Annotated in this window: 134 protein-coding genes (1 of these 134 running past the window's edge); 72 read left to right on the plus strand and 62 right to left on the minus strand. The window is 67.1% G+C overall.

What is annotated here, in order from left to right; all coding sequences use genetic code 11:
- Nucleotides 1–209, minus strand: partial view of a LysR family transcriptional regulator gene (locus PKE80_RS22025; protein ID WP_271184359.1) — the start only. Its footprint begins 676 nt before the window's first position; 209 of the gene's 885 nt are visible here — the first part of the coding sequence; the start codon lies at nt 207–209; its stop codon lies beyond the left edge, outside the window.
- Nucleotides 210–340: 131 nt separating this feature from the next.
- Between PKE80_RS22025 and PKE80_RS22030 the strand changes: the two genes are divergently transcribed.
- Together PKE80_RS22030 and PKE80_RS22035 are read left to right on the plus strand one after the other, a co-directional pair.
- Nucleotides 341–1,732 (plus strand): MFS transporter, encoded by a 1,392-nt coding sequence (locus PKE80_RS22030; protein WP_271184360.1) that lies wholly within the window; start codon nt 341–343, stop codon nt 1,730–1,732.
- 6 nt (nt 1,733–1,738) lie between these two features.
- Nucleotides 1,739–2,803, plus strand: coding sequence for an LLM class flavin-dependent oxidoreductase (locus PKE80_RS22035; RefSeq protein ID WP_271184361.1), 1,065 nt, complete (start codon nt 1,739–1,741; stop codon nt 2,801–2,803).
- 16 nt (nt 2,804–2,819) lie between these two features.
- On the opposite strand, the gene PKE80_RS22040 is transcribed toward PKE80_RS22035, so the two are convergent.
- The gene (locus PKE80_RS22040; protein ID WP_271184362.1) at nt 2,820–3,713 is read right to left on the minus strand and encodes a LysR family transcriptional regulator; all 894 of its coding nucleotides are present in this window, start codon (nt 3,711–3,713) and stop codon (nt 2,820–2,822) included.
- A 182-nt stretch (nt 3,714–3,895) separates the two neighbouring features.
- On the opposite strand from PKE80_RS22040, the gene PKE80_RS22045 reads away from it, so the two are divergent.
- From PKE80_RS22045 to PKE80_RS22075, 7 genes are all read left to right on the plus strand, one after another.
- Nucleotides 3,896–6,298, plus strand: coding sequence for a TonB-dependent receptor (locus PKE80_RS22045; protein WP_271184363.1), 2,403 nt, complete (start codon nt 3,896–3,898; stop codon nt 6,296–6,298).
- A gap of 309 nt (nt 6,299–6,607) precedes the next feature.
- Nucleotides 6,608–6,697 (plus strand): potassium-transporting ATPase subunit F, encoded by a 90-nt coding sequence (locus PKE80_RS22050; protein ID WP_008829858.1) that lies wholly within the window; start codon nt 6,608–6,610, stop codon nt 6,695–6,697.
- Between the two features lie 12 nt (nt 6,698–6,709).
- Nucleotides 6,710–8,413, plus strand: coding sequence for a potassium-transporting ATPase subunit KdpA (kdpA, locus tag PKE80_RS22055; protein ID WP_271184364.1), 1,704 nt, complete (start codon nt 6,710–6,712; stop codon nt 8,411–8,413).
- A 10-nt stretch (nt 8,414–8,423) separates the two neighbouring features.
- A complete protein-coding gene (gene kdpB, locus PKE80_RS22060) occupies nt 8,424–10,460 on the plus strand; it encodes a potassium-transporting ATPase subunit KdpB (protein WP_271184365.1) in 2,037 nt (678 codons plus the stop codon).
- Nucleotides 10,461–10,665: 205 nt separating this feature from the next.
- Nucleotides 10,666–11,268 (plus strand): potassium-transporting ATPase subunit KdpC, encoded by a 603-nt coding sequence (kdpC, locus tag PKE80_RS22065; RefSeq protein ID WP_271184366.1) that lies wholly within the window; start codon nt 10,666–10,668, stop codon nt 11,266–11,268.
- On the plus strand, nt 11,265–13,955 hold the full coding sequence (locus tag PKE80_RS22070; protein ID WP_271184367.1) for a DUF4118 domain-containing protein: 2,691 nt from the start codon (nt 11,265–11,267) through the stop codon (nt 13,953–13,955). The genes kdpC and PKE80_RS22070 overlap by 4 nt, the downstream gene beginning before the upstream one ends.
- Nucleotides 13,952–14,647: a response regulator gene (locus PKE80_RS22075; protein WP_036527905.1), complete on the plus strand. Its 696-nt coding sequence runs from the start codon at nt 13,952–13,954 to the stop codon at nt 14,645–14,647. The genes PKE80_RS22070 and PKE80_RS22075 overlap by 4 nt, the downstream gene beginning before the upstream one ends.
- Before the next feature lie 15 nt (nt 14,648–14,662).
- Here the strand turns inward: PKE80_RS22075 and PKE80_RS22080 are convergent, their stop codons facing one another.
- Nucleotides 14,663–16,585: a potassium transporter Kup gene (locus PKE80_RS22080; protein ID WP_370424651.1), complete on the minus strand. Its 1,923-nt coding sequence runs from the start codon at nt 16,583–16,585 to the stop codon at nt 14,663–14,665.
- 202 nt (nt 16,586–16,787) lie between these two features.
- Here PKE80_RS22080 and PKE80_RS22085 point away from each other — a divergent pair, with 202 nt between their 5' ends.
- A complete protein-coding gene (locus PKE80_RS22085; RefSeq protein ID WP_271184368.1) occupies nt 16,788–17,048 on the plus strand; it encodes a hypothetical protein in 261 nt (86 codons plus the stop codon).
- On the opposite strand, the gene PKE80_RS22090 is transcribed toward PKE80_RS22085, so the two are convergent.
- Together PKE80_RS22090 and PKE80_RS22095 are read right to left on the minus strand one after the other, a co-directional pair.
- A complete protein-coding gene (locus PKE80_RS22090) occupies nt 17,045–17,218 on the minus strand; it encodes a TonB family protein (RefSeq protein WP_271184369.1) in 174 nt (57 codons plus the stop codon). The genes PKE80_RS22085 and PKE80_RS22090 overlap by 4 nt on opposite strands.
- A gap of 445 nt (nt 17,219–17,663) precedes the next feature.
- A complete protein-coding gene (locus PKE80_RS22095) occupies nt 17,664–20,054 on the minus strand; it encodes a putative bifunctional diguanylate cyclase/phosphodiesterase (protein WP_271184370.1) in 2,391 nt (796 codons plus the stop codon).
- Nucleotides 20,055–20,425: 371 nt separating this feature from the next.
- On the opposite strand from PKE80_RS22095, the gene PKE80_RS22100 reads away from it, so the two are divergent.
- The 5 genes from PKE80_RS22100 to PKE80_RS22120 all read left to right on the plus strand — a co-directional run bounded on the left by PKE80_RS22100 (nt 20,426) and on the right by PKE80_RS22120 (nt 27,462).
- Nucleotides 20,426–22,132 carry a ShlB/FhaC/HecB family hemolysin secretion/activation protein gene (locus tag PKE80_RS22100; RefSeq protein ID WP_271184371.1) on the plus strand — a complete coding sequence of 569 codons (1,707 nt, stop codon included), beginning with the start codon at nt 20,426–20,428 and terminating at the stop codon, nt 22,130–22,132.
- A 54-nt stretch (nt 22,133–22,186) separates the two neighbouring features.
- Complete coding sequence (locus PKE80_RS22105) at nt 22,187–22,747, plus strand: 2OG-Fe(II) oxygenase (protein WP_271184372.1); 561 nt, start codon at nt 22,187–22,189, stop codon at nt 22,745–22,747.
- A gap of 298 nt (nt 22,748–23,045) precedes the next feature.
- Nucleotides 23,046–24,275 carry an autotransporter outer membrane beta-barrel domain-containing protein gene (locus tag PKE80_RS22110; RefSeq protein WP_271184373.1) on the plus strand — a complete coding sequence of 410 codons (1,230 nt, stop codon included), beginning with the start codon at nt 23,046–23,048 and terminating at the stop codon, nt 24,273–24,275.
- Between the two features lie 325 nt (nt 24,276–24,600).
- Nucleotides 24,601–25,422, plus strand: coding sequence for a ParB/RepB/Spo0J family partition protein (locus tag PKE80_RS22115; RefSeq protein ID WP_271184374.1), 822 nt, complete (start codon nt 24,601–24,603; stop codon nt 25,420–25,422).
- Nucleotides 25,423–26,259: 837 nt separating this feature from the next.
- The gene (locus tag PKE80_RS22120; protein ID WP_271184375.1) at nt 26,260–27,462 is read left to right on the plus strand and encodes a hypothetical protein; all 1,203 of its coding nucleotides are present in this window, start codon (nt 26,260–26,262) and stop codon (nt 27,460–27,462) included.
- Nucleotides 27,463–27,630: 168 nt separating this feature from the next.
- On the opposite strand, the gene PKE80_RS22125 is transcribed toward PKE80_RS22120, so the two are convergent.
- Nucleotides 27,631–27,783 carry a hypothetical protein gene (locus tag PKE80_RS22125; protein WP_271184376.1) on the minus strand — a complete coding sequence of 51 codons (153 nt, stop codon included), beginning with the start codon at nt 27,781–27,783 and terminating at the stop codon, nt 27,631–27,633.
- A gap of 192 nt (nt 27,784–27,975) precedes the next feature.
- Here PKE80_RS22125 and PKE80_RS22130 point away from each other — a divergent pair, with 192 nt between their 5' ends.
- Both PKE80_RS22130 and PKE80_RS22135 read left to right on the plus strand, forming a co-directional pair.
- Nucleotides 27,976–28,392 (plus strand): response regulator, encoded by a 417-nt coding sequence (locus PKE80_RS22130; protein WP_271184377.1) that lies wholly within the window; start codon nt 27,976–27,978, stop codon nt 28,390–28,392.
- A complete protein-coding gene (locus PKE80_RS22135) occupies nt 28,389–29,252 on the plus strand; it encodes a sensor histidine kinase (protein ID WP_271184378.1) in 864 nt (287 codons plus the stop codon). Before PKE80_RS22130 ends, PKE80_RS22135 begins: the two co-directional genes overlap by 4 nt.
- Nucleotides 29,253–29,259: 7 nt before the next feature.
- On the opposite strand, the gene PKE80_RS22140 is transcribed toward PKE80_RS22135, so the two are convergent.
- Nucleotides 29,260–30,237 carry a sensor histidine kinase gene (locus tag PKE80_RS22140; protein ID WP_271184379.1) on the minus strand — a complete coding sequence of 326 codons (978 nt, stop codon included), beginning with the start codon at nt 30,235–30,237 and terminating at the stop codon, nt 29,260–29,262.
- A 798-nt stretch (nt 30,238–31,035) separates the two neighbouring features.
- On the opposite strand from PKE80_RS22140, the gene cpaB reads away from it, so the two are divergent.
- From cpaB to PKE80_RS22200, 12 genes are all read left to right on the plus strand, one after another.
- Nucleotides 31,036–31,983 carry a Flp pilus assembly protein CpaB gene (gene cpaB / locus PKE80_RS22145; protein WP_271184380.1) on the plus strand — a complete coding sequence of 316 codons (948 nt, stop codon included), beginning with the start codon at nt 31,036–31,038 and terminating at the stop codon, nt 31,981–31,983.
- The gene (locus PKE80_RS22150) at nt 31,980–33,197 is read left to right on the plus strand and encodes a type II and III secretion system protein family protein (RefSeq protein ID WP_271184381.1); all 1,218 of its coding nucleotides are present in this window, start codon (nt 31,980–31,982) and stop codon (nt 33,195–33,197) included. The genes cpaB and PKE80_RS22150 overlap by 4 nt, the downstream gene beginning before the upstream one ends.
- 1 nt (nt 33,198) lies before the next feature.
- On the plus strand, nt 33,199–34,365 hold the full coding sequence (locus PKE80_RS22155; protein WP_271184382.1) for a CpaE/TadZ family protein: 1,167 nt from the start codon (nt 33,199–33,201) through the stop codon (nt 34,363–34,365).
- Nucleotides 34,362–35,714, plus strand: coding sequence for a TadA family conjugal transfer-associated ATPase (locus PKE80_RS22160; protein ID WP_271184383.1), 1,353 nt, complete (start codon nt 34,362–34,364; stop codon nt 35,712–35,714). Before PKE80_RS22155 ends, PKE80_RS22160 begins: the two co-directional genes overlap by 4 nt.
- Nucleotides 35,708–36,610, plus strand: a complete 903-nt coding sequence (locus tag PKE80_RS22165) for a type II secretion system F family protein (protein WP_271184384.1) — start codon at nt 35,708–35,710, stop codon at nt 36,608–36,610. Before PKE80_RS22160 ends, PKE80_RS22165 begins: the two co-directional genes overlap by 7 nt.
- Nucleotides 36,610–37,521 carry a type II secretion system F family protein gene (locus PKE80_RS22170; RefSeq protein WP_271184385.1) on the plus strand — a complete coding sequence of 304 codons (912 nt, stop codon included), beginning with the start codon at nt 36,610–36,612 and terminating at the stop codon, nt 37,519–37,521. Before PKE80_RS22165 ends, PKE80_RS22170 begins: the two co-directional genes overlap by 1 nt.
- On the plus strand, nt 37,518–38,201 hold the full coding sequence (locus tag PKE80_RS22175) for a tetratricopeptide repeat protein (RefSeq protein ID WP_271184386.1): 684 nt from the start codon (nt 37,518–37,520) through the stop codon (nt 38,199–38,201). The genes PKE80_RS22170 and PKE80_RS22175 overlap by 4 nt, the downstream gene beginning before the upstream one ends.
- Nucleotides 38,198–40,039, plus strand: coding sequence for a TadG family pilus assembly protein (locus PKE80_RS22180; RefSeq protein WP_271184387.1), 1,842 nt, complete (start codon nt 38,198–38,200; stop codon nt 40,037–40,039). The genes PKE80_RS22175 and PKE80_RS22180 overlap by 4 nt, the downstream gene beginning before the upstream one ends.
- 81 nt (nt 40,040–40,120) lie before the next feature.
- The gene (locus PKE80_RS22185) at nt 40,121–40,291 is read left to right on the plus strand and encodes a Flp family type IVb pilin (RefSeq protein WP_271184388.1); all 171 of its coding nucleotides are present in this window, start codon (nt 40,121–40,123) and stop codon (nt 40,289–40,291) included.
- A gap of 16 nt (nt 40,292–40,307) precedes the next feature.
- Nucleotides 40,308–40,748 (plus strand): TadE/TadG family type IV pilus assembly protein, encoded by a 441-nt coding sequence (locus PKE80_RS22190; RefSeq protein ID WP_370425189.1) that lies wholly within the window; start codon nt 40,308–40,310, stop codon nt 40,746–40,748.
- Between the two features lies 1 nt (nt 40,749).
- On the plus strand, nt 40,750–41,211 hold the full coding sequence (locus PKE80_RS22195) for an A24 family peptidase (protein ID WP_271184389.1): 462 nt from the start codon (nt 40,750–40,752) through the stop codon (nt 41,209–41,211).
- Between the two features lie 138 nt (nt 41,212–41,349).
- The gene (locus PKE80_RS22200) at nt 41,350–42,267 is read left to right on the plus strand and encodes a response regulator (protein WP_271184390.1); all 918 of its coding nucleotides are present in this window, start codon (nt 41,350–41,352) and stop codon (nt 42,265–42,267) included.
- A 140-nt stretch (nt 42,268–42,407) separates the two neighbouring features.
- On the opposite strand, the gene glgX is transcribed toward PKE80_RS22200, so the two are convergent.
- From glgX to PKE80_RS22235, 7 genes are all read right to left on the minus strand, one after another.
- On the minus strand, nt 42,408–44,204 hold the full coding sequence (glgX, locus tag PKE80_RS22205; RefSeq protein WP_271184391.1) for a glycogen debranching protein GlgX: 1,797 nt from the start codon (nt 44,202–44,204) through the stop codon (nt 42,408–42,410).
- Nucleotides 44,201–45,667 (minus strand): glycogen synthase GlgA, encoded by a 1,467-nt coding sequence (glgA, locus tag PKE80_RS22210; RefSeq protein WP_271184392.1) that lies wholly within the window; start codon nt 45,665–45,667, stop codon nt 44,201–44,203. Before glgA ends, glgX begins: the two co-directional genes overlap by 4 nt.
- Before the next feature lie 24 nt (nt 45,668–45,691).
- Nucleotides 45,692–46,954: a glucose-1-phosphate adenylyltransferase gene (glgC, locus tag PKE80_RS22215; protein WP_008831502.1), complete on the minus strand. Its 1,263-nt coding sequence runs from the start codon at nt 46,952–46,954 to the stop codon at nt 45,692–45,694.
- A 178-nt stretch (nt 46,955–47,132) separates the two neighbouring features.
- Nucleotides 47,133–49,307 (minus strand): 1,4-alpha-glucan branching protein GlgB, encoded by a 2,175-nt coding sequence (gene glgB / locus PKE80_RS22220; RefSeq protein ID WP_271184393.1) that lies wholly within the window; start codon nt 49,305–49,307, stop codon nt 47,133–47,135.
- A complete protein-coding gene (locus PKE80_RS22225) occupies nt 49,304–51,733 on the minus strand; it encodes a glycogen/starch/alpha-glucan phosphorylase (RefSeq protein WP_271184394.1) in 2,430 nt (809 codons plus the stop codon). Before PKE80_RS22225 ends, glgB begins: the two co-directional genes overlap by 4 nt.
- 219 nt (nt 51,734–51,952) lie before the next feature.
- Nucleotides 51,953–52,675 carry a 4-carboxy-4-hydroxy-2-oxoadipate aldolase/oxaloacetate decarboxylase gene (locus PKE80_RS22230; protein WP_271184395.1) on the minus strand — a complete coding sequence of 241 codons (723 nt, stop codon included), beginning with the start codon at nt 52,673–52,675 and terminating at the stop codon, nt 51,953–51,955.
- Nucleotides 52,672–53,634, minus strand: a complete 963-nt coding sequence (locus tag PKE80_RS22235; RefSeq protein ID WP_271184396.1) for a hydroxyacid dehydrogenase — start codon at nt 53,632–53,634, stop codon at nt 52,672–52,674. Before PKE80_RS22235 ends, PKE80_RS22230 begins: the two co-directional genes overlap by 4 nt.
- A 150-nt stretch (nt 53,635–53,784) precedes the next feature.
- Here PKE80_RS22235 and PKE80_RS22240 point away from each other — a divergent pair, with 150 nt between their 5' ends.
- Nucleotides 53,785–54,708 (plus strand): SMP-30/gluconolactonase/LRE family protein, encoded by a 924-nt coding sequence (locus tag PKE80_RS22240; protein ID WP_271184397.1) that lies wholly within the window; start codon nt 53,785–53,787, stop codon nt 54,706–54,708.
- 130 nt (nt 54,709–54,838) lie between these two features.
- On the opposite strand, the gene PKE80_RS22245 is transcribed toward PKE80_RS22240, so the two are convergent.
- The 6 genes from PKE80_RS22245 to PKE80_RS22270 all read right to left on the minus strand — a co-directional run bounded on the left by PKE80_RS22245 (nt 54,839) and on the right by PKE80_RS22270 (nt 62,128).
- Nucleotides 54,839–55,258 carry a GlcG/HbpS family heme-binding protein gene (locus tag PKE80_RS22245; RefSeq protein WP_271184398.1) on the minus strand — a complete coding sequence of 140 codons (420 nt, stop codon included), beginning with the start codon at nt 55,256–55,258 and terminating at the stop codon, nt 54,839–54,841.
- A gap of 87 nt (nt 55,259–55,345) precedes the next feature.
- Nucleotides 55,346–56,074 carry a GntR family transcriptional regulator gene (locus PKE80_RS22250; protein ID WP_271184399.1) on the minus strand — a complete coding sequence of 243 codons (729 nt, stop codon included), beginning with the start codon at nt 56,072–56,074 and terminating at the stop codon, nt 55,346–55,348.
- A 161-nt stretch (nt 56,075–56,235) separates the two neighbouring features.
- Nucleotides 56,236–58,287 carry a TonB-dependent receptor domain-containing protein gene (locus PKE80_RS22255; RefSeq protein ID WP_271184400.1) on the minus strand — a complete coding sequence of 684 codons (2,052 nt, stop codon included), beginning with the start codon at nt 58,285–58,287 and terminating at the stop codon, nt 56,236–56,238.
- 74 nt (nt 58,288–58,361) lie between these two features.
- The gene (locus PKE80_RS22260; RefSeq protein WP_271184401.1) at nt 58,362–59,036 is read right to left on the minus strand and encodes a DUF1826 domain-containing protein; all 675 of its coding nucleotides are present in this window, start codon (nt 59,034–59,036) and stop codon (nt 58,362–58,364) included.
- Nucleotides 59,037–59,157: 121 nt separating this feature from the next.
- Nucleotides 59,158–61,302 carry a TonB-dependent receptor gene (locus PKE80_RS22265; protein ID WP_271184402.1) on the minus strand — a complete coding sequence of 715 codons (2,145 nt, stop codon included), beginning with the start codon at nt 61,300–61,302 and terminating at the stop codon, nt 59,158–59,160.
- 169 nt (nt 61,303–61,471) lie between these two features.
- Nucleotides 61,472–62,128 carry a response regulator transcription factor gene (locus PKE80_RS22270; RefSeq protein ID WP_271184403.1) on the minus strand — a complete coding sequence of 219 codons (657 nt, stop codon included), beginning with the start codon at nt 62,126–62,128 and terminating at the stop codon, nt 61,472–61,474.
- A gap of 108 nt (nt 62,129–62,236) precedes the next feature.
- On the opposite strand from PKE80_RS22270, the gene PKE80_RS22275 reads away from it, so the two are divergent.
- Nucleotides 62,237–62,869, plus strand: coding sequence for a response regulator transcription factor (locus tag PKE80_RS22275; protein WP_271184404.1), 633 nt, complete (start codon nt 62,237–62,239; stop codon nt 62,867–62,869).
- A 108-nt stretch (nt 62,870–62,977) separates the two neighbouring features.
- Here PKE80_RS22275 and PKE80_RS22280 read toward each other — a convergent pair whose 3' ends face one another.
- The 9 genes from PKE80_RS22280 to PKE80_RS22320 all read right to left on the minus strand — a co-directional run bounded on the left by PKE80_RS22280 (nt 62,978) and on the right by PKE80_RS22320 (nt 73,656).
- Nucleotides 62,978–65,908 (minus strand): sensor histidine kinase, encoded by a 2,931-nt coding sequence (locus PKE80_RS22280; RefSeq protein WP_271184405.1) that lies wholly within the window; start codon nt 65,906–65,908, stop codon nt 62,978–62,980.
- Between the two features lie 148 nt (nt 65,909–66,056).
- A complete protein-coding gene (locus PKE80_RS22285) occupies nt 66,057–66,758 on the minus strand; it encodes a YoaK family protein (protein WP_271184484.1) in 702 nt (233 codons plus the stop codon).
- A 108-nt stretch (nt 66,759–66,866) separates the two neighbouring features.
- Nucleotides 66,867–68,198 carry an alginate export family protein gene (locus PKE80_RS22290; protein WP_271184485.1) on the minus strand — a complete coding sequence of 444 codons (1,332 nt, stop codon included), beginning with the start codon at nt 68,196–68,198 and terminating at the stop codon, nt 66,867–66,869.
- Nucleotides 68,199–68,232: 34 nt separating this feature from the next.
- Nucleotides 68,233–68,691, minus strand: coding sequence for a DoxX family protein (locus tag PKE80_RS22295; RefSeq protein ID WP_271184406.1), 459 nt, complete (start codon nt 68,689–68,691; stop codon nt 68,233–68,235).
- A gap of 3 nt (nt 68,692–68,694) precedes the next feature.
- Nucleotides 68,695–69,570 carry a VOC family protein gene (locus PKE80_RS22300; protein WP_271184407.1) on the minus strand — a complete coding sequence of 292 codons (876 nt, stop codon included), beginning with the start codon at nt 69,568–69,570 and terminating at the stop codon, nt 68,695–68,697.
- A gap of 156 nt (nt 69,571–69,726) precedes the next feature.
- Entirely contained in the window at nt 69,727–71,571 is a 1,845-nt protein-coding gene (locus PKE80_RS22305) for an amidohydrolase (RefSeq protein ID WP_271184408.1), read from the minus strand.
- Nucleotides 71,572–71,663: 92 nt separating this feature from the next.
- Nucleotides 71,664–71,915: a DUF1427 family protein gene (locus tag PKE80_RS22310; RefSeq protein WP_271184409.1), complete on the minus strand. Its 252-nt coding sequence runs from the start codon at nt 71,913–71,915 to the stop codon at nt 71,664–71,666.
- A 119-nt stretch (nt 71,916–72,034) separates the two neighbouring features.
- Complete coding sequence (locus tag PKE80_RS22315; protein ID WP_271184410.1) at nt 72,035–72,871, minus strand: alpha/beta fold hydrolase; 837 nt, start codon at nt 72,869–72,871, stop codon at nt 72,035–72,037.
- Nucleotides 72,872–72,996: 125 nt separating this feature from the next.
- Nucleotides 72,997–73,656 (minus strand): hydrolase, encoded by a 660-nt coding sequence (locus PKE80_RS22320; RefSeq protein WP_271184411.1) that lies wholly within the window; start codon nt 73,654–73,656, stop codon nt 72,997–72,999.
- 380 nt (nt 73,657–74,036) lie between these two features.
- Between PKE80_RS22320 and PKE80_RS22325 the strand changes: the two genes are divergently transcribed.
- Together PKE80_RS22325 and PKE80_RS22330 are read left to right on the plus strand one after the other, a co-directional pair.
- Complete coding sequence (locus PKE80_RS22325) at nt 74,037–76,763, plus strand: TonB-dependent receptor (RefSeq protein WP_271184412.1); 2,727 nt, start codon at nt 74,037–74,039, stop codon at nt 76,761–76,763.
- A gap of 113 nt (nt 76,764–76,876) precedes the next feature.
- Entirely contained in the window at nt 76,877–77,116 is a 240-nt protein-coding gene (locus PKE80_RS22330; protein WP_271184413.1) for a hypothetical protein, read from the plus strand.
- On the opposite strand, the gene PKE80_RS22335 is transcribed toward PKE80_RS22330, so the two are convergent.
- A complete protein-coding gene (locus PKE80_RS22335) occupies nt 77,098–77,763 on the minus strand; it encodes a TetR/AcrR family transcriptional regulator (RefSeq protein ID WP_271184414.1) in 666 nt (221 codons plus the stop codon). The genes PKE80_RS22330 and PKE80_RS22335 overlap by 19 nt on opposite strands.
- Nucleotides 77,764–77,834: 71 nt before the next feature.
- On the opposite strand from PKE80_RS22335, the gene PKE80_RS22340 reads away from it, so the two are divergent.
- Together PKE80_RS22340 and PKE80_RS22345 are read left to right on the plus strand one after the other, a co-directional pair.
- Complete coding sequence (locus tag PKE80_RS22340; RefSeq protein WP_271184415.1) at nt 77,835–78,590, plus strand: SDR family oxidoreductase; 756 nt, start codon at nt 77,835–77,837, stop codon at nt 78,588–78,590.
- Between the two features lie 195 nt (nt 78,591–78,785).
- Nucleotides 78,786–81,560, plus strand: coding sequence for a bifunctional aconitate hydratase 2/2-methylisocitrate dehydratase (locus PKE80_RS22345; protein WP_271184416.1), 2,775 nt, complete (start codon nt 78,786–78,788; stop codon nt 81,558–81,560).
- A gap of 90 nt (nt 81,561–81,650) precedes the next feature.
- Here the strand turns inward: PKE80_RS22345 and PKE80_RS22350 are convergent, their stop codons facing one another.
- Nucleotides 81,651–82,349 carry a pirin family protein gene (locus PKE80_RS22350; protein ID WP_271184417.1) on the minus strand — a complete coding sequence of 233 codons (699 nt, stop codon included), beginning with the start codon at nt 82,347–82,349 and terminating at the stop codon, nt 81,651–81,653.
- Between the two features lie 122 nt (nt 82,350–82,471).
- Between PKE80_RS22350 and PKE80_RS22355 the strand changes: the two genes are divergently transcribed.
- The gene (locus tag PKE80_RS22355; RefSeq protein ID WP_271184418.1) at nt 82,472–83,401 is read left to right on the plus strand and encodes a LysR family transcriptional regulator; all 930 of its coding nucleotides are present in this window, start codon (nt 82,472–82,474) and stop codon (nt 83,399–83,401) included.
- 50 nt (nt 83,402–83,451) lie between these two features.
- Here PKE80_RS22355 and PKE80_RS22360 read toward each other — a convergent pair whose 3' ends face one another.
- The 4 genes from PKE80_RS22360 to PKE80_RS22375 are packed head-to-tail and all read right to left on the minus strand — an operon-like array spanning nt 83,452 to nt 86,584.
- On the minus strand, nt 83,452–84,081 hold the full coding sequence (locus PKE80_RS22360; RefSeq protein WP_271184419.1) for an NrsF family protein: 630 nt from the start codon (nt 84,079–84,081) through the stop codon (nt 83,452–83,454).
- On the minus strand, nt 84,074–84,670 hold the full coding sequence (locus PKE80_RS22365; RefSeq protein WP_271184420.1) for an RNA polymerase sigma factor: 597 nt from the start codon (nt 84,668–84,670) through the stop codon (nt 84,074–84,076). The genes PKE80_RS22360 and PKE80_RS22365 overlap by 8 nt, the downstream gene beginning before the upstream one ends.
- A 54-nt stretch (nt 84,671–84,724) precedes the next feature.
- Nucleotides 84,725–85,981: a protein-disulfide reductase DsbD family protein gene (locus tag PKE80_RS22370; RefSeq protein WP_271184421.1), complete on the minus strand. Its 1,257-nt coding sequence runs from the start codon at nt 85,979–85,981 to the stop codon at nt 84,725–84,727.
- Nucleotides 85,982–86,026: 45 nt separating this feature from the next.
- On the minus strand, nt 86,027–86,584 hold the full coding sequence (locus PKE80_RS22375) for a peroxiredoxin (protein WP_271184422.1): 558 nt from the start codon (nt 86,582–86,584) through the stop codon (nt 86,027–86,029).
- 260 nt (nt 86,585–86,844) lie between these two features.
- Here PKE80_RS22375 and egtB point away from each other — a divergent pair, with 260 nt between their 5' ends.
- From egtB to PKE80_RS22415, 8 genes are all read left to right on the plus strand, one after another.
- A complete protein-coding gene (egtB, locus tag PKE80_RS22380; RefSeq protein ID WP_271184423.1) occupies nt 86,845–88,104 on the plus strand; it encodes an ergothioneine biosynthesis protein EgtB in 1,260 nt (419 codons plus the stop codon).
- 3 nt (nt 88,105–88,107) lie between these two features.
- The gene (gene egtD / locus PKE80_RS22385) at nt 88,108–89,094 is read left to right on the plus strand and encodes an L-histidine N(alpha)-methyltransferase (protein ID WP_271184424.1); all 987 of its coding nucleotides are present in this window, start codon (nt 88,108–88,110) and stop codon (nt 89,092–89,094) included.
- A gap of 189 nt (nt 89,095–89,283) precedes the next feature.
- Nucleotides 89,284–89,622: a DUF2322 family protein gene (locus tag PKE80_RS22390; protein WP_271184425.1), complete on the plus strand. Its 339-nt coding sequence runs from the start codon at nt 89,284–89,286 to the stop codon at nt 89,620–89,622.
- A 128-nt stretch (nt 89,623–89,750) separates the two neighbouring features.
- Complete coding sequence (locus PKE80_RS22395) at nt 89,751–90,716, plus strand: dihydrodipicolinate synthase family protein (protein ID WP_271184426.1); 966 nt, start codon at nt 89,751–89,753, stop codon at nt 90,714–90,716.
- A 257-nt stretch (nt 90,717–90,973) separates the two neighbouring features.
- Nucleotides 90,974–93,043 carry a TonB-dependent receptor gene (locus PKE80_RS22400; RefSeq protein WP_271184427.1) on the plus strand — a complete coding sequence of 690 codons (2,070 nt, stop codon included), beginning with the start codon at nt 90,974–90,976 and terminating at the stop codon, nt 93,041–93,043.
- Between the two features lie 70 nt (nt 93,044–93,113).
- Entirely contained in the window at nt 93,114–93,683 is a 570-nt protein-coding gene (locus tag PKE80_RS22405) for a gluconate 2-dehydrogenase subunit 3 family protein (RefSeq protein ID WP_271184428.1), read from the plus strand.
- Nucleotides 93,683–95,356: an FAD-dependent oxidoreductase gene (locus tag PKE80_RS22410; RefSeq protein ID WP_271184429.1), complete on the plus strand. Its 1,674-nt coding sequence runs from the start codon at nt 93,683–93,685 to the stop codon at nt 95,354–95,356. The genes PKE80_RS22405 and PKE80_RS22410 overlap by 1 nt, the downstream gene beginning before the upstream one ends.
- Nucleotides 95,356–96,297 carry a sugar phosphate isomerase/epimerase family protein gene (locus PKE80_RS22415; RefSeq protein ID WP_271184430.1) on the plus strand — a complete coding sequence of 314 codons (942 nt, stop codon included), beginning with the start codon at nt 95,356–95,358 and terminating at the stop codon, nt 96,295–96,297. Before PKE80_RS22410 ends, PKE80_RS22415 begins: the two co-directional genes overlap by 1 nt.
- A 70-nt stretch (nt 96,298–96,367) precedes the next feature.
- Here the strand turns inward: PKE80_RS22415 and PKE80_RS22420 are convergent, their stop codons facing one another.
- Both PKE80_RS22420 and PKE80_RS22425 read right to left on the minus strand, forming a co-directional pair.
- Nucleotides 96,368–96,745, minus strand: a complete 378-nt coding sequence (locus PKE80_RS22420; RefSeq protein WP_271184431.1) for a nuclear transport factor 2 family protein — start codon at nt 96,743–96,745, stop codon at nt 96,368–96,370.
- Nucleotides 96,746–96,756: 11 nt separating this feature from the next.
- Nucleotides 96,757–98,073, minus strand: a complete 1,317-nt coding sequence (locus PKE80_RS22425; protein ID WP_271184432.1) for a purine-cytosine permease family protein — start codon at nt 98,071–98,073, stop codon at nt 96,757–96,759.
- A 202-nt stretch (nt 98,074–98,275) separates the two neighbouring features.
- Between PKE80_RS22425 and PKE80_RS22430 the strand changes: the two genes are divergently transcribed.
- Nucleotides 98,276–100,315, plus strand: a complete 2,040-nt coding sequence (locus PKE80_RS22430) for a hydantoinase/oxoprolinase family protein (RefSeq protein WP_271184433.1) — start codon at nt 98,276–98,278, stop codon at nt 100,313–100,315.
- Nucleotides 100,312–102,033 (plus strand): hydantoinase B/oxoprolinase family protein, encoded by a 1,722-nt coding sequence (locus PKE80_RS22435; protein WP_271184434.1) that lies wholly within the window; start codon nt 100,312–100,314, stop codon nt 102,031–102,033. The genes PKE80_RS22430 and PKE80_RS22435 overlap by 4 nt, the downstream gene beginning before the upstream one ends.
- Nucleotides 102,034–102,104: 71 nt before the next feature.
- Here the strand turns inward: PKE80_RS22435 and PKE80_RS22440 are convergent, their stop codons facing one another.
- From PKE80_RS22440 to PKE80_RS22450, 3 genes are all read right to left on the minus strand, one after another.
- Entirely contained in the window at nt 102,105–102,488 is a 384-nt protein-coding gene (locus PKE80_RS22440; RefSeq protein WP_271184435.1) for a c-type cytochrome, read from the minus strand.
- A 47-nt stretch (nt 102,489–102,535) separates the two neighbouring features.
- Nucleotides 102,536–104,305 (minus strand): M14 family metallopeptidase, encoded by a 1,770-nt coding sequence (locus tag PKE80_RS22445; RefSeq protein ID WP_271184436.1) that lies wholly within the window; start codon nt 104,303–104,305, stop codon nt 102,536–102,538.
- Nucleotides 104,306–104,443: 138 nt separating this feature from the next.
- The gene (locus tag PKE80_RS22450) at nt 104,444–105,346 is read right to left on the minus strand and encodes a LysR family transcriptional regulator (RefSeq protein ID WP_271184437.1); all 903 of its coding nucleotides are present in this window, start codon (nt 105,344–105,346) and stop codon (nt 104,444–104,446) included.
- Between the two features lie 409 nt (nt 105,347–105,755).
- Between PKE80_RS22450 and PKE80_RS22455 the strand changes: the two genes are divergently transcribed.
- The 12 genes from PKE80_RS22455 (at nt 105,756) to PKE80_RS22510 (ending at nt 121,533) form a co-directional block, all read left to right on the plus strand.
- The gene (locus PKE80_RS22455) at nt 105,756–108,269 is read left to right on the plus strand and encodes a LuxR C-terminal-related transcriptional regulator (RefSeq protein ID WP_271184438.1); all 2,514 of its coding nucleotides are present in this window, start codon (nt 105,756–105,758) and stop codon (nt 108,267–108,269) included.
- A gap of 245 nt (nt 108,270–108,514) precedes the next feature.
- The gene (locus tag PKE80_RS22460) at nt 108,515–110,743 is read left to right on the plus strand and encodes a TonB-dependent receptor (protein WP_271184439.1); all 2,229 of its coding nucleotides are present in this window, start codon (nt 108,515–108,517) and stop codon (nt 110,741–110,743) included.
- 95 nt (nt 110,744–110,838) lie between these two features.
- The gene (locus tag PKE80_RS22465; protein WP_271184440.1) at nt 110,839–113,367 is read left to right on the plus strand and encodes a beta-glucosidase; all 2,529 of its coding nucleotides are present in this window, start codon (nt 110,839–110,841) and stop codon (nt 113,365–113,367) included.
- A gap of 131 nt (nt 113,368–113,498) precedes the next feature.
- Nucleotides 113,499–114,416 carry a LysR family transcriptional regulator gene (locus PKE80_RS22470; protein ID WP_155986432.1) on the plus strand — a complete coding sequence of 306 codons (918 nt, stop codon included), beginning with the start codon at nt 113,499–113,501 and terminating at the stop codon, nt 114,414–114,416.
- 217 nt (nt 114,417–114,633) lie between these two features.
- Entirely contained in the window at nt 114,634–114,867 is a 234-nt protein-coding gene (locus PKE80_RS22475; RefSeq protein ID WP_271184441.1) for a DUF3311 domain-containing protein, read from the plus strand.
- Nucleotides 114,864–116,318, plus strand: a complete 1,455-nt coding sequence (locus PKE80_RS22480) for a sodium:solute symporter family protein (protein ID WP_271184442.1) — start codon at nt 114,864–114,866, stop codon at nt 116,316–116,318. Before PKE80_RS22475 ends, PKE80_RS22480 begins: the two co-directional genes overlap by 4 nt.
- Before the next feature lie 227 nt (nt 116,319–116,545).
- A complete protein-coding gene (locus PKE80_RS22485; RefSeq protein WP_271184443.1) occupies nt 116,546–117,472 on the plus strand; it encodes a dihydrodipicolinate synthase family protein in 927 nt (308 codons plus the stop codon).
- A gap of 2 nt (nt 117,473–117,474) precedes the next feature.
- Entirely contained in the window at nt 117,475–118,689 is a 1,215-nt protein-coding gene (locus tag PKE80_RS22490; RefSeq protein ID WP_271184444.1) for an NAD(P)/FAD-dependent oxidoreductase, read from the plus strand.
- A gap of 11 nt (nt 118,690–118,700) precedes the next feature.
- Nucleotides 118,701–118,994, plus strand: a complete 294-nt coding sequence (locus tag PKE80_RS22495; protein ID WP_271184445.1) for a (2Fe-2S)-binding protein — start codon at nt 118,701–118,703, stop codon at nt 118,992–118,994.
- On the plus strand, nt 118,991–120,391 hold the full coding sequence (locus PKE80_RS22500; protein WP_271184446.1) for an FAD/NAD(P)-dependent oxidoreductase: 1,401 nt from the start codon (nt 118,991–118,993) through the stop codon (nt 120,389–120,391). Before PKE80_RS22495 ends, PKE80_RS22500 begins: the two co-directional genes overlap by 4 nt.
- A 223-nt stretch (nt 120,392–120,614) precedes the next feature.
- Nucleotides 120,615–121,106, plus strand: a complete 492-nt coding sequence (locus tag PKE80_RS22505; protein WP_271184447.1) for a VOC family protein — start codon at nt 120,615–120,617, stop codon at nt 121,104–121,106.
- Between the two features lie 22 nt (nt 121,107–121,128).
- A complete protein-coding gene (locus PKE80_RS22510) occupies nt 121,129–121,533 on the plus strand; it encodes a RidA family protein (RefSeq protein WP_008831705.1) in 405 nt (134 codons plus the stop codon).
- Between the two features lie 41 nt (nt 121,534–121,574).
- On the opposite strand, the gene PKE80_RS22515 is transcribed toward PKE80_RS22510, so the two are convergent.
- The 19 genes from PKE80_RS22515 to PKE80_RS22605 are packed head-to-tail and all read right to left on the minus strand — an operon-like array spanning nt 121,575 to nt 151,941.
- Nucleotides 121,575–125,054 (minus strand): DUF6519 domain-containing protein, encoded by a 3,480-nt coding sequence (locus PKE80_RS22515; RefSeq protein ID WP_271184448.1) that lies wholly within the window; start codon nt 125,052–125,054, stop codon nt 121,575–121,577.
- A gap of 19 nt (nt 125,055–125,073) precedes the next feature.
- A complete protein-coding gene (locus PKE80_RS22520; RefSeq protein ID WP_271184449.1) occupies nt 125,074–127,254 on the minus strand; it encodes a hypothetical protein in 2,181 nt (726 codons plus the stop codon).
- 5 nt (nt 127,255–127,259) lie between these two features.
- Nucleotides 127,260–129,935 (minus strand): baseplate J/gp47 family protein, encoded by a 2,676-nt coding sequence (locus tag PKE80_RS22525; protein WP_271184450.1) that lies wholly within the window; start codon nt 129,933–129,935, stop codon nt 127,260–127,262.
- Nucleotides 129,932–132,352 (minus strand): baseplate J/gp47 family protein, encoded by a 2,421-nt coding sequence (locus PKE80_RS22530; RefSeq protein ID WP_271184451.1) that lies wholly within the window; start codon nt 132,350–132,352, stop codon nt 129,932–129,934. The genes PKE80_RS22525 and PKE80_RS22530 overlap by 4 nt, the downstream gene beginning before the upstream one ends.
- A complete protein-coding gene (locus PKE80_RS22535) occupies nt 132,349–132,735 on the minus strand; it encodes a GPW/gp25 family protein (protein ID WP_271184452.1) in 387 nt (128 codons plus the stop codon). The genes PKE80_RS22530 and PKE80_RS22535 overlap by 4 nt, the downstream gene beginning before the upstream one ends.
- Nucleotides 132,732–133,076 (minus strand): PAAR domain-containing protein, encoded by a 345-nt coding sequence (locus PKE80_RS22540; protein WP_271184453.1) that lies wholly within the window; start codon nt 133,074–133,076, stop codon nt 132,732–132,734. Before PKE80_RS22540 ends, PKE80_RS22535 begins: the two co-directional genes overlap by 4 nt.
- Nucleotides 133,076–133,591, minus strand: coding sequence for a phage baseplate assembly protein V (locus tag PKE80_RS22545; RefSeq protein ID WP_008831698.1), 516 nt, complete (start codon nt 133,589–133,591; stop codon nt 133,076–133,078). Before PKE80_RS22545 ends, PKE80_RS22540 begins: the two co-directional genes overlap by 1 nt.
- The gene (locus tag PKE80_RS22550) at nt 133,588–134,769 is read right to left on the minus strand and encodes a hypothetical protein (RefSeq protein ID WP_271184454.1); all 1,182 of its coding nucleotides are present in this window, start codon (nt 134,767–134,769) and stop codon (nt 133,588–133,590) included. Before PKE80_RS22550 ends, PKE80_RS22545 begins: the two co-directional genes overlap by 4 nt.
- Nucleotides 134,762–135,130, minus strand: coding sequence for a hypothetical protein (locus PKE80_RS22555; RefSeq protein ID WP_271184455.1), 369 nt, complete (start codon nt 135,128–135,130; stop codon nt 134,762–134,764). The genes PKE80_RS22550 and PKE80_RS22555 overlap by 8 nt, the downstream gene beginning before the upstream one ends.
- Complete coding sequence (locus PKE80_RS22560) at nt 135,127–135,783, minus strand: hypothetical protein (RefSeq protein WP_008831695.1); 657 nt, start codon at nt 135,781–135,783, stop codon at nt 135,127–135,129. Before PKE80_RS22560 ends, PKE80_RS22555 begins: the two co-directional genes overlap by 4 nt.
- Nucleotides 135,784–135,799: 16 nt before the next feature.
- A complete protein-coding gene (locus tag PKE80_RS22565; RefSeq protein ID WP_051587118.1) occupies nt 135,800–137,161 on the minus strand; it encodes an eCIS core domain-containing protein in 1,362 nt (453 codons plus the stop codon).
- Nucleotides 137,158–144,411, minus strand: coding sequence for an eCIS core domain-containing protein (locus PKE80_RS22570; RefSeq protein WP_271184456.1), 7,254 nt, complete (start codon nt 144,409–144,411; stop codon nt 137,158–137,160). Before PKE80_RS22570 ends, PKE80_RS22565 begins: the two co-directional genes overlap by 4 nt.
- Complete coding sequence (locus PKE80_RS22575; protein WP_271184457.1) at nt 144,408–144,644, minus strand: hypothetical protein; 237 nt, start codon at nt 144,642–144,644, stop codon at nt 144,408–144,410. The genes PKE80_RS22570 and PKE80_RS22575 overlap by 4 nt, the downstream gene beginning before the upstream one ends.
- Entirely contained in the window at nt 144,641–146,563 is a 1,923-nt protein-coding gene (locus PKE80_RS22580) for an AAA family ATPase (protein WP_271184458.1), read from the minus strand. Before PKE80_RS22580 ends, PKE80_RS22575 begins: the two co-directional genes overlap by 4 nt.
- Nucleotides 146,560–147,864 (minus strand): Pvc16 family protein, encoded by a 1,305-nt coding sequence (locus tag PKE80_RS22585; protein WP_271184459.1) that lies wholly within the window; start codon nt 147,862–147,864, stop codon nt 146,560–146,562. Before PKE80_RS22585 ends, PKE80_RS22580 begins: the two co-directional genes overlap by 4 nt.
- A complete protein-coding gene (locus PKE80_RS22590; protein ID WP_271184460.1) occupies nt 147,861–148,697 on the minus strand; it encodes a hypothetical protein in 837 nt (278 codons plus the stop codon). The genes PKE80_RS22585 and PKE80_RS22590 overlap by 4 nt, the downstream gene beginning before the upstream one ends.
- On the minus strand, nt 148,694–149,401 hold the full coding sequence (locus PKE80_RS22595) for a hypothetical protein (protein ID WP_271184461.1): 708 nt from the start codon (nt 149,399–149,401) through the stop codon (nt 148,694–148,696). Before PKE80_RS22595 ends, PKE80_RS22590 begins: the two co-directional genes overlap by 4 nt.
- Nucleotides 149,402–149,405: 4 nt before the next feature.
- On the minus strand, nt 149,406–149,930 hold the full coding sequence (locus PKE80_RS22600) for a phage tail protein (protein WP_008831688.1): 525 nt from the start codon (nt 149,928–149,930) through the stop codon (nt 149,406–149,408).
- Between the two features lie 22 nt (nt 149,931–149,952).
- A complete protein-coding gene (locus PKE80_RS22605) occupies nt 149,953–151,941 on the minus strand; it encodes a phage tail sheath family protein (protein WP_271184462.1) in 1,989 nt (662 codons plus the stop codon).
- 498 nt (nt 151,942–152,439) lie between these two features.
- Here PKE80_RS22605 and PKE80_RS22610 point away from each other — a divergent pair, with 498 nt between their 5' ends.
- The 14 genes from PKE80_RS22610 (at nt 152,440) to PKE80_RS22675 (ending at nt 170,512) form a co-directional block, all read left to right on the plus strand.
- Nucleotides 152,440–153,786 carry an LLM class flavin-dependent oxidoreductase gene (locus tag PKE80_RS22610; protein WP_008831686.1) on the plus strand — a complete coding sequence of 449 codons (1,347 nt, stop codon included), beginning with the start codon at nt 152,440–152,442 and terminating at the stop codon, nt 153,784–153,786.
- Nucleotides 153,787–154,265: 479 nt separating this feature from the next.
- Nucleotides 154,266–155,252, plus strand: coding sequence for a sterol desaturase family protein (locus PKE80_RS22615; protein WP_271184463.1), 987 nt, complete (start codon nt 154,266–154,268; stop codon nt 155,250–155,252).
- 86 nt (nt 155,253–155,338) lie between these two features.
- On the plus strand, nt 155,339–155,953 hold the full coding sequence (locus PKE80_RS22620; RefSeq protein ID WP_271184464.1) for a hypothetical protein: 615 nt from the start codon (nt 155,339–155,341) through the stop codon (nt 155,951–155,953).
- Nucleotides 155,954–156,077: 124 nt separating this feature from the next.
- A complete protein-coding gene (locus tag PKE80_RS22625) occupies nt 156,078–156,965 on the plus strand; it encodes a LysR family transcriptional regulator (RefSeq protein ID WP_271184465.1) in 888 nt (295 codons plus the stop codon).
- A gap of 94 nt (nt 156,966–157,059) precedes the next feature.
- Nucleotides 157,060–158,313 carry an amidohydrolase family protein gene (locus tag PKE80_RS22630; protein WP_271184466.1) on the plus strand — a complete coding sequence of 418 codons (1,254 nt, stop codon included), beginning with the start codon at nt 157,060–157,062 and terminating at the stop codon, nt 158,311–158,313.
- Nucleotides 158,314–158,333: 20 nt separating this feature from the next.
- Nucleotides 158,334–159,857 (plus strand): bifunctional 3-(3-hydroxy-phenyl)propionate/3-hydroxycinnamic acid hydroxylase, encoded by a 1,524-nt coding sequence (locus PKE80_RS22635; protein WP_271184467.1) that lies wholly within the window; start codon nt 158,334–158,336, stop codon nt 159,855–159,857.
- On the plus strand, nt 159,854–160,285 hold the full coding sequence (locus PKE80_RS22640) for a GlcG/HbpS family heme-binding protein (RefSeq protein ID WP_271184468.1): 432 nt from the start codon (nt 159,854–159,856) through the stop codon (nt 160,283–160,285). The genes PKE80_RS22635 and PKE80_RS22640 overlap by 4 nt, the downstream gene beginning before the upstream one ends.
- Nucleotides 160,282–161,172: a VOC family protein gene (locus tag PKE80_RS22645; RefSeq protein WP_271184469.1), complete on the plus strand. Its 891-nt coding sequence runs from the start codon at nt 160,282–160,284 to the stop codon at nt 161,170–161,172. The genes PKE80_RS22640 and PKE80_RS22645 overlap by 4 nt, the downstream gene beginning before the upstream one ends.
- A 41-nt stretch (nt 161,173–161,213) precedes the next feature.
- Nucleotides 161,214–162,047, plus strand: coding sequence for a fumarylacetoacetate hydrolase family protein (locus PKE80_RS22650; RefSeq protein WP_271184470.1), 834 nt, complete (start codon nt 161,214–161,216; stop codon nt 162,045–162,047).
- Nucleotides 162,048–162,091: 44 nt separating this feature from the next.
- Nucleotides 162,092–164,353 (plus strand): TonB-dependent receptor, encoded by a 2,262-nt coding sequence (locus tag PKE80_RS22655; protein WP_271184471.1) that lies wholly within the window; start codon nt 162,092–162,094, stop codon nt 164,351–164,353.
- A 2-nt stretch (nt 164,354–164,355) separates the two neighbouring features.
- On the plus strand, nt 164,356–164,829 hold the full coding sequence (locus tag PKE80_RS22660; RefSeq protein ID WP_271184472.1) for a hypothetical protein: 474 nt from the start codon (nt 164,356–164,358) through the stop codon (nt 164,827–164,829).
- On the plus strand, nt 164,826–165,683 hold the full coding sequence (locus PKE80_RS22665; protein WP_271184473.1) for an alpha/beta hydrolase: 858 nt from the start codon (nt 164,826–164,828) through the stop codon (nt 165,681–165,683). Before PKE80_RS22660 ends, PKE80_RS22665 begins: the two co-directional genes overlap by 4 nt.
- A gap of 10 nt (nt 165,684–165,693) precedes the next feature.
- Nucleotides 165,694–167,010, plus strand: coding sequence for a glycoside hydrolase family 1 protein (locus PKE80_RS22670; protein WP_271184474.1), 1,317 nt, complete (start codon nt 165,694–165,696; stop codon nt 167,008–167,010).
- 88 nt (nt 167,011–167,098) lie between these two features.
- The gene (locus PKE80_RS22675; RefSeq protein WP_271184475.1) at nt 167,099–170,512 is read left to right on the plus strand and encodes a glycosyl hydrolase; all 3,414 of its coding nucleotides are present in this window, start codon (nt 167,099–167,101) and stop codon (nt 170,510–170,512) included.
- Nucleotides 170,513–170,537: 25 nt separating this feature from the next.
- On the opposite strand, the gene PKE80_RS22680 is transcribed toward PKE80_RS22675, so the two are convergent.
- The 3 genes from PKE80_RS22680 to PKE80_RS22690 form a co-directional block, all read right to left on the minus strand.
- Nucleotides 170,538–171,521: an endonuclease/exonuclease/phosphatase family protein gene (locus PKE80_RS22680; protein WP_271184476.1), complete on the minus strand. Its 984-nt coding sequence runs from the start codon at nt 171,519–171,521 to the stop codon at nt 170,538–170,540.
- A 213-nt stretch (nt 171,522–171,734) separates the two neighbouring features.
- Nucleotides 171,735–172,262, minus strand: coding sequence for a YceD family protein (locus tag PKE80_RS22685; protein ID WP_271184477.1), 528 nt, complete (start codon nt 172,260–172,262; stop codon nt 171,735–171,737).
- On the minus strand, nt 172,259–172,786 hold the full coding sequence (locus PKE80_RS22690) for a ubiquinol-cytochrome C chaperone family protein (protein WP_271184478.1): 528 nt from the start codon (nt 172,784–172,786) through the stop codon (nt 172,259–172,261). The genes PKE80_RS22685 and PKE80_RS22690 overlap by 4 nt, the downstream gene beginning before the upstream one ends.
- Nucleotides 172,787–172,931: the final 145 nt, after the last annotated feature.

A 172,931-nucleotide genomic window follows, 5' to 3' on the forward strand; every position in this document is an offset into this window, starting at 1 on the left:
GAGCGGGCATGGGCCGCCAGCAATTCCCCGTATCGGGTGGGCAGGACGCCGCGATGGCCGCGCTCGAACAGGTCGACGCCGAGCTGCTCCTCCAGCGTGCGGATACTGCGCGAAAGCGTGGGTTGCGTGATGTTCTGCGCGGTCGAGGCGAGGGTCATCGAGCCCGTCTCCACCGCCGCCAGGAAGTGTCGCAATTGCCGGATCTGCATGGTCTTCCGATTCCCCGAGCATACGTTTTGTGCATGGAAGAAGCCGTGCTTTCGATTTCCCGGGCCAGCGCCGTGTCCGTAGTCTCCGGCTGGTAGGCAGTCCGTGGCGGACCTGTGAGGCGGGGGCGCTCTTGACCGAAATAGCGGCACTCAACGGCACTCAAGGTGTACCTGGCGGCACCAGGCGCATACCGATCACGACCAAAGTGGGCTGGGCGTTCGGTTCGGCGGGCAGCACGACCGTGCTCTACGTCGTCAACGTCATCCTGATGTATTACCTGGTGACCGCGACCGGGATGGACCCCGCCCTCGCGGGCTCGTTCATGCTGGCCGGGCGGATCTACGACGGCATCGCCGACCTGCTGATCGGACAGGGCAGCGATCGTACCCGCAGCCGCTGGGGACGGCGGCGACCGTGGATGGCGGCGGGTGCCTTGCTGAGCGGCCTCGGCATGGCCTGGCTGTTCTCGGGCAGCGGGGCGGGCGGTTCGCAGGCGGTCATGGTGATGGGCGCGCTGCTGCTGACCTTCACCGGCTATTCTGCTTTCGCGATTCCCTCTTCCGCGATGCCCGCCGAGATCACCGACAGCCCGCAGGAGCGGACCTCGCTGATGGCCTGGCGGACGTTCTTCATCCAGCTTGCCGCGCTGGCGGGGGGAGCGTTGGCCCCGGCGATGATCGCGTGGGGCGGCAGTTCCGCCGATGCCTTCGCGCGGATGGGCTATTGCATGGCCGCCTTCATCTTCGTGAGCATGGCCGTCGCGGTCGTCGCGACGGGTGGCCTGCGCGAGCACCCTGTCGAGCATGAGCGCGGCTCCGCACTCGCCGGGTTCGCGCAGCTTTTCGCCAACCGCCCGTTCATCGTCCTGCTGGGCGTCAAGTTCTGCGGCTTCATCGCCTCGGCGGCGGTGGGCGCGACCGGGCTGTTCTTCATGCGCGACATCCTTGCGCGCGGAGAGACCGGCATGGCGCAGTTCGCGCTGGCGAGCGGCGTGGTCGGCACCATGAGCGTGCCCGTCTGGCGCCAGATCGCCCGCTTCGCGCCCAAGCCGGTGATCTGCGCGGCGGCGCTGGTGCTTTCGGCCGCGATCAGCCTGAGCTGGCTCGCGGCCTCCCCGGCCGAGGGCGATGCCCTGTTCCTGCTGCGCGGCGGCTTTGCCGGTTTCGCGACGACGGGAACGCTGCTGATGACGCTGTCCATGTTGCCGGACACCATCGCCTTCGGGGTGCGCCGCAGCGGGCTGCGCAAGGAGGGGCTCTACGCCGCTTTCTTCGAGTTCTTCCAGAAGGCCGCCTTCGCCCTCGCGCCGTTCCTCGTCGGACTGTTCCTGCAGGCGAGCGGCTACCGTTCCGGGACCGGCGCCGCGCTGGTGCAGAGCGAGGCCGCGCGCGAGGCGGTGCGCCTGTCGATGGCGGCGATCCCGGCGGTCGCGCAAGTGGCCGGGATCGTCCTGCTCCTGTTCTACCGGATGCCTGCTGAGAATTTGGCTGAACCGGCGCCCGCGCCGCACGAGGAAAACTGACGCGTCATGTCGATCGAGATCATCGGGACTTTCAACCATCGCGAATCCTCGGAGGCGAACCCGCGTCCGATGGGCATCGTCGAGCCCGACTTCATCGCCCGCCTCGCCGCCGCGTTCGAGGCGGCGGACTTCGACCGCGTGCTGATCGCGCAGGCGGCGACGTGGCCCGACGGCGTGGTCTTCGCCACGCACCTTGCCGGGATCACCAAACGGCTCAGGTTCATGATCGCGCACCGCCCCGGCTTCGTCGCGCCGACGCTGGCCGCGCGCCAGTTCGCCACGCTCGACCGGCTGAGCGAGGGGCGGGTGGGCGTCCATGTCATCTCCGCCCCCAGCGACACCGAGACGCAGGCCGACGGCGATTTCCTAACCCGCGACGAACGTCACGCCCGCAGTGCTGAATATATTCCGCTGCTGCGCAGGACATGGAGCGGCGAGCGGTTCGATCACGACGGCACGTTCTATACCTTGCGCGGCGCGCGCTCCGAAGTGGTGCCGGTGCAGGCGGGCGGCATCCCGGTGTTCTTCGGCGGCCAGTCCCCGCGCGCACTGGAAGTCGCGGGGCAGCACGCCGACGTCTACGCCTTCGGCATAGACCGGCTGGAACCCAGCGCCGCACTGATCGCATCGGTACGTCAAGAGGCGCGTAAGGCCGGTCGGACAGTCGATTTCTGCATGTCCACCCGGATCATCGTCGGCCGTACCGAGGGCGAGGCATGGGACAAGGCGCAGGCGGTGCTGGAGGACGTGCGCCGGGGCGTCGAGGACATGGCGCAAAAGGGCGGTCAGCCCGGCGTCCTCGGCAAGAACGAACTGGCCGAAGCGCGCGCCCGCGAAGGCGACGTGCTGGACGAGCGGCTCTGGGTGGGCATCGCCCGCGCCACCGGGTTCCAGAAGGCCGCCAGCACGATCGTCGGCACGCCGGACTCGGTCGCCGCCAGCCTGCTCGCCTATCACCGGCTTGGCGTGAACCGCTTCCTGATCAGCGGCTTCGATCCGATCGCCGACGTCCTGCACCTTGGCGAGCACCTGGTGCCGCGCCTGCGCGCTTTCGCCGCGCTGGCCGCCTGAGCCGGTGCGCGCGCACTCATCCCGGAGGTTTGGAAAGTTCGCGGCGCAGCAGGTTGGCGAATTCCATGACGATCGGACGCAGCGGAATATCGGGGCGGTAGAGCAGCCCGGTCGCGCGCGGGACGGGCATGCCCTCTACTCGCAGCGCCTGCGCCCGGGCGCCGCTCATGTAGTCGTCCGGCATGATGCCGAGGCAGCCTTCGTCCTCGATCATTGCGCGCATCATCCTTGGGGAATCGGTGCGGAAAACCTGATCGGGAAAGCCCATGCCGCCATTGGCGAAGAAGCGATTCATGTCGAGATCCGCGTGGAGGCAGTTTAAATAAACCCAGCGCTCGCGCGTCAATTGTTCAAAAGTAATGGCATCATCTATGGCGCATAGGTGGTGCAGTTGTGCTGCATATAAATGGGTTGTTGTAGTAAAAAGTCGCTCATAGGCGATGCCTGCCTGCATGCGGTCCGTCGGGACCATGCTGGCGATCAGTTCGACCCTGCCCTCCAGCACCATCGGCACCAGATCCTCGATCATCCCGATCTTCAGATTGATCGACAGGTGGGGATAGCGCCGCGCGAACTCCGAGAGGATTTTCGGCAGTGCGAGGTCGGCCAGATGTGTGCCGATTCCGACGTTCAGCGCACCCCCCAGACCCTTCGCCAGCCGGGCGATGTCGGCCCTGGCATTGTCCGCTGTGGCGGTCAGCAGGTTGGCGTATTCGTAAAGCACGGAACCTGCCGAAGTCGGCTCAATTCCGTTGTTTCTGCGCACCAGAAGCGGCGTTCCAACGCTCGCTTCGAGGGCGTTCATGCTGCGCGTCAGGGCAGGCTGGGTGAGGTGCACCGCCTTGGCCGCGGCCGAGAACGAACGCTCCTCGATGATGGCGATCAGGTGGCGCAGCTGGCGAAGGTCCATCGTGCTCTCCGGGCGGCGGGACTCAGGGGTCCGGCCTCTGCAGTTTCATAACTGATGGTTATGGGCGGACAACCCAAATTCAATTGAATATCCGATTTTATCCTGAAAACTTCCGTTCCGAAGTCGTGCAATGAATCGAAGTTCATTGACACGCAAATTCCGAAAACAGGGAGAATACCAAGATGCGTTCGAAATCGAAATGCTATGACTTTGGTGCATGCTGCACCGCGCTCATGCTCGTCATGGCCACTGCGCCTGCCGCGCAGGCCCAGGAAACCCCGGTTGCGCCGTCCGCTCCGCAGGCCGAAGCGGGCACCGACGGCGGGGTGATCATGGTCACCGCCCGTCGCCGCGAGGAGTCGCTGCTGGAGACCCCGGTGACGCTGTCGGTCATGACGGCGGCCAACCTCGCCAAGCTCAACGTCAACAACGTGCTGGACCTGCAGGCCTTCACGCCGGGCCTCTATGCGCAGCAGACCAGTTCGGGCCGCGTCGACCGCAGCTACAGCCAGATCGTCATCCGCGGCATCGCCGATCCGCTGAACCCGACCGTCTCGGTGTTTCTCGACGGTACGCCGGTCAACTTCGACGTCATCAACAACCTCGGCAACGAAGTGTCGCGTGTCGAAGTGCTCAAAGGTCCGCAGAGCGCCGCCTTCGGCCGCCAGTCCTTCGCGGGCGCGATCAACGTGGTGACGCGTGATCCGGGCGATGCGTTCCGGTGGAACTTCGACGGCACTGCGGGCAGCTATTCGCTCTATGACATCAAGGCGAGCGTCGAGTTGCCGATCGTCAAGGACGCCATCGGCCTGCGCATCGGCGGGCGCCGCTACGGCTTCGACGGGCAGTACACCAACCCCTACGACGGCAGCCGCCTCGGTGCGCAGCAGACCGAGACGATCAACGGCACGCTGGTGATCAAGCCGTTCGACGGCCTGCGCCTCAAGGCTTTCGGCATGTATCTGGAGGACCATGACGGCGCGGGCGCGGCGGGCTTCTCCAGCCGTCTGCCGGTCAACACCTTCAACTGCAACGCGGGCGCCGCGCCGACCAACGTGAACAACTTCTACTGCGGCAAGATCCCGCAGTTCCCAACCAGCCAGATGGGCCAGAACCCGGCGACGCCTGCGTTCATCGACCAGGTCGTCAACAACTCGCTGGGACGCCTGAACCCGACCTACAAGGCGATCAACGACCACGCGGGTCTGGAGCGCCGCGAGATCGTGACGAACCTTGCGGTGGACTTCACGATCCCCGGCACCGACATCGTGCTCTCGTCGCTGACCGGCTACAACAAGACCCGTTTCCAGAGCAATCAGGACCTCGACGGGCGCGATACCAGCGGCATTCCCAACACCACGGTATCGACGATCCCCGGTTTCGTGGGCGATCCGTTCATCAACTACCCGACCATGGCGATGTACAAGGAGCGCGCCGTCAGCCAGGAGTTCCGGGTCACTTCCGGCGCGAACCAGCCGCTGCGCTGGATGGTGGGCGCCAACTACTTCAAGGTCAGCAACCGCAGTTATACGGTCGCGCTCTATCCCAATACGATCCAGGTGTTCGGCGACGGCTCGCTCAATACGCTCGTCGACAAGAGCGTGTTCGGCAGCGTGTCCTACGACTTCTCGCCGCGTTTCACGCTGAACGCCGAAGGGCGCTACATCGAGGAGGAGCTGAAGGTCTACTTCCGCAACCCGCAGACCCTGCGCACCAGCGGCAAGTACAAGCGCTTCGTGCCCCGCGTGTCCGCGCAGTACAAGTTCACGCCGGACCTCATGGGCTACGCGACCTATTCGCGCGGGATGAACAAGGGCGGCTTCAACCTCTCGGTCCTGCCGCTGACCGCCGCTCAGCGCGCTTATCTGGAAGAGCGCGCCTCGGTCACCAACATCTACAAGCCGGCCGTCATCGACAACTACGAACTGGGCCTGAAGGGCACCGTGGCGGATGTGTTCTCCTTCAGCGCGGCGGTCTTCTACGCCAAGTGGAAGGACCAGGCGATCACCAACAGCATCCAGGTCCCCAACGCCACCCCGGGCGCCAGCGACATCGGCGTCGGCGTGACCCAGAACACCGGCAGGAGCACGGTGAAGGGCGCCGAAATCGAGGGTAACCTCAAGGTGACCCATGCGCTGTCGCTCAACTTCAACGCCGGGTACAACAAGGTCGAGCTGGACACTTCGATCCCCTGCGCCTCGTGCGTGGCGATCACCGGCAACTCGACGGTGGCGGCGGGCGCGCAGAACCCTGCGGCTCCGGTGTTCACCAGCAACGTCGGCGCGGAATACGGCGTCGACATCGGCGACGGCTACCGCTGGTTCCTGCGCGGCGACTATGCACACCGCAGCCGCATCTACACGACGTACGAGAACATCTCGTGGATCGGCGATGCCAACAAGGTGAACGTGCGCACCGGTATTAGCAGCGAGCATCTCGACGTGCAGTTCTTCGTCAACAACGTGTTCAAAGACAAGAGCTACACCGGCGTCCAGACGACGACGAGCCTGCTCGGCGGCAATGCGGTGGTGCTGTCGATGCCGGTCAAGCGCAACGGCGGCATCCGCGTGCGCTTCGGGTTCTGATCTTTCGAACATGGCATGATCGAAAGCCGTCCGGGAGCGAGCTATCGCTTCCGGACGTCGCTTTTTCAGCGAAAATCCGCAGATCATACGCAAATACTATGCGGCCGCGGATTTGTTCGTCTCGAATTCCAACGCCGCACCATCCTAATGGCTCTGCTGCATTCGACTCGTCCCGCAGCCTTTGCGAGGCGAGCTTGCAGGAGCATTACCCATGCAGGACATCCTCTGGATCGGCCTGACCCTCGCGTTGCTGGCGGCCAGTCTCGGCTACGTCGGCCTGTGCAACAAGGCGTGAGGGGCGCGACCGACATGACCATCGATCTGTGGCTGGCGGGTTTCACCGCACTCGGCCTTCTCGTCTATCTCGTTGCCGTGCTCGCACGGCCCGAGCGGTTCTGAGGGGGCGCCGTCATGACCTTCCAGGGATGGCTGTATATCGCAGCTTTCGTCGGCGTTCTGCTGGCGCTCACCAAACCTATGGGGCTGTGGCTCCACGCGCTGTACGAGGGCCGCCGCACGCCGCTTCATCGTGTGCTCGGACCCGTAGAGCGCGGCTTCTACAAGCTGTCAGGCATTAACCCGGACGAGGACCAGCCGTGGCATCGCTACGCGGTGCACATGCTGGTGTTCAACGCCGTGCTGCTGCTCCTGACTTATGCGGTGCTGCGCCTGCAAGGCGTGTTGCCGCTCAACGGCCTCGGCTATGCGGGCATCGGCGCGGACGGGGCGTTCAACACCGCCGTCAGCTTCACCACCAATACCAACTGGCAGTGGTACGTGGGCGAGGCGGTGATGAGCAACCTGTCGCAGATGTTCGCGCTGACGATCCATAACTTCCTCTCGGCGGCCACCGGGATCGCGCTGGCCTTCGCGCTGTTCCGTGGGTTCGCGCGCCGCAGCGCTACCGGAATCGGCAACTTCTGGGCCGACATTACGCGCGTGACGCTCTACCTGCTGCTGCCCGCCTGCGTGGTCTACACGCTGTACCTGATTGCGGCGGGCGTGCCGCAGACGCTGGCGGCATCGGTCGACGTCTCGACGCTGGAAGGCGTGAAGCAGACGCTCGCGCTCGGCCCCGTCGCCTCGCAGGAGGCGATCAAGATGCTGGGCACCAACGGCGGCGGCTTCTTCAACGCCAATTCCGCTCACCCCTTCGAGAACCCGGACGTGCTGACCAACTTCGTCCAGATGCTGTCGATTTTCGTGATCGGCACCGGCATGACCTGGTGCTTCGGCAAGGCGGTGGGCAATACCCGCCAGGGCTGGGCGATCCTGGCGGCGATGATGACGATCTTCCTGATCGGCACCGCCGTGGTCTACTGGCAGGAAGCGGTGGGCAATCCGGTGCTCCATCACCTCGGCGTCGCCGGGGGCAACATGGAGGGCAAGGAAGTCCGCTTCGGCGTGGTCGCCTCGGCGCTGTTCTCGGTCGTCACCACGGCGGCGAGCTGCGGCGCGGTCAATGCCATGCATGACAGCTTCACGGCGCTGGGCGGCATGATCCCGCTGTTCAACATGCAGCTTGGCGAAGTCGTCGTCGGCGGCGTCGGCGCAGGGATCTACGGGTTCCTGCTGTTCGCTATCCTTGCCGTCTTCGTGGCGGGGCTGATGGTGGGCCGCACGCCCGAGTATGTCGGCAAGAAGATCGAGAGCCGCGAGGTCAAGCTGGCGGTGCTGGCGATCGCGGTGCTGCCGCTGGTGATCCTGGGCATGACCGCCGTGGCCTCGGTGCTGCCTGCGGGCCTTGCCGGGCCGCTCAACAAGGGGCCGCACGGGTTCTCCGAGATCCTCTACGCCTTCACCAGCGCCGTAGGCAACAACGGCTCGGCCTTCGCGGGGCTGAGTGCGGGCACGCCGTTCTACAACGGCATGCTGGGCGTCGCCATGTGGCTCGGCCGGTTCTTCGTCATCGTGCCGATGCTGGCGATCGCGGGCAGCCTCGCCGCCAAAAGGTACACGCCGGAGACGGCGGGCAGTTTCCCCACCACCGGGCTGCTGTGGACCGGCCTGCTGATCGGCATCGTCCTGATCGTGGGCGGCCTGACCTTCCTTCCCAGCCTCGCCCTTGGCCCTGTCGCCGATCATCTCGCGATGATCCGTGGCCAGCTTTTCTGAGGACCTGACGATGTCCCGATCGCAAACCAAATCCCTGTTCACCGCAGACCTGATCGTTCCGGCGATCGGCGATGCCTTCCGCAAGCTCAATCCGAAGGAACTGATCCGCAACCCGGTGATGTTCACCACCGCCGTCGTCGCGGTGCTGCTGACGGTGCTGCTCATCGTCGGCCGCGACGGCCTCGACGCCGGGTTCAAGATCCAGCTGGTGCTGTGGCTCTGGTTGACCGTCCTGTTCGGCACGTTCGCCGAGGCGCTGGCCGAAGGGCGCGGCAAGGCGCAGGCCGCCAGCTTGCGCGCGACCAAGGCGGAACTCACTGCCAAGCGGCTGAAGGGTGACGGTAGCCGCTACGACTCCGTCCCCGCCAGCCTGCTGAAAAAGGACGACGTCGTCCTCGTCCAGACCGGCGACCTCATCCCCTCGGACGGCGAAGTCGTCGCCGGTGTCGCCTCGGTCAACGAGGCCGCGATCACCGGCGAGAGCGCGCCCGTCATCCGCGAGGCGGGCGGTGACCGCTCAGCGGTGACGGCGGGCACCCGCGTCATCTCAGACGAGATCCGCGTGCGCGTCACCGTCAATCCGGGACAGGGCTTCCTCGACCGCATGATCGCGCTGGTCGAAGGCGCCGAGCGCCAGAAGACCCCCAACGAGATCGCCCTGACCCTGCTGCTGGTGGGCCTGACCATCATCTTCCTGATCGCCGTCGCCACCATCCCCGGCTTTGCCAGCTATGCGGGCGGCGCGGTGCCGGTGGCGATCCTCGCGGCGCTGCTCATCACGCTGATCCCGACGACGATCGCGGCGCTACTCTCGGCCATCGGCATCGCGGGCATGGACCGGCTGGTGCGCTTCAACGTGCTGGCGAAGTCCGGCCGCGCGGTGGAGGCAGCGGGCGACATCGACGTGCTGTTGCTCGACAAGACCGGCACCATCACCGTCGGCGACCGTCAGGCCAGCGAGTTCCGCACGGTGGGCGGCGTGGGCATGAGCGAACTTGCCGAAGCCGCGCTGGTCGCCAGCCTTGCCGACGAGACGCCCGAGGGCCGCTCGATCGTCGTGCTGGCGCGCGAGAAGTTCGGCCAGACCGCGACGGTGCTTCCCGAGGGCGCCGAGGTCATCCCCTTCACCGCGCAGACCCGCATCTCCGGCGTGAACACCGGCGGGAGGATCATCCAGAAGGGCGCGGTTCAGGCGATCCTTGCCGCCAATCCCGGCGCGGGCGCGACTGCCGCCGCCACCGAACTGCGCCGCATCGCCGACGAGATCGGCCGCGCGGGCGGCACGCCGCTGGCGGTTGCGGTCGATGGCAGGCTGCTGGGCGCGATCTTCCTCAAGGATATCGTCAAGGCGGGCATCCGCGAGCGCTTCGGCGAATTGCGCGCGATGGGCATCCGCACCGTCATGATAACCGGCGACAACCCGCTGACGGCCGCCTCGATCGCGGCGGAATCGGGGGTGGACGACTTCCTCGCCGAAGCCACGCCGGAGGACAAGCTGGCGCTGATCCGCAAGGAACAGCAGGGCGGCCGCCTCGTCGCCATGTGCGGCGACGGCACCAACGACGCCCCCGCGCTGGCGCAGGCGGACGTCGGCGTCGCCATGAACACCGGCACCCAGGCCGCGCGCGAGGCGGGCAACATGGTCGACCTCGACAGCGACCCGACCAAGCTGATCGAGGTCGTCGGCCTCGGCAAGCAACTGCTGATGACGCGCGGCGCGCTGACGACGTTCTCGGTGGCGAACGACGTGGCCAAGTACTTCGCGATCATCCCGGCAATGTTCGTGGCGCTCTACCCCGGCCTCGGCGTGCTCAACGTGATGGGCCTGTCGAGCCCGCAGAGCGCGATCCTTTCGGCGATCATCTTCAACGCGCTCATCATCCCCTGCCTCGTGCCGCTGGCGCTGCGCGGCGTCACGTACAAGCCGATGGGCGCGGGACCGCTGCTGGCGCGCAACCTCGCGGTCTACGGCCTTGGCGGGCTGATCGCGCCGTTCGTCGGCATCAAGCTCATCGATCTCGCGGTCGGCGGGCTGGGACTGGCGTGAGGATGACGGCGAACTGAACCTTCTCTTTCCCGTCATTCCCGCGAAGGCGGGAACCCATCTCCTGAAGTAGCCGATCGCACGGCCATCAGATGGGTCCCCGCCTTCGCGGGAATGACGGGGAAAAAAGGGTAAACCTCTCAACACCGCTCAGGCTGAGCTTGTCGAAGCCCCCGAGGCGAAGCGCAGGCTCACAGGAGACAGACAAATGACCAACGATATTTCAAGCTCGCTGCGCCCCGCGCTCGTGATGACCGGGCTATTCGCCATTCTGCTCGGCCTTGCCTATCCGCTGGCGATGACCGGGATCGGGCAAGCGCTGTTCCCGCGTCAGGCGAATGGCAGCCTCGTCACCGAAAGCGGCAGGGTGATCGGCTCCACCGTGGTCGGGCAGGCCTTCACTTCGGAGCGCTACTTCAACACCCGGCCTTCGGCGGCGGGCGCTTCCGATCAGGGGGGCTACGACGGCCTTGCCTCCTCCGGGTCCAACCTCGGCCCCGCCTCACAGGCGCTGCACGACCGGGTGCAGGCCGATCTCCAACGCATGCAGGCTGCGACACCAGGGCGTCCCGTTCCGTCCGACCTGGTGACCACCTCCGCCTCGGGGCTCGACCCCGATATCAGCCCCGAGGCGGCCTTGTATCAGGTGGACCGCGTGGCCCGCGCGCGCGGGTTCGAACCCGACGCGCTGCGCCGCCTCGTCGCGGGCAGCATCGAGGAGCCAGTGCTCGGCTTCATCGGCGAACGCCGCGTCAACGTGTTCGAACTCAATCGACGACTGGATGCATTGCGCGCTAAGCCGGTCCGGTGAACGAGCCTGAACGCCCATCGCCCGAAGCCCTCCTGCGCGCCGCCGCGCGGGAGGGTCGCGGCCGTCTCAAGATCTTTCTCGGCGCCGCGCCCGGCGTCGGCAAGACCTGGGAGATGTTGACCGAAGGCCACCAGCGCCGCGCGGCGGGGGTGGACGTGGTCGTCGGTGTCGTGGAAACGCACGGGCGGCGAGAGACCGGGGCGCTGGTCGAGGGCCACGAGATCGTCGCCCGCCGCACGGTGGACCACGTCGGTCACACGCTGGGCGAGATGGACATCGACGCCATCCTCGCCCGAGCGCCGGCCTTGGTGCTGGTCGATGAACTCGCGCACACCAACGCACCCGGCAGCCGCCATCCCAAGCGCTATCAGGACGTCGAGGAATTGCTCGACGCCGGGATCGACGTCTGTTCCACGCTCAACATCCAGCACGTCGAGAGCCTGAACGATGTGGTCGCCTCGTTCACCCGCGTCCGCGTGCGCGAGACGGTGCCCGATTCGATACTCGAACAGGCCGAGATCGAAGTCGTCGACATTCCGCCCGACGAACTGATCGAGCGGCTCAGGGACGGCAAGGTCTACGTGCCGCACGAGGCGACGCGCGCGCTGGGGCACTTCTTCTCCAAGTCCAACCTCACCGCGCTGCGCGAACTGGCGCTGCGCCGTGCGGCGCAGGCGGTGGACGCGCAGATGCTGGAGCACGTGCGCGCCCATGCGCTGGCGGGCAGCTTCGCGGTGGGCGAACGCATCGTCGTCGCCGTCAGCGAGCACCCTCATGCCGCCGGACTGGTGCGGGCGGGCAAGCGCATGGCCGACGCCTTGCGCGCGCCTTGGACCGCCGTGCACATCGAGACCCGGCGCGACCAGCACTTCTCCGATGGCGAGCGCCGACAGCTGGCCGATACCCTCGCACTGGCCTCGCGCCTCGGCGCCTCCACCGCCAGCATCCCGGCGGCGGGCGTCGTCGAGGGGCTGGGCGGCTTCGCAAAGGATGCGCGCGCGACGCAGATCGTCATCGGCAAGTCGCACCGCTCATGGTGGTTCGAGGCGCGGCACGGCTCGGTGGTGGACCGGCTGGTGCGCACGATCGGCGACGTCGCCGTGCACGTCCTGCCTTCGGGCGAGCCGGTTGACAGTGGCCGCAAGCCCGAAAGAAGGCGAGGTCAACGATGGGGGCAATGGGGCCATCCGGGGCATTACCTGGGGGCGCTGCTGATGGTCGCGGCAATGACCGTGCTCGGCCGTCTGCTGGTCGAGGTGATCGACCTTGGCAACATCGCGCTGCTCTACCTGATCCCGGTGATGTTCGCGGCGGCCTCGCTCTCGCTGCGGGCGGGGCTGTTCGCGGGGCTGGCCTCCAGCCTCGCCTACAACTTCTTCTTCCTGCCGCCGACCGGCACGCTGACCGTCGCCAATCCCGAGAACGTGATCTCGATCCTGGTGCTGCTGGGCGTGGCGGTGGTCACCAGCCAGTTCGCCGCGCGGGTCCGCGCGCAGGCCGACCTCGCGGGCGCCAGCGCACGCCAGAACGCCGCGCTTGCCAGCTTCTCGCGCCAGTTGACGGCGGCAGCCACGCAGGACGAGCTGATGCAGGCGATCTGCGCCGAAGTCGCCCGTCTGCTCGACGTGCGCGCGGTGCTGCTGCTGCCCTCGCTGGCAGGCCCGGACCTCGCCGCCGCCTATCCGCCCGAGGACCGGATGGATCAGATCGAACTGGCCGCCGCACAATGGGCGATCGATAATGAGCAGCCCGCCGGGCGCGGCTCGGCGACGCTGACCGCCTCCGACTGGCTATTTCACCCGCTGCGTGCGTCCGCCGCATCGGGCCGGGGCGTGATGGCCGTTCTCGGCATCGCGCGCGAGGATGCCGGCGACCCGGTGCGCTCGGACGAAGTGCCGCTGCTGATGAGCCTGCTCGATCAGGCGTCGATCGCCTTCGACCGCATGGCGCTGGAGGAGGAGAACCTCAAGGCGCAAGCCGTGGGCGAGCGCGACCGGCTACGCGCGGCGTTGCTCTCGTCGGTCAGCCATGACTTGCGCACGCCGCTCACCACGATCCTGACGGCGGCGCAGGAGTTCAGGACGCACCCGTCGCCCGACCTCGTCGAGACCATCGATGCCGAGGCGCAGCGCCTCAACCGCTTCGTCGCCAACCTGCTCGACATGGCCCGCGTCGAGGCGGGCGCGCTGCCGATGAAGCCCGAAGCGACCGACCTGTTCGACGCGGTTGCCAGTGCCGTCCACGATACCCGGGGTGCGCTGCAAGGGAGGCAGATCGACCTCGACATTGCGCCGGACATACCATTGGTGCGGCTTGATCCGGTGCTGCTGCACCATTGCCTGATCAACCTGCTCGACAATGCCGGGCGCTATGGCGAACCCGGGACGCCGATCCTGGTGCGCTGCCGTCGTTCGCCGGGCGCCTTGCGGTTGTCGGTGATCGATCGGGGGCCGGGCATTCCGCCGGGTCAGGAAAAGCGCGTGTTCGAGACGTTCACCCGGCTCGAAGGCTCCGACCGGGTGCGCCATGGCACCGGGCTCGGCCTCGCCATCGTCAAGGGTTTCGCCGAGGCCATGGGCCTTTCGGTCGAGGCCGCCAACGCCGAGGACCCCTTCGGCGCCTGCTTCACCATCCGTATTCCCGAGGCGCTGATCATCCGGCACCTCGACAATGAGGACATGCCATGAAGACCCGCCACAAGGTGCTCATCGTCGATGACGAGCCGCATATCCGGCGCCTGATCCAGACGGCGCTCGGAAGGGCCGACTATGCGACGGTCGAGGCAGGCAACGCGCGCGAGACGATGGAGCGCCTGCGCGAGGAGCGCCCAGATCTCGTGCTGCTGGACCTTGGCCTGCCCGATCGTGACGGGCTGGAACTGGTGCCGCTGATCAAGAAGGAGACCGATGCGACGCTGATCATCGTCTCGGCGCGCGATGCCACGGACGAAAAGGTGGCGGCGCTGGATCTGGGGGCGGACGATTACCTGACCAAGCCGTTCGACACTGACGAACTGCTGGCGCGCCTGCGCGTGGCGCTGCGGCACCGGATGGCGCGGGGCGGCGGCGTGTCGGCCGTGACTGCGGGTGACGTGTCGATCGACCTGATGGAGCGGCGCATCACCAAGGCGGGCAGGGAAGTGCACCTCACGCCCAAGGAATATGCCGTGGTCGCGCAACTGGCGCAGCATCCGGGGCGAGTCATCACGCACCACCAGATCATGATGCAGGTCTGGCCGTCCGAGAACGAGCGGCACGTCGAATACCTGCGCGTGCTGGTGCGCAGCCTGCGGCAGAAGCTGGAGGACGATCCGCAGCGCCCGCAAATCATCGGCAACGAGATCGGCGTGGGCTATCGCCTGCACGTGTCGCCGGAGTGACGGGCGCGCGGGCTCTCAGATCTCCACTTGCGAGCCGAGTTCGACGACACGGTTCGTCGGCAGGTTGAAGAACTCCATCGGCGTCGCCGCATTGCGGATCATCCACGCGAAGAGCTTCTCGCGCCAGAGCGCCATGCCGGGCTTCTCGGAGGCGATCAGGGTCTGGCGGCTGAGGAAGTAGCTGGTGTCCATCGACCCGAACGGCGCGCCGCAGGTGGTGACGGCCTTGAGCGAGGCGGGAATGTCCACGTCCTCGAGGAAGCCGTGGCGCAGGCGCATGCGGTAGAAGTTCGCGCCGTGATCGGCGATGGTGATGCGGCCTTCCTCCGGCATCGACGGCACCGCTTCGGTCGTCACCGTGAGGATGACGATGCGCTCGTGCAACACCTTGTTGTGCTTGACGTTGTGAAGCAGCGCGGGCGGCACACCTTCGCTGGTGGAGGAGAGGAAGACGGCCGTACCCGCGACGCGGCGTACCGATCCCGCCGTGGACTTGATGAACAGGTCGAGGTCGATGGCCCCTTCTGCAAGATAGCGGCGCATGACCTTGCGGCCCGTGGACCACGTGGTGAGCATTACGAAGACGATCGCGGCGACCAGCAGCGGGAACCAGCCGCCGTCGGGGATCTTCGTCGCGTTCGACAGGAAGTAGGCGCCGTCGATGATCAGGAACAGTCCGGTGACAGTCCCCGCCACCACCGGCGGCCAGCGCCAGACGCTGAAGGTCAGGACGCCCAGCATGCAGGCGGTGATCACCATCGTCCCCGTCACCGCGATGCCGTAAGCCGCCGCCAGACTGCCCGATGAGCGGAACGAGAGCACCAGCAGGACGACGAAGACCAGCAGCGCCCAGTTGACGATCGGTACGTAGACCTGCCCCTCCGCCGAAGCGCTGGTGTGGAGGATGCGCAGCCTCGGCAGGAAGCCGAGCTGCACCGCCTGGCGGGTGATCGAGAACGCGCCCGAAATCACCGCCTGGCTGGCGATGACGGTGGCCAGCGTCGCGAGGATCACTAGCGGCAGTCGTGCCCATTCCGGGGCGAGCAGGAAGAAGGGATTGCTCGCCGCCTCGGGATGGTCGAGCAGCAGAGCGCCCTGTCCCATGTAGTTGAGCATGAGGCAGGGCAGCGCGGCGTAGAGCCAGGCGATGCTGATGGCCTTGCGGCCGAAATGCCCCATGTCGGCATAGAGCGCCTCCGCGCCGGTCACCGCCAGCACCACCGACCCCAGCGCGAGGAACGCCAGCCTGGGATCGAGCGCGAAGAAGTGCCAGGCCCAGTACGGGTTGACGATGCCGATGATCTGAGGATGGACGATGATGTTGGTCACGCCCAGCACCGCGAGAACAACGAAGTACACCGCCATGACCGGCCCGAAGAATGCGCCGACCCGCTCGGTGCCGTGCTTCTGAATCAGGAACAGGCCGAGGAGGATGACGATCGCGATCGGCAGCACCAGTTCGCCCAGCGACGTCTCCACGACGGTAAGCCCCTCGACCGCCGACAACACGGAGATGGCGGGGGTGATGATCGCATCGCCATAGAACAGCGCGGTCGCGATCACGCCCAGCATCGCGATCACCGGCGTCCAGCGCGTTTCGCCCAGGCTCCGCCCGATCAGCGCGAGGAGGGCCATCGAGCCGCCTTCGCCCTCGTTGTCGGCGCGCATGACGATGAAGACGTACTTGAACGTCACGATCAGCGTCATCGTCCAGAAGATCAGCGAGAGCACGCCGAAGATGTGCGCGTGGTCCACGGCCAGCGGATGGTGCCCGACGAAGCTCTCCTTGAGCGCATAGAGCGGGGACGTGCCGATATCCCCGAACACCACGCCCAGCGCACCGAGCGCGAGCGTCGGCAGCCGCCCGTGAGGTCCGCTGCCGTGGCCCGAAATCGCACCGGTCTGATCGCTGCTCAAGTCATGACCCCTTGGTTGCATTGCCCGATGCCCATGCCATGGAACCGCATTTGATCTCCATATCGGCAAGGTGCCGAACGCATATGATCGGCATATGATTTGCGTTTTCCCGGCGCAAATTCCGCCGCGATCTTATGCAATCTCAATGCCAAGCCACAGGTTCCCCTCTCGAATTGCTATGCGAAGGTGCGTAGTTGAAGCGCCTCCTCAAGGGAGGTGACATATGATCCGTTGGCATGAAACTCTGGCGGCGCAGATGGGCTTGCGCGTCTGCGGCTTCGCTGTCCTGACGCTCGCGGCGCTGACGGTGCGCGTGCTGTACACGCGGGTGCATGCCCATCCGCCCGCACCGGCCAGCCTTGCCGATCTTGGCCTGTGCGCGATCGTCGTCGTGCTCATGGTCGTGGGCGATGCCCTGCTGTTCGCGGGGCCGGCCTTGTGGAAGCAGGTGATGGTCCCCGGGCGCTGGTCGGCTACGGCCTAGCGGAGATCGAACTCGATCGGCACGGTCAGTTCCACGGTATCCAGACGTCCCGCAGGAATGGCGGGCAGGGGCTGCGCGCGCCGCAGCGTGTCGAGCGCCGCCTGATCGAGCATGAATGAGCCGGACTTGCGCACGATCGCGCAGGACAGGACGAACCTTGCGCGGTTCATCGTGAAGCGCACTTGCACCGCGCCCTATTGCCGGGCCGCGTGGGCACGGGCGCGGATAGCGGCGGAAGCGCTCCAGGTGAGCGAGGACCGATGCCTCCCAGTCGAGCCGGGATCGACGATTTCCGCCAGCTCGGAGGCGAGGGGCTCGTTGGCCGGTCCGGCGGCGAGCACGACCATCGGCTGGCGCGGAATTTCCCGCTCCGGCTGTGGCCTGGCCTCTTGTCTCTCGACGTCAGGCGTTCTGGACGATGTCTTAGGCCAGACCGACATCGCCCACGATCGTCACGGCATAGCGGATGAGAGCGGGACGATTCTCCAGCAAAAGGCTCAGAGCATCCCGCGTCCTGGGTTCCATTCTGTTCGCGGGTGGGTGATCCATGCCGCGCGGACTAGGAGAGCAGTTGTTGCGAACCAATCTCACAAAGAGTCGAAGCAGTCGGGCGTATCAGGACATCTCGAACATCGACCGTGCCGCAGGCGCATCCTGCGGCTTCCCGAAATAGTACCCCTGGATCTTGCTGCAACCGAGAGCCCTTACGAGGTCGACATCCCGGCGGGTTTCGACCCCTTCCGCGGTGGTGCTGATGCCCAGACTGTCCGCCAGGGTCACCACTGCGCGCAGGATCGCAAGGCATTCCCTGTTTCCGCCAGCGGCGCCCTGAACGAACGATCGATCGAGCTTGATCGTGGAGAAGCGTATGTTGCGCAAGTAGCCCAGTGACGAATAGCCGGTGCCGAAATCGTCCAGCGCCACCGTACATCCCAGCGCCATGACGTGCTCTAAAGCGGTACAGGCCCGCGTCGCGTCGCTCAGGAAGATGCTTTCGGTAACCTCGATCTCGAGACGTTCGGGAGCTAGGCCGCTTGCCGCAAGGGCACTGACGATGTTCGTGACGAAGTTCGGGTCCAGCAACTGCTCGCCAGACACGTTTACTGCGATGCGTACGTCCCCCGGCCAACCGGCCGCCGCCTTGCAGGCTTCGCGTAATACCCATTCCCCGATGGGAATGATGAGGCGTGTCTCTTCCGCGAGAGGGATGAACTTTTCCGGGCTGACTGTGCCATACTCTGCGTTTCGCCAGCGCAGCAGTGCCTCGAAACTGGTTATCGCTTCCGACTGCGCATCGACCACGGGCTGGAACACGAGGTGCAGTTCGTTGTGCTTCATGGCGCCCCGCAAGGCTATCTCCAGCTTGCGACGTTCTTCGGCGTGCGCGTGGAAGCTGCGCTCGTAGCGGCAGTGCGAATTGCCGCGGGCCTCCTTGGCGCGGTAAAGTGCAAGGTCGGCATTGCGCATCATCATCTCGGCGTTTGCACCGTCGTGCGGCCCCACGGCCCAGCCTACGGAAGCGCCCACGAATACCGTATGATGCCCGATCTCGTAGGGTTGGATCAGCCGATCCGTGATCCGCCGGATCAAAAGTCTGACCCGGTCGAGGTTGGATGCATCAGGAACGACTACCGCGAAGGCATCGCCACTGAAACGGCCGCACAGGTCGCTGTCGGCGATCTGCTCCCTCAGCCTTTCGGCAACGCGCACCAGCAGAGTATCGCCGACATCGTGGCCGAGCGTGTCGTTCACCGCCTTGAACCTATCGAGATCGATCATAAGGAATGCGCAGGCATTGCGCTGCCGCTGCGCGGTGCGATCAAGTGCAGATGCCAGCGCTTCGGTGACCATCGCCCGGTTCGGTAGTCCCGTCAGAGAGTCATACCGGGCCATGCGGTTCATTGTTTCGAGATTTTCCCGGCCTTCGGTTACATCGCATCCGGTTCCGCGATAGCCTACGAACCTATCCTCGCAGTAATGCGGTTGAGCTGACAATTTCCACCACTGGGTTCGTCCGCCGGTACTGACCTTGATGGCAAGGTCGCAGATGTTTTCGCGACGTTTCATGCGCTCGGCGAGTTCGGCGCAAGCCGGAGGAGTGTCCCCGACACACGCTCCCGCGATCAGCCTGCGAAATGAGATGCCTTCCAGATCGGAGGGATCGCGTCCCGCTGCGAGCGCAAAGCGCGGCGAAACGCCAAGGAGGCGCAGGGACACATCGGTTTGCCAATGCCAGTGTGCACCGTCTTGTCCGAACTCGCATTGCGCCGATGCCGCGGCATCGGCACTGCGGACCGGTTGTCCGTCGGCTTTTCCGCCGACTTTCGAAGCAGCAGAGGCGCGTTTTCGTTCCACGATGGCTGCGGATGTGATCGCGACGAACAGCAGTGCGATCGTGGCCATGGCCGGATCGGATGCGAGCAGGAACCAGGCCGCACTGGAATTGCCCACGATGCCGCAGAAGATGAGAGCTGCTCCCGGCGTTGCGGTTGCACGCGAAACCGATGCTGCCATCAACAGAGCGAGCACCGCCCACAACTGCGTCGCCGTTTCCATGCCTGCCTGCGATCCGAAAGCCCACAAGGGCAAGGCCCACGGCACTGCAGAGAGTATCGTCCCGGCATGTGATGATAGCCAGCCGGGCGAAGGCCGGTGCCGTGTACGGTTTAGCCGACTGTCGAGCAGCGGCGCGAGCGCCGCCAGGGTCAGCCATGCCATGATCGCTGTCGAAGAGACCTTTCCTGACAGCATAAGCGCCAAGGCCGCCGCGGCCAGCGCATGCATAATCGCCTTCCGGAAGCTCGTTGCGAAACCGGTCCAGGCCGCCGCGATCGCAAGCCAGGCTCGACCATCGGTAAAGGTGCTCGCGGAGGTTGCCGCGCTTGTCAGGGTTGTATCCTTGGACAGCATCTTGCTCGCGTCAGGCCTCTCTGTTCCAGCCACGGCGATAAGGTTGTAAAGGTTAGCGGTAAGTAAATGCTTGTCAGTGCGATGAAAAGCATGCACGCCCTACGTATCGATCCGCGAAGTTCTGATGGTAAAATTTGCGGTTTATTGGTCTCCGTAACCCGACGTAGCGGCAATTAGCGCCCGGGATCGCAACCGATCCGACGCTACCTTGAAGATGCCATAGCAAGGCCCTGGGTTGCGTCCGCCAGCGGTGTTTGCGTAACCATCGCAGCGGTTTTCCATGGGGCAGGCCGCTTTTCTGGGTGACCCGGACGGTACTCCGTCGCCAGACGACACGCTGACAAGGCGCCTTGCGTGCCCGATACCCTCGAAACGGCTTCGATTTGAGATGAACGGCGGCGATGGCTTCGTAACCTGATGCCGGGCAACTCGCTCGCTATGCGGGCAAAATCAGGCAATCGAAGATCATGAGGGCAATTCCCGAGAACGCGCGCGACGGCGCGATGCGCAGGTTCCGGACCTCCGGAGCAATCCGTCGCGCCCTGCTCGTCGTAGGTGCGGCCCTCACGATTGCGGCTCAGCCTTCGCTGGCACAGGGCTCCAAGGCGCTCAATCAGTCGCCGACCATCGACAGGGACCGACTCGATCGACAGGACCCCGCGATCCCGCGCGCCGCGCCGCCGGCGGAACTTCCCTCCGCGCCTGTAAGCGTGGACACCGCAGCCAGCACCGTGGCGCTCAAGGAGGTCCGCTACCTTGGCGCTACTCTCGATCGCAGGAAACTCGACGCCGCAACGGGTCCCTTCGTCGGTGGGCCGTTAGACCGGGACGCATTGCAGAAGCTCGCGAACGCGGTCAGCGCAGCTTACGCGAGCAGTGACATTGCGTTCTATGCCGTGAGCATTCCCGCGCAATCGGCGGCGGACGGCGTGCTGACGGTTCAGGTGCTTGAGGGGCGGATCGTACAATATGCTCTGGCGGGGGAAACCAGCAGTACACCCAAGCGGCTCATCGACGCCCATATAAAGCGCCTCATGCGGGACACGCCGACGCACAAGTCGACGATCGAGCGAACGCTGTCTTTGCTGCGTGACATTCCCGGCCAGACGGTAGAGGCGAAGCTGCGCGGCACGGCGAAGCCAGGCGAACTCGCGCTCGATCTCGATGTGCGTCGCAAGCAGGTCGAGATCACCGTCAACCTCAACAATCGCGGCGTCTTCAACGTCACCACCGGAGCGCAGGCGCAGGCTGCAGTGGCATTCAACGGTCTGCTCCGTGAGGGCGACAGCACGCGCCTGTCGGGTTACGTTCCCCTTCAGCCGCACCGCTATCAATTCTACTCGGCGAGCCACCAGACTCCCATTGGATCGAGCGGTACCACAGTGGGCCTTACAGGCGCTTACGTGCGGACCCGGACGCGCGATCTCGACATTTTGGGCGAGGCCAAGCAACTCGGCATCGTCGTCAGTCATCCGCTGGTTCGCAGCTATAAGCGCAACCTGACGCTGACAGCCTCGCTTGATGGCACGAACAGCGACAATTATTACCTCGATACCGCATTCGGCGGGTTCCGTACGCGCGCCGCGCGTCTGGGTGCGAGTTGGTCCGCGATCGGGAAGACGAGCGGCTACGGCGTCTCGCTCTCTCTAAGCCACGGCCTTGGCGGCTTGGGGGCCCGGGCGATCTCGGGATATTCCCGGGTGGCGTTCCGCAAGGCTAACCTTCAGGCGACTTTCGTGAAGGAACTCGATCCCAGGTTTGCCGCCAAGATCAGTTTGCGAGGTCAATATAGTCCCGATCGATTGCCGACGACCGAACGTGTCGTACTTGGCGGAGAAGGAGCGGGCCTTGCCTACCGCGACGGATTTCTCACCGCTGACAGGGCGGTTTCCGGATCCGCAGAACTATCCTGGCGAGCGCTTGGCAGCAAGTCGAGCGCGAGAGCGCTAACATTTTTTGCGTATACCGATGCCGCACTTGCGCGTTCGCTTGCGCGTCCTGTCTACAATCTGCCGGGCCGTGACTACTCGCTCGCGTCGGCGGGTGGAGGCATTCGCGTGACGCCCCTGAAGGGCTGGACCGCGACAGGTCAGGTTGCTGTCCCCGTCAAGAAACCATTCGATGGGATGAGCAGCAAGGCGCGGTTCTTCTTCAGCGTGTCCCGGACACTCTGATTTCCCGCTTTTGCGTATACGCAAAAAGGCGCAAGGCCAGAATAGGGGCTATTCATGCAGAATGTTTGGGAGGCCTGGTCCGGCGCGCTGTCGCCGGCTGAGTGCGACAAGATACTCGCACGCGCACGAAAGTATCCTGAGGCCAATGCTACGATCGGATTCTCCGATACCCTTCGCAGCGATCAAAGCTACCGTAGTTCGACGATCCGCTGGCTGGACGCGATTCAGGAGCGCGACATCGTCGTGCGGCTCATGAACCTCGTCCGTTCATCGAACCGCACCAACTTCGGCGTCGATATCGATGCGCCGTACGAAATCCAGTTCACCGAATATCGTGCCACTAACAACGGACACTACGATTGGCATCAGGACGTGTGGCTGGAATCAACACGCCCATATGCGCGCAAGCTTTCAGTCGTGGTGCAATTGTCGGCACCGGACGACTACAAGGGCGGCGAATTTGAGTTCTTCGGCATCCAGAGCCCAGGTGAGACCTTCGCCGGAAGGGGCAGTGTCTTGATCTTTCCCTCCTTCCTGCAGCACCGGGTACTGCCGGTGACCGACGGCTTGCGCCGAAGCCTCGTAACCTGGGTTGAAGGCCCGAACTGGCGCTGACGTCGCGGGCGAGACTGGGTCCGAATCGGCCCTTTCCTCTGCTTCGCCGCGCAATGCCTCGCAAAAGGTCTTCTCGCATGGATCCTGCAGGCCGGGAAGAGGTGCAGGCACTCCGGACGGCACGCAACACGGGGCTGCTTACCTGAAAAGCCATCGAGGCGGCGCTCTCGTAGGAAGCCTTCGCAGCGAGGGCAGTTCGACTGGCCAGATGCCTCACGGACGTAACATCATAAAGCCTGACACCAGACGGAAAGCGCAAGGCACTCGGAGCTTTGCGATAACGGCGGAGGAAACAAACTTGCAGCATTCAAAATCCGGCTCGACGATGCGCCTTGCGATTGGTCTTGCGGTATGCGCCGTTGCACTCGGCGTGCATTCCGCACCTGCTTTCGCGCAGAGTTATGAGGCTGACGGCACTACACCGGGTCAGGCGGCGGTCGGTGCAGCCCTCGATGCCCTCGCACCGTCGGCAGCGGCGGGGTATGCAGGCATCCTTGATGCGATTGATGCGCTCCCCGATGCGAGTGCTCGGGCCGAAGCGCTCGGGCAACTCGGTGCGGCGCCTTATCGGCTTATGCCTCGGCTCTCGATCCAGTCCATGGACGCAACCGACCGGGAAATCCGCGGCTACCTGGCGCAGCGTCGCGAGTTTGCACTCGATGCTTCGCCAGGAGTGCCGGTAAGTGGTGACCGCACGATCAATGTGATGGTCAGCTACGGCCTCAAACAAGGCGACTATCACGCAAGGCCGGATCGGCCGCGCGCCAATTTCGACAGCCGCTCGATCCGGGCGGGTTTCGACATTTCGCCGGTGCCGGGATTGATCCTGGGCACGTCGATCGGGATTGATGGCATCGATGCGAACCTGGATCGCAGCCAGCAACCTCGCAGCACGCTGTTCAATGCCAACGTCACGCCTTACGCCAGCTATACCAATGGACGTTATTATGTGGATGCCACGGCGGGCTATACCCGCAGCTGGTATCAGTTGAGACGCCAAGTCAGTTTCACTGGCTTCAGCGACCGGCTGCAGTCCGGGCCAAACGGCGACAACGCCGCGGCCACGGTAGAGGCCGGAGGCATCTTCAAGCTCGGCGTCCTTCGGGCGCAACCTTTCGCCGGGCTTCACTATCGCTATGCTGATCTCGGCGGCTTCGTCGAAAGTGGTGGGCCGGCTTCACTTGCCGTTGCCAAGTTCAAGACGGAATCGGTGCGCAGCAGTCTGGGGATGCGGGCTTCCGCATCGCTCCGGAAGGGGGCATGGACCTTGCGCCCCAGCGTCGAGGCGCAGTGGCAGCGGGAACTGCGGTCGCGGCCGGAAAGCCGGATCGAGGCGATCTTCCTGCAGGGCGGCACGCCGATCTTCACGCTACCGTCCACCCGCTACGATCGTGATGGCGCAGTCGTAGGAGCCGGGATCAGTGCGGTGTACGGCGAGCGGACGGCGCTTCGACTGTCCTATTCCGGCGAGTTCGCCAACGACCGCCGCATCCATGGTTTCGCGATAACGGCCAATCACCGCTTCTGAAATCGCAGTCTTTTCGCGAGGAAATAGAGCCGATCCGAACCTAGTTCGCCGGGCGGCGGAGCCATTCCTTTCGCTATGTTCGGCCTGGGCTCGATCCAGTGGATCATAGCAAGGAAGGGGACGCACGGTGGGGAGCTTTGTTCGGGATATATTGACGACGCTATCCTATGAACCGGAACCGGCAGAGGCTTTGCGCTTCGAAAGCGAGGAACTTTCACGCCTCGATCAGCGGCTGGCCGGCGTCGCGCAGGGAGGATCAAGGGGGCGTACGGCGATTTCCATCCGTCCATCCGACTGTTCGGTATGGGATGGCAATCCACGCGACGTGCCTGGACTTTCGGCCGAAAGCTGCCGTTCACTCATAGAATCGATTGCGCAGGAAGACGGGAACCGCATTCCGGTACTCGTCCGTCACAACGCTCCGGGGGCGGATTGTCCCTACGAACTGCTGGTCGGCAGCCGGCGCCGGTTCTGTGTGGACTGGCTGAATCACAATGGCCGCCCCGAGATCCGCCTCAATGCGATGATCGTCGACCTGAGCGACGAGGAAGCCTTCCGCCTTGCGGACATCGAGAACCGTGAGCGGCAGGATATCACGGAGCTGGATCGCGCGCGCAGTTACCAGAGTGCGGTCGATCGCTTCTACGGCGGTGTCCAGTCGCGCATGGCCGAGGCTCTGAACCTTTCCAACAGCCAGCTCAGCCGCCTGCTGTCGCTCGCGCAGATGCCGGACGAGGTCGTCGATGCCTTCGCCACGCGCGAAGAACTGCGTGTGCGCCATTCCGAAGTGTTGACCCCGTTGCTGCGTCGTGGCGAGCAGCGCGAGCGCGTGCTGGTCGCCGCGCGGGCCATCGGGCATGAACAGCAACGCTTCGCGGCGGCGGGCGAGAAGATGATCTCGGCCGCGACGGTCCTGTCTCGTCTGAAGCATGCAGCGGGAGAAGGCTCCACGTCGCAGGGGAGCGAAACCGTACTGCTGGTGGGCGATGCGCGGGTCGGGCGGGTAAGGTCGGTCAAGGACGGCCTTGCGGTCGAACTGACCCTGACGCCCGATACCGATCTCGATCAGGTGTTGGCGATCGTCCGAGAAGCCGTTCTGGACAGCCGCTCTCGAGTCGCCCGCGAGATCGAAGCCGCAGCAGACTGAGTTGCGGCGCTCTCGTATCCGCCGAGCGTGGATGCGGATATAAATAACCGTCATTTCGGCTCCATCTCCCGGCTCGCGCGCAAAGCGGATTTTGCTCGCGAGCCTTTGCTTTTTCCGGGTTCTTGCCAGATTTCGAGGGCGATGCACCGTCCGGTGCTTTTCTCGCGAGCCGTTTTCCCAGGCATGCACAGCTGTTTGCGAAAACGAGCCGGATAAGCTGGAGGTGCCCGTTTGAGCCTCTAGCCGGGGCGGCTTCTTCTGAGCGCGATGTCTTCCACGACAGTCCTTTAGCCTTTGCGGACTGGGCATTTTATGGAGGACAACAAGATGCCGCTTAGTAAGCAGCGCAAATCGACAAGGCACATATTGCTGTGTGCGAGCGCCATTCCCCTTCTTCTGCTGGGAGCCTGCGCCGATGGCGTCGGGTTCCGTGTCGGTGCTGGCGGCGGTGGCACGCCGTCAGGCCCGAGCGGCCCAACCGGTCCAAGTGATCCGTCCGGCCCGACTGGTCCTGGCGGCCCGACTGGTCCTGGCGGCCCGACTGGTCCTGGCGGCCCGACTGGTCCTGGCGGCCCGACTGGTCCTGGCGGCCCGACTGGTCCTGGCGGCCCGACCGGCCCTGGCGGCCCGACCGGCCCTGGCGGCCCGACCGGCCCTGGCGGCCCGACCGGCCCTGGCGGCCCGACCGGCCCTGGCGGCCCGACCGGCCCTGGCGGCCCGACTGGTCCTGGCGGCCCGACCGGCCCCGGCGGTCCGACTGGCCCTGGCGGTCCGACTGGCCCTGGCGGTCCGACCGGTCCATCCGGCAGCTACACCGGTCCCGTGGCTGGTGTCGGAGTGGGTGGCACGCCCATCCTCGGGCCGAGTGGTTCGGGCACGCTGATCGACGTGAACGTGGCTCCTGACGTCGCCACCGGCAATGGCGGTACCATCGCCGTCGATGTGCTCACCGGTGACGGCCATATCGTCAACGTTGCGTTGCCGACCACTACTCAGCAAACGCAAGAGGCTCTGGCCCCTGTGGGCTCGTTGGCTGGCGCGCTGCTCGGTCAGCAGGTGGGCTCGACGGTGACGCAAGTCACCAACGGGCTGTCCCCGACGGTGGCGGTGGTGACTTCGACCGTTAGCCAGGTGACGACGCCGATACTTGGTACGGTCGATGCGGTACTGGCTCCGGTCGTGGGACAGAACGGCCTGCTTGGCCCTCTCACCGGGCAACTCGGAGGGTTGGTTGATGGCATTACCGGCACTCTGCCGGGTGGCGGCTCCGGCACGGCACCGACTTACACCGGACCGCTGGTCGGCCTGGACCTTGGCAACAATGTCCTGACCGGGCCAAGTACGAGCGGCACTCTGGCAGGTGTCAACGTATTGTCTGAAAACCCGGGGCTCGTATCCGGGCAACTCGTGACGGCCGACGTGCTGGCGGATGGCAGCATCCTTGACGTCACCATCCCGACGACGGCGGCAGGCGTGGCGCAAGGTCTTGCTCCGGTGGGCAACCTTGCCGGTTCGCTGCTCGGTGCGCAGGTAGGGGCCGGCGTAACGCAGGTCACGAACGGGCTGGCCCCGGTAGTGGCTCCGGTTACGAGCGTGGTGGATGCCGTTGCCTCTCCGGTGCTTGACACGCTGAACGGGACGCTGGGCCAAGTCATCGGCGGCGTTGGCTCCGGCGAGACGGGCGGGACCGTCCTTGCTCCGGTGACCGGCGTGGTCGGGGGTCTTCTCGGCGGCGTGACTGGCGGCGGCGGCACGGGCGATGTCCTTGCTCCGGTGACTGGCGTGGTCGGGGGTCTTCTCGGCGGCGTGACTGGCGGCGGCGGCACGGGCGATGTCCTTGCTCCGGTAACCGGAGTGGTCGGCGGTTTGCTCGGAGGCACTGGCACCGGCGGCTCGGGCGCAGCAGGCCTGCTCGCTCCCGTAACCGGGGTCGTGGGCAGCTTAGTGGGCGCCACCGGGTCCGGTACAGGCACTGGCACCGTCCTCGCTCCGGTCACTGGACTGGTCGGGGGGCTGCTGGGGGGCGGCACGGGCAACTGAACTGAGGCCGGCGTGTCCACCGCCTTGTTGCCCTCCCCCTGGTTGGACACGCCGCAGCCCGACCTCGGATAACGAGGTGGGGGGAGGGGACGGCCCTTGCCGTGGGTCGTCCCCTCTAACTGCCGAATAAAAGAGAAGGACCTTGTGATGAGAACTAATGGGCAACAGTCAGCACGCGAATTGCTGCATACCGCGCAACGGATGCTTGAAGACGAACATGCATTCGCCGCAGCAGCGATGGTCGAAGGCGCCATCGAATGCCTCGAACACGGCACTTTTCCATCGATTGCAGCGCGCTCGCCGGCGCGTCGCTTTGGCCATGCACTGCGAGCGACTTCATATCGCAGTTGTGCTTAAGCAGGTAGCGGAAGCGCCGCTATCATGGGTCTGGTGATAACTTTTCGATTTCTAACAATGTTTATGGCTCGTTATTGATTTGGAAACGTAATGCCACCTAAGTGAATGTAATTAGACCCGGGCCGATGATGTTCGGGCTTCAGGTGAGAGAAGCTGATGGGAAACGATCAAGCTTTGGTATTGCTGATCGACGACGTGAGCGCGATCGTCGAGGAACTGCTGACGTTCATGGCGCTGCATGACATATGCGCCGTCGGCGTCGAGGATCTCGATCAGGCGATGGTGATGCTCGAACGTCACGCGTCGATCCGTGTGTTGGCTTGCGACGTGCGGTTAGGGGGCGAGTCCGGATTGTCGATCGTATCGCGTATTCGTGCGCATGCCGAGTTGAGCGAGCGTGAATTTCGCTATCTTTTCATAACCGGCGATCAGCTTCGTCCGGACCCCGACCTGGCGTTGCCACATCATCTGGTGCTCACCAAGCCGGTGCAGCCGCAACTGCTCATCAGTACGCTCACCGCTATGCTCGACGCCGGCAATGAAGTGCATGAAAACGCGGAAGGCTTCGAATGAAACCGAACGAGATCACCCAGCGCGATGTCGAGAACTGGGGCCGATGCACGCCGACAAGCCAGCTTTGCCGTGACACGGACGGCACTGCGCATCGGGCCGGTTGCGGGATCGACCCGGCCGGTGTCGAGCAATTGTTCGAGACGATCGCCGCCAAGGCGCGTCTTGCCGATCTTGGTGAGCAAAGTTCGGAACTGGCGCATGAACTGCGCCAGCCACTATTTTCCATCGCGATCGCCAACGAAAACCTGCGTCTACTGCTCGAGCGCAACGATGGTATGCAGCCACAACTCGCCAAGGCGATCGAACGGATCGCCGAGCAGGTGCAGAGGGCGCAGACGATCATCGATCATACGCTGGATTATGCCTCCGGCAACAGCAGGGGCGTGGTCAGCGCAGACTTCGGTGTGGCTGCCCGCGATGCGGTGCGGTTCCTGAGACCACTGTTCGAGAAGGCCAACATCAGGGTCGAGCAATGCCGGACGCCGGTTCCCGCGAACGTCGGCTTGTGCCAGATCGAGGCGGAACAGGTGCTCGTCAACATTCTGCGCAACGCGGCGGAGAGCATCGAAGCGCGCCGGGAGGCGGGCTGGCGGGGTGTGGGACGCATTGCGATCCGTCTCTCGATCGAGGGAGAGGCACTGCGTTGCATAATTTCCGACAACGGGGCCGGACTGTCGCGAGAGCAGGCAAGGGCCGCCTTCCAGCAGTTCTTCACTACCAAACCACGTAATGGAACGGGCCTGGGCCTGCACATCTGCCGCCAGGTGCTGGGCAAGATCGGCGGCGTCGTCGAACTGTCGCCGGGCGATGTCGAAGGCGCGTGCGTGAAGATCGAACTGCCGCTATTGGTGGTAGGCTGATACCCGATCAGATGTCGTCGCGGCCGAGGCGGATTACGAAGCGCAGCGGTTTACGGTTATGTAGCACGCAGCGAAATTCGCTCGATGCTTCCTGCGCGACCTGTTCGACCAGCCAGAGTGTGGCGCCGTCGATCGTGCGCGCGGGCATGGGGTTCGCGTTCTCGTCCATGCAATCGACGGTAATCACGACGTGGGCGGGCGTGATGCTCGCGTTGAGCAGGACTTCGCCTTTGTGCTTGCTTCCGTCCTTGCCGAAGAAGCTGGAAAAAGCGCTGAGCAGAGCCGCTACCGCCATCATCTGCAGCGCACCGTACTGTCCGGGTACGAGGTAATCGAGGCCCGTCCCGCGCAAGTGGACTGCAACTCCGTGGTGTCGCACGTTGGATCGAGTGGTCGCGATCGCGCATTCCAGTGCGTTTTGGACGGTCAGCGCGCCGTCGCCTTCGCGACCGTCTCGGCCGAACCAGCGGAACAGGCTGAGGATGTGGGCGGCGCCTTCGGTATGGGTGGCGATACGGGCCACGCGCTCGTGGATCTGCTGGCGGTTGACCTCATCGATGTCGAGATGGCTGACGATGTAGTCCATGTTGGCGTTTGCCATCGATATGACGTTCAGCGGTTGGGCAAGGTCGTGCAGCATCCCGCTGGCGATGCGGCCGAGAAGGAGATCGCGGGTGACTTCGGCCATGCCGCCTTCGCCCCATGCAAGGAGCCTTGCATCGACCATTGCAAGATGACGGGCAATTCCTGCGCCGATGAACGCCGCGCATAATGCGGAAAGAATACCCAGCGTAGGGCCAAGAATCGGCCCTGCAAAGAAGTAGGCAAACAGACACAAGGCTCCCACCGTCATGGCAGCAGGCCACGACCAGCGGGGAACGCGCAGCAATGTCGTCGTCAGTCGCCGGGGCAGCAGCGCCGCGCAGGACACCAGCACGAGGTCTGCCCAGAATATCGGCGATCCCGCGGCTTCGCCAGCCGGCAAGGCTCCGATCGCCAATAACACTGCTGTCACGAGCGACAGGCGCGGCCTGTGCAAGACGTATAACGCGCCTGAAGACGCGGCTGAGATCACCCCGGCGCCGGGCGAATGGGGTGCGACGAGCCCAAGGGTCAGCGCTGCCAGCGCCGTTGTCGCGGCGTAGAGACGGGTCCCGTCGCTCCATCTGCGGGCCTTGCGGGACCGTTTGGTATCTCGTTCGTCCGCGTGTGCCTTCGCGTTGTCGCCGATCGCTTCCTGAACGGGGATCACTGGGTGCCCCTCTTTGATGCTGCGTTGTTCACAATGTGTGCCTCATCGTCATAGTGAGGGTCGGGAAGCGCGATCGGCGTTTCGGTTCCTGCCCCCTCATGCAAGCAAGTCCAAGCCTCTGTTGAGGAATTCGTTTGCAGAGTCCCGCAATGTCCTTGACGACGATGTGTCGGAGCATGGTCGGTCAGGACGGTCTTGAACATGTGTTCCTATTGCCTCGACTATCGGCGCAAGTCACGAAAAGAACCGAAGTGAGGGTTACTTCCTGTTCATCCATTGCGGGCGATCTCCCGAATTACAGGGATGTTGCACCGCGCACTTGTGCGCAGGCCTGCAGGGAGCGACCAACTGCGGAAATCCGGGCATGCCGATCCCCTCGCATCGGCTCCTTCTCCATGATGGACTGAATTCGGCACAGGTTACCATTCACAAATGGAAGTGAACCTGTCCCGGCAAGGAACGGTTCACAATTTTCGCGGGGTGCAGGGGCAGCACTCCGTTTGCGTAAGCGCAATGGCAAAGGGGAATTGCATGCGCCTGGGTTCAAAAGCGAAGCTGACGATCACTGTCGGGCTCGTTGCGGCCGCAACGTTCGGTTTCCTGGGTGTCAGGGAACTGGGGCGTTCGGCCACCCCGCGCGGCGCGTCGGGGCCGGTGCGGGGGCTGGCAGCGGGATCGACGCAGGCTGAAGGTGCCATCCTCGCTGTTGCCACGCGCGACGTGAAGATCGGAGAGACGATCACGGCGGACATGATCCGCAATGCCTCTCTCGACCCCTCCCGTGTTCCCGGCGCGGCTACCCCCGCCGAAGTCGTCGGCCGGGTTGCTACCCGCGACATCCGGGCCAATACTCCGATCCCGCGCGAGGCGCTGCAGCAGGAAGGCAAGCTGGCGATCCGCGTGCCGGTCGGCATGCGCGCGATCAGCATCGACACGACCGCGGAGATCGCAGTGGCCGGCCTCGTCCGTCCGGGCGACCGGGTCGATGTCCAGGTGGTCTATCCCGGCGAGGATGCGATTGCAGGCGCGCGTGGCAACGGCCGCAGCCGGTCTACCACGCTGTTGCAGATGGTGCCGGTGCTGGCGGTGGGCGAAGTCGTCGTCGGTGCTCCGGTCAAGGACGGGGTGACGGGCGCGGTATCCGCGCCTCCGCCTCCCGCGCGCAACCTAACGCTGGCTCTCGATCCGCAGCAGGTGTCCGAACTCTCGCTCGCGAAGAGCACCGGCGCGCTCTACCTCTCGCTGCGCAATCCCGAGGACAAGCAGGAAGTCGCGACGGCGCAGGTCGCATCCATTCTCGAGGCTCCTTCGGCGGCGGCAAGGCCGACGCCGGCGTTTGCCGCCGCGCCTCCCCCTCGCGCGGCGGCAGCGCCTCCTGCCAGGACGGTACAGCCACGCCGCGCTCCCGCCCCCCATGCGATCGAGCTGGTGGTCGGCGGCAATCGCGAAACGATCTATTCGGGGAGTGGCGCACAATGAGGGCGCAGTATGCAAGCGGCCTGCTGGCCTGCGTCGCCGCGATGGCGCCGGCTATCGCAAGCGCGCAGGATCAACGTACGCTTCAGATCGACGAGGCGCAGACCCTGCGCTTCACCCGCTCGATCGCTCGCATCGAGGTCAACCGCGACAACGTGATTGCCGTCTCTGCGCCGACCTCGCAGTCGTTGCGGGTCAGCGGGCAGGGGGCAGGCGACGCGGCGCTCAGCGTCTACGCGGCGGATGGCTCGATGATCGGGGAGACGCAGTTCCACGTCGATCCGCCGGCCCCCACGTATGCGAGCGCCAACGGACCGCTGCGTGCAGGCGAGAAGGTGGTCGCCGTCGACGTCCAGTTCGCGGCGGTATCCTCCTCGACGCTCAAGGCGCTTGGCTTCAGCTTCGCCAAGCTCTCGGGCGACATTCAGGGCGCGCTGATCCCGTCGAGCAGCCTCAACGGCTATTCGTTCAACGGCTCGGGGGCGAGCGGTAATGCAACGCCCGGTCTCAGCATCGATGCCTCGGCGCCGATCCAGAGCGCGTTCAACTTGTTTCTGAGCAGCCGCAACCGCGGCATCGGCGCGGTGCTTTCCGCATTGTCCTCGAACGGGCTTTCGCAGCTTCTGGCGCAGCCGACGCTGCTGGTGCGCTCGGGCGAGAAGGCGAGCTTCCTGGCGGGCGGCGAGTTTCCCGTGCCTGTACCGCAATCGACCGGCGGCAACGGCAACACAATCTCCATCCAGTACAAGGAATTCGGCGTGCGCCTATCGGTGACGCCCTATGTCCTGAGCGAGAATAGCATCGTCTTGAAGCTGGCGCCCGAAGTCAGCGAGCTTGATTACAACAACGGCGTCCAGCTGCAGGGCTATACGGTGCCAGGCATCCGCCGCCGTTCGACCGAGACGACGGTGGAACTGGGCAGCGGCCAGAGCTTCGTGATCGCCGGGCTCAACTATTCGAACAGTTCCGTGACCAAGGATAAGGTGCCGTTCCTCGGTGACCTGCCGGTGCTGGGCGCCTTCTTCAAGCGGCAGCAGAACCAGAAGGAGCGTCAGGAACTGATCATCGTCGCCACGCCCCGGCTGGTAGAGCCGGAGGCGGTGAAGCCGATGCTGGCGACCGCCAATAATCCCGTGGATCCCAGCATAGGGCAGATGATCGTCGGCAACGACGGTGTCGAACAAGGCATCCGGACTTTTGGCGTGGTGAGGCGCTGACATGGCACGCATCCATCTTCTTTCCATCGACCGCGCCCTCGCGCAGCGAATCTCCGACGCGATGGGCGCGCACGTGGCGGTCGAAATGGTGCAGTCGCTGGACGGCGCCGAGTTCGAAGGGCCCGGCATCGTCGTCATCGACCACGCCTCGATCCCGGCAGAGCGGGCCATGGCCTCGGTCATCGCCGAGGTCTCGCAGGCGGCGGCCGGACGTTCGATCGTGCTGGCGACCGAGGACATGTACGCGGGCCACGTGCTCCAGGCGATCCGCTCGGGTGCGGCCGACGTGATGCCGCGCGGCGCGGTGGCGGCGGAAGTCAGCGAGATCCTCTCGCGCGTGCTCAACACGTCGTTGACGAGCCACGGGCGGCTCGGGCGCTTCACATTGGTCCTCGGCACCGACCGCGATGCAACGGCCGTGGTGGCGACCGACATGGCACTGGCGCATTGCCTCGATGGCACTTCGACGTTGCTGATCGACTGCACCCTGCCGACCAGCACGGCCGAAGCCTATCTCGACCTCAAGGTGGATTACGGGATCGCTTCGGCCATATCCGACATCGACCGCATGGATGCCAGCCTGCTCGGCGATGCACTGGCCCATCACGAGCGCTCCGGCCTGTCGCTGCTGACGCTCGACGGCGGCACCGGCGCGGAGCCGGTCGGCATCGGTCCGGCCGACATCGTCGGGCTGATCCAGCTTCTGCGCACCAGTTGCGGCCATGTCGTTCTGTGCGGTGGATCGCTGCGCAACGGCGGCCTGCTGCGCGAACTCGCCTCGCAGGCGCAGAGCGTCGAGGTGGTCTGCAGCCAGTCGATCCGTGAACTCGACTCCACCCGCCGCCTGCTCGACCGCGTGGCAATGGACACTGCGAGTGCGCAGCGGCTGCGGTTGCTGGTGTGGGAGCACGACCCGCGCATCCTGCTCGACGGTCGCCGTATCGCCGATACGCTCGACATCGACACCGTGCTCGGCGTGCCGGTGGACCATGTGAGCCAGAGCAACGCGCTCAACGCGGGCCGTCCGCTGATGATGGAGCGCGACGGGGGCAGCTATGCCCAGGCGATCCGCCGCGCCTGCGGGATTTCGACGCAGGCCAAGAGCACGAACTTCGGCATCGACCGCATGCGCCGCGCCATCCTGCGTTCGGTGGAGCGTAGCGCATGAGCCTGCTCACCAACGACTTCGTGCCCGAGGAGGCGCTGACCGAGCCTCGGCGTAAGGCGCCGATCGCGCAGCCGGCCGCTCAGCGGATGAGCGACAGCTATCAGGCGGTCAAGGCACTCACCTGCGCGCAAGTGATCGAGCAGCTCGAGACGCAGGGCATCACCGCCGAATCCCTCGACCGACGCACGCTGCGCCAGGAGATCGAGCAGGTCATCAGCAGCCGCAGCCGCCGCGGCCAGCTTGCGCTCAACAGCGCCGAGCGGTTGCTGCTGATCGAGGATATCGAGGACGAAGTGGTCGGCCTCGGCCCGCTCGCGCCTTTGCTTCGCGATGCGAGCATCGACGACATCATCGTCAATGGCGCCAACACCATATACGCCGAGCGCGCGGGCATCCTTGAGCGGGTCGAGACCCGTTTCCGCGACGATGCCCACCTGATGAACATCATCCAGCGCATCGTCGGCCCGATCGGCCGCCGCGTGGACGAGGCGACGCCTTTCGTCGATGCACGCCTCGCCGACGGTTCGCGCGTCAACATCGTCATCCCGCCGATCGCGCTCGACGGCCCGCTGGTTTCGATCCGCAAGTTCCGGCTCCAGGCGCTGAGCATCGAGGACTGCGTCGCGGGCGGCGTGATGAGCCCGGCGATGGCCGCGTTCCTGACCAGCGCCGTGCGCTCGCGGCTCAACATCCTGATCTGCGGTGGCACCGGCGCGGGCAAGTCGACCCTGCTCAACGTGCTGTCGAGCTGCATCAGCAACAAGGAACGTCTCGTCACCATCGAGGACGCGGCCGAACTGCAGTTGCGGCAGGAGCACGTCGTTCGCCTCGAAACTCGCCCCCCCAACGTCGATGGCAGCCGCGAGGTCAGCGCGCGCGACCTCGTGCGCAATGCGCTGCGCATGCGTCCCGACCGCATCATCCTGGGCGAAGTGCGCGGGGTAGAGGCGGTGGAAATGCTGCAGGCGATGTCCACCGGTCATGACGGCTCGATGGCGACGCTGCACGCCAACACGCCGCGCGATGCGCTCTCCCGTCTGGAGATGTTGCTCGGCTTCGCGGGCCAGCAGAACGACGTGCGCGCGGTTCGCCGCTTCGTCGCCAATTCGATCCACGCGATCGTCAACATCCAGCGCCTCGCCAACGGTTCGCGCCGGATTACCTCGGTCGCCGAAGTGACTGGCGTGGAGGGCGAGGCCTATACGCTCAACGAACTGTTCCATTTCGAGGAGCAGCCGCCGATGTCGGGCGAGGGGCTGCACCGTACCTTGTCACCGCGCCCCTACCATGCCGCGCGGCTCAAGGACTACGCCAGCCCGGTCGTGGACAAGGATGGCCCGGCATGGTGAAGGGCGGCGCCTATCTCCTGCTGGCGCTGCTGATCGTCGGCGCGGTTGCGTGGCAGTGGTTTGCCCAGCGCATGCGGGACCGCGTGACGCTCGACCGCCGGCTGGAGGCCATCGCTTCGCCCGGGAAGATAATCGTCCGGCCGCTGGTGGCGGTGACGGTGCCTGAGCGCATTGCGCCACTGCTCGCGCAGGCGCAGGTCGAACTGACGGTGCCTGCGCTCCAGACCCTGATCGGCGTCATGTTGGTGCTCACGCTTATCGTGCTGCTGCTGTTCGGCCCTGCCGCTGCACTGGTGCTGATCGTGGGCGTGCCGATGCTGGCGCTGTCCTGGCTGAAGGGCCGCGCGCGCAAGCGCGTGGACGCGCTGACCGAAGCGTTGCCGCTCTATCTCGACGGGGTGCGCCAGCTTCAGTCGGTGGGCAATTCGCTCTCTCAGGCCCTGACGCGCGCGCTGGCGGATGCGCCCGAGGCGGTGGCCAGCTACTTCGCGCCGGTCGGGCGGCGCCTGGCGATGGGTGCTCCGGTCGCGGAAACCGTGCAGCACCTCGCCGACCGTTTGCAGATTCCGGAAGTCTCGATGATCGCCGCGGCCATCCGCACGAACTTGCGCTACGGCGGATCGATCGCGACGGTATTCGGCAACCTTGCCAATATCCTGCGTGAGCGCGTTCGCATCCGCCGCGATCTGCAGGCTGCGACGTCGGAAGCGAAAGTCAGCGCGCGGGTGCTGATCGCGATGCCGCTGCTGGCGATGACGCTGCTGGTGGCGATGAACCGGGCCTACATCGATTTCTTCATCTCCGATCCGCGCGGGCGCAACATGTCGATGGTCGCGATCGGGCTGGAATTCATCGGCATCATGATAATCCGCCGGATGATGAGGCTGTCGTTCTGATGGCCGGGTTCCTCGCCTCGATCTCGCTCATCGCGGCCGTCTCGGGCCTTGCCGTGGCGCTGATCGGGCTGCGCTGGTTGCAGACCGACGCACGGTTGCGGGCGCGGGTCGATGGCCGGGCGACGTCCGGGACCTCGGGCGCCGCCGCCGCAGGGCGCAACTGGCGCACGATGCGCGCACCCCGCGCGCTGCTGGCGCAAGGGCGCGACAAGGCTGAGATCGAGAAGCGCCTGCGCGCGGCGGGCTATTTCGAGCCAGGCGCGCTCGACGTATTCGTGGCGCTGCGTCTGGGTGCGACGCTGGCGGTCATGGTCGCATCGATGGCGACCTGCTTTGTGGTCACCGGCAATCCGCTCAAGCCGATCTTCCCGACTTTCGCACTGACCGGGCTTACCTATATCGGTGCCAAATACGCGCTGCAGATGCGCGCGGCATCGCGTGAGCGGGTGCTGACGGCGGAATTCCCGTTCCTGCTCGACCTCATGCTAATGATGCTGGAAAGCGGTGTCTCGCTCGACCAGTGCTTCCGCGGCATCGCCCGCGACGAGCAGGTGGCAGTGCCCAACCACGCCCGGCTGGTGGCCATGCTGGTCGAGGACCTCGACCGAGGGCAGGACTATCAGGTCGCATTCGACCGCTGGGCCACGCGCGTCGGCGTCAGCGGGGCGCGCGAACTGGCGGCGCTGTTCCGCCAGTCGCTGTTCCAGGGCATGGAACTGGTGCCTGCCCTGCGCGAATACATCCGGGAGTTCTCGCAGCGCCGCGTCGCCCGCGCCCGCGAGGCCATCGGCAAGATCACCGTGCGCATGGTCGTGCTCATGCTGGTATTCTTCATGCCTGCGCTCTTCATCGTCCTGGCGGGACCGCCGGTCGCCGCTATCCTCGACACGCTGCGGAGTTCCGGGAAATGATCCGTCATCTGCTGCCCGCGACTGTGTTCCTTTTCGCCGCCGGCCCCGCTTTCGCAGCCGATCGCGCTGCCGAAGTGCAGGAGGAAACCTCCACCCGCACCTTGTACCTGACGCTGATCCAGCAGGCGCGCGCGGACGGCCGTGCCCGCGCCGCGCTGGCCTATCTCGACGATTTCGACCGCAAGCATCCCGACGATCCGCAGGCCCGTGTCCTGCGCGTCAACTGCCTGCTGGACCTCGGGCAAGTCGATGCCGCGCGCACGGCGCTGGGGCGCATTCCGGGTAACGATCGCAGCGGCGCCGCGCTTGCCGTGCGGGGCCATGTGCTGGCCGCCGAAGGACAGTGGCCGCAGGCGGTGACGCAATACGCGGCGGCGTCGCAGGCCAGCCCCGCCGATGCCTTCATCACCAATGCACTTGGCTATGCGCGCCTGCGCGCTGGGCAGACCGCCGAGGCGGTCGAGACGCTGCGCGCGGCTCACGACCTTGCGCCGGGTGATGAAGTGGTGCGCAACAACCTCATCCTCGCGCTCACTCTCAACGGGCGGCTGGGCGAAGCTGACGCGCTGCTTTCCGGCATGACGGACACCAAGGCCAAGTCGCAGCTGCGCCAGCAGGTGGCGGGCGAGGCAGCGCGGATCGCGGCGGCAGGCAGCGGCATCAAGGTGGCCGGGTCATGAGCCGTCTAAGAGCAACCATCCGCCGTCTGCGGCGGGACGAGCGCGGCGTGGTGGCGCCCGCCGTGGCCGTGCTGGGCGTGCCCCTGCTCCTCTCGGCCGGTCTCGCGCTCGATGTAGCGCTTTACTACAGCGGCAATCGCGAACTGCGCATTGCGACCGAGGCGGCAGCACTTGCGGCTTCCATGCGGCCGGATGATGCCCGCTCGCTGGCCGAGACTTACCTTCAGCACAACGGTTACGATCCTTCGGTAATTCGCAACGTCGAAATCGGTTACTACTGCGCGAACGACGACAGAAAAGCGGCGGACAACGCCGGTTCGCGCTTCTTCCTTCCGGGCGCCCTGCCTGCCGATTGTGCCGGCAGCGCGGTGCGCCCCAATGCAGTCCGCGTGACCACGAGCAAGGGTAGCCGCCAGTTCCTGACCGGTGTGCTGGGGGACATGAGCCCGATTCCCGAGCTCGCCGCCACCGCCAGCGCGGCGCGCATCGACGAGGCCGGGATTTCTGCCACATCCGGCCTGCTCGACGTCAGTACCATGGGCGTCGGCGGGCTGCTGCACGCGGTCAACGGCGTGCTTGGCGGCCTGCTCGGCATCTCGCTGAACTTGTCTTCATCGCAGATCGAGGCGCTGCTCGGCGGCAATGTCGATGCCGGGCTGTTCTTCGACGAATTGGCCGAGCGTTCGGGCTTCACCGGTACTTACGGCGATCTCGTCAAGGGGACTTACGACTTGCGCGACATCGTCGCGGCCGCGGCCGAGGCGGCTGGCCCGGGCGATACGCGCAATGCCCTGAACGCCTTCAACAGCTTCGTGCCGGGCGGCCACCGGGTGCCGCTGCGGGGACTGTTCAAGGTCGGCGTGTGGCGCAACATGAAGGTGGGCGAAGCGGACGTGGCGCCTGCGCTCCGTGCGGGACTCAATGCCTACCAGTTGATCAGCTACGCGGTGCAGGACGATCCCGCCGCGCTCGATCTTTCGCAGGTCATCGCCGCCGTGTCCCCTCCGCCACTGCTGACCGGCAGCCAGGTGACGATTGCCGCCGCAGCGTCGGGGCCGGTCAACCGTCCGCGCTTTTCGTTTGGCCCGGCAGGTGAGACCGAGGTGGGCACCTCGATGCTGCGGCTCAAGGTACAGGTGACGTTGCTCAACCTGCCGCTTAACATTGCGCGCGCGAACGTTCCGGTGATCATCGACATCCAGTCGGCCGACGGTTCGATCGACCGCATCGACTGCGCGCCGGGGGTGGACCAGCAGACGAACACCACGGTGCGCGTCGTCGGCCACTCGGCGCTTGTCAGCGCCTATATCGGCGACATGCCGGGCTGGGCGATGGATAAGCCGCTGCTGCCGATCAAGGCATCGGATATTACCAAGACCGAGATCGTACACGCAGGTATCCCGATCAAACTGCCGCTGCTGACCCAACTCGTCGACGTGACGATCAAGGGCCGCGCGATCGCTGAGCCGGTGCTGGGCGGCGAACCCCAGGGTAACACGCTGGTCTTCGGGCCGGGCACGATCGGCGGTCCCACTCGGGCCGGTATCCCGCAATCGGTGCTCAACGGCGCGCGCGTAGGCAATACCGTGCAGGGTCTCGTCAACAGTCTCACGGGGCCGGGCGGGCTGGAGATCAACTGTCTGCTCGGGCTTTGCTCGCTGGTACAGCCGCTGCTCGACAGCCAGTTGATCCCGGCCGTCACCCAGCCCGTGACCGGCATCGTCACCGCCGTCGTCGATCCGCTGCTCACCAATGTCCTCGTGGCCCTCGGCATACAGCTGGGTCACGGCACCTTTTGGGTGGGCGGTGTGCGCTGCGGAGTGCCGGTGCTGATCTAATCGCAATGCATGGCGCCATGGGAGCCCCTCCGCTCCCCGGTCGCCTCTTCAACACGGAGGGAAATGGGGAGTGTAACTATGATGAATTCGATCCTTAATCTCGTGACCCGCCTGCGCACCGATGAGCGCGGCCTGACTGCAGTTGAATACGCGGTGCTGGGCGGCATCGTAGTGGCCGCGATCGTCGCGATTGGTTCGCAGTTCAACGACGACCTCTCGGCCGCGTTCACCAACCTGTTCAACCAGACCTGATCGGGGAGGTTGTGCCATGCGCATGACGGCAAGGACACCGCTCCGACTGCTGAAGTGCGAAAAGGGCCTAGCGGCGCTGGAGTTCGCCCTCCTAGCTCCGGCGCTGCTTGCCCTGGTGTTCGGAGTGATCGTCTATTCGATCTACTTCACGGCGCTGATCGGCGTGAGGCAGGCGGCGGCCGAGGGGGCGAGGGCGGCAGTCGCCGGCCTGTCCCTCAGCGAGCGGGTCACGCTCGCGCAGGACCGTGCGCAGGCGGTGATCGACAATTACGGGTCGCTGCTTGGCGGCAAGTCGCAGCCGCAGATCACAGCGGGGGTGGGCGATACCAGCGGCACGTTCCGGGTGGAGGTGCGCTACGACATGAGCGGGAGTCCGATCATGAAGTACGGAGCCTTCGTGCCGCTTCCCGACAGCAACGTCGAAGCCAACGTGACGGTGACCAACGGAGGATACTGATATGGAAGCTGCAGGATATTTCTATCTTGCCTTTCTACTGCTCGCACTGATCCCGGTAGTGGTCCTTCCCTGGGAGGGAAGGACCACGCCGGACTGGCTCTATATCGTGCTGGCCACGTTCGGATTGCTTGGAGCCACGGCTTTCGGCGGCGTTCCAGGACTGGTCCGGGCCTGCGCGGCAGGCGCAGGAAGCCTGGCGGTCGCGAGTCTCGCGGTGGCTCTGCTGCGGGCATATACCGGCGCTCGCGTGCTCACCGGAGGCCAGATCAAGCTACTGGCGGCAGGGGCGACGTGGCTTGGCCTTGCCGGAACCTTCGCCATGGTCACGGTGGCGCTACTTACCCTTTTCGCCCTGGCGGCATTCCAGAAAGCGGGCGCCGTGCGACGGCGGCCTGATGCATCGGCAATTTTAGCGGTAGCAATCGTGTCGGTTGCCATGCAACAACATCTGCCGGGAATGTGACAGGGCGTTCTGTAGAAAATAACGGAATTGGAAGAAGCGATGCCGAAGAATTGGCGGATACGCATTGGGGCGCTTCTTGGTCCACAGACTACTGAATCAGAAGACGACGGTGCGGAGATCTCGCAAGGAGCAACGCGTATGTCTGAAATTCCCTCGGCAATGGAAGCCGGCGTGTTTCGGCAGGTATCGCCGGTACTTGTCGTCGATGACGATACCGACTGGGGCATGGAATGCGCCTTCGCGCTGCGGCAGATGGGATACGAGCCTTTCGTCGCTTCGAACGCGGATGAAGCGCAGACGCTGTTTCGAGCGCATGACATTTCGATCGCGATCGTCGACTACAACTTGCCCGGGTTGGACGGCATCGCCTTGATTCGCGAGCTTTCGCTTTACGCTGAAGAGCATGAGCGCCAGTTGCGCTTCATCATCGCGACGGGCCATGCCACCAAGGACGTAGCCATCGACGCGATGCGTGCTTCGGCTGCAGACTTTCTGGAAAAGCCGATCAGCCCCGTCGATCTGCGTCGTGCCCTTCAGCGCGTGCAGGGGCTTCCCGAGGCTGTTGGCGAACGCAAGGTGCTGCTGGACAGGATGTCGCAGCTTAGCGGCGAATTGCAACGTCTGGCGGGGCTGATCGATGAGCCCGTGCCTCCGGCGTTTCGCGATCGAGCGGCGGAAAGCAGCGTTCCCCCAGTCAGCGCCGAGGCCGTGGAGCCAGTCCACTTGCGCCAGTTCATCAAGGATCTGCTGCGCAAGGAAAGCAAGCGGCGGGAGATCGGCGGCGGTGAACTCTTCGGCGATCCGACCTGGGCGATGCTGCTCGATCTGCTGCTGGCCAAGATCGAGGCGAGGCGTGTGTCGGTATCCAGTGCCTGCATCGCTTCCGGCGCCCCGATGAGCACGGCTCTCCGTCTGGTCCGCCGCCTGGTCGATGAGGACGTCCTATGCCGACTGCCGGATGAGCAGGACAAGCGCCGACATTTCCTGGTCATCAACTCCAGGTTCGAGCAACCACTGATGAACTATCTGACGGAGCAACTGCGCAGCGGGGGCTAGAGCATTTTCTCATCAGGCGGAATTATTTAATGTATCAGAAAATACGTTAAAACAATAATTTAGAAAAGTTTCGCCGACGCAGTCAGGTCGCGAATTGCCGCAGGATGGCAGCGTCGGCTGAACGTACCACGGTTCGGCTCTCAGATGGCGATGCTGACGTGCCTTGTCGCACGGTCAATAGTAAAGCCGAAATCTCCGGCGTTCGACTTGCAACCCAGCCAGTCGGCGTCCGGATGTTCCCAATCCTCGACGCTCATCGGGTCGCCATCGCGGGTCTGCCAGACTACCGGTTCGGGGAACCGCTCGAACAGCGCGCGTCTGGCCGCTCTTGCGGCGGACAAGGTGACGACATGGTCTTCCAGTCCTTTGTCGCGGGCTTCCCAGTCGATCCAGCCGATCGCGTTGTCCTGACAATAGGCGTTATTGTTGCCGTACTGGGTGCGTCCGAACTCATCCCCGGCGGTCAGCATTATCGTACCTGTCGATGCGAACAGGGTGCCAAGCAGGGCTTCGAGATCGCGACGCCGGGCCTGTGCGATCGTCAGATCCTCGGTCGCCCCTTCGACGCCGTTGTTCCAGCTGAAGTTCTCACCGTGGCCGTCGCGGTTGTCCTCGCCGTTAGCCTCGTTGTGGCGATGCTCGTACGCCACCGTATCGGCCAGTGTGAACCCGTCATGCGCTGCGAGGAAGTTGATCGAGCGACAGCCTTCGGCCGGCGATTGCGGGCCGAAGATGTCGGTTGATCCCGCAAGGCGCGTGGCCAGTATGCCGATGGCGGTGTCGCCTTTCCAGAAGCGGCGCACGTCGTCGCGAAAACGGTCGTTCCACTCGAGCCAGGTGGCGGGGAACTGCCCGAGCTGATAGCCGCCGGGGCCAATGTCCCAGGGTTCGGCGATCAGGACCCGGTCGCCGAGCACCGGGTCGCGGGCAATCTCGGCGAAGATCGGCGCGGCGGGATCGAAGCCGGGGCCGCGGGCCATGATCGGAGCGAGGTCGAAACGAAACCCGTCGATGCCGCAACGTTCGACGAAATGCCGCATCGTGTCGAGCGTCAGCCGCCGCACGGCGGGATTGGCGAAATCGAGTGTGTTCCCGCAACCGGTATCGTTGATGAGCTGACCGCTGGGGGCGTGCGCATACATTGCATCATCAAGACCGCGCAACGACAGGACGCCGCCGTGAATATCGCTCTCGCCGGAGTGGTTGAACACAAGATCCAGCAACACGCCGATCCCCGCGTCATGGAGCGCCGCAACGGTCCGGCGCAATTCTTCTACGCCACCGGGGCAGAGGCCGGGATCGAGCGCCATCATTGCGACCGGGTTGTAACCCCACGAATTGACCAGTCCAAGCGGAGGCAGGTGCCGTTCGTCGACCCAGGCGACGATTGGCATCAGTTCCACGGCGGTGACGTTGAGCTTGACGAAGTGCGCCAGAACGGCCGGATGCGCGAGTGCGGCTACGGTCCCGCGTAAGGGCTCGGGCACTTCGGGGTGAAGCATCGTGAAAGCGCGGACGTTAAGCTCGTAGATTAGCCCGCCGCGCGCGAAGCGGGGTGCTTCTGTTGGTCCGGCAGGGTTAGGCTCGGGGACGACTGCGCGCGGAACGATGTCGGCGGTATCTTCCCCCAACGCAGCGAGGCGCGGGCTCTGCACGAAGCGGCGGTCGAGCTCGACGGCATAGGGGTCCACAAGCAGCTTGGCCGGATCGAACCAATGCCCTTCCATTGGTGCCCAGCGGCCCTCCGCGCGATAGCCGTAATGCGTGCCGGAAAGGTCGCCTGGCAGCGTGAGCGTCCAGTCTGCGGCAGTTCTCACCATTCGATGGCGGGTTTCCCGTTCTCCGTCGAAGAGGCAGAGCCAGAGCGCCTCGGCCCGGGGAGAGCGCACGGTAAAGCAGGTTTCGCCCGCCTCCACCCGGGCGCCGAGGGGCTTCATGCCGCCAGCGTGCGATAGAGGTCGGCGTAGGCCTTGCCGCTGGCCTGCCATGAAAAGTCGCTTTTCATCGCATTCTTCTGGAGGCGTTCCCACACTTCGGGCTGGGCGTGAAGCTGGACGGTGCGGGTGATCGCGGCGGCGAGGGCATCGTAGTCGACGCCGTCGAACTGGACGCCGGTGGCGCAGCCTGCGGCCAGAGCGGCCGGATTCGCGTCGATCACGGTGTCCGCCAGCCCCCCGGTGCGGGCGACGACCGGCAGGCAGCCATAGGCAAGGCCGTAGAGCTGCGTCAGGCCGCAAGGCTCGAAGCGCGAGGGGATGAGGATCGCGTCGCCGCCCGCCTGCATGCGGTGGGACAGCGCCTCGTCGTAGCCGATGCGGATGCCGACGCGGCCGGGATGGCGGGCGGCGCCTTCGATCAGGGCGCGCTCCAGCGCAGCGTCACCGGAGCCCAGAAGTGCAAGTCTTCCGCCGATTCCGACGAGGTGGTCGAGGACGTCCGGGAGGACGTCCATACCCTTCTGCCAGGTCAGGCGGGTAACGACGATGAAGATCGGGCCGTCGCCTTCGTCGAGGCCGAATTCGGCCTCCAGGGCGCGTTTGTTGGCGCGGCGTTTGTCCAGCGTGCGGTGGCTGTAGGGGGCCGCCAAAGCCGCGTCGGAAGCCGGATTCCACACGTTTGCGTCGATGCCGTTGAGGATGCCGTGAACCGCGCCGCCGCGCTCCACGATCAGGCCTTCGAGGCCCATTCCGAACACGGTGGAGCGGATTTCGCGGGCATATGTGGGGCTGACGGTGGTGATCGCATCGGCGCTGGAGAGGCCCGCTTTCAGCATTCCCAAGCCGCCGTGGTATTCGACCCCGTCGAGTGCCCAAGCGCTCTCAGGAAGTTCAATGCGATCAAAGACTTCCGGCGCGAACCAACCCTGAAAAGCCATGTTGTGGATGGTGATGACCGAACGGCACTCAGCGGCACTCAGCGGCACGTAACGCAGGTATGCGGGCGCCATAGCGGTCTGCCAGTCGTGCGCATGGAGAACATCGAAGCCCTGTGGCTTGCCCCGCTTGACGATCACCCCGCCTGCGATCTCGGCAGCGGCTTTTCCGAGAGCGGCGAAGCGCTGCCAGTTGTCCGCCCAGTCGATCCCGGCAGCGTCGGAGTAAGGGCCTCCCTCCCGCGAATAGAGAGCGGGGGCATCGAGCACCAGCAGCGGGTGGCCATCGGGCAAGGTGCCCGCCAGCAGCCGCGCCGGGGTGCCGAGCAGCGCGTCCCATGCGTAGACCACCTTGGGCCGTCGTCCCAACGCCGCCAGCACCGAGGGGTAGCCGGGCAGCAGCGTGGTCATCTCCACCCCGTGCGGGGCGAGGGCGCCGGGCAGCGCGCCCGCGACGTCGGCAAGGCCGCCGGTCTTGACCAGCGGCACCGCCTCGGAGGCAACGGACAGGACTTTCAGCGAGGTCACGGTTTCACCATCACAGTTTCACCATCACAGGCCCAGCCGGTCGATCATCGGCTTGGTGATCAGGCATACGCCGTTCTCGGTGCGGCGGAAGCGGCGGGCGTCGAGTTCGGGGTCCTCGCCGACGACCAGCCCCTCGGGGATGCGCACGCCGGAATCGACGATCACGCGCTTGAGCTGGGCGCTGCGGCCGATGTTGCAGTAGGGCAGGATCACGCCCTCTTCCACGCTGGAGAAGCTGCCCATCTTCACGCCCGTCATCAGCAGAGAGCGCCGGGCGAGAGCGCCCGAGACGATGCAGTCGTTCGAGATCAGCGACGAGATCGCATGGCCCCGCCGCCCGTCTTCGTCATGGACGAACTTGGCCGGCGCGGCGACCACCGAGTCCGACCAGATCGGCCATTCGCGGTCGTACATGTCGAGCTTGGGCACGGTGTCCGTCAGGTCGAGGTTGGCGTCGAAATAGGCGTCGAGGGTGCCCGCGTCGCGCCAGTATTCCTCGATCTCCTCGGCCGCACGGATGCAGCTGTTGGTGAAGCGGTGGGCCTGCGCCTTGCCGTGCTTGACGATGTAGGGGATGATGTCGCCGCCGAAATCGCGCTTGCTGTCGGGGTCGGCGGCGTCGCGGCGCAGCTGCTCGAACAGGAAATCCGTGTTGAACACGTAGATGCCCATAGAGGCCAGCGCCATGTCCTCCTGCCCCGGAATGCCCGGCGGATCGGCGGGTTTCTCGACGAAGGCGGTGATGCGGTCCTCGGCATCGACGTGCATGACGCCGAAGGCCACCGCCTCCATGCGCGGCACGACGAGGCAGCCCACGGTCACGTCCGCACCCGAGTTGACGTGCTCCTGCAGCATCAGCTCGTAGTCCATCTTGTAGACGTGGTCGCCCGCCAGGATCACCATGTACTTGGGCGCGTGCGGCTGGATGATGTCGATGTTCTGGTAAACCGCATCGGCGGTGCCCTCGTACCACAGCAGCTCCGAAATGCGCTGGCTGGCGGGGAGGATGTCGAAGCTCTCGTTACGCTCGGGGCGCATGAAGTTCCACGCGCGCTGCATGTGGCGGATCAGGCTATGCGCCTTGTACTGCGTGGCGACGCCGATGCGGCGGATGCCCGAGTTGATCGCGTTCGACAGCGCGAAGTCGATGATCCGGGCCTTGCCGCCGAAGTAGACGGCGGGCTTGGCGCGATTGTCGGTCAGCTCCCTCAGGCGGCTGCCTCGTCCGCCGGCCAGGACATAGGCCATGGCATCGCGCGCGAGCGGCGAGCCGGAAGCTGGTCTCATTTTATGTCTCTCCGTAGTTATGTGTCTGATTGGAAACTTGATGAGGTAATTCAGGGTGTCCCGTCACCACCATCGTTCGTCATTGCGAGCGCAGCGAAGCAATCCAGGGCGGTTTTGCGTCGCCCTGGATTGCTTCGCTGCGCTCGCAATGACGAACAGGTGAGGCGGGTTCATCGTCTTATCCGGCGTATTCGAGCATGATCGTGGCCAATGGCGGCAAGGTTACCGTCGCCTGCCCGTCCAACGCCTTCACCTGACCGAGGTTGCCCTTGCCGGTGCCGCCGTAGTGGACGGAATCGCTGTTGAGCACTTCGCTCCACTTGCCGTCGATCGGCAGGGGGATGCGATACCCGACGCGCATCGTGGGCGTCATGTTGGCGATCACCGCGATGGGCTTGGCCCCCGGTGCCTTGCGCAGCCAGGCGAAGACGCAGTTCTCCTTGTCGTCGACGATCAGCCACTCGAAGCCCTCGGGATCGCAATCCCCTGCGTGAAGCGCGGGCTTGGTGCGATAGAGGCGGTTGAGGTCCTTCACCAGATTGCGCACGCCTTCGTGCGCGGGGGCATCGCGCAAGTCCCAGTCCAGCGCGCGCTCCTCGCTCCATTCGCGGCGCTGGGCGAATTCCTGCCCCATGAACAGCAGCTTCTTGCCCGGATAGGCCCACATGAAGGCGTAGTAGGCGCGCAGGTTCGCGAACTTCTGCCAGTCGTCGCCGCTCATCTTGCCCAGCAACGAGCCCTTGCCGTGAACCACTTCGTCATGGCTGAGCGGCAGGACGTAGTTTTCCGAGAAGGCGTAGACGAGGCCGAAGGTCAGGTCTTCATGGTGATACTTCCGATGCACGGAATCGCGCGCCATGTAGCGCAGCGTGTCGTGCATGAAGCCCATGTTCCACTTGAACCCGAAGCCCAGCGCGGTCTCGCGCCCCTTGCCGTCGCCTTCGTAGGCGGGCTGGGTGACGCCGGGCCATGCCGTCGATTCCTCGGCGATGGTCATGAAGCCGGGGTGCTCGCGGTAGACGGCGCGGTTGACTTCGCGCAGGAATTCCACCGCCTCCCAGTTCTCGCGGCCACCGTCCTGATTGGCGATCCACTCGCCCGCCTTGCGCGAGTAGTCGCGGTAGAGCATCGAGGCGACGGCATCCACGCGCAGCCCGTCGACGTGGTAGCGCTCGGCCCAGAACAGCGCGTTGTTGAGCAGGAAGCTGGCGACCTCGCGGCGGCCGAAGTTGTAGATCAGCGTGCCCCAGTCGGGCTGCTGGCCCAGCTTCGGGTCGGCGTGTTCGTAAAGCGCGGTGCCGTCGAAGCGGCAGAGGCCGTGCTCGTCCTTGGGGAAGTGCGCGGGCACCCAGTCGAGCAGGACGCCGATGCCCGCCCGGTGCGCGCCGTCGACGAAGCGGGCGAAGCCGGCAGGTTCCCCGAAGCGCGAAGTCGGGGCGTAGAGGCCGGTCGTCTGGTAACCCCACGAAGGATCGTAGGGGTGCTCGCTGATCGGCAGGAACTCGATATGGGTAAAGCCCATCTCGACCACGTAGGGGATCAGTTCGTCGGCCAGCGCATCCCAGTCGAGGAACCAGTTCCAGCGGTCGCGCTTCCACGAACCGGGGTGGACCTCGTAGATCGAGACCGGCACCTTGCGGGCGTCGACGGTGGCCCAGTGCTCGCGGTGGGCCTTGTCGCCCCAGTCGAGCTTGGCCGGGACGGCGGTGACCGAGGCGTTGTCCGGCCGGATTTCCGACATGAAGGCGAAGGGATCGGCTTTCAGCGGCTGCACCATGCCGTCGGCGCCGACCACGTGGTACTTGTAGGCGCGGTAATCGCCGATGTCGGGGATGAAGATTTCCCACACGCCGATATCGGCGCGGGCGCGCATGACGTGGCGCTTGGCGTCCCAGTCGTTGAAGTCGCCCACCACGCTGACCTGCCGGGCGTTGGGCGCCCAGACCGCGAAGTGGACGCCGTGCGCGCCCTCATGCTCGATCAGGTGCGCGCCCAGCTTGTCGAACAGGCGGTAATGCGTGCCTTGCGCGATCAGCAGGTCGTCCACCGGGCCGAGCACCGGGCCGAAGGTATATGGGTCGGTTACAAGCCAGTCATGCCCGTGCGCTGTGCAGCGGTAGCGGATCGGCTGCGGCTTGATACGTAGCCGCCCTTCGAAGAGATAGCGCGGATCGACCTTGTCGAGCTTGCCGAGCCAGTGTCCGTCGAGGCTGAACGCCTCGACGGTCTCGGCGCCCGGAAGGATCGCCCTCAGGTGCGTCCCGTCCGGCCCGGCATGGGTGCCGAGCAGCGAGAACGGATCTGCGTTGGTTCCTAGAAGCAGGGATTCGAGAGCGCTTTCCGTTGGCTTCACAGAACTTTCCAGATGTCCTTGGCGTACTCGGAGATAGTACGGTCCGAGGAGAACCAACCGACGTTGGCGATGTTCCGGATTGCCGAGGCGCGCCAGCCCGCCTTGTTCTCCCACCGCGCGTCGACTTCGCGCTGGGCGGCGGTGTAGCTGTCGAAATCGGCGGCGCACATGAACCAGTCATGCTCGTAGATGCCGTTGACCAGCCCTTCGTAGCGGTGCGGATCGTCGTGCGAGAACACGCCCGAGGCGATGGCCGACAGGGCCTGCCCCAGTTCGCGCGATTCCTCGATGATGGCGCGGGGGTTGTAGCCCTCGGCACGCTTGGCGGCGACTTCCTCGGCGGTCAGGCCGAAGATGACGATGTTCTCGTCGCCGACGTGCTCCTTGATCTCGACGTTGGCGCCGTCGAGCGTGCCGATCGTCAGCGCGCCGTTGAGGGCGAATTTCATGTTGCCCGTGCCCGAGGCTTCCATGCCCGCGGTCGAGATCTGCTCCGACAGGTCGGCGGCGGGGATGATCCGCTCGGCCAGGCTGACATTGTAGTTGGGCACGTAGACGACCTTGAGCAGCCCGCCCACCGAGGGGTCGGAATTGATGCGCCGGGCGATGTCGTTCGCCAGCTTGATGATGAGCTTGGCGTTGTGATAGCTCGACGCGGCCTTGCCGCCGAAGATCTTGACGCGCGGCACCCAGTCGCGCTCCGGGTGGCTGCGGATCTGGTCGTAGAGCGCGACCGTCTCGATCAGGTTGAGCAGCTGGCGTTTGTATTCGTGGATGCGCTTGATCTGGACGTCGAACATCGCGTCGGGATCGAGGCGGATGCCCATCGTGCGCTTGATGTAGTCCGCCAGCGCGACCTTGTTCGATCGCTTGACCTCCGCGATGCGCTCACCCAGCGCGGCGTCGTCCGCCAGCGCGTTGAGGTCGGACAGCTTCGCCGCGTCGTCCAGGAATTCAGGGCCGATGGCGTCCCTGATGACCTTGGTGAGCCCGGGATTGCACTGCTGCAGCCAGCGGCGCGGGGTGACGCCGTTGGTCTTGTTGTTGATCCGGCTCGGGTAGAGCGCGTGGAGATCGGCGAAGACCGTCTCTTTCATCAGATCGGTATGCAGCGCGGCGACGCCGTTGATCGAGTGCGCGCCCACGAACGCGAGGTTCGCCATGCGCACGCGGCGCTCCCCGCTCTCGTCGATGAGGCTGATCGCGGCGATCTGCGCGTCGGTCAGGCCCGCCTTGCGCGCTTCGCGCAGGACGCGGCTGTTGATCGCGTAGATGATCTGCATGTGGCGCGGCAGCAGGCGCTCGAACAGCGGCAGCGGCCAGGTTTCCAGCGCCTCGGGCAGAAGGGTGTGGTTGGTGTAGGAGATGGTCTTCTTGGTGACCTCCCACGCCTCGTTGAACTCCAGCCCTTCGAGGTCGACCAGAACGCGCATCAGTTCGGCGACGGCGACCGAGGGATGCGTGTCGTTGAGCTGGATCGCGGCCTTGTCCGGCAGGGTGCGGATATCGCCCTCGTACTGGACGTGGCGGCGCACGATGTCCTGGATCGAGGCGGCGGTGAAGAAATACTCCTGCCGCAGCCGAAGCTCCTGGCCCGCCGGGCTGGAGTCGGCCGGATAGAGCACGCGCACCAGCGCCTCGGCCCGCACCTTCTCCGCCAGCGCGCCGAAGTGGTCGCCGGCGTTAAAGGCGTCGAGCTTCAGCGGGTCGATCGGGTTGGCGGTCCACAGCCGCAGCGTGTTGACGCGCTTGCCGCGCCAGCCGACCACCGGGGTATCGACGGCGGTGGCGTCCACTTCCTCGGCCGCGTTCCACATGACACCGTCGCCCTTGGCGATTACCTCACCGCCGAAGCCGATGCGGTAGGTGCTCTCCAGCCGCTCGAACTCCCACGGGTTGCCGTGAGCGAGCCATGTCTCGGGCAGTTCGACCTGCCAGCCGTCGTCGATGCGCTGGCGGAACATGCCGTTCACGTAGCGGATGCCGTAGCCGTAAGCCGGAATGTCGAGCGTCGCGAGGCTCTCCATGAAGCACGCCGCCAGACGCCCGAGGCCGCCGTTGCCGAGCGCCGCGTCGGGCTCCAACTCCTCCAGTTCGGCAAGGTCGAGGCCGAAGGAAGCGAGGGCCTTCTCCATGTCGCGCGTGACGCCCAGGTTCGAGAGCGCGTCGCGCAGCAGGCGACCGATCAGGAACTCCATCGAGAGGTAGTAGACGCGCTTGCCGCCCGCCTCGTACGTCCGCTGGGTCGATTCGATCCACGCGTCGATGATGTGATCGCGCAAGGTCAGGATCGAGGATGCGTACCAGTCATGCTGCTTGGCCGCGCGCTGATCCTTGCCGATGCGGCGACGCAGGACGCGCAGGATGTCCTTTTCCATCTGCGAGACGGCGTCTTGCTTGATGTCGGACACGGGTTCGCTGGCCATGAGCACACTCCATAGCAGGCCATGCCGACGTACCGAATACGGCTCGACGGGACGGGCCGGTTGATGCCAGGACGAAGGCGACGCCCCCTTCCCGTTCCTAAGGAGTAATGGCTAGCACAGGCTTGCGATGCGGCAAGAGAGATTGTGCAGTGCGGCAATGATTTTCCTGCCCGGGAAAGACCGGAGCCGCGCAAGGCAGCCCCGGCCTCCTGCATGGACCTAGCGGTCCTCCTCCCAGGTGCAGTCCTTGATCTCGATGCCGAGGTCGGCGACCAGCTTGCGCATGCCGAGGACGTCGAACAGCACTTCGCCCTCGCCGATACGGCGGCGGAACTCGACCTCGTTGGCTGCGCGGGCCTCGGCATTCGTGACGGCCAGTTCCAGCAGCGCGCGCGGGATCACCAGAACGCCGTCCGAATCGCCGACGATCAGGTCGCCCGGCTCCACCAGCACGCTATCGACCACGATCGGCACGTTGACCGCAGCCGGGCCGCGCTTCTTGGGGTGTTCGGGAGAGACGGCGGTAGACCAGACCGGATAGCCGAGGTCCCGGATCGCATCGACGTCGCGCGTGGCGCCATGGACGACGGTGCCGACGAGGCCCTTCTTCTGCGCGAACGTGCAAGCGACGTCGCCCCACAGCGCGCCCTGATGCCCGCCACCGTTGGTCAGGACCAGCACGTCGCCCGCCTCGGCGGTATAAAGTGCGGCATGGATGGCGAGGTTATCGCCCGGGAAATTCCACGCCGTCACCGCCGGACCGCAGACCTTCTGGCCGGGCGCGATGGGGACCATGGCCGGGCTCATCAGGCACATGCGCCCGGCGATCTCGCCAAGGCCTTCGTGCAGGTCGGCGATGCCGAACTTCGCGGCGCGGGCGATGAGCGCCGGGTCGGGGCGGTGCACCCTGGCATAGATCACGGACTTGGTGGGCGCGGTCACGGCAGAACCTCCGGGTTGAGCAGGGTGGCGGGGACTTCGCCCCGGCTGACGGTGTCGATGACGGCGGCGACATGAAGCGCCATGTCCTTCATCCCCGCCTCGGTCACGCCCGCGACGTGGGGCGAGAGCAGGCAGTTGGAGAGGCCGAACAACGGGTGGTCGGCAGCGGGCGGTTCGGCCTCGAACACGTCGATACCCGCGCCCGCGATCTGGCCGCAGCGCAGCGCCTCGGCCAGCGCTGCCTCGTTGACGATCCCTCCGCGAGAGCAGTTCACCAGCAGCGCGTGCGGCTTCATCATGCCCAGCTCGACGGTATCGATGAGGTTGCGGGTGCCCTCGGTCAGGGGCACGTGAATGGATACGATGTCGCAGCCGAGCACGCCCGTCAGGTCTGCCGGTTCGACACCTGCGGCGCGCACTTCAGCATCGGACACCACAGGATCAAAGGCCAGCACCTCACACCCGAACCCGGCGCCGCAGATCTTGGCGACTTGCCGGGCGATCCGGCCGAAGCCGATCAGACCGACGCGGGCACCGGTGAGGTCGCCGAGGCGGATGCCCCAACGTTCGTCCCAGCGCCCCTCGCGCACGAGGGCATCCATGTCGCGCGTGCGGCGCAGCAGGCCGAGCATCAGCGAAACCGAGCCCTCTGCCACGGCGGTGGAGTTGTTGCCGCCCGGCGTGTTGGCGACCATCACCCCTTGCTGGGTAGCGGCAGGAATGGCGATGTTGTCCACACCCGCGCCATGCTTCACGATGGCCTTGAGGCCGCGCATCGCGCCGAAGATATCCGGCCCCAGCGGGCTGGTGCGGATGACGAGCACGGTCGTTTCGGCCACGCTGGGATCGTCGAGTCCGATGACATCATGCGCCGCCGCGATGCGCTCCACTCCTGACGGATGGATCGGATCGACGATGCAGACGCGCTCTCGGGAGGGGGTGGGAGTGTCCTTGGGCATTGTTCTTGATGTATACCATCGGGGCGATTTTGGAGGGCCTGACGGTGAAAGGCCTTTAGCTTACGGTCAAGCTGCAATACGGTTGGCGACTTATAATATGTATCCGATCCGGGCACTTCCCGTCCGGGCGATCAATCGAAGGAGAGGACGATGTTCGCCGCCCCGCCCGCCGTCACCGCGGAAGTGTTCTGCCGTATTCCCGACAAGTTTCGCCGCTTCGGCGAAAGCACGCAGTGGGCGCAGGTCCAGCTTCACGGCGCCGCCGCGCCGGTGTTCCTCGAAGGGCCGGTCTTCGATGCGGCGGGCAACCTGTGGGTCACCGACATTCCCTGGGGACGGCTGTTCCGGATCAGCCCGGACGGTGAATGTGAAGTCGGCTTCGAGTACGATGGCCAGCCCAACGGCATGAAATTCCTGAGCGACGGACGCCTGCTGGTGGCCGATCACCACAAGGGCATGGTCATCTGCGACCCTGCCAGCGGCAAGGCGGAGACGTGGTTCGACCGCTATCTGCTCGAACCGTTCCTGGGCTGCAACGACCTGACGATCGCGAAGAACGGCGACATCTGGTTCACCGATCAGGGCCAGTCTGGCTGGCAGAACCCCAACGGCCGCCTGTTCCGCGTCCGCGCCGGGACCGGACGGCTGGAACTGATGCTGGACGGGATTCCCAGCCCCAACGGCCTCGTGCTCAACAAGGCGGAGACCGCGCTTTACCTTGCCGTGACGCGCGCCAATGCGGTGTGGCGTTGTCCTCTCGTCAATGACGGCGAGGTGATCTCCAAGGTCGGGACCTATATCCAGCTTTCCGGCGGCTCCGGCCCGGACGGGCTGACCATCGACGAGAACGACAACCTCGTCGTCTGCCATGTGGGCTTCGGCGCGGTGTGGCTGTTCTCCGACCGGGGCGAGCCGATGCTGCGGATCGATGTTCCGGAAGGGCGCTACACCACCAACGCGGCCTACGGCGGGCCTGGGAACAGGTGGTTGTTCTTCACGGAATCGAGCACGGGGACGGTCTACAAGGTCGAGATGCCGGTAGCCGGGCGGGAGATCTACGAGGCAACGATTTAAAGATCCTCCCCGAGCTTGCTCGGGGAGGGGGACCGCCGACGTAGTCGGTGGTGGAGGGGGAGAGTTCGAACATTCCCCCTCCGTCGGCCCTGACGGGCTGCCACCTCCCCGAGACAAGCTCGGGGAGGAATTAGGCGGCTGTCAGGCCTGCCGCTGCAATGCCCGCGAAGGCCGCTTCCTCATCCTTGTCCGAGAGGTCGCCGCTCACGCCGACCGCGCCGAGCAGCACGCCTGCTTCGTCGCGGATCAACACGCCGCCTGCCGCCGGGATCAGCTTGCCGTGCCACGCGGCCGACAGCGCCGCCATGAATTGCGGGCGTTCCGCCGCCATGTCGCCGAGCTTGCGGCTGGACACGCCCATCGCCAGCGCGCCCGCCGCCTTGCCCGCGGCAATGTCGGGGCGGCCGTAGCCCGAGCCGTCCTCGCGCTCCATGGCGACGAGGTGGCCGCCGGCGTCGAGCACCACGACGGTCAGCGGATTGAGCCCCATTTCGCGCCCCTTGGCACGAGTGGCGGCGATAAGGCTGCGGGACTGGTCGAGGGTAATCATGCGCACAGGTTCTCCTGAATCGGTGGGCGAACCTTGGGGAAGGCGGCCCCTGCCTGCCCGTCCTGCGCGGCTTTTACAAGCGCCTGCCTACTCCGCCGCGAGCGGTATCGCCCCGCCGTCGCCGATCAGGTGCCCGTAGCGCAGCAAGCTGGTGCGGGTGCGGCGGATGTGCATGACGAGGGCGGCCTGAGCGGTCTCGACCTCGCGCTTGGCGATGGCGTCGTAGAGCAGCTGGTGCTCCAGATCGTGCGTGCGTCCACCCGGGCTCTTCGTTCCCGGCGTGGCGCTCGCCGCTGCCCCTGACATCGCCAGCTTCATGTAGGCGCGGCGATAGCTTTGCGTCGTGTCCCAGACCCGCTCGACGATCTGCGCGAGCAATGGCGTCGAGTGGCGGCGATAGGTGATCCAGTGGAATTCGCGGCCGAGCGCGATCGCTTCGTCGATGTCGGCGGTCTGCTCGTTGCGCTCCATGACGGCGCGCAAGTCGGCGAGGTCGGCTTCGGTCAGGTGCGGGACGCTGTCGGCAAGGAGCAGCGGCTCTATCCTTTCGCGGATTTCGTAAGACACCTCGAGGTCGCGGCGCGTCAGGCTGGTGACCCGCGCGCCCGCATTCGCGCGCATGGTGACCAGCCCGCGCGCCTCGAGGATGCGCAAGGCATCGCGCACCGGAATGCGGCTGGTGGCCAGTTCGTCTGCCAGTTCGTCCTGCTTGATCCGTGCACCGGGAGGCAGTGCTCCCGATAGGATACGTTCGGCTAGAATATCGGCGACGCGCTGGCTGGCGACGCCCTGGGGAACGGTAAGGTCTCTGGTCATGGCGTCGCTTCGCGTTTTGGATACGATCAGCGGCATAGACCGTTACGAAGGGGGCGCAAAGAGGTACGTGACGGCGCTCAAGAGAGATGAAGTCGCGAAGGGAGGACGGCGTAGACGTCGCCGCGCCGTCCTCCCTGCGCCGTCCTCCCTGTCTTTCGGGATCAGAACATGGTTCGCAGGCCGAACACCACGTTGCGCCCGCGTAGCGGGGAGGCGTCCTTGATGAAGGATGCGTGGTTGAAGGCGAGGGCATTCGTCAGGTTGGTGCCGCGCACATAGAGTTCGGCCGACTGCTCGCCGAGAGCCAGCTTGTAGGAGACTGTGGCGTTGACCATGTCGTAACCCGGCGTGCGCGTCTCGTAGGAGGAGATGCGGCTCTGCTCGAAGACGCGAAAGTATTCGGCGTTCACGGCGAAGCCCGCCACCGCGACGTCGCCGCGCGCGCCGAGACGTCCCGCTGGGATGCGCGGCAGGTTACCGCCTTCATCCTTGAACTTCGCGCGCACGTAATCGCCGAAAACGGCAAGCCCGATGGTCGGCGAGAACTGATGGTGGACCTCGCCGTCGATGCCGGTGAAGGTGGCGTCGTGCGCGGTGTACCTGATGAGGCGGAAGTCCTCGAAGCGGTCCAGCGTCTCGGCGTAGATGTAACCGTCGAAGTCCTGGTGATAGGCGCCCAGCGTGAAGTGCGTGTCGCCCAGCGACTTGCGAAGGGTCACGTCGATGGAGTGTGCCGTTTCCTTGCCCAGCGTCGCGTCGCCCAGTTCATAGGTATTGGTCGCAAGGTGCACGCCGCGCGCGAACAGTTCCTGTGCCATCGGCGCACGTTGCGACCGGGCGAGCGAGAGCGCGACCGAATAACCGTTGCCGGCTTCCCAGATTGCCGCGCCGGAGAGCGAGAACGGATTGTGCTCGGCGCGGCGGTTCAGCGTCGTCTCGATCCTCTGCCACTCCTGCCGCACGGCGCCTTCGAAGCGGACGGGACCGAACTGGAGCGTTTCGAAGAGGAACAGACCGGTGTTCGTCGTCTTGCTCTCGGGCAGATAGGCCTCGGTGCCGATGGCGCTGAAGTCGCTCCGGGCGTGCTGGACGCCGAAAGTGCCGCGAAGTCCCGCCAGCGGCTTGTGCGTCAGTTCAAGGCGGACATCGTGCGCCTTGTTGCGGAAAGTCGTCGCGACCTCGTCATGTTCCAGTTCCTCGTGGCGGTACGTGGTCATGCCCGCGCGGAAGCGCACCCGCTCGAAACCGGGAAGCGGCTCTTCGTAGTCGCTGCGGATGTCGATTCGCTCGCTGCGCAGGCGCACGTAGGGCACTTCGTCATGGCCCTCTTCGTCGTGGTCGTGGTCGTGATCGTGGCCATCATCGTGATCGGCGTGGTCATCGTGGCCGCCGCAGTGGAGGCTGGCGCCGTGCGGGTGGCAGTCCTCGTAGTCGTGGCTGTGGCCGGGCAGTCCGTATTCGCTGGCCTGCCGGGTATAGGCTGCGCCGATATATCCCCGCTCGCCGACCCAGGCGCCGCCGACGGACCACGTCGAGGTGTCGTTGTAGGAGCCGTCGACGCGACGGTCGCCGAAGCGCGAGGGAACGCGATAGTCGTCGCTGGAACGGGCGACGCCTTCCACGCGAACGGCGAAGTTGCCGATGGCGCCGGTCATGCCGCCCACCAGTGACTGTTCGTTGTCCGCCGTGCCGAGACGCGCTTCCGCGACCGCTGCGACGCCATTGGCCGGCAGGGCCGTGGGAATCCTGCTGTCGAGCACGTTAACCGCGCCGCCGATCGCACCGCCGCCGTAAAGCAGCGTCGCCGGTCCGCGCAGAACCTCGATTCCGCGCATCAGCAGCGGCTCGGCCACGACCGCATGATCCGGAGAGACCTGCGAGGCGTCCTGGATCTGCGAGGCGTCGGACAGGACCTGCACGCGCGGCGCGGTCTGGCCGCGGATGACCGGGCGGCTCGCACCGCCGCCGAAGTTGTCGAAGTTGACGCCGGGCTGCCCGGCCAGCGTCTCTCCCAGCGTCGCCTGACGGCGGTGGACAAGCTCGTCTCCGCCCAGCGTCAGGACCGGCGTGACGGTCTCGTCCGCGCGCTGCTGCAGCGCCGTCGCCGTGACCACGATGTCATCGGCGCGGTGCGCCTTAGTCGATTGCGCGAGGGCCGCCGGAGCGACGATGCAAGCGGTTGCGACCGAGGCCAGAAGTATTCCGTGTTTCATGCCGAATTGTCCCCTCTAGGCTTGAGGGGTGGCCGTTAGATCATAATGAGATGATATAACATAAGATTTATATTTCAAAAAGTTTCCGGCGGCATCGGCGACGGGAGGGCCGGGAAGGGCAGATCCAGAACCAGCAGCAGGCGTGATATGCCCGTTCCGGCGATCGGCGGCGAGCGATGGAGGATCGCCGGTTCTTGAGCCCAGATACGGCCCTTGAACAGTCCGACGTCCCCTGCACGCAATCGCCTGACGGATGCGTCTTGTCCACAGGCCACTTCGATCCACTCCGTGCCGGGTTCGGTAAGGGGTATGATCATCCGCGCCCGGACGTTGTCCATGTGGAACTTGCGGCAGGCATCGGTCTCGACGATCTCCAGCCGCATGCGGACTGCGTCGCTTTGCATGATGCGGGCGAACAGGCGTGCCTGGGTGCTGATCTCTTCTGCAAGCGTGGCGGCGCGCCCATCGTCCGGGTAGCCCGCATCCCGCAGCGCGGCGGGGATGGACACAGTCAGGTCTACGACCGGAAAAGTCTCCTGCAGATCGTCGATTTCGTCGAGGTCGAGCGCATCGAGCCAGTCGAGCGACGCCGGCCGCGCGCGCTGCCACAAGGCGAGGTGGACGGCCTCGTCGTGGATGCAGTCCAGCACCAGCGGGATTTCGGCCGCGATCCATGCCGCTCGTGGGTGCGACAAAGAACCGCAGGGCATTGCGCTTTCGTCGGCGCCGGGCGAGACAGGAATGTTCATGGCTGGGATGTGCGTGACCCCTGGTCTCTCGGTTCAGGCCGGCGGTCGTTCCCGATGCCTGACCGGTTTTCCGGGGCGACGTGGCCGTCGCCCCGGAAGGTGATCCGTCGGAAGCCGGTTTTTAGAAGCTGACCCGCGCGCTGACGCGTATGTCCCGCCCGGCGAGCATCGAATAGTCCTTGAGGAACGACGATGCCCGGCGTGCCACGACGTCGAAGATGTTGTTCGCCGACAAGGCGAAGCTGAGTGGACGTTCGTTGCCCCAGGGACGGATGTTCACTTCGGCGTTGACCATAGTGTAGCCCGGCGTGCTCGTCTCGAATTCGGACGTGCGGTCCTGCTTGGTGACGCGCTCTACTTCGCCGCGGATGTCGAACTTGGGCGCCTGATAGCTCAGCCCGCCCAGAACGCGCAGCGGCGGTATGCGCGGCGCGGGGCCGACGCCGCTGATCTGGGCGTGGACATAGTCGCCCAGCGCATCGGCCACCACCTTGCCGTCGCCGAACCGGGCGAGGGTGAATGACCCCTGCGCCTCGAAGCCGTAGTAACGCGCGTCGGTCTGGCGGAACTGGTAGACGGGAAGGCCATCCTCTTCCGCGCCAGTCAGGTCCTCGTAAATGAAATTCGAGAACCAGGTGTGATAGGCCGATGCCTCGAAGGTGTAGTTCTCGCCGCTGCCGCGCAGGATCGCCTCGATGCTGTTGGCCTTCTCCAGTTTGAAGTCGGGGTTGCCGACCTCGTAGGCCTGTGTGCCTGCGTGCGGGCCATTGGCGAAGATTTCCTCCGCCGCCGGTGCGCGTTCCGTGTGCGAAAGGTTGAGGCCGACGCGCCAGTTGTCGCTGAGGCCGTAGGATGCGCCCAGCGAGCCGGAGAACGCATCGTAGCTGCGGCTGCCGTCGAAGAACTGTTCCTGATCGCTCAGGGGGCTCGCGGACAGATAGGTGTGCTCGTAGCGGCCACCGGCCTCGAACTTGAGCGCGCCGTAGTCAAGCTGCTGGAGCGTGAAGAGGCCGACCTGCGTGGTGGTGTTCTTGGGCAGGAAGGCTTCGTCGCCGATGACGTTGAAGTCACGGTTGTAGAACTGCAGGCCGGTGACGCCGTGCCAGGCGCCGTGCTTCGCCTGCGTGAATTCGAGGCGGCCTTCCATGCCCTTGTTGTAGAACGCGGTGCCGACCGAACCGTCTTCCTCCAGTTCGGCGTGCGTGTAATCGGCATAACCGAGGCGCAGCGATACCTTGTCCAGCACATTGCCGTCGCCGTCGAGTTCGGCGCGCATGTCGATGCGGTCCTGCTTCAGGCTGAGGCGGGGCGCCTCCTGTTCGTCGCCCGGCTGGGTGGCGAAGCGGATCGGTACGCCGTAAAGGCTGTCGTAGTGGCTGTACGACACGCCGATGTTGCCGCCGGTGCCGATGTAGGCAAGGCCGGCCCCGGCTGTCCAAGTCTTCGACGCCGAATTCGGCAGCTTGCCTTTCACGGCAGCGTTGGCGGCGTAGTCGATCGTTTCCTCGCCATCTGCCGGCTCTTCGGCAGGCAGCAGGCTCGTTGCGAGGGCCTGTTCGCGCAGCGCCGGGGTGAGGGCGTGGCCGCCGATCCGCACGTTGTCGCTCTTCAGGTAGCTGCCGTCGGCATGGGCGACCCAGCCGCCGTCGGGGCCGTTGCTCAGGGGTACGTCCACCGAGGCCGAGCCCGAGCGCTCATTGGCGGCAGATCCATAAGTGCCCATGGCATCGACATGGACCGCCTCGTCCGGGACCGAAGTGGGAATCCGCTTGTCGATCACGTTCACGACGCCGCCGATCGCCGATGAACCGTACAGCAGCGACTGCGGCCCACGCAGCACCTCAATGCGCTCTGCCAGCAGCGGATTGACGACGGCGGCGTGATCGACGGACGTGTTGGAGACGTCGATCGAACCGAGGCCGTTGGTCAGCACGCGCACGCGCTCGCCCTGAAGACCGCGCAGCACTGGACGCGAGGCGCTGGGGCCGAAGGACGTGGCCGAGACACCGGGTTGATGCTCCAGGGTCTCGCCGATCGAGGGACGCATCGCCTGCGCCAGATCTTTGCCCTGCACTACCGCGACGCTCGACAACATGTCCTGGCGGCGGGTGGACAGCACGCCGGTCACGACGATCTCCGACCCTGCCGACTGATGATAGGTGTCGGTGCCCGAACTGGCGGTCTGCGTAGGCGCCGGTTGCGTCTGGGCGATGGCAGGGGAGGCGAGAACAGCCAATGCGCAGCCGGAGAGAAGCTGGAGTTTCATTCGGTTGGGTTCCTGAAAGGACATGATGTAACGTATCTCTGCTCGTCAACGGGCGACCCGAAGGACGATGACGCACCGCACCTAATGGATTTCAGGAGATGTTACAACATCATTTCCGGAAGATTGCCGATCGGTGTTCTTGCCGGGAGCCCGAGCCCGGATTCCGACCCTAGAACCCGGCCATCGAAAGTGAGGCTCGAACCAGGTCGGGCACCGAGCGCAGGGCCATCTTGCGCATCAGGCTGGAGCGGTGGAGCTTGACGGTGATCTCGCTGATCTCCAGTTCCCAGGCGATCTGCTTGTTCATCAACCCGCGTACGACGCCCTCCATAACCTGCCGCTCGCGTGGGGTGAGGGTGCCGAAACGTTGCGAAATGGCCTGATTTCGCCGAGCGACCGAGCGCCGCTCGGTGTCGATTTCCAGCGCGTGCTCGACGGCGCCCAGCAGGTCGTGCTCGTCATAGGGGCGGGGCAGAAAGTCCACCGCCCCCGCTTTGATCGCCCGTACCGAGAGCGGCACGTCGGCATCGTCGGTCAGGAAAATGACGGGAATGGGCTCGCCGCGGCCCTTGAGGCGCTCAATCAGTTCGAGGCCGTCGATGGTGGGCATGCGTACCTCCGCGACGATGCAGCACGGCGCTTCGGGCAGCGCCGCGTCGAGCAAGGCTCCAGCCCAGGCGAAAGTCTCGACGACATGGCCCTCCGCGTCCAGCAGGGCGTGCAGCCTCGACCGGGCCTCGCCGTCGTCATCGACGATCAGAACCTTGCCGGGGCGGGCGTGGTCGTCGGCGGGATTGCGCGTCGGCTGGTTGGTGGGATGGATCATTGCTCAACTCCTTCTGGCGGAGCGGGAATGATGCAAAGTGCACACAACCGGCAATCCCCTCTTTCGGGGGGCTTTCCCCCGAGCGCCCTGCCGGATTACACGCATCACATGGACAACAGCGATTTTCAGGCCACTATCCGCATCGCCGTGGTCGATGACCACCCGCTGCTGCGCGACGGCATCATCGCCGTCTTCGCGACCCAGCCCGATCTGGAACTGATCGCGGTGGGCGAGGACGGCGAGGCGGCGGTGCGCATCTATCGCGAGGCGCGCCCCGATATCCTGCTGCTCGACTTGCAGATGCCCAACGTCGATGGGGTGGAGGCGATGACGCGCATCCTCGCCGAATTTCCCGAGGCGCGCATCCTGGTGCTCACGACCTATTCGGGCGATGGCCGCGCCACGCAGGCGATCAAGGCGGGAGCTTCCGGCTACCTGCTCAAGAACAGCCTGAGGACCGAACTGCTCGATGCGATCCGCTCGGTCCATCGGGGCGGCACGCACTTCGATCGCCAGGTGTTCGGCGCCGCCGACCGCGAGGCCAAGCGCCTGACCGCGCGCGAGAGCGACGTTCTGGAACTGGCGGCGGCGGGCAATTCCAACAAGCAGATCGCGGCGCGGCTGTCACTGTCCGAGGACACGGTGAAAGGCTATATGAAGGCGATCTTCGCGCGGCTCGGCGCGATGGACCGCACGCATGCGGTGGCGATCGCCGTGCGCAACGGGCTGATCGAGCTTTAGATTCTCCCCCTCGTCATTGCGAGCGAAGCGAAGCAATCCAGGGCCAGGTAAACCGCCCTGGATTGCTTCGCTTCGCTCGCAATGACGAAAGAGGTGCGGGCAAAGCCATCACCGATACGCGATCTTCGCGGGCAGGCTCAGCCGGATCGAGGTGCCCTGTCCCGCCGCATTGGCGATCGCGAAGGCGCCGCCCAGCCGCTCGATCCGCTCGCGCATGCCAGTGAGGCCGAAGTGCCCCGCGCGCCCACCGGCCGCGCGTACGTCTTCGGGCAGGCCGACGCCGTCGTCCACCACCCGCAGCGAAAGCCGGTCGCGGCCGTGGTGGATCTCCACCCGCACCATGCCCGCCCGGGCATGCTTGACCGCATTGGCCAGCGCTTCGCCCACCGCGAGTTCCAGTTCCTCGGCGACCGGAGCGCCGACCAGCCGCTCGGGGCCGTCGACCTTGACCTCCCACGGCAGGGTATCGCCCACCACGCGTGCGGCGCAGGCGCGCAGGGTTTCGGCGATGCATTTGGGCTCGGCATCCTCGCGCAGGCCCCGCACGCGCTCGCGGCCATGGAGCAGGACGTCGTCGGCACGCTCCAGCGCTTCCTCGATGGCGGTGTGGGCGGGGGTGCCCGGCGTGGTCAGGTGCAGCACCGTCTGGAAGCGCAGCATCAGGCCCTGGAAGCCCTGTAGCAGCGTATCGTGCAGGTCCTGTGCGATGCGCTCGCGTTCGGCCACGCGTTCCTCGATGCGGTCGCGCAGGGACTGCATGGCGGCGCGCATGCGCCAGCGAAACAGCGCGTAGCCACCGAGCACCGCGCCTGCCAGCACGGCAAGGCGGAACCATGCGGTCTGCCAGAAATGCGGGGCGATGACGAAAGTGGCGGTCGCTTCCCGCTTCGCCCACGGCCCGTCGCCGGTGGCGGCGGTGACGTGGAAACGGTAGGTGCCCGGACCGAGCCCTGCGTAATCGACGCGGCGGCGCCCCTGCGCCTCCACCCAGTTCTCGTCCATCCCGTCGAGCCGGTAGCGATAGCGGTTGTTCTCCGCATCGGCGAGGCCGAGGCCGACGTAGGACAGGCTGACGCGCGTGGTGCCCGCAGGCAGGTGCGTGTTTGCGAGCGGATAAGCATGGCCGTCCACTTCCAGCGCGGTCACCGCGATCGGCATGTCGGCTTTGAGCGGGGCGATGCGCGAGGGGGCCACCTGCACTACTCCGGTGCTGGTGACGAACCATAGGCGTCCCTGCGCATCGACGGCGGCATCGTTGGCGGAGTAGGATTCGGTGCGTGCGCGGATCACGCCGCTCTGGCCGAAGCGGGCGAGCGGGATCGGCGTGCCGGGCTTCGCGAAGGCGGCATCGAGGTCCGCCTCGGCCACGCGGATGATGCCGCCTGACGATATCAGCCAGTAATGTCCGGCGACGCGCACGATGCCCATCACCCCTGCCAGCCACGGATACGTCCGCGCGCTCAGCTGCTGCGCGCGGCGGCCGTCGTAGCGGGCGAGACCCGCCTCGCCGCCGATCCATGTTTCGCCGTCCATCTGCTTGAGCATGCGCACGAAGCCGACGCCGCCCTTGCTGCCTGCGCCGTCGCCTTCGGGCCAGATGGGCGTGGTCTTGCCGTCATGGACGCGGGCAAGCAGGCGCAGCGGCTGGTTGACGATGAAGGTGGCTGGACCCGGCGCGATGAAGGTCGTCGCGGGCGGGAGGCTCTCGTCCTTGGTCCAGCGGGTGCCGTCGAGCCGGAACATGCCGGAGGCCGATACCGATTCCCACAGCCGCCCCTGCGGATCGGAGGCGCAGGCCTGGGCGAACTGGCGCTCATGCTCCAGCGGACCGACGATCCGCGTCACGGCGGCGCCGCGCACGAGATATTCGTTCTTGTACGTGAGCACATAGGCACCGACGCCCGAAACCGAGCAGACCTCGGAAACCAGCCCCGAACGCAGGATCAGCTGCGCCTTGCCGTCGACGATGCGGTAGAGGCCCTCGTCCCCGCCGATGTAGAGAGAGCCGTCCGGGCCGGTGGCGATGCCGGTGCGCACTCCCTTGATCGCGGCGTAGCGCACGACCGGGGTGCGTACGAAGCGGTGCAGGCCGTCCGGCGCGCCGCCCCAGATGGTGCCCTCGCCGTCGCGCATCAGGGTGAACATGCCGACGGGGTAGGTCTGCGCGTGGTCCATGCTCAGCGCGCCGCGTGGTACTGTCGCGAGGCCCGAGGCATTGCCTGCGATCCACAGCAGGTCATCGTCGTCGAACAGCATCTCGCGCCAGCCGTCGCCGCCGTTCAGCGGCTCGCCGAAACCGACGTCGGTTTGCGCGAAACCCTTCGCGGTCAGGCGCTGGAGGCCGTCGCTCGAATAGAACCACATCGCGCCGGTGCGGTCCTCGCGGAAGGCGGGGCCGAGGTTCATGAGCGCGGGCACCGTTTCCAGCTTGCGGCTGCCGGGGGCCAGACGGCGCAAGTCGGGATTGGAGGCGATCCAGATGGCGCCGTTGCTCTGGCGGTACATGCGCAGCAGCGGGCCGTCGACGTCGATCACGTCCCAGCGGCCGTTCACCCAATGGCGCAGCTGCGAGCCGAAGCCGCTCCAGGTAGAAACCCAGATCGAGCCGTCAGGCGCGGCGATGATGTCGGTGATGCGCCCGCGCGGCTTTTCCGGGTTGGCGCCGCGCAAGTGCCCATCCCTGAGCCGGGCGATGCCGCCGAAGGCATAGCCCACCCATAGGCTGCCGTCCGGCCCTGCAGCCAGCGCGGTGACCTGCCGGGCGCGGAAGTTGTCGAAGTCCTCGGGCTCGACGCGCAGGAAGTTCAATCCGTCGAAGCGGTAGAGCCCGTCGCCCGAGCCGAGCCACAGGAACCCGTCGCGGGTGCGGGCGATGGCGCGGATATCGGGCGGGGCGCCGTCCGCCAGCGACCAGTAGCGGCTGGCGTAGCCGGGGATCTCGGTTGCGGGAGAGGCCAGCAGCGCGGGCGCGCAGAGGCTCGCGCCGACGAGGGCGGCGATGGCGCGGAAAAGCGGGCGGGCGACACGGACGGGACGCATCGCCCGCGCATTGCATGCGCCCGCGCGGGCGACAAGGTAACCTTTCGTTTGTCTTCCCATCTTCGTCATTGCGAGCGCAGCGAAGCAATCCAGGGCAGTCTTGAACCGCCCTGGATTGCTTCGCTGCGCTCGCAATGACGAGGTGTTGTCAGGGCCGGTGCGGCATGGTGGCGGCGGGGTCGCGCAGGAATAGCAGCGTGCCGCCCAGCACGATGGCTCCGGCCAGAGCCAGCGGCAGGGCCAGTCCGCCGTGCATAAGCAGCAGCGCGCCTACCGCCGCGCCCGCGAAGATCGAGAGCACCGCGCCGAAGCGGCGGGCGAAGTTGGGCGTGCGTCTGCCCACCTGATCGGCGGCGATGCCGGTGATGGTGAGGGTCAGCACCGTGGTCGTCAGGTCCGGCACCTTGAGCTGGCGCACGGTGGCGTTGCGCAGGCCCATCGCGAAGCCGGTCAGGGCGATCACCGCCATCACGCCCGCCTTGGGTGCCTGCGCGGCGACGTCGATGTCGAGCGCGATCAGCGCGGCGATCCACAGCAGCGCGGCCTCGACCACGGCGGCCCACATCAGCCAGCGCCCGAGCGCCCGCTCGACATGCGCACGGGCGAGGTGCCCGGCGCCCCAGGCCCCCGCCATGAACGCGAGAAGCGCCAGCACCGAAGGGATGACCTTGAACCCCGGCGTCCCCGCAGCGGCAAAGCCGAGGAACACGACGTTGCCGGTCATGTTGGCGGTGAAGACCTTGCCCAGCCCCAGCACCGAGGCTGCGTCGACAAGGCCGGTCGTGGCCGAAAGCAGCAGGAGCAGGCAGGGAAGCAGGCCGGACTTGGGTGCGGGCGTAGAGGTTTGGATAGACACGGGGGGCGATCTCCTGAGTGATGCAGACGGTCTACCGGGCGAAGACCTGCCGGGTTATTGGAATAAAGTGCGTCGTTTCGTTCGATGATCTCGAAAAGACCATCAGAACCGGAAATTGCTTTCGAGGCCCAGCATCCGGATGGTCCTGGCGCTGCCCGTGTCGCGGATGAAGGCGCCGGGCGCGAAGGCGGAGACCGACATCGACAGTTCAAGTTCCGCCGTCGCCTGCCAGGCCAGCGTGGCTTCTACTTCCTTGCCGATGAAGCGTGCGCGACTGTCTCCGGCGGCGCGCACGAGGTTGCCGGGGATGTCGTAGATCCCGTCGTCCAGCGACTGGCGCCAGTAGGCCGCCGCCGCGACGCCTGCCGAGACGGTCGGCGCCAGTTGCAGGCCGATCGCCGGGTGCAGGTTCATGATGTTGTACGGGCCGACCGGCGAGAGTTCGCCGAAGTACTTGCCCTTGGGAAACAGCGCATTGAAGGTGCCGAGGCGGGTGTCGGCGGCGTTATGGTCGCCGCTCACCACATTGGCGCGCAATGTCAGGTCGGGCGAGAGCGGCAGGTCGGGGAAGGCGCGGCCGAACTCGGTGCCGACCGTCCAGGCGGAAATCGAACCGCCAGCAAAGCGGCCGAACTGGTAGGCGCCCTCGACGTTCCAGTGCCAGTCGCCGCGCTTCGCGTGCCACCGCGCGCCGAGGGTGTGGCGCGTCTCGCCGCCCTGAGTTCCACCCCAGCGCGCCGCGTCGTTGCGGTAGCCGAGGTAGTAGAGGTCCAGTTCGGGCATCGCGGCATAAGCGCCCCACAGCGCCTTCTGCGACGAGGTGCGGTCGTCGAAGCTGCCCTTGCCGGGCTGGACGGGACGCACCGCCAGCAGGCTGACTTTCGCCGTCCCGGCCGTCACGTTGGCGCGGAGCCCGTCGAAGGCCAGCGGCACGTTGGGGCCGTAGCGCGTGCCGACCAGCCGCTCGGTGCCGAGCGAGAGCATCTGCCGCCCGGCGCGCAGGGTGACGGGGCCGAAGTCGGCCTCGACGAAGCCTTGCAGCAGGTCCACGCCGGTGCCGTCCACCGGCCCGGGCGAGGGCGCGACGCTGACCGAGGTGGCGAGGATCGGCTGGGCGAAGGCGCGAAGCTTGCCGACGTGGAGGTCCGCGTAAGGCAGCGCGCGCAGCCAGACGTAGCTGTCGTTCGGCGCGTCGGCGCTGCCCCACAGGTTGTTTTCGTAGTTCTCGCTGCGGGCGCGCAGTTCGATGCCGGTGGAGAGCCAGGCATCGTCTCCCAGCGGGATATTCTTGAACGGGCCGGTCCAGTGATGACCGCGCTTTTCGGCGCTTTCGAGGTCGGACCAGTCCTCGTCGTAGCGGGTGATCGTGAGGGTCGGGGCTTCCCATGCTTCCTTCGGCGCGGCAAGGGCGGTGTGGGGGAGCAGCGCGCCCACCGCCGTTGCCGCAAGCGAAGCGAGGCTGCAAAGCCTAGGCACCTGACTGCCCCCTGCGCGCCAGCACCGCGACCAGCACGAAGCCGCCGACGAGGCCCATGTGCTCGAAGAAGGCGTTCATCGCGCCGAAGCGCTCCGGTCCTTCGGGCATGCTCCAGAAGGCGTTCGCCACCAGCGCGGCGAAGAACGTGAACACGCCGAGCATCCCCGCACCCAGCCAGACCAGACGGCCCGAGAGGATCAGCCCCCCAGCCAGAACAAGGAACGCGCCGACCAGTTCGACCGCGATGGTCAGCGCCGCCCACAGCGCGGGCGGGGTCAGGCCGAAGTGGGCCTGCTCCGCCAGCGCCGAGGGCCAGTCGCCCAGCTTGGTCACGCCGCCTACGAGGTAGGCGCTCACCAGCGCGAGGCGGGCGAGGAAGGCGGTGGGAGTGAAGTCCAGCACTGCCCCGACGAATGAAGGCGTGCGGTTCATCGGGGGCAGGCTGGCCATGGCTCAGGCTCCCTGATGGATCTCGGCGACGTAGCCGCCGGGGAAGCGCACGATGGCGGTCTGGCGCTTGCCCACTTCGAACGGCGCCACGAGGGTCTCGACGCCCGCCGCCGTGGCTTTCGCCAGCGTGGCGGAAAGGTCGCTCACCGCATAGCCGGTCATGTCGCGGCCATAGGGCCAGGGCAACTGGCCGTCCGAGACGAAGACCACCATCTTGCCGTAGCCGCTCTCGATCGAGACGCGGCGCACGGTCTTGCCGGGCTCGCCGATCTCGGCGCCGGAGGCGGTCTTGTCGTCGGCGGTGATCCTGCCGTGGGCGTAGCCGGTCCAGCTCTTGACGAAGGCATCGGCGGCGTCGGGCGTCAGGTAGACACGGTTCTCGGGCACGCTGGCGAGCGGCGCGTAGTTCGGCTTGGCGGTGTGCCAGTAGATCTGCATGTTCACGCCGCCCGGCCATTGCACCACCGAATCGCGGCCGATGGGATCGGGGAAGGTGGCGATGCGGCGTACCGCGCCGTGCTTCACGGCCGAGGCCACCGCCGCGTCGATGTCGGTGACGAGGTAGCCGGTGCGCTCGTCGCCGAAGGGATAGGGGATCGGCGTCTTGAAGCCGAACACCGAGACGGTGCCCGAAGGCGTCAGCACCAGCTGCGACTTGGTGAGGCTCTTGGTGGGCGTCACCTGGAATTCGCCCTGCTTGCTGGTGGTGCCGCCGAAAGTGGCGACGAAGCTGGAAACGAAGGTGTCGAACTGCTCCTGCGGCACGTAGACGTGGGTGGTGTCGTACTGCGCGCCGACCGCATAATCGGCGGTCTCGGCGGCATAGGCCGGGGCCGAGGCGAGGACGGCGGCGGCGATCAGGAAGGTGAAGCGCTTCATCGGGGGGCTCCTTGGGGGCGAGTTTCATCATCGTCAGGAACCGGTCCGTCTGTGCTTCAGCGGCCGGTCCAGAACGGTTTACGGCGTGATCGAACTCCCAACGATCCGAATAAAATCGTCCGGTCTGTTCGATATTCTGGAAAACTACGCTTCGGCTTAGACGGCCCAGCAGCCGCAGCCGAGCGATCCCCAGAACGTCTGGACATCGGCGGCGGGGACGTTGGCCCCCAGCGCCGCGGCGTGGTCGTGACCATGGACGCCGCAGCTGCTGGCGCAGCCACAGGCCGAGGCCAGCTTCTGCTTCGCTTCGGGCGTCTGGTAGTAGCCGCCGAACGTCGCGACCGGCGACCAATCCGGCATCGGGCGCGGCAATTCGGGGGCGAGCGGGGCGAAGTCGCCGTCGCCGTGAACCACCTTGCCGCCCAGCATCGTCAGGATCGAGCGGATGTGGACGATCTCGTTATCCGGCACCGCGAAGTAGTCGTCGGACAGCAGCGCGAGGTCGGCCAGCTGGCCCGCCTTGATCTGGCCCTTCTTGCCCACTTCGGTGGAGAACCAAGTGTTCTCGTGCGTCCACATGCGCAGCGCCTTCTCGCGGCTGACGCGGTTGTCGCCGCGATAGAGCGAAAGGCCGCCCACGGTGCGCCCCGTCACTAGCCACGAGAGCGAAACCCACGGGTTGTAGCTGGCGACGCGGGTGGCGTCGGTGCCTGCGCCCACCGGGATGCCGGCGGCGATCATGCGGGCGATCGGCGGGGTGCGCTCGGCCGCCTTGGCGCCGTAGCGTTCGACGAAGTATTCGCCCTGATAGGCCATCCGGTGCTGCACGGCGATCCCGCCGCCAAGCGCCGCGATACGGTCGATATTGCGGTCGCTGATGGTTTCGGCGTGGTCGAAGAACCAGTTGATGCCCTGCAGCGGGATATCGGCGTTGACCTTCTCGTAGACGTCGAGCGCGCGGCCGATCGTCTCGTCATAGGTAGCGTGGAGGCGCCAGGGCCAGCGGTTCTCGGCGAGCAGGCGGATGACGGGTTCGAGGTCGCCCTCCATGCTCGGCGCCATGTCCGGGCGGGGCTGGCGGAAGTCCTCGAAGTCGGCGGCGGAATAGACGAGCATCTCGCCCGCGCCGTTGTGGCGATAGGTGTCGTCGCCCTGGCCCGGCGTGACCTGCTTGGCCCACCCGGCGAAGTCGGCGAGTTCCTCCTTCGGCTTCTGGGTGAACAGGTTGTAGCTGATGCGGACCGTAAGTTGGTCGTCCTGATGCAGCTTCTCGATGATGTCGTAGTCGTCGGGATAGTTCTGGAAGCCGCCGCCTGCGTCGATTACGCCGGTCACGCCCAGCGCGTTGACCTCGCGCATGAAGTGGCGGGTGGAATTGAGCTGGTATTCGGGCGGCAGCTTGGGGCCCTTGGCCAGCGTCGAATAGAGGATTGTCGCATTGGGCTGGGCCAGCAGCAGGCCGGTGGGGTTGCCCTGGCTGTCGCGCATGATCTCGCCGCCCGGCGGGTTGGGCGTGTCCTTGGTGTAGCCCACCACGCGAAGGGCAGCGGCGTTGAGCAGCGCGCGGTCGTAGAGGTGCAGGATGAACACCGGCGTGTCGGGGGCGACGGCGTTCAGTTCCTGAATCGTGGGCAGGCGCTTTTCGGCGAACTGGTGCTCGGTGAAGCCGCCGACCACGCGCACCCATTGCGGGGCGGGGGTGTTGTCGACTTGCTTCTTGAGCATCGCCATCGCTTCGGACAGGCTGGTCACGCCGTCCCAGCGCAGCTCCATGTTGAAGTTGAGGCCGCCGCGGATGATGTGCATGTGGCTGTCGATTAGGCCGGGGATCAGGCGGTGTCCCTTGGCGTCGATCACGGTCGCTTCGGGCGCGGCAGCGCGGACTTCCTGCTCGCTGCCGACGGCGAGGAACTTGCCGCCCCGGATCGCCACCGCTTGCGCCTGCGGGTTCTCACGGTCGAGGGTTGTCACCTTGGCGTTGATGATGATCGTGTCGGTCATGCTCGTATCCTTGGTTCGACCCGCTCGGGCCGCGAGAGTTTGAGGCAGGAGCGACGCGGCGGCGGCTCCCAGAAACGTGTGGCGACGCGAGATCATGCGTCGTGCTTATCGGCGTCGCCCGGCAGGCGGCCGAGGACGTGATCGCGGCACTCGGTTATGACGAACTGCGCGACGTTGTTTTTCGTCACGAACCGGCTCGCCAGCGGCACGATCTGCTCGCCGAGCAGGATTCCCAGCAGGCCGACCAGCGCGATCATCGGCGGCGCAGGCGAACGGACGCCGAGGAGACTGTAGACGACACCCACCAGCAACCCGGCGGCGATGGAGAGAAGGTAGGCTTTCATCGGGAGTCTCCTTTTCCCCACAGTTCGTCATTGCGAGGGCCGAAGGCCCGCGGCAATCCAGCGCTGCGTGGGTCGCCCTGGGTTGCTTCGCTTCGCTCGCAATGACGAACGGGGAGATATCAGCCCTGCACGAAGGCGAGCAGATCGGGGTTGATGGTCTCGGCGTTCACCGTGAGCATGCCGTGCGAGAAGCCCTCGTAGATCTTGAGCGTCGCATTCGGCAGGATCTCGGCCTGCAGCACACCGGCGTTTTTGTAGGGCACGACCTGATCGTCATCGCCGTGCAGGACGAGGGTGGGGACGGTGATCGCCTTCAGGTCTTCGGTCTGGTCGGTTTCGGAGAAGGCCTTGATGCCGTCATAATGGGCCTTGGCGCTGCCCATCATGCCCTGGCGCCACCAGTTGTCGATGACGGCGCTCTTCACCTCGGCGCCTTCGCGATTGAAGCCGTAGAAGGGGCCTGCGGCGACATCGCGGAAGAACTGCGCGCGATTGGCGGCAAGGCCGGCGCGCAACCCGTCGAACACCTCGATCGGCAACCCGCCCGGATACGCTTCGGTCTTGAGCATGATCGGCGGCACGGCGCTGACCAGTACGGCCTTGGCGACGCGGCCCTGTGGGATGCCGTAGCGCGCGACGTAAGCGGCCACTTCACCGCCGCCGGTCGAGTGACCGATGTGGACGGCATTACGAAGGTCGAGGCGCTCCATCACCACGGCGGCGTCGGCGGCGTAGTGGTCCATGTCGTGACCCTCGCTGACCTGTGCGGAGCGGCCGTGGCCGCGGCGGTCATGGGCGACGACGCGGAAGCCCTTCGACAGGAAGTAGAGCATCTGCGCGTCCCAGTCGTCCGACGAGAGCGGCCAGCCGTGGTGGAAGACGATGGGCTGCGCATCCTTCGGACCCCAGTCCTTGTAGAAGATTTCCACGCCATCAGAAGTAGTTACATAGGCCATGTCGAATAACTCCATGAAAGGTGCACAACGGCACTCAAAGGTACCACAAGGTGCGCATAAGGGTGGAACCGGCGGCCCGATGAGAGTCGGGGGGGGGGAGACGAACCGCCGGCTCCGAACTCAGATCAGTGACCGCCTTCGGACGCGCCGAACATGGTCTTGGCGTACTTGATGCCCAGGCCGTAAGCGCCGCCCCAGACCTTCGCGATGCCGGTGGTGCTGTCGTAGGTCTCGGTGCGCGCCCAGTCGCGCTGCAGTTCGAGCAGGTACTGCAGCGAGGTCATCGGCACGGCGCCAAGCTGGATCATGCGGGCCACGGCGCGCTCATGCGCTTCTTCCGAGATGTCGCCGCAGGCGTCGGTGATGACGTAGGCCTCGAAGCCCTGCTCGATCGCCGATGCCACCGGGCCGACGATGCACACCGAGGTCCAGAGCCCTGCGAAGACGATGCGCTGCTTGCCGATGCGGTTGATTTCGCAGATCACGGCTTCGTCTTCCCAGGTGTTCATGCTGGTGCGGTCGAGCAGTTCCTGGCCCGGGAAGGCGTCGGTGATCTCGTCGAACATCGGGCCGGAGAAGCTCTTCTCGGCGACGGTGGTGAGGATGGTGGGAACGTTGAACGACTTGGCCCCGCGCGAGATCAGCGCAGCGTTGTTGCGCAGCAGTTCGGGCGCGATCGACTTGGTCGCGAAGCTCATCTGCGACTGGAAATCGATCAGGACGAGCGCGTGATTGTCGGGCGAGATCAGCGACTTTCCGGGGGTGGCTGTGGCGGTGATCGTCATTGGTAAGTCCTCCTGTTGCTGGGCGTCCTTGCCCGTCGAGATGCATTCTGAAGCCAAGCCATGTTTTCAGAAAGGCGTATAAAATCGATCCAAGTTTTCGATAGAATTGAAAAGTGGAAATGGATCAGGTCGGTTATGGCCGGCTTGGGAAAGGCTTATGGGCGGAACCGCCGCGGGTCGAAACCAACCCTTCGTATTACACCCTATCGAGGGGATAGCTTCGGTTCGGGGGTCGGTCGCTGCGACGCCTGATTACAATTTCTCACGATTTGCGGATGGGCTGCGTGCGATCGTAGTCGTAGCCGGATGGCATGACATTCGCGTCTCCCATCCCGCTCCGTCACCGCGCATTCGGCGCCCTCCTGACCTCCGCTGCGATCATGGCGCCGCAGGGAGCCGAGGCGCAGCAGCAGGCTGCTCAGACGGGCGGGGGAGCGCCGGCTCAGGTGAGTTCCGGCGACGGGGATGACATCGTCGTTACCGGCCAAGCCCTGCCGGGCGCTGTGATCGGCGACATTCCGCCGGAGAACAAGCTGGGCCAGGCCGAGATCGCCTCCTACGGGGTCGATTCCATCGCCGAACTGCTCGACGAACTGGCCGACCAGACCACCAGCATCGCCGGGCGCGATGCCTCGAGCGGGCCGGTGGTGCTGGTCAACGGCAAGCGCGTTTCGGGCGTCAACGAAGTCGGTGACCTGCCGGTGGAATCCGTGCTGCGCGTGGATATCCTGCCCGAGGAAGTCGCGATTAAATACGGCTACGACGCGCAGTCCAAGGTCGTGAACATCATCCTCAAGCGGCGCTTCCAGTCCAAGGTCGTGAACCTGGGCGGCGGCATGTCGGGCGAGGGCGGCGGCGGGCAGGGCACGGGGGCTTTCACCTATACCAAGATCCGCGACAACGACCGGCTCAACATCACCGGCAAGGCCACCAGCCAGGCCGCGATCCGCGAAAGCGACCGCGACATCACCGCCGATCCGGACAGCACCGTCACCCCCGTTGCTTCGATTCCGGGCGAGAGCGACTACCGCACCGTCCAGGCATCGACCCTCAGCTATGCGCTGGGCGCCAGCCTCGCGCATCAGTTGAGTTCGAACGCGACGGCCTCGTTCAACGTCAAGGGGACATACCAGACCAGCCGTTCGCTCGATGGACTGGCGACCGGGGAGCTGACGGTCCCGGCGGACAGCCCCTATGCGGACGGCACCGAGAACACGTTCACCCGCTATCTGTCGCAGGACCCGCTGCGCAAGGCGGTGAATAGCGGCGGTGTCTCGGCGGGCGGCACGGTCAACGTCGATCTTTCGACCCGCTGGAAGCTCTCGGTGATCGGCAGCTACGCACATTCGGAATCGGACACGCGGGCCGACAACGGCTATGACGTGACGATGCTGCAGGATGCCCTCGATGCGGGGACTGCGGGCGTCGATCCCTATGGTACGCTTTCGCCCGCGCTGCTGGGGAACATGATCGTCAATCGCGCGAAGTCGAACTCCGACACCGGCAGCGCCAGCATGCTCGTCTCGGGCAAGGTGCTGCCGCTGCCCGCCGGCGACCTTGGCGTCAGCCTGAAGCTGGGGGGCGATTTCACCGCACAGTCCTCCACGAGCGTGCGGGACGGCATGGCGAGCAGCGGCGATGCCGATCGCACCAACGGCAGCGCGCGCCTGAGCGTCGACATTCCGCTCACCAGCCGCAGCAGGGGCGTGCTCGGCGCGATCGGGACGCTCAGCGTCAACCTCAATGCGGGGGTGACGCAAGTGTCCGACTACGGCAGCCTTGCGACTTTCGGCTATGGCCTCAACTGGCGCCCGCGTGACGGGATCACGGTGATCGCGGCGATGAACCAGGACCGCAGCGCGCCCACCGTCGCCAATCTTGGCGATCCGACGGTGACCACCAGCAACCAGCGCATCTACGACTACGTGACCGGCCAGACCGTGCTGGTGACGGCGATCACCGGCGGCAACCCGAACCTCAAGGCCGACGACCGTCGCAGTTTCAAGCTGGGGCTCAACGCGCAAGTGATGAGCACGCCCAAGCTCAATTTCAGCGCCACTTACGTCAACAGCCGCAACCGCAACGCGGTGCTATCGCTGGGCGGCGTGACGCAGGCGGTCGAGGACGCCTATCCCGATCGCTTCATCCGCGACGAGGACGGCAATCTGCTCTCGGTCGATGCGCGGCCGGTCAACGTCTACCGCCAGCGCAGCGAGCAGGTGCGCTGGGGCTTCAACCTTTCGGCGCAGCTGCGCAAGCCTACGCGTCCGCCGCGCCCGCCTGCGGGTACGTGGGGCAGGCGAGGGCCGGGCGGCCGGGCCGAAACCGGCGGAGAGACACCGCCCGCACCGCCCGCCGGCGAGGAGCGTCCGGCCGATGGGCACAGCCCCGAAGACGGCACCGGCAACGAAATCACCGTCAACGGCGATCGGGAGCGCGGCGCCGAGATTCCGGGCTTCGGCCGACCGCCGGGCGATCGGGGCTTCGACGAGGGCAGGGGACCGCCCGATGGCATGGGTCCGCCGCCTGACGGCATGGGGCCTCCCCCGGGAGAAGGTCCCGGCGGCGGTCCGGGCGGCTTCGGAGGTGGTCCGCGCGGTCCCGGCGGCAGGGGCTTCGGCGGAGGCGGCGACAACGGCGTGCGCCTGCTCGCCTCGCTCTACCACACCTGGGTGCTGCGTCAGGACGTCCAGCTGACCGAGGGCGGGCCGACGATCGACCTGCTTGACGGCGGCACGATCACCGGCTCGTCCACGCCGCGTCACAAGGTGCAGGGCAGCCTCGGCCTGATCGACAACGGCCTCGGCCTGCGTTTGGAGGGCAACTGGCAGAGTTCGGCGGACGTCACCGGCAGCAGCTCGGCCTCGGGCAACCTGCATTTCGCCTCGCTGGCGACGGTGGACCTGCGTGTGTTCGCCAATCTCCAGAACCGCTTCCGGGGTAAAGACTGGGCACGGGGCACGCGGGTGAGCCTGTGGGTGGAGAACCTGTTCAACCAGCGGCAGAAGGTCACCGACGACACCGGCGCGACGCCTTACGCCTACCAGCGCGATTATCTCGATCCGATGGGTCGCACGATCCTGCTGTCGCTGCGGCGCATCTTCTGAGAGATGGGCTTGACAGATATTCTCAATCAAATAACTTGAGAATATCTCAGATCGTCATCCCGTCGCAGTCGCGCGGCTGGGTTTCGATCGAAAATATGCGAAAGGAAGCTCGGATGCCCACGTCCCGCAACGATTTCCATGTTTTCCGTCGCGGTCTCGAATGGGCCGTCAGCCTGCACGGGGTCGCTCTCGACGTCTTCGCCAGCCAGAAGGCCGCGCTCAACCGCGCGATCGACGCCGCGCACCAGATCGGCATGCAGGGCAGGGAGGCGCAGGTCCTTTTGATTGAAACCAATAGTTCGCCCCGGCCGCAGTGGGTCTTCGGACATCATCCCTATCCGCCTACGGCCTGATCCATAATGTCCGCCACGCCCGCACCGGCCGCTATCAGATAGGCGTGGCAGGCCCGGGGCAGTTCCCGCCGCAGGCAGGCGAAGGCTTCTTCGGAGCCTTCCGCCTCCATGACCACGCGCACTGATCCCCCCAGCAGCGCCGCGAGCATGAATGCGGCCGAGGCCGGGTCCGCGAACTTCGCACCGGGAGCGGCGGCCAGCAGGTCCTCGATCATCCCCGTCATGCATGTCGCGGCTCTTTTCATGTGCTGCGACATGTCGAACTCGGCCGCTATGCCGTAGATGGCCCGCGATGCGACCCGGTCCGCCATCTTGGCATCGAGCCAGGCGATGGCGAGGCCGTTGGCGATCGTCTCCAGGTCGCTTCCGGCAAGGCGCTCGGCCGCGTCCCGCATCGCGCTTTCGATCATCGCGAACTGGCGCTCGACGAGGGCGAACAGCAGCGCCTGCTTATGCGGGTAATACTGGTACATCGTGCCCACCGACACCCCGGCGCGCTCGGCGACCCGCGTGGTCGTCAGCCGCCCGACTCCGTCCGCCAGCAAAACCTGAATGGTGGCGACGTGGATCGCCTCGATCGTCACGGCAGAGCGCGCCTGTTGCGGGGTTTTCCGGGGCTTGAGAAGGTCGGGTGCGGGACGGTTCATATGCGAATTCCGAAACTGAAGGATCGTTCATATCTTGGGGTCTCCCAACCTTCCCCGCAAGGAGCTTCATGATGAACCGAGTTCTCGTTACCGGCAGTTCGACCGGGTTCGGCCGCGACATTGCCGAGTATTTCCACGCAGAGGGCTGGCATGTCGCCGCGACCATGCGCAATCCCGCCGCCAGCACCCTGCCCGTGTCCGAGAGGATGCAGGTGCTGGCGCTCGACGTCACCGATCCGGCCAGCATCGCCGATGCCGTGGCGCAGGCCGGGCCGATCGACGTGCTCGTCAACAACGCGGGCATAGGCTGGCTCAATGCGCTCGAGGGCACGTCGCTGGACACGGTGCGCGGCATCTTCGAGACGAACCTGTTCGGCACGATCGCGATGATGCAGGCGGTCCTGCCCGGCATGCGCGAGCGGCGCTCCGGCATGATCGTCAACGTCAGTTCCAGTTCGCTCTACAAGCCTCTGCCGCTGCTTTCGGTCTACCGCGCGAGCAAGGCGGCGATGAATGCGCTGACGGAATCGATCGCTCTCGAACTGGCGCAGTTCGGGATCAAGGCCCGGACCGTCATGCCCGGCATGGCCCCCTCGACCGCCTTCGCGGCGACGGCGCAGGAGCAGATCGCCGCAGCGGGCGGTTTTCCGGAGGCTTACGCGCCATTCGCGGGCGAGACGCTGGCGATGATGCAGAGCGCGGGGCAAGGCCCGGTCACCACGGCGCGGGACGTGGCGGAGGCGGTCTACCGCGCCGCGACCGATGCGGATTGCCCTTTGGTGCTGCCGGCGGGCGCCGATGCCCTGGCCTGGGCAAACGGGGAATAGGCGAATCGGGCGGGAGCGGGCATTCTTCGAGTTGCTTCACCCAGATTTGAAGCAGATTTGAAAATGCCGTTTTCCTAGGCATTCGGTGCCTTGCCAGTCGGCCCCGGTTGGCGTACCGGGGCGCCATCAGCCACTAGGCCGGTCAACGATACCTGTCATGGTGGCTCCCGCCCACTCCATGACGTAGGGATCACGATGAGCCTATACCTAGATTACCTCGCCGAAATCGAAAGCAGGAAAAATCAGGGGCTCGCGCCCAAGCCGATCGACGACGGCGCGCTCATCGCGGAAATCATCACCCTCATCGAGGATACCGGCAGCGAATACCGCGCCGACGCTCTCAAGTTCTTCATCTACAACACGCTTCCCGGCACCACCAGCGCGGCCGGCGTGAAGGCGGCGTTCCTCAAGAAGATCATCCTCGGCGAAGCCACCGTCGCCGAAATCACCCCGGCTTTCGCGCTCGAACTGCTCTCGCACATGAAGGGCGGTCCTTCGATCTCGGTGCTGCTCGACATCGCGCTCGGCGATGACGCGGCCATCGCCGCCGAGGCGGGCGAAGTGCTCAAGACCCAAGTGTTCCTCTACGACGCCGACATGTTCCGCCTGCGTGACGCGCTTCTGGCCGGCAACGCCGTGGCGAAGGGCGTGCTGGAAAGCTACGCCAAGGCCGAATTCTTCACCAAGCTGCCCGACGTCGAGGACGAGATCGAAGTCGTCACCTTCATCGCCGGTGAAGGCGACATCTCGACCGACCTGCTCTCGCCGGGCAACCAGGCGCACTCGCGCTCGGACCGCGAACTGCACGGCCAGTGCATGATCTCGCCCGAAGGCCAGCAGGCGATCGTGGCGCTCAAGGCCGCGCACCCGGGCAAGCGCGTGATGATGATCGCCGAGAAGGGCACGATGGGCGTCGGCTCCTCGCGCATGTCGGGCGTCAACAACGTGGCGCTGTGGACCGGCAAGCAGTCCAGCCCCTACGTTCCCTTCGTCAACTACGCCCCCGTCGTCGCGGGCACCAACGGCATCTCGCCGATCTTCGCGACCACCGTGGACGTGACCGGCGGCATCGGCATCAACCTCAAGAACTGGGTCAAGCAGATCGGCGAGGACGGCAAGCCGATCCTCAACAACGACGGCAACCCGGTGCTTGAAGAGAAGTTCTCGGTCGAGACCGGCACGATCCTCAAGATCGACGTCAAGAACAAGAAGCTGACCGACGAGGCCGGCAACGAACTGGTCGACGTCGCCGCCGCCTTCACCCCGCAGAAGATGGAGTTCATGAAGGCGGGCAGCTCCTACGCCATCGTCTTCGGCAAGAAGCTCCAGACCTTCGCCGCCGAAACGCTGGGCGTCGAGGCACCCACCGTGTTCGCGCCGAACAAGGAAATCACGGTCGAGGGCCAGGGCCTGACCGCGGTCGAGAAGATCTTCAACCGCAACGCCGTCGGCGTCACCCCGGGCAAGGTCCTGCACGCGGGTTCGGACGTGCGCGTCAAGGTGAACATTGTCGGTTCGCAGGACACCACCGGCCTGATGACCGCGCAGGAACTGGAAGCGATGGCGGCCACCGTCATCTCGCCGCTGGTCGATGGTGCCTACCAGTCGGGCTGCCACACCGCCTCGGTGTGGGACAAGAAGGCCCAGGTGAACATCCCGAAGCTCATGTCCTTCATGAACAACTTCGGCCTCATCACCGCGCGCGACCCGAAGGGCGTTTATCACGCGATGACCGACGTGATCCACAAGGTGCTCAACGACATCACCGTGGACGACTGGGCGATCATCATCGGCGGCGACAGCCACACCCGCATGTCGAAGGGCGTCGCCTTCGGTGCGGACTCGGGCACCGTCGCGCTGGCGCTGGCCACCGGTGAAGCGACCATGCCGATCCCGCAGTCGGTCAAGGTGACCTTCAAGGGCAAGATGCAGCCCCACATGGACTTCCGCGACGTCGTCCATGCTACCCAGCAGCAGATGCTGGCACAGTGCGCGGGCGAGAACGTGTTCCAGGGCCGCATCATCGAAGTCCACATCGGCACGCTGCTGGCCGACCAGGCCTTCACCTTCACCGACTGGACCGCGGAGATGAAGGCCAAGGCCTCGATCTGCATCTCGGACGAAGAGACCCTGATCGGCTCGCTGGAAATCGCCAAGTCGCGCATCCAGATCATGATCGACAAGGGCATGGAGAACGCGGCAGGCACCCTTGCGGGCCTGATCGCCAAGGCCGACGCCCGCATCGCCGAGATCCGCTCGGGCGAGAAGCCGGCGCTGTCGCCGGACGCTTCGGCCAAGTACTTCGCCGAGGTGGTCGTGGACCTCGACATCATCGATGAACCGATGATCGCCGACCCGGACGTCAACAACCCGGACGTCTCCAAGCGCTACACCCACGACACGATCCGCCCGGTCTCGTACTACGGCGGCACCAAGAAGGTGGACCTCGGCTTCGTCGGCTCGTGCATGGTGCACAAGGGCGACATGAAGATCATCGCCCAGATGCTCAAGAACATCGAGAAGACCGAGGGCAAGGTCGAATTCAAGGCGCCGCTCGTCGTCGCCCCGCCGACCTACAACATCGTCGACGAACTCAAGGCCGAGGGCGACTGGGAAATCCTCCAGAAGTACTCGGGCTTCGAATTCGACGACATCAACCCGAAGACCGCCAACCGCACCGCGTACGAGAACATCCTCTATCTCGAGCGCCCGGGCTGCAACCTGTGCATGGGCAACCAGGAGAAGGCCGCGAAGGGCGACACCGTCCTCGCCACTTCGACCCGCCTGTTCCAGGGCCGCGTCGTCGAGGACACCGCAGAGAAGAAGGGCGAATCGCTGCTCGCCTCGACCCCGGTGGTCGTGCTCTCGACCATCCTCGGCCGTACGCCGAGCGCGGACGAGTACAAGGCGGCCGTCGAAGGCATCGACCTGACCAAGTTCGCGCCGCAGCAGGCCGCAACCGCCGCCTGACCGAAACGGACCGGTTGAGAAAATGGCGGCGTATGCACTCTGCATGCGCCGCCATTTTCATTTTGAGGCGAACTTTCTCGAGCGATCGTCTCAGGCAGCGTCGACGAGGACGATTTCGCTGTCTTCGATGGCGGTGACACGAATTACGTCGATGTCACGGATTGCAGCGCCGTCGCGGGCATTGACGCGCACGTCCTCGATCTCCACCGCGCCGGTCGCAGGGACCAGATAGGCCTTGCGGTTGGCACCGATCGGGTACTCGGCCGTCTCGCCAGCTTGCAGCGTCGCGGCGACGATACGTGCATCGGTGCGTATCGGCAGGGCGTCGCCGTCACCTTCGTAGCCCGAGGCCAGCGTCTCGAAGTGCCCGGCACGCTCACCCTTGGGGAAGGGTCTTGCGCCCCAGCTTGGGGCTTCGCCGTTGCGAGTGGGCAGGATCCAAATCTGGAAGATCTTCGTCGTCACGTCCTCGAGGTTGTATTCGGAGTGACGCACGCCGGTGCCCGCACTCATGACCTGGACGTCGCCCGCTTCGGTGCGACCCTTGTTGCCCAGGCTGTCCTCGTGAGTGATCGCGCCTTCGCGAACATAGGTGATGATTTCCATGTCGCGATGGGGGTGGGGCGGGAAGCCGGTCTTCGGCGCGATGGCGTCGTCGTTCCACACGCGCAGGTTCCCCCAGTGCATGCGGGCCGGATCGTGGTAGTCGGCGAAAGAAAAGTGATGCTTGGCGTCGAGCCAGCCATGATTGGCGCCGCCGAGGCTGTCGAAGGGACGCAGTTCGATCATCTTGGGTCTCCGGTAAAGCGGCGGTGAGTGAGAGGGGCCGCTTCGTTGAGCCTTTTGTATGGGTTGCGATCTTTTCCGTTCAGATAGATAAAACCCATCGTTCTTTTCGAGGAAATGGAAAAGTGAGTAATCCAGGCACGCCGACGCTCGATCAGTTGACGATCTTCCTGACCGTCGTGGAAGTCGGCAGTTTCGCGGGGGCGGGACGCAAGCTCAATCGCGCGGTCTCGGTTATCAGCTACGGGATCGCCAATCTGGAGGTGCAGCTTGGCGTCATGCTGTTCGAGCGCGAGGGCACCCGGCGGCCGCAACTGACCGAACAGGGCCGTGCGGTGCTGGCCGAAGCAAAGGCGATTTCGCAGGGTGTGGACGGGCTGCGCGCCAAGGTGAAGGGCATGCTCGACGGGCTCGAGGCGGAGGTGAACCTGGCGGTCGATGTCATGCTGCCTGCCGAGCGGGTCGGTCAGGTGTTGCGCGATTTCGCCACGACCTTCCCCACGGTGCAGCTTCGTCTCCATGTCGAGGCGCTCGGCGCGGTTACCGCCCTGGTGTTGGACAAGGAGGCCGTGGTCGGGCTGTCCGGGCCATTGTCCGCCGGGGTCGAAGGCATCGACAGCCGCTCGGCAGGGTCTGTGCCGATGGTGCCTGTGGCGGCTCCCGACCATCCACTCGGTCGCATGATGGCAATCGCGCCGGGAGCAGGCCGGGACTATACGCAGCTGGTGCTGACGGACCGCTCCCGTTTCACCGAGGGCAGCGATTATTCGGTATTCAGTCCCAAGACCTGGCGCCTGGCCGACCTAGGCGCAAAGCACGCCCTGTTGCGGCAGGGAATAGGCTGGGGGAACATGCCGCTGCCGATGATCGAGGCCGATCTCGTAGCCGGGACGCTCGTGCGGCTGGCTATGCCGGACCATGTCGGAGGCACGTACCGCTTCTCGGGGATATGGCGGCGTGATACGCCACCAGGGCCAGCGGCGAGCTGGCTTCTGGACAGCTTCGTCACTCTTGGCCGGGATGACCGTGAAATGGAGGGATTGGGCGACCTCTGACGGACGCCTTCGTCAAGCCGGGTATTATGCGCTGCATACGCGAGTATTTCTCAGGCCGCGATCGCCTTGCGGCCGATCGCAATGGTCAGTGCGCCGAGCAGTATGCCGGCGGCGAGATGGCCGGCGAAGTCGATCGCCGACATCGCAATCGGGTGGCAGAACGCCAGCAGTCCGAACGACAAAAATGCCGCTCCCGCCCCGGCGAACGTCAGGGAACGGACCGGATGGAGCGACCGCGTGCGGCGCAGCGCGAGCACGGTGACCGCGATCATGGGGGCTCCGGCGACCAGCACGAAGGTGAAGCAGTAGCTGCCGTGGCCCAGCTGCCCGACGGGATGGCGGGCTATGCCGATGCTATAGACTGCCAGTCCCAACCACATAGCGAGGCAGGCCACGAACCAGCCGCTTACCCGCGCGACCCGGCCCGGCACGCTGACCGACAGGGCGGCCATGAGCGCGGCGATCCCCAGGCCAAGCGAAAGCAGGATGTTCGCGGCCGCGACCCCGGCAAGGGGGCCGGTCCAGTCGGTGCTGGCGCGATGGAGCAGTTGCGTCATGAGCCAGCCGACGCCCAGCGCAACCGGGGTCCAGCCGAGCGCCCGGCGCCAGGCCGGAGCCACGCGCCGTACCGGCGCTGCCTCGTCGCAAAGCGTGTCGATAAGGGTGTCATGGTCAACCATGTGTCTGCTTTCCATGTTCGCGCAGTCTGGTGATCGCGCGGTGCAGCAAGGACTTTACGGCGGAGACGGAGAGCCGGCTTTCCTGCGCGGCGGCATCGAGCGTCATCTCCTGCAGCTTCACCAGCTCGATCATCTGGCGCTGGCGATCGGGCAGGATGTTGAGCATCCCCGCGAGTTCCCGTTCGGCGCCGATGGCGTCGAAAGCCGCCGCAGCGCCGGGATCGACGGTGCCGGAAAGGGTTTCGTCCCGGTTGATCTCCCTTCCGCGCGACCTACCCTGCCGCCGCAGCGCATCCACCGCCCTTGCCGAGACGATGGCCGAGACCCACGGCAGCAGCGGCAGCGCCGGATCATAGGTATGGCGCAGGCGATGCAGCGTCATCAGCACGTCCTGCACGACGTCCTCGGCCAGCGCGTCGTCGAAGATGCGGCGGCGCACCCTGACCCGAACGACCGGCACCAGCGCGCGCAGGACCAGCCGGTAGGCGCGCTGGTCGCCGTCCTGCGCCCGCCGCATGAGGGCGGGCCATGCATCCTGCGGCGCGGCATTCTCCGGCGCCACCTTCTCCGACGACAGTGTATCGTTCACTCAGGGGCCACGCGGCTTCCGGGATGAACGGGCGGGATCGTATGCATCGTCTCGTCAAACCTTCTTGCCGGACGCGGCCTGCAGTGCATCGAGCGTGGTCTTCGTGTCCAGCACTTGCGGCAATATCACCGGATCGCCGCCCTTGGCCGGATAGACGAGGTAGAGCGGCAGCCCGGAGCGGCCCAGTTCCATCATAGCCTGTTCGATCCGCGCATCATAGTTGGTGGAGTCCGCCACCATGTAGGTGGTGCCGGTGCGCGCGATGCCGTCCTTGAAAGCGGCGGTGGAAAGCACTGCCTTTTCGTTGACCTTGCAGGTCAGGCACCATTCGGCCGAGAAATCGACGAAGACCGCGTGACCGGCCGCCCGCGCCTTCGCGACCGCTTCAGGCGACCAGGGCACCGGCGCGATGTCGGTCCGTATGCTGCCAGCGGATGCCTGCATCTGCGCGGCCGGGGGAGAGGCCCGCAGCGCATTGCCCGGCAGGGCGCAGAGCGCCGCGATCGCCGCCGCGCCTGCGATCGTGAGCCCTTGCAGGACAGGGGCGGGGCGACCGGCCATCGCGCGCCTTTGCGCCATGCCGTAGATCCAGCATGTGAAGGCCAGCAGCAGGGCGCAACCCAGCATCAGGGCCAGGCCCGCACTTCCGGTCTGCTGTGCCAGCACCCATAGCAGCCATGCGGCGGCGGCCAGCATCGGAAAGGCCAGCGCATGCTTTAGCGTCGTCATCCATGCTCCGGGTCGCGGGAGGCGCCTCGCCAGCGCCGGGCTGAAGGACAGCGCCGTGAAGGGCGCGGCCACGCCCAGGCCCAGCGCCGCAAAGATGGCGAGCGCGGCCAGCGGCGGCTGGACGAGCGCGAAGCCGATGGCCCCTGCCATGAACGGTCCGGCGCAGGGCGTCGCCACCACCACGGCCAGCGCGCCGGTGAGCGCCGCACCCAGCATCCCGTCCTTCCCGTCGAGCGTCTGGCCCATGCGCTGCAGGCCCAGGCCGAACTCGAAGAGACCGGCAAGGTTGAGCGCCGAACCCAGCAGCACCAGCACCAGCACGGCGACCACGAGCGGGGACTGGAGCTGGAAGCCCCAGCCCACCGCCTGCCCGCCGGCACGCAGGGCGATCAGCGTGCCGGCGAGGGCCAGCATCGCCAGCAGGGTTCCACCGAGGAACGCCAGCCCCTCATGCCGCATCCGCTGCGGATCGCCGCCCTGGCGGGCCAGCCCGAACGCTTTCAGCGAGATGATCGGAAAGACGCAGGGCATCAGGTTGAGGATCAGCCCGCCGAGGAAGGCGGACAACAGGGCAACAAGCATGACGGGGCCTCTTGGCGACGGGAAGGATCGATCGTGGGGAAAAGGTCAGCCGTGCTTGGCTTTCCATGCGCGCACTGCCGCCATCGTCTTCTCGATGTGGGCCTGCGGGTTCATGTCGGTGTAGCTGAGCAGGATCGTCCCGTTGGGGGCGATCACGAACGAGGTACGGTTGGAAATCGTCTGCTTGCCGCCCTGCATCGTCGCGTCGAACTTGGCGGCGACCTTGGCGTTCGGGTCGGCGGCGACGGCGAACTGGTTGCGGCATTCCGACTTCGAGAATTCGGCGACACGTTCGACATTGCCCGCGGTCACGCCGATCACGCTGGCGCCCAGCTTCTTGAAATCGCCGGTCGCTTCGGCGAAGAGGTGCGCCTCGACCGTGCAGCCGGACGTGAAGGCGGCGGGGAAGAAGTAAAGCACGACCGGCCCCTTCTTCAGCGCCTTGGCCAGCGAGAGATCGAAGGGCTTGCCCCCCAGCGCGGCGTTCAGGGTGAAGTCGGGGGCTTTCGCGCCTTGCGGCAGGGCGGCGAAGCTCTGGCTCGGCACGGCGGCCATGAATAGACCAACGGCCAGCGACAAGGCGAAATTCTTCCGGATTTTCATCGGCTCTGCTCCAACGGGGGGCTCCAACGGGTTCAAGGCGAAAGCGCTCTGATCGAGCGCCTTCCCATCGCTGTTCGCTGGTGGGTGGCAAAAAGTTGCGGTCCGGAAATTTGCTCGCCGCTTTTTTTAACGGCGCGGCTCTGCTGCGTATTCATTCTCCGACCGGCGCCGCTCGTCCCGGATCAAATGCGGGCGAGCGCAATTCGTCGCAATATTCGTTTCGTCATGCATCCGCTGACGGCACCGGTCGTTAGAGCGGCATGGCCTCCATGACCGACCGTTCGCCCCCGGTGGCCTCAGCTTCATGCCAGGCAGCCCGGTTCGCTATGGTCCGCGGTCTTACCGAGGCGCTTGTCGCGCCGCTGTCCGATGCCGACGCCACCATTCAGTCCATGCCGGACGCTTCTCCGGCGAAGTGGCATCTGGCGCATACGACGTGGTTCTTCGAAACTTTCGTGCTGCGCGACCACCTGCCCGGCTACAGGCTTTTCGACGACGCCTGGCCTTTCCTGTTCAATTCCTATTACGAGGCGGAAGGGCCGCGCCACGCGCGCCCGCAGCGCGGGATGCTCTCGCGACCCGCGCTGGACGAGGTGCTGGCCTACCGCGCTCATGTCGATGCGCATGTGGAACTGCTTTTGCATCGCGCCGATCTTGCCGAACTGATCGCATTGGGGCTCAACCACGAGCAACAGCATCAGGAACTGCTGCTCACCGACCTGAAGCATGCGCTTTCGCTGAACCCCCTGGCTCCCGCCTATGCCTATCCGCGCGCGCCGGAGAGCGGGACGGCGTCCGCCGTGCCGATGGACTGGCACCGGCACGAAGGCGGCCTTCATCGGATCGGCCATGGCGGCGGGGAAGCTGGCTTCGCGTTCGACAACGAAGGCCCGGCGCATGAGGTGCTGCTCGAACCTTTCGCTCTTGCCCGTCGTCTCGTGACGAACCGCGAATGGGCGGAGTTCGTTGCCGACGGCGGCTATCGCAACCCGGCGCTGTGGCTGTCGGACGGGTGGGCCTGGATCAATGCAGAGGGGCTGACGGCGCCGCTCTACTGGCGCGAGGACATGGCCTTCACGCTGTCCGGTCTCCAGCCGATCCTGCCCGATGCGCCGGTTGCGCATGTCTCGTTCTATGAGGCCGACGCCTTCGCCACCTGGGCGGGGCACCGCCTGCCGACCGAATTCGAATGGGAAGTCGCGGCGGCGGGGCATGATCCGTCGGTTGGCGTCCAACTCGACGCGGGGGCCGGAGCGTTCGGAATCCACCCCCAAGGTTCGCCCGGGCTGTTCGGGGACTGCTGGCAATGGACCCGCTCCGCCTACCTGCCGTATCCGCGCTTCCGCCCTGCGGCGGGCGCGGTGGGTGAGTACAACGGCAAGTTCATGTCCGGGCAGTGCGTGCTCAAGGGCGCCAGCTGCGCAACGCCGCGCGGGCACTCGCGCGCCACGTACCGCAATTTCTTTCCCCCCGACAAGCGCTGGCAGTTCACCGGCGTGCGCCTCGCTAAGGACTTGTAGACCATGGCCACCGCCGTCCGCGAACTGATCGATACCTCCCGCGATGCCCTGCGCGCGCAGTTCCGCCGCGACGTGCTGACCGGCCTCTCGCAGCCGCGCAAGGCGATCCCGGCGCGCTGGTTCTACGACCATCGCGGCAGCCAGTTGTTCGAGGAGATCACGCGGCTGCCCGAATACTATCCTACCCGCGTCGAGACCGGCATCCTCATGGCCCACGCCACGCGGATCGGGCGCATGGTCGGATCACGGCATCACGTCGTCGTGGAGTTCGGCGCGGGCAGCGCGACCAAGACGCCGTTGCTGCTCGATGCGATCTGGACCGCCGCTTACGTGCCGATCGACATTTCGGGTACATTCCTTTCCGAATCCTGCGAGGCGCTGGCGGCGCGCTATCCCGACCTGCCGATCCACCCGGTCGAGGCGGACTTCAGCGTGCCCACCGCGCTGCCCGCCGAAGTGGGCGATCATCGGCGCCTGGGCTTCTTTCCCGGCTCCACGATCGGCAACATGGAGCCGATGGCGGCCGCCGACTTGCTGCGTTCGATGCGCGAGACGCTGGGCGCGGGCAGCCTGTTGTTGATCGGCTTCGACCGCATCAAGGCGGAGGCGGAACTCGTCCGCGCCTACGACGATGCGCAAGGCGTGACGGCGGCGTTCAACCTCAATCTGGCGGAGCGCATCAACCAGGAGCTTGGCGGCACGATTCCGCGTGACGGGGTTGCGCACCGGGCGGTCTGGAACGACGATCGCGCCCGGATCGAGATGCACATCGCGGCGACGCGCGACATCGATTTCGAGGTCTGCGGTCGCTCTTTCACGATGGCGGCGGGCGAGACGATCCACACCGAAAACAGCCACAAGTACGATCCGCGCAGCGCCGACACGCTGCTGCTGGCAGGGGGCTGGGAACCGCTGCAGGGCTTCGGCGATGCGGATGACAAGTTCATGGTCATCCTCGCCCGCGCGATCGGCGATGACCTCACCGCCTGACGGTGGAAACGGGCTGAGCGCGTTGCCAGTTTAAGGCGAAGTCACGGTCCGAGCTGCCTCAACGGGGGGGCGGGGCGGTCTCGCGTGCCTGGGCCGGCATCCCAGTTGGCCGATGTCGGTGCACGGTGCTAGGGGCGCAGGAGCAGCACGGGCTTCCAGCCCGGGCAACCAGCACAGGAACCCAATTCGATGATTCAGGCCGGCCCGACGTTCAAGGAAAATCTGCAGCAGCTTCCGCCGATCGCGGGGGTGGATCGCATCGATCTCGTCGGGATTGACGGCGCGGTGGTCGCCAGCATCGAGAATCAGCCGGGCAAGCAGGGTTCGCTCGCGGTCTACCAGTACCTCAAGCAGTCGTTCGGCACGCTCGACGCCCGCGCGGCGGAGCATGGCCTCGACGTATTCGCCGAGCACACTGCCGATGCCCGCAACCGCCCCGGCGCGCATCCCAACATCGACCGTCTTCTGGAAGTCGCGGCGGGCGGCGGCACGCTTGCCATCGAAGTTATACCCCAGCCGCTCGGTTGAGGGCGCAGTGCGCACTGGCTGCTTGATTGCGGCGCGCGCACACAAGTTTTCGGCGAACGGTGCAACGCCCGGCTACGACCAGGGTGCGGCAGGTCAGATGACCCGCCGTACTACTGGAAGGAGCATTCGTGGCCTGCAAGCGTGACCGAGTTGGCTGGAAGGGATACCTCCCGGCGATCACGACCCCGTTCGACGACCAGCGCAACCTCGACTTCGATGCTCTCGGCACTCTGCTCGAATGGCTTCATGGGGAAGGCATGCACGGGCTGGTCGTCGCGGGGACGACCGGCGAGTGGTTCAGCCTAGACGCCGGCGAACGCCATGCGCTGTTCGCGGCGGCGGGCGCGCAGATGGGCAAGCGGCTGCCGCTGATCGCGGGATGCAGCGCCTATACGCCTGCGGAAGTGCTGGCGCACATCGAGCAGGCCCATGCCGCCGGGTTCTCCGGCGCGCTGGTGACGCCGCCGCCTTATGCGCGGCCCGGCGACGAGGACATCCTTGCTTTCTACACGACGATCGCGCGGCACAGTCGCCTGCCGATCTGCGTCTACAACTGGCCGCCGGGCACCGGGATCGACATGTCCCTGCCGCTGCTGGAGCGCATCGCCGCTCTCGACGCGGTGGTAGCGATCAAGCATTCGACGGGTGACATGGCGCATTTCATGGCGACCTTTTTCGCGCTTCACGGCGAGGTCCGCGTGTTCGGCCTGCCGCTGGACGAAGTGGGCCTCACGATGGTGCGGTTGCACGATGCGGACGGAACGATGGGCGCGGGCGGTGTGCTGGGCCACAACCAGCCGGATTTCTACAACCTGGCATGGCAGGGCGACTTCGACCGGGCGCTTGCCTGCGGGGCGAAGGATCGCGTCATCATGCGCGAATGGTTCACACCTTCGCTGGTCGGGCGCTTCGGTTCCGCCGCCGCCATCCTCAAGGCGGCGCTCAATGCGCGCGGCGTCCCCGGCGGGCGGGTGCGTTCGCCGTTCCAGGACGTGAGCGCCGCGGACGCCGGGCGCATCGCGGCTACGCTTGCCGGGCTCGGCTGCCTGGGTGACACGCCAGGCGTGCAGCGGGCGATGGAGGGCGTGGGCTGATATTTCGCGGCGATCGCGGGCGCTAATTTGCGTCAGCGACAATGAAACCGGGATGGCGATCGCATTGATCGCACCGGGCTGAAATGGAAGCATCAGGACCGGCCGCAAGGCCCGCAGAGAAGACAAGAGCACCGCGCCGGAACGAGCGCGGCACGAATGCAGGCAACCAGGAGGAAGTCAGTTGGCGCGTTATCGCATTTTCGCGGTGGCGCCCGGCCTTTCAGCGCATGAGGGTTTGATCCATGAAGACACGATACATGACTGCCATTTCGACCAAGGCGCTGGTTTGTGCCGGACTGGTCTCCGGGGCGTTCGCCGCCTTCTCCGCGCCCGCCATGGCCCAGACCGCCGACGAGCCGAGCGCGCCGAACGAGATCACCGTCACCGCCCGCAAGCGCAACGAGACCGCGCAAACCGTCGCCGACCCGATCAGCGTCGTGACGGCCGCGAAGATCGGTAATGCCGACTTGCGCACGCTGCAGGACGCGGTGCGCCTGACCCCGAACCTCGTCGTGCTCGACGGCCTCTATCCGGGCTACAAGACCGTGTCGTTCCGTGGTTTCACCACGCTCGGCCGTGACGGCGAGTTTCCCTTCGCCACCGTCGTCGACGGTGTCGTCCAGCCGGGCCAGATGTTCTTCCAGCAGGACCTCGTCAACGTCCAGCAGATCGAAATCCTGCGCGGTCCGCAGGGCACGCTCTACGGCGGCGGCGCGATCGCGGGCGCCATCAACATCGTGACGCGCAAGCCGACCAACGAATACACCGGAAACGCTTCGTTCCAGTATTTCAACGGTGACGAAAAGCGCGGTCTGGTCGGATTGTCCGGTCCGATCATCAAGGATAAGCTGTACTTCTCGGTCGGCGCATCGGCTTACGATACCGATGGCCTCATCAAGAATCTGGCGAATCCGAAGAACGTCGATTTCGGCAAGGGCCTGACCACGCGCGCGCAACTGCTGTTCACGCCGACCGAAGACCTGACTTTCGCCCTTAGCGCCACGACGACCGATAGCAAGACCGGCGGCCTTTGGCTGGCCCCGGTGCCGGATGTGGACTTCAAGGATACCATCCCCGATCCGAGCGAGAACCAGGCGGGCATCGTGAAGACCAAGCTGCGCGGCTATTCGCTGAAAAGCGACTGGGCACTTGGCGGGGCGACGCTCACCTCCGTCACCGCCTATTCGCGCGGGCGCGACTACACCACGGCGGATGGCGATTTCACGGCGGTCGATGCCTATACGCAGACCGTGCACTTCGTCGATACGACCTGGTCGCAGGAACTGCGCCTGACTTCGACCGGCGAAGGGCCGTTCAAGTGGAACGTCGGCGGCTATTACCAGGACGAAAAGCGCGATTATCAGAGCAGCTACGGTCCTGTCGGCGGCACGCCGGGCCTGAACGACAGCCTGAGGCACTATGAGACGTTCGCATTGTTCGGTCAGGCGTCCTACGAACTGACCGACCGCCTCGAACTGACCGGCGGCTTCCGCTACGACTGGGAAAACCAGTCCTACTTCGATCGCCTGAGCGGCCAGATCCTCAAGCAGAAGTTCAGCGAGCCGCAGGGCAAGGCATCTGTCTCCTACAAATGGAGCCCGGACCTGTTCACTTATGCGACCTACTCGCGCGGTTATCGCAAGGGCGGGTTCAACCCCAGCAGCAGCGCCGAAACGCTGTTGTATTACGCCCCCGAAACGGCCGACAACTTCGAAGCCGGGTTCAAGAGCAACTTTGGCGGCAGCCTGATGACCTTGAACGGCGCCTTGTTCTACACCGACTTCAAGGGGCAGCAGTTCTCCACCTCGCGCGTGCTGGAGGGTGACGGTATCTACACTGCCATCTCCAACATCGGAAAGACGCAAGTGATGGGTGCAGAAGCCGAGCTGTCGATCCGGCCGACGCGCGGGCTCAGCATCAACGGCTCGGTCGGTTACTCGGATGTGAAGATCAAGAACTTCGTGCCCGAGGATCAGGACGCTTATCACAACAACGTAATCCCGCAGATCTACCGCTTCACGGCGCAGCTCGGCATCGACTACGAAGCCGATCTGACCGACGATTTGAAGCTTGTCGCGCATGGTGACATGTCGCATCGCGGCAACGTCTACTGGGACGTCCAGAACTCGCTGGAGACCGGGCCGAAGACGTTCTTCAACGCCAAGGTTACGCTGCAGAAGGGCATGTGGTCGCTCTCCGCGATCGGCCGCAATCTCAGCAACGAGAGAACGCCGATGGCGGTCGGACCCCACGCACTGGGGACCTCGACGCTTGCCAGCTACAACAGCCCGCGCCAGTACGGCGTCGAGGTCGGCGTGAAGTTCTGATCGGACAGGGCCGGTGGGGGGTGCCCCCACCGGCCCGGTTCGTTCGGGTCACAGTATATAAGGCAAGGCATTGCACCGCAGGGACATTCTGAAGTGGATCGCCGCCGCCGCGTTCAGCACGCCGGCGATGGCGCAGGGCATGGCAGAGCATGCCGGGCACATGATGGGCGGTGGCGATGCAGCCCTTTCGGTGCCGCCGCCACCGACCTACACGCCGTTTCCGCCTGAGCGCCACGCAGCGCTGGAGCGGCTGGTGGACCTCGTCATCCCTGCCGACGACACGTCCGGCGCCAAGGATGCGGGAGTGACTGGTTTCATCGAACTGATGCACCAGCACTGGATGAACGACGGGGAGCGCCGCCGCTGCGACGCCGAACTCGATCTCGTGCTGGCCGCCTTCGCTGCCGGGGGCGATCCGGTGGTCACGCTCTACGACGGCACGCGCTTCAAGGCGCCGACGCTGCGCAAACTGACCGTCTACGGCTATTACACCAGCGAGATCGGCGCGAGCCAGGAGCTTGATCTCAACCTCGTGCCCGGCGCCTACGACGCCTGCGCGGCACTGGGCGCCGACGATAAGGCGCCCTCTCTCTACGTCTGGGGAATTTCGATGAGCCTTGCGAACGGAGCGGGCGCCTGATGGACGCAGACGTCATCGTCGTCGGCTCGGGCATTTCGGGCGGCTGGGCCGCGAAGGAACTGACTGAGCGCGGCTTCTCTGTGCTGTTGCTGGAGCGTGGCCGCGACGTCGATCCTACCAGCGACTACGTCACCGAGCACCTCGCCCCTTACGAGCTGCCCTATCGCGGCTTCGGCGACCGCCACCGCTATCAGCGCGACTACAAGGTCCAGTCGCGCATGGCGGGACTTTCGGACGCTAACGAACACTGGTTCGTCAATGATGCCGAAAACCCCTACGAGACCGCACCCGAGGCGGACTTCGCGTGGATACGCGGCTATCACCTCGGGGGGCGCTCCATCACCTGGGGGCGCGCTTCCTTTCGGCTGAGCCCGCTCAACTTCTCCGAAGCGGGCAAGGACGGCCACGGCATTCCGTGGCCGATCGGCTACGATGACCTTGCGCCGTGGTATTCGCACGTAGAGCGCTTCATCGGCGTCAACGGCGATGCGGACGGCATTCCCTCTCTGCCCGACGGCGAGTTCATGCCCCCGCACGGCATGAACTGCGTGGAGGAGCACGTGAAGGGTGCGGTTGCCGCGAAGTTCGGCGGGCGCCCGATCATCAACGAACGCAGCGCCGTGCTGACCCAGCCGATCGGCGACCGCCAGCCGTGCCACTACTGCGGCCCGTGCATCCGGGGCTGCTCCACCGGTTCCTACTTCAGCAGCGAAAGTTCGACGCTTCCGGCCGCGAAGGCGACCGGGCGGCTCAAGGTGATGACTGACGTGGTGGTGGACTCGCTCATCCACGATCCGGCGACGAACCGCGTCACCGGCGTGCGGATCATCGACGCGAAAAGCCGCACGCGCAGCACCGTTTCGGCGCGGGTGGTGTTCCTCAATGCCTCGACGCTGGGGTCGACGCAGATCCTGCTCAATTCCCTCGATACGCAGACCGGACGCAGCTTCGCGAACCGTTCCGACGCACTCGGCCGCTACCTGATGGATCACGTCATGGGACCATTCGGTCTGGCGACGATCCCCGGCTTCACCGACCGGATGCCGATGGGCAACCGGCCGAGCGGCATCTACATCCCGCGCTTCCAGAACCTCGACGGCAGCGACCGGCAGTTCCGGCGCGGCTACGGCTACCAGGGCAGCGCCTCGCGCCAGATGTGGACGCGGGGAGGAGAGGGCGACGACATCGGCCTGTCGCTCAAGCACCGTCTGCGCCAGCCGGGGCCGTGGCAGATGTTCATCGGCGGCATGGGCGAATGCATGCCTTATGCCGACAACCGCGCTACGCTCTCCAGCCAGACCGACAACTGGGGCCGTCCGCAGCTGCACGTCGAATTCCACTGGCACGAGAACGAACTGGCGATGGCCAGGGACATGGCCGCAGAGGCGAAAGCCATGCTGGAGGCCGCCGGGGCTACCGACATCATGGTCGGCGATACCCTCGGGCCGGGTGGCCTCGCCATTCACGAGATGGGCACCGCGCGAATGGGCGACGATCCGGCGCAGGCGGTTCTCAACGCGCGCAACCAGTGCCATGACGCGGCGAACGTGTTCGTGACGGACGGCGCCTGCATGACCGCTTCGGCCGCGCAGAACCCGTCGCTGACCTACATGGCGCTGACAGCGCGCGCTGCCGCCTTCGCGGCCGACCAGATGAAGCAAGGAGTGCTGTGATGACCGACTTCGCCCTTTCCCGCCGTGGCCTGCTGGGCGGTACGGCCCTGTTGGCGACTGGGCTGGCGGCAGGCTCCATGCTGGGCGGCGCCGGCGCCTTTGCCCGCCCGCCGAAGCGGCCGCTGGGCATCCAGCTCTACACCCTGATGACGCTGCTGGATGCCGACTTCGAGGGCACCGTGGCGAAGGTCGCGAAGATGGGATACCGCGAGGTCGAGACGCTCGGCAGCTTCGGCCGCGACCCGGCTTTCGTCCGCGAGGTCTTCGATCGCAACGGCCTCGTTTCGCCCTCTCAGCACATCATGCCGCCGGGCTTGTACGAAGTGTTCGACGATGGCGTGGCGGGCCGCATCGACCGCGCCACCTTCGAGCGCAAGTTCATCGAGGCGTTCGACTTCGATCAGGTCGAGGGCCTGATCGACGCCTGCGCCAAGCAGGCCCGGCCGCTCGGCCAGAAGTACATCGTGTGGCAGATCAGCTGGCCCTCGCAGCTGCAGTCGCTGGAGCAGATCAAGCAACTCATCGCCGCGCTGAACCGCGCCGCGCAGGCTGCTCACGATCGCGGGTTCCAGCTGGCGTACCACAATCATGATCAGGAATTCAAAAAGGTCGGCTCCGACGTCCCCTACGACCTGATCATCGAAGGCACCGACCCCGACAAACTGAAGTTCGAACTCGACCTTGCGTGGGCGACCAAGGCGGGCGTCGATCCCGTGGCCTACTTCAAGCGCCATCCCGGCCGGTTCCGGATGGTCCACATGAAGGACGTCGCCGCCGATGGCAGCGTGCGCGATCCGGGCACGGGTCTGGTGGACTTTCGCCGCATCATTCCGGCTGCGGAGAAGGCGGGGGTCGAGCACTTCTTCGTGGAATACGACGTGCCCACCGACCCGCTACGCACCGCAGCGGATGCCCAGAAGTACCTCGCGCCGCTGATGTGACCTGCCAGCGGGATAATGAAATAAGAAAAGGCCCGGTCGCATGAAGCGGCCGGGCCTTTTTTGATGCCGATCAGCTGGCTTCGGGCCGTCCGATGACCTCGAAGCGGGCGATCTTGCCGTCGCGGAACCGGGCATGGGCCATGCAGACTTCGGAACCGGACTTGCCTTTGGCGGTGAAGGTGCAGCGATATTGCACGAAGCCCTGTGTCTCGTCGGCGAGCGTCGCGATCACAGGGGTGACCAGTTCGACCGCATCGCAACGCTCGCGAATTCGGGCGAAGTGGGCGCAGATGGCTTCGGGGCCGGTGCCGCGCACGCCGCCGTCGACGATGAACTGGGCATCGTCGGTGTAGTGCGCCGCAAAGGCGTCGGGCGTAAAGGCGTGTTCGCGGAAGGCCCCGTTCCACCAGTCGAACATGCGGGTGATGGGGCTGAGGGTATCGGTCATGAAAGCTCCGTTCAGGTAAGGGCTGCGGCGGGGCGCGAGCCGGTCACCCGGTCGGCCACGAAGAGGAAGACCATCGCCGCCAGCAGGGCATCGACGGTGGGGGCATGGGTGATCTCGAACAGGCCGAGGCCGACGTTCGCGCGCGGCAGCGCCGCCACGCCGACTGCTATGCCGAACACCCATGCCATCAGCGGCGCGGCGCGGAACGCCGGGATCGGTGCATTGGCGTCGGTGTAGCGGCTGCGCTTCATCAGGAAGTCGGCGACATAGGCGCCCGACATCGGCGCGATCAGCAGGCCCATGAAAGTCAGCCAGACGATGAAGTGGCCAAGGATGTCGGCCGCGGCGAGGCAGGTGCCCAGCACGCCCGCGACGACCGCCAGTTGCCAGCGCTCAACCTTCGGGAACAGCGCCGAAAGCGCCAGCGCCGAGGCGTAGAGGTTCTTGTCGTTGCTGGTCCAGGTGGCGAGGATGATGATCAGCGTGCCCGGCAGCGCGATGCCCGCCGCCAGCATCGTCGCGACGAGATCGGCGTTGCCGTAGAGCGTACCGAGCGCGGCGGCGAGGATCAGCAGCAGCGGAAAGGCGATGGCGTAGTTGATCGTCATCGCCGTCGCATTGTCCCCCGCGGTCTTCAGGAAGCGGCTCAGGTCGGGGTTGATCGAGCAGCCGAACACTTCGGCGCCGACGACCACCGAGACGATCATTCCAAGCCCCATCGGCTCTGTGATCGGGCGAGCAGCGAAAAGTCCCGCCATGCCGTGCCGGTCCAGCCCGATCGCCAGCGGTACCAGCGTCGCCATCAGCAGCAGCGGCACGCTGACCACGGCGACCTTGCCCATCGCCTTGACCCCGATCACCGCCGTCGAGGCGATCAGCGCGCCGACGAGGACGACGCCGATCCGCTCGTCCAGTTCATAGGCCAGCTGGGTGCGCAGGATCGCCGCGAGGCTCTTGACGAGGATTTGCGTCTGCAGACCGAACCAGCAGAACGAGGTCAGCACCATCATGCCCACGATCGCCATCGACCCGCGCCGCCCGAAAGTGCGCTGGATGATCATTGCGGTGGGCAGGCGGGCGACGAGACCGACATAGCCGGTCAGCACGCCCCACAGGCCCAGCAGCGCGCTGCCCAGGATCACGCCGATGGCGACGGTGGTGAAGTTCGCATGCTGGCCCAGCTGTCCACCGAACGCGAAGAACGGGACGGAGATCGAGACGCCGATCAGCACCATCGTCAGGAACGGCCAGCGGCGCAGTTCCCCCTCTTGGGGCGGGCGTTCGGGATTGCGTTCGACGATCCCGGCGATCTTGCGCAGCAGCTTCATTATCGAAAATGTCTCCAGTGCCCGCCGCCACGGGGAGGCGCGGCGGAAGGGCGGGTATGGCTCAATGGTGTCAGACGTATCGGGCAGGGCAAAGGGGAGAGGGCGGGTCTTGCGCGTGATGCAATGACTTCGCGAAGACTTGTGCCGTTTGCGCAATATCATCGGCGGCGAGTTCAGGGATTCACATCCGGGAAAGCAGTGCATGAAGAGATTTCGCGTCGCCGTCGATATCGGCGGGACATTCGTGGATTCGATCCTGTTCGATTCCGAAACGGGAACGACAAGGCTCGCCAAGGCATCGACCACCCCTGACGAACCGGTGCGCGGCGTTCTGGCCGCGCTCGACCGCCTCGGCGTGTCACTGAACGACACCGAACTGTTCGTCCACGGCACCACTCTGGGCCTCAACGCGGTAATCGAACGGCGCGGGGTCGAGACCGGCATCATCACCAATGCGGGCTTCCGCGACGTGTTCGAGATCGGCCGCGCCGACGTTCCAGCCGCCTCGATGTACGACTACCGTTACCAGCGCGAGGCGAGCATCGTGAAGCGCCGCCACCGCTTCGGCGTCGGCGGCCGCATTGATGCGCACGGCAACGAGGTGGAACCGCTCGACGAAGCCGCCGTGCTGGACGCTGCGGGCAAGCTGGTCGAGGCGGGCATCCGTTCGGTCGCGATCTGCTTCCTGCACAGCTACCGCAACCCGGTGCATGAGGCGCGCGCCGCCGAAGTCATCCGCGAAGCCTATCCGCAGCTGGCGGTCTCCGCTTCCAGCGCGATCACCCGCGAATACCGCGAGTACGAGCGTACCGCGACCGCCGTGGTCGATGCCTACATCAACCCGATCTTCAACGATTACGTCGGCCGTCTTGAGAACGGGCTTGTCGAGAACGGGTTCTGCGGCAAGCTGCTGATCATGCGTTCGGCAGGCGGGGCGATGACCGCGCAGACCGCGCGGCAGGCGCCGATCTACACCGTGCTGTCCGGCCCTGCCGGCGGTCTCATCGGCGCGGGCCAGCTGGCCAAGGCGATCGGCCGCGACCGGGTGCTGACGCTGGATTACGGCGGCACCTCGCTGGACGCCGCTGTCATCGAGGACGGCGAGCCGCTGGTGATGCACGAGGCGCCGCTGGCCGACCTCCCCGCGCTGATCCCGATCTTCGACATCCGCTGCATCGGCGCGGGCGGCGGCTCGATCGCCTGGGTGCAGGAAGGGCTATTGCAAGTCGGCCCGCAGAGCGCCGGTTCGCAGCCCGGCCCGATCGCCTACGGTCGCGGCGGCAACGAGCCGACCACCACCGACGCGGCGCTGATCCTGGGCTTCCTCGATCCCTCGACGTTCCTGGGCGGTACCGTCGACCTCGACGTTCCCGCCGCGAGGCAGGGCATGCAGGACCGCGTTGCCGGGCCGCTCGGCATCGATATCGACCGCGCGGCGGCGGGCATTTTCGACGTTCTCGTCGCCCGTACCGCCGGTGCCATCCGCGAGATCACTGTCGAGCGCGGCCGCGATCCGCGCGACTTCTCGATGCTCGCCTTCGGCGGCGCCGGGCCGCTGATCGCTCCGCTGATCGCCCGCGAGGTGATGAACGCCGAACTGATCGTGCCGCAGAACCCGGCCGTGTTCTCGGCCTGGGGCATGCTGATGTCGGATATCGTCACCGACGTCGCGCTGACCCAGCTGCGCCTGCTCGAACCCGAGGCGCAGGGCCCGGTGGAAGAGGCGTTCGCGACGCTCATCGAGGACGCGCGCGCGCAGCTTGAAGGGCAGAGCGGCACCCAGACCGAGCGCCGCTTCCTGCGCCTCGTCGAATGCCGCTATGCCGGGCAGGAACACGCGCTGGAGATCGAACTGCCCGAGGGTGAGGATCTCGCCTCGCTGCGCGCCCGCTTCGACGACCTCCACCGCGAGCGCTACGGCCACGCCATCGCCGCGCCGGTTCAGATCGTGACGCTGCGCGTGCGCGCCAGCGCGGTCATGCCCAAGCCCACCCTGCCGATCGTGCCCGAGGCCACCGGCCCGGCGTCGGACGCGCAGATCGGCGCGCGCGAGGCGTTCTGCTTCGCCCGCCGCGAGCGCACCCCGTTTGCGGTCTACGATCGCAAGCTGCTGGGCGCGGGCCACACCTTCGACGGCCCCGCGATCGTCGAGGAAGGCACCACCACCACCGTCATCCATTCCGACCAGACCGTCGCCGTCGATCCGCACGGCCACCTCATCGTTCGCAGGAAGTCCGCATGAGCACCGAAACGAAGCTTGATGGCGCGACCGTAGAGGTCATCCGCAGCTACCTCGTCTCCGCCGCCGAGGAGATGCGCCGCACGTTGATCCGCACCGCGTTCAACCCGGTGATCTACGAGGTGCTGGACTTCGGCATCTCGATCTACGACGCCGATCTGGAACTGATTTCGGACGCGCCGGGCCTCGCATTCTTCCTGGGCGCCAACGACTACGCAATCCGCAAGGGCGTGGAGTTCGCGGGCGCGGAGACGATGCGCCCCGGCGACATCTTCATCATGAACTACCCGTACTGGAATTCGGCGCATGCGCTGGATGCTACGTTGTTCGCGCCGGTCTTCGCCGACGGCGAGGACAGGCCCTTTGCCTATACCTGCATCCGCGCGCACTGGATGGACCTTGGCGCCAAGGATCCGGGCTACGTGCTCGATTCCACCGACATGCACCAGGAAGGCCTGATCTTCCCCGGCACCCGCATCTACAAGGATGGCGCGCCGGTGAAGGACATCATCGACATCATCAAGTTCAATTCGCGCATGCCCGGGCCGGTGATGGGCGACCTTGATGCGCAGGTCGCGGCTACCCGCACCGGCGTCGAGCGCCTGAACGCGATCCTCGGCAAGTTCGGTCGCCCCGCCTTCGATGAGGCGGTAGGCCGCATCAAGGTAGCGAGCGAAGCGCTGGTCCGCCGCGCGCTGGCCGACCTGCCGCGCGGCACCTGGGAAGCGGGCGATGTGGTCGACGACGACGGCATCAGCGACGATCCGGTGCCGATCCACGTCAAGGTCACCATCGACGAGGAGGGCCTCACCTGCGACTTCTCCGGCTCCTCCCCGGCGGTGCCGGGCCCGATCAACATCCCGATCGGCCTGACCGAGACGATCTGCAAGTTCGTGCTGAAATCGCTGACCTCCGCCTCGCAGCGCAACAATGCGGGCTCGTTCCGTGCACTCAAGGTGATCGCGCCCGAAGGCAACCTGTTCCACGCGGTGTACCCCGCCGCCACCTTCACCCAGTGGCCTGCGCACCTCGCGCTGGAACTGGTCTACAAGGCGCTGGCGCAGGGCATGCCCGAACGCATCGCGGCCTGTTCGGGCGGCGACACGCTGGGCTTCATGATGATCGGCACCGATCCGGTCACCAAGTCGATGTACGCGGTTTCGAACAACGAGCCGGTGGGCTGGGGCGGCAGCGCCGAGTTCGACGGCATCAATGCCACCAACCACATCTCGGGCAGCCTCGTGCGTAACACGCCGATCGAGGTCATCGAGATGAAGACCGGCATGATGATGGAGCAGTTCGAGATCAAGCCCGATTCGGGCGGCGCCGGCAAGCGCCGCGGCGGCATGGGCACCGAGCGCCTGATCCGCTTCACGCAGGACGGCGAGTTCCTGTCGATCACCAAGCGTTCGAAGGAAAAGCCGTGGTCGCTGGGCGGCGGCGCGCAGCCCGAGACGAACGAGTTGATCGTGCGCGCGGGCACCGATGCCGAAAAGCGCGTGGGCACCTACCGCATGCCGGTGGCGATCGGCGATCGCGCCATCGCGCGCGGTGCGGGCGGCGCGGGCTACGGCCTTGCGACCGAGCGCGATCCGGCGGCGGTGCTGGACGACGTGCTCGACGGCTACGTCTCCGTCGAGGCGGCGCGGGAACTGTACAAGGTGGCGATCGTCGGCAGCGCCGTCGATGTGGCTGCGACCGAGGCTCTGCGCGGGGGCTGAGGGTTCGGACGACGCAAAGCAAAGGCCCGCCGGATCGCTCCGGCGGGCCTTTTTTGTGTTTCGGCAGAGGGTTACTTCGGCAGCGAGGCCAAGTACGCCACCAGCGCGGCGCGCTGCGCCGGATCCTTGACCCCGGCAAAGCCCATGCGATTGCCGGGCACCATGCCGGAGGGCTTCGCCAGGAAAGCATCGAGCGTCTTGGCATTCCAGGTCACGCCGGCCTTGGCCATCGCCGGCGAGTAGCGGAAACCGGGGATGCTGCCCGCCTTTCGGCCCGAAACGCCTGCGAGGTTAGGGCCCAGCTTGTTGGCGCCGCCCGTATTGGTCGTATGGCACATCGCGCAGCTGCGTGCGAAGACCTGCGCGCCGGCGGGGGGCGGGGCGGCGAAGGCGGGGGCGGCGGCAAGCGCACCGGCGGCGGCCAGTGCCGCTGCGGCGATGGGGAAAGTCTTCACTGTTGTTTCCTCACGGTTTTTCCGGGTCATGGTCCGGGGGGAGGCGGTCACGCGGGGCAGCGTGCCACGGGGTAGAGCATGTGACGTTCGTCGCGGTAGGGTGAACGCAGATAGAACCACTTCAGCCGCGCCATCGGGTCGGCGGCGAAGGCGTTGTCCGAAGCCAGTTTCGCGTGGAATTCCGCGCTGAGGTCGGGGTCGGTCGCCAGCATCTCGTCGGCCATTGGCGCGATGACGTAGGCTTCGAGGTATTCGACGGGGTCGAGCATGCCCGCGACGTAGCCTTGCGCGAACAGTGAATCGGCGCAGACTGGCTCAAGCATGTGGATCGCCAGATCGCCAAGCCTTTGATCCGTAGTCACAAAAGCCGATCCCGGGGCGAATTTCTCGACGCGCCGCTCGACGCCTGCGACGCTGGCCTTCAGGACGATCCGGCGTTCGGAGACACCGCCCGCCATCTCCAGATCCGCGAGGCGCAGCATGTCCACTTCCACCTCGGTCCATGCCTCGGCGATCTCCATCGCGATGCCGTGGGCGCGCAGGCGGTCGAGCACGTCGAACTCGCTGGCGGGCACCCAGTAGCCGCGTGGGCGGGCGATCGTCTGGCCCGGAATCGAGCCCAGAACGGGGGTTTCGAGTGCGGGAAGCGGTGTGCCGAGCCAGCGTACTTCGCGCGCACCGCTTGCCGGGGAATCGTAGAATTCCGAGGCGATCGGGTGGAACATCGTGGTCCGCACCGGCTCGGGCGCCATGTCCCAGGTGAGGACCGGCTCCGCCACGCGGCGTTCCCGGTCGGCGCGGGAGGCGGCGCGCAGCGGCACCGAGCGGCACCTAGCGGCACTCAACGACGCCTCAAGCAGCGCATACGTGCCCAAAACGCGCTGGCGCACCGGCTTGAGCGAGTGGTTCTCCACCAGCACCGTGGCGATGTGGCGAATGTCGCCGTAACCATGCGAAAAACGCGGCGGGAACGCGGGCAGCATCAGCCCGAGTTCGGGCCGGCGATCGTCGGCGGCAAGGATCAGCGGACCGGGCAGGTGCCCCAGGGCGCGCATGTGCGCATCGACCAGCGGGCGGTAGCTGTCCTCCAGCCAGGCGCTCAGTTCGGGCGAGGCGGAGTAGCGGGCTTCCTGGAAACCGTAAGTGATGTCGTACTGGTAATCGAGGCCGTCGGTGACGTGCAGGTCGATGAACAGGTCGGGATCGATGCAGCCCAGCAGCTTGATGATCGCGCGGATTTCCGGCGAATGCGCCTTGACGAAATCGCGGTTGAGGTTCAGCCCCTGCGCCGAGGCGCGCCAGCCCTGTTCCTCGGGCCCGCGCTGGTTGGGGCGCGCGTAGACCGAGCGGCGCTCGTGCCCGTCGGGATTGAGCACCGGCACGAAGTACCAGTCGCAGCCGTCCAGCAGGTCCGCCTTGCCGCCCACCGCGATGTCGCGCAGCAGCATGAGGCCGGCGTCCTTGCCGTCGATCTCGCCGGGGTGGATGCCGCATTCGGTGAAGACGCGGACCGGGCCTTCTCCGTCCGGAGCCGCAGCGGCGCGGTCGAGATCGGTGCTGGCGATGACCAGCGTGAGCGGCCGCCCTTCGGCGGAAGTGCCGTATTCGTAGAGCCGGATCAGCGGCGAGGCCTCCGACAGCCGGACGAGGAACGCGCGGGTCTCCTCGTACGTCGGCGTGGTCTGGAGATCGTCGATCTCGGCCGGAGTCACCCAGGGGTCGGACGGCTGGCGGATCAGTGCTTCGCTCGGCCCGGTCCAGGGCTGCACGGGGGGGAGGGGGGCGCGGCGCTCCGGCGGCCAGTAGGCGGGCTTCATCGTCTTCCTTTCACAGGTCGGCAACACGCTACCGCCCGTTCGTTGCGTGCGCGGGCACAAGACGTTGCGTGGGGGTTCGGTTGAGCGGGGCGTGGGCCGGTGCCGCGAAATTCGCCGCAGGCGAATTTCCTGACAGACTCAATGCGTCCAGCTGCGCATCTTCGCTTCGAGAACCGTCAGCAGCTTGGCCGGCGCGCCTTCCAGCTGGCGGCCGAGGCGGGTGATGAGGTGGACGGATACCGGCTCCGCCTCGGTCTCGGCGAAGGGGATGGCGATCAGGCGGCGGCTGGCGATCTCGCCGAAGGCGGCGATCTGCGGCAGCACCGTCGCAAAGCGGCCCTCGCAGGCGAGATCACGCATCATCACGATCGACGAAGTCGTCTGCGCCGGTTCGAGATAAGCGCCTGCGGCGGCCTCCATGTGGCTGAGGATCTGGCGGATGCGAAAGCCCTTGGGCGGCAGGCACAAGTCATGCTGCGACAGGTCGGCGATCGACACCTGGTTCTTGCGCGTGAGCGGGTGCGAGGGATGGACCAGGATCATCAGCGGCTGCGCCACCGACAGGCGCACGCGCACCTTGGGCTCCGGTTCGATCTGCAGGACGAGGCCGACATGCACCTCGTCCTCCTCTACCATCCGCACGATCTCGCTGGTGGAGCCGACGTGGGTGTCGATGTGCAGGCCGGGGTTCTTCTTGTGGAAGGCGTCGATGGTCTGGAAGAAGGCGCTGGTCAGGAACCCTTCGCCCACCGCCAGCCGGATCGAGCCCTTGCGCACCCCGCGCAAGTCCTGGATGCGCGAGCGCAGCGCGTCCAACTCGGCGATGTGGGTGCGGTGGAAGTCGTAAGTGAGCTGTCCCGCCTCGGTCAGCTTCACCGAGCGGCGACCCTTCTCGATCAGGTTGACGCCGAGATAGCCTTCGAGCTGCACGATCTGGCGGCTGATCGAGGAGACCGCCACCCCCAGCTTCTCGCTGGCGAGGCGCATCGAGCCCTGGCTCGCCGCCTCGTAGAAATAGCGCATCGCCACGTCCATCAACATCTTCGTGCAGACCCTTCCACCACCCTCGGGCAACAGGAAGGAGGATAACCGAGGGCTGCCGTCTGGCACCTGCGGGAAATGGACAGGATCGTGCAGATTCGGCCAGTAGGCCCTGCGCTTTGGCGCTGTCCGGCGTATGGCAGCGCATTCGCGGGGCTTGCGCGGGAAGCGCCAAAGACGTTAGCCTTTCGCACATGCGAAAGCCTGTGTGCTCCCTCTCATGGCCCGAAACCTCCGGAACGTCAGTCCTCGGAACGGCCCGGCCGTCGTCGGGCGGGACGGCATGACCGCATCGGGGCGCGTCAGCCCTCTAACGCCGCCGGATGACGTATCCGCGACAGCGCGTGTCGAAAATCGGCCTCCCTCCCCGGAGCTTTCTCCTCTCCCGGTCCCGCCGACGCCTTTTACCGTGGAAGTACGTCTGGGGCGGCTGGCCAAGCTGATCGAACCCGCTGGGACGGAGCGGGTGCTGCAGGTCTACGGCCCCACCGGCCTCGGCAAGACGACCCTGATCGCCAACTACGCGCTGGCTCGCGGGGCGGTGCAGCGGCAGTTCCGCTGGCTGGGCCTGCATCCCGCGCATCTGCGGGACGAGGACGCCTTTCGGCAGACGCTGGCGGAGGCGCTCGGTCATCCGGGCGAGACGGCGTTCGATCGCATTCGGGCCGTCCTTCGCGGGCGCGGCGATCAGGTGCTGGTGGTCGATGCCGGTGCGCTGGAGCCGGGGCCGCTTGGCAAAGTGCTGGGAGAACTGGTGCACTGGACCGGGACCGAACTGCAGGTCTGGTTGATCTCGCGCCGGCCCAATGCGGCGATGCTGGCCGAACTGCGCTCGCCGCATCTCGTGCGCACGCTCGATCCCGGGGCGCTGCTGTTCGATGCGGATGAGGTGTTGGGCCAGGGCATCGCGCAAGGGTGGCCGCTGGCCGAGGCGGTCGTCGCAGCGTTGTCACCGGGGGAAGCGGACGCCGACCGGCTGCTCGATCATGCCGGCGGCTTGCTGGAAGCGGCGATCCGGGAAGGCATCTGGCAGGGCCTTTCGGCCACGACCCGCGATTTGCTGGCGCAGACTGCAATGCTCGAGAGGGTGGACGCGCGGCTGCTGCCGCACATCGCCGCGCCGTTGCCGGCCTATCCGGTCCTCGACGAGATCGCCACGCTGGCACCGCTCGGGCAGGTCAGGCGCGGAGCGGGCGGCGGTTTCTCGCTCCATCCGCTGCTGCGCGCCTTCGCCTTGCGCCAGCTGGAGCGCGGTGAGCCTGCCCGCAGGGACCGGGCATACCGGCAGGCGCTGCTCCATCATGCCGAGCGCCGCGCGCCGGAAGCGGCGATCGCGCTGGTGCAGGATACCGGAGACCACGGCCTTGCGCGCATGGCCTTCGAGACTTTCACCAGCACCGAACTGCTGCGCGCCTCGGGCTACAACCGCCTGCGCTCGGCGATGGCGCAGCTGAGCCCCGAAGCCGCCGAGCAATCGGGGCAGATCCGCATCACGCAGGCAGTCGTGGCGATGAAGGAAGGGCGCTTTCCCGAAGCGCGGCGACTGCTCGAATCCGCGCGCGAGATGTTGAGCGAGGACATGGCCTACCAGTCGCCGTCGCTCTCGCGCGTCTATACCGATTTCGTCATCGCCCAGCACGTTCTGGCGTTCCACGCCCATACCGAGCTGACCGAGGCGCAGCTTTCGGAAGGATATTTCTGGTCGACCTACACCAACGACCTGACCAACGCGGCTTTCGTCTACGCCTTGCGCAGCCTGCACTACCTGCGCCGGGGGGAGATCGCGCTGGCCCAGGACCAGATCGAGATTTCCCGCGCCAAGTATGAACGGGCGACGAGCTATTACGGTCTGGGCTCCGCGCTGCTGGTGGACGGCATGATCGCGCTGGCGGGCGGGCGGCTGGAGCGGGCGGCGGCGCTGGCGACCGAGGCGCAGGTGCTGATCACGCGCGCCATGCCGGACGATGCGGGCCTGATGGCCGTGGCCGAATGCGTCCTGTGCGAAGTGGAGTTCGAGCATGGCCACGCCGATGGTCTGTTCGACCGGGTCGATGCCGCGTTGCGCGATCTTGAGGCTTGCGACGGCTGGCCCGATGCCTTCGTCATCGGCTACCGCGTCGGCACACGGGCCGCTCTGGCGGCAGGGGAGGAGGACCGCGCGCTGGGCTTGCTCGACCGGGCGATCCGGTTGATGCGCGGGCGCGGCCTCAGCGACATCGAGCGGTATTGCCGCATCCTGCGCGCGGGCATCGTCGCGGACGACGCGGGCGGTGCGCAAGGCTGGCGCTCGCGTGATGTAGCCGCCAACCTCGTCACGCCGAACTGGATCGCCTGGCGCGAGAGCGACGAGACGGCCCTCCTGGACGGGCGCGAGGCGCTGGAAGCCGGGGACCATGCCCGTCTTGGCGGCATCGTTGCCCGGTTGCAGGAGCAGGCGGGCGCATCCGGGCGGCGGATCACGGCGATCCGCGCGCTGCTGCTTTCGGCGGTGGGCGCATTCGGCGACGATCACGTGGCAGAGGCGGTGCAGAGCCTTCGAAAGGCGGTCGCTCTGGCCGAGGCCGAGGAGATCGTGCAGCCCTTTGCCGAGCACGGCCCGGTCCTGCTGATGGTGCTGGAGGCGATGAAGGCGGCGCCGGCCTATCGCTCGGCGGGGCGCGGCACGCGGGGGTTCTGCGCCGCCCTCGGGCGTGCGATCGCGGCCCGCACGCAGGACGCGGACGGCGGGGTGGCCTTCGTCCCGCGCGAATTGCAGGTGCTCCATTGCCTGACGCAGCGCCAGTCCACCAAGGCGATCGCGCGCGAGCTGGGGCTGTCGGCCAGCGCGGTCAAGTTCCACCTTGCCAATATCTACCGCAAACTGGGCGTCAACAAGCGCTCCGAAGCGGTCGTCGAAGCCCAGCGTCGCGGCGTCGCGACCTGAGAGCCGCCGTCGATGGGTGCGGGTCTGGATGTGGGTATTCGTGTAAACGATTACTGGCATAACTCCGTGCTATTACGCGAAATTATCGGGCAACAGGCGGATACAGCGTTGCGCTCATCGCAACGAACCTCACGGATTGGCTGCATTGAAGGGCAACCGCGCTCGTGTGACGTTTCTGTCATCCGGCGATGCGGGGACACTTGCTGTCGCGCCGGTTAAAGCACAATCGGGTTGAAAGGGGTTCCATGAAGATCGAGACGAGCACTGCGCTGAAGCTTTTCGTAACCGGCATGATGGCCGGCACCGCGCTCTGCGCCGTGCCTGCACTCGCGCAGGACGCAGCGACGGCCGCTGAGGGCACCGGCGGCGACATCGTCGTCACCGCTTCCAAGCGTACGTCCTCGACCGTTCAGGATACCCCGATCGCCGTGCAGGCGCTGGGCGGCGACGCGCTGAAGGACAAGGGTGCGGTCGATTTCGCGGACTTCTACCACGCGATTCCGGCCCTGTCGGTTCAGGACGAAGGCCCCGGCGACAAGCGCTACGTCATTCGCGGCGTCAACTCGGCCGGTGCCAGCACCGTGGGCATGTACCTCGACGAGACCGTCATCACCGGCGAGAACGCGCAGGACGGTGGCGGCCAGGCTCCCGACATCAAGCTGTTCGACATCGACCGCGTCGAAGTGCTGAAAGGCCCGCAGGGCACCACCTTCGGCGCCAGCTCGATGGCGGGCACGATCCGCTACATCACCAAGAAGGCCGATCCCGACGGCGGCGTAAACGGTTACGTCCAGTCGGCCCTGCGCGCCACCAAGGGCGCATCGCTGGGCATGCAGACCGACGGCGCCGTCAACCTGCCGGTCATCCCCGGCGTCCTCGCCGTGCGGGCGTCGGGCTTCTATGCCGACCTGCCGGGCTGGATCGACAACCGCTTCGAGAAGGGCGCCAATGCCGAAAAGAGCAAGGCCGGCCGCCTGACCGCCCGCCTGCAGGCAACGCCCGACCTGACGGTAGACCTCACCGCGATGTATCAGGACGTCCATCAGGACGCGAAGAACTTCTACAACAAGCTGGATTACGACGGCAACGCGCTGCCCTCGAACTATCAGGCCGACGAAGTGCGCGCGCCCTACAGCGACAAGAGCGAAATCTACAACGCGACCGTCAACTACAAGCAGCCCTTCGGCACGTTCACCGGCACCGTCTCGCGCTTCGTGCGTGACACCAGCTTCGTGCGCGACGCCTCGCTGGCGGCGCAGGCGTTCCTTGGCCTGCCGCACGACACCACCGGCCGCAGCGCTCTGAAGCAGGACAAGCACCGCCGGGTGGACAGCGGCGAACTGCGCTTCGCGTCCGACTTCGACGGTCCGTTCCAGATCCTCGTCGGCGGCTTCTTCCAGAACGAGAACCGCTTCTTCAACAGCTCGTGGCCCAAGGCTGACGTAAACGGCAACCTGCCCGCCGATGCCGACATGCTGCTCGACCGCACCGTCGACACCCGCATCAAGGAACGCGCGCTGTTCGGCGAACTCAGCTACGAGATCGTGCCGGACCTGACCTTCACCGCAGGCGGCCGCCTGTTCGACTTCAAGCTTGAGCAGCAGTCGGTCGCCAACGTCGCGTTCGGCGGCGGCACCGGCGCGGGCGCCGGTCCGGTGCTGCACACCAAGGACAACGGCCTGATCGGCCGCTTCAATCTGGCGTACAAGCTGAGCGATCAGGTCAACACCTACGTTCAGGTCGCGCAGGGCTACCGCTCGGGCGGCACCAACGACCAGACCGCCGCCGCCATCGCCAACGTCGTCATCCCCGACGGTTACGGCTCGGACTCGCTGTGGTCCTACGAGTGGGGCGTGAAGACCACGCTGCTCGACCGCAAGCTGTTCCTGAACGGCGCAGTCTACTACATCGATTGGTCGGACATTCAGGTCTCGCAGCAGGCGACCGACGGCACCGTGTCGTTCGGCTACACCGGCAACGGCGGCAAAGCCGAGGTCAAGGGCATCGAAATGACGCTCGATGCGCGTCCGGTCCCGGGCCTGCAGATCAACCTGTCGGGTAACTACAACACCGCCAAGCTGGCGCAGGACAACCCCGTCGCGGGCACCGGCAACAAGGGCGACCGCATCCCCTACGTGCCGGAATTCACCGGCGCGGGCAGCGTCAACTACACCACTTTCGTGGACGCGCTGGGCGTGGACGCTTCCTTCGGTGCGGACGTGAGCTATCAGGGTTCGATGGCGACCAAGTTCAACCCGACCATCGACAACTACCAGCCACTCGACTCCTACTGGCTGGTCGGCATGCACGCCGGCATCAGCAAGGGTCCGTGGCAGGTGAACCTCAACGTCACCAACCTGTTCAACGACCAGACCACGATCAACTACAACGAGATCGTCCCGGGCGTGTACCCGCTGGGCTACTACATGAACCGTCCGCGCACCGTCAGCCTGTCGGGAATGGTGAAGTTCTGATCATGACCTCTGCTGTCTCGAAGTTCGTCCTCGGGTCGCACCGTACGGCAGTCGCATCCCGGAGAGCCTTGCTCTCCGGGATCGCGTTTTGTGCCGTGGCGACCGCTCCCGCCTTCGCAGCCCCGGCCGACAAGCCGTGGCTGGACGCCGCCCGCACGCCCGAACAGCGGGCGGAGCTGGTGGTCGCGGCGATGACGGACGACGAGAAGCTGAAGCTCCTTCAGGGCGATACCGAGCTTGATGCCAACGGCACCGGCGTCAACGCCTGCGTCGGCCACATCAGCGGCATCGCCCGCCTCGGCCTGCCGCGCCTGTGCATGGGCGATGGCCCGGCGGGCGTCGGCAACGGCATGAAGGGCGTGACGCAGTTCCCCGCCCCCGTCATGGGCGCGGCGACCTTCGACCGCGACCTGATGACCGCCTACGGCAAGGCGCTGGGCGCCGAGCACGCGGGCAAGGGGCGCAACGTGGTGCTCGCCCCCACCATCAACATCATCCGCACCCCCAAGTGGGGCCGCCTTGCCGAGACGCTGAGTGAGGACCCCTACCTGACCGCGCAACTGGGCACCGCGATCACCGGCGGTATCCAGTCGCTCGGCCTGATCGCCACGCCCAAGCACTTCGCGGCGAACAACCAGGAATGGCTGCGTCTGGGCGACGGTCCCGCCTACGAGGCGGTGGACGCCATCGTCCCCGAGCGCGCGCTTCGCGAGATCTACTACCCCGGCTTCGAGGCGGTGGTGAAGCAGGGCAAGGCCGGCTCGATCATGTGCGCGTACAACCGCGTCAACGGTGAGTACGCCTGCGAGAACCCCGGCACGCTGGGCAATCTCAAGCGCTGGGGCTTCGACGGGTTCGTCGTTGCCGACTGGTACTTCGCCCACCGCTCCACCGCGCCCTCGGTGAAGGCGGGGCTGGACATTTCCATGCCCGGCGGCGTCAGCCCCTTCGGGTTCGCGGAGTTCTACGGGGTCAAGGAACTGAAAGCCGCGCGGGCGAGCGGCGCCATCACGCAGGCCGACATCGACGGCATGGTGAAGCGCATCGTCACCCCGATGTTCCGCCTCGGCCTCGTCGATCATCCGATCGCGGCGGCCGACGCCAATGCGAACGTGCGCGATCCGGCGCACCTCGTTCTCTCGGAAAAGATCGCCGAGGAAGGCACCGTGTTGCTGCGCAACGAGCGCGGCGTACTGCCCCTGAAGGCGAAGACTATCGCCGTGATCGGCGACGATGCGGGCGCGAACGTCCAGACGTCCGAACGCTACGGCGGTTTCGTGAAGACCGAGGACGTCGGCACGCTCAAGGCCCCGGTCGATGCGATCAAGGCGGCGCTCGGCGACAAGGCGAGCGTGACATATGCGCGCGGCACCCTTGGCATCGCGCCGCTGCCCGCCATGCCGGCCTCGGCCTTCGAGGGCCTGACGGCGCGTTACTACGCCTCGCCCGACTGGAAGGGCGAGCCGCTCGTCACCCGCAAGGAAGCGTCGATCGACTACGCCGAGGCCGGTCCCAAGGCGGGCGTGCAGGGCTTGCCCTCATTGTGGTCGGCGTGCTGGACGGCGGGCTTCGTGCCGCCGAAGACCGGCACTTATCGCTTCTCGCTCAACGGCGGCGGCGAGATCGCGCTGCTGATCGACGGCAAGCGCGTGGCCTACGTGCCCAAGCAGAGCTTCCGCCTTGCCACTCACGGCACCGTCTGGCTCGAAGCGGGCAAGCGCGTGGCGCTGCAGCTTGATTATTCCAACGCGCCGACGCTCTCGGCCAACGAGTTGCGCCTCGGCTGGCAGGCGCCGGATTCGACGCTGATCGACGAGGCGGTCGCCGCCGCGAAGAAGGCGGAAGTGGCTGTGGTCTTCGTCGCCGATCACGTTTCCGAAGGCGCGGATCGCACCGATCTCAAGCTGCCGGGCGATCAGGACGCGCTGGTCGAGGCGGTCGCTGCGGCCAACCCCAACACCGTCGTCGTGCTCCACACCGTCGGCCCGGTGCTGATGCCGTGGCGCGACAAGGTCGCGGGCATCCTCGCCGCCTGGTATCCGGGCGAGCAAGCGGCCGATTCCATCGCCGCGCTGCTGACCGGCAAGGCCAACCCCTCGGGCAAGCTGCCCGTTACCTTCCCGGCGGACGAGGTCAACGGCCCCGCCGACCAGCCCGCCCGCTACCCCGGCATCGGCACCACCGCGCGCTATGACGAAGGCATTCTCGTCGGCTACCGCTGGTACGACGCCAAGGGCATCGCGCCGCTCTATCCCTTCGGCCACGGTCTGTCCTACACCCGCTTCGCCTACAGCGGGCTGAAGCTGGCGAAATCGGGCGATGGTTGGTCGGTGCGTGCCACCGTGCGCAACACCGGCAAGGTCGCTGGCGACGAAGTGGCGCAGCTTTACGTCTCGATGCCCGCCGCCGCCAACGAACCGCCGCGGCATTTAAAGGGCTTCGCGCGCGTCTCGCTGCAGCCGGGCAAGTCGGCCACGGTCGAATTCCCGCTGGACCGCCGCGCGCTGTCCTACTGGGACGAGACCGCGCACGACTGGCAACTGGCCAAGGGCAGCTACCGCGTCCAGATCGGTTCCAGCTCGCGCGACCTGCCGCTGGGCAAGGACTTCGATCCGGCGCGGTGACCTGCTAGGGACTGGCTTCGTCATTGCGAGCGCAGCGAAGCAATCCATAGCGGTGTAGTGCTGCCCTGGATTGCCGCGCCCCTTCGGGGCTCGCAATGACGAGCGGTGTGCGAGTCCCAAAGGAGTTCGATTTGTCCGAAGCCGGAATGCGATACCTGCTGGAAGCGCTCAGCGCCGGATCGATGCGCGCGGCGGGGGATAGGCTCAACGTCGCGCCGTCCTCGATCAGCCGCCAGATCGCGCAGCTGGAGAGCCAGTACGGCCTCGCCCTGATAGAGAAGGGGCGGCGCGGCGTGCGACTGACCCATGCGGGCGAGATCGTGATCGCCCACTACCGCAACCAGTTGGCCGACCGCGAGGCGCTGCGTGCCAAGCTGGAGGAACTGCGCTCGGTCCGGACGGGCCAAGTGACTGCGGCGATCGGCGACGGCTTCGCGGGGCAGAGCTTTACCTCGATCGTCAGCCAGTTCTCGCAGGCGAACCCGCTGATCCGGCTGGAGATCCTCACCGGCTCCACAACCGAGATCCTGCGCATGATCGCGGATGACGAGGCGCATTTCGGCCTCGTCTTCTCGACCCCGAACGACATGAAGATCCACGTCCGCTCGGTGATTGCGCAGCCACTGATGGCGATCATGCTGCCGGACAACCCGCTGGCCGCACAGCCGAGCGTCACCATTGCCCAATTGGCGCAAGTGCCGCTGGTGCTGCCGCCCGCCCACTTCCGCATCCGCCAGATCCTGAGCGCGGCCGAGGCCAATTCGAAGACCTATTTCCAGCCCGCGATCACCTCCAACTCGATCCACGTCATGCAGGACATGGTGCGCGCCGGGATCGCCGTTGCCATCCTGCCGCAGATTTCCGTATGGTCCGAACTTACCGAGGGCGCGATGGTCAGCGTGCCGATTGCCGACGACAGCATCGAGGAAACCACCACCAGCCTCGTCCTGCGCTCCGGCCGCCAGCTGGAAGGCGCCCCGCTGCGTCTGCTCAAGCGTATCGAGGCGCAGCTGCGGCAGTGGAACCGGCCGGTGGGGCGGGAACGGTGATGTCAGGTTACCTTCGGATCGTCATCACGAGCGCAGCGAAGCAATCCAGGGCAGTAGATCGCCCTGGAGTGCTTCGCTACGCTCGCAATGACGAGATGGGTGGAAGGTAATCATACGGGTCGGCGTTTCGTTTTTCGCAACGTTTCGAGCATTGATTCGTCATTGAATGCAACGTTGACGGCGTCCACGCTGCTCATTGCAACATCCGAGAGCACTGATGACTGACCCGACCGACGACCCCGAAGACACCGGCCTGTCGCGCGCCGACCTGCTGCTGTTGCTGCCGTTCGTGTGGCAACTGGGCTTCGCGCCATGGGCCAACGGCGTCGAGTGGGCACCGCTGGGCCTGCCGTTCGGGATGGTCTGGCAGATGGCGGGCATCCTCTTCGCCACCGCCGTTCTGGGCCTGCGCTTCATGCTCGACACGCGCAACAGGAAGGGCGGGGCATGATCCTCTCGCTCATCCTGCTGATCGTGTGCGGCACCGTCGCCGGATCGATGCTCTATGGCCGCCGCAAGCAGAAGCGCGCGCAGACCATGGAGGAATGGGCGCTTGGTGGCCGCAAGCTGGGTACGCTGGTGTTCTGGTTCCTCAACGCCGGTGAGATCTACACGACCTTCGCCGTGCTCGGTATTTCGGGCTTTGCCTGGGCCTATGGCGCGCCTGCCTATCTGGCGTTCTGCTCGGTCTCGCTGTCGGCGGCGCTGGGCTATTGGCTGACGCCGATGATCCATGCCTATGGGCGGCGCCACGGCCTTGTCACGCAGGCGGACTTCTTCGCGCACCGCTATCAGGCGCGCTGGCTGGGCGTCTGCGTGGCGGCGGCGGGGCTGATCGCGCTGGTGGTCTACGTGCAGATCCAGGTCACCGCGCTGACTCTGGTGGTGCGCCTCGCCGCAGGGCCGTGGGTGAGCCAGGGCGCGGCGGCGGGCTTTTCGGTCGTGCTGATGCTGCTCTTCGTGTTCCTCGCGGGCCTGCGCTCCGCCGCCTTCGCCGCGGGCGTGAAGGACGTGCTGATGCTGATCGTGGTGATCGTGCTGGCCTGGACCGTCGCGAACGTGGTGGGCGAGGCTTCGGTGCTCGACGTCTTCCGCACCGTCGGCGAGCGTTTCCCGCAGGCCACCCGCTTCCCCGGTCTCAAGCCCGAACTCGGCCTCGACGTGACCTGGCTGGTGACCTCGGCGATCAACGTGGCGCTGGGGACGTACATCTTCCCGCACATGTTCCAGCTGTGCTACTCGGCCGACAGCGGCACGACGATCCGGCGCAACGCGGTGTTCCAGCCGATCTACTCGCTCTCGTATTTCTTCATCATCCTGCTCGGCTTCGCGGCGCTGCTGGCCGGGACCAAGGCCCCCGGCGGCGACCCCAATGCGCTGCTGCTGGCCTTCGTGGAGCAGCGCTATCCGGCGTGGATGCTCGGCGTGCTGGCGGGGACGGCCTCGCTGCTGGCGCTTGTGCCCGGCTCGGTGCTGCTGCTGACCTGCGGGTCGATCTTTGGCCGCAACATCGTGCGCCCGCTGGTGCCGACCATAGACGACCGCACCGAACTGCTGGTCTCGCGCCTCGCCATGGTCGTGTTCGCCGCGATCGCGCTTTACCTGACTTTGGGTGCGAGCGGCTCGCTGGTCGAGATCGGCCTGTCCGCCTATGCAGCGATCGGTATGCTGGCGCCGGGCGTCTACTGCGCCTTCCTGCTGCGCCGCACGAGCGCCGCCGCCGTCCTGTGCGGATTGCTGACGGGCTATGCGGTACTCTGGGTGCCCGCGCTGTCGAGCCTTGCCGCCGCATGGTTCCCGCACTGGGAGATCGGCCTCGTCGCGCTGGTCGCCAATGCCGCGGTCACCGTGGGCCTGTCTCTGGCAAGCCCGCGCAAGGTGCTCGTCGCTCAACCCGCCTGACGACAGGCGACTGAGGCGCAAGACAACGCCGCGTCCGGTTCCGACCGGGCGCGGCGTCTTCGTGTCCGGGCCATGTCCGACGTTGCAGCCAGCGCAACGTTTTCGCCCGATGCGCGCCATTGTTGGAAAACAACCCCGCTGGCATCGATCGTCTGAAGGCAGAGAGCGGGACAAAGATCGCGCCGCTGCAGCAGGAATTTCCGCAGGTCAGGAACAAGGACGAAGCAATGACGGTCAGCAAGCGGTCACGGGTGAACTGGCAGGGCTATATTCCCGCCATCACGACCCCCTTCATCGACGAGGACACGCTCGACGAAAAGGGCCTCGGCCTGCTGCTGGAGTGGCTCGTCGATCAGGGCATGCACGGCCTTGTGCTCGCCGGAACCACCGGCGAATGGACCAGCATGCGCCCCGACGAGCGCAAGCGCCTGTTCGCGCTGGCGGGTGCCCAGATGGCGAAGAAGGTGCCGCTCATCGCGGGCTGCTCCAGCTTCACCGCGCGCGAGACGATTGCTTATGCGCAGGCCGCCGCAGAGGCCGGTTTCGAGGGCGTGCTGATCACCCCGCCGCCTTACGTGCGTCCGCTACCGAACGAGATCGTGGCGTTCTACGAGGAAGTCGGCGCCGCCATCGACCTGCCGATCTGCGTCTACAACTGGCCTCCGGGCACCGGCATCGACATGCCGCTGGAGACGCTGCGCCGCCTTGCCGACATCGACGCGATCGTCGCCATCAAGCAGTCCACCCCGCGCTTCACGCACTTCATGGACACCGTCTTCGCGCTGGGCGAGCAGGTCCGCGTATTCGGCTACCCGATGGACGAACTGGGCCTGACGATGCTGCGCGTCCACGGCGGCGATGGCACGATGGGCGCGGGTGGCGTGCTCGGCCGCAACCAGACCGGCTTCTACGACAAGCTGTGGGCCGGCGACATCGAGGGTGCGCGTGAATGCGGGCGCAAGGACCGGGTGCTGATGGAGGAATGGTATACGCCGGACCTCGTCGGCCGCTTCGGTTCCGGCCCGGCGATCCTCAAGGCCGCGCTCGATACTATGGGCCTGCCCGGCGGTCCGGTGCGCAAGCCGCTGATCGGCGTCACCGGCAAGGACCGCGAAAGCATTGCCGAGACGCTGCGAAAGCTCGATATGCTCTGACCATGAGCATGCCGACGACGACCCACTGCGATATCCTGATCGTCGGCGGCGGACTCGTCGGCTGCGCTACGGCCTGGCACCTTTCCCGCTTGGGATTCAAGGCCTTGCTGGCTGAGCGGGGGCACCTCAATTCGGGTGCCTCCGGGCAGAACGCGGGCTCGCTGCACTTCCAGATCGAGCGGCGCTTCCTCGAACAGGGCGAGAAGGCCGCCGCCGACGGCGCGCGCATCGTCTCGCTCAACCGCCTCGCGATCGAGGAGTGGAAGGGCATCGAGAACATGCTCGGCCGCCCCCTCGACGTCGCCATGCACGGCGGGCTGATGGTGGCCGAGACCGAGGCGGAGATGGACCTCCTCGCCTTCAAGGTGGCCCGCGAGAACGAACTGGGGCTGCAAACACGGGTACTCAGCGGCACCCAACTGCACCATAAGGCCTCCGCACTGTCCCCCAACCTTGCCGGAGCCGCCTGGCTGGAGGACGAAGGCCATGCCAACCCGCGCACCCTCGTCGATGCCTTCGCCGATGGCGCGCGGGGGCAGGGGGCGGTGGTGCAGACGGGCACCGCGCTTGCCGGACTCTCGATGCAGCGCGACCGGACCTACCGTGCCACGCTGCACGGACCCGACGGCGAGATCACGGTGAACACGCCGCGCGTGCTGCTGGCGGCGGGGCATTGGGTGCCGCGCCTTGCCGGGCTGCTGGGCCTCAACGTGCCGCTCTATCCTGCGCCGCTGATGATGAGCGTGACCGACCGCACCGAGCCGGTGCTGCCCTTCCTCATCCAGCACGTCGGGCGGCGGCTGTCGATGAAGCAGACCGAGGACGGCAACTTGCTGATCGGCGGCGGCTGGCCCTCACGCCTTGCGAAGCGCGCCGACGGCACCCCTGATCTCGACCGCCCCGCGATCGTCGAGCCTGCCAACTTGCGCGCCAACCTGGACGTCGGCGCGCGGGTCATGCCGGGGCTGGCCGAGCGCTCCTTGCTGCGGACATGGACCGGCACCACCTGCATTTCCGCCGACCAGCTTCCGATCGTCGGTGAGGTTGCCGCCGCGCCGGGGCTGTTCGTCGCGGCGGGCGGATCGCTGTTCACGCTTGGCCCGGTGCTGGCGCGGCTGCTCGCGCGCACGATCGCGGAAGGCGCCGCGCCGGAGGAACTGACGATGTTCACGCCGCGCCGCTTCGCACACCTCGATGCCTTCGCGGTGCTTCCATGAAAGAGGCTGGCGTGAAGCGCGTCGAACAGGGCGTCACCCGGCCCGCGCCGGTCGCGGTGGAACTCGACGGCGCGCCGGTCATGGCACATCCCGGCGAGACGGTGGCCGTCGCCGTGCTCTCGACCGCGCCGCGCTTTCGTGACGACCGTTCGGGACAGGCGCGGGGGATGTTCTGCAACATGGGCACCTGTAGTGAATGCACCGTCTGGGTCGCGCGCGGGGATGCGCCATGGCGGCGCCTGCGCGGCTGCCTCGTGCCCGTAGAGCCGGGCCTGCGCATCCGCACCGAAAGGCCGGAAGCATGAGCACTTACGACATCGCCATCGTCGGCGGTGGCCCGGCGGGCCTGGCTGCTGCGGAGCGCACGCTGGCGGCGGGCCTCTCGATATGCGTGATCGACGAGCAGCAGCGGCCCGGCGGCCAGATCCTGCGCCAGCCTCCCGCGACGTTCTCCGTCCCCGGATGGCTCGGCGGCGCGCCTTATCGCAAGGGCCGCGCACTGCTCGACCGGGTGAGCGGCGACGCGCGGCTGCAGTGGCTGGGCGGTCGCTCGGTGCTGGGCGTCATGCCTGATGGCGAGGGTTTCGCGCTGACCCTCTCGGGCACGGCGGGCGGTATCGAACAGGTGCGGGCGCGGCGGGTGCTGGTGGCTGGGGGCTGCTACGACATGCCGGTGGCGCTGCCGGGCTGGACGCTGCCCGGCGTCATGAGCGCGGGCGCGGTGCAGACGCTCATCAAAGCGCAACAAGTGCTGCCCGGCCAACGGATCGTCCTGTTCGGCACCCATCCGCTGATGATCGTCCTCGCGCAGCAGATCGTCGAGGCAGGCGGTGAAGTCGCCGCCGTCTGCTTCGCGCAGCCCTTTGCCGCCATGGCGCGCACGGCGCTGGCGCATCTGCCGCGCGCGCTGCGGACGCCCGGCCCGTTGCTAGCCGCTGCCGCCGGGATCATGGCGCTGCGCCGGGCCGGAGTGCCGGTCCGCTACGGCGCGCAGGCCTTGCGCTGCGAAGGCACCGACGCGGTGGAGCGCATCGTCTTCAGCAACGGCGAAAGCATCGCCTGCGACGTCGCCGCGATGTGCTACGGCTTCCTGCCGCAAGCCGACCTGATCCGCCAGATCGGCGCCGAGGTACGCTGGTCCGACCCCGCCGGAGGCTGGGAAGCCATCCATGACGAAGCCATGCGTTCGACCGTGCCGGGCCTCTACGTCGCGGGCGAGACTACCGGTGTCGCGGGCAGCGATGCGGCGATGGCCGAGGGCGCGTTGGCGGGGGTGGCCATCGCGCAGGACGCGGGCGCTCTGTCGGCCGAGGAAGCGGCTGCGGCTATACGCAAGCCTCAGGCCGAGCGACAGGCGATGCAGGGCTTCATCGATCTTCTGCGCGGGGTCGCCGATCCCCGCCCATGGCTGCCGGAGCCGGAACCGGAAACCCTGCTCTGCCGGTGCGAGGACATTTCCGCCGGGACTGTCGATCGCGCGATTGCCGATGCCTTGGAAGTCGGTCCCTCGTTCGGGGCAAGCGCGATCAAGCTGCGCTGCCGGGCGGGCATGGGGCTGTGCCAGGGGCGGACCTGCGAACATGCGCTGGTGCGCCGCATCGCCTCGGCGCGGGGCTGCCGAGAAGCCGAGGTGACCGGCTTCCGCCCGCGTTTCCCGGCACGCGCGGTGTCGGTGGCGGACTTGCTGGAAGGCGCGGCATAGAGCACCTCGCGGCCCACACGCCGTCATTGCGAGCGCAGCGAAGCAATCCAGGGCAGTATGAGGCCGCCCTGGATTGCTTCGCTGCGCTCGCAATGACGACGTTTGGGGATGCGTAGGATCTGATTCGCTTACGTTGCGTCCATCGCAACATCTTCGCTCAGTCCACGCCATTGCCGGAACACTCGTGCGGCGTAGGCTGGCCGCTTCCCAGCCGGAGATTCCCATGACCGACGCCGCGTCCGACCGCCCCATCTTCATCGAGGCCGATCACGTATCCTGGACCGTGGCCGATGCCGACATCGTCGCGCAGTGGTACAAGGACGTCTTCGGCGCCACCGAACTGTTCCGCATGGGCCCGCTCGACGCCGCGCAGATCCCGGTGGGCGAGGACGGCCGCGACTGGATGGAAAGCCACGTCAACGTGCCCGGCGCCTGCCTGACGCTCATCATGCTCAAGCTGACGGCGAACCTCAACTTCCAGCTCGTCCAGTACGACAAGCCCGCCGATCGCTCCGCGACCCTGCCGCGCAACTGCGACGCGGGCGGGCATCACCTCGGCATCAAGGTGGACGATGTGGAGAAGGCCAAGGCCTATCTCGCCGCTCATGGCTGCACGCCGATGGAGACCATCGACATCACCGAGGGTCCGCTGGCGGGCAAGAAGAACCTCTATATTCTCGACCCCTGGGGCCACCAGCTCGAGATCGTCGACTGACCTTTTCTGACAGGAGCCTGCCATGACCAGCACCCGCATCAATCCCGAGACGCTCTATCCCAGCGTCCAGTACGGTTTCTCGCACGCCACGCTCGACGAGGCGACCGGCACCCTGCACCTCTCGGGCCAGGTGGCCTGGGACAAGGACTACAACGTGGTCGGCGGATCGGACGTGGGCCTTCAGGCGCGTCAGGCGCTGGCGAACATCAAGGACGTGCTGGCTTCGCAGGGCGTCGGCCCTGAAGCGGTGCTGCGCCTGCGTACCTTCATCGTGAACTACGACGTCTCGATGCTGGCCGCGATCGGGCCGGAACTGGGCGCGTTCTACGGTGATGTGGTGCCCGCCTCGAACACCGTGGTCGGTGTCTCGGCGCTGGCGATGCCCGAGTTCCTGATCGAGATAGAGGCCATCGCTACGGTGAAGTAAGGTGCACTCGTCGTCCCGGAGCAAGTCCGGGACGACGATCATCACGGCACGTTGTCCCGCAGCCGCATCCAGCCCGGCGCCTCGACACAGACCCCCGCCCCCACGGCGAGGTTGTCCGCCGCGAGCCACTGCACCGTCTCGTCCTGCGGCTTGCCTTCGGAGACCACGCGGATGCCGATGCGGGCCAGCGTGATGGCGTTGGCATTGGCGTGCAGGAACCGCCCGAGCCAGCCCCAGATACGGATGCCCTCGTGGAAGCGGCGGTCGTTGCCGGGGGCGAAGTCCAGTTCGTTCTCGTTCACCCGCACCTGCGCGGCATTGCCCACGTAGATGCCGTGACCGCCCCACAAGTACTCGACCGGCAGGCGCAGCGCCATGCGGTTGGCGATGACGGCGACGCTGGCGAAGTCCCGGTGGTCCCCGGGGCCGTCGCCCTCGCGGGCCAGCGCGACGTGGGCGCCTTCGAGGAAGGCGGCGATGTCGTTGCGGGCGATGCGGGTTGTACGCCCCTGGCCACCGGCGACGACGATCGCCTGTCCGCCGACCACGCCGAGACCTTTGCGCAGTCGCTCGAACCACGCCGCGACGGCGGGGAACTTGGCGCGCAGGTCGGGATCGGTGACGAAGCGGCGGGTCAGGTCAGCGATAGCGTCCCAGGTGCGCTCCTCGGTTTCCGCGGTGATCTCCTGCGCGAATTCGCGGGCGATGCGGATCCAGGTTTCCTGATCGATCTCGGATTCGAAGGCGACGCGCCATTGCCCGGCGGGAATGGTGATCAGGCCCTTGCTGTCCGTGGCAGCGGGTTTCGGTGCCTCGGCCACCGTCATCTCGCCGCCGCGGATGAGGTCGCCGAGCAGTTCGGGCGATAGCTGGATGCCGGTCTGTCGCCCCATGACCTTGCGCACGCGGTCGGCGGGCGCGCGGAAGGCGGACGTGGCGGAAGTGTCCGCCAGCGCCTTGTCGGTCAGGCGGCGCATGTAGGCTTGCACCGCGTCGGCGCTGGCCGTGTCGGCGGCGGCGGGCGGTTCGGCGGCGACCAGCTTGCGCCATTCGGGGGCCTCGACCATCGAGGCCATGCTCACCGCGTATGGTCCGACGAGGACTGCATTGCCCGGCACCGGCGTGCGCGTCTCGGCCGGGGTGAAGTCGCGGGCAAGGTGCCTTGCCAGCATCCCGTGGCGACGCGGATCGGCGGCGAGTTCCTCCAGCGTGAACGGCTCCGGCAGGGGCGAGACGCGCAGGCGGTTGCCCTCGATAACGGAGTCGATGGCGTCGGTGACCAGCACGCCGTCCTGCCCGAAGCCGCAAGTGAAGGCGCAATCGACGATCCGCACGAAGCTGACCGGAACGGGCTTGCCGTCGCGCTGCGTGCCGGACACGGTCACGCAGGTCCGCTCGTTTCCGCGCGCGGTGCCGCACGTGACGGTCAGGTCCTCGAGCGTCACGGTATCGACCCCGATGGCGGTGATCGCGCCCCGGCGGCGGGGCTTGTGGTCGAGGAGATCGGCGGTCGCGGCGACGGTCAGCTCGCGCATCGAGAGGCTGGCGCAGTCGATGAACTCCAGCACGCTCTCCCCCTCGCTGCACAGCACCTGGCTGGCCGCTCCGCCGCCGTGGATGACGACGTGGCCGAGGCCGGTCAGGATCACCGGCTCCCCGGTCTCGAACCGGCCCTGCCGGAAGCAGATGGTGACGTCCTCGCCTTTGGGCAGTTCGCTGAGGGTCTTCACCCAGTCGGTGCCGGGCGAGAGCGTGACTTCCACGCAGCCGCCGCCGACCCGATTGGCCAGTTCCTCGATCGCGCGCTGGACGGTGACGATCCCGGCGAGGCTGGGCGTGGCCGCCGGGTCGTAGGACACGCGCGCGGCGGTGGAGAGGCTGGCCCCGAAGGTGACGGCAAGGCCCACCCGCGCATCGGTGGAATCGATGAGTTCGGCGCGGACCTGCTGGGTCGCGGTAGCGGCGTCGAGTGCCCAGGCGACGGTCGCCTCACCTTTGTCGTCGGTGAGGGCGATGACGCTGGAGAAGCCGCTCGCGGGCGGAATGACGTTGAGCCCCCCGCTGCCCGTCAGCACCTTGAAGCGTACGCGGGCATTCTGGACCGGCGTGGTCCCGCGAAACACGCCGACGCGCAGCAGGTCGGCGAGGGGACACAGGCGCGTCGGCTGGGTCGGATCGGGCATTGCCTCCTGCCCGTCGCCGCCGAGTAGCGCCAACTGGCGCATCCGGGTAAGCGGCGGGAACAGAGGGCGGCAGTCGCCCACGAAAGTCCACGCGCCGCCGGTGCAGTCGAGCACGGCGAGGCGGGCATAGGCATGTTCGATGCCCTGCGGTGACTGCTGTGCGGGGACACCGCTGCTCTCGGGCCAGTCGATCCCGCTGCCGCTGCGGGCAGGGATCACCCACCAGTCGCCCGAGCGATAGGCGCCCCCGGCGAGGAAGGCGACCTCCAGCCCGCTTTCCAGCGGCAGGAAACCGTCGTTGGTGCCGGGCACGGTGATGGCAACGGCACCGGGCGAATCCCACGCGCGGACCTTGGGATTGCGACCGAAGGAGTTGATCGCGATCGGCCCGTCGGCAGTCGGCGCGTCGAGCCGGACGCGGTTGCCGGTCAGGCTGACGATGCGCACCAGCGTTCCGGGGCGGCCGGCAAGTTCGGCGTCGTCGTCGATCAGTTCGATCCACTGGCCGGGGCTCAGGCCGCTTACCGCGTCGCGGCCGGTCTCGGCGAGGGTCAGGGTATCGCCATTGCTTTCCAGCCAGCGCGTGGCGAAGGCAGCATTGTCGCGCGACCACTTGAAGGTCGCCCCTCCGCCTGCCGTGCCGGGCTTGTGGATCTCGACGCGGTAGAGGTGGTTTTCGAGCCGCTGATAGCCTGCGGTCTCGGGAAAGGCGCAAGGGTTGGCCTCGGTGTCGGCGGGCTTGCCGCGCGCGGCGATCGTGCCGTTCGGGCGCTGGATGAAGGAGGTCCACCCCGGCACCGCCGCGTCGCAGGTCACCGCGCCGTCGCCCGCATCGCCTGCCCGAAGGAAACCGACCTGCTCGACCACCTGCAGCCGCGTCGTGGTATCCACGCCCAGCGCTTCCTCGACGAGTTCATCGTCCTCGATCGCGGTGACGTGGCGGTGCCAGACGTCGACGAAGGCGATGTAGCGCCCGTCCGCCGGGCTGGCCGAGCGGCTGCCGTCCGCCGTGACGAAGACCGGCGCTCCGGCAGGCAGGAAGGGCTGCGCGTCGTGAAGGAACTTGCCGGGGTTCATGCAGCGCACGCCGTCGACGTAGAGCGTGCCCGCGCCGACCCCCAGCTTGCCTGCCGCCTCGACGGTGATCGCGAACCCGGCATCGCCCTGCGGCGCGCCGGATGGGCCGATCAGGTCTGCGGCGGTGCGCCTGTCGCGGTGGAGCTGGATCGCGCTGGCCTCGTTACTGTCGGCGTCGAGCGCGACGCGGCCCTGTTGCAGCAGGACGGCCTCGTACTGGCGGGCGGGATCGAACCGCAGCCGGGAAAAATCGCCTTTCATTCGTCCTTCTCCTGCATGATCAGCTGGCCGGCAGCAGTCCGGCTTCGAGGCCGAGGCCCAGGTATTCGTCGAGCGCGATGGCAAGGTTGGCGCGGCGCTGCGGCTCCTCGAGGAAGCGCCAGACGCCCATCGGACCGCCGTTCGCCGCGCCTTGCGTCAGCGCGGGATCGCTGCCCCACGAGAGGCGCGCGAAACCTGCAGCGCCCGGCTCCAGCGTCTCGAAGGCGAGGCCCAGACGCGCGGCGATGGCGGCCTGATCTGCGGCCGCGCCGGCTTCGCGAATGGCGAGGTCGGGCTGGCAGCGGAACTGGCGCGGGCCGGTGGATCCGGGTGGAACCAGCGAGTAGCGCAGGCATCCCACCTGCCGCCGCGTCGCCGCGAGCGTGCGGGCGAAGATGCAGTCGCTGGCGGTGATCGAACGCACCTGTGTCTGGCCGAGAACGGTCGCTCCTGCGAGTGCCGTGCGCGCTCCGGGCATCGTTAGAGCGCCGAGCACCACGCTTTCCGTCACGTCCAGCCCCGGCACCGTCGCGGGCGCGGAAAGAGCGGGCAGGACGCTGCGGCGCAGGGTCACGTTCAGCCGGTCGTGGTCCCCGGCGATGGTGAGGCCGTCCGCGCCGAGCACGGTGCTGTTGGACACGACCAGTTCGCCGAGGTTCGCGGACCCGTCTGCCGCCACCCTGAGCGCGCCGCCGACCAGCAGGCCGTCGATCACCAGCGCGCCGGGATCGAGCGCATCGGCCGGAGCGGTCCCGGCGACGGTGATGTCGCCGGTCACGCAGGCGCGCCGGTCGCGGGCGGTGAGGGAGCCGGGGCGAAGGTCGCTGCCGCCGCCCTCGCGCGGGGTTTCCGGCCAGTCGGCGCTGGCGAGGAGCAGCAGGCTGCCGCGCGGCAGGGCGATCGTGCGCGGGCCGGTCAGGTCCTCGTCGAAGCGGTCGTTGTCGAGCAGGACGATGGCGCCCACGGTCCCGGCAGGCTGCGCGTTCCACAAGGCAACGGCCTCGGCCAAGCTGGCGAGCATGATTCCCGGAAGCGGAGCGCGGCGACGGCTGACGCCGACCTGCCAGGTGATCTCGCGCCCGCCGAGCAGCGTGGCGATTGCGGTGCTGCGATCGTAGGGGCCGCCGCCGAGGTCGCCCGGCGCCGCGAGGGCGTGGCTGACGTGGACGCCCGCAGGCTCTACGCCTTCGGGAAAGGCGACGCGGCCGCGCATCGGATCGAAGGCGGCGGTGATCGGCCGGGTCACGGTGCTTCCCGTGGCATCGAGGTAGTCGAGCGTCGCAGGAGGCCGTCGCCATCCGCGCGCGTCGGCCACGTCATGCAGGTCCGCGCTGGCCAGTTCGGCGGAGGGCACCGCGACGAAGGCATCGCCCGTGCTGGCTTGCACCCAGAGTTGGACCGGCGGGCGATCGTCGAACCACAGCGGCGTGGGCGTGCGTCCCGCCGCCATGTCGGCGCGCATGGCTTCCAGTTCGAGATACAGCCTGCGCCGGTCGAGTAGAGTGGGCAGGTCGGCCTCGCCCGCCGGAACGTCGGCAGCAAGCGGGCTTGGCGGGTTCCACAAGGGCAGTTCCCGCCCCGCAGGATCGCAAAGGAAGCGCCCCGGTCCGGCAGGCGCGGCTTCCACGGCGGCAAGCGGGTAGACCTGCTGGCGCCACGCGAAGATGCCGATGTTTGGCACGTTGTAGCGGCCCCGCCCGCGCGCGATGGGGCGGATGTCGAGCGTGTGCGGCAGCGCGTCGAAGGCGGTGTCGTGGCGCCGCATCCGCTCCGGTTCGCGCACCGTGGCGGTAGCGGGCGCGTCGAGGCGCAAGTGGCGCAGCGCCTGCGTGGTGGCGAGGCGGCGGAACATCTCGGCCGGCACGGCGGGCCAGCCCGTCGTCGCGCGGGTCAGGGTGCCAATGATGCCCAGCGTGCCCTTGCGCCGCCGCAGGCCGACGGTCTGCGCCACCCATGCACGCTCGGAGAAGTTCTCGGTCGGGGTCAGCGCCCGCACGGCGAGGAGGTCGGCGATGTAGGGTACGGCCCATTCCGGGCAGGTCTCGATGAACCAGCTCTCGCTCAGTTCCTCGATGGCGCGGGCGACGCGGTCGGCCTCCCCGCCCATGATGTCGAACAGCGCGGCGACAACTCCCCCGGCATCGAGGTCGGCCTCGCGCAGATAGGCGGGCAAGGCGGTGTATAGGCGATCTGCATCCATGCGCATCATTGCACCTGCGTCAGCTGGAGGGCGGCGGGATCGATCGTCAGCAGTTCCGCGCCCTGCCACCCGTTGCCGAGGCGCGCGGCGGTGGCCGCGGGAAGGACGGGGGCAACCGAGGCGGACTGGTCCTGCCGGTGGAAGCGGGTGAACCGCGCGGCGGTCACGCCGTCGACCGCGTGCAGCACGGCGGAGACTTCGGCGAGGCTGGCGGGATGGGCGAAGGCGCGCGCCGCGAACCCGAAGGCGGCCAGCAGCGCCTCGCGCGCGGCGGCCATGACCGTGGCGGCGACCGCATCGGCGGCAAGTACCAGCCCGGCGTGCAGGACAAATCGGCGTGATCGGTAGGGGGCGAGCGCGATCGGCAGGCCGTGGCGTTGCCCGGCATAGTCCCCGCCGCTGCGCACGGACGCGATCGACTGCTCCAGATTGTCGAACAGCGCGTCGCCGGGCAGGGGGGCGCCGCCGCGCGTGTCGGCGATTGTCAGGACGACGGCGCGCAGCGTTCGGTCGCGTACAAGGGTGGCGTCGGCCTTGCCGATCCCGGCGAACGTGCGCGCATAGTCCGCCGCGTCGGCGAGGCTGACTATGCGGGCCATCGTGCGCACGGTGCTCGGCGCATTGGCGCGTGCGGTGGCGAGGGTCTCGGGGTCTTCGGCGCCCGATGCAGGGAGCGGGTTGATCACGCCCGAGAGTCCGGCGGGCCGCTGCAGCGGCTGGCTCAGCTGCCCGGCCCTGAGCATCCCGACAAGGCCGGTGCCGATGCGGTAGCGGGCGATCAGGTTGCCCTTGCCGCTCGGCGGGCGCGCGCCGGTCACGCCGTCGCCGAACTGGATGGTGACGGTGCCGTCGTCGGCGGTGCGGGTGGTGAACACCCGGTCGCGCGGGCCTGCACCGACGAAATCCGCGACTTCGCGCCAGCGGGCGGGTCCGATGCGCAGTTCCAGCGTGCTCGCGCGGCCGAGCGGCGTGGGGGCCGATACCCAGGTCAGCGGCTTGCCGGGAAGCGCGACGGCCTGGAAAGCGAGCGTCGCATCGCCGTTGCCGATGGCGTCCTCGCGCGTTTCGCCGTGGCTGGCGGCGACGACGTTGGCGTTGATCCGCAGGCTGCGCGGGGTGAGCGGCGGGTCGATCTCGGCGGTGAAGGTCAGGCGGGTGGCGTCCCGCGCCGGGGGAGCGAGTTGCGGCGCGTCGCCGCCCGCCGCGACCGTGCCGATCTGGGCGATGGTGAGGATGCGCGCGGCCGCCGCGCCGCTTGCGGCCTCGGAACCGGTCAGGGCGACGCGCTGGCCGACCGAAAGCCCGGCAACGTGGCGGCTCAGCGTCACGCTCTTGCCGCTGACGGTTTCGGTCACCGGCGTCATCGCCCAGCCGAGCAATTCGCTGACGCCGTGCACGGTGGTCGAGCGCGGCGAGAAGGCCGTCATCGCAGGGCCGCTCAGCTTCAGGCGGGTGACCTTGCCGGACATGCCGAAATCGCTGACGCTGATCTCGCTGGCTTCGGTGACCTTGTAGGTCTCCATAGTCGTCCCGGCGCGCAGCACGACCCAGCTTCCCGCCACGAAGCGTTCGTAGACCTGGTCGAGATCGACATAGTCGCGGGTGGCGGGGAACGGCGCATCGGCCCAGCTGGAACGCCTGCGCGCATAAAGGCCGGGCGCGAGCTTGCGGGTGGTGTCGAACTCGATGATCTCGCTGATGTCGTCCAGGATGCCGCCGTAGCCGATCGCGCTTACGGCGGTGTCGCCGATGCCGCCCACGATGGCCCGCTTGATCGCCTTAGCCTCCAGCGCGGCTGCGGCGATCGGCAGGAATTCGCCGACGCGCAGGGCGAGGGGCAACGACTCCCACGCGGGCGCATTGTGCCCGAACAGGCTGGCGCGCTGGCGCAGAGCGAAGACGCGGGGCGCCAGCTGCGGGATGGCAGCGGCGGTGCCGAGCGGTGCTTCGAGGACGACTTCGCTGCGTGCCGGGATCTGGTCGGCGGTGTCGGGAGGCACATCGGTCACGCCTGCGACGCGGCGGGCCTGCCAGCGGGGGCTGGTGGTCGCGGTGTCCCGCTCGGAGCCGACGATCAGCACCATGTCGCCGGTGCGCAGCTGCGTGGGCGGCTGCAGCATGAGCCTGTCGTCCCCCGCCTTCGGGGCGACGTAGCGGACGCTTTCGGCGCGCAGGTCCTGCCAGTCCGGGCGAGCGTCAATGGCGGCGTCGGTTTCGAAGATCTGGGGCTTCTCGTCGGGGCCAGGGATGCTCATGATCCCGGACCCGACGGGGAGCGAGACGACCTCCGGCGAACCGGGAATGGTGTCGCAGGTCACCGCCAGCCAAGCCGAGGCGGAGACGCCGGGTGCGGGCGCATAGCCGATCAGCCGCGCCAGTTCGAGCACCGAACGCCGCTCGGTGGCGGGGCGCAGGAAACCTTCGTTGCCGATGCGCTCGTTGTAGAAGGCGAGGATGTCGAGCGCAGTGGCCCAGCCGTCGAGCAGGGCGATGGCCGGGTCGGCGGGGTCGCGCGTGGTCAGCCGGGCGAGCGCCGGGGCCTTGTGCAGCCGGTCCAGCATCGCGCCGTTGAAGCCTGCGTGAGTGGCCAGTCGCCACGGGATCATGGCGAGGTTCGCAGCGGGCGTGTCCGGCTGCGTGTCTGCGCCACCGAAGCAGGCGCATTCGGGGTCAGTGGTCATCGTCCGCCCTCCATGTCGAAGCGGATGCGGCCCCGGTCGGGATGGTCGGGGTCGTTGTCGAGCCGCAGCAGTTCCGGGCCGGTCGGTGCGATCACGCCGTCGGCGACCGGGTCTATCGGCGGCGCCCCGGCACGGCCGAAGCGCGTCAGCATCGCCGATCGCACGCCTTCCACCCCCACGGCAGCGGCGAGGATCGCGCTGGCGTGCACCGGGTCGCCGAAGCTGCGGCGGTCGGGATGGAAGAACCCCGGCGTCCCGTCCGGCGCGGTGGCCGCGCTGAAAGTGCGCTCCAGCCGCTGCCGCACATCGGCGAGGATCGCGTCGGGATCGACGCAGACGTGCATCACGATGTCGAGCGGCACGTGGACCGGGTCGGCGACTTCGAGGTCGAAACCGGCCATGCGCTTCGCTTCCAGATGGGCGAAGAGGTCCGCAGCGAAGTCCGGGTCGTCCGTCGCGGACAAGCCGCCGATGCGGTCGACGATGAGGAACACGGTGTACCAGCTTCCCGTCCAGCGAATGCGCGCCTGTGCGCGCTGGACGCCGGGCAGTTCCTCCAGTGCGGCTGCATAGTCGGCCTCGGTCACCGCGCGGTCCTGCCGGGCGACGCGGGCGGGGGCGAAGCGGCGGATGTGCGCGGCATCCTCCCGGTCGCGGCCGCCCTGCGCCGGGAGCGGGTTGGTGACGGCGACGATACCTTCGTGCGGGGGCAGGGCGACGTGGCGCAGCACGTCGCGCCCGACGTTTCCGGCCGCGCCGCCGCCCAGACGGTAGGCGACGGAGAAGCGTGTGCCCAAGGCAGGCCGCACGGCCAGCCGGTCGTCGCCGAAGCGCAAGCTCACGGTGCCGCCGTGCTCGACTTCGGCGACGGCGGCGCGGGCGAAGCGGTCGGCGCCGAGCAGGTCGGGCAGGATGTCCCATGCCTGCGCTCCGTCGTTCAGCTGGATCGCGGCATGGGTGGGCGCTTGGGCGGGCGGGGCAAGAAAGCCGGAGACCGGCCCCGATGCGGCGAAGTCCGGTGCGAAGACGACGCCGGCATGCGCCAGTTGCGGACGATAGGGTCGGTCCGTGTCCCGGGCGGTGTCGGGCAGGAGCGTGGCCTGCGGCTCCCAATGCCCCGCATCGGCAGGGGCGAGGTTCGCCATGGCGAGGGCGCAGGGACGCACTTCACCGGCAAGGCTCAGGCTGTCGAGAGGCAGCGCGAAGGGCAGGGCGTCCTCCTCGTCCCACGCGACGTCGCAGACCGGGGTGCCGTCCACCGGATCGACGGCGTGGCGCACGGCGGTCAGCCGCACCGCATGGCGCAGGCGCGGGTCGGCGTCAGTGGCCGCGCCGGTATCGGGATCGGCGCTCTGGAGCAGCATCAGCAGGTCGCCGGGGGCAAGGTTCAGCCGGGGCTCGTCCACCAGAGTGACGCCGAGCGCGCCGGGCGGCAGGCAGCAGGCCGCATCGGACCAGGTGTGGATGGGGATCGCGTCGTGGGCGGACCACAAGGTCACGTCGGCCATCGTCTCGAAGATCGCCGCGCCCGAGCGTAGCGCCGCGTCGCGCTGCGCGGCGGTCTTCAGCACCGCCTCGCGCCCGGGCTGCATCCCGGCGACGAGCTGACCGGCGGGCAGCACCCGGCCGTCCATCGCCGATCCCGCCGCGACGCCGAAGTGGACGATCGTGCGGGCATTGGCGCCTTCGTCCACGCGGTAGTCGACCAGCCGGGCGTGGCGGCGCAGGGATATGCGGCTGCGCGCGGTGCCGAGGTAGGCTTCGGTGCCCGCCGCGTCCTGCGCGTAGCTGAGCCGGTCTGCGTGGTAAGCCAGCGTCTCCACCAGCGCGAGGTAGGGATCGGCCGCGCCCCGGTCGCGCCAGCCGGGCATCAGCACCGCCAGCCTGTCGAGCATGACGCGGCGGAAGCTGGCGTAGTCCTTCGCGAGATAGTCGATGCGCGGTTCCTCGGCCACGAGCGGGGGGCAGCGGTGCACGGGGGCGCAGTCGAATTCGCTGGGGCAACCGGCCTTGAACAGGAAGTCGATGGCGGCAAGGCGCGGGTCGAAGCGCTGCGGTGGTTCCTCCTCCCCGCTCGCGCTGACGAGGTGCAGGACGTAAGTGGAGAAGTCCCCGGCGGCATTGACGCGCAGGCGTATCCGGTTGCCGTCGGTTTCGATCAGTTCCTCCACGCCGATCCCGGTCACGCGGTCGCCGCCGGTCACGCTGAAGTTGGCGGCGACCAGCGGTGGCGAAGCGGGAACGCCATCGGTCTCGCCGGGCAGCGGATGGACGAAGAACACGTCGATCAGGGTCTGATCCGGGGAGGCGATCTCCAGATAGTCGAAGCCGTTGATGGCGTCGGGCTGCGGGTCGCCCAGGGTATCGCGCACTGCCGCGACGCGGCGCGCCTCGCGGCAGAGGTAGCGGGCGGTCATGGCAGCGGCCTTTCGATCGTCGCCAGCTTCGGTTCTCCGCTGGCGCGCAGGACGTAGGCGACGCGGATGCGCAAGGTGGCCTCCTCGATGGTCACTTCCACCTGCCCGACCTCGATCAGATCGCCGAGCCACTGGCCGAGCGCGCCCTGCAGGCCGAGTTCGACGGCCACGGCGATCGAGGGATCGTTGCCGCCGAACAGGATCTGCCGCAGGCCGCTGCCGAAGTCGGGCCGCATCACCCGCTCTCCGGGAGAGGTCAGCAGGAGCTGGCCGATCAGCATCCGCACATAGCCCTCGGCGTTCATGGCGGCGGTGCGACCACCGGAATCGAAGGCGAGGGGGAAGGCGATGTGCGGCGCCTGCGAGGTGGCTGGCTGGGTCATTGCGCGATCACTCTCGTCTGCACGGTGGTGACAGTGGGCGGGCCTTGCGGGATCTGCTCGGCGCTCTTGCACAGGCCCGGCGAGGTGGAGAGGATCAGTGGCTGCCCTCCGGCGGTGACGCGGGTGGCGGGCACCAGCCACTGCACGGTGATGCAGGGCTGGGGCTTGGTGCCCGCGCCTACCGGCACCTGGAACGGGCAGGCGGCGATCGTCGCCATGTCGGCCATGGTCGCGGCGGGCATCCCGCCCAGCATGACGCGCGGCGATCCGGGGGCGATGCTCATCTGCCCGGAGTGGGGGCACATGCCGAGCGCGCCGACGTGGAGGACCGGGCCGGGCATCAGGTCACCACCAGCGCGCCCTGGTTCACGGTCACGGTCGGCCCCGTGAGCATGATCGTCGCGCCCTTGCCGTTGGTGATGGTGATGCCGACGTCGTTGATCGCGATCATCGCGCCGGTCATGGTCTTGAGCAGGAAGCCCCCGGTCGGCCCGGGGGTGTCGCTGATCATCAGCGTGTTCTGCCCGGCGGTCTGGATCACGAAGTTCGACAGGCCGGGCGTGCCCGCCATCGCCAGCGGCGGGACTTCGCTGGTGCTGTGGTAGTAGCACCCGGTCCAGATCGGGTAATTCAGGTTGCCCTGTTCGAACTCCACCCACACGCCCGCGCCGATCTGCGGCAACCAGTGCATGCCCATCTGCTTGCCGGTGGCGGGAAAGCACGGCTCTGCCCATGTCGAGGGGGCGAGGCCGGGACCGTCGGGGACCTGCACCATCAGGCGGCCGGTCTGCATCGGGTCGATGTTGTTGATCACCGTGCCCCGATACTTTCCGTAATAGCGGCGGGTCTCGGTCATGCGGCCACCTCCTGTGTCCATGAGCCGTGCGCATTGCGCGCCAGCTGGAAGTTCTGGCGGAGTTCCCCGCGCTTGATCGAGGTCGTCACCGACTTGACGAGGTAGACGCCGTCGTGATGCGGCCCGGCCCCGCGCACCGGCACCAGCCGCCCGGGCACCAGCACCCGGCCGTAGCGCGCGACGTCGAGCGTGCCCGAGGCACCGACCACGCGGCTGGCCTGCGCGGCTTCTCCCAGCCCGCGCATGACCAGTTCGGGGACGTCGAGCCGTGCCTGCGTCTCCCGGTCCGAATTGCGGCCGAGGTCGGCGAGCTTGGAGAAACGGGCATAAGGTATCCAGCCCGGCCCCATCGGCGGGCTCAGGACCTCTCCGGGAATGGGGATCGGGATGGTGAGGCCGGTGCCGCGCACTTCCTGGCTGAGCAGGTAGGGCAGCAACTTCTGAGTGCCGTCGAAGGTGAAGTTCAGCGACTGCACGTTGGATGCCTGATCCATGTTCACCGTCAGCGCGGGCTGCATCGAGAAGCCCTGGCTGTTGAAGTTGCCGCCCGGCGTCAGGCCGCCGAGGTCCGGGCCCCAGTAGGCGGTCGTCACGCCTTCCTCCTCGGTCGGCTCGACCATGAAGACGTAGCCGCAATCGCGGGCGAGACGGTTGACGTGGCCGTAGTCGGTGCCTTGCTGGACGTGCCAGCCGTTCACCGGATTGGGGATCGTCCAGCTCGGCGGGGGAAGGATCGCGGCGATCACACCCAGCGGCGTCCACCGGGCGAGGATGAAGGCGACCTGCCCCATCGGCGGCATCCCCGGCATCGGCAGGCCGGTGACGTCGTACTGGTCCATCAGTTGCGTCACGTCGCCGCCGGTGACGCTGAGGGTGGCCTTGCCGCTCTCGTTCGACTGCGCGACGTCGTAGCGGGCCACGAAACCGTCGAGCAGCACCGTGCGCAGGCCGTCGATGGTGAGCGAGAAGATGAACCGCTTGCCCGGCGTGAACATGCCACCGGGGAGCATCTCGGTCTCCACCGCGCCGCCTTTGGCGAGGTTCAGCTTCATCTGGAAACCGCCGCGCGGGGACTGGCGGGTCACCTGCAGTTCGGTGATCGCGTCGATCAGCGCGGGCGGCACCGGGTCATGGGTGATGAACCCGGTCCGGATCGAGAGCTGCGCGCCCCTAAGCATCGCCCTGCGCCTGATGCGTGGGGCCGGGCAAGGGCACCATGACCCGCGAGCCGGGCGTCGCGGCGAGCGCGTCGATGTCGGACAGCCCGGCCGCGTCGGCGAGGCGCCAGTCCAGTTCCGCCCGGCCGTAGGCCCGCGCCGCGACGAGGTCGGCGCGGTCGCTCACTCCGATTTCGGCGACCCCGGCGGGGGAGAACGCTGCGGGCGGCGGGATCAGCCGCCGGGTGACGTAGGCCGCGTCACTGCCGTCTGGCAGCGTGACGGTGGCGAGCGGCAGGCCCTGATAGCGGCTGGTCGCGCCGAATGCGGGCTCGGCGCCGGGGGTAAGGCCGGGCAGGACGGGAAGCTGCGACGTGCTCATTGCAGCGCCTCCAGCCCCAGATCGGACAAGGCCCGTCCGCCGAAGCGCCCGGCGAGGCTCTCCTTGCGCCCCTGATAAGCAAGGTAGAGCGAGGCAGGCCAGCTGGTGAAGCCGAGGTCGTTGGCATTGAGCACCCGCAGCGACAGCTTCACTTTCGCGCGGATCGGATTGAGCGCGGTGTCGAAGGCGTCCTCGGTCACGCTCATGTCGGTCAGGCGCACCGGCATCACCCGCGAACGGCCCCAGACGAAGACGGTCAGCGGTTCCGGCGCGGGCAGCACCTCGATCGCACCGCGCGCCGCCTGTGCGTGGGCCGCGCGCATCGCCGCGAGGCCGGGGTAGAGCATCCGTTCGAGGATCGCGAGCTGCGGCCAGAGGCCGAGCGTGGCGGCATCGTCGGTCGGCTCGGCATTTTCCAGCGCATCGGTGGCGTCGAGTTCGGCTTCCAGCGAGATCGTCTCGGTCGGCGGGCCGGTGAGGCGGGTCGCCTCCTCCGCCGGGGCGCCATCGGTCGCGCCGCGCGGCTGCAGGGTGCGGGAGAGGGTGTCGGGGTTGTACTGCAGCGGCACGACCTCGATCAGCACGCCGGTCTGCGCCTCGACGCGCACGAGACCGGCCTTGAGCAGACGGGGGGTGAGGGGGGAACTGGCCATCGTCGCGCCTTTTGCTTCAGGGTTTCTTTTTCTTCTTCTCGGCCCAGGGGGGATCGAGCAGGTCGATCGAGAGCCCGCGCACCGAGGTGCCCCGGATCTCGTCTTCCTGCTGCCAGCGGTCCCACTGGTTCGGGTTTTGTCGGTACTGGTACGATTCGTAAGCACTGGAGATCGAGCGGCGAGCCAGCCAGTCGCCGATGTCCGCGCCGAACACGCCGCTCCAGAACGGTAGCAGTCCGCGATAGAGAGACTCTGCCGCGGCGGCGTCCCGCAAGTCCACCGACTGCCCGCGCAGCGCCGCGGAACGTGCAAGGGCGGTCCAGTCCACACCCTCGCCGCGCCATGGGAAGAGGCTCTCGTTACTCAGTGGCGGCACCAGCGTGGCATCGAAGCGTGGCGCGTAATCCGAGGGTAGCAGGCTCGCCCCGTAGCGCGGCGCGAAGCGGGGATCGAGGAGGGGGGCGGACGCCTCCGGCTCGCTCCCGGCAGGCGGCGGTGCGACATCCGGACGCCCCCCGACAAGCGGGCTCGGATCGAGCTGCAGGCGAAAATCGCCGAGCAGGCCGATGCTGGAAAGCTCCGGCGCATCGCGCAGGCGGATGCCGACGCGCCGGTTCTCTTCCACGGGGCCGAAGTCCTGCACTTCGCCCTGCGCGTGGACGTCGAGCAGCGAACCGGGCGGCAGCAGCGGTTCGATCGCCCTGCGCACGGCGACGCCGCGATGGGCGGACAAGTTGGCGTTGTAGGCGTCGTCGCCCTCCAGTGAAGCGTAGCCGTAGACGTCCACCCACAACCTGCGGCTGCGCCCGCGCATCAGGCCCTCGATCGTGGCGACGTCGCCGGGGTCGAGGTCGGCGCTGTCGCGCTCGAACAGGACGTGGCCGGTCTCCGGCATCACGCCTTCGCCGCGCTCGAACGCATCGCGCGGGGGCGCCGAGCCGATGCCGCGCGGGCGGGGCGGATCGTCGTGGAGCGCGATCGGCGGCGCGGCTCCGGTACGGGCCTGCGCGACGTGGGCGAGTTCGTGAAGCAGTACCGGCGCGCCCGCTCCGGCACCCAGCACGACCTCGTCCCCCAGAGCGAAGGCATTGGCGCCCAGCACGTGCGTGCGCTCCCGTGCCTCGGCCCCGGTGTGGAGGCGTACTCCGGCCAGGTCGATGCCCAGCTGTGCCTCGGCCTGTCGCCGCACCGTGCCCGGCAGCAGGGAGCCGCCGCTGCGGGGGAGCAGTCCGGCCTCGTCCCGGGCTGCCCGGCGGGATGCGGGCAGCCCGCCGAGCAGCCCCGGTGCGGCCAGCCCGCGCACGGCGGTATCGTGCGCGCGGTTCTCCAGCGTGGGGCGTGCCGCTTCAGGAGAAGCGCGGGGGGAGGGCGCGTTCATGGACGGTCCTCCCGGGGCCTGCCGTTCGCGTCGAGGCTCCGGAATTCCCCGGCGGTGTCGAGTGCGGGAGCCCCTGCGCGGCGCGGGGCGGGTGTCTCTGGCACCGGGCAGACCTGATCCGGATTGAGCGTGACGATCAGATTGGTGACGCTCGCCTCGGACAAAGTTCCTTCGGCCGTACGCGGGGTCAGCCCGGCAAAGCCGATCTCGGCATCGGCGATACGGCCGATGTGCACCGCGCCGGTGCGAACGTCACGCGATCCGCGTCCGCGCGTCGGGAAGCGCAAGTCGAGCGCGCTGAGATCGAAATGATCGAGCCCTACCGCCAGTGCGCCGAGGCGCTCGGGATTGGTGATGCCCTGACGGCGGAGGCTCGGGTAGGCGTTGAAGATCGGATCGAGCGGTTGCAGCGCCCCCGTGACCGTGAGGCCCCCGAGCGCGTGCGGCGCGAGTGTCGCCGTCCCTATCGATCCCAGCGAGACGGTGAGATCCGAACCGTTGTCCAGCCCCAGCGCGAGCGCCAGCCGGTCGATCCTGAGCGGAGCGGCGTAGTCCGTGCCGCCGGAGTCCGAGGATGCCGACGGTGCGCGGGGAGAGCGTGCGCGCAGCAGGGTTTCCAGGTCGATCCGGCCCGCCTCCGCCTCGCGCAGGTGATTGCCTTCGAGGTTCCATTCGAAGAAGTCGCGATAGATCGGGATCGGCTCCGGCGTGGGTCCCATGCCTTCGGGATCGCCCGGCGGGTAGAAGTGGAAGCCGGCCCCGATGAAAAGCGTCGATCCTTCGAGGTGGAAGTCCACCAGGGCATCGGCGAGGTTGGGGATCTGGCCCTCGAGGTCGGCGTAATTGATCGAACCGTTGGTGATCGGAACGTTCACCCCGAAGGTGTAGTCCAGCGAAGGGATGCCCAGCGCCCCGTCGATCCCGTAGGCGCCGGCGAGCGTGAAGCTGCCGTTGACGTGGCTGAACAGCTCGTGGTTCGCGGCGAGCCATGCCGCGCCCGCATCTCCCGCCAGATAGCGCGAGGCTGTTGCCCCGCTGCCGCTTCCCCCGCCTGACGGGATCGGATCGATGCGGAACCACGCGTCGGTGATCGTCGCCGAGGGAATCTCGATGACGCGGCGGCCCTGGTTGTTGCCGCCGAGATCCACCGCGACTTGCGGGGACTCGATGCGGCGGATGTCGAGGTGGATGCCCGCACCCTCGTCGTCGTAGCGCAGGCCGCGTGCGTTGAGGCCGGCGAGGGTGACGTGGCCGCCTTCCGCCGCGTTGTAGGACAGTCGATCGCCGCCGATGCCGGTGCCTTCGCCGAACATGTCGTGCCGGGTGCCGCCCGCTCCCCGGCGTACGCGGATGCGCTGGTCGGGATCGCCCATCACGTAGCCGACGATCTGGGTGGCGGACCAGTTGAGGAGGTCGATGCTCATCGGCCCGTCGCCCGCGAGGTTCGCCTGAAGCACGTCGGCATCGAAGGCCATGCGGGCATTGAGCGAGCCGACCAGCTGCGCCTGCAGCCGCTCGGTGTGAAGTGCTTCGGCGCGCACGATCCCGGTGATCGCGGTGCCTCCGGTGGAGGGCACGATCTCCAGCGGCTCGTTGGTGGCGGGATCGGCAGGGCGGCCGACAAGGACAGGGCCGACCGTGAAGGGCTCGCTCTCCGGCAGGTCCAGCCAGAGGTCGAGGCTCGCAAGGTGAATACGCATCCCCGAGGCGGCCACCTGGCCAAGGCGCAGTTCGTCGATGACGATGCGTTCGTAGGGCGTGCCTGCAGCCGCCGCTGCCGCGGGCGTGGGATGCAGGTGCACCGAGAGCCGCGCGGTGATGTCGCTGACCGTGATCTCGCTGGTGTCGGGGGCGAGGATCTGCATCGACGGTCCCGAAAGCTCCAGCTGGGAGAGGTTCAGGCTGTCCAGATGCAGCGGCGCGCTGCCGTTCGCGCCGATCGAGACGACATTGCCGGAATAGCGGATCAGCCCGGTGTCGAAGTTGCGGAACCCATAGCCGAGATCGACACCCGGCCCGGTGCCGTCTCCGTAGTGGACCGTGCCCGCGCCCGAGATTCCCGTAGCACGTCCCTCGATCGCACCGCCGGGATCGAAGGCGAAGTCGATCCTTCCCGCGTTCAGCATGCCGCTCGCGCGCAGTTGTTCGCCGTAGCGCACGAGGAAGTCGGTCTCCACCGAGCCGATCGAGCCGCGCGCCCTTGCTGCACCGGCGGTCGGCACGATGGTGGTCGCCGCGCCGCCGAGGCCGATCAGCAGGTTGTGGACGTTGATGTCGGACAGCGTCGCCGCCTCTCCCGGCACGAAGCGCCCGCCCGGCGCAGCCTCGGGCAGTTCCAGGTGCAGCGAACCGGCATCGACGACGATCCGCGCGGCGCTGATGCGGTCGACATGGAGGCTGTCGATCGCGAATTCGCTGCGCTCGTCCGCCAGCGAGGAATAGCGGCCGGAGAAGCGCACGCCGGTGGCCACCGTCGGGCCGTCGGCGCGGATCGTGGTGCCGTCGGCGGTGTGCCAGCGGATGCGGCTGAAGGTCAGGCTGTCGAGCCGCAGCGCATTGATCCGCGTGTCGCCGCCCGCCAGGACGACCTGCCCGGACACGTCGCCGCGCGTGATATGCATGCCCCCGCCGCTGCGTCCGTCCGCGCCGCGATAGGTGACTTCGGTGTCGGAGGCGACGAGGGCATCGAGGGCGACGGTCATCGTGCCGTCGCTGGCCATGTCGACGCTGACCGCGCGGGGCGCGCGCTCAGCCCCTTCCGGCCGATCGAGCTGGCCGTCGGCCTCCAGCATCCGGCCCATCGCGAAACGGAAGCGCATCTGGTCGAACCCGGCGACCTCGATGGCGCCGGACATCCGCGTCTTCTCGCCGCCGAGGTCGATGTCGAACCCTCGCAGCGCCAGCCCGAGCAGGGCGCCGGAGGTGATCTCGACCCGGTACGAACTGCTGCCGGCAACCAGTTTCTCGTAGCCGAGGCCGCTGCCTTCGATCCGGCCGATGCGGAAGGTCTCGATGTGGATGTTGCGGAAATCGATGCCGCCGTTCTCTCCGGTGCGGCGGCGCAGCAGGATGTCGGCGGTGATGTCGCGCGCGGTGCTCAGGCCATCCGCCCAGATGTGATGGGTGCCGTTGTTGTAGTCGAGGGCCTGCAAGTCGAGCTGGCGCACCACGAGCCCCTCGACATGCAGCCCATCGGTAGCCACCCGCAACCCGGCGCTGACACCCGAGAGGGTGAGGGCCTGTCCCTCGCGCTCGGTGATGACAGCGCCGTGGATGCCGCGCACCGCCACGGAACTGGCCCCGATCCGCGCGGAAAACGCCTCGCCGCCGCCTGCCGAGATGGTCGGTCCGGTCACGGTGACTTCGCGCACGCGGATGTCGAGCAGTTCGCCCAGCTGGCGCGACACTTCCAGCAGTTCGCGTTGGTCCTGCGGCGAGCGGGCCAGCCCTTCCGGCACGCCGATGCCGAGCGAACGGCTCCGCAGTTCCTCGTAGCGACCGACCAGCGGGCGCAGGCGCAGCAGGTGCTCGCGCTCGGCGGGCAGAGGAGGCGGATCGGCGCGCAACTGCGCCTCGATCGCGGCGAGCGTGGGGATCGTCGCGGGCAGGGCGAGGTCGCGCAGGGTGAAGTCGTCGGCGGTCACACTCGGTCCGCTCGCCGCTGTGCCGAGGCGTGCGGGCGAAGGGGGACCGGCACTGACGAAGCGGCGGATCGCCTCCTCGCTGGTCATCTGGCGGAAGGCCAGCGCGGCGGTGTCGCCGCCGCCGCGTATGCCGGTCAGTTCCGCATGGCCAAGGCGGACCGGGCCGTCCACGCCGTCGACGCTGACCCGCGCAATGGCGATGGAGAGGCCGCCGACACCGCCCACGCCCGTCTCGGCCTGCAAGGTGTCGAGCCGTGCCTGCTCGGCGGGGCTCAGGCGATGCCCTGCCTGCAGCCGCGCCATGAGCCCCAGCATTTCCGCCTCCAGCGGCTCCAGTGCGGCGAGCCGGGGCCGCAGCTCCTCGCGATCGGCGACCAGCCCAGCGACCTGTTCAGGAGCGGCGGCGCGCGCCTGTTCGATCCGCGCGTCGAGGACGAAGATCTGCGCGCGCAGCGCCGCCGCGCGGTTGCCGCCTGCCGCCGCCGTGAAGCCCTCGACCGAGAGGCTGGCAACGCGCAGGTCGCCCATGTGCAGGCCCTGCGCGTCGATGCGCCCGACCGAGATGGTCGCGGTGCCCAGCGAGGTGTTCGCCGCCGCCCGCTCGGTCAGCGCGTCGCGGTTGAGCGCGAGGTCCCACAGCAGGCCGAGCACATGGCCCAGGACCGGGGAATCGGGCAGCGGTGCGGTCTGGAAACTGGCGCTGGCATCGACTCCGGCGATGCCGAGGTGGCGCAGGCCGGTCGGTTCGGCGTCCCCCGCGCGGGTGTGGACGATCTCGTCGAGCGAGACGTCGTCCACATGGAAGCGCCCGGCACGCGGCGCCCGCAAGTCCTCTGGCGCGAAGGTGATCGCGAAATCGAGGTCGGTGAGCGAGACCGCCCCCGCGCGCAGCGTCGATCCGGTCGAGACGGAGGCGAACCGGGTGAGCGCGATCCGGCTGGCCCGCACGCGCATGAAACCGGCGGGCTCGTTGATCTCGATATCGACGACGTTGGGCTGGGCGAGCGCCGCCTCGCGGTTGTCCGAGCCGATGGAAATCCGCTCGCCCGGCGACCGCGCCAGCACCGCGCCGGTGTAGAGCGGAGCCCCGGCGTTGCCCTCCAGCTGTTCGAGGTCGACGGTCACCCTGAGCCCGGTGGTCTCGGCATACGTCGCGGGTTCCCCGGTGAAGGGGTCGGTGCCGTGGACAGGGCGGGTGTACTCCTCCAGTTCGTAGGCGCCGGTGCCGAACAGCATCGCCAGCAGGTGGCGGCTGCTCCGTGCGGCGCTGACCGTGTGTGGGCGCGGGAACGTGCGCCCCACGCGCGGGTCGTAGAGCGCGAAACGTTCGACCAGCGCCCCAAGCGCCTCGCGGGTCCAGGCCCGTTGGCGGTGCGACTGCTCGAAGATCCAGTCAAAGTCGCCCGCCGTGATGCCCATCTGGACCAGCAGCGCCAGATCGGCAGGGTTCGTCCCGTCCCATGCCGCCGGGTCGGCCAGCTGGCGGCGCAGCGGGGTTTCCCCGCGCTCGTCAGGGCGGGTGAAGGCGAACGACAGCCCTGCCTCGTGGAGCATCGACTGCGACAGTGCCCCGGCGATCCGGGCGGCATAGGCGCCGCGATCCTCAAGCTCGAAGGCGCGGCGCTGGTCCTCGGGCAGGGCGCGCAGGATGTGGAAGGCGAACAGCGCCTCCTCGAACGTCACCTCATCGATGGTAATGATCCACAGGAAGGTGCTGACGTGGAGCAGCCGCCGCAGGTCCTCGCGATTGAACGCCGGATCGCGGGCGCCGAGGACAGTGGCGAGATCGTTCCAGTAGCGTCGGTCCTGTTTTACCCCGTCGGAGAGGGCGGAGAACAGGCGGCGCATCAGGCCCAGGACGTCAAGCCTTCGCACGACGGCCTGCAGGACGGACAAGCCGGGCGCCGGGCGCGTGGAGGCGGGCGCGGTTCCTTCCGGCGGCGCGTGGGCAGGAGCCGGCACGGCGAGCGCGGCCAGTCGCACGAACAGGCGATAGGCCGCCTCGGCGCTGTCGTCGAAGGCGCGGGCGGCGGCGATCAGTTCGGCCTGTCCTTCCAGCAGCGCGCCCGCCTCTGCGGTGAGGTCGGACAGGGAGCCGTCTTCGCCGCGAACCACGATAAGCCCGGCCATGGCGGCTTCGGCGCGCAGGTCGTCCGGCAGTTCCTCGATCAGCCGCAGGTAGAGGCGGCCCTCGTCGAGCGACTGGAAGCGCGCCTGCTCGGCGGGCGGCATCGCGCGCAGCATGTCCCAGGCGAGCGAGGCTTCCCAGTCCCGCACTGCCCAGTCGAAGAAGCTGCGGCTCAGCAGGGTGCGCATCCGGGCCATGGTCCTGTCCGGCCGCCGGGTGCGGACGAGCATCGCGAAGCCGCGCGCTTCGGGCGTCTCCCCCCGGCGGTCGACGGGTTCGAGCGCGCCGATCCAGCGATCGACGATGCCTGCGCCGTCGAGCCGGGCGATGACGCTCTGCAGGCTGCTTTCCGGTAAGGGGGGAACGGCGGCGTCGGGTGCGGGTGTCGGCGCGCCCGAGAAGCGCGGGTCCGGCACCGCGAGTGCGGGGTTTTCAGCCAGCAGCCGAAGCGCCTCACGGGCGTCCTCGCGGCTGGCGTCGGTGAGCATGATGGAGAGGGTGCGGCGCAAGTCCTCTTCGCGCCGGGTGAGGTCGGGCGCGGCCGCACGCCGTCCCGCTTCGGTGCGCGCGGCCCGGCGGCCGGCCTCCTCGCGGCCGTATTCGGGCATGGCGGTTGTGCGCAAGGCGCGCAGGTCCGCGCCGTTGTCGCCGCCTTCGAGGCGCGTGAGCTGGCCGATCGGCACGCGGCGCAGCGTGGTGACGGCGGCGTGATGTTCGGCCGGACTGAGCGAGCCGGGGTCGAGCCGCATCGCCCGGAAGATGCGATGGCCGTTGTCGGCGCGGTCCAGCATGTCCGTGGTGAACGATTCCGCTGCGGCCAGAACCTCGCGCCGATGGCTGCGCGCATGATCATCGCCAAGGCCGTTCGCGAGCGCGGCGAGCGGCCCGGTGCCCAGCTGCGCCGTCAGCACCCGCGCCGTCTCGAAAGGCAGCGGCGCGAGCAGGTCCAGCACGCGGGTCACGGCATCGGCGGACGGGGTTTCCTGCGCGAGCAGGCGAACCATGTCCTCGCGCTCGTCCCGGTAATTGGCCTCGACAACGTCTTCCAGACTGCGTGCGGGTGGCGGCTCGGCCCCGTCGAAATGCAGCGCGCCGCCGGTCGCCGCACGCGGGCGCGGCGCCATGCCTCCGCCGAGCAGGGTTGCGGCCAGGCGCTCGGCCTCGCGCTCGGCGGCAAGCGGCGACGGCGGTGTCGCGGAATGCAGGCGGCCTTGCGCGACATGGACAAGTTCGTGCGCCAGCGTCAGGCGGCTCGCCTCGGATGCCGGATAGTAGCCGCGCAGCCACACCACATTGCCCCGCGCCGCGCCGCGCGCCCCGGCATCGGCCAGCAGGCGGTCGCCCTCGCGATCGAGCCGGAGATCGACCTCGCTCGCCGCAAGGCCGAGAGCCGGGGCGAGGCAGGCGAGCGCGCCTTGCGCGGCCTCGCGCGGCGCGCTCACGCTCTCGGTCGAGGAAGGGGCGGCGCGTTCGCTCATGGCGCGCGGCCTTGGCCCGCGATCCCCGCATGGACGCGGGCGGCGGCGGCGCGGCCGATCTCCTCGGGGCGGGGCCGGGCGGGAAGACGCGGCGGCGCTGCGGCGCGCGACAGGCCGCGCTGGCCGACGAGACGCTCCAGCTCGGAGGAGAAGGCCGCCCCGGCGCGCCCTGCCTCATCGGCGTTGAGGCCGTGGAAAACCAACTGGCCGACCTCGATCGCCACGCGGCTCACAGCCAGCCTCCCAGTTCGGCCGAAGTGACCGGCCGCTCCAGCTTGCGGCATTCGAGCACGGCGGCTTCGTGCAGGTGGCGCATCTCCACGGCGTCCCCTTGCGCTGCCGCGAGGAACGCGGCGTTGACGGCGATGCTGCGGATGTTGCCGGGCGCGACGTTGAGGCGCGCGAGGCGCTCGAAGTCCAGCCCTTCGGTCGGCGTGGCTTGCGGGAAGGCGCGTTCCCAGACGGTCCGGCGCAGCGCTTCGTCCGGGAAGGGGAAGGCCACCACGAAGCGCAGGCGGCGGAAGAACGCCGCGTCTAGCGCTTCGCGCTGGTTGGTGGTGAGGATGGCGAGGCCGGTGTAGCTCTCCATGCGCTGCAGGAGGTAGCTGACTTCGATGTTGGCGTAGCGGTCGTGCGCGTTGCCGACTTCGCTGCGTTTGCCGAACAGCGCGTCGGCCTCGTCGAACAGCAGCACCGCGCCGCTGCCCTCGGCGGCGGCGAACACGCGTGAGAGGTTCTTCTCGGTCTCGCCGATGTACTTGCTGACGACGCCCGCCAGATCGACGCGAACCACGTCGGTGCCGAGGTCGGCGGCGATGACTTCGGCGGCCATCGTCTTGCCGGTGCCGCTGGAGCCCGCGAACAGCGCCGCGATGCCGAGGCCGCGCCCACCGCGCGATGCAAAGCCCCAGTCCTCGTGGACGTGGCGGCGGTACCGCACTTGCGCGGCGATGGCGTGCAGCGCGGTCTTGAGTTCTGCGGGAACGATGAGGTCGTCCCACGTGGCGACGGGGTGGATGACTTCGGCGATGGCGGCGATACGCGCCTGTGCATGGGCGCGGGCCTCGCGGTGGAGCAGGTCGCGCGCGGCTTCGCGGTCCAGCCCTTCGGCCAGCGGGCCGAGGCGCGCGATGGCGGTCGGGCCGATGGCGAACTGGCTGGCCAGGGCTTCGCTCGCGCCGTTGAGCCTGGCGGCCTGAGCCTGCCCCAGCGCCCGCGTCCAGAGGGCATGGCGCTCGGGCGCTTCAGGCACTTGCAGTGTCGCGGAGATAAAGGGGCGGCGGCATGGCAGCGCCCCCGCGCCGCCGCTGACGATGATGCAATCGTCCAGTCGATCGACGAGATCGGCGGCGAGCGCCGCCTGTTCGGGGGCGATGTCTTCGGGCAGCTCGATCAGCAGCGCGAGGCCGCCCAGCAGCGCCTCTCGCCGCCACAGGGCTGCGAAACCGTGGCGCTCGGCGGGAGTGGGCGGCAGGTTCGCCGCGCCGAGAACATGGAGGCGGCGCCCCAGCCGGGTCGCCGCAGTCTGGGCGATGAGCCGGGCGTCGGCGGGCTCGCCGTGATGCAGGTGGATCGCGGGTGCCTCTCCGTCCGCGCGCATCGACCACCAGCGCTCGACCAGCCGCTCCGCCTGGGCGCGGCCGGAGGGGCCGATTTCCGCGCCCGCCGCCACCGGGCGGACGAGCGGGGCGAGGCGTTCGTCAAGCGCGTCCTCTCCCAGCAGCGCGAGGAGGATGCGTTCGTCGATCAGGAGTTCGGAAAGGGTCGGTCGGTCGGGATCGGCGAGGCGCAGGCATCGCAACGCGCGCAGCGGGGCGTCGGGACGCAGCGCCGACCATGCCGCCTCCGGCAGTACCGCCATGGCGAGGGCGGCGGTGATGCGGCCTTGCGGGTCGCCGGTCACGGCGGCACAGAGCGCTACGGAGCGTGCACTCAAGTGCGGCAGAGCGGCCAGCAGCAGGCAATCACGGGCGAATGCGATGAGGCCAAGGCGCTCGGCGAGACGCCTTGCCGGCCCACCGGATTGGGCGGCCTCCAGCGCTGCGTGCAATGTCGCTTCGGAGGCTGCGATTTGCTCGCCCGTTCGCGCGGCGGCAAGCGCGAGGTGCGCTTCGATCACGGCGATCTCGCCGGCGAGAGACGGCGCGCTCATATCGTCACCAGCGGGGTGGCGAAGCGGCCGTCGCCGCCGGGGGTGAGCAGGCTTTCGGCGCCGTCGATGCGCAGGCGCACGAGGTAGTCGCCGCGCGCGATGGCGCGATAGGGGATTGCGATCTGCGCAGCCTCGTCCACGCTTTCGGCTAGGCCATTGGCGGCGGGAGCGGCGATGGCATAGCCGCGTGGAGGCCGCGAGGCGGGAGCGCCGCGCTCGTTGAGCAGCACTTCGACCCGCTGGTCACGGCCGATGGCGCGGGCGGCGGTGACCGTCAGGGTGCCGTCGGCGTAAACGATGCCGTCGATGGTCCGCGTCGCGGAATTGGCGGCGGAGACGGTGTTCACCACCGGGCGCAGGATCAGCGCGGCGGCGTTGGAGAACACGCCTTCGTGCGCGGTGGCCGGATCGCCCATTTGGCGCGGGTGGATGACGGTGACGCTCTGCACTCCGGCGCGCGGGCGAGGGGCGGCGGCAAGGTCCACGTTCAGGATGTGGGCGCGGGAATCGGAGGCGGGCGCGTGGTCGGTGGCGCCGATGCGGACCACGGTGCCGCTGGCGGCGAGCAGGCGCAGGCCGGAGATTGCCAGCGTGTCCTCGGTGGTCACCGCGGCGCTTGGATCACCCGGCAGGCCGATCCGCGTGATCTCGGGCAGCGCCAGCGTCTCGCCGAAGACGGCGCGGGCGGTGGCGGGCAAGGCGGTGCGGCCTTTCGCGCGCGGATCGATGAGCACGACGCTCGCTTCGTAGGCGACGGTGGTGCGGTAATGCGCCTGGAATGCCGACCAGATCCGCGACATGTCCTCCAGCGCGACGGCGGTGGGGGTCAGCTTGACCAGTTCGATCTGGTCGGCGAGGCCGCAGTTCTCCAGCGCCGTGGCGAGCGGGCTCGCCGCCGTGGGCACCAGTGCGCGGCGCACCGCCTCGCGCGTCAGCACCGCGTTCTCGCCGAGGATGCGCAAGGTGTGGCCGAGCAGGACTTCGGCGACGAACATCTCCGCCGCGAAGGTCGTGACGAGGTAGTACAGCGTGAACGCCAGCGGCGGTGCGGAGACGAGGTCGCCGCCGCTGTCGCGCCCAGGCAGCCCGAGATTGCGCCAGGCCGCGTTGGGCGTGACCTGATGGAGATAGAGGTTCACCCGCGTCGGCTCGGGCTGGCCGGGCTTGGCGACGAGGTCGGGCGGCCCGGCACTGACGCCGATGGTGCCGACCGCGTCGCCTGCCTTGTCGAGCGCAAGGCCCTCCACCACGAGCTGGCGCAGCACGGCGGTGACTCCGGCGATGGCGAAAGGCGTGCTCATCGTGCGCGCTCCCCGCCCGAAAGGAACTCTGCGAGCGAGGGGCCGGGCGACGGCGCAGGCGAGGCGGGCTGGCGCCGTGCGGGCGCCGGAACGGGGGGCGAGGGCACCGCATGGACGTCTATGCGCTCGATCCGGATGATGACCGGCGGCTCGCCTCGGGGCGTCGAAACGGAGCGTTGGCGAGGTTGCGGAGCGGCGGGTGTGGGCCGGGGTATCGCATGCGCGACCGGCCGAGGAGCGGGTTCGACGGGACGCGGCGAGGGTGCCTGAACGTCCGGGCCGGGCGTTGTGCCGGCGCGTGCGTGGACTTCGACGTGGCGCACGATCTCCTGCAGCACCGTGCGTTCGGAGATCTGGAGGTTCGGGGAGGGCGAGTTGGGCACGAGGCGGGGAGCCGGGCGGTCAGGCGCCTGGGTCGGGGGGTGCGTGAGCGCAGGCGTATGGCCGGGATCGGCAGGGGGCTGCGGTATCGCAGGACGTTCGCTACTCGGTATCGCCGTCTGGATTGGCGGCACGGCCTGAGAACGGAAGCGCGGTTCCGGATTCTCAGCGGACGTAAGCACTTGCGTAACCTGCACCACCGAACCCTGCCGGATTGTCGGCGCGGCGGCGGGGGCCGTGGTGCCCGGGCGCGGCGCCGTGCTTTCCCTTGGGGCGGAGGGCGCGTCCATGACCGTGCGCGGTATAGGCTGCACGCTCCCGGCGATCGGCTGCGCCGGTTCCTCGAAGGCCGTATCTTCGCCGCCGCCCTCGTAAAGCGTGCGCGGGCGCGGGGAGAGCAGCGCCACGCGGCCCGAGGCTCGGGCGGCGAGGGTGGCGAGATAGCGGCTCACGCTGCCAGCTCCAGATACGCCGCGCGGCGCTGCGGGGTCATCGCCAGGATGTCCGCCTCTCGCCAGCCATAGGCACGGGCGAGCGCGGCGACTTCCGCCAGCAGCCGCCGCGCCTCGGCGGCGACCGAACGGGCGAGGTGATGCGCGGGATCGTGCAGCGCCGGAATGCTCGCGCCGCAGTGCGGGCAGGCGACGAGCAGCGTGATCGCCGCCAGCGGATCGGCAGCTTCCAGCGCATCCTCGATCGCGGCGACAACTTCGGGCGGGAGGTTCGCGGGATCGGCGGGCGCACCATCGCGGGTGCAGAGCGTCACCACGCGGGCGAGGAGGGCGCGCTCGGCCGCTTCGGGCTCCTCTGTCGCCAGCACCGCCATGTCGCGGCTGTCGGCGGGGCGGGCCTCGATCCGCCACGCGCCGGTCGTCACCAAGATCGGCGCGCTCCGTTGCGGGGCCATCGCCAGCAGGCTGTCGGCATCGAGCGTGACTTCCGCCGTCTCGCCACATGCGTGGCAGGGCACGGTCGCCTCGATGGCCGGGCCGAACAGTCGCCGCTGGTGCGCGATCAGCTTCCCGTCACGCGCGCCGATGGGAAGGCGTGCAAGGGCATCATCCCCGGCACCGGGCTCGGCGGCCCGAAGCAGGGCAAGCGGGTTCGTGCCCGCCTCCCAAAGTGCGAGCAGTCCCTCGACCGGGTTCGTGGACATGGCCTTACTGCGGTTCGACGAAGCTCGGTTCGGAAGGCTCGGTTACCGCGTAGTCGCGCTCCCAGCCTTCGTTCTCGATCTTGATGTGCTGGATGGCCACCGCGTTGGCGTTGGCGTCGAGGTCGGGCATCGACTGGAACTCGCTGATCCAGCAGCGGAACAGGCGATAGACGATCGCCGGTTGCCCTGCCTCGTTGTAGAGTTCGATGGTGATGTCCTTGCGGAAGTCGGCGAGCGAGACTTCGGCGCCGAGGGCGGAACCGAAGTTCCAGACCTTGTTGGCCCACCGCTCGAACTCGACGTCGTGGGTGACGCCCCGTTCGAGGGTGACGGCCTCGAACTCGCTGCGACCGGGGGACTTGCGGCTGGAGGAGGGGTCGCCCCCCTCGCGATGCTTGACCACTTCGGTCGTGCGCTTGAGCGCGCTGACCTTGCTGACGCCCGCGACATAGCGGCCGTCCCACTTCACCCGGAACTTGAAGTTCTTGTACGGGTCGAAGCGCTGGGCGTTGACGTTGAACTGGGCCATCGGGCAACTCCTCCCTTGCCGATTACGAAGCGGCCTGACCGGCCAGCTGCTGGATGCGGATCATGACGAATTCCGCGGGCTTGAGCGGCGCGAACCCGACCAGGATGTTGACGATGCCCCGGTCGATGTCGGCCTGCGTGGTCGTCTCCTTGTCGCACTTGACGAGGTAGGCGTCGCGCGGGGTCTGGCCCTGGAACGCGCCCTGCCGGAACAGGCCGTGCATGTAGGTGGTGAGGTTCAGCCGGATCTGCGCCCAGAGCGGTTCGTCGTTGGGTTCGAAGACGACCCACTGGGTGCCCCGGAACAGGCTTTCCTCGATCATCAGGGCAAGGCGCCGGACGGGTACGTACTTCCACTGGCTTGCCTCCACGTCGGAGCCGACGCGGGTGCGCGTCCCCCACGAGAGCGTGCCGTAGACCGGCAGCGCGCGGATGCAGTTGAGGCCCAGCGGGTTGAGCAGCCCGTTCTCGGAATCGGACAGCTTGTAGACGAGCCCGCGCACCCCGCGCAGCTGCGCATCGGTTCCGGCGGGGGCCTTCCACACGCCGCGCTCGGCGTCGGTGCGGGCATAGAGCCCGGCGATCGCGCCGGACGGGCCGAAGGTGCGCAGCTGGAAGTCGTTCAGCGGATCGGCCATGCGGACGCGCGGGAAATACGTGGCCGCGTTGGCGCCCTTGACGGTGAGGCCCGAGGAAATCCACTCGAACGCGCGGTCCACGGTGTTCACGGTCGGCGGCGGGTCGATCAGCAGGAAGGCGCGGCGTTTGGTGCAATAGTCGAGCGCGGCCTGATAGATGGCGTTCGGGTCCAGCCCGGTATCGAGCGCATTGGGATCGCCGGGGCTGGCGCGGGTGGCGTCGGGCAGGACGAGGATGTTGAAGATGTCCGCCTTTTCCAGCGCATGGATGCCGGTGAAGGCGGACGGACTGCCGATCACGTCGGCGCTCTGCGGCAGCTGGGTGCCGTCGGCGCCGGGGACGGGGTTGCGCTGGGCGGCTTCGGCTGTGCCGGTGCCGAGGCGGTAGCGACCGACATTGAAGTTCGCCGCAGGCAGCTTGAGCATCGCCAGGGCACCTGCCGGGGCGCTGTCCGCCAGCGAAAGCGTGGTGTCCACGGCCGCGGGGAGCAAGGCCGGGTCGAACATCGGGGCGATGCGCAAGGCCTTGCCCGATCCGGTGACGCCGACGGCGACGGCCGCGCCGGGCAGTGCGGCGGCCAGCGCCTCGTTGAAGCGCCGCTCCAGCAGCCGGGCGAGGGCGACGACCGAGGTGGGCAGTGTCTCGGCCTGCTTGATCAGCGTGACTTCGAGTGCGGTGATGGGGCCGCTGGGCCGGTTGGCGGTGACCCGGACCTTGTACGCCTTGTCGTTGGCGAGGCCGGTGATCCCGGTGGAGGTGACGGTGAAGTCGGTGCCGACGATCCCGCTCTCGGCCGGGCGCGCGCCGGGGCTCGCGGCGGGGACTTTCGCCGTGGCGAGGCGCGAGCCGTTGGCCGGGTCGTTGAGCACCGCCTCCACGAAGCGGGGCGAGGCGGTCGATACGCTGAGGTCTGCCCAGCGCTCGACGGCGCCGCTGCCGAGATCGGTCAGGGTGAGGTTGAAGTTGCTGGCCGATGCCCCGTCGTAATCGACGTCGGCGACGATCCCGTTGCCCCAGTCGCCCTTGCTGGTCGCGGTGAGGGTGAAGCTGACCTTGGCGGCGTTGGCGACGCCTTCCTTGAGGTTGACCTGCGCGGCGACCCCGTCGCTCTTGGGTACGCGCACGACGATCGCCTGGCCGCCGCCGTTCTGGAAGAACTGCTGGACCGAATAGCTCAGCTCGCTGTTGGCGGCGAGGCCGCCGAATTCGCGCTCGTAGTCGGCGTAGCTGAAGATCGTCGTCGCCCGGTTGTCGAGCCCGCGCGCGGTATAGCCGACGAAGGCGGCGATCGCGGTGGGTACGCCGGCCAGCGGACGCACGCCGCTGCCCAATTCCTCGACGTAGACGCCGGGATAGGTCGGTACGATAGGCATGAGGCCCCTCCTCCCCCTTGTCCGCACATGCGGATGGTGGATCGATGTTGATGGGAAATCGACCTTGAATGATAATCGCTACGTATAGCTACTTGGCGACCAGATCTGCTTGCGGCGAATCAATAGCACCGGGGGAAGTTCGGGGCACATGACGATATATGTTAGAGTATGTTTGTCGGTGTGCGGCGAAATGACTTATTATGTAGATCAACTGATATTGGTTAACATCATGTAGTATTGCTTCTACTTGATTGGATTGTCTTTCTCTGAATTTCGACTGTCGTTGCGGGTTTTGCATGCGGTAAAGCGTGGCGCTTTGCCGCGTCACTCCGCGCAGGATTGAGTCGCTGCGCTTGCCATGACGATGCGGCGGCAGGTCACCCGCTCCCTGCCTGTCGGCACCACCGTTCAGAACAACTCATAGGTCGCGGCAACCAACTCGATTGTCCCGTGCGGCTTCGGTCCGCAGGTCATCCCGGCAATCTGAGGAGTCGATCCGTGCATCTCGCCCTGTTCCTTTCGCTGTCGGGCTCACATCTTGCCGGCTGGCGCCATCCGCTGGCCGAGCATGGCGATCCCTTCGACGTCGCCAACTACGCGCGGATCGCGCAGGCGGCGGAACAGGCGAAGCTCGACATGGTGTTCGTGGCCGACAAGCTGTCGATCGACGACATCTACGGCAGTTCGTTCGAGGCCGCCGTCAGGCTGCGGCCCGCGATCCACGTCGAGCCGCTGACCCTGCTTTCGGCACTGGCCATGACGACCGACCGGATCGGGCTGGGGGCGACGATCTCGACCAGCTATTCCGAGCCTTATCACGCCGCGCGCATGTTCGCGTCGATCGACCACTTCAGCAAGGGGCGCGCGGCCTGGAACGCGGTCACCTCCGTCAATGACGGCGAGGCGCGCAACTTCAGCCGGGCGGAGCATCTGGGGCACGCCGAGCGCTACGAACGCGCCGCCGAGTTCATCGACGTCGTGCGCCTGCTGTGGGACACATGGCAGGAAGACGCGATCACCGCCGACAAGGCGAGCGCGCGCTATGCCGATCCGTCGCGGATCCACTACGCCGATCATCGCGGCACGTGGTTCCAGGTCAAAGGGCCGCTCGGCGCGGTGCGGCCGCCGCAGGGGCATCCGGTGCTGATCCAGGCCGGTGTCTCCGGGGCGTTCCAGTCTCTGGCCGCGCGCAATGCCGAAGTGATCTTCCCGGTACAGTCGACGCTGGCCAAGGCGCAGGCGTTCTACGCCGACTTCAAGGCCCAGGTCGTGGCCGCCGGCCGGTCTCCCGATGCGGTCAAGGTGCTGCCGGGGGTGGTTCCGATCATCGCGGATACCGACGAGGACGCGTTCGAACTCGAAGCCCAACTCGACGCGCTGATCCATCCCGAGGCAGGGCTCAGCTTCATGTCGGGGAGCATGAACTACGACTTGTCCGTCCACCCGGCCGATGCGCCCGTGCCCGATATCCGCGATCGCATACGCGGCAGCAAGGGCCGCTTCGAAGTCGTGCTCAAGAGCGCGATGGAGCAGGGCATGACGCTGGGCGATCTCGGTCGAAGCTATGCCAAGGGCCTCGCCTTCGCGAAGTTCGTCGGCTCGCCCGCGACGGTGGCGGACAGGATGGAGCAATGGGTCCGCGAGAAGGGCGCCGACGGCTTCGTCGTCATGCCGCCCTACATGCCGGGAGGGGCGGAGCGGTTCCTTTCAGGCGTCGTGCCGGAACTGCAGCGGCGCGGGCTGTTTCGCAGCGAGTACGCGGGTACGACCCTCCGGGACCACCTCGGACTGGAGCATCCCGGCAACCGCTTCGATCTGGGCGAGGACATGCTGGCCGCGCAGTGACGTAGCCGCGCACCCGGGGTTTCAGCGCCGCGGTGCCGGTCCGGGGCTCTCTCGAGTGGCTGTCCGGCAGCGAATCGCCATGTCGAAAGAGCCGGTCACCCGGAGGCGGCGCCATGCTGCTTTCGGGTGTCGCACGTGGTTCGTAACGACGAGATGAGGCGGATCGCATGTTCTCCAGAGACCGGAGCATTACACGAGTGCCGATCTTCCAAGTCATTATTCGATTGCCCTAATTGCTTCGGGAATACAGGATTTGCCTGTTTCTCGGAGAAATCTCTTTGATGGCCGATAAGGGCAAGGCTATATTGCGGACCCGGAGTAATTGACCATGCGGAAGGTCCGGCCGACGCTTTTTCGTACAGTAGCGCAGATTTCGTGCTGCATTGCAGAAAGGGCGTAGACGACGCCGCCATCCCGTATTACCATGTTTGAAATAAGTATTACTGACATGGGTGGTCAAATATTACGAGGGCAGGCGCATGGACGGGGTTCGCGTAGGTAAGAGATTGATCGGAACACAGGCACCAGTCACTGTCGGCTGGGAGAATATCGGCAGGGTCGAAGGCGGTCCGGTGAAGCAGTTCGTCTTCACCTGGTTCCAGCCAACGGTGCTCTTCGCGCTGATCGCGTTCTGGTACTACGCCCCCAATTCCATCGCCAAGGCATCGACAGCGATCGGCATCGGCATCGGTTTCCGTCTGTTTCTCCTCGGCCTCGAATGGGCCTTCCCGCGCTACGAAAGCTGGAACCTCACGTGGAAGGAACTGGCGACCGACCTGTTCTACGTCGGCCTCGGCTATACGATCCTGCGCATCGTCGACGGCTACATCGGCGACGGCGTGATGATCGAGGCGATCCAGGGCGCGTTCCACTGGGACAAGTTCGCCTGGTTTACCGGGCTGCCGCTGCTGCTGCAGGCTTTCCTGATCTCGTTCATCTTCGATTTCGGGCAGTACTGGATGCATCGCGGGATGCACAACTGGTATCCGCTGTGGCTGCCGCACTCGGTGCACCACTACATCACCCAGTTGAACATCAACAAGGGCGCGGTCGGCAACCCGGTGGAGCTGTTCCTGATCGGGCTGGGTGTCGGCGGGTTCTTCGACTTCCTGCCGCGCGCGTTCCTGCTGGCCGGGGCGATCGGCATGGCGGTCGGCAGCTACCAGCACATCAACGTGCGCTTCAATTCGCCCCGCTGGTGGCGCTTCCTGTTCCACACGACCGAGCATCACAGCCTCCACCACTCGCAGGACTTCGAGGCGAGCCGCAGCAACTTCACCAACACCTACATCTTCATCGACCGCATCTTCGGCACGTGCGTCGATGGCGAGGCGGAGCTGCTGGGCATGGAAGGCGGCCGCCGCATGGGCATCCGTGAGCAGATGACCTTCCCCTTCACCGAAGGCTGGAAGGCCCTGAAGGAGCGCTTCGGCGGCACCCGCGCCACTGCGGTTCCGGCCGAGTGACCGCCCGCATCGGGCGCGGCTCTCCTCCCATGCAAATGCAGTCCACGGACTTGGGCGGCCCTTGTGGCCGTGCCGAAAGGGATACCATGAACGCGCGTTTCATCGACTGGATCTGGCATGTCAGGGGCAGCCTGCCGCTCGCGCCCGGACAGTCGCGCGAGGATGCCTTCGACCGCCTCACACCCCTGTTCTTCGAGAGCGGCACCAGCCACGAGCGCGGCGGCGACACCCTGACTTTCACCAAGCGCGACCAAGCCGCGCAGGACAGGATGTCGGTCTTCGACGGCGGCACGCTCCGGATCGATAACGGCGCGGGCGGGTCGGTACTGCGCTGGCACATGACCAGCCGGGCCTTGCTGTTCTGCTTCCTGGCGCCGCTGCTGTTCCTCGCCTTCGGGCAATTGACGATCGCGCTCGGCAAGCTGGAAAAGCCCGCAGCCGAAGCCTCGGAAAAGAAAGACGAGAAAAAGGACAAGGCCGCGCCGGCGATGAACCCGATCGACAAGTTCCTCGGCGCACCGGCTCCGGAAAAGCCCAAGAAGGACAGCAAGGACAAGAAGGAAGAGAAGAAGGACGACAAGCACTCGCCCACTTCCGCCTATGTCTTCGCCGGTATCTTCGCCGCGCTCTACGTCGGTGGGCGAGTTCTCGAGGACCGGAAGATCAAGGCGCTGATCCGCAGGAAGCTTTCGGGACTCTAGCGTCTTGTTCTCGCCGTACCGCGCCATGGATTGCTTCGCCGGGTGATCTCGGTCAGGGGTACGTCGAAGCGGGAAGAGGCGTACAGGAATGGCGGAAGCAGGCGAGAACAGGAGCAGGGCGGCGATGGACCCGCGTGCCCTGCTGACCTTCCGCGCGGTCTGCGATACCGGATCGATAAGCGCTGCCGCCCGGGCGCTCAACCTCTCGCAGCCCTCGGTGTCGAATACGATCTCGCTGCTGGAGCGCAAGTTGGGCGTCGTGTTGTTCGAGCGCGGGCGCGGCGGCATCGTGCTGACGGCGGAAGGCGAAGTGCTCCAGCGCCGGGCCGAGGCCATGGCGACGCTGCTGGGCGATGCCGTGACCGAGATCGAGCACACCCGGCAGGGCATCGCCGGACCCTTGCGCATCGGCGGCACGCCGGGCGCCCTGCTCACTCTTCTGCCCGGCGCGATCATGCGGGTGGAGGAGGCGATCGGCGACTTTGCGCTCAGCGCCATCGAGCGGCCCGACGAGGAACTGCTGGAGATGGTGCGCAAAGGGGCGATCGAACTGGCCTTCGTGACGACCGGTATCGAAAGCGTTCCGGCCGACATGAAGGAAGTCACGTGCGCCAGCGACCCGTTCGTCCTGATCGTCGGCCCCAGGCATGAGAAGCTGCCGGGCCGCGTGTCGCTGCGCGAGGTCGAGAGCTACCCCTGGGTGCTGCCCGAGGCGCGCGGCGCGTTCCGGCGGCAGGTCGACGCGCTGTTCATCGCCGCGGGGGTGGCGGTGCCGCGCACGACGATCCGCTGCGACTCCCTTCTCACCACGCGGGCCATCGTAAGGGAGAGCGACCGGGTGACGGTACTGCCGCGAACCGTGGCGCTCGACGGCGTCACCGATGACAGCATCCGGGCCGTGATGATCGAGGAAGCCGTGCGTGAACGCAGCGTCGGCGTGCTATGGCTAGCCAGTCGTCCGCTGTCTCGTCCGGCGCAGGCGATGATGGACGCGCTTCGGCAGGTTCCATAGTTTCAGACTATAGCATCGCAAAAAATCATTATTTTACTTTGTGGGTCTGCGCAGCTTAACAATCCAGCGATAACGATGATCGCAGGAGAGCAGGATGCGGGCACTGATCCGCCAGGTTTCCATTTTCGACGGCACCGGCTCGGCGCTCCGGACAGGCTCCGTTCTGGTCGAGGGCGAGCGTATCGCCCGCGTCGCGCCGGGTGAGGACGCACTCGCCGATGAGGCCGCCGATCTGGTGATCGACGGGCGCGGGCTGACCCTCATGCCCGGCATCGTCGATGCGCATACGCACCTGACCTGGGCTTCCTCGCTGGAGAAGGTCTACCACCAGTTCATCCTGCCGCATGACGAACTGAAGGTCGCAGCCTGGCGCAATGCACGGGTGCTGCTCGACCACGGTTTCACCAGCCTATACTCGGCCGGTGCCCTGGGTGACATGATCGAGCCGGATCTCGCCCGCGCCATCGAGGAGGGCGATACGCCCGGCCCGCGCCTCGTCCCCTCGACGCTGGAGCGCAGCCCCGAAGGCGACGATACCGGCGACGTGTTCAACGGCCGTGGCTCGGAGGCGATGCGCCGGTTCGTGGCTTATTGCGCGGACGAGGGCGTCAAGTCGATCAAGCTGGTGGTCTCGGGCGAAGATGCGCTCAAGCCCGGCAGCGCGATGGACGTGCTCTATACCCGCGAGGAAATGCTGGCGGCGGGGGAGGCCACCCGCGAGGCCGGGATGTGGATCGCCTGCCATACTTATTCGCCCGAGGCGATCGGCCTCGCGCTCGATGCGGGCGCGCGAATCCTCTACCACTGCTCCTTCGCCGACGAAGCGACGGTGGAGCGGATGGCGGCGGAGAAGGACAGGTTCTTCTATGCCCCCGGTCCCGGTGTCTCGGTCGCCGCGCTGGAGGCGAACCCGCCGCCGCACGTCGATATGACGCACATGAAGGCGAGCGCAAAGGTTCGCATGGACCTTGAGGCGAAGTTGATCCCGCGGCTGAAGGCGCGCGGCGTGCGCGTGCTGGTCGGCGGCGACTATGGCTTCCCGTTCAACCCGCATGGCCGCAACGCGCGCGACCTGCAGCACTTCGTCGATTACTTCGGCTTCACTCCCGCCGAGGCGCTGCAGGCGGCGACCCAGCATGGCGGCGAACTTATGGGCATCGAGACCGGCGTGATCCGCGAGGGCTGGCTGGCCGATCTGCTGCTGGTGGACGGCGACCCGACGCAGGACGTTGCGATCCTGCAGGACAAGGATCGCCTGAAGATGATCATGAAGGGCGGCAAGCTGCACAAGGCTCCAAGTGACATCTTGGCCGGGGCCGGGGCAGGGGTCGCCGCCGCCGCGAACTGAGTTTAACAGGGACGAAAATCATGTCGTACGACGTCGTTGTCGTAGGCTGCGGCCCTGTGGGCGCGCTGGCCGCGAACCTTCTCGGCCTGAAAGGGCTGCAAGTCCTCGTTCTCGAACGGGAACTGGAACACTACCCCCTGCCGCGTGCGGTCCATCTCGACCATGAGATGATGCGCCTGTTCCAGTCGGCCGGGGTGATCGACCGTGTCGAGGGCGACATGATCGCCACTGACGGGCACCTCCATGTCGGCGCGGATCACGGCGTCATCCGCTATATGGGCACGGTGGGCAAGCCGCGCCCGTTCGGCTGGGCGAACGACTACTTCTTCTACCAGCCCGAGCTGGAAGCCCACTTGCGCGAAGGCTTCGCCGGCATGGCGAACGTCACGCTGAAGCTGGGCGCGACGTTCACCGGTCTGGAGCAGGACGCAGGCGGCGTCACCGTATCCTACGACGAGGGCGGTGAGCGGCAGACCGCCTCGGCCCGCTGGGTGATCGCCTGCGACGGCGCGCGCAGCACCGTGCGCAAGGCGCTGGGCGTGGATCTCGACGATCTCGATTTCGAGGAGCCCTGGCTGGTCGTCGATGCCGAAGTGCAGGGGCCGGTCAGCTTCCCGCCGATCGCGGGCGTGCCCGAAGGGGCGGACCTGCAGCGGCTGTCGGTGATGATGTGCGATCCGGTGCGCCCCGCGACCGTGGTGCCCGGCCGCCGCGATCATCGCCGCTGGGAATTCATGCTGCTGCCGGGTGAGGACGACAAGGCGATGTCTGCGCCGGACAAGGTCGCCGAACTGGTCGGCGCGTGGATGGCCGACGTACCGCACGAGATCGTGCGCGCCGCGACCTATCGCTTTCACGGCCTCGTCGCCCATCGCTGGCAGGTCGGCAATGTCTTCCTCGCGGGGGATGCCGCGCATCAGACGCCGCCGTTCTTCGGGCAGGGCATGTGCCATGGCCTGCGCGACGTCGCCAATCTGGCGTGGAAGATGGACGCGGTGATCAATGCGGGTGCCTCGCCTGCGATCCTCGATACCTACCAGCGCGAGCGCGACCCGCACGTGCGCGCGGTGATCGGCGCGGCGGTGGCGGCCGGGCGCTACATCTGCGAACTCGACCCCGACCTTGCCGCCGCCCGCGATACCCGTATCCGTGAGGAAGCACGCGGCAAGCAGGGTGAGACCGCGCATGACCTGATCCCCGCGATCCGCGAAGGACTGGTGCTTTCCGGCACTTCGGGTGCAGGCGCGCGCTTCGTCCAGCCGGTACTCGCCGACGGCAGCAAGCTGGACGAATGCACCGGCGACGGCTGGCGCCTTTTCGTCCGCGACGACACCGTGCCCGGCGAGGCCGGGGGCGTCACCCGCGTCGTCGCGGCGGCGCTGGCGGACAATCAGGCGATCGCGTCGTGGCTTGACCAGCACGGCGTCGATGCCGTGCTGGTGCGCCCGGACCACTACGTCTTCGGCACCGCGTCCGACAGCGGCGAGGACCTGCTGGCCGCTCGCGCGGCCCGGCTTTTCGATTATAAGGAATTTACCGCATGACCCTGACGCTCCTGCAGGCGCAGACCATCGTGACCGCCGCGCTGGCCGAAGCACGGGCGCGGGGCGCGAAGGCTTTGGCGGTGATCGTGCTCGACGCCGGAGCCCACCCGGTCGCCTTCGCGCGTGAGGACGGGGCGAGTCTCTACCGCTTCGACATCGCCCGCGCCAAGGCCGAAGGGGCCGTGGGCATGGACGCCGACACCGCCGTCCTCGCCGAGCGGGCCAAGGGCAATCCGGTGTTCTTCCATAGCGTCAGCGCGGCCGTGGGCGGGCGCATCGCCTTCTCGCCCGGCGGCGTGGTGATCCGTGATGCGAGCGGCGCCCTGATCGGCGCGGTGGGTGTCAGCGGCGATACCGGCGAGTGCGATGCCGAATGCGCGCTCGCAGGGATCAGGGCGGCCGGACTTGTCGAGGAGACCGAGGCATGAAACTGCGAAGCATCGAACTGGCGCTGCCCGATCCGGCCGCTGCTGCCGCCTTCATGACCGATGTGTGGGGCATGGCGGGCGCCGACGTGATCGGCACGACCCATTACCTGCGCGGTTCCGGTTCCTACCCCTACCTGGTCGCCTTCGAGCAATCGGCGGACGAGTTCGTCCGCTCCACGACCTTCCTGTGCTCGGCGGAGGAGCTTGACGGCATCTCGGGCCGCGCCGCCGCCGCAGGCTGGCCGCACCGGGCCACGGTCAGCGAGGACCCCGGCGGCGGTCACGGCCTGCTCGTCGAACTGCCCGAGCGCGAACTGCTGCGCTTCCTCGTCGATGCAGGCGAAGTCGAGCCGATCGCGGGCCGCGACCTGCCGGTCAAGCTCACCCATGTCGTGTTCAACTCTGCCGATGCCGAGGCTTCCGGCCTTGCGGTGGAGGAAGTGCTGGGCTTTCGCGTTTCCGACCGGACCAAGGGCATGGTCTTCGTGCGCTGCAACGACAGCCACCACTCGACCGCTTTCGCGCGGGCGGGGATCAGTTCGCTCAACCACATCGCCTTCGAGATGGAGGACATCGATGCGGTGATGCGCGGCATCGGCCGCCTGCGCGATCATGCGCTGGCGCCTGCCTGGGGGCCGGGGCGGCATGGGCCGGGGGCCAACGTCTACGCCTATTACATCGCCCCGTTCGGGCCGGTGATCGAGTTCTCCACCGCCGTCGAGAAAGTGCCCGACGACTACCGTGTCGGCGCGCCGGAGGACTGGACCTGGCCGGAGAACCGCATCGACCAGTGGGGCATCTCGGACAAGGATTTCGCCGGACTGCGCCGCGCCGAGGAACGCTTCCGCTTCCGCCGCGACTGGCAGGACGAAGCGCAAGGACAATGAACACCGCTGCCGCCATTCCGGCAGGTCAGGAGAAAACGGACATGACCCAGTATATCAGTTTCCAGCGCCCCGACGGCACCAGCAGCTTTGGCCGTCTCGATGGCGAGACGGTGCTCGATCTCGGCGCACCCGGCGGTGATGCGTGGCTGAAGGACGCGCTCGCGGGTGATCTAGTGGCGCTTCCCGTCACTGGCGAGTTTGCCCGCGCCGCCATCAGGCTGCTGCCGGTGGTGCCGAACCCCGGCAAGATCCTGTGCGTCGGGCTCAACTACGCCACCCACGTCGCCGAGACCGGTCGCGAGCAGAAGGAGCATCCCGCGATCTTCACCCGCTGGGCCGACAGCCTGATCGCCGACGGCGACGCCATGGTCCGCCCGCTCGAAAGCGAACGCTTCGACTACGAGGGCGAGCTTGCGGTGATCATCGGCAAGGGCGGACGCCGCATCGCACCCGAGGATGCATGGGATCATGTCGCCGGCTACGCACCGTTCAACGACGGCTCGATCCGCGACTGGCAGCGGCACAATATCCAGTTCACCCCCGGCAAGACCTGGCCCGGCACCGGCGCCTTCGGTCCGCACATGGTCCCGGCGGGTGAAGTCGAGGACCTTGCCGCGCAGCGCGTACAGACCCGCGTGAACGGCGAACTGGTGCAGGACCAGCCGGTCTCCGACATGATCTGGGATATTCCCACGGTCATCGCTTATTGCTCGACCTTCACCGAACTGCACCCCGGTGACGTCATTGCCAGCGGCACCCCGGGCGGCGTCGGCGACAAGCGCAAGCCACCGCTCTACCTCAAGGCCGGAGACACCGTCGAAGTCTCGATCGGCGTGATCGGCACCCTTTCCAACCCCGTCATTGATGAAGCCTGAGCCGCTGCGACCAACCAGATAACAAGTTCAAGGGAGAGACAGACATGACCATTCGCAAGATTGCGCTGCTTTCGGGCATCGCCCTCGGCACCATCGGCGCTCCTGCCTTCGCGCAGGATGCCGCCGCCCCTGCGGACACCGCCACCGGCAACGACATCATCGTTACCGCCCAGCGCCGCGCCGAGAAGGTGACCGAGGTGCCGATCTCGATCACCGTCGCCAGCGCGGCCCAGCTCGAGCGCCAGCAGGTGAACACCGTCAACGACCTCGCCCGCATCGCGCCGAGCCTCGAAATCCAGTCGGCACCCGGCCAGAACACCGGCGGCGGCGGCTCGATCCGCGGCATCGGCACCCTGACGTTCTCTCCCGGTGCGGTCGCCTCGGTGGGCGTCGTCGTTGATCAGGTGAGCCAGGGCAACGCCAATATCTCGGACCTGTTCGACATTTCCCGCGTCGAAGTGCTCAAGGGACCGCAGGGCACGCTGTTCGGCCTGACGACCTCGGCGGGTGTCATCAACATCACCACCAATGCGCCCGAATTCGGCGAGTTCTCCGGCCGTGTCCGCACCGAGCTGTCGAATGCCGGGACGGCGGGCGCCAAGTACGGCAACCAGGTGGTGCAGGGCGTCATCAACGTGCCGCTGGCCTCGAACGCGGCAGTGCGCGTATCGGGCGTCGCCAACTTGCGCCAGGGCGTCAATCGCAACGCGACGACCGGCGACTACAACGACAACGACCGTTACGGCGTGCGCGGCCGCCTGCTGTGGGAACCGACCGACCGGGTGACCGTCAACCTCATCGGCGACTATTCCAAGAGCCGCTACGAGAACGGCGGCGACTTCTTCACTTTCGTCAAGACCAGCGGCCCCGGCTCTTTCCTCGGTGGTGCGGGCTTTGACGCGGTGGGCATCACCGATCGCCTCGCCAGTTGCGGCGTGACCGTGCGGGAGGGCAACCGTGACTACTGCAGCAACAACGACCAGGTCGGCAAGGCGACCAGCTATGGCGGTTCGCTGCAGGTGGACTATGCGGCGGATCCGTTCACGCTGACCTCGATCACCGCCTGGCGCAAGGCGACCGAGACCGGGTATGGTGCGGCGTCCGACGTCTTCCGCGGCTCGCCGCTGGAACTGCAGGTGGCCAACGACCCGGTTGACCGCGACCTCGGCCTGTTCACGCAGGAGTTCCGCGTCAGCTCGGCGGCGGGCTCGCCCATCGAGTATACGGCCGGCGCGTTCTATTCGAGCCAGAAGCAGACCCGCATTCCCGAGATCGTTCGGGTCACGCTGGTCCCGGTTCCGGGCGTCGTGATCCCGATCGTCACATCGACCACGCCCGCGCTGACGATCCGCGACGAATCGCTGGCCTTCTTCGGGCAGGCGACCGGCCACGTTTCGGACAGCTTCCGCCTGATCGGCGGCGTGCGCTACACGACCGATCGCCTTTCGCTGAACACCGCGACGTCCGAGACCGAAACCTTCCTCGACGTTGCCAAGTGGTCCTGGCGTGCGGGCGCGCAGTACGATCTGACGCCGACGATGATGAGCTACGCCACCGTATCGCGCGGGTTCAAGGGCGGTCAGATCGCGGTTCCGGCAGTTGGCGATCCCTCCGTCGTCCAGCCCGAGATCCCGACTTCCTATGAAGCGGGCCTCAAGGCCACGCTGTTCGGCGGCTGGGTGGCCGACCTCAGCGTGTTCTACATGAAGATCCGCAACTTCCAGGCGCAGCAGTGCACCGTCGACGACAACGGCATCATCTCGTGCGTCCAGACCAACATCAACGGCGTGAAGACGCGCGGCGCCGAGCTGAACTTCTTCGGCAAGGTGACGCCCAACCTCTCGCTCAACACCGGCTTCATCTACGCCAAGGCGACTTATCCCGGCGGCTTCGTCGGCACCGACGGGACTGATATCGGCGGCACGCAGCTGGCTAATTCGCCGCGCTACAAGTTCACGCTCTCGGGCGAGTACGAGCAGGACTTCGGCGATACCCTGGCCGGGTTCCTGGCGGTGGACACCGTTTGGAAGTCGCGCGTGCGGTACGAAGCGAACTCGGTGGCGGACACGACCTTCCGCGCCCACTGGATGGTCGGCGGGCGGGTCGGCCTGCGCACGCAGGACCAGCGCTATTCGGTCGCGCTGTTCGTGCGCAACCTGTTCAACGTGCACGAACCCTCGCTGATGCAGAGCGACTTCCCCTATACCAGCACGACGACTGCGGGGGCGAGCGAAGGCAACATCGGCGCGATCTACGGGCCGCAGTCGTTCCGGAACGTCGGCATCAGCCTGGACGCGAAGTTCTGACGATGGCGGCGCCGTCAGGTCTGGACCTTCGGGCGCTGCGCCGCCGCGAACAGGCGATCAGCGCGATCATCAACGCGGTGCTGAGCGCGGTGTTCTTCGCCATCGTCTTCGGCCCTTCCGCAAGGCCGTTGACGATGGCGGCGCCGGATCGCTTCGCGCTCGATTTCGTGCCGCAAGGGGTGATGGTTTCACTCATGGCTTCGCTGGTGCCAACCCTGCTGGTGCGGGCGAAGCTGCGCGGGATGGGGCTGGCGACGCCCGCAAGCGTTGCGGGGATCGTCCTGCGCGGCGTGGCTTGCGGCATCGCCTCCGCGCTCGTCCTCGCGGGGCTGGCGCTTTTCGGGCCGCTCCACGAAGTGCCCAGCCATCCGGCACTGGCTTTCAAGGTCGTGTACGGCGCGCTGTTGGGACTTGCCTGTACGCGGCTGGCGGTGTCCTTCCTGTTCGACCGGACGCTGAAGGAGCAGGCTGCGTGACCGATACGATCGCCGAACTCGGAACCCGCCTCGGCCCCGATGTTGTGGGCGCGGTGAGGGCGCTCTATGCGCCCGAGCAGGAGCCCCGCGCCGCCGCGCTTGCGTCGGTGGCGATCGACTGCGCCTATGGCCCGCATCCGCGCAACCGGTTGGACCTCTATCGCGAGGGGGAAGGCGGGGGGCCGCGCCCGGTGCTGCTGTTCGTCCACGGCGGGGGCTTCCTTGTCGGCGACAAGGGCGGTGACGGGAACGGCAACGGCGGCTGGGCCAACGCCCATCTGGGGCGCTGGGCCGCCGCGAACGGGATGCTGGGCGCGGTGATGAACTACCGCCTCGCGCCCGATGAGACCTGGCCCGCCGGGGCCGAGGATGTCGCCGCTGCCGTCGAATGGCTGCAGGAGCACGCGGCCGAGCACGGCGGCGATCCCGAGCGGATCGTGCTACTGGGCACCTCCGCCGGTTCGGTTCACATTGCCAGTTTCCTGAAGCTGCGGAGCGACCATGCCGGGATGGTGCGCGCCGCCGTCCTGCTCTCGGGGCTCTACGGCTTCACCCCGCTCGATGAGCGCGACATGCTCTACTACGGGCGGCAGGACGCCTACGCCGGACGGATGCCGCGCGAGGCCGTGGTCGAGACCGCGCTCCCCTTGCTGCTCGCTTGTGCCGAGTTCGATCCGCCGCGCTTCCAGGCCGAGTGGGCCGGGCTTCTGCAGGCCCGGCTGGACCGCCACGGCTGCCTGCCGCGCACGCACTATGCCAGCGGCCACAACCATTACTCGATGGCCATGCACCTCGGCACCGCCGACCGGCGGCTTTCCGACGAAATTCTGACCTTCATCTCCGCGCATTCGTGAGGAAATCCTGATGACCCAGATAGACCGCCGCAGCATGCTCGCCGCCGCCGCCATGATCGCGGCTGCTCCCGCCGTGTCGCGCGCCGCCGCGAAGCGCCCGAGCCCGGCATTTCCCGCAGGCTTTCTGTGGGGGGCGGCCACCGCGCCGCACCAGATCGAGGGCAACAATGTCGCCTCCGACTTGTGGCCGCTGGAGAACCAGCAGCCGACGATCTTCGCCCAGCCTTCGGGCGATGCCTGCAACAGCCTGGAACTGTGGGCCAGCGACCTCGACATCGTGAAGTCGCTCGGCCTCACGTCCTATCGCTTCGGCGTGGAGTGGGCGCGGATCGAGCCGGAGAAGGGCCTGTTCTCGCAGGCGATGCTCGATCACTACAAGGCGATCGTCGCGGGTTGCCACGCGCGCGGACTGAAGCCGCTGGTGACGTTCAACCACTTCACCGCGCCGCGCTGGTTCAGCGCGCAAGGGGGCTGGACCAACCCGGAATCGGCGCAGCTCTTCGCGCGCTACTGCGACAAGGTGGCCCGCGCGATCGGCGCCGACATCGCCATGGCCATGACACTGAACGAGCCCAACCTGCTGTTGATCCTCAAGCCGATGCTGCCCCCGCCGGTATGGGACATGCAGCGCCAGACCCTTGCCGCCGCCGCCAAGCGCTTCGGCGTGGAGAAGTACGTCTGCGCCAACGTCGCCGCGCTCGAGGACCTCGACGCGATCCAGACCGGGCTGCTGGCCGGACACAAGGCGGCGCGCGCGGCGATCAAGGCGGTGCGTTCGGACCTGCCGGTCGGCCTCACTCTCTCGGTGCTGGACGACCAGGCGGCGGGCCGCAACTCGATCCGCGACAAAGTGCGCGCGGAAACCTACGGGGCCTGGCTGGAAGTGGCGAAAGCCGACGACTTCATCGGCGTGCAGAACTACGAACGCGCGGTGTGGAACGACAAGGGGCGGCTGCCGCATCCCGATGGTGCGGACGTCAACTGGTCGGGCACCGAGGTATGGGCGCCCTCGCTCGCGGGTGCGGTGCGCTACGTCCATGAGGCGACGCGGGTGCCGGTGCTGGTGTCCGAGCACGGCGTCGGCACCGACGACGACACCTTGCGCGCGCGCTTCATCCCCGCCGCGCTGGAAGGGCTGAAGCAGGCCATCGACGACGGAGTGCCGGTGCTGGGCTACATGCACTGGTCGCTGCTCGACAACTTCGAATGGATCTTCGGCTACAAGCCTCGCTTCGGCCTGTGCAGCGTCGATCCCGCCACCTTTGCCCGCACGCCCAAGCCCAGTGCTTCGGTGCTCGGCGCGATCGCGCGGCGAAATGCATTGTAACGCATGCGGGCTTTTAAAATTAGAATTAATATATTAATAAATGCGAGAGCCTGAAGCGGCTCCGCAGGATAGAGATGGGGAGTATGGAATGCCGGGTCGCCGTTTTCGCGTGATGCTGATGCTCGCTTCGGCCCTGGCCGCGCCGCATGCGGTGGCGAAGGAGGAGGCGCCGACCACGGCGGCGGCGGAGACAGGCGATCCGCTGCTCGAAGCGTTCCGCGATCCGCCGAACTCGGCCCGGCCGCGCGTCTGGTGGCACTGGATGAACGGCAACATCACCAAGGACGGCATCGCCAAGGACCTTGCATGGATGAAGCGCGTCGGCATCGGCGGCGCCCAGACTTTCGACGCCAACCTGCAGACGCCGCAAGTTGTGGACCATCGCCTCGTCTACATGACGCCCGAATGGAAGGACGCCTTCCGCTTCGCCGCGCATGAGGCGGACCGGCAGGGGCTGGAACTGGCCATCGCTTCCTCGCCCGGCTGGTCGGAAACCGGCGGGCCATGGGTGCAGCCGCGCGATGGCCTGAAGAAGCTGGTCTGGTCGGAGACGTCCATAGCGCCGGGCAAGCGCTTCACCGGCAAGCTGGCCGCGCCGCCGCAGACGACCGGGCCTTACCAGAACCTGACCCCGGCGTTGTCGATCGAGGAGATGATCTCCGGCCACCCCGCGCCTCCCGGCCCGCAGTTCTACGGCGAGATCGGCATCTTCGCGTTCCCGGAGGCGATGCCGGTTTCGCTGGCGGCGGCCCGCGCTTCGGATGGGCTCGGCAACGCGCTGGATGCTGCGGCCCTCGGCGACGCGGACATCGCGGGCGGCGTCACGTTGGTGCGCAAGGAGGGCACCGCGCCCGAACTGCGGCTCGACTACGCCCGGCCGACCGAAGTGCGTTCGGCGACGCTCTATATCCCCGATGTGGTCGTGCCCTTTGCCGGAGCGGCTTTCACGGCCGCGCTCGAGGCCAGCACCGACGGTACCGCATGGACCCCAATCACCACGTTGACGCTCGGTGCCGTGCCGACCACGGCGAGCTTCCCGGCTGTCACCGCCGCGCATTTCCGCGTGGTGCTCAATCCGCGCAAGCCGGACGAGGGGCTCGGCTCACCGGCTCCGGGGACGGCGATGGCGGGCCTGTTCGACGGCATCGGTGCGATGATGGCGAAGAAGCCGCTCGTCGTCGGCACTTTCGCACTGGGCGCCGGGAGCAAGGTCGACCGCTTCGAGACCAAGTCCGGCTTCATCATGAGCCGCGATTACTACGCGCTCGGTGAACCGGCCGACGCGGCAAGCGGCGTGGCGCCTGCCAAGGTTGTCGACCTCACCGGCAGGCTGCGGCCCGACGGCTCCCTCGACTGGACGGCTCCGGCGCTTTCCAAGGGGCAGCACTGGCGCGTCCTGCGCATGGGCTATTCGCTGCTCGGCACCACCAACCATCCCGCCTCGCCCGAAGCGACCGGGCTGGAGGTGGACAAGTTCGACGGCGCGGCGGTGCGCCGCTATCTCGACCATTACATCGGCATGTACAAGGACGCCGCCGGTGCCGACATGGTCGGCAAGCGCGGCGTGCGGGTGCTGCTGACAGATTCCATCGAAGTCGGTGAGGCGAACTGGACGCCCCGGATGATCGAGCAGTTCCAGAACCTGCGCGGCTACGATCCGCGTCCCTGGCTGCCCGCGCTCACGGGCACGCTGGTGGGCACGCGCGCGCAGTCGGACAAGTTCCTCTACGACTATCGCCGCACTTTGGCGGACCTTCTCTCCAGCGAGCATTACGGCACGGTTGCCAAGGTCGCCCATGAGAACGGCCTGATCGTTTACGGCGAGGCGCTGGAGGACAAGCGCCCGATGCTGGGCGACGACATGACCATGCGCAAGGCGACCGACGTGCCGATGGCGGCGATGTGGACTTTCGGTAAGGACGATGGCCCGCGCCAGACGCTGATCGCCGACATGAAGGGCGCGGCATCGGTGGCGCATCTCTATGGGCAGAACCTCGTCGCGGCGGAATCGATGACGGCCTCGATGGCGCCCTGGGCCTTCGCGCCCAAGGACCTGAAGCGCTTCATCGACATGGAATTCGTCAATGGCGTCAACCGGCCAGTGGTCCACACTTCCGTCCATGTCCCGGTCGACGACAAGAAGCCGGGCCTCTCGCTGTTCATCTTCGGCCAGTACTTCAACCGTATGGAAAGCTGGGGCGAGATGGCAAAGCCCTGGGTCGACTACATCGCGCGGTCCTCGCTGCTGCTGCAGGCCGGGCGTAACGTCGCCGACGTCGCCTACTTCTACGGCGAGGAAGCCCCGCTGACCGGGCTCTACGGCGACAAGCCGGTGGCCGACGCCCCGGTCTCCCATGCCTATGACTTCCTCAGCTTCGATGCGCTCGACACCCTGCTGAAGAACGACGGTGCCGACCTCGTCGCGCCCAGCGGAGCGCGCTACAAGGCGATCTACCTAGGCGGCTCCTCGCAGCGCATGAGCCTTGCCGCGCTGCGCAAGCTGGCGGCACTCGTCGAGGGCGGGGCGACCGTGATCGGCAACGCACCGGTCGCGACGCCGGGCATGGACGGGCGGGGGCAGGGCAGCGATGCCGAGTGGTCCGCTCTCGTCGCCAGGCTGTGGCCCGGTGCCGGCGAGGCGCGGGTCGGGCAGGGCCGGGTCATCCCCGGCACCGACGTGGAGGCTGCGCTCAAGGCGATCGGCACCGCGCCGGACTTCACCTTCACCGGAGCCGCAGCCGGGGCCAAGATCCCCTTCGTCCACCGCAGGGACGAGCGCGGCGACATCTATTACCTCAGCAACCCGCATGACAGCGCCCAAACCGTCGAAGCGCATTTCCGCGTGACCGGCAAGGCACCGCGCTTGTGGCACCCGGAAACGGGCGAGAGCGAAGCCGTCAGCTACCGCATCGAAGGCGATGAGACGATAGTGCCGCTCTCGCTGGTGGCGGGCGATGCGGTGTTCGTGGTGTTCCATGAGGCTGCGACCGCGCGATCGCTCGATGTGCCAGTCAAGACCGCGACGACACTGGCCACACTCGACCACAACTGGACCGTGCGCTTCCAGCCGGAACGCGGCGCGCCGGCCTCGACCCGGCTGACGACACTCGCGCCGCTCGACCACAATGCCGATCCGGCGATCCGGTACTTTTCGGGAGAGGCGATTTATACGCGCAGCTTCGCGCTGCCCGAGGGTGCCCGGCCGGGCAAGTCGTTGCTGCTCGACCTAGGCCAAGTGGGCGATCTGGCGCAAGTCACGGTCAACGGGCGCGACATGGGCACCTTGTGGCATGCGCCCTACCGCATCGACGTCGGCCGCGCTCTCAGGAAGGGCGCGAACACGATCGAGGTCAAGGTCGCGAACCTCTGGGTCAATCGCTTGATCGGCGACCAGCAGGCCGGCGCGAAGCCAATCACCTGGACGGCGATGCCGACCTACCGTCCCGATGCACCGCTGCGCCCTTCGGGTCTGATCGGACCCGTGACCCTGATCGGCCGTTAGATCTCGCTGACGCTCAGGGGCATGTTCACGACAGCCTGTAGTGCGCCACGTAGCCGAGGTGATCGGAGAAAACGTCCTGTCCGGTGTTTTCGCCGAGGGGAACCTCGAGGCTGCGCAGGCGCATAAGGCCGCGATAGTACAGCTTGTCCTTGTTGCGTTCGCGGATGGCGGCAAGGTCGCGCTGCTGGTCCGGTGCGGCTTCTGTAATCGTGGTTGCTTCCTGCCCGCCTGCGATGAGGTTGCGCGTGGCCGCGATCCGCTCCGGGTCTCCGCCGATGTTGAAGTCCCCGCCCAGGATAAGGTCCGTGCGCGGATCGACCTGCCGGCGCAGGAAGGCGCGCATGGCCTCCACCTGCCGCGTGAAGGCCATGTTGGCGCGGGCGACCGGCACGCCCGAAGCCTTGCGCGAATTGAGGTGGGTGTCGGCCACCGCGACCGGTCCGACGCGCCCCGGCACCGCGATCCAGGCGATGACGACGCCCTTGCTGGCAAGGCAGTCGAACCCGGCGCACATCGCCTCGGGGAAGGTCATGCGGCTGGCCTTCACGATCGGATGATCCGACAGGATGACGAGGCCGCTGTCGACTTGCGGGCCGACCGTCTCGCCCCGGCTCCACGAAGCCTTCTGCACGAAGGCGTCGGCCTCGCCGCCGGCAGGGGCTGCGTCCTTGACGCCGGGGCCGAGCAGGACGTGGGCGTAGCCCGCTTGCCGGGCGATGGCCTTGGCCTCGGGAATGAAGGCTTCCTGCAACAGGATGACGTCGGGCTGCCGTCCTTCGCGGCGCAGCTTGCGGAGCCGGTCGCCGATCGCTTCCAGCGCCTCGGCCCGGCCATAGGCGAGCGGGAAGGGCAGGCCCTTCACGTTATAGGTCATGACCGAAAGCGTTCCGTCATCGCGCACCGAGGTAGCGAAGGGACGTTCGGGCGCCGCCGCCGGCGAGGGCTTCGACAGGTTGAGCACGACGACCGCAGCGGCCGTCGCAAGCGACATCTTCGTCAGGCTCTTCATGCGACGCGTTCCCCCCGAACTTTTCGCAACGTGGTCCTGACGGCGCCACTAGGCGCGCCGTGTGAAACTGGCGTTGCGGTTCGGTGAAGGCTGCGTGACGGTGTTCAGAGCAGGACGACGCCCTCGATCGTCATTGCGAGCATAGCGAAGCAATCCAGGGCGGTTTACGCGGCCCTGGATTGCTTCGCTATGCTCGCAATGACGAAGTGGCGCTTATTCCCCGCCCAGCTTCAGGCCCTTGAGCGCGGCGAACGGGCCGCTGTCCTCGGGCGTGCCGAGTCCCGCCGCCTTGCGCGCCGTATCGGCCTCGGGCCCGGTCAGGAACGGGTCGATGGCAAGGGCGAGGCTCTGCGCTACCGCCTCGCCGATATCGACGTGGGTGCCTTCGTATTCGATCTCGTCGAGTTCGTCGGCGGTCAGCTCGACTTCCTCGTCCGGGGCGTAATCCGTCGCCATGGGCACGAAACGGAAGAACAGCGGTTCGTCGATCGATACCGGGACATCCTCGGCGGAAACGGCGCAGGGCTGGACGATCTCGGCCTTAAGGGTGCCGCGCGCCTCGACGCGAAAGCCGCCCTCGCGCTCCGACGTCGAGAGGTCGAGTTCGGCGACGAGTTCGTCGATCCGCACCAGCAGAAAGCGTTCGGTGAGAGCAGCCCGCTCGGCCTCGTTGGGCGAGAGGCGGACGTGCTTGCCTTCGATCTGGCGCACGTCCAGCAGGCGGGAGAATTCAGGGGTCATCGCGCGATCCTAGCAGCAAGCAGGTCTTCGTTGGAGAGGGCATCGATCTGCGCGTGAAGCGCGCGAACGCGGGCGGCGAGGCGCGCGGTGTCGGCGCCTTCCACCAGCGTGACGTTGCGCTCCAGCGCGGCGGCGAGCGCGGCGTCGTCCTGTGGGAGCGCATCGCGCAGGGCACCGATCCGGCCGCCCAGCACGCTCATCAGCTTGCCCATGCGCTTGCCGACGACGAGATCGCCGACACCCGACTGGCGCAACTGGCCGTCCATGTCGTCCACGAACAGCTCGGTCAGCCGCACCGAGGGGTTGATCAGCGTATCGTCGGTTTCCTTGTCGCGCTCGGCGCGCAGCATGACCAGCGCCATCACCAGCGTCACCGCGTCGAAGCGGCCAGGCACGGTATCGGCGACACCGCACTCGGCATACCATGCCTTTTCGCGCGCGATTTCGACCACGCGATGCCACAGCGGCCGCGCGGCTTCGCGGGAGTCGGGGCCTTTGCCGAGAAGGCGGGAGATCAGGGACACGATGGTTACGGGCCTTTCTTCGAGGATATCCGTTAAGGAGCAATTCAACCGGTCTGCCCCAACGCCCATTGCGCGGGCGCGGATGGGGCCTTAACAGCCCGCTGCCGAAGTCGATTTTTCGGGACGGCGCTCAGCCCGGCCCCGC

The organism is Novosphingobium resinovorum (genome assembly GCF_027922145.1).
GTDB classification, from domain to species: domain Bacteria; phylum Pseudomonadota; class Alphaproteobacteria; order Sphingomonadales; family Sphingomonadaceae; genus Novosphingobium; species Novosphingobium resinovorum.

Bases quoted from the DNA above. Each gene is read 5' to 3' on its own strand.
- PKE80_RS22035 (WP_271184361.1), top strand. From the start codon at position 1,739: ATGTCGATCGAGATCATCGGGACTTTCAACCATCGCGAATCCTCGGAG.
- PKE80_RS22040 (WP_271184362.1), bottom strand. From the start codon at position 3,713: ATGGACCTTCGCCAGCTGCGCCACCTGATCGCCATCATCGAGGAGCGT.
- PKE80_RS22045 (WP_271184363.1), top strand. From the start codon at position 3,896: ATGCGTTCGAAATCGAAATGCTATGACTTTGGTGCATGCTGCACCGCG.
- PKE80_RS22050 (WP_008829858.1), top strand. From the start codon at position 6,608: ATGACCATCGATCTGTGGCTGGCGGGTTTCACCGCACTCGGCCTTCTC.
- kdpA (WP_271184364.1), top strand. From the start codon at position 6,710: ATGACCTTCCAGGGATGGCTGTATATCGCAGCTTTCGTCGGCGTTCTG.
- kdpB (WP_271184365.1), top strand. From the start codon at position 8,424: ATGTCCCGATCGCAAACCAAATCCCTGTTCACCGCAGACCTGATCGTT.
- kdpC (WP_271184366.1), top strand. From the start codon at position 10,666: ATGACCAACGATATTTCAAGCTCGCTGCGCCCCGCGCTCGTGATGACC.
- PKE80_RS22075 (WP_036527905.1), top strand. From the start codon at position 13,952: ATGAAGACCCGCCACAAGGTGCTCATCGTCGATGACGAGCCGCATATC.
- PKE80_RS22080 (WP_370424651.1), bottom strand. From the start codon at position 16,585: ATGCAACCAAGGGGTCATGACTTGAGCAGCGATCAGACCGGTGCGATT.
- PKE80_RS22085 (WP_271184368.1), top strand. From the start codon at position 16,788: ATGATCCGTTGGCATGAAACTCTGGCGGCGCAGATGGGCTTGCGCGTC.
- PKE80_RS22090 (WP_271184369.1), bottom strand. From the start codon at position 17,218: ATGAACCGCGCAAGGTTCGTCCTGTCCTGCGCGATCGTGCGCAAGTCC.
- PKE80_RS22100 (WP_271184371.1), top strand. From the start codon at position 20,426: ATGAGGGCAATTCCCGAGAACGCGCGCGACGGCGCGATGCGCAGGTTC.
- PKE80_RS22105 (WP_271184372.1), top strand. From the start codon at position 22,187: ATGCAGAATGTTTGGGAGGCCTGGTCCGGCGCGCTGTCGCCGGCTGAG.
- PKE80_RS22125 (WP_271184376.1), bottom strand. From the start codon at position 27,783: ATGGCCAAAGCGACGCGCCGGCGAGCGCGCTGCAATCGATGGAAAAGT.
- PKE80_RS22130 (WP_271184377.1), top strand. From the start codon at position 27,976: ATGGGAAACGATCAAGCTTTGGTATTGCTGATCGACGACGTGAGCGCG.
- PKE80_RS22135 (WP_271184378.1), top strand. From the start codon at position 28,389: ATGAAACCGAACGAGATCACCCAGCGCGATGTCGAGAACTGGGGCCGA.
- cpaB (WP_271184380.1), top strand. From the start codon at position 31,036: ATGCGCCTGGGTTCAAAAGCGAAGCTGACGATCACTGTCGGGCTCGTT.
- PKE80_RS22150 (WP_271184381.1), top strand. From the start codon at position 31,980: ATGAGGGCGCAGTATGCAAGCGGCCTGCTGGCCTGCGTCGCCGCGATG.
- PKE80_RS22155 (WP_271184382.1), top strand. From the start codon at position 33,199: ATGGCACGCATCCATCTTCTTTCCATCGACCGCGCCCTCGCGCAGCGA.
- PKE80_RS22160 (WP_271184383.1), top strand. From the start codon at position 34,362: ATGAGCCTGCTCACCAACGACTTCGTGCCCGAGGAGGCGCTGACCGAG.
- PKE80_RS22165 (WP_271184384.1), top strand. From the start codon at position 35,708: ATGGTGAAGGGCGGCGCCTATCTCCTGCTGGCGCTGCTGATCGTCGGC.
- PKE80_RS22170 (WP_271184385.1), top strand. From the start codon at position 36,610: ATGGCCGGGTTCCTCGCCTCGATCTCGCTCATCGCGGCCGTCTCGGGC.
- PKE80_RS22175 (WP_271184386.1), top strand. From the start codon at position 37,518: ATGATCCGTCATCTGCTGCCCGCGACTGTGTTCCTTTTCGCCGCCGGC.
- PKE80_RS22180 (WP_271184387.1), top strand. From the start codon at position 38,198: ATGAGCCGTCTAAGAGCAACCATCCGCCGTCTGCGGCGGGACGAGCGC.
- PKE80_RS22185 (WP_271184388.1), top strand. From the start codon at position 40,121: ATGAATTCGATCCTTAATCTCGTGACCCGCCTGCGCACCGATGAGCGC.
- PKE80_RS22190 (WP_370425189.1), top strand. From the start codon at position 40,308: ATGCGCATGACGGCAAGGACACCGCTCCGACTGCTGAAGTGCGAAAAG.
- PKE80_RS22195 (WP_271184389.1), top strand. From the start codon at position 40,750: ATGGAAGCTGCAGGATATTTCTATCTTGCCTTTCTACTGCTCGCACTG.
- PKE80_RS22200 (WP_271184390.1), top strand. From the start codon at position 41,350: ATGTCTGAAATTCCCTCGGCAATGGAAGCCGGCGTGTTTCGGCAGGTA.
- glgX (WP_271184391.1), bottom strand. From the start codon at position 44,204: ATGAAGCCCCTCGGCGCCCGGGTGGAGGCGGGCGAAACCTGCTTTACC.
- glgC (WP_008831502.1), bottom strand. From the start codon at position 46,954: ATGAGACCAGCTTCCGGCTCGCCGCTCGCGCGCGATGCCATGGCCTAT.
- PKE80_RS22225 (WP_271184394.1), bottom strand. From the start codon at position 51,733: ATGGCCAGCGAACCCGTGTCCGACATCAAGCAAGACGCCGTCTCGCAG.
- PKE80_RS22235 (WP_271184396.1), bottom strand. From the start codon at position 53,634: ATGCCCAAGGACACTCCCACCCCCTCCCGAGAGCGCGTCTGCATCGTC.
- PKE80_RS22240 (WP_271184397.1), top strand. From the start codon at position 53,785: ATGTTCGCCGCCCCGCCCGCCGTCACCGCGGAAGTGTTCTGCCGTATT.
- PKE80_RS22245 (WP_271184398.1), bottom strand. From the start codon at position 55,258: ATGATTACCCTCGACCAGTCCCGCAGCCTTATCGCCGCCACTCGTGCC.
- PKE80_RS22250 (WP_271184399.1), bottom strand. From the start codon at position 56,074: ATGACCAGAGACCTTACCGTTCCCCAGGGCGTCGCCAGCCAGCGCGTC.
- PKE80_RS22255 (WP_271184400.1), bottom strand. From the start codon at position 58,287: ATGAAACACGGAATACTTCTGGCCTCGGTCGCAACCGCTTGCATCGTC.
- PKE80_RS22260 (WP_271184401.1), bottom strand. From the start codon at position 59,036: ATGAACATTCCTGTCTCGCCCGGCGCCGACGAAAGCGCAATGCCCTGC.
- PKE80_RS22265 (WP_271184402.1), bottom strand. From the start codon at position 61,302: ATGAAACTCCAGCTTCTCTCCGGCTGCGCATTGGCTGTTCTCGCCTCC.
- PKE80_RS22270 (WP_271184403.1), bottom strand. From the start codon at position 62,128: ATGATCCATCCCACCAACCAGCCGACGCGCAATCCCGCCGACGACCAC.
- PKE80_RS22275 (WP_271184404.1), top strand. From the start codon at position 62,237: ATGGACAACAGCGATTTTCAGGCCACTATCCGCATCGCCGTGGTCGAT.
- PKE80_RS22280 (WP_271184405.1), bottom strand. From the start codon at position 65,908: ATGCGTCCCGTCCGTGTCGCCCGCCCGCTTTTCCGCGCCATCGCCGCC.
- PKE80_RS22295 (WP_271184406.1), bottom strand. From the start codon at position 68,691: ATGGCCAGCCTGCCCCCGATGAACCGCACGCCTTCATTCGTCGGGGCA.
- PKE80_RS22300 (WP_271184407.1), bottom strand. From the start codon at position 69,570: ATGAAGCGCTTCACCTTCCTGATCGCCGCCGCCGTCCTCGCCTCGGCC.
- PKE80_RS22305 (WP_271184408.1), bottom strand. From the start codon at position 71,571: ATGACCGACACGATCATCATCAACGCCAAGGTGACAACCCTCGACCGT.
- PKE80_RS22310 (WP_271184409.1), bottom strand. From the start codon at position 71,915: ATGAAAGCCTACCTTCTCTCCATCGCCGCCGGGTTGCTGGTGGGTGTC.
- PKE80_RS22315 (WP_271184410.1), bottom strand. From the start codon at position 72,871: ATGGCCTATGTAACTACTTCTGATGGCGTGGAAATCTTCTACAAGGAC.
- PKE80_RS22320 (WP_271184411.1), bottom strand. From the start codon at position 73,656: ATGACGATCACCGCCACAGCCACCCCCGGAAAGTCGCTGATCTCGCCC.
- PKE80_RS22325 (WP_271184412.1), top strand. From the start codon at position 74,037: ATGGCGCCGCAGGGAGCCGAGGCGCAGCAGCAGGCTGCTCAGACGGGC.
- PKE80_RS22330 (WP_271184413.1), top strand. From the start codon at position 76,877: ATGCCCACGTCCCGCAACGATTTCCATGTTTTCCGTCGCGGTCTCGAA.
- PKE80_RS22335 (WP_271184414.1), bottom strand. From the start codon at position 77,763: ATGAACCGTCCCGCACCCGACCTTCTCAAGCCCCGGAAAACCCCGCAA.
- PKE80_RS22340 (WP_271184415.1), top strand. From the start codon at position 77,835: ATGAACCGAGTTCTCGTTACCGGCAGTTCGACCGGGTTCGGCCGCGAC.
- PKE80_RS22345 (WP_271184416.1), top strand. From the start codon at position 78,786: ATGAGCCTATACCTAGATTACCTCGCCGAAATCGAAAGCAGGAAAAAT.
- PKE80_RS22350 (WP_271184417.1), bottom strand. From the start codon at position 82,349: ATGATCGAACTGCGTCCCTTCGACAGCCTCGGCGGCGCCAATCATGGC.
- PKE80_RS22360 (WP_271184419.1), bottom strand. From the start codon at position 84,081: ATGGTTGACCATGACACCCTTATCGACACGCTTTGCGACGAGGCAGCG.
- PKE80_RS22370 (WP_271184421.1), bottom strand. From the start codon at position 85,981: ATGCTTGTTGCCCTGTTGTCCGCCTTCCTCGGCGGGCTGATCCTCAAC.
- PKE80_RS22375 (WP_271184422.1), bottom strand. From the start codon at position 86,584: ATGAAAATCCGGAAGAATTTCGCCTTGTCGCTGGCCGTTGGTCTATTC.
- egtB (WP_271184423.1), top strand. From the start codon at position 86,845: ATGGCCTCCATGACCGACCGTTCGCCCCCGGTGGCCTCAGCTTCATGC.
- egtD (WP_271184424.1), top strand. From the start codon at position 88,108: ATGGCCACCGCCGTCCGCGAACTGATCGATACCTCCCGCGATGCCCTG.
- PKE80_RS22390 (WP_271184425.1), top strand. From the start codon at position 89,284: ATGATTCAGGCCGGCCCGACGTTCAAGGAAAATCTGCAGCAGCTTCCG.
- PKE80_RS22400 (WP_271184427.1), top strand. From the start codon at position 90,974: ATGACTGCCATTTCGACCAAGGCGCTGGTTTGTGCCGGACTGGTCTCC.
- PKE80_RS22410 (WP_271184429.1), top strand. From the start codon at position 93,683: ATGGACGCAGACGTCATCGTCGTCGGCTCGGGCATTTCGGGCGGCTGG.
- PKE80_RS22415 (WP_271184430.1), top strand. From the start codon at position 95,356: ATGACCGACTTCGCCCTTTCCCGCCGTGGCCTGCTGGGCGGTACGGCC.
- PKE80_RS22420 (WP_271184431.1), bottom strand. From the start codon at position 96,745: ATGACCGATACCCTCAGCCCCATCACCCGCATGTTCGACTGGTGGAAC.
- PKE80_RS22425 (WP_271184432.1), bottom strand. From the start codon at position 98,073: ATGAAGCTGCTGCGCAAGATCGCCGGGATCGTCGAACGCAATCCCGAA.
- PKE80_RS22430 (WP_271184433.1), top strand. From the start codon at position 98,276: ATGAAGAGATTTCGCGTCGCCGTCGATATCGGCGGGACATTCGTGGAT.
- PKE80_RS22435 (WP_271184434.1), top strand. From the start codon at position 100,312: ATGAGCACCGAAACGAAGCTTGATGGCGCGACCGTAGAGGTCATCCGC.
- PKE80_RS22445 (WP_271184436.1), bottom strand. From the start codon at position 104,305: ATGAAGCCCGCCTACTGGCCGCCGGAGCGCCGCGCCCCCCTCCCCCCC.
- PKE80_RS22450 (WP_271184437.1), bottom strand. From the start codon at position 105,346: ATGTTGATGGACGTGGCGATGCGCTATTTCTACGAGGCGGCGAGCCAG.
- PKE80_RS22460 (WP_271184439.1), top strand. From the start codon at position 108,515: ATGAAGATCGAGACGAGCACTGCGCTGAAGCTTTTCGTAACCGGCATG.
- PKE80_RS22475 (WP_271184441.1), top strand. From the start codon at position 114,634: ATGACTGACCCGACCGACGACCCCGAAGACACCGGCCTGTCGCGCGCC.
- PKE80_RS22480 (WP_271184442.1), top strand. From the start codon at position 114,864: ATGATCCTCTCGCTCATCCTGCTGATCGTGTGCGGCACCGTCGCCGGA.
- PKE80_RS22485 (WP_271184443.1), top strand. From the start codon at position 116,546: ATGACGGTCAGCAAGCGGTCACGGGTGAACTGGCAGGGCTATATTCCC.
- PKE80_RS22490 (WP_271184444.1), top strand. From the start codon at position 117,475: ATGAGCATGCCGACGACGACCCACTGCGATATCCTGATCGTCGGCGGC.
- PKE80_RS22500 (WP_271184446.1), top strand. From the start codon at position 118,991: ATGAGCACTTACGACATCGCCATCGTCGGCGGTGGCCCGGCGGGCCTG.
- PKE80_RS22505 (WP_271184447.1), top strand. From the start codon at position 120,615: ATGACCGACGCCGCGTCCGACCGCCCCATCTTCATCGAGGCCGATCAC.
- PKE80_RS22510 (WP_008831705.1), top strand. From the start codon at position 121,129: ATGACCAGCACCCGCATCAATCCCGAGACGCTCTATCCCAGCGTCCAG.
- PKE80_RS22515 (WP_271184448.1), bottom strand. From the start codon at position 125,054: ATGAAAGGCGATTTTTCCCGGCTGCGGTTCGATCCCGCCCGCCAGTAC.
- PKE80_RS22520 (WP_271184449.1), bottom strand. From the start codon at position 127,254: ATGGATGCAGATCGCCTATACACCGCCTTGCCCGCCTATCTGCGCGAG.
- PKE80_RS22525 (WP_271184450.1), bottom strand. From the start codon at position 129,935: ATGACCACTGACCCCGAATGCGCCTGCTTCGGTGGCGCAGACACGCAG.
- PKE80_RS22530 (WP_271184451.1), bottom strand. From the start codon at position 132,352: ATGACCGCCCGCTACCTCTGCCGCGAGGCGCGCCGCGTCGCGGCAGTG.
- PKE80_RS22535 (WP_271184452.1), bottom strand. From the start codon at position 132,735: ATGACCCAGCCAGCCACCTCGCAGGCGCCGCACATCGCCTTCCCCCTC.
- PKE80_RS22540 (WP_271184453.1), bottom strand. From the start codon at position 133,076: ATGCCCGGCCCGGTCCTCCACGTCGGCGCGCTCGGCATGTGCCCCCAC.
- PKE80_RS22545 (WP_008831698.1), bottom strand. From the start codon at position 133,591: ATGACCGAGACCCGCCGCTATTACGGAAAGTATCGGGGCACGGTGATC.
- PKE80_RS22550 (WP_271184454.1), bottom strand. From the start codon at position 134,769: ATGCTTAGGGGCGCGCAGCTCTCGATCCGGACCGGGTTCATCACCCAT.
- PKE80_RS22555 (WP_271184455.1), bottom strand. From the start codon at position 135,130: ATGAGCACGTCGCAGCTTCCCGTCCTGCCCGGCCTTACCCCCGGCGCC.
- PKE80_RS22560 (WP_008831695.1), bottom strand. From the start codon at position 135,783: ATGGCCAGTTCCCCCCTCACCCCCCGTCTGCTCAAGGCCGGTCTCGTG.
- PKE80_RS22565 (WP_051587118.1), bottom strand. From the start codon at position 137,161: ATGAACGCGCCCTCCCCCCGCGCTTCTCCTGAAGCGGCACGCCCCACG.
- PKE80_RS22570 (WP_271184456.1), bottom strand. From the start codon at position 144,411: ATGAGCGAACGCGCCGCCCCTTCCTCGACCGAGAGCGTGAGCGCGCCG.
- PKE80_RS22580 (WP_271184458.1), bottom strand. From the start codon at position 146,563: ATGAGCGCGCCGTCTCTCGCCGGCGAGATCGCCGTGATCGAAGCGCAC.
- PKE80_RS22585 (WP_271184459.1), bottom strand. From the start codon at position 147,864: ATGAGCACGCCTTTCGCCATCGCCGGAGTCACCGCCGTGCTGCGCCAG.
- PKE80_RS22595 (WP_271184461.1), bottom strand. From the start codon at position 149,401: ATGTCCACGAACCCGGTCGAGGGACTGCTCGCACTTTGGGAGGCGGGC.
- PKE80_RS22600 (WP_008831688.1), bottom strand. From the start codon at position 149,930: ATGGCCCAGTTCAACGTCAACGCCCAGCGCTTCGACCCGTACAAGAAC.
- PKE80_RS22605 (WP_271184462.1), bottom strand. From the start codon at position 151,941: ATGCCTATCGTACCGACCTATCCCGGCGTCTACGTCGAGGAATTGGGC.
- PKE80_RS22615 (WP_271184463.1), top strand. From the start codon at position 154,266: ATGGACGGGGTTCGCGTAGGTAAGAGATTGATCGGAACACAGGCACCA.
- PKE80_RS22620 (WP_271184464.1), top strand. From the start codon at position 155,339: ATGAACGCGCGTTTCATCGACTGGATCTGGCATGTCAGGGGCAGCCTG.
- PKE80_RS22625 (WP_271184465.1), top strand. From the start codon at position 156,078: ATGGACCCGCGTGCCCTGCTGACCTTCCGCGCGGTCTGCGATACCGGA.
- PKE80_RS22630 (WP_271184466.1), top strand. From the start codon at position 157,060: ATGCGGGCACTGATCCGCCAGGTTTCCATTTTCGACGGCACCGGCTCG.
- PKE80_RS22635 (WP_271184467.1), top strand. From the start codon at position 158,334: ATGTCGTACGACGTCGTTGTCGTAGGCTGCGGCCCTGTGGGCGCGCTG.
- PKE80_RS22640 (WP_271184468.1), top strand. From the start codon at position 159,854: ATGACCCTGACGCTCCTGCAGGCGCAGACCATCGTGACCGCCGCGCTG.
- PKE80_RS22645 (WP_271184469.1), top strand. From the start codon at position 160,282: ATGAAACTGCGAAGCATCGAACTGGCGCTGCCCGATCCGGCCGCTGCT.
- PKE80_RS22650 (WP_271184470.1), top strand. From the start codon at position 161,214: ATGACCCAGTATATCAGTTTCCAGCGCCCCGACGGCACCAGCAGCTTT.
- PKE80_RS22655 (WP_271184471.1), top strand. From the start codon at position 162,092: ATGACCATTCGCAAGATTGCGCTGCTTTCGGGCATCGCCCTCGGCACC.
- PKE80_RS22660 (WP_271184472.1), top strand. From the start codon at position 164,356: ATGGCGGCGCCGTCAGGTCTGGACCTTCGGGCGCTGCGCCGCCGCGAA.
- PKE80_RS22670 (WP_271184474.1), top strand. From the start codon at position 165,694: ATGACCCAGATAGACCGCCGCAGCATGCTCGCCGCCGCCGCCATGATC.
- PKE80_RS22675 (WP_271184475.1), top strand. From the start codon at position 167,099: ATGCCGGGTCGCCGTTTTCGCGTGATGCTGATGCTCGCTTCGGCCCTG.
- PKE80_RS22680 (WP_271184476.1), bottom strand. From the start codon at position 171,521: ATGAAGAGCCTGACGAAGATGTCGCTTGCGACGGCCGCTGCGGTCGTC.
- PKE80_RS22685 (WP_271184477.1), bottom strand. From the start codon at position 172,262: ATGACCCCTGAATTCTCCCGCCTGCTGGACGTGCGCCAGATCGAAGGC.